204 protein-coding genes, 2 tRNA genes, 1 pseudogene and 1 riboswitch (1 of these 208 only partly in view) are annotated in these 216,048 nt (G+C 62.8%); of the genes and pseudogenes, 114 read left to right on the top strand and 93 right to left on the bottom strand.

Annotated features, from left to right (window positions below):
- Positions 1-154: 154 nt before the first annotated feature.
- Complete coding sequence (locus JQ641_RS13315) at positions 155-592, bottom strand: MarR family winged helix-turn-helix transcriptional regulator (RefSeq protein ID WP_211996396.1); 438 nt, start codon at positions 590-592, stop codon at positions 155-157.
- A gap of 213 nt (positions 593-805) precedes the next feature.
- On the opposite strand from JQ641_RS13315, the gene JQ641_RS13310 reads away from it, so the two are divergent.
- The 7 genes from JQ641_RS13310 to JQ641_RS13280 all read left to right on the top strand — a co-directional run bounded on the left by JQ641_RS13310 (position 806) and on the right by JQ641_RS13280 (position 8,264).
- Positions 806-1,942, top strand: coding sequence for a substrate-binding domain-containing protein (locus tag JQ641_RS13310; RefSeq protein ID WP_211996422.1), 1,137 nt, complete (start codon positions 806-808; stop codon positions 1,940-1,942).
- Between the two features lie 144 nt (positions 1,943-2,086).
- A complete protein-coding gene (locus JQ641_RS13305) occupies positions 2,087-3,601 on the top strand; it encodes an amidase (RefSeq protein ID WP_211996395.1) in 1,515 nt (504 codons plus the stop codon).
- A gap of 33 nt (positions 3,602-3,634) precedes the next feature.
- Positions 3,635-4,492, top strand: a complete 858-nt coding sequence (locus JQ641_RS13300) for a branched-chain amino acid ABC transporter permease (protein WP_211996394.1) — start codon at positions 3,635-3,637, stop codon at positions 4,490-4,492.
- Between the two features lie 3 nt (positions 4,493-4,495).
- Entirely contained in the window at positions 4,496-5,716 is a 1,221-nt protein-coding gene (locus JQ641_RS13295; RefSeq protein WP_192740307.1) for a substrate-binding protein, read from the top strand.
- Between the two features lie 5 nt (positions 5,717-5,721).
- The gene (locus JQ641_RS13290) at positions 5,722-6,846 is read left to right on the top strand and encodes a branched-chain amino acid ABC transporter permease (RefSeq protein ID WP_211996393.1); all 1,125 of its coding nucleotides are present in this window, start codon (positions 5,722-5,724) and stop codon (positions 6,844-6,846) included.
- A complete protein-coding gene (locus tag JQ641_RS13285; RefSeq protein WP_211996392.1) occupies positions 6,833-7,567 on the top strand; it encodes an ABC transporter ATP-binding protein in 735 nt (244 codons plus the stop codon). The genes JQ641_RS13290 and JQ641_RS13285 overlap by 14 nt, the downstream gene beginning before the upstream one ends.
- A gap of 73 nt (positions 7,568-7,640) precedes the next feature.
- On the top strand, positions 7,641-8,264 hold the full coding sequence (locus JQ641_RS13280) for an ABC transporter ATP-binding protein (protein WP_249150411.1): 624 nt from the start codon (positions 7,641-7,643) through the stop codon (positions 8,262-8,264).
- 53 nt (positions 8,265-8,317) lie between these two features.
- Here the strand turns inward: JQ641_RS13280 and JQ641_RS13275 are convergent, their stop codons facing one another.
- Positions 8,318-9,115 (bottom strand): thioesterase family protein, encoded by a 798-nt coding sequence (locus JQ641_RS13275; RefSeq protein ID WP_211996390.1) that lies wholly within the window; start codon positions 9,113-9,115, stop codon positions 8,318-8,320.
- A gap of 161 nt (positions 9,116-9,276) precedes the next feature.
- On the opposite strand from JQ641_RS13275, the gene JQ641_RS13270 reads away from it, so the two are divergent.
- Both JQ641_RS13270 and JQ641_RS13265 read left to right on the top strand, forming a co-directional pair.
- A complete protein-coding gene (locus JQ641_RS13270) occupies positions 9,277-9,942 on the top strand; it encodes a DsbA family oxidoreductase (protein ID WP_211996389.1) in 666 nt (221 codons plus the stop codon).
- Between the two features lie 91 nt (positions 9,943-10,033).
- The gene (locus JQ641_RS13265; RefSeq protein ID WP_249150389.1) at positions 10,034-10,705 is read left to right on the top strand and encodes an NIPSNAP family protein; all 672 of its coding nucleotides are present in this window, start codon (positions 10,034-10,036) and stop codon (positions 10,703-10,705) included.
- A 114-nt stretch (positions 10,706-10,819) separates the two neighbouring features.
- On the opposite strand, the gene JQ641_RS13260 is transcribed toward JQ641_RS13265, so the two are convergent.
- The 6 genes from JQ641_RS13260 to JQ641_RS13235 form a co-directional block, all read right to left on the bottom strand.
- A complete protein-coding gene (locus JQ641_RS13260) occupies positions 10,820-11,764 on the bottom strand; it encodes a cupin-like domain-containing protein (protein WP_211996387.1) in 945 nt (314 codons plus the stop codon).
- The gene (locus JQ641_RS13255) at positions 11,761-12,966 is read right to left on the bottom strand and encodes a GNAT family N-acetyltransferase (protein ID WP_211996386.1); all 1,206 of its coding nucleotides are present in this window, start codon (positions 12,964-12,966) and stop codon (positions 11,761-11,763) included. The genes JQ641_RS13260 and JQ641_RS13255 overlap by 4 nt, the downstream gene beginning before the upstream one ends.
- Before the next feature lie 284 nt (positions 12,967-13,250).
- The gene (locus JQ641_RS13250) at positions 13,251-13,454 is read right to left on the bottom strand and encodes a cold-shock protein (protein WP_192734282.1); all 204 of its coding nucleotides are present in this window, start codon (positions 13,452-13,454) and stop codon (positions 13,251-13,253) included.
- Between the two features lie 528 nt (positions 13,455-13,982).
- Positions 13,983-14,906 carry an aminotransferase class IV gene (locus JQ641_RS13245; protein WP_211996385.1) on the bottom strand — a complete coding sequence of 308 codons (924 nt, stop codon included), beginning with the start codon at positions 14,904-14,906 and terminating at the stop codon, positions 13,983-13,985.
- Positions 14,907-15,069: 163 nt separating this feature from the next.
- On the bottom strand, positions 15,070-15,714 hold the full coding sequence (locus JQ641_RS13240) for a ferric reductase-like transmembrane domain-containing protein (protein WP_211996384.1): 645 nt from the start codon (positions 15,712-15,714) through the stop codon (positions 15,070-15,072).
- A 19-nt stretch (positions 15,715-15,733) separates the two neighbouring features.
- Complete coding sequence (locus JQ641_RS13235) at positions 15,734-16,222, bottom strand: peptidase associated/transthyretin-like domain-containing protein (protein WP_211996383.1); 489 nt, start codon at positions 16,220-16,222, stop codon at positions 15,734-15,736.
- 510 nt (positions 16,223-16,732) lie between these two features.
- Here JQ641_RS13235 and JQ641_RS13230 point away from each other — a divergent pair.
- From JQ641_RS13230 to JQ641_RS13210, 5 genes are all read left to right on the top strand, one after another.
- Complete coding sequence (locus JQ641_RS13230) at positions 16,733-16,987, top strand: hypothetical protein (RefSeq protein WP_211996382.1); 255 nt, start codon at positions 16,733-16,735, stop codon at positions 16,985-16,987.
- A gap of 138 nt (positions 16,988-17,125) precedes the next feature.
- Entirely contained in the window at positions 17,126-18,346 is a 1,221-nt protein-coding gene (locus JQ641_RS13225; protein ID WP_211996381.1) for a vanadium-dependent haloperoxidase, read from the top strand.
- Positions 18,347-18,638: 292 nt separating this feature from the next.
- Positions 18,639-18,920, top strand: a complete 282-nt coding sequence (locus tag JQ641_RS13220) for a PilZ domain-containing protein (RefSeq protein ID WP_211996380.1) — start codon at positions 18,639-18,641, stop codon at positions 18,918-18,920.
- Positions 18,921-19,747: 827 nt separating this feature from the next.
- On the top strand, positions 19,748-19,945 hold the full coding sequence (locus JQ641_RS13215) for a hypothetical protein (protein WP_249150388.1): 198 nt from the start codon (positions 19,748-19,750) through the stop codon (positions 19,943-19,945).
- A gap of 697 nt (positions 19,946-20,642) precedes the next feature.
- Complete coding sequence (locus tag JQ641_RS13210; RefSeq protein ID WP_211996379.1) at positions 20,643-21,221, top strand: hypothetical protein; 579 nt, start codon at positions 20,643-20,645, stop codon at positions 21,219-21,221.
- Between the two features lie 32 nt (positions 21,222-21,253).
- Here JQ641_RS13210 and JQ641_RS13205 read toward each other — a convergent pair whose 3' ends face one another.
- Positions 21,254-21,907, bottom strand: coding sequence for a winged helix-turn-helix transcriptional regulator (locus tag JQ641_RS13205; protein WP_211996421.1), 654 nt, complete (start codon positions 21,905-21,907; stop codon positions 21,254-21,256).
- 285 nt (positions 21,908-22,192) lie between these two features.
- Here JQ641_RS13205 and JQ641_RS13200 point away from each other — a divergent pair, with 285 nt between their 5' ends.
- Positions 22,193-23,350 (top strand): acyl-CoA dehydrogenase family protein, encoded by a 1,158-nt coding sequence (locus tag JQ641_RS13200; protein ID WP_211996378.1) that lies wholly within the window; start codon positions 22,193-22,195, stop codon positions 23,348-23,350.
- 692 nt (positions 23,351-24,042) lie between these two features.
- On the opposite strand, the gene JQ641_RS13195 is transcribed toward JQ641_RS13200, so the two are convergent.
- A complete protein-coding gene (locus JQ641_RS13195; protein WP_211996377.1) occupies positions 24,043-24,630 on the bottom strand; it encodes an IS1595 family transposase in 588 nt (195 codons plus the stop codon).
- Positions 24,631-24,950: 320 nt separating this feature from the next.
- Between JQ641_RS13195 and JQ641_RS13190 the strand changes: the two genes are divergently transcribed.
- From JQ641_RS13190 to JQ641_RS13175, 5 genes are all read left to right on the top strand, one after another.
- Positions 24,951-25,934, top strand: a complete 984-nt coding sequence (locus JQ641_RS13190; RefSeq protein ID WP_211996376.1) for an ABC transporter substrate-binding protein — start codon at positions 24,951-24,953, stop codon at positions 25,932-25,934.
- 125 nt (positions 25,935-26,059) lie between these two features.
- On the top strand, positions 26,060-27,811 hold the full coding sequence (locus JQ641_RS13185) for an adenylate/guanylate cyclase domain-containing protein (RefSeq protein ID WP_349628549.1): 1,752 nt from the start codon (positions 26,060-26,062) through the stop codon (positions 27,809-27,811).
- 155 nt (positions 27,812-27,966) lie between these two features.
- On the top strand, positions 27,967-28,500 hold the full coding sequence (locus JQ641_RS13180; RefSeq protein WP_211996374.1) for a methyltransferase family protein: 534 nt from the start codon (positions 27,967-27,969) through the stop codon (positions 28,498-28,500).
- Positions 28,501-28,676: 176 nt separating this feature from the next.
- Positions 28,677-28,886, top strand: coding sequence for a GDCCVxC domain-containing (seleno)protein (locus JQ641_RS37910; protein WP_249150386.1), 210 nt, complete (start codon positions 28,677-28,679; stop codon positions 28,884-28,886).
- A gap of 180 nt (positions 28,887-29,066) precedes the next feature.
- On the top strand, positions 29,067-29,330 hold the full coding sequence (locus JQ641_RS13175) for a hypothetical protein (RefSeq protein ID WP_211996373.1): 264 nt from the start codon (positions 29,067-29,069) through the stop codon (positions 29,328-29,330).
- A gap of 872 nt (positions 29,331-30,202) precedes the next feature.
- On the opposite strand, the gene JQ641_RS13170 is transcribed toward JQ641_RS13175, so the two are convergent.
- A complete protein-coding gene (locus JQ641_RS13170) occupies positions 30,203-30,610 on the bottom strand; it encodes a hypothetical protein (RefSeq protein WP_211996372.1) in 408 nt (135 codons plus the stop codon).
- Positions 30,611-30,802: 192 nt separating this feature from the next.
- Between JQ641_RS13170 and JQ641_RS13165 the strand changes: the two genes are divergently transcribed.
- The 3 genes from JQ641_RS13165 to JQ641_RS13155 all read left to right on the top strand — a co-directional run bounded on the left by JQ641_RS13165 (position 30,803) and on the right by JQ641_RS13155 (position 33,208).
- Complete coding sequence (locus JQ641_RS13165) at positions 30,803-31,036, top strand: hypothetical protein (protein WP_211996420.1); 234 nt, start codon at positions 30,803-30,805, stop codon at positions 31,034-31,036.
- A 172-nt stretch (positions 31,037-31,208) separates the two neighbouring features.
- On the top strand, positions 31,209-32,639 hold the full coding sequence (locus tag JQ641_RS13160) for a caspase family protein (protein WP_211996371.1): 1,431 nt from the start codon (positions 31,209-31,211) through the stop codon (positions 32,637-32,639).
- A 263-nt stretch (positions 32,640-32,902) separates the two neighbouring features.
- Positions 32,903-33,208 carry an HdeA/HdeB family chaperone gene (locus JQ641_RS13155; protein WP_192734196.1) on the top strand — a complete coding sequence of 102 codons (306 nt, stop codon included), beginning with the start codon at positions 32,903-32,905 and terminating at the stop codon, positions 33,206-33,208.
- A gap of 11 nt (positions 33,209-33,219) precedes the next feature.
- Here JQ641_RS13155 and JQ641_RS13150 read toward each other — a convergent pair whose 3' ends face one another.
- The gene (locus JQ641_RS13150; RefSeq protein ID WP_211996370.1) at positions 33,220-33,681 is read right to left on the bottom strand and encodes a PaaI family thioesterase; all 462 of its coding nucleotides are present in this window, start codon (positions 33,679-33,681) and stop codon (positions 33,220-33,222) included.
- A gap of 381 nt (positions 33,682-34,062) precedes the next feature.
- Here JQ641_RS13150 and JQ641_RS13145 point away from each other — a divergent pair, with 381 nt between their 5' ends.
- Positions 34,063-34,341, top strand: coding sequence for a hypothetical protein (locus tag JQ641_RS13145; protein ID WP_211996369.1), 279 nt, complete (start codon positions 34,063-34,065; stop codon positions 34,339-34,341).
- Positions 34,342-34,425: 84 nt separating this feature from the next.
- Positions 34,426-34,656 (top strand): hypothetical protein, encoded by a 231-nt coding sequence (locus JQ641_RS13140; protein ID WP_211996368.1) that lies wholly within the window; start codon positions 34,426-34,428, stop codon positions 34,654-34,656.
- A gap of 9 nt (positions 34,657-34,665) precedes the next feature.
- Here JQ641_RS13140 and JQ641_RS13135 read toward each other — a convergent pair whose 3' ends face one another.
- The 3 genes from JQ641_RS13135 to JQ641_RS13125 all read right to left on the bottom strand — a co-directional run bounded on the left by JQ641_RS13135 (position 34,666) and on the right by JQ641_RS13125 (position 36,294).
- Complete coding sequence (locus tag JQ641_RS13135; protein WP_211996367.1) at positions 34,666-34,845, bottom strand: hypothetical protein; 180 nt, start codon at positions 34,843-34,845, stop codon at positions 34,666-34,668.
- Positions 34,846-35,683: 838 nt separating this feature from the next.
- Positions 35,684-35,923: a PilZ domain-containing protein gene (locus JQ641_RS13130; protein WP_211996366.1), complete on the bottom strand. Its 240-nt coding sequence runs from the start codon at positions 35,921-35,923 to the stop codon at positions 35,684-35,686.
- Positions 35,924-36,120: 197 nt separating this feature from the next.
- On the bottom strand, positions 36,121-36,294 hold the full coding sequence (locus JQ641_RS13125) for a hypothetical protein (protein ID WP_211996365.1): 174 nt from the start codon (positions 36,292-36,294) through the stop codon (positions 36,121-36,123).
- Positions 36,295-36,356: 62 nt separating this feature from the next.
- On the opposite strand from JQ641_RS13125, the gene JQ641_RS13120 reads away from it, so the two are divergent.
- Complete coding sequence (locus JQ641_RS13120; RefSeq protein ID WP_211996364.1) at positions 36,357-36,527, top strand: hypothetical protein; 171 nt, start codon at positions 36,357-36,359, stop codon at positions 36,525-36,527.
- Positions 36,528-36,591: 64 nt separating this feature from the next.
- Here the strand turns inward: JQ641_RS13120 and JQ641_RS13115 are convergent, their stop codons facing one another.
- Positions 36,592-36,771: a hypothetical protein gene (locus tag JQ641_RS13115; protein WP_211996363.1), complete on the bottom strand. Its 180-nt coding sequence runs from the start codon at positions 36,769-36,771 to the stop codon at positions 36,592-36,594.
- A gap of 773 nt (positions 36,772-37,544) precedes the next feature.
- On the bottom strand, positions 37,545-37,700 hold the full coding sequence (locus tag JQ641_RS13110; protein WP_211996362.1) for a hypothetical protein: 156 nt from the start codon (positions 37,698-37,700) through the stop codon (positions 37,545-37,547).
- Positions 37,701-38,467: 767 nt separating this feature from the next.
- Here JQ641_RS13110 and recA point away from each other — a divergent pair.
- The 3 genes from recA (at position 38,468) to JQ641_RS13095 (ending at position 41,679) form a co-directional block, all read left to right on the top strand.
- Positions 38,468-39,556 carry a recombinase RecA gene (gene recA / locus JQ641_RS13105; protein ID WP_192734187.1) on the top strand — a complete coding sequence of 363 codons (1,089 nt, stop codon included), beginning with the start codon at positions 38,468-38,470 and terminating at the stop codon, positions 39,554-39,556.
- A 113-nt stretch (positions 39,557-39,669) separates the two neighbouring features.
- Complete coding sequence (locus tag JQ641_RS13100) at positions 39,670-40,641, top strand: hypothetical protein (RefSeq protein ID WP_211996361.1); 972 nt, start codon at positions 39,670-39,672, stop codon at positions 40,639-40,641.
- A 60-nt stretch (positions 40,642-40,701) separates the two neighbouring features.
- The gene (locus JQ641_RS13095) at positions 40,702-41,679 is read left to right on the top strand and encodes a hypothetical protein (RefSeq protein ID WP_211996360.1); all 978 of its coding nucleotides are present in this window, start codon (positions 40,702-40,704) and stop codon (positions 41,677-41,679) included.
- A 211-nt stretch (positions 41,680-41,890) separates the two neighbouring features.
- On the opposite strand, the gene gcvP is transcribed toward JQ641_RS13095, so the two are convergent.
- The 3 genes from gcvP to gcvT form a co-directional block, all read right to left on the bottom strand.
- Positions 41,891-44,764 carry an aminomethyl-transferring glycine dehydrogenase gene (gene gcvP / locus JQ641_RS13090; protein WP_211996359.1) on the bottom strand — a complete coding sequence of 958 codons (2,874 nt, stop codon included), beginning with the start codon at positions 44,762-44,764 and terminating at the stop codon, positions 41,891-41,893.
- Positions 44,765-44,925: 161 nt separating this feature from the next.
- On the bottom strand, positions 44,926-45,291 hold the full coding sequence (gene gcvH, locus JQ641_RS13085; RefSeq protein ID WP_192734185.1) for a glycine cleavage system protein GcvH: 366 nt from the start codon (positions 45,289-45,291) through the stop codon (positions 44,926-44,928).
- Positions 45,292-45,300: 9 nt separating this feature from the next.
- Entirely contained in the window at positions 45,301-46,446 is a 1,146-nt protein-coding gene (gene gcvT, locus JQ641_RS13080) for a glycine cleavage system aminomethyltransferase GcvT (protein ID WP_211996358.1), read from the bottom strand.
- A 136-nt stretch (positions 46,447-46,582) separates the two neighbouring features.
- Positions 46,583-46,673, bottom strand: a riboswitch (glycine riboswitch).
- A gap of 201 nt (positions 46,674-46,874) precedes the next feature.
- On the opposite strand from gcvT, the gene alaS reads away from it, so the two are divergent.
- On the top strand, positions 46,875-49,550 hold the full coding sequence (gene alaS / locus JQ641_RS13075) for an alanine--tRNA ligase (RefSeq protein ID WP_211996357.1): 2,676 nt from the start codon (positions 46,875-46,877) through the stop codon (positions 49,548-49,550).
- 50 nt (positions 49,551-49,600) lie between these two features.
- Here alaS and JQ641_RS13070 read toward each other — a convergent pair whose 3' ends face one another.
- The 4 genes from JQ641_RS13070 to JQ641_RS13055 form a co-directional block, all read right to left on the bottom strand.
- Positions 49,601-50,104 carry a DUF3455 domain-containing protein gene (locus JQ641_RS13070; protein WP_211996356.1) on the bottom strand — a complete coding sequence of 168 codons (504 nt, stop codon included), beginning with the start codon at positions 50,102-50,104 and terminating at the stop codon, positions 49,601-49,603.
- Between the two features lie 77 nt (positions 50,105-50,181).
- Positions 50,182-51,399: an NADP-dependent isocitrate dehydrogenase gene (locus tag JQ641_RS13065; RefSeq protein ID WP_211996355.1), complete on the bottom strand. Its 1,218-nt coding sequence runs from the start codon at positions 51,397-51,399 to the stop codon at positions 50,182-50,184.
- Positions 51,400-51,520: 121 nt separating this feature from the next.
- Positions 51,521-52,135 (bottom strand): hypothetical protein, encoded by a 615-nt coding sequence (locus JQ641_RS13060; RefSeq protein WP_211996354.1) that lies wholly within the window; start codon positions 52,133-52,135, stop codon positions 51,521-51,523.
- Between the two features lie 64 nt (positions 52,136-52,199).
- Positions 52,200-53,927, bottom strand: coding sequence for an alpha/beta hydrolase family protein (locus JQ641_RS13055; RefSeq protein ID WP_211996353.1), 1,728 nt, complete (start codon positions 53,925-53,927; stop codon positions 52,200-52,202).
- A 310-nt stretch (positions 53,928-54,237) separates the two neighbouring features.
- Here JQ641_RS13055 and JQ641_RS13050 point away from each other — a divergent pair, with 310 nt between their 5' ends.
- The gene (locus JQ641_RS13050; RefSeq protein ID WP_211996419.1) at positions 54,238-55,449 is read left to right on the top strand and encodes a TrmJ/YjtD family RNA methyltransferase; all 1,212 of its coding nucleotides are present in this window, start codon (positions 54,238-54,240) and stop codon (positions 55,447-55,449) included.
- Between the two features lie 166 nt (positions 55,450-55,615).
- Entirely contained in the window at positions 55,616-56,881 is a 1,266-nt protein-coding gene (locus tag JQ641_RS13045; protein ID WP_349628548.1) for a tetratricopeptide repeat protein, read from the top strand.
- 80 nt (positions 56,882-56,961) lie between these two features.
- On the opposite strand, the gene JQ641_RS13040 is transcribed toward JQ641_RS13045, so the two are convergent.
- Positions 56,962-58,905, bottom strand: a complete 1,944-nt coding sequence (locus JQ641_RS13040; RefSeq protein ID WP_211996352.1) for a sigma 54-interacting transcriptional regulator — start codon at positions 58,903-58,905, stop codon at positions 56,962-56,964.
- A 167-nt stretch (positions 58,906-59,072) separates the two neighbouring features.
- On the opposite strand from JQ641_RS13040, the gene JQ641_RS13035 reads away from it, so the two are divergent.
- From JQ641_RS13035 to cynS, 4 genes are all read left to right on the top strand, one after another.
- Entirely contained in the window at positions 59,073-60,461 is a 1,389-nt protein-coding gene (locus JQ641_RS13035; protein WP_211996351.1) for a CmpA/NrtA family ABC transporter substrate-binding protein, read from the top strand.
- 166 nt (positions 60,462-60,627) lie between these two features.
- On the top strand, positions 60,628-61,467 hold the full coding sequence (ntrB, locus tag JQ641_RS13030) for a nitrate ABC transporter permease (protein WP_211996350.1): 840 nt from the start codon (positions 60,628-60,630) through the stop codon (positions 61,465-61,467).
- A 4-nt stretch (positions 61,468-61,471) separates the two neighbouring features.
- Complete coding sequence (locus tag JQ641_RS13025) at positions 61,472-62,383, top strand: ABC transporter ATP-binding protein (protein ID WP_211996349.1); 912 nt, start codon at positions 61,472-61,474, stop codon at positions 62,381-62,383.
- A 20-nt stretch (positions 62,384-62,403) separates the two neighbouring features.
- Positions 62,404-62,892: a cyanase gene (cynS, locus tag JQ641_RS13020; RefSeq protein WP_192734174.1), complete on the top strand. Its 489-nt coding sequence runs from the start codon at positions 62,404-62,406 to the stop codon at positions 62,890-62,892.
- A 148-nt stretch (positions 62,893-63,040) separates the two neighbouring features.
- Here cynS and JQ641_RS13015 read toward each other — a convergent pair whose 3' ends face one another.
- Entirely contained in the window at positions 63,041-63,859 is an 819-nt protein-coding gene (locus JQ641_RS13015; RefSeq protein ID WP_211996348.1) for an isocitrate lyase/PEP mutase family protein, read from the bottom strand.
- Between the two features lie 109 nt (positions 63,860-63,968).
- On the opposite strand from JQ641_RS13015, the gene JQ641_RS13010 reads away from it, so the two are divergent.
- Positions 63,969-64,877 (top strand): LysR family transcriptional regulator, encoded by a 909-nt coding sequence (locus JQ641_RS13010; RefSeq protein ID WP_211996347.1) that lies wholly within the window; start codon positions 63,969-63,971, stop codon positions 64,875-64,877.
- Between the two features lie 94 nt (positions 64,878-64,971).
- Here the strand turns inward: JQ641_RS13010 and JQ641_RS13005 are convergent, their stop codons facing one another.
- Positions 64,972-65,295 (bottom strand): DUF1476 domain-containing protein, encoded by a 324-nt coding sequence (locus tag JQ641_RS13005; RefSeq protein ID WP_211996346.1) that lies wholly within the window; start codon positions 65,293-65,295, stop codon positions 64,972-64,974.
- A gap of 320 nt (positions 65,296-65,615) precedes the next feature.
- Between JQ641_RS13005 and purC the strand changes: the two genes are divergently transcribed.
- The 4 genes from purC to JQ641_RS12985 are packed head-to-tail and all read left to right on the top strand — an operon-like array spanning position 65,616 to position 68,306.
- The gene (purC, locus tag JQ641_RS13000) at positions 65,616-66,383 is read left to right on the top strand and encodes a phosphoribosylaminoimidazolesuccinocarboxamide synthase (protein WP_171708996.1); all 768 of its coding nucleotides are present in this window, start codon (positions 65,616-65,618) and stop codon (positions 66,381-66,383) included.
- Between the two features lie 10 nt (positions 66,384-66,393).
- Positions 66,394-66,633, top strand: a complete 240-nt coding sequence (gene purS / locus JQ641_RS12995; protein ID WP_028349990.1) for a phosphoribosylformylglycinamidine synthase subunit PurS — start codon at positions 66,394-66,396, stop codon at positions 66,631-66,633.
- Between the two features lie 9 nt (positions 66,634-66,642).
- The gene (purQ, locus tag JQ641_RS12990; protein WP_211996345.1) at positions 66,643-67,344 is read left to right on the top strand and encodes a phosphoribosylformylglycinamidine synthase subunit PurQ; all 702 of its coding nucleotides are present in this window, start codon (positions 66,643-66,645) and stop codon (positions 67,342-67,344) included.
- Complete coding sequence (locus tag JQ641_RS12985) at positions 67,341-68,306, top strand: tripartite tricarboxylate transporter substrate-binding protein (RefSeq protein WP_211996344.1); 966 nt, start codon at positions 67,341-67,343, stop codon at positions 68,304-68,306. Before purQ ends, JQ641_RS12985 begins: the two co-directional genes overlap by 4 nt.
- A 24-nt stretch (positions 68,307-68,330) precedes the next feature.
- Here JQ641_RS12985 and JQ641_RS12980 read toward each other — a convergent pair whose 3' ends face one another.
- A complete protein-coding gene (locus JQ641_RS12980) occupies positions 68,331-69,281 on the bottom strand; it encodes a DMT family transporter (RefSeq protein WP_249150383.1) in 951 nt (316 codons plus the stop codon).
- Positions 69,271-69,759: a PaaI family thioesterase gene (locus JQ641_RS12975; protein WP_211996343.1), complete on the bottom strand. Its 489-nt coding sequence runs from the start codon at positions 69,757-69,759 to the stop codon at positions 69,271-69,273. The genes JQ641_RS12980 and JQ641_RS12975 overlap by 11 nt, the downstream gene beginning before the upstream one ends.
- 160 nt (positions 69,760-69,919) lie before the next feature.
- Here JQ641_RS12975 and purL point away from each other — a divergent pair, with 160 nt between their 5' ends.
- Positions 69,920-72,127 (top strand): phosphoribosylformylglycinamidine synthase subunit PurL, encoded by a 2,208-nt coding sequence (gene purL / locus JQ641_RS12970; protein ID WP_211996342.1) that lies wholly within the window; start codon positions 69,920-69,922, stop codon positions 72,125-72,127.
- A gap of 133 nt (positions 72,128-72,260) precedes the next feature.
- On the opposite strand, the gene JQ641_RS12965 is transcribed toward purL, so the two are convergent.
- Together JQ641_RS12965 and JQ641_RS12960 are read right to left on the bottom strand one after the other, a co-directional pair.
- Entirely contained in the window at positions 72,261-73,442 is a 1,182-nt protein-coding gene (locus tag JQ641_RS12965; RefSeq protein WP_211996341.1) for an acyltransferase family protein, read from the bottom strand.
- Positions 73,443-73,667: 225 nt separating this feature from the next.
- Positions 73,668-74,027, bottom strand: a complete 360-nt coding sequence (locus JQ641_RS12960) for a DUF427 domain-containing protein (RefSeq protein ID WP_211996340.1) — start codon at positions 74,025-74,027, stop codon at positions 73,668-73,670.
- Positions 74,028-74,211: 184 nt separating this feature from the next.
- Between JQ641_RS12960 and JQ641_RS12955 the strand changes: the two genes are divergently transcribed.
- Both JQ641_RS12955 and JQ641_RS12950 read left to right on the top strand, forming a co-directional pair.
- On the top strand, positions 74,212-74,448 hold the full coding sequence (locus tag JQ641_RS12955; RefSeq protein WP_074274988.1) for a BolA family protein: 237 nt from the start codon (positions 74,212-74,214) through the stop codon (positions 74,446-74,448).
- Positions 74,449-74,469: 21 nt separating this feature from the next.
- Positions 74,470-75,648: a low temperature requirement protein A gene (locus JQ641_RS12950; RefSeq protein WP_211996416.1), complete on the top strand. Its 1,179-nt coding sequence runs from the start codon at positions 74,470-74,472 to the stop codon at positions 75,646-75,648.
- 53 nt (positions 75,649-75,701) lie between these two features.
- On the opposite strand, the gene JQ641_RS12945 is transcribed toward JQ641_RS12950, so the two are convergent.
- Positions 75,702-75,899 carry a hypothetical protein gene (locus JQ641_RS12945; protein ID WP_192734162.1) on the bottom strand — a complete coding sequence of 66 codons (198 nt, stop codon included), beginning with the start codon at positions 75,897-75,899 and terminating at the stop codon, positions 75,702-75,704.
- 281 nt (positions 75,900-76,180) lie between these two features.
- Between JQ641_RS12945 and JQ641_RS12940 the strand changes: the two genes are divergently transcribed.
- The gene (locus tag JQ641_RS12940; protein WP_211996339.1) at positions 76,181-76,480 is read left to right on the top strand and encodes a hypothetical protein; all 300 of its coding nucleotides are present in this window, start codon (positions 76,181-76,183) and stop codon (positions 76,478-76,480) included.
- A gap of 4 nt (positions 76,481-76,484) precedes the next feature.
- Here JQ641_RS12940 and egtD read toward each other — a convergent pair whose 3' ends face one another.
- Both egtD and egtB read right to left on the bottom strand, forming a co-directional pair.
- Positions 76,485-77,456, bottom strand: coding sequence for an L-histidine N(alpha)-methyltransferase (gene egtD / locus JQ641_RS12935; RefSeq protein ID WP_211996338.1), 972 nt, complete (start codon positions 77,454-77,456; stop codon positions 76,485-76,487).
- Between the two features lie 103 nt (positions 77,457-77,559).
- Complete coding sequence (egtB, locus tag JQ641_RS12930; RefSeq protein WP_211996337.1) at positions 77,560-78,810, bottom strand: ergothioneine biosynthesis protein EgtB; 1,251 nt, start codon at positions 78,808-78,810, stop codon at positions 77,560-77,562.
- Positions 78,811-79,116: 306 nt separating this feature from the next.
- On the opposite strand from egtB, the gene grxD reads away from it, so the two are divergent.
- From grxD to JQ641_RS12910, 4 genes are read left to right on the top strand one after another with little or no spacing between them, the layout of a single operon-like run.
- On the top strand, positions 79,117-79,455 hold the full coding sequence (grxD, locus tag JQ641_RS12925) for a Grx4 family monothiol glutaredoxin (RefSeq protein WP_211996336.1): 339 nt from the start codon (positions 79,117-79,119) through the stop codon (positions 79,453-79,455).
- On the top strand, positions 79,452-80,003 hold the full coding sequence (locus tag JQ641_RS12920; protein WP_211996415.1) for an O-acetyl-ADP-ribose deacetylase: 552 nt from the start codon (positions 79,452-79,454) through the stop codon (positions 80,001-80,003). Before grxD ends, JQ641_RS12920 begins: the two co-directional genes overlap by 4 nt.
- A 48-nt stretch (positions 80,004-80,051) precedes the next feature.
- Positions 80,052-81,335, top strand: coding sequence for a serine hydrolase domain-containing protein (locus JQ641_RS12915; protein WP_211996335.1), 1,284 nt, complete (start codon positions 80,052-80,054; stop codon positions 81,333-81,335).
- On the top strand, positions 81,316-82,611 hold the full coding sequence (locus JQ641_RS12910; protein WP_211996334.1) for a serine hydrolase domain-containing protein: 1,296 nt from the start codon (positions 81,316-81,318) through the stop codon (positions 82,609-82,611). Before JQ641_RS12915 ends, JQ641_RS12910 begins: the two co-directional genes overlap by 20 nt.
- A gap of 3 nt (positions 82,612-82,614) precedes the next feature.
- Here JQ641_RS12910 and JQ641_RS12905 read toward each other — a convergent pair whose 3' ends face one another.
- The 5 genes from JQ641_RS12905 to JQ641_RS12885 form a co-directional block, all read right to left on the bottom strand.
- Positions 82,615-83,685, bottom strand: a complete 1,071-nt coding sequence (locus tag JQ641_RS12905) for a threonine aldolase family protein (protein WP_211996333.1) — start codon at positions 83,683-83,685, stop codon at positions 82,615-82,617.
- A gap of 44 nt (positions 83,686-83,729) precedes the next feature.
- On the bottom strand, positions 83,730-84,875 hold the full coding sequence (locus JQ641_RS12900) for an alpha-hydroxy acid oxidase (protein ID WP_211996332.1): 1,146 nt from the start codon (positions 84,873-84,875) through the stop codon (positions 83,730-83,732).
- Positions 84,876-84,947: 72 nt separating this feature from the next.
- Positions 84,948-85,565, bottom strand: coding sequence for a 30S ribosomal protein S4 (gene rpsD, locus JQ641_RS12895; RefSeq protein ID WP_211996331.1), 618 nt, complete (start codon positions 85,563-85,565; stop codon positions 84,948-84,950).
- Between the two features lie 325 nt (positions 85,566-85,890).
- On the bottom strand, positions 85,891-86,670 hold the full coding sequence (locus tag JQ641_RS12890; protein ID WP_211996330.1) for an acyltransferase: 780 nt from the start codon (positions 86,668-86,670) through the stop codon (positions 85,891-85,893).
- Positions 86,671-86,897: 227 nt separating this feature from the next.
- Positions 86,898-87,284 (bottom strand): cupin domain-containing protein, encoded by a 387-nt coding sequence (locus JQ641_RS12885; RefSeq protein ID WP_192734152.1) that lies wholly within the window; start codon positions 87,282-87,284, stop codon positions 86,898-86,900.
- Between the two features lie 974 nt (positions 87,285-88,258).
- On the opposite strand from JQ641_RS12885, the pseudogene JQ641_RS38680 reads away from it, so the two are divergent.
- Positions 88,259-88,760, top strand: a pseudogene (locus tag JQ641_RS38680) (adenylate/guanylate cyclase domain-containing protein); the annotation flags it as partial.
- Here JQ641_RS38680 and JQ641_RS38675 read toward each other — a convergent pair.
- Together JQ641_RS38675 and JQ641_RS12870 are read right to left on the bottom strand one after the other, a co-directional pair.
- A complete protein-coding gene (locus tag JQ641_RS38675) occupies positions 88,750-89,103 on the bottom strand; it encodes a hypothetical protein (RefSeq protein WP_211996425.1) in 354 nt (117 codons plus the stop codon). The pseudogene JQ641_RS38680 and the gene JQ641_RS38675 overlap by 11 nt on opposite strands.
- 184 nt (positions 89,104-89,287) lie before the next feature.
- Positions 89,288-89,887 (bottom strand): GrpB family protein, encoded by a 600-nt coding sequence (locus tag JQ641_RS12870; protein ID WP_349628547.1) that lies wholly within the window; start codon positions 89,885-89,887, stop codon positions 89,288-89,290.
- Between the two features lie 147 nt (positions 89,888-90,034).
- Between JQ641_RS12870 and JQ641_RS12865 the strand changes: the two genes are divergently transcribed.
- Positions 90,035-90,685 (top strand): glutathione S-transferase family protein, encoded by a 651-nt coding sequence (locus tag JQ641_RS12865; protein WP_211996329.1) that lies wholly within the window; start codon positions 90,035-90,037, stop codon positions 90,683-90,685.
- Positions 90,686-90,777: 92 nt separating this feature from the next.
- Here the strand turns inward: JQ641_RS12865 and murI are convergent, their stop codons facing one another.
- Positions 90,778-91,566 carry a glutamate racemase gene (murI, locus tag JQ641_RS12860; RefSeq protein ID WP_211996328.1) on the bottom strand — a complete coding sequence of 263 codons (789 nt, stop codon included), beginning with the start codon at positions 91,564-91,566 and terminating at the stop codon, positions 90,778-90,780.
- Positions 91,567-91,750: 184 nt separating this feature from the next.
- On the opposite strand from murI, the gene JQ641_RS12855 reads away from it, so the two are divergent.
- Complete coding sequence (locus tag JQ641_RS12855) at positions 91,751-92,302, top strand: cytochrome b (protein WP_211996327.1); 552 nt, start codon at positions 91,751-91,753, stop codon at positions 92,300-92,302.
- 226 nt (positions 92,303-92,528) lie between these two features.
- Here JQ641_RS12855 and JQ641_RS12850 read toward each other — a convergent pair whose 3' ends face one another.
- Both JQ641_RS12850 and purB read right to left on the bottom strand, forming a co-directional pair.
- The gene (locus JQ641_RS12850; RefSeq protein WP_211996326.1) at positions 92,529-93,701 is read right to left on the bottom strand and encodes a M20 aminoacylase family protein; all 1,173 of its coding nucleotides are present in this window, start codon (positions 93,699-93,701) and stop codon (positions 92,529-92,531) included.
- A 41-nt stretch (positions 93,702-93,742) separates the two neighbouring features.
- The gene (gene purB / locus JQ641_RS12845; protein WP_211996325.1) at positions 93,743-95,050 is read right to left on the bottom strand and encodes an adenylosuccinate lyase; all 1,308 of its coding nucleotides are present in this window, start codon (positions 95,048-95,050) and stop codon (positions 93,743-93,745) included.
- Between the two features lie 581 nt (positions 95,051-95,631).
- Between purB and JQ641_RS12840 the strand changes: the two genes are divergently transcribed.
- The 3 genes from JQ641_RS12840 (at position 95,632) to JQ641_RS12830 (ending at position 98,540) form a co-directional block, all read left to right on the top strand.
- The gene (locus JQ641_RS12840) at positions 95,632-96,228 is read left to right on the top strand and encodes a TetR/AcrR family transcriptional regulator (RefSeq protein WP_211996324.1); all 597 of its coding nucleotides are present in this window, start codon (positions 95,632-95,634) and stop codon (positions 96,226-96,228) included.
- A gap of 121 nt (positions 96,229-96,349) precedes the next feature.
- Positions 96,350-97,090, top strand: coding sequence for a metallophosphoesterase family protein (locus JQ641_RS12835; RefSeq protein ID WP_211996323.1), 741 nt, complete (start codon positions 96,350-96,352; stop codon positions 97,088-97,090).
- Position 97,091: 1 nt separating this feature from the next.
- Entirely contained in the window at positions 97,092-98,540 is a 1,449-nt protein-coding gene (locus tag JQ641_RS12830; RefSeq protein ID WP_211996322.1) for a bifunctional serine/threonine-protein kinase/universal stress protein, read from the top strand.
- Here the strand turns inward: JQ641_RS12830 and JQ641_RS12825 are convergent.
- Both JQ641_RS12825 and JQ641_RS12820 read right to left on the bottom strand, forming a co-directional pair.
- Positions 98,537-98,713, bottom strand: a complete 177-nt coding sequence (locus tag JQ641_RS12825) for a hypothetical protein (RefSeq protein WP_211996424.1) — start codon at positions 98,711-98,713, stop codon at positions 98,537-98,539. The two genes, JQ641_RS12830 and JQ641_RS12825, sit on opposite strands and share 4 nt — an antisense overlap.
- 1,200 nt (positions 98,714-99,913) lie before the next feature.
- Positions 99,914-100,465 (bottom strand): hypothetical protein, encoded by a 552-nt coding sequence (locus tag JQ641_RS12820; protein ID WP_211996321.1) that lies wholly within the window; start codon positions 100,463-100,465, stop codon positions 99,914-99,916.
- Between the two features lie 123 nt (positions 100,466-100,588).
- Between JQ641_RS12820 and JQ641_RS12815 the strand changes: the two genes are divergently transcribed.
- On the top strand, positions 100,589-100,882 hold the full coding sequence (locus JQ641_RS12815; protein WP_192734137.1) for an antibiotic biosynthesis monooxygenase: 294 nt from the start codon (positions 100,589-100,591) through the stop codon (positions 100,880-100,882).
- A 363-nt stretch (positions 100,883-101,245) separates the two neighbouring features.
- Here the strand turns inward: JQ641_RS12815 and JQ641_RS12810 are convergent, their stop codons facing one another.
- Complete coding sequence (locus JQ641_RS12810) at positions 101,246-102,181, bottom strand: helix-turn-helix domain-containing protein (protein WP_249150404.1); 936 nt, start codon at positions 102,179-102,181, stop codon at positions 101,246-101,248.
- Positions 102,182-102,330: 149 nt separating this feature from the next.
- On the opposite strand from JQ641_RS12810, the gene JQ641_RS12805 reads away from it, so the two are divergent.
- A complete protein-coding gene (locus JQ641_RS12805; RefSeq protein ID WP_211996319.1) occupies positions 102,331-102,801 on the top strand; it encodes a nuclear transport factor 2 family protein in 471 nt (156 codons plus the stop codon).
- A 369-nt stretch (positions 102,802-103,170) separates the two neighbouring features.
- On the opposite strand, the gene rpe is transcribed toward JQ641_RS12805, so the two are convergent.
- On the bottom strand, positions 103,171-103,872 hold the full coding sequence (gene rpe / locus JQ641_RS12800) for a ribulose-phosphate 3-epimerase (RefSeq protein WP_211996318.1): 702 nt from the start codon (positions 103,870-103,872) through the stop codon (positions 103,171-103,173).
- 258 nt (positions 103,873-104,130) lie between these two features.
- Here rpe and JQ641_RS12795 point away from each other — a divergent pair, with 258 nt between their 5' ends.
- Positions 104,131-104,883 carry an EF-hand domain-containing protein gene (locus JQ641_RS12795; protein ID WP_211996317.1) on the top strand — a complete coding sequence of 251 codons (753 nt, stop codon included), beginning with the start codon at positions 104,131-104,133 and terminating at the stop codon, positions 104,881-104,883.
- A gap of 35 nt (positions 104,884-104,918) precedes the next feature.
- Here the strand turns inward: JQ641_RS12795 and JQ641_RS12790 are convergent, their stop codons facing one another.
- Both JQ641_RS12790 and JQ641_RS12785 read right to left on the bottom strand, forming a co-directional pair.
- Complete coding sequence (locus JQ641_RS12790; protein ID WP_211996316.1) at positions 104,919-105,914, bottom strand: P1 family peptidase; 996 nt, start codon at positions 105,912-105,914, stop codon at positions 104,919-104,921.
- Positions 105,915-105,997: 83 nt separating this feature from the next.
- Complete coding sequence (locus tag JQ641_RS12785) at positions 105,998-108,778, bottom strand: PAS domain S-box protein (protein WP_211996315.1); 2,781 nt, start codon at positions 108,776-108,778, stop codon at positions 105,998-106,000.
- Positions 108,779-109,144: 366 nt separating this feature from the next.
- On the opposite strand from JQ641_RS12785, the gene JQ641_RS12780 reads away from it, so the two are divergent.
- On the top strand, positions 109,145-109,546 hold the full coding sequence (locus JQ641_RS12780) for a response regulator (protein ID WP_211996314.1): 402 nt from the start codon (positions 109,145-109,147) through the stop codon (positions 109,544-109,546).
- 15 nt (positions 109,547-109,561) lie between these two features.
- Here JQ641_RS12780 and JQ641_RS12775 read toward each other — a convergent pair whose 3' ends face one another.
- From JQ641_RS12775 to JQ641_RS12745, 7 genes are all read right to left on the bottom strand, one after another.
- The gene (locus tag JQ641_RS12775; RefSeq protein WP_211996413.1) at positions 109,562-111,064 is read right to left on the bottom strand and encodes an HWE histidine kinase domain-containing protein; all 1,503 of its coding nucleotides are present in this window, start codon (positions 111,062-111,064) and stop codon (positions 109,562-109,564) included.
- 14 nt (positions 111,065-111,078) lie between these two features.
- The gene (locus JQ641_RS12770; protein ID WP_249150403.1) at positions 111,079-117,282 is read right to left on the bottom strand and encodes a HAMP domain-containing protein; all 6,204 of its coding nucleotides are present in this window, start codon (positions 117,280-117,282) and stop codon (positions 111,079-111,081) included.
- A 394-nt stretch (positions 117,283-117,676) separates the two neighbouring features.
- Entirely contained in the window at positions 117,677-118,795 is a 1,119-nt protein-coding gene (locus JQ641_RS12765; protein ID WP_211996312.1) for a branched-chain amino acid ABC transporter substrate-binding protein, read from the bottom strand.
- A 176-nt stretch (positions 118,796-118,971) separates the two neighbouring features.
- On the bottom strand, positions 118,972-119,721 hold the full coding sequence (locus tag JQ641_RS12760) for an ABC transporter ATP-binding protein (protein ID WP_211996311.1): 750 nt from the start codon (positions 119,719-119,721) through the stop codon (positions 118,972-118,974).
- Positions 119,718-120,551, bottom strand: a complete 834-nt coding sequence (locus JQ641_RS12755) for an ABC transporter ATP-binding protein (RefSeq protein ID WP_211996310.1) — start codon at positions 120,549-120,551, stop codon at positions 119,718-119,720. Before JQ641_RS12755 ends, JQ641_RS12760 begins: the two co-directional genes overlap by 4 nt.
- On the bottom strand, positions 120,548-121,912 hold the full coding sequence (livM, locus tag JQ641_RS12750; protein ID WP_211996412.1) for a high-affinity branched-chain amino acid ABC transporter permease LivM: 1,365 nt from the start codon (positions 121,910-121,912) through the stop codon (positions 120,548-120,550). Before livM ends, JQ641_RS12755 begins: the two co-directional genes overlap by 4 nt.
- A gap of 32 nt (positions 121,913-121,944) precedes the next feature.
- Positions 121,945-122,862, bottom strand: coding sequence for an ABC transporter permease subunit (locus JQ641_RS12745; protein WP_057853065.1), 918 nt, complete (start codon positions 122,860-122,862; stop codon positions 121,945-121,947).
- Between the two features lie 284 nt (positions 122,863-123,146).
- On the opposite strand from JQ641_RS12745, the gene JQ641_RS12740 reads away from it, so the two are divergent.
- The gene (locus JQ641_RS12740) at positions 123,147-123,308 is read left to right on the top strand and encodes a hypothetical protein (RefSeq protein ID WP_192734121.1); all 162 of its coding nucleotides are present in this window, start codon (positions 123,147-123,149) and stop codon (positions 123,306-123,308) included.
- 317 nt (positions 123,309-123,625) lie between these two features.
- Complete coding sequence (locus JQ641_RS12735) at positions 123,626-124,135, top strand: hypothetical protein (RefSeq protein WP_211996309.1); 510 nt, start codon at positions 123,626-123,628, stop codon at positions 124,133-124,135.
- Here JQ641_RS12735 and JQ641_RS12730 read toward each other — a convergent pair.
- The 3 genes from JQ641_RS12730 to JQ641_RS12720 form a co-directional block, all read right to left on the bottom strand.
- Positions 124,115-124,507, bottom strand: coding sequence for a carboxymuconolactone decarboxylase family protein (locus JQ641_RS12730; RefSeq protein WP_192734119.1), 393 nt, complete (start codon positions 124,505-124,507; stop codon positions 124,115-124,117). The genes JQ641_RS12735 and JQ641_RS12730 overlap by 21 nt on opposite strands.
- Positions 124,508-124,637: 130 nt before the next feature.
- Positions 124,638-125,420 (bottom strand): 3-oxoadipate enol-lactonase, encoded by a 783-nt coding sequence (gene pcaD, locus JQ641_RS12725; protein ID WP_211996308.1) that lies wholly within the window; start codon positions 125,418-125,420, stop codon positions 124,638-124,640.
- Positions 125,421-125,437: 17 nt separating this feature from the next.
- Positions 125,438-126,790, bottom strand: a complete 1,353-nt coding sequence (locus tag JQ641_RS12720; protein WP_211996307.1) for a 3-carboxy-cis,cis-muconate cycloisomerase — start codon at positions 126,788-126,790, stop codon at positions 125,438-125,440.
- Between the two features lie 238 nt (positions 126,791-127,028).
- On the opposite strand from JQ641_RS12720, the gene JQ641_RS12715 reads away from it, so the two are divergent.
- From JQ641_RS12715 to JQ641_RS12665, 11 genes are all read left to right on the top strand, one after another.
- Positions 127,029-127,475, top strand: a complete 447-nt coding sequence (locus JQ641_RS12715) for an SRPBCC family protein (RefSeq protein ID WP_211996306.1) — start codon at positions 127,029-127,031, stop codon at positions 127,473-127,475.
- A 211-nt stretch (positions 127,476-127,686) separates the two neighbouring features.
- A complete protein-coding gene (locus JQ641_RS12710; protein ID WP_211996305.1) occupies positions 127,687-128,172 on the top strand; it encodes a (2Fe-2S)-binding protein in 486 nt (161 codons plus the stop codon).
- A 65-nt stretch (positions 128,173-128,237) separates the two neighbouring features.
- Positions 128,238-129,041 (top strand): FAD binding domain-containing protein, encoded by an 804-nt coding sequence (locus JQ641_RS12705; protein ID WP_211996304.1) that lies wholly within the window; start codon positions 128,238-128,240, stop codon positions 129,039-129,041.
- A 139-nt stretch (positions 129,042-129,180) separates the two neighbouring features.
- Positions 129,181-130,086 (top strand): AAA family ATPase, encoded by a 906-nt coding sequence (locus tag JQ641_RS12700; RefSeq protein ID WP_192734113.1) that lies wholly within the window; start codon positions 129,181-129,183, stop codon positions 130,084-130,086.
- A gap of 121 nt (positions 130,087-130,207) precedes the next feature.
- Positions 130,208-131,413 (top strand): vWA domain-containing protein, encoded by a 1,206-nt coding sequence (locus JQ641_RS12695; RefSeq protein WP_211996303.1) that lies wholly within the window; start codon positions 130,208-130,210, stop codon positions 131,411-131,413.
- Positions 131,414-131,426: 13 nt separating this feature from the next.
- Complete coding sequence (locus JQ641_RS12690) at positions 131,427-131,756, top strand: XdhC family protein (protein WP_192734111.1); 330 nt, start codon at positions 131,427-131,429, stop codon at positions 131,754-131,756.
- Positions 131,753-132,457 carry an XdhC family protein gene (locus JQ641_RS12685; protein ID WP_211996302.1) on the top strand — a complete coding sequence of 235 codons (705 nt, stop codon included), beginning with the start codon at positions 131,753-131,755 and terminating at the stop codon, positions 132,455-132,457. The genes JQ641_RS12690 and JQ641_RS12685 overlap by 4 nt, the downstream gene beginning before the upstream one ends.
- A complete protein-coding gene (locus tag JQ641_RS12680) occupies positions 132,454-134,058 on the top strand; it encodes an NTP transferase domain-containing protein (protein ID WP_211996301.1) in 1,605 nt (534 codons plus the stop codon). Before JQ641_RS12685 ends, JQ641_RS12680 begins: the two co-directional genes overlap by 4 nt.
- Positions 134,059-134,305: 247 nt before the next feature.
- Positions 134,306-134,695: a DUF4189 domain-containing protein gene (locus JQ641_RS12675; protein WP_502754954.1), complete on the top strand. Its 390-nt coding sequence runs from the start codon at positions 134,306-134,308 to the stop codon at positions 134,693-134,695.
- A gap of 59 nt (positions 134,696-134,754) precedes the next feature.
- Positions 134,755-135,456, top strand: a complete 702-nt coding sequence (locus JQ641_RS12670) for a hypothetical protein (protein ID WP_211996299.1) — start codon at positions 134,755-134,757, stop codon at positions 135,454-135,456.
- A gap of 46 nt (positions 135,457-135,502) precedes the next feature.
- Positions 135,503-135,913 (top strand): DUF2000 family protein, encoded by a 411-nt coding sequence (locus JQ641_RS12665; protein ID WP_211996298.1) that lies wholly within the window; start codon positions 135,503-135,505, stop codon positions 135,911-135,913.
- A gap of 28 nt (positions 135,914-135,941) precedes the next feature.
- Here the strand turns inward: JQ641_RS12665 and JQ641_RS12660 are convergent, their stop codons facing one another.
- Both JQ641_RS12660 and JQ641_RS12655 read right to left on the bottom strand, forming a co-directional pair.
- Positions 135,942-136,142, bottom strand: coding sequence for a hypothetical protein (locus JQ641_RS12660; RefSeq protein WP_211996297.1), 201 nt, complete (start codon positions 136,140-136,142; stop codon positions 135,942-135,944).
- 121 nt (positions 136,143-136,263) lie between these two features.
- Complete coding sequence (locus JQ641_RS12655) at positions 136,264-137,253, bottom strand: Bug family tripartite tricarboxylate transporter substrate binding protein (protein ID WP_211996296.1); 990 nt, start codon at positions 137,251-137,253, stop codon at positions 136,264-136,266.
- Between the two features lie 395 nt (positions 137,254-137,648).
- On the opposite strand from JQ641_RS12655, the gene JQ641_RS12650 reads away from it, so the two are divergent.
- The 6 genes from JQ641_RS12650 (at position 137,649) to JQ641_RS12625 (ending at position 143,684) form a co-directional block, all read left to right on the top strand.
- On the top strand, positions 137,649-138,383 hold the full coding sequence (locus JQ641_RS12650) for a TetR/AcrR family transcriptional regulator (protein WP_211996295.1): 735 nt from the start codon (positions 137,649-137,651) through the stop codon (positions 138,381-138,383).
- Positions 138,380-139,180 carry an HlyD family secretion protein gene (locus JQ641_RS12645; RefSeq protein WP_211996294.1) on the top strand — a complete coding sequence of 267 codons (801 nt, stop codon included), beginning with the start codon at positions 138,380-138,382 and terminating at the stop codon, positions 139,178-139,180. The genes JQ641_RS12650 and JQ641_RS12645 overlap by 4 nt, the downstream gene beginning before the upstream one ends.
- Positions 139,177-140,121, top strand: coding sequence for an ABC transporter ATP-binding protein (locus tag JQ641_RS12640; RefSeq protein ID WP_211996293.1), 945 nt, complete (start codon positions 139,177-139,179; stop codon positions 140,119-140,121). The genes JQ641_RS12645 and JQ641_RS12640 overlap by 4 nt, the downstream gene beginning before the upstream one ends.
- A complete protein-coding gene (locus tag JQ641_RS12635) occupies positions 140,118-141,284 on the top strand; it encodes an ABC transporter permease (RefSeq protein ID WP_192734101.1) in 1,167 nt (388 codons plus the stop codon). Before JQ641_RS12640 ends, JQ641_RS12635 begins: the two co-directional genes overlap by 4 nt.
- A gap of 109 nt (positions 141,285-141,393) precedes the next feature.
- Entirely contained in the window at positions 141,394-142,701 is a 1,308-nt protein-coding gene (locus JQ641_RS12630; protein ID WP_211996292.1) for an adenylate/guanylate cyclase domain-containing protein, read from the top strand.
- A 68-nt stretch (positions 142,702-142,769) separates the two neighbouring features.
- Positions 142,770-143,684 (top strand): PhzF family phenazine biosynthesis protein, encoded by a 915-nt coding sequence (locus JQ641_RS12625; RefSeq protein ID WP_211996291.1) that lies wholly within the window; start codon positions 142,770-142,772, stop codon positions 143,682-143,684.
- 120 nt (positions 143,685-143,804) lie between these two features.
- Here the strand turns inward: JQ641_RS12625 and JQ641_RS12620 are convergent, their stop codons facing one another.
- Positions 143,805-144,266, bottom strand: a complete 462-nt coding sequence (locus JQ641_RS12620) for a DUF488 domain-containing protein (RefSeq protein WP_211996290.1) — start codon at positions 144,264-144,266, stop codon at positions 143,805-143,807.
- Between the two features lie 181 nt (positions 144,267-144,447).
- Between JQ641_RS12620 and JQ641_RS12615 the strand changes: the two genes are divergently transcribed.
- The gene (locus JQ641_RS12615; protein WP_211996289.1) at positions 144,448-145,422 is read left to right on the top strand and encodes a Bug family tripartite tricarboxylate transporter substrate binding protein; all 975 of its coding nucleotides are present in this window, start codon (positions 144,448-144,450) and stop codon (positions 145,420-145,422) included.
- 94 nt (positions 145,423-145,516) lie between these two features.
- Here JQ641_RS12615 and JQ641_RS12610 read toward each other — a convergent pair whose 3' ends face one another.
- A complete protein-coding gene (locus JQ641_RS12610) occupies positions 145,517-146,341 on the bottom strand; it encodes a DUF72 domain-containing protein (RefSeq protein WP_211996288.1) in 825 nt (274 codons plus the stop codon).
- 348 nt (positions 146,342-146,689) lie between these two features.
- On the opposite strand from JQ641_RS12610, the gene JQ641_RS12605 reads away from it, so the two are divergent.
- The 14 genes from JQ641_RS12605 (at position 146,690) to JQ641_RS12540 (ending at position 162,534) form a co-directional block, all read left to right on the top strand.
- On the top strand, positions 146,690-147,412 hold the full coding sequence (locus tag JQ641_RS12605; RefSeq protein ID WP_249150400.1) for a Crp/Fnr family transcriptional regulator: 723 nt from the start codon (positions 146,690-146,692) through the stop codon (positions 147,410-147,412).
- 522 nt (positions 147,413-147,934) lie between these two features.
- The gene (locus JQ641_RS12600; RefSeq protein WP_211996286.1) at positions 147,935-149,371 is read left to right on the top strand and encodes an ABC transporter substrate-binding protein; all 1,437 of its coding nucleotides are present in this window, start codon (positions 147,935-147,937) and stop codon (positions 149,369-149,371) included.
- 9 nt (positions 149,372-149,380) lie between these two features.
- Entirely contained in the window at positions 149,381-150,352 is a 972-nt protein-coding gene (locus JQ641_RS12595; protein ID WP_249150381.1) for an ABC transporter permease, read from the top strand.
- Positions 150,353-150,354: 2 nt separating this feature from the next.
- Positions 150,355-151,227, top strand: coding sequence for an ABC transporter ATP-binding protein (locus JQ641_RS12590; protein ID WP_249119458.1), 873 nt, complete (start codon positions 150,355-150,357; stop codon positions 151,225-151,227).
- Between the two features lie 129 nt (positions 151,228-151,356).
- Complete coding sequence (locus JQ641_RS12585; protein ID WP_249133195.1) at positions 151,357-152,724, top strand: arylsulfatase; 1,368 nt, start codon at positions 151,357-151,359, stop codon at positions 152,722-152,724.
- Between the two features lie 131 nt (positions 152,725-152,855).
- The gene (locus JQ641_RS12580; protein WP_211996284.1) at positions 152,856-153,734 is read left to right on the top strand and encodes a formylglycine-generating enzyme family protein; all 879 of its coding nucleotides are present in this window, start codon (positions 152,856-152,858) and stop codon (positions 153,732-153,734) included.
- A gap of 61 nt (positions 153,735-153,795) precedes the next feature.
- Positions 153,796-155,307, top strand: coding sequence for a SulP family inorganic anion transporter (locus tag JQ641_RS12575; protein ID WP_211996283.1), 1,512 nt, complete (start codon positions 153,796-153,798; stop codon positions 155,305-155,307).
- Positions 155,308-155,633: 326 nt separating this feature from the next.
- Entirely contained in the window at positions 155,634-155,990 is a 357-nt protein-coding gene (locus tag JQ641_RS12570; protein ID WP_211996282.1) for a hypothetical protein, read from the top strand.
- 81 nt (positions 155,991-156,071) lie between these two features.
- Positions 156,072-156,266, top strand: a complete 195-nt coding sequence (locus JQ641_RS12565) for a hypothetical protein (RefSeq protein ID WP_192734088.1) — start codon at positions 156,072-156,074, stop codon at positions 156,264-156,266.
- A 318-nt stretch (positions 156,267-156,584) separates the two neighbouring features.
- Complete coding sequence (locus JQ641_RS12560) at positions 156,585-157,718, top strand: glycosyltransferase family 2 protein (RefSeq protein WP_211996281.1); 1,134 nt, start codon at positions 156,585-156,587, stop codon at positions 157,716-157,718.
- A 7-nt stretch (positions 157,719-157,725) separates the two neighbouring features.
- Positions 157,726-159,264 carry a glycosyltransferase family 39 protein gene (locus JQ641_RS12555; protein WP_211996280.1) on the top strand — a complete coding sequence of 513 codons (1,539 nt, stop codon included), beginning with the start codon at positions 157,726-157,728 and terminating at the stop codon, positions 159,262-159,264.
- Between the two features lie 159 nt (positions 159,265-159,423).
- Positions 159,424-160,725, top strand: coding sequence for an RtcB family protein (locus JQ641_RS12550; RefSeq protein WP_211996279.1), 1,302 nt, complete (start codon positions 159,424-159,426; stop codon positions 160,723-160,725).
- A gap of 246 nt (positions 160,726-160,971) precedes the next feature.
- The gene (locus JQ641_RS12545) at positions 160,972-162,138 is read left to right on the top strand and encodes a DUF2778 domain-containing protein (protein WP_211996278.1); all 1,167 of its coding nucleotides are present in this window, start codon (positions 160,972-160,974) and stop codon (positions 162,136-162,138) included.
- 234 nt (positions 162,139-162,372) lie between these two features.
- Entirely contained in the window at positions 162,373-162,534 is a 162-nt protein-coding gene (locus tag JQ641_RS12540; protein WP_192734082.1) for a hypothetical protein, read from the top strand.
- Positions 162,535-162,652: 118 nt separating this feature from the next.
- On the opposite strand, the gene JQ641_RS12535 is transcribed toward JQ641_RS12540, so the two are convergent.
- On the bottom strand, positions 162,653-162,847 hold the full coding sequence (locus JQ641_RS12535) for a hypothetical protein (protein ID WP_211996277.1): 195 nt from the start codon (positions 162,845-162,847) through the stop codon (positions 162,653-162,655).
- Positions 162,848-163,349: 502 nt separating this feature from the next.
- Between JQ641_RS12535 and JQ641_RS12530 the strand changes: the two genes are divergently transcribed.
- The 4 genes from JQ641_RS12530 to JQ641_RS12515 all read left to right on the top strand — a co-directional run bounded on the left by JQ641_RS12530 (position 163,350) and on the right by JQ641_RS12515 (position 165,518).
- Positions 163,350-163,418 (top strand) — tRNA-Ser (locus tag JQ641_RS12530).
- Between the two features lie 8 nt (positions 163,419-163,426).
- Positions 163,427-163,490: transfer RNA gene (locus tag JQ641_RS12525), tRNA-Ser, on the top strand.
- 334 nt (positions 163,491-163,824) lie between these two features.
- Positions 163,825-164,976: a slipin family protein gene (locus JQ641_RS12520; RefSeq protein ID WP_211996276.1), complete on the top strand. Its 1,152-nt coding sequence runs from the start codon at positions 163,825-163,827 to the stop codon at positions 164,974-164,976.
- A 254-nt stretch (positions 164,977-165,230) separates the two neighbouring features.
- A complete protein-coding gene (locus JQ641_RS12515) occupies positions 165,231-165,518 on the top strand; it encodes a GIY-YIG nuclease family protein (protein ID WP_211996275.1) in 288 nt (95 codons plus the stop codon).
- A 122-nt stretch (positions 165,519-165,640) separates the two neighbouring features.
- On the opposite strand, the gene groL is transcribed toward JQ641_RS12515, so the two are convergent.
- Complete coding sequence (groL, locus tag JQ641_RS12510; protein ID WP_211996274.1) at positions 165,641-167,284, bottom strand: chaperonin GroEL; 1,644 nt, start codon at positions 167,282-167,284, stop codon at positions 165,641-165,643.
- Between the two features lie 90 nt (positions 167,285-167,374).
- Entirely contained in the window at positions 167,375-167,692 is a 318-nt protein-coding gene (locus JQ641_RS12505) for a co-chaperone GroES (RefSeq protein ID WP_211996273.1), read from the bottom strand.
- Positions 167,693-168,071: 379 nt separating this feature from the next.
- Here JQ641_RS12505 and JQ641_RS12500 point away from each other — a divergent pair, with 379 nt between their 5' ends.
- On the top strand, positions 168,072-168,359 hold the full coding sequence (locus JQ641_RS12500; RefSeq protein ID WP_211996272.1) for an usg protein: 288 nt from the start codon (positions 168,072-168,074) through the stop codon (positions 168,357-168,359).
- Positions 168,360-168,508: 149 nt separating this feature from the next.
- Positions 168,509-169,084: a cupin domain-containing protein gene (locus tag JQ641_RS12495; protein WP_211996271.1), complete on the top strand. Its 576-nt coding sequence runs from the start codon at positions 168,509-168,511 to the stop codon at positions 169,082-169,084.
- Between the two features lie 131 nt (positions 169,085-169,215).
- Here JQ641_RS12495 and JQ641_RS12490 read toward each other — a convergent pair whose 3' ends face one another.
- The 4 genes from JQ641_RS12490 to JQ641_RS12475 form a co-directional block, all read right to left on the bottom strand.
- Complete coding sequence (locus JQ641_RS12490) at positions 169,216-170,550, bottom strand: MFS transporter (RefSeq protein ID WP_349628551.1); 1,335 nt, start codon at positions 170,548-170,550, stop codon at positions 169,216-169,218.
- A 12-nt stretch (positions 170,551-170,562) separates the two neighbouring features.
- Positions 170,563-171,075: a PRC-barrel domain-containing protein gene (locus JQ641_RS12485; RefSeq protein WP_211996270.1), complete on the bottom strand. Its 513-nt coding sequence runs from the start codon at positions 171,073-171,075 to the stop codon at positions 170,563-170,565.
- Positions 171,076-171,164: 89 nt separating this feature from the next.
- Positions 171,165-173,366 carry an amylo-alpha-1,6-glucosidase gene (locus JQ641_RS12480; protein ID WP_211996269.1) on the bottom strand — a complete coding sequence of 734 codons (2,202 nt, stop codon included), beginning with the start codon at positions 173,364-173,366 and terminating at the stop codon, positions 171,165-171,167.
- Positions 173,367-173,450: 84 nt separating this feature from the next.
- On the bottom strand, positions 173,451-175,214 hold the full coding sequence (locus JQ641_RS12475; protein ID WP_211996268.1) for an ABC transporter ATP-binding protein: 1,764 nt from the start codon (positions 175,212-175,214) through the stop codon (positions 173,451-173,453).
- A gap of 288 nt (positions 175,215-175,502) precedes the next feature.
- Between JQ641_RS12475 and JQ641_RS12470 the strand changes: the two genes are divergently transcribed.
- A complete protein-coding gene (locus tag JQ641_RS12470) occupies positions 175,503-176,570 on the top strand; it encodes a glycosyltransferase family 4 protein (RefSeq protein WP_211996267.1) in 1,068 nt (355 codons plus the stop codon).
- A gap of 91 nt (positions 176,571-176,661) precedes the next feature.
- Here the strand turns inward: JQ641_RS12470 and JQ641_RS12465 are convergent, their stop codons facing one another.
- The 3 genes from JQ641_RS12465 to JQ641_RS12455 all read right to left on the bottom strand — a co-directional run bounded on the left by JQ641_RS12465 (position 176,662) and on the right by JQ641_RS12455 (position 179,263).
- On the bottom strand, positions 176,662-177,420 hold the full coding sequence (locus JQ641_RS12465; RefSeq protein WP_211996266.1) for a phosphatase PAP2-related protein: 759 nt from the start codon (positions 177,418-177,420) through the stop codon (positions 176,662-176,664).
- 270 nt (positions 177,421-177,690) lie between these two features.
- Positions 177,691-177,870: a hypothetical protein gene (locus tag JQ641_RS12460; RefSeq protein WP_211996265.1), complete on the bottom strand. Its 180-nt coding sequence runs from the start codon at positions 177,868-177,870 to the stop codon at positions 177,691-177,693.
- 142 nt (positions 177,871-178,012) lie between these two features.
- Positions 178,013-179,263, bottom strand: coding sequence for a NupC/NupG family nucleoside CNT transporter (locus tag JQ641_RS12455; RefSeq protein WP_211996264.1), 1,251 nt, complete (start codon positions 179,261-179,263; stop codon positions 178,013-178,015).
- A 193-nt stretch (positions 179,264-179,456) separates the two neighbouring features.
- Between JQ641_RS12455 and JQ641_RS12450 the strand changes: the two genes are divergently transcribed.
- Positions 179,457-180,680, top strand: coding sequence for an MFS transporter (locus JQ641_RS12450; protein WP_211996263.1), 1,224 nt, complete (start codon positions 179,457-179,459; stop codon positions 180,678-180,680).
- 176 nt (positions 180,681-180,856) lie between these two features.
- Here JQ641_RS12450 and JQ641_RS12445 read toward each other — a convergent pair whose 3' ends face one another.
- The 7 genes from JQ641_RS12445 to glsA all read right to left on the bottom strand — a co-directional run bounded on the left by JQ641_RS12445 (position 180,857) and on the right by glsA (position 187,975).
- Positions 180,857-181,621, bottom strand: a complete 765-nt coding sequence (locus tag JQ641_RS12445) for an SDR family oxidoreductase (protein ID WP_211996262.1) — start codon at positions 181,619-181,621, stop codon at positions 180,857-180,859.
- Positions 181,622-181,634: 13 nt separating this feature from the next.
- Positions 181,635-182,393, bottom strand: coding sequence for a proteasome-type protease (locus JQ641_RS12440; protein ID WP_192734068.1), 759 nt, complete (start codon positions 182,391-182,393; stop codon positions 181,635-181,637).
- A gap of 200 nt (positions 182,394-182,593) precedes the next feature.
- A complete protein-coding gene (locus JQ641_RS12435) occupies positions 182,594-183,961 on the bottom strand; it encodes a metal-dependent hydrolase family protein (protein WP_249150380.1) in 1,368 nt (455 codons plus the stop codon).
- Positions 183,962-183,990: 29 nt separating this feature from the next.
- Positions 183,991-184,191 carry a hypothetical protein gene (locus JQ641_RS12430; RefSeq protein WP_211996261.1) on the bottom strand — a complete coding sequence of 67 codons (201 nt, stop codon included), beginning with the start codon at positions 184,189-184,191 and terminating at the stop codon, positions 183,991-183,993.
- Between the two features lie 13 nt (positions 184,192-184,204).
- Positions 184,205-184,768, bottom strand: coding sequence for an HdeD family acid-resistance protein (locus JQ641_RS12425; protein WP_211996260.1), 564 nt, complete (start codon positions 184,766-184,768; stop codon positions 184,205-184,207).
- A gap of 483 nt (positions 184,769-185,251) precedes the next feature.
- The gene (locus tag JQ641_RS12420; protein ID WP_249150379.1) at positions 185,252-186,904 is read right to left on the bottom strand and encodes an MFS transporter; all 1,653 of its coding nucleotides are present in this window, start codon (positions 186,902-186,904) and stop codon (positions 185,252-185,254) included.
- A 72-nt stretch (positions 186,905-186,976) separates the two neighbouring features.
- A complete protein-coding gene (gene glsA, locus JQ641_RS12415) occupies positions 186,977-187,975 on the bottom strand; it encodes a glutaminase A (RefSeq protein WP_211996259.1) in 999 nt (332 codons plus the stop codon).
- A gap of 956 nt (positions 187,976-188,931) precedes the next feature.
- On the opposite strand from glsA, the gene JQ641_RS12410 reads away from it, so the two are divergent.
- Positions 188,932-190,725 (top strand): metallophosphoesterase family protein, encoded by a 1,794-nt coding sequence (locus JQ641_RS12410; protein WP_249150378.1) that lies wholly within the window; start codon positions 188,932-188,934, stop codon positions 190,723-190,725.
- A gap of 13 nt (positions 190,726-190,738) precedes the next feature.
- Here JQ641_RS12410 and JQ641_RS12405 read toward each other — a convergent pair whose 3' ends face one another.
- Together JQ641_RS12405 and JQ641_RS12400 are read right to left on the bottom strand one after the other, a co-directional pair.
- A complete protein-coding gene (locus JQ641_RS12405; protein WP_211996258.1) occupies positions 190,739-191,743 on the bottom strand; it encodes an AI-2E family transporter in 1,005 nt (334 codons plus the stop codon).
- 131 nt (positions 191,744-191,874) lie between these two features.
- Positions 191,875-192,687, bottom strand: a complete 813-nt coding sequence (locus tag JQ641_RS12400) for a class I SAM-dependent methyltransferase (RefSeq protein ID WP_211996257.1) — start codon at positions 192,685-192,687, stop codon at positions 191,875-191,877.
- 149 nt (positions 192,688-192,836) lie between these two features.
- Here JQ641_RS12400 and JQ641_RS12395 point away from each other — a divergent pair, with 149 nt between their 5' ends.
- Entirely contained in the window at positions 192,837-194,405 is a 1,569-nt protein-coding gene (locus tag JQ641_RS12395; RefSeq protein WP_349628544.1) for an ABC transporter substrate-binding protein, read from the top strand.
- Positions 194,406-194,518: 113 nt separating this feature from the next.
- Here the strand turns inward: JQ641_RS12395 and JQ641_RS12390 are convergent, their stop codons facing one another.
- From JQ641_RS12390 to JQ641_RS12380, 3 genes are all read right to left on the bottom strand, one after another.
- A complete protein-coding gene (locus JQ641_RS12390) occupies positions 194,519-195,355 on the bottom strand; it encodes a transglutaminase family protein (RefSeq protein WP_211996255.1) in 837 nt (278 codons plus the stop codon).
- 149 nt (positions 195,356-195,504) lie between these two features.
- A complete protein-coding gene (locus JQ641_RS12385; RefSeq protein WP_192734059.1) occupies positions 195,505-196,449 on the bottom strand; it encodes an alpha-E domain-containing protein in 945 nt (314 codons plus the stop codon).
- Between the two features lie 2 nt (positions 196,450-196,451).
- Entirely contained in the window at positions 196,452-197,870 is a 1,419-nt protein-coding gene (locus JQ641_RS12380) for a circularly permuted type 2 ATP-grasp protein (protein ID WP_192734058.1), read from the bottom strand.
- 223 nt (positions 197,871-198,093) lie between these two features.
- On the opposite strand from JQ641_RS12380, the gene JQ641_RS12375 reads away from it, so the two are divergent.
- From JQ641_RS12375 to JQ641_RS12360, 4 genes are all read left to right on the top strand, one after another.
- The gene (locus JQ641_RS12375; protein WP_211996254.1) at positions 198,094-198,831 is read left to right on the top strand and encodes a competence/damage-inducible protein A; all 738 of its coding nucleotides are present in this window, start codon (positions 198,094-198,096) and stop codon (positions 198,829-198,831) included.
- A 5-nt stretch (positions 198,832-198,836) separates the two neighbouring features.
- Complete coding sequence (locus JQ641_RS12370; RefSeq protein WP_211996253.1) at positions 198,837-199,301, top strand: GNAT family N-acetyltransferase; 465 nt, start codon at positions 198,837-198,839, stop codon at positions 199,299-199,301.
- 41 nt (positions 199,302-199,342) lie between these two features.
- Complete coding sequence (gene gpt, locus JQ641_RS12365) at positions 199,343-199,852, top strand: xanthine phosphoribosyltransferase (RefSeq protein WP_192734055.1); 510 nt, start codon at positions 199,343-199,345, stop codon at positions 199,850-199,852.
- A gap of 162 nt (positions 199,853-200,014) precedes the next feature.
- The gene (locus JQ641_RS12360; protein ID WP_211996252.1) at positions 200,015-200,632 is read left to right on the top strand and encodes a hypothetical protein; all 618 of its coding nucleotides are present in this window, start codon (positions 200,015-200,017) and stop codon (positions 200,630-200,632) included.
- Between the two features lie 112 nt (positions 200,633-200,744).
- Here the strand turns inward: JQ641_RS12360 and JQ641_RS12355 are convergent, their stop codons facing one another.
- A complete protein-coding gene (locus JQ641_RS12355) occupies positions 200,745-201,767 on the bottom strand; it encodes a methionine synthase (protein WP_211996251.1) in 1,023 nt (340 codons plus the stop codon).
- Positions 201,768-201,887: 120 nt separating this feature from the next.
- On the opposite strand from JQ641_RS12355, the gene JQ641_RS12350 reads away from it, so the two are divergent.
- From JQ641_RS12350 to JQ641_RS12340, 3 genes are all read left to right on the top strand, one after another.
- On the top strand, positions 201,888-202,589 hold the full coding sequence (locus JQ641_RS12350; RefSeq protein ID WP_211996250.1) for a glutathione S-transferase N-terminal domain-containing protein: 702 nt from the start codon (positions 201,888-201,890) through the stop codon (positions 202,587-202,589).
- A 159-nt stretch (positions 202,590-202,748) separates the two neighbouring features.
- Complete coding sequence (locus JQ641_RS12345) at positions 202,749-203,369, top strand: 2-hydroxychromene-2-carboxylate isomerase (protein WP_211996249.1); 621 nt, start codon at positions 202,749-202,751, stop codon at positions 203,367-203,369.
- Positions 203,369-204,343 (top strand): NADPH:quinone oxidoreductase family protein, encoded by a 975-nt coding sequence (locus JQ641_RS12340; RefSeq protein WP_211996248.1) that lies wholly within the window; start codon positions 203,369-203,371, stop codon positions 204,341-204,343. Before JQ641_RS12345 ends, JQ641_RS12340 begins: the two co-directional genes overlap by 1 nt.
- Positions 204,344-204,420: 77 nt before the next feature.
- Here the strand turns inward: JQ641_RS12340 and JQ641_RS12335 are convergent, their stop codons facing one another.
- The 6 genes from JQ641_RS12335 to JQ641_RS12310 form a co-directional block, all read right to left on the bottom strand.
- Positions 204,421-205,101 (bottom strand): esterase/lipase family protein, encoded by a 681-nt coding sequence (locus JQ641_RS12335; RefSeq protein WP_249150377.1) that lies wholly within the window; start codon positions 205,099-205,101, stop codon positions 204,421-204,423.
- Between the two features lie 75 nt (positions 205,102-205,176).
- Positions 205,177-206,067 carry a crotonase/enoyl-CoA hydratase family protein gene (locus JQ641_RS12330; protein ID WP_211996246.1) on the bottom strand — a complete coding sequence of 297 codons (891 nt, stop codon included), beginning with the start codon at positions 206,065-206,067 and terminating at the stop codon, positions 205,177-205,179.
- Positions 206,068-206,219: 152 nt separating this feature from the next.
- Positions 206,220-207,641 (bottom strand): amidase, encoded by a 1,422-nt coding sequence (locus JQ641_RS12325; protein WP_211996245.1) that lies wholly within the window; start codon positions 207,639-207,641, stop codon positions 206,220-206,222.
- A gap of 6 nt (positions 207,642-207,647) precedes the next feature.
- Entirely contained in the window at positions 207,648-208,811 is a 1,164-nt protein-coding gene (locus tag JQ641_RS12320; RefSeq protein WP_211996244.1) for a M20 aminoacylase family protein, read from the bottom strand.
- A gap of 6 nt (positions 208,812-208,817) precedes the next feature.
- Positions 208,818-210,347 carry a M81 family metallopeptidase gene (locus tag JQ641_RS12315; protein WP_211996243.1) on the bottom strand — a complete coding sequence of 510 codons (1,530 nt, stop codon included), beginning with the start codon at positions 210,345-210,347 and terminating at the stop codon, positions 208,818-208,820.
- Positions 210,348-210,631: 284 nt separating this feature from the next.
- Positions 210,632-211,762, bottom strand: coding sequence for a M20/M25/M40 family metallo-hydrolase (locus tag JQ641_RS12310; protein WP_211996242.1), 1,131 nt, complete (start codon positions 211,760-211,762; stop codon positions 210,632-210,634).
- A 330-nt stretch (positions 211,763-212,092) separates the two neighbouring features.
- Here JQ641_RS12310 and JQ641_RS12305 point away from each other — a divergent pair, with 330 nt between their 5' ends.
- The 4 genes from JQ641_RS12305 to JQ641_RS12290 all read left to right on the top strand — a co-directional run.
- Positions 212,093-213,673 carry an ABC transporter substrate-binding protein gene (locus JQ641_RS12305; RefSeq protein ID WP_211996241.1) on the top strand — a complete coding sequence of 527 codons (1,581 nt, stop codon included), beginning with the start codon at positions 212,093-212,095 and terminating at the stop codon, positions 213,671-213,673.
- A gap of 62 nt (positions 213,674-213,735) precedes the next feature.
- Positions 213,736-214,677, top strand: a complete 942-nt coding sequence (locus tag JQ641_RS12300) for an ABC transporter permease (protein WP_211996405.1) — start codon at positions 213,736-213,738, stop codon at positions 214,675-214,677.
- A complete protein-coding gene (locus JQ641_RS12295) occupies positions 214,677-215,600 on the top strand; it encodes an ABC transporter permease (RefSeq protein WP_211996240.1) in 924 nt (307 codons plus the stop codon). Before JQ641_RS12300 ends, JQ641_RS12295 begins: the two co-directional genes overlap by 1 nt.
- A 1-nt stretch (position 215,601) precedes the next feature.
- Positions 215,602-216,048, top strand: the beginning of a protein-coding gene (locus JQ641_RS12290) for an ABC transporter ATP-binding protein (protein WP_211996239.1). Its footprint extends 1,170 nt past the window's final position; only the first 447 of its 1,617 coding nucleotides appear in the window; the start codon lies at positions 215,602-215,604; its stop codon lies beyond the right edge, outside the window.

The following is a 216,048-nucleotide window of genomic DNA, read 5'->3' as shown; positions in this document are numbered from 1 at the left end:
CAAGCCCAATGACCTGACACCATCGACCTTGAAAGCAGCCTCCGATCGCCAGCGCCCTACCGCGCCAAATACCGCGCTCGCAAATCATAGGGTCACAAGCTCTCAGGATGACGTGTGCCGATTTGATCTGAAAATCAGCATGCTTGAGCGCGAATTAGTTCGCCTTCTCGATCAGGCTTTCCAGCAGGCGCTTCAGATCCGCCGTGGCCTTGTTGCCGTAATTCTCGGCGATGAAGGCCTCCTGGCTCAGCGCCAGCGAGTTCAGGCGCTGGGTCAGCGCCTTGCCGCGGTCGGAGGAGAACATCAAGACCTTGCGCCGGTCGTCGGCATCCTGGACGCGGTAGACGAGGGCATCCGACACCATCCGGTCGACCATCTTGGTCAGCGTCGGATGATTGAGCAGCACCGCTTCGGCAAGTTCACCCATCGAGTGGCCCTTGCCGTCCGACAACACCTTGAGGATGCGCCACTGCTCGACCGGTACGCCTTCCTTGCGGAAGCGCGCGTCGAGCTGGCGATTGATCTCCCGGTTGGCCTGCGCAAGCAGGTAGGCGAGATGCTCGGTGATGGGTTTACTGGGCGATTTGGCCAAGGCTTTGAACTGCGTAATGGAGTTTTGGATGAATATTTAGCGCTCTTGCTTGAACTCTATGCACGGGAATCGTTGAATATTCAATATTTTCCACTAGGATTTTTGTTGCCGATCACCTTGCCGATGGTAGTCTGATGGCGCCGGACTAAAAGAAGCTGAAAGGAGAGCGAATTGCTCTCGCTGCCGCAATTAGAAAAGTTCGGTGGGCCGCCGATGCCGCCGGAACTGCTGCTCAAGGGGTTTCCGGGGATGGGGACGGGCACCTCGGAGCCGGCGCTTGGCCCGTTCCGGGCGCCCCGCGACCGCAAGAAGTTGCGGATTGCCAATTTTGTCGGGCTGTCCGGTCCGTCGGGAATCTGGGGCCCGGCCTCCATCAACAGTACGCTGCTGGGGATTTCCGAGATCAACCGCCGCGGCGGCATTCTCGGCCGCGAGATTGAAGTCGCGTTCCACGACACCGGCGGCGATATCGACGACGTGACGCGCACCGCTTCCGACATCGTCGCGTCCGAAGACGCCGATCTCATCATGGGCTCGCATATCAGCGCGGTCAGGGTGGCGCTGCGCAAGGTCGTCGCCGGACAGATTCCATACCTGTACACGCCGGTCTATGAGGGCGGCGAGCGGACGCCCGGCGTGATGGCCATCGGCGAGACGCCGGGGGCGCAATGGCGCCCGTCCATCGAGTGGCTCGCCAACACCAAACAGGCGGCCAACTGGTACCTGATCGGCAGCGACTATGTCTGGCCATGGCTGTCCCACAAGGCGATCAAGAAATACATCGCGGACGCCGGCGGGCGGGTCGTCGGCGAAGAGTTCGTGCCGATCGGCGAGCATAATCACGGCAACCAGCTGGCGCGGATCCGGGCCGCGAAGCCCGACGTGGTTCTGATCACGTTGATCGGCGCCGACAGCGTCGTCTTCAACCGTACCTTTGGCGAGCAGGGGCTCGGCTCCCGCATGCTGCGTCTGGCTGGCGCGATGGACGAGACCGTGCTGCTCGGGATCGGCGCCGACAATACCGAAAACCTGTTCTGCGCATCCGGCTATTTCATCGACAAGGCGTCGCGGGAGAACGACGCATTCCGCTGCCAATACGAAGCCTCGTTCGGCCGCCACGCGCCGCCGATCGGCTCGATCGCGCAGTCGAACTATGAAGGCCTGCGGTTTTTGGAAACCGTCGCAGCGCGCGCAGGATCGCTGGCGAGAAAGCCGCTGCTCTCGGCGGCTGCGAATGTGGACTATCAGGGCGCGCGAGGCACCGTCGGCATTCGCCGCGGCAGCGCCAGGATGCCGATCTATCTTGCAGCCGCCAACGGGCTCGACTTCCGGCTGATCAAACAGTTCTGATCGCCAACGCGTAACGCTCCGCAAAAGGAGGTGTTGCAAAATAATACTTGAAAAGGAAAACATTTCCGTTTCTAGTGATGGGCATGGGGTTGGGGCCCTTCGCAATTTCCTTCGCGAGCCGTCAAAGAAACAGGAGAATCCATCGTGACAGTAGCGCTTCCTACTCCCGATCAACTGCGCGCGGTTGCCGACCAATGCGGTCTGGCCTTGACCGATGAGGACGTCGCTTCCTTCCGTGGGTTGATGCAGGGTTCGGTCGATGCCTACAACGCCGTGGGCGCAATGGCGGACGAAGTCCCGATCGTGAAGTACCCGCGGACCCCTGGCTATCGCCCGTCGCCTGAAGAAAATACGCGCAACGCCTGGTACCGCAAATCGACCGTCAAGGGCGCCGCCAGCGGCAAGCTGAAGGGCAAGGTCGTGGCGCTGAAGGACAACATCATGCTGGCCGGCGTGCCCATGATGAACGGCTCCGCGACGCTCGAAGGCTATGTGCCGGATTTCGACGCCACCATCGTCACGCGCATGCTCGATGCCGGCGCCGAGATTGCCGGCAAGGTGCATTGCGAAAACTTCTGCATCTCCGGCGGCAGCCACACCAATGCGACCGGTCCGGTGCACAACCCGCACAAGATGGGCTATTCCGCCGGCGGATCGTCGTCCGGCAGCGCGGTCGTGGTCGCACTCGGCGAAGTCGACATGGCGATCGGCGGCGACCAGGGTGGATCGATCCGGATGCCGTCGTCCTTCAGCGGCACTTACGGCATGAAGCCGACCTGGGGCCTGGTGCCCTATACCGGCATCATGCCGATCGAGATCTTCGTCGATCACACCGGGCCGATGACCGCCAACGTCGCCGACAACGCTCTGTTGCTCGAAGTGATCGCCGGTGACGACGGCTATGATCCCCGGATCAAGTCGCCCGAGGTGCAGAACTACACCAAGGCGCTGGGCGCCGGCATCAAGGGCATGAAGATCGCCATCGTCAAGGAAGGTTTTGAACAGGCCGGCGCCGAAGCCGACGTCAGCAGGAGCGTGATGGAAGCGGCGAAGCGGCTGGCGAGCCTCGGCGCGACAGTCGAACAGGTTTCAATCCCGATGCACATGGTGGCACCGGCGGTCTGGACGCCGATCGGCGCCGAAGGCATCGCCCAAACCATGATGTTCGGCGACGGCTATGGTCTCAGTCGCTCGGATCTGTACTCGACGTCGCTGATGGATTTCCACCGCGGCTGGCGCGGGCAGGCGGACTCACTGTCGGAAACGACAAAACTGTTTCTGATGCTTGGCGTCTACGTCAACAATAATTTCGGGCCGCGCTACTACGGCAAGTCCGTCAACATCTCGCGGCGTATCACCGCCGCCTATGACAAGGTGCTGGCGAATTACGATCTGCTGCTGATGCCGACTACGCCGATGAAGGCGACGCCGTTGCCGGCGCCCGGCGCCTCCCGGGAGGAGGTGTGCCAGCGCGCCTTCGAGATGATCACCAACACCGCGCCGTTCGACATCACGCACCACCCGGCGATGTCGATACCCTGCGGCATGGTCGACGGCCTTCCGGTCGGGCTGATGCTGGTCGGCCGGCACTTCGATGAAATGACCATCTATCGCGCGGCGCACGCCTTCGAGCAGGCGGGAGACTGGAAGAAAATGTAAAGCCGAACGCCGCAACGCCGCTGGTGATGGCATATGGATAATCTGTTCGTCGCACTGTTCGAGATCCTGAGTTTCGGCGCGATCGTCGTTCTGGTCGTGCTGGGCCTCGGGATCATCGCCAGCATGATGGGCATCTTCAACTTCGCGCAGGGCGAGTTCGTCCTGCTCGGTGCCTACGTCACCTATATCGTGCACAGTTCGGGGTTGCCGGTCTGGATCGGCATGGCCGCCGCTCCCTTCGTCGTCGGCGCGCTGGGGTTTGTGCTGGAGCGGAGCATCGTCCGGCGATTTTACGCAGCGCCGATCGTGGCGATGCTGGGCACATACGCGCTCGGGCTCATCATCCGCGAAATCGTCCGCGGCCTGATCGGCGGGCTCTATCTGTCGGTCCCGGAGCCGCTCGGCGGCTCGGTCAATATCGGGACCATGCACTTTTCGAGTTGGCGGCTGGTCATCATCCTGATCACGGCGCTGGTGATGATCGGCAGCTATCTGCTGCTGGCGCGCACCGCGTTCGGACTGCGCATCCGGGCGTCGCTGGAAAACCCCGCGCTCGCCCGCGCCTCCGGCATTTCGACCAACGCGATCTATGGCGCCACGTTTGCGTTCGGCGCCGCGCTCGCAGGCCTTGCGGGGGCGCTGATCGTGCCGGTGTTCTCGCTGTTTGCCGATCTCGGCCTGCGCTTCCTGATCCAGGGTTTTGTCGCCGTCATGGTCGGCGGAGTCGGCTCGTTCGCGGGACCGGTCGCGGGCGCCGGCGTGATCGGCACGCTGGCCGCTGCGCTGCCCTGGATCATCCCGCCCGTGATCGCCGACGTCCTCGTGTTCGTTCTCGCCATCATCTTCATCAAGTTTCGGCCGCAAGGCCTGATTTCAGGAAAAGGGGTCTAGTCCATGTCCAGCGAACGCAGCCATCTCAACCGCAGGCGGTTTCTCTCCAACTTCGCCTTTGCCAGCACCGCCATTGCCACCGGTGTCGGCAGCTGGGTCGTTCGTCCCGACTGGGCCAACGCGGCGGGGCCCCCGATCAAGGTCGGCATCGCGACCGACCTGACCGGCCCGATCGGTTACGCCGGCAACGCGGATGCGAACGTCGCCAAAATGGTGGTCAAGGAAATCAACGATTCCGGCGGCTTGCTTGGGCGGCCGCTGGAATTGTTCATTGAGGACACCGCCTCGAATGAATCGGTCGCGGTCGGCAACGTCCGCAAACTGATCCAGCGCGACAAGGTCGATCTGGTGCTGGGCGGCATCACCAGCTCGATGCGCAACGCCATCAAGGACGTCATCGTCGCGCGCGGCAAGACGCTCTACATCTACCCGCAGCTCTATGAAGGCAAGGAATGCACGCCCTATCTGTTCTGCACCGGCCCGACGCCGGCGCAGCAGTGCGACGAATTCATTCCCTGGCTGATCAAGAACGGCGGCAAGCGGTTCGCACTGCCGAGCGCCAACTATGTCTGGCCGCACACCCTGAATGTCTACGCCCGCAAGGTGATCGAGGCCAATGGCGGCGAGGTGGTGTTCGAAGAGTATTACCCGCTCGACCAGATCGACTTCAGCGCCACGGTGAACCGGGTCATCTCCAACAAGGTCGACGTGGTGTTCAACACCGTGATCCCGCCGGGGGTAGGGCCGTTCTTCAAGCAGCTGTACGAGGCGGGATTCCTCAAGAACGGCGGCCGGCTGTCTTGCGTCTACTATGATGAGAACACGCTCAACATCAACCAGGCAGCCGAGATCGAGGGACTTGCGAGCTGCCTCGACTACTTCAAGGCGCTCACCCCGGAAGATCCGTTCAGCGCCAAGCTCCATGCCGCCTACGAAAAACAGTTCCCGGGCACGTTCCTGTTCGCCGCGGGTAGTGCTGCGACCGGGACTTATCGTGGCCTCAAACTGTGGGAGGCGGCGGTCAAGGAGGCCGGCAAGATCGATCGCGACGGGGTCGCGGCGGCACTGGACCATGCCAAGATCGCCGAAGGTCCCGGCGGGCCGGCGGAAATGGTTCCCGGCAAGCGGCATTGCAAGATGAAGATGTACACGGCGGTTGCCAAGGGCGGCAATTATGAGATCGTCGCGCGCAGCGCCGGCCTCGTCGATCCCAAAGAATGCTAAAGGGAATGCCAATAGGGAATGCTGATGCAGAGCGAAGGGCAGCGGCGGACGACCGCCGTTGCCAAGTCGGGAGCGGATCTGCTGGTTTGACGACACCGCCGCCGCCGCTGCGGCTTCCGCTTCGCGTCGGCCGCCAGCGCCGATGGCAAGTGCTGCCGATCATTGAAATCGTGGTGCTGGCGATCGCCGTACTGCTGCCATTCGTCCTTAAGGACTATCTGACGATCTACGCCACGCGGGTCCTGATCCTGTGCCTGTTTGCGCTCTCGTTCGATCTGGTGTGGGGCTATGCCGGCATCATGAGTTTCGGGCAGGCCGTGTTCTTCGGCACGGCAGGTTACGGCGTGGCGCTGATCGCGCGTGATCTCGGCGTGACGTCGATCCTGCTCGTGCTGCCGGCCGGGCTCTTGATCGGTTTTACTTTCGCGCTGCTGCTCGGCGGGTTTCTGCTGCTCGGACGTCATCCGTCCAGCGTGATCTTTGTTTCGCTGGGCACGCTGACGGGCTCCTACGCGGCCGACCGGGTGGCGCGGGGCTGGTATTATCTCGGCGGCCAGAACGGCATTCCCTCGATCCCGCCGATGTCGCTCGGCAGCTACGACATCACGGAAGGGCCGGTCTATTATTACCTGACGCTTGGTATTCTTCTGGCGGTCTATTTGCTGTGCCGTTTTCTGGTGCGATCGCAATTCGGTCTGGCGCTGGCAGGCTTGCGCGAGAACGAGCAGCGGATCGCCTTCTTCGGCTACCAGGTGCAGCGGCTCAAGGCGATCATCTTTTCCTTTGCCGGCGCCGTCGCGGGCCTCGCAGGCAGTCTGTATGCGTTTCATGAAGGGTTCGTCTGGCCCAACATGCTGGGCGTGGTGATCTCGACGCAGGTGGTGCTCTACGTGCTTTTCGGCGGCTCCGGCACGCTGATCGGCGCGGTGATCGGCACGGTCGCGATCGAGGCGGTCAGTTTCTGGCTGTCGAACTCCTATCAGGACATCTGGCCGATCATCCTTGGCGTATTGCTGCTGCTGGTCATCCTGTTTCGTCCCGCAGGCCTCGTCAGCCTGATCCTGAGCGAGCGCGAGCGTGTCGGCAATTTCGGCCGGCTGCCGGAGGAGGGCGATCGTGGCTCTTCTTGAAGCGCGCGGCCTGATCAAGATTTTCGGCGAGCTGACGGCCCTGAACGGCGCCGATCTCACCGTTTACGAAAACGAATTCCACGGGCTGATCGGACCCAACGGTTCGGGCAAGAGCACGCTGATGAAGTGCGTCGCCGGCGCGGAAATCCCGACGTCGGGCACGGTGACGTTCGGCGGCCGCGACATCTCGCAGGCCTCGCCGGCGGAGCGGGCGCGCGCCGGCATGAGTCTGAAGTTCCAGATCACCAGCGTGCTGCCGGCACTCACGCTCTACGACAATATCCTGCTGGCGTTGCAGGCGCAGTGCTCGCTGCCCAGCCTGGTATTTTCGCGCAGCCGCGGGGTGCTGCACGATCGCGCGATGGCCATGCTCGAGCAATTCCGCCTGGTCGACCGCGCGGCGGAGCCGGCGTCCGCGCTGTCGCACGGCCAGCAGCAATGGCTTGAGATCGCGATGGCGCTGGCGCCGGAGCCAAAGCTGCTGCTGCTGGACGAACCGACCGGCGGCATGAGCCTCGAGGAACGCCGGGTGACCGGCGAGCTCCTGCAGCCGATCAAGAAAAAATGCTCCCTCGTCATCGTCGAGCACGACCTCGATTTCATCAGGGACATCTGCGACCGGCTGACCGTGCTCGATCAGGGCAGCGTGCTCGATTGCGGATCGGTTGCGCACATCCAGTCGAGCGCCCGGGTTCAGGAGGTCTATCTTCGCCGTGCCTGACCAGGACAGATATCTCAATATCCAGACTATCGATGCCGGCTATGGCCGCAGCCAGGTGCTGTTCGGCGTCAGCATGGCCGTGCCGTGGCGCGGCGGCGTCGCCATTCTCGGCCGCAACGGCGCCGGCAAGACCACGCTGATGAAGGCGATCGTCGGCGAATTGCCGTTGCTCTCCGGCGCTGTCAGCCTCGATGGCCGCAGCGTCGGTGCGCTGCCGACTGAACAGCGCATTCGCCTCGGCCTTGGCTACGTCCCGCAGGAGCACTCGGTGTTCGGCAGGCTGTCGGTGCGCGACAATCTCGCCGTCGGCGCATTGACCAACCGCGACAGCCAGGCCGTCAATCGCGTGCTGGAGATTTTTCCAAAACTCGGCCAGCGCATGGATCAGGTCGCCGGCACCTTGTCCGGCGGCGAACGCAAGATGCTCGCGATCGGCCGCGCGCTGTTGTCCAACCCGCGGGTGTTGTTGCTGGATGAGCCGACCGAAGGCGTCTGGATCGGCGTGATCGAGGAAATCACCGAGCGCCTGATCCTGCTGGCCAAAGACATCGCGATCGTGATCGTCGAGCAGCATCTCGATCTCGCGCTCCGCGTCGCGGACCGCGCCTTCGTGCTCGACCGCGGCCGGGTCGCGCTATCAGGATCGGCGCAGGAGGTCCGCGACGATCCGAGGCTGCTGCAGTATCTGGCGCCTTGAAGCACCGAACGTCGTCATGCCCGGGACAAGCCCGGCCATGACTAAAGACAAAATCACGACGCCTGAGCCTGGGCTTCCCGCCGCTCGAACGTCATCGCCTGCAGCACTTCGGCGAACGCGCCTTTGCGGTCGCTGAGCGTCGCCATGGTCAGCCCCGCGCCATTGGCGCCGGCGCGGGTGCGCGAGCGGATCAGGATCCATTCGCCCTCGGGCGGGCGGAAGAAATACAGGCTGATCTCGGGATTGATGAACGTCCATTCGCGCATGTCGACGATCTGGCCGACGCCGCTAGCAAAGTCCGCGGCCTGCACCGCCTGCAGCAGCGGTGTGTTGGTCTCGCCTTCGACCATGGGGGCGTCGAGCCGCATCCATGCCGCCGCGGGTCCCGGCTTTTCCAGCGCGCCTTCAATCAGCCGCACCGAAACGTTCTGGAAATAGCGGCTCCATTTCTGCGCAAAGGCCGGCGGCGGGGTGCCGGATTCCGGCGGCGCGTCGTCGCCCAAAGCTTTCGAGAACGGATCAGCGGGCGACTCATTGCCTTGCGCCGTCAATAGCGCCGTACTGCGGCCGATCTCGGTTTCGCCGTCCGTCAGCCGCACCTGGATGGTCTTGGCCTTGCGGCCGTCGCGCAGCATCTCGGTCTCTACGCCGAAGGCGCGCAAGCCCGCGGGCCGCCACAGGTCGAAGGTGAGGCGGCGCACGGCAAATCCGGATGTGTTGGCGAGCCTTTCGACCTCGCGCGTCATCAGCGCGGTGGTCGCGCTGCCCTGCAGCATATCCGGCGACCAGGGCCCGCCGGCATGTTCGGTGGCGCGAAAGAGAGGGCCTTCCGGCTTGAAAATGGCGGTCATATCGGGCTCCGCGGTTGAATCGCTGCCCGATTTCTACGAAGACCGGTCCGCGGCCACAATAACCGCGGAGGTTATGTAATGGCGGCATGCGGTCCGGGCCCTTGTCCCGGGCCTCAATCGGCTTACTTTCCCGCCATCATTTGAAGCCCGAGGACGCGCCCATGAGCACCATAAAGCCGCTGAAGATCGACATCGTCTCCGACGTGGTCTGCCCCTGGTGCTATATCGGCAAGCGGCGGATCGAGAACGCGCTGGCGCTGGTGCCGGATGTGCCGGTCGAGGTGCGCTGGCGGCCGTTCTTCCTCAATAACTGGGTACCGCGCGAGGGCATCAGCCGCGACGAATATCTCACCGCCAAGTTCGGCTCGGTCGAAGCCTACAAGGGCATTGCCGGCCGCGTCGTCACGGCCGCGGGCGAAGAAGGCCTGACCTACCGGCCCGAGCTGGTAAAGCGCCAGCCCAACACCACCGATTGCCATCGCCTGATCCATTGGGCGGAAGCCCAGGGCAAATCCGGCGAGATGAAGCAGCGCCTGATGGAATTGTACTTTCGCGACGGCGGCGATCTCACCGATGTCGACGTGCTGGTGCAGGCCGCCGCCGATATCGGCCTCGATGCCGAGGATGTGCGCAAGCGCCTCGCCACCGACGAGGATGTCGCGCTGATCTCGGGCCAGGCACAGGAAGCGTCCGAGAAGGGCATCTCCGGCGTGCCGACCTTCGTGCTGGCGCAGAAATACGCCATCTCGGGCGCCCAGCCCGCCGACCAACTCGCCCGCGCCATCCGTCAGGTGTCGGGCGAGATCAACGCGCAGGCGGCGGAATAGCTGAGTTCGTCATGCCCGGGCTTGTCCCGGGCATCCACGTCCTTAGACTGGCACAACAAGAAATTCGTGGATGGCCGGGACAAGCCCGGCCATGACGATCGATAAAACAAACTGGGAAAACGCCATGATCTATGAGTTGAGGACCTACACCGTAAAGCCCGGCACGCTCGGGGACATGGTGAAAGCGGCGAGCACCGTGTCGGCGGACATTCGCAAGAACGACTACGGCAAGCTCGAAGGCTACTGGATGACCGAGATCGGGCCGCTCAACCAGGTCCTGCATATGTGGAGCTACAACAGTTTCGAGGAGCGCGGACGCCTTCGCGCCGAGCTCTCCAAAAATCCGCGCTGGACCAGTGAGTACATCCCGCTGATCCGCCCGCTGCTGTTGCGCCAGAATGTCCGGCTGATGAATGCGATCAAGCCGCCGGTGGCTCCGGCCTCGACCGGCAATGTCTATGAACTGCGCAACTATCGCGGCAAGCCGGCCGGTGGCCTCAAGCAATGGCTCGACGCGTTCACCGCCGTGCTGCCGGCGCGCGAGAAATATTCAAAGATCGTCGGCCTCTGGCAGACCGAGTCGGGCGAGCCCAACGAGGCCTGCCACATCTGGGCCTATCCCGATCTCAACACACGCGCGGAAGTACGCGCCAACACCATGAAGGATCCGGCCTGGCAGGAATTCCTCGGCAAGGGGCCGGGCTTCCTCGAGGAGATGCACTCGACCATCATGCTGCCGGCACCGCACTCGCCGCTGAAGTGAGGTGAGGCATACTCCGTCATGCCCGGGCTTGTCCCGGGCATCCACGTCTTAACGCTGTAACGGCAAGTAAGTCGTGGATGGCCGGGACAAGCCCGGCCATGACGGCTGAGGGTTCTACGCCTTTTTCAAATAGTAATTCGCCCGCTTCCCCAGCGCGATGCGGCGGAGCACGCGGCGCATCGCCATCGAGGCGCGGAGCGGTTTGATCGCCGTGGTCACCGCGCGATAGAACGCGAGCTTGAGCGCGTCGCGCAACGGCTGCTTGCCGGGCGGCTGCTGCGGCATACCAACGCCGCGCAGCATCGAGTTGAAGAAGTGCAGGTCGTTGAGGCGGCGCACCTCACGCGTCTTCCAGGTAATGGCCATCGAAATCGAGAAAGAGTCAGCGGTCCGCACCCAATGCGGCCACTGATACGGCACGTAGCAGCCGTCGCCAGCGAACAGATGAAACTCCTTGCCGCGGGCGGCAAAGCTCTCGTCATATTTCAGATTGCGGTGCTTGGTCATCGAGCGCTCGATCTCGTCGTCGGAGACGATGCTGCGGTCGGTATTGTCCAGGATGGTGAAGAATTTTTCGCCGTGGATGTGCACGAAGAAATTGTCTTCGCTGTCGAGATGGAACGGCGTGGTCGAATTCGGCGAGGACACGAACAGAAAGCCTTCGAGCTGCTCGAAGCCGGCGTCCGCCAGGCTATTGAAGCCGCGGGCGCGCGCCACCGAGAGCAGGGTGTCTTCCAGCAGCTGGCGATATTCCGGCGAATTCTCCACGCGCTTGAGCACCATCCAGGCGCCGGCGGTCTCGATGCTCTTCACCACTTCCACGGGATCGAGATCGACCGAGGGTATGGCGTCGGGATCCTGGCTGATCGCGACCTTGCCGGAATTGTATTCGATCAGATCGCGCGGCAACTCAGCAGCCAATTGTGCGATGCGCGGCAGCATCAGAAGCGGATGGCCGGCCAGCTTGTGGCGGATCGCGAACGGTTTTAGCGGAAAGGCGCGGCGCAGCGCGTCGTTATCGGCGGTGATAACCGGTGCTACGGCGGTCTGGGTATTCATGAGGATTTCTCCTGGCGTTCCCTGATGAAGCGGATGGCGCGGCGCGCCGGCTCGCGGGCCAGCTTGCGCAGCGTCAATGCGGTTTGGGCCAGTGTTGCGACCACGTCGCCGCGCCGCAGCGGAAACAGCACGTCGCCGATCGCAAGCCGTCCGCGCCAGATCGGATTGATCATGGGGTGGTCGGCATTGGCGGTGGAATCGACGAGGCGGATCGCAGGATCGGCGCAGAGATGCCGGGTCAGGTCGAGCGTCAGCTGCACGCCCGGCGAGAATTTCGAAAAACGTTCGTCGACGCCGAGCTTGAAATAAAACGCACGATCCTGATGCCGCAGCACGATGGCTGCTGCCACCGGCGTCTCGCCGGCGCGCAACGTCACGATCTCGCATTGGCCGGTAGCCGCGAGCGCGCAAGTGGCACGGCGGATAAAGGCGGCATCGCCCGGATGCTGCACCAGCGCCGTGCCGCGCTTGGCTTTCCAGCCGCTGGCTTCCAGGTTGAGGAACGTCTCGAGCGCGGCGGTAACCTCGGCGGGCGTGCGCGCAATGTCGAAATGCACCTCGCCATGGTCGCCGAGCCGGTTGCGCTGCCGGCGCAATTCCTTGAGTTTCTTCGGTCCCAGCCCCTCGCGCAGCAACTCGTCGGGGTCGAGGGTGGCATCGAGGGCGGCGCGGACATGCGATTGCAGCACGCGCGGCGTGAGACCGTCGCGGGCCAACATTTCGGTGAAAGCCTTCATCGCAGCGCCGTCCAGCGACATGTCGCGCAGCATCAGCGCGTGGGCGCCGGCCTTGCGCGCGCCGTCCAGCAGGCGCTCTGCCGCCTGTTCGGCATGGTCGCCGCCCAGCAGCGGCGTGGACAGCGAGCCATAGGGATCGGCGCTGACCCAAACGGGCAGGGGAATCCTGTAGGCGCGCCACATCGAAATAACCGGCATCAGGCCGGTCAGCTCGCCAGCATCGCTCCAGGCACTCAATGCAGAAGCACCGACGCGTCCGCGCGCGGAAGCGTTGACCGCCAGTTCCCATTCCGGGAGGTAATAGCCGTTGGGCTCGGCGACGCGCTCCGACAGCGCGCGCCATTGGGCGGCGGGGATGTCGGTCAGCGGCGTCAGCGCACCGGCAGGCGTCACCGGCGCGCGGGTGCGTGCGGCATCCCCTGGCGATGCACGACGGACCAGCGATGTCTCTGCAATCTCGGCCACTTCCCCGTTTCCCCGGTCGCGATGTCGAGAGCGGCACCAACAGGGTGCCGCCTGCTTCCATCACGTTCTGGGAGCAACGCTAGCGTAGAGAAATGGAAAATGCCGGTGGGGCCGCGCTCGGATTTGAGCGGTTATGTTAACGGCTGATTCAGCATGCCGCCGCGGGCAGACGCTGCGAGGATTAGCGTTCAATCATATCCGGCCGGGCAAGCGGCTGTTTTGACGGCCCGGATCGGGAGTGGGGACGTAGCCCCGCCGGCGTGAACCGGCGGGAAATATCTTCGTTAGCCAACTCTCAGATTTTCCGCGGAGGTCTTGCCACGGTTTTCTTTTTCTTCGTAGCTGACCTTGGCGCCCTCATTCAGGGAACTCAGTCCGGCTTTTTCCACCGCCGAGATATGTACGAACACATCCTTGCCGCCGCTGTCGGGCTGGATAAACCCGAAGCCCTTGGTTGCGTTGAACCACTTCACAGTACCTGTAGCCACGTCCGCACTCCCTGTTTTGATCGAGGCCGACAACCTAGGGCGGTCCGAGGGTCCTGCGCAAGGAAAGAAAACCTGTTGAGGCGAACCGGCGGGGCGGCATGGTAGGGCCAAAGCTGGTTTGGCCAGGCTGCCGTGGTCGGCCATGCCCCCGTCTATGACCGCTGTCACCGATCATCGTTCGGGTTCCATGCAGGGTTACCGCTCTTCGAATCCATGGAACGAAACCATGACCGACAGCGCTGCGATGAATCGTCTCATATGCGAAAAGAGCCACCTGACGGACGGAGAACTGGACGGCATCGCAGGTGGCCGCTCTCGTCTCATCATGCGCGCGGGACAGGGCGTTAGTGCAGGTGCGGATGGGTCTGCCATGCCATGGCGGCCCGGTTTCCGTTTTCCTCCACCGTCCTACCTGCCTTGTTAGCATCCGCCCGAGGGCGCAGGCGTAGCCCGGATGAGCGATAGCGATATGCGGGTCTGAGGAAGAACCCGGATGTCGCTATCACTCATTTGGGTTACGCGCGTCGTTCATTCGCCCGCTTCGGCCAGCTGGTAGCGGACCGGCGTGTGGTGCCAGCCCTCGTCGTGCTTCTTCCAATAAACATCCTTGAGCCGCGTCGAGATCGGCCCGGGGCGGTCGTTGCCGAGGATGCGCGCACCGATGCGCGACGCCGGCATGACGCCGCCGGCGGTGGTGGCGAGAAAGACCTCGTCGGCGTGGTCGAGCGCCGACCGCGGGATCGGCTCGACCGCCGCCTCGATGCCGAGTTCGGCGCACAGGTCCAGCACCGATTGCCGCGTGATCCCGCGCAGGCTGCCGCGGTCGGGCGTGCTCACCCTTCCGTCCCTGACGACGAAGACGTTGAAGCCCGGTCCCTCCGTGAGAAAACCCTGCGCGTCGCACAGCACGGCGGTGTCGAAACCGGCATCGTGCGCCTCCATCAGGCCGGAGGTCAGATCGTTCCACTGATAGTTCTTCACCGTGGGATCGACCGAGGCATCGGGCACCCGCGGCGTCGAGGCGACAAAAACATGCGCGCCGCGCGCCTGCACGTCCTTCGGCACGACGTCGATCCAGGGCAGCGCATAGGCGATCAAATGGTTTTCGCAATCCGCCGGCCGGCGCGATCCCATCACCCGCGGCCGTCCGCGCGAGGCCACCATCGCGACATAGGCGTCGGCGAGGCCGGTTAGCGCGACACAGCGATGCAGGATCGCCTCGATCGCCGCGCGGTCTTCCGGCGGACGGATTCTGCGCTTTTCCATCGAGCGCTCGAACCGGTCGAGGTGATCCCGGAGCCGGAAGAAGCCGCCCTTGAACACGTGCACGACGTCATAGACGACGTCGGAGCGCGTAAATCCCCAATCGGTCACCGGCAGCGTCGCCTCTGATATCGGCACATAGCGTCCGCGGACGTAACCGGCGCCATCGGGGTAGGGGGCAGTGGTCATGGGTGGGTCTCCGGGCAGTAGTCGGTAGGGCGGATTGAGCCGGAGGCGTAATCCGCCATCTTTGCCAATCGTCACGGTTGACGGTGCTGCGGTACGCTTCGCTCGCCGACATCGGGCGCAGGTTAGCACAAGGAATCGCTTGTGGTGCAGTCGGTGAGGCGGATTACGCCTTCGGCTCAATCCGCCCTACGCTCTCTGGGCGAAACGATGTCCCTCGTTTTCTCCGCACCCGCAGGTCAGCCATGACTTTTATGGTCGCCGCAAGGACCAGCGCGCAAAGCGCGGCCTTCGACATCGTCTCCATCGTCCCCTCGATCAGTATGCCGTGGACCACGCTCCCGACGACGATGACAATCGCGAGGGGCATATGGACGACACGCCACGTTCGCGCCCGCAGTCCCAATCGCCGGCGAAGTGCAGCTATGATTGCGACGGCGAAGATGGCCCACATGGCGACCACACCCCAGGGGGAAAACGGCGTCGGCGATGAGAACAGAAGGGCGTCAATCATATCAGGGGGACTGGTGATCCAGAGGCCCCCGACATGGACCGCCACCGCCACAACCAGCGCGCCTCCGATCCAGTGATGTGCACGCCGTCCACGATAAGCCGACAGTCCCGGTAAGTATCCGCCAATCAGCAAAGGCTGAACGAGCACAAGACCCATTGCAATAATCCCTGCGAACCCGGCCAGGATGTAGACCGGATCGCGCCACGCGAGCAGCGGGCTCGCTGCTGCAGCGGCGATCGGCACGCAAATGGCTGCTGCAAGGGCGGCCCAGATCAGGGTCACCTTCGCCAATCTCATCCCCGCGTTCCCAACTCGATCAGGCCGGCTGAAGGACGAAGTGCGCCTCGAGGCTGGTATCTTTGGCGCTGCGCATCACGGGACGTAGAAAGACGGTTTTGAATTCACCACTGTCATAGGCGAGGTGACCATGCGGCTGGCCAAAGATCGGAACGATCTGCGGCATCTCGAGGCGGAACGCCCCGTTCTTGTCGGTGAGCGTGGCCCCATGACTACGCTCATCTCCCTCCCGCCCTTCGGTGGTGTGCGCCCAGATCTGGATGCGCTGCCCGGCAAGCGGGGCCCCGTCGCCTGCGCGGCGTACGGTGCCAGTCATCCAGAAGCCACCCTTGCCGATACGATCCACGGTCGGCGCGCCCTTGAGGTAGTTGTTGGCCCCGCCTGGCATCGAAGGGGTCGGTGCGAGGCCTTCTGCGCGGGCGGGCAACAGCAGCCCGGAAACCCCGGTTGCCAGGACGCACCCACCGGCGACGAGGAGGTTGCGGCGGTTGAGTACGAAGGTGTTCATGCAAATTCCTCCTCGCGACCGTGCAGTTGCTCCGCCCAGAGTACAACAACAAGCGCGAGAGGCCCAGTTGAGGGAGGCGAAGCGCGCGACAGGGCGCAATAACAGTGTTGTGAACGGGTGTGCCGGCCGCTCAACCAGCGTCGTTGACGAGGCATACTCAGCAGCGTCCGGGGTGTTGGTCTTTCGCTCCTGGTCGCCGATGGTCGCAGAATTCGTCCAGGTTCGCCGAGAGACTGGTCAGAGGAAGGGATAATGCGCGCGCTTCTGCCGCTGTCTTCTTGCTCATTTCACTTTGGTCTACCGCGAGTCGATTTTGCTGACGATGGCCGCTGACGGGGATAAAGCAGGCGTTCACAGCCACGGCCGCCGACGTCTGCCAGGGGCAATTTGAATGTGGGACACCTTCGTTGTCCGATCTGTACCTTCTCGCAATGCTTCGCATTGCTGCTGAACCTTCGCGAAGTTCCCGTGACCCAACACTAAGGGGCTTTGGGACCACAGGAGGTTCTGATGACGAGGCATCGAACGATTACTGGGTTCGTCGCTGTCGCTCTGCTCGCTGTTGCCGCAACCGCTGCCACCATGAGGTCGTCCCCGGTTTGGACCAACAGCTTTGTCGTCCCTGCCGGCACAACCATGCCGAAGGGCCTCGCGGTCGACGAGCTTCCGGCCGCGAGTTTTGACGATCGCTGGTCCGCGATGTCAACTTCGGCAACTAGCACGCCTGAGCGCACGCTCGCGGATCGCCAGGTCCCGCTGCAATAATCGGGGTCTGCCGGACGAAATCTGTAATGACCTTGGCGATTGGGTATCCGGCTGCGTGCACGGCGCGGTGAGCAGGGAGGTACATTCACACCACATTGGCAGTCGTTCGAAATTCCAAACCTTTTGAGGGAGGCAATGATGAACGTACTGAAATCTGCAATCGTCGGCATGGTCCTGATTTCAGCCAGTACGCCGGTCCGCGCGGACGTCATCGGCGACTGGAACAACACGGCAGTCGACGTGATGAAGGCGGTCAACGTCAGCGGTAATCCGTGGACGCGCAGCATGGCCCTGGTGAATGTATCCATGTCTGACGCGGTCAACTCGGTGCAGAACCGATATTCCCGCTACATACCAGAGCTTCCAACTGACCCGAACGCTTCGGCGGAGGCCGCGGCCGCCGCGGCTGCACGCGAAATCCTCATGCGCCAGTATCCTGGCCAGAAGGAACGGATTGAGGCGGCCTTCGCAGAAGCGATGAAAACCATTCCGGACAATCCCGCACGGGCTGCGGGTGTTGATTTAGGTGTAAAAGTTGCGGACGCTGTTTTCACGGAACGGCAGAGCGACGCGACAAACACGCCCGACACATATCGTCCGCTTACGACGCCTGGCGTGTGGGTACCGACCACGCCGCCGCTCTTTCCTCAGTATGCCACGGCCAAGCCTTGGGGCATGGAAAGCGCGAGCCAGTTCCGCCCGGGTCCGCCCCCGGCCCTCAACAGTGCGCTTTATGCGCGCGATTACAACGAAACCAGGGAAATGGGCGGAGTGAAAAGCACGAAGCGCACCGACGCGCAGTCCGACGTCGTGCGCTTCTGGACACAGGCCAACCTTGGGCCCGCCTGGTTCCAGGCTGCCGGGCAGGCTTCCGCTCGTCATAACCTCTCCCTGCCGGAAAGTGCGCGAGTGTTCGCCCTGATGTCGATGGCTCTTGCCAATTGCTTCATCCTCGATTGGGACGCCAAATTCCAATACAATTTTTGGCGGCCGATCACCGCGATCCGCAACGGCGACCAGGACAGTAACGATGCGACTGAACGCGACGCCGGCTGGCAGCCTCTGAACACCACGCCGATGCATCCGGAATACCCGTCGCAGGCGGGCATCAACGCGGGGGCGGCGCGAACCGTTCTGGAAGCCGTTTTCGGCAACGGGACGGAAGAATTTGTCGCGACCGACATTTCCGACGCCCGCCTTTCACGCAAATTCACCAACTTTGCGCAACTGGCCCAGGAGCACAAAGAGGTGCGCATCTGGGGCGGTATTCATTTCCGCAATTCGCTGGACGTCGGAGATGCGATGGGTCGCAAGGTCGCTGATCATCTCGCGGCAAACTACATGAGGCCGACGAGGTAGGCCCCATGCTCGGGGTGCTCGGGACCATCTCAAGGCGCCCGCTTACTGGCGGCGCGTTGTTGCTCTCCGTGTTCACGAGCCCATCCGGTTCCAGAATTAACCCGGAGCGAGCGTATCAAGCTTAATACGCGAGTTCCGTTGCGGCGTGCGAACGTAGGCCTATCATTCCGGGTAGTCGTTCGGATTCAAGATGTGCCCGGATCACCAAGCCAGCGTAGCGCTCGACCAGAGGTGCCGCTGTAGGGCGGCGTCCCGCTCGAAATGATCCTGCTGCACGCTGCACGGGACTGCCATGTCGACTGTCGAGCAAGTGCTGAAGTCCGCAGGTCGAGAGCGTCGCGCGATCGGTCGGACGCGCATCAATCGGAGCGCACTGTTATCCTTTCATGGCGGGGCCGGTGTCTTTCCTTGCTGCGTTCGCGACGTGACGAACTCCGGAGCCGGCGTTCGTCTGGAGCGGCTGAACGTGTTGCCGGTGGAATTCGATCTGTCGTTCGATAAATTTCGGACGGTTCGGGAATGTCGCTTGGTCTGGCGTGACGCTGACTTCGTCGGCGTCGCGTTCGGGAGCTGACTTTGGGATCCAAAGCATGACGAAACGCGAACGCGGCGATCTGATTTATGGGGTCGTCGCGAGTGCGCTCGTATTTGTATTCATGATCATCATGATTTTCTCGCTATGAGGGATTCGCTTATCGGAGGTTACGCAGCGGCGGGCCGGCACCTCTCAGAGTATCACGAGCCAAAATCGCCCCGGCCGAGTCAGTGTCGTCGCCGACGTGGTTTGGGCGTTGGAGGGTCTGCTCCGGTGATTGCGCGATACCACGCGGCGTCTGATTGCGCGTGCGCTCTGGCAGCGGCCAGATTGGATTGTCCACGATAGAACTGACTTAGGCCCAGGTAGCAATCGGTGCGTTCGGGTCCGTGAGGTATTGCTTCGCAGTTCACCTGCGCGCTCGCAACGACGGGAAAGACCGCCAACAAGATTGCGACGATACCTGCGGACCAATATGTCATGCCGCCTCCAGGCGATTTGCTCAGGCTGGCTGGTCAGACTTTCACCAAGTCGCTTGTTCTTGGCAGCCGCGCGAGCGGACTCGTTCGAGGGTTAGAACCGCGCTGGCCCTCGAGCGAGTCCACAATCGCCGCGCCGCCGGTTGTGGAAGCTAAAGATCCCTTCGACGGCGTCTGCACTGAAAATAACACAAGTAAGCGAAACTCATTCCGTGTGGCAAAACAGCTACGGTCGTCAGGTGGCGCGGCATTTGGTTTCGGCGGGTGTATGCGGTTCGATCCTACCTCTCGTTTCACAATCCCTTTTGAAATACGTGAAAGCTCTTGGCTAACGGCCGGGTTGGTGTCTAATCTTCGTTTTTGGTCTGCGTTTTTTTGAGGCCACATATGAATTATTCCCAAATGAAGGACGAGCGCCTGTTGGCGTTTTACGAGAATGTCCGTCATCAAGTCGCATTGGATGCGGGAAGCCGCTATCGCTTCGCAGGCGAGGGCGTCCGCGCATACGCGGATAAGCTTCGCGAAGAAATGGACCGGCGGCGGCTCAGGTTCACGCCCATCAATTGGCCGGAGGATGGTCGCTGATTTTGGGAAACCAAAATCGAGGGCCAATTCAGGTTCGCGAACTGGTCGCGCTCGGCATTGAAAATGCCGAAGAGGCGCGCTGGTCTCTCTTCGTCGCGCGGCTAGATCGATTTCACCCGGCGCTGCGGAATAGTGCGGGGTGTGCCCGGCCGTCCAAACGGCAGCCCGGGCTTTGCGATGCCAGCGCGTGCTGTGCTGCCCGTTAAGGGATTGGTTACCTGTCATTGTCAAGCTTTCCGCCATTGCAGTAGGTCGCGACGAGCGATAGCGAATTTCCGAAACATTTTAATCCGACCAGCCCGGTTGGCGGTCTCCATAGGAGGCCCACTATGTTCAAGGGCTTCGCGATTGCAGTCTTGCTTATGCTTGGTGCATCGCAGCTGGATCAGTACTTCTGTAATGGCAGGTACACCGACAGTACCATGTCGATGCTGCGACAAATCAGGCACTCGTTTCGCAGTTGAAGGGTCGCTTCGGTGGACGCCGCTGCGCGCAAGGTCCCGCGTCTGCCTCGGGGGTTAGCCGTGGTTCGGTCAAGCCGACGCGAATGACCCAAAGCGCCCGTCAGCCGTACGCCTTGCAGCGATGACGTGAACCGTTAGTATCCTCGGATATCGCGCGGAATGATCGCAATGTCCGCGCTGGGGCGTAAGACGTGCAACGACGTTTCATAAAAAGTTGAGGGGAGACCAGTTAGATGAGCATCGCCGATCCCAACAAGACGATCCTGACGGGCGAGAACCCGTTTATCCGCTTGAGCCTGAAGGACGGCGAACCGAACTCCACAGAAGCGAGCTATTGGCGGATCATCTTTTCGCCGGCTGGTCCCGGACACGTTCTCTACCTGAAGAGCGAGCTGACGGAAGGTCGCTGGCGCATTTACTCCGACAACATCGCGATGGCGCGGTGGCTGCAGTCTACCGTACAGGGCATGCTCAATGCCGAACTTTCCGACACGGCCATCCCCTGTGCGGACGCGCAATTCTCCAAAGCGGGAGATCCGCGCTACTTCTGGACTGAGCACATCAAGTCGCACGGCGAAGACATCTCGCTTACCTGGTTCGATATCGGCGAGCCGCTGCTCATCCACTCGCAGCCGAACCAGATTCCCGACCGGCGCTACGGCGTGTGCACCGTGCTGATCCCGGCGCTCGGCACCCGTCTCGTCCGCAACGGCGTCGAGGCCAAGGGGCGATCCTGGCCGCGGGAACGTGAGGGGCGGCCATTCTCGACGTCGGCGTTGGCATTTTCGGAGAGCTGGACGGAAGCGGTCTGAGGCGGAACTGCCAATCAACGGACTGTTTGCGGCTACACCACCGCCCTTTGCCCCTGCGCGAAGGGGCTGAGCCCCAGCCATTGCTGCATCGATCTGGCGATCGAGCTGTCGCCGGTGACCTTGATGCGGCCGGCTTCGACTTCGCTGTTGAGCTTGGCGACGCCCATCCACACCGCAGTCATGGAACGCAGAGGGCAGCTGACATAGAGGTCGACGTCGTAGCCGGGATCGGTGAGGCAGAGGTCGACCTTCTCGCGATCGACCACCAGCCACCATGATTTCCGGTCCGGCCGCATCTCCGGATAGATGAAGTTGATGGTGGTGCGGCGCGGCGGCAATGGCGTCGGCTGCAGGTTGCGCCGCATGTCCCACATCAACAGCCCGGGATCGAGATTCTTCAGCGACAGCGTCGACTCGACCCAGCGCTGCCCCCAGAAGCCGAGCGACATGACGATGCCGCGCAGATCCTCGCCCGCCTCGGTCAGCTTGTAGTCCATCACGCCGTGCTGACCGGTTGGCACCGCGGCGATCACGCCGGCCTCTTCCAGCTCCTTCAGCCGCTTCGACAGCAGTGTCGGTGACATCCGCGGCACGCCGCGGCGCAGTTCGTTGAAGCGCGTGGTGCCGCAGAGCAATTCGCGCAGCACCAGCGCGGTCCAGCGGTTGCAGAAGATCTCTGACGCCATCGCCACCGGGCAGAACTGCCCGTAGCTTCCGCGTTCGCTTTTGTCGGGCAAGGGGGATCTCCTTAAGCACGCGCGGGGGCAGTACAGATACTATACCGCTCTGGCCGACCGGCTGTCACATGGAAGCGAATAATCCAGTGTTTACAGTGGGTAGTTTTGCTTGCGGGGCATCGCCGCCGCGGCAGTACACTTCCTGAACTGGAGGGATGTTGCGCCCGGGCCTAGTTTCCGGGGCATTAGACATCTCGCTTACTCGCGAATGTCCCAATGAATGGAGGGATCACCATGAGCAGCAACGCAGCACGCGCCATCGATGCGACAACGCACCGCAGCCCCGTCGAGATCGCCCGCGAGCTCGGCCCCATCTTCGCCGAGCGCGCCGCTACCGCCACCGACGAGGACCAGTTCGTCGCCGAGAATTTTGCCGCGCTCAGGGAAGCGGGCCTGGTCGAGGCCGGCGTGCCCACTGAACTTGGCGGCGGCGGCGCCAGTATCGATGAGCTCGCCGAAATGCTGCGCGTCCTCGGCCAGCATTGCGGCTCCACCGCGCTGGCGTTTTCCATGCACACCCATCAGGTCGCGATTCCCGCCTGGCGCTGGAAGGTGCAGAAGGCGGCGCCCGTCGAGCCCTTGCTCAAGCGCATCGCTGCCGAGCGCATCTTTTTGCTGTCGAGCGGCGGCAGCGACTGGATCGGCGGCTCCGGCAAGGCCGAGAAGGTCGACGGCGGTTATCGCATCACCGCGCGCAAGGTGTTTGCCTCCGGCTCGCCGGCCGCGAACCTGTTCATGACCACCGCCGTGCTGGAGAGCGAAGGCGAACCGGCGCAGGTGTTGCACTTCGGCCTGCCGATGAACTCGCCGCAGGTGAAGGTGATGGACAACTGGCGCACGCTCGGCATGCGCGGCACCGGCTCCAACGACGTCATGATCGACGGCCATGTGGTGCCGGAGGCCGCCGTTGCGGTGAAGCGCAAGGCCGGCGAATGGCATCCGCTGTTCCAGATCATCGCAACCATCGCGTTCCCGCTGATCTATTCGGTCTATCTCGGCGTCGCCGAGAGCGCCCGCGACATCGCGGTTGGTGTCGCGAAAAAGAAGAAGGTCGACAACCACATGATCCAGCTCGCCGGCCGCATGGACACCGAACTGGCCGGTGCGCGCCTTGCCCGCGAGCACATGCTGGCGGCGGTGCGGCTCGATGCGCCTTCGGCCGAGACCATTAACCAGGTGATGACGGGCCGCACGCTCGTCGCGCGCCACGCCATTGCCACCGTGGAGCTTGCGATGGAGCTCGCCGGCGGCGCCGGCTTCTACCGCGCCACTGGGCTGGAGCGTCGCTTCCGCGACATCCAGGCCGCGCGCTACCACCCGCTGCAGGCCGGCCCGCAGGCGCAATATGCCGGCTCGATGGCGCTCGGCCTGCCGGTGGACAAGGTGTTCTAGGATACGCGCGGCTCTCCTCCCGAGAGAAGCGGTTGAGGGGTCTGTCTCCGAGGGAGGCAGGCCCTTCACCCGCTCGCGATTCTTCTCCGCGCGCATGCACCTTCTCGGGTGATAGCGGACAGCGCGTTTGGTATCTGCTGTTGGCACGCTTGAGACTTGCCGTTCGGCTCTGACACGCCCGTTTCCTGAGGGCAGAGCGGAAGTCATCGGCGGAGGGCCAAACCGGCGCTGATGCGGGATCACCTCGGGGGCTGAAGGCCCGGCGACGAAAGCCATTCCTGCATATGGGCCGCAGTTTCGGCTTGTCGCGCTTTGCGGATTAGTCTCTCCCGCTCAATACCCGGGTGAGTACCCCTTGCCTCTTTCCGAAGGCGCTGCGCCTCTTCAATTAGGCGCTGATCAAGTGGGGTATCATGCTGGATACGGCGTCGTTGCATGGCGCTGCTCCATTCCTGAGGAAGGCGGGAGCGCTGACCAGACGGTCTCATCACAGATAAAAGCCACGAACCGGGCTGTGATGCACTATTAACGCATACCGCCGCTTTGGGTTCTGTCCAACACCCGACATAAGGAAAGTATTTAGGAACAATCGATGGGGCCGGGAATCTAAAGTGCGCCCGTCTGGCGTTCGCCCCCAAGGCTCGCCGGACGGACAAGCGGTCCTGGCCTTCCCCGAGGCTGGGGCCGCTTCTTTAGTCGGCAACGTGCCGCTGCCAATATCCAGTGAAGTCCACCGACTTTCCGCGCTTCATCGCCAGCGAGGCAAGGCGGCTCACCTGATCGCCATTCGACACGCGGTGGTTATCCTCTCGCCATGACGACTCCTGCGCATAGCGGAGCAGGTACGCGCCAGCGATAGGGTGGTGGATGCCGATCTCGGCGCGGCGAAGGCGGTTGAAATACTCCTCCGCCATGTTGGTGCAAGCGCCGTCCAAGGAGTAGGCTTCTTGGTAATTGATTCGTGTCATTTCAAAGCGCTCGTGAAGTCCATCCCATGAGGAGGCTTCGTCAGCATGAACAACAGACCCCTTGGCGATACGGGCGCGGATGAAGGCGGCGGCTTGGCTTTCCGAGCCAAAAACCGCTGGCATAGAATTACCGCCCCGTTCACGGACGATAACTACGACCTTCCGTTTCCCATTTTGATTGCGGGCATAGCGGCGGTCGCGGCGATATTCTTTCTGGTTTGCTGGCTTCACATAACCTCCAAAATAACCGCCATCTACTTCGGCCACTTTGCCGTCGCCGCCGACAACGCGACCCTTCATTTCCTCGGCCATTGCTTCGCGTAGCTTGGCAGGAGGACGAATGCGGACGTGCAGGAGAGCCCCAGGTCGCGGCTGAGGGCCAGCGCAGACTTGCCCTTCACTTCGTTGCAGATCACGCGATGCTTGAATCGGGTCCGTAGTGCACGATAAAGCGGACGTCCCGTGATCGCTTGAGCGAATGGCTTCACGCCGCAATCTACCTGTGCCTTGAGAACTCCGTCGGCTCGTCCACAAGAGCAATCGGCGCGCGATGGATGCGACAGATCAACCCCGATGGGCGTGCTGCTCATGGGATGGTGTGGTAGGGTGTGATCCTCGCTGGGGGACAACCCATGAGGCGACGGGATTTTGTCACTCTGTTAGGCGGCTCCGCCATCGCGTGGCCGCTCGCGGTCCAGGCGCAGCAGCTGGCGATGCCGGTGATCGGATATTTGGGTGTTACGTCGGCCGAATCCGATGCCTCCCGGCTGCCCGGCCTTCGGCGCGGGTTGCACGAAACCGGCTATGTTGAGGGCCGCAATTTAACGATCGAGTACCGCTGGGGCGGATACCAACCTGATCGACTACCCGCATTGGTGGCTGAGCTGATCCAAATGCGGGTGGCTGTGATCGTCACACCCGGCCTTCTCTCGACACTCGCGGCAAAGGCTGCGACCACCACCATCCCGGTTGTTTTTGGCGTCGGCGCCGACCCGGTGCAGAATGGTCTTGTCGCAAGTCTCAATCGACCGGGCGGCAACCTCACGGGCATTAATGTGCTCAGCAACGAGTTTGGCGCCAAGGGGCTCGCGCTATTTCATGAGCTGGTGCCCGGCATCACAACAATTGGCCTTCTTGGGAACCCGAACAATCCGACGATTGACGATCAGGTTACGCGAGACGTGCTGGCGGCCGCCTCTGCCATGGGGATACGGATTCAAACTTTGAAAGCCACCACCGACGCGGAAATCGACGCCGCCTTCGTGAGCCTGGTTCAAGCGCGAACCGGGGCGCTGCTCGTCAGCAACGATGCTTTCTTCAATAGCCGGGTCGGGCAAATAGTTGCGCTCGCGGCACACCATGCGATTCCGGTGATGTACGGATCGCCTGAGTTCATCGTAGGTGGCGGGCTCATAGGTTATGGAGCCAGCCTGACGGAAGCATATCGAGAGGTAGGACTTTACGTGGGCCGCATTCTCAAGGGCGAGAGGCCGGCCGACCTACCGGTCGTTCAAGCTTCCAGGTTCGAGCTGGTCATCAACCTCAAGACCGCGAGGGCGCTCGGGCTCGCAATTCCAGCAAGGCTACTCGCACTTGTTGATCAGGTGATCGAATGAGAGACATTTGCTGCGGCGCATGAGTCCGAAGCGGACGAGCCGGTCGCAAGAACGGTCCGGAAGGCTGGTACGGCCGGTCTCCCTATGGTTTGATGCCGAATGGCTTTGGGCAGAGGACGACCCTCGTGGCCGGTGAGCGCGTCGAGCGGCGATTGGCGGCGGTCCTGGCGGCCGATGTGGTCGGCTACTCTGCGTTGATGCAACACGCCGAAGAAGCCACCTTCGCTGAGTTCGAACGGCTCAAGCGCGAAGTAATCGAGCCAGGACTCTCCCGCCATGACGGACGATTGATCAAGACCACCGGTGACGGAGTGTTGGGCGAGTTTGCAAGTCCGTCGGCTGCGGTACGATGCGCGGTGGAGATACAGGAAAGCATCGCATCGGGCCGAAGTCCCCTTAAGCTACGTATTGGGATCAACCTTGGGGAGGTTATTGTTGGGGCCGATGGCGATCTTTTTGGCGACGGGATCAACATTGCGTTCCGGCTGGAGGGAGCCGCTGACCCAGGCGGTATCCTGCTGTCCGAGAAGGTGTACATCGAAGTCGAAGGCAAGTTGGACGTCGGTTTCGAGGACAAGGGCCAGCAGCAGCTCAAGAACATCTCCAGGCCCGTCCGTGCCTACGCCATCTGCGCCGCGGCAAATCGCGCGCCGACCGAGCGGCTGACCGCAGTCCCGCCACTCCCGGACAAGCCCTCCATCGCAGTGCTGCCGTTTGAAAACATGAGCGGTGATCCCGAGCAGGAGTATTTTGCTGACGGGATGGTGGAAGAGATCACGACAGCGCTTTCGCGTTTCAAATGGCTGTTCGTGATCGCTCGCAATTCGAGCTTTACGTTCAAAGGCCGCGCCGTCGATATCAAGGAAGTCGGACGCCGGCTTGGCGTACGCTACGTCCTTGAGGGGTCGGTCCGCAAGGCATCGGAGAGGGTCCGTATCACGACGCAACTGATTGATGCAGTCACCGGGATTCATCTGTGGAGCGACCGGTTCGAGGGGAGCCTTGGGAACATATTTGACCTCCAGGATCAGGTGGCGAGCAGTGTTGTCGGAGCCATCGATCCGAAGCTACAGGAAGCCGAAATTGCGCGCGTGAAACGAAAATCTCCGGCAAATCACGATGCCTATGACTGCTTCCTGCGCGCGTCGGCGTTGCTCCATCATTGGACAGCTGAGGGCCGTGAAGAGGCGCTCCGGTTATTCTACAAGGCCATCGAGTTGGATCCCGAGTACGGGCAAGCTTACGCCTTCGCAACCTTTTGCTACTGTTCGCGCAAGGTAGACGGACTAGCCGCCGACCCCGACAACGAGCGTTGCGAAACCGAACGACTGGCCCGTGAGGCGATACGGCTGGGTAGGGACGACGCCTTCTCGCTAAGCCACGCAGGGTTCGCCCTGGCGCAGGTCGTCGGTGAGTTGAACGAGGGGGCGGCGCTAATCGAGCGGGCGCTTGTGCATAATCCAAACCTTGCGGGATCGTGGCAAATGGGCGGCTGGGTCAAGCTCTGGCTCAATCAGCCGGACGCTGCGATCGATCATTTTGCTCGAGCGATGCGGTTAAGCCCACTTGATTTTGGATTCCATGGGGCTGAGACGGGCACCGCGTTTGCGCATCTCCGCGCGGGACGTTACGAGGAGGCTTCGATTTGGGCTGACAAGGCGTTGCGTGACCAACCCAGATCCGCTGATGCAGCGCAGGCCGTAGCATTAAGCAGCGCGTTTGTCGGGGATCTGGAGAAAGCAAAGGAGGCGATTAAGCGCTTGCGTGAGGTTGCACCGAACCGGCGCATATCTACTGCCATCATCTCGAAAAATTTATCGCCGAAAGTCAGAGCTCGTGTCGTTGATATTCTCAGAGATGCGGGAATGCCCGAGTGAGTCCCAGTGCGGATCGTGCTGCTGAACTCACGCCTGTGCCTCGTTTGCCGCCGTGCCATTCTGGCTTTAGTCGTGCGCGGTTTCCGCTTTTGGGATAACATGGCGAGCGTGTCGGCACCCGGATGACGACGGGAAACCATGAAGGGGAGGTTGGCATGAGCTCGCAGCGCGTGTCGGGAACCGCCCTGCAACGAACCATTGCCGTCCTGGGCTCGGCGGTTTTCTTCGTGGTCGCCCCATGTACGCTGGCGGGGCTCGTTCCATGGTCGATCACGGGCTGGCAACTCCGGCCGCCGTTCCTTGGTCTGGAGCTGACGCGCGGCATCGGCGCGATAATGATTCTCGCGGGCGTGCCTGGGCTCGTTGACGCATTTGCGCGTTTCGCGCTGCAGGGTCTCGGCACCCCCGCGCCCATCGCGCCGACCCGGAATCTCGTGGTGACCGGTCTCTACCGTTATGTGCGTAACCCAATATATGTCGCGGTCGTTGCCATCATCCTGGGTCAAGCGGTGCTGATGGGCGATTGGCGCCTCATCGTCTACGGCGCGCTGCTCTGGCTCGCCTTCCACGCCTTCGTCGTGGCGTACGAAGAACCCACGCTCGAGGAGACGTTTGGGAGAGAGTACGAGGCGTTCCGCGCCGCCGTCCCGCGCTGGATACCGCGGATGACCCCATGGCGGTCGAAATGATCGGTGGCCCGCGGTTGTGCGAGCCGCTGCTCGCGACCGGTCTCGGACGCTTCACTGTAATCAATTGAGTCTGGACCCTGGAGCGCCGTCCAACCTTTCCACGAACTGTTCTATATTTCGATCTGTCATATGGCCGTCAGGGTGCTCAGTGGCTTCTTCTCGGTCTATAAAAGGCGATGCAACTTCAATCGACTTTGACGTGTCCCGTCTGCGAACATCGATCGGCTGAAACCATGCCGACCGATGCCTGCCAATTCTTCTATGACTGCACCGGCTGCGGCACCAGGTTGAAGCCCAGGGCTGGCGACTGCTGCGTGTTCTGCTCCTACGGCACCGTGCCGTGCCCGCCGATCCAGCAGAATGGCAAGGACGCGTGCTGTAGCTAAGGCCGTCTCAGTTGGCCCCGCTTACCGTCAGAAGCTTGACCGCAACGACCGCTACGCCGCCCAATAGCAAGCCCCATCACGCCAATTATCTTTATGCCAAACTTATACCGGTTCACGCTGACTCATATCGATTTCCTATAAGCAGAGTGGATACGATCCCGCGGCCCAGAGGCCGCAAAAATGCTGGAGTTCGATGACAAGACCCGAGCGAACATGATGACAGCGCTCGATTTGGGCTGCAAACATTTGTCGGGTAATTTCAATACAGCCGAAAATCGAACGCGTATCGGCGATGCGGTTGTTGATGCTGCAAGGACAGGCAAGCGTACTTTGGCACAGTTTATCGACGTGGCGCTACACGAGGTCGTGGCGATAAGAGGTCCGAAGCCGTCGCCTGTTCAAGCGGTGATAGGCTGGTTAGGACACTGCATCAAAAGGGCGTAGTCCGCGCCTTGAGTGCACATCCTTACGGCCATTCATCGCTAACCTGGACTGTCGCGTTGTCGAGGTCGGCTATTGTCCCGTGACCGCTTGAACGCATGGGTTCACGCCGCGCTCTACCTGTGCCTGAGAACTGTGTCGCCTCCTGTGCAACAGCAATCTGGATGCGGCGGGTGCGACAAAACAACCCGACGGGCAAATCACTTCTGATTTATAGAAATCATGTCAAGCGAGAAATTTCTGTAAATCAAAAATATATTCCTTTCCTTCGACCCAAATTATCGGCACATTCTCACTCATCCCGTCCCACTCAGAGGGGCGTCGGCCGTCGTCATGACGAGGGGCGGGGATGCGGTGGACGCTGATGTTGCGATTGACGGTCGCGGCGGAGGCGTACGGCGAAAGCGTGTGGTCCTGGCGCCCGTAACGGCGTCAAGCTCTGAGGAAGCTAACGCTTCCGAGGGGTGACGGTGGCAATAGAGGCCGTCTCACCGGGGAGAGCGCGCTATAAGCCGTAAAGCCACTGCGCAGGGAATGTCGGATGCTCTCCGCTGCCCTGTATGCTCGTGTGCAGCTTTGTTTGCACTATTCGCACACGAGACCGCGGGTGCAGCGCGCATCCGGCATTCCCTGCGCCCTCTGAATTTGGGGGCGGGAAGTTTTTGGCAAACCTCGGGCGCAATGCGTCGCGAGAACGCGGAACTATATCTTCGTCGTCCCGGCCTTGAGCCGGGACCCATACGCCGCGGCTCCTGTTGTCGAAAAAGGAAGATAACGACTACTGCGCAAAACAATTACCGCCGGTGGTTATGGGTCCCGGCTCAAGGCCGGGACGACAGCGCTCTTTGAAACTCAAATCGGTTGCAGCTGAACCGCTACACCGGCTCGTAGCTCTCCGTCGCGCAGGTGTCTTCCGCCTCGACCTGGCGGCGATCGAAAATCGCGCCGTTGGAAATCGTGATGCGATAGGTTTGCGTGCCGAGCGGCTTGCCGGTCACCGAGGTCAGATCGGCCTTGACGCAGGCGGTCCAGCCCGTTCCGCGCAGTTCGGGGCGCGGCGCCGAGAACTGTACCCCCCTCGGATTGGATGCCGCCAGGAACACCGAATCCAGTTTTTCGCTGAGCAGACGCTTGAGGTCCGGCGGCGCCTCGAGCGGCGGCGGTTCGGGCGCTTTGGCGCGCATGAATTCCGGCACCGGCGAGCGGACGTCGGCAAAGCCGCAGCCTGCCAGCACAAGCGCAACCCCCGCGATCAACGCAATGTGAACAATGACCCGCCCCATCGCCGGCTTTCTACCCCGGGACGGCGAAAATTGCGCCCCCCTGCGGCGATCAAATTGTGCGGCCGAGCGGGCCGCGCCGATCAACATTTGCTGAACCGCGCATCCGGACAGGCTATCATGCCCCGGATACCGATCCCGGGATTGCCATCATCCCGACGGAACGTCGCCGAGATGGCGAAGAAAGCAGGGGCGATGAAGACCATTACGATTGCGGCATTCATTCTGGCGTTGCTTGCGATGCCGGCGCACGCCCAGGGCCGGCGACAGCAAGGGGGTGGTGAGGAAACGAGGGCGAAGCAGGACACCAAGCCGAAGGTGGACGAGAAAGCCTACAAGGCTGCGCTCGAGCGCATTCCCGAATCGAAGGAAAAATACGATCCCTGGGGCGTCGCGCGCCCGGCGGAACCCGCCAAGAAATCCAGGTAATCCCGCTAATCCGCGTAAACCAAATTGATTACATCAAATCGCGCGGGCTTTATGCCTGCGACAAATTCGTCGTTGAACTCAGTCTGTGTCCCACCTCACACTGCCTGACTTGCTTGAACCTTTACCACCAAGACCTTGACCAATTTGCAGCCTGCATTGCCGGAGGTGGCCCATGTTTCGTCACGCGCTTTTCCATTTGGTGTTACCGGCGGCGCTGCTGCTGGGCGCGCATTCCGCCTCCGCCGAAAGCCGCCTCGCGCTGGTGATCGGCCAATCGGCCTATAAATCAGTTCCGGCGCTGCCCAATCCGATCAACGACGCCAAGGCGGTCAGCCAGATGCTGATCGATTCCGGCTTCGAGGTTTCGACCGTTTCCGATCTGTCGCAAAGCCAGATTCGCGATCAACTCTCGGCGTTCGCCGGCAAGGTCGCGTCCAAGGGCGGCGATTCGATCGCGCTGGTGTATTACGCCGGACATGGCGTGCAGATCGACGGCGAGAATTTTCTGGTGCCGGTCGACATCGATCCGAAGCGCGAATCCGACATTCCGATCCAGGCGGTGCGGCTGAACGACGTCCTGAACACGCTGACCTCGGCGCCGAGCAAGATGCGCATCCTGCTGCTCGATGCCTGCCGCAACAATCCGTTCCCCGGCATATCCAAGAGCGCGGGCGGCGGGCTCGCGATCATCGACGCCAAGATCGGCGCGCCGAACACGTTCCTGTCGTTCTCGACCTCGCCCGGTGCGGTGGCCGAGGACGGCACGGGCAGCAACAGTCCCTACACCACCGCGCTGATCGCCGCGGCCAAGGAAACCAACATTCCGATCGAGGAAACCTTCAAGCGCACACGCGTGTCGGTCAACAAGGCGACCGACGGGCGGCAGACGCCGTGGGACAGTTCCTCGCTGACGGAGGATTTCAGATTTTCCGGCGCCCCGGTGGCCGGCCCGAAGCTGGCCGCGACCAAGAAAACCGTCGAGGAGTGGACGCGCGAACTGAAGGGCAAGCCGGTCGAGGCCGCGAATGAAATCATCGTCGCCGACGGCACCGATGAATCCTACGAGGCGTTTGCCAATCTTTACGCGCAGACCCCACTCGGTGCACTGGCCCGCGACTGGCTCAACAGGCACAAGCGCATGGTGGCGTGGAACAATGCTGTCATCGCCAACACCGCGGCGGGCTATCGCGCCTTCCTGACGAGCTTCCCGGACAGCGATTTGACGCCGACCGCACGCACGATGGAAGAACGCCTGCGCAACCGTCCCGAGATCATCCCGGCGGTGGCGGTGAGCGGTGGCGCTACGGCACAGAACGTCGCGCTGACCTGCCCCTGCACCCCGCCGGCGTCGGCGCCGCAGCTGAAGAAGAACATTGCGCCGATCAAGCGCGTCGATCCGGATCCGCCCAGGCGCGTCGAGCGCGCGCCGCCGAAGCGGGCGCGCGGGCCCGACTACTATGATGATGAAGTGGTCTATCGCCGCCCGCCGCCGCGCGAGGTGTATGAGCCCGTCGGGCCGCCCGTCGGCGTCGGCATCGGGATTGGCATCGGTGGCGGCGGCTATGGTGGCGGCGGTCATCAGGGCGGCCGCGGTCGATACTGAGGCGGCAATCACGTCATCGATCTAGCAAGAGAGCGCCGCCCGTGCGGCGCTTCTCGTTGGCGTCGCCGCCGTCGTGCGAAAACGTAATCGTGCTCTGTTTGAGAATCTCATGTAGCGCAGCGCAATTGCGGACGATCGATTGAGCACAAGCGGTGCTTGCGCATGCATTCGGATTTCGATTACGACATTGCCCGTGAATCGTGCTGGCGCGGTTTTCCGGCATTGGTGCCGGCTTTCGCCGTCATGCGCCAAAGGAGAGCATCATGAAGACGACTGTTTCGATCCTGTTTGCGGCGGCGCTTACGCTTCCGCTTGGACTTGCATCCGTTCCGGCGCATGCCGTCGTGCTCGATCTGTCGACCATGACCTGCAAGCAGTTCGTCGATGGTGGTGATGACACCATCAAGATGGTGCTGACCTGGATGGACGGCTGGTACAAGGGCGACTCTGACGAGGCGATCATCGACACCGACGTATTCGTCGAGAACGCCAAGAAGTTCGGCACCTATTGCGGAAAGAATCCGACGATGAGCATCGTCAATGCCGCTGAATCGGTCCTCGGCAAGTAACGCCTGAACAACTACAGCATCGCGAACGCGCTCGAGACCATCGCCACCGGCTTGTTGTCGGTGGCGCTGGAGAGCGTGACGCGGCCGAAGCTCATGGTGCGCCCGAGGCGAACCACGCGCGCATCGGCCAGCACGTCGGAGGCGGTGACCGCGCGCATGAAGTGCGTGGTCTGATCGACCGTCGTCATCGCGCGATAGCCGCGATTGGCGGCGACGTTGGCAATCACCATCGCGGTGTCGGCAAACGCCATCAGCGCCTGGCCGGAGACAACGCCGCCATTGCGGCACAGCCGTTCCGAGAACGGCATGCGCAGGATCGCACCGGGCTGCCAGTCGGCCGATCCATCCGGCGGCGGGGTGAAGTCGAAACCCTCGATCGACAGATTGAGGTCAAGCACCCACGGTGCAAACACCTCGTCCAGCACCCGCTTTGCTTCCGCGATGCCGAATTCCGCGGTCTGTTGCTGTTGCATGAATGGTTGTTCCCCGGACGATATTTTATCCGCCCATTGTAAGGGGCATTCGGCCGAAATGACCATGGCAGACCCGGTCGGCATTCCCAAACGTCCGGCCTGCATTGGCTTGAAAATGCCAGACTTGATGGGCATGATCGCCGCTTCGGGGAGTGGGGCGCGTTCATGTTTCGCCGGATAGTATTGATTTCGAGCCTGATGGCCGTGGGCCTTGCGCTTAGCGGCTGCACCAAATGCGGTCCGATCTGGGACGACTGGATGCAATCCCCCAAATCCTGCAAGTCGGACCGGCTTTGATCCGCACGCGCTTGGCGCTGCGGCTGCGGCGGTGATATACCGCCCGAAAGCGCCGGGGGAGAGTGTCCCAAAGGAGAGCCTGTTATGAGAATTCTGAGCGCGGCCGTGATGATGGTGTTGCTGACGGCGCCCGCTTACGCGCAGATGCCCAACCTGAACCTGATGCCGGAAGTCGTCACCAGGACTCCCGAGGAGAAGGAACAGGATGCGATCAAGGATAAGGCTTACAAGGAATCGCTGAAGAAGATTCCCGACTCCAAGGCGTCTTCCGATCCGTGGGGAACCGTGCGCAGCAACGACACGCCCAAGGCGGCTGCGCCAGCCAAGCCGAAAACCGGCAGTGCGGCCAATACCCCTCGCTAGCCGAAAGCCCCCATAGCGCGGACTCGGAATCGTTCCCCGCCGCCCCTATATTGAACGTGTCGTCATGTGTTTCGGAGTTGCGACATGGTCATGCGTCCGCGCGATCTGGCCAGCCGGATGGCCGCCCGGCGCAAGCCGGATGACGGCTATCTGCGCGAGACCTTCACGCTGCCGCGCGAGGTAGCGCGGACGAGGGCGCGCGATTTCCTCAACCGATATCCCAAGGCGGCCTATTTGAGTGCGGTCGAAAGCTGGCGCGAATTGCCCGGCGGCGACATCGAATTCACGATGCGGCGGCTCCCCAGCGCGGACTAGAGGGGCGAACTAGTCAGATGCGCTTTTTTTCCGCTCGCGGTTGATCCGCAGCTGTACCCGTCTCACCGCGAGCAGATAGAGTTTGGCTTCGGTTTTGCCGGTGATGACCCTGTCGTCAATCCGGAATTGCCATTTCCAGATACCCGGAGCAACCGCAGTCACGGTGTATTCGACGCCCTTGTAGATCATGAAGCAGCCCTGTCCGACCCAAGCCGCATTCAATCCGAGATTATCACTTTAAGTTGTAAATATTATTTGATACCCGTTGAGGGAATAGGTGGGCGCGGGGCCCCGAACTGGGAGGTCGCTCCGTGCCCGGTGTGCCTGAGCTCGCGGTCGATCTTCAGCTGAACGCGGCGCATGGCGAGCAGGAGCAGTCTTGCTTCCGTTCTGCCCGACCTGACGAGGTCACCGATCCGGAATTGCCAGTTCCAGATCCCCGGGGTTTCCGATCGTGTCAGCGTATATTCTATGCCTTTGTAATTCATAGGGAATCTCCCCATGCGCCAACTGAATCAACTGAGTTGGCCGGGTAAAGTTTCCATTTGTTCGATAGCGTATTTTGCGGTCGTCTAACGATAAAGCGCGCCCGTGACACGCCGTGATCGCTACGCGAGGGGCGATCCGCGTTCGGCAGTTGGGTGGCCAAGCCGCCTTGCCGGCGCTCCCACGCGCCGCGGCTTGTTGCTTGCCGGCAGCGACCTGGAATGCCCGCAGATGCAGTCTTTGACTTTCCTCACCCGTCCAAAACGCACCGCGCCGCGCAAGCGGAATATGGTCGCTTGGCGGCGCAGGCTTATACCCCGAGTGATGCAATGTCCCAGGCAGCTATATGTCTTGGCGGCCCTGCAAAAGGTTCAACGTCTCCTGTTAAAAAAATCCGATCCTGAAACGAAGCGATCGCTCCCGCCGTACCTGTCTGACGGTGGGGTGGTCCTCCAGGTTATTCCCCGCTGTCGGCGACCCCGACCGTATGGCCCCATGCGGCGGGGTCGTTTTGCTGTCGCGATGCGCCCGGCGCGGCGGCTTAATCGAACGTGACGCCGATGCGCTTATCCTTGCGCCAGACGATATGGCACGGCCGCTTCAATTGTTCTGAAGGTACGAACAGCGTGAAGCGGTCCGGGATGAACAGCGGGGTCACGACTTCGAGCGCCGCGCCGGTGGCCGAGAGATTCCGAACGGTGCAATCGATCCCGCCGCCGCCGAACTCGATGGTTCCGGCCTTCAACGTGCGACGCCGCGGTGCGATCCGGGTCTCGTCCATAGCCCCCATTATAGCACTGATTCACGCGCAAATGGATGGTGAGCCGGGGTTCGCGCGGGGGTAAGGCGCGAACACAAGGCGAAAAACTGGCGACCATCCGGTTGGGAACTTTGTTCTTGTCCGGAGAACTACGGGGGAAGGGCCGCCTTGCAAATGAAAGAGGCCGCCAATGAAAGACGGCCTCTTCAAACCGTCGGTTACGGCAGGGTTGTCGCGATGTTCCTGATGGTGCCGGTATGGAAGCGAATGACGGCCACGACATGGTGGTAAAGATCGCTCAAACGGCCGCCGCCGTTCACCGCGTCCAGTTCGTCGAGGGTCAGTTCGCCGACGTTCAGTTCATCGCTAGGCTTCTGGCCAATCTCAATCATGCGTCTCTCCTTTGTTGGGGATTACGACAATCGCGTTGCAAGGGTGCGCTCGGATGTTCCCGTTGGCTGTGATGGCTGGCACACTCCAAACTGAGCCGCTGCAGGTTTCAAATCTGGCCGATGCCGTTTTGAAATCGCGTCGAGCGAAGGCGGCGATCAATTCACCGATCATCGCCGCACAATTTGCGTTGAGCGGCGTCTCACAACTGGCTGAAATCGGACGTCAGGCATGACGCTTGCGGCGTCCTCAAACAAAAGAGGCCGCCAAGGCGGCCTCTCAATTCCGGTTTGGCGGCCTTATCGCATGTGCAGGGTCATCTTCTGCGGCGGCACCAGCGGCTGGTGCACGGCGTCCAGCAAGCGGGCGCCCAAGGCCTTGAGGTACGCATCGACGATCCGGTCGAGGATGGCGCCGCCGCTGACCTGTTCGAGTTGTTCAAACGACATTTCGCAGACTTCGTTGTTGAGTTCGGTCATGTCCTTCTCCTGTTTGCGTGGGCAGGACCATTCCCGCCACTCTTGGATGACAGGGATAGGCTGTCTCGCGACGCACCGCTGTGATGACCGTCACACGACGGCTCAGACGCAAAATCGCGACAGCAACCCCATGCAAAGTAGAATGGGTCTTGCCGAGGTCGCAGAGTCGGTTACTGGCCGAAATGGAACAGCCGAGAAGGCAAAGTCGGCCACTCAAAAGCACAGCGCCGCCAAGCTGAATAATGCTTAGCGGCGCTGCACCCGAGCTGGAAATTGCAATGCCCCAGCCTGGAGTATACGTCCGGGACAGGACAAGGTTGCTAAAAACTGCCGGAGAATTTCGGGAACAAGTGGCAATGGGCGGAGTTGTGAAGGTGCTGCCAGTTCCCAGTTGCCCCGGCAGCATAAGCGGCCCCAGTGCCTCTTCCCCGAGGCTGGGGCCGCTTCTCTGGGCACGCCAAAATAGCTTCGAGGGCACGACAGGCGCTACGGCTTCGATTGCTACAGCGGTGAGAGAGACAACGATCGGGATAGCAACACGCTGGCTGCGGGTTGCATGCGCAACAAAGTCGGTCGCGAGATCAACGTGCGGTTTTTGGCCGAGGGGAAGATGGGCCGATAGAGATCGGCAACCCGATCAAAGTTGCTCGAGGGCCCAAAGCAAAAGGAAGTCTTGGAGGACGATGACGAAGAAGGGTCCGCCATCTGAGGCGGCCTCGGAACCTTGTTCACGGTCGGAGAACTACGGGCAGAGCCTATTCGGGCGGCCTCGCTTACGCGACCGGCGGGTAGCTGGGCTTCGGAAGGCTGATGGCACTCGAATTGATGACGCCCTTCGAAATGACTTTACCCCCTGAGACCGATTCAAGCGCAACGTCGGTCAGTCGCTCCGCATCGGTCAGTTCGCGAGTTTCATTCTGGTTGTTCATGGTCCCCTCCGCGCTGTGGCGCCGTTGTGCGCCGTTGATCTCGAGCGAGTATGCCGGGCGGCTATCGGGGCGACTGTGACAGTCGTCACGAAAGCGTTCCTGCAAAGAAAGAGGGCCGCCAACGCCAACTGAGGCGGCCTTGCTTTCTCTAGGCTGGTTCTGGTGGTTGAAGTCCGGGAGAGGAGAGCCACTCGTTTATGTGAGAGGCCGTCTCTAGCTGCCTGATCTTCCTGAGCAGCACTTCCTTCTGAGGACCAGGTTTGAGCTTGGCTGCCTGTGCTTCCAGCCGGGCCTTCTCAGCTGCAATTCGATCTTCAAATGTGTGGGGAACGGATCGGCGACGCTGCATGACACAACCTCGTTGCTTACGGGTCCTAACCGTAGGGTTTGCATTTCCGATCCTATAAAATTCCGATCCCGGGCGTCGGTTCCAAAGTGAACATTCCAAAAAAGGTCACTGTGCATCTCAACTTAGGGCCCCGCCGAGGGGCGGAACAGGCCAGTACCGGCCGCCTCGGACTACCCACTTTGGGGGATGAACAGAGCACGGCAACATCGCGGCGCTGGTGAGGGCCAAAAGGGGCCACCTCAAAATCAAAAGGGATCATTAACTTAGAGTGGGATGGAAGGGGGCCAGCACCCCGATCTCTGAAAGAACATATTGCGAACAGAGAACAAAGGTGGTACAAGTTTCTCACTGTTCGAATCCCTGAGATCCCTCGTCGTCCGTTTGTCCCGCTAGCGAATCCCCGCCATAAGGAGCACCCATGTCCGCCACTGCCCTGCGTATCGTCGAAGGATCCTCCATGGATAAGACCAAGGCCCTGTCCGCCGCGCTCTCCCAGATCGAGCGCCAGTTCGGCAAGGGTTCAGTGATGAAGCTGGGCAAGAACGATCGCTCGATGGATATCGAGACGATTTCGTCGGGCTCGCTCGGGCTGGACATCGCGCTCGGCGTCGGCGGCCTGCCGAAAGGCCGTGTGGTCGAAATCTACGGGCCGGAATCATCAGGCAAGACCACGCTGGCGCTGCACACGGTGGCCGAAGCCCAGAAGAAGGGCGGCATCTGCGCCTTCATCGACGCCGAACATGCGCTCGATCCGGTCTATGCCCGCAAGCTCGGCGTCAACATCGACGAACTCCTGATCTCGCAGCCCGACACCGGCGAGCAGGCGCTGGAAATCTGCGACACGCTGGTGCGCTCGGGTGCGGTCGACGTGCTGGTGGTGGACTCCGTCGCCGCCCTGGTGCCGAAGGCCGAACTCGAAGGCGAGATGGGCGATGCGCTGCCCGGCCTGCAGGCGCGGCTGATGAGCCAGGCGCTGCGCAAGCTCACCGCCTCGATCAACAAATCCAACACCATGGTGATCTTCATCAACCAGATCCGCATGAAGATCGGCGTGATGTACGGCTCGCCGGAGACCACCACCGGCGGCAACGCGCTGAAGTTTTACGCCTCGGTTCGCCTCGACATCCGCCGCATCGGCGCGATCAAGGAGCGCGATGAAGTCGTCGGCAACCAGACCCGCGTCAAGGTCGTGAAGAACAAGCTGGCGCCGCCGTTCAAGCAGGTCGAATTCGACATCATGTACGGCGAGGGCGTCTCCAAGATGGGCGAAATCCTCGACCTCGGCGTCAAGGCCGGCATCGTCGAAAAGTCCGGCGCCTGGTTCTCCTATGACAGCCAGCGGCTCGGGCAGGGGCGTGAGAACTCGAAAGCGTTCCTCAAGGCCAACCCCGACATGACCGCAAAGATCGAGGCCGCGATCCGCCAGAACTCCGGCCTTATCGCCGAACAGATTCTCGCCGGTCCCCCCGAGCGCGACGCCGACGGCGAAGAGCCGGCCGACGAGTAGGGCTTTCCGGATCTCGGGTCGCCTGACCCGGGTTTCGACATAGCGGGTGCTGAGGACGTTGAGTTGCCGACGTCTTCAGTGCCCGTTTTGTTTTGCGTATGCGGGTGACTGACATGACGCGTTTGATTTTGACGTCAAGCGACTCGGCAGGCGGGTGTCTCCTGCGCGCCGGCGTCGGTGACATCGTAATTCCGATTGGTCTTCGGTTTGTCTGGGACGAATTGCCATCCGACGCGAAGCTGGAGGCCATGCTGGGGCCGGGTTCGCTGGATCATTTCCCAGATCATCGGCTTGGAAAGTTTCATTCGGAAGGAATGGGCGCGCTCGATCTCTGCGAGCGTTGCGAAGCTGTTGAATTATGGTTCGATCCGACGCCGAATGCACAACTGATGCTTGCTCAGCTTCTGGATTGCCTGAGCGCGCGTAAAGGCATTGTCGCGAAGTTGATCTTATTCCAGGCGGACGTCGATATTGGCGAACAGGTTCCGGAAGCGATTTCAGGATGGAAGCCTCCGGCTGTCAAAATCCAGAACGAACATCTCGAAGCCGCCAGCTTAGCCTGGGACGCCTACCGACGGCCGACGCCGCAGCATTGGGCTGATTTGCTCGACAAGGACGTTAATGTCCTGCCGCAGCTTCGGCAGACCGTGCTGGAATTGCTCGAAGAGCTTCCCAAGCCCGCAACCGGGCTCAGCGCGACCGAAATGCGAATGCTGGAACTAGTTGCGGCCGGCGACGTAACTCCGTTCGACGTCTTTCCGGGCCACAACAAGCGCAACACGCGACGTGTATTCGGCTATTGGGAGGTTGGCGCGCTGCTGGATGGGCTGGCGCGCGGTCCGGCCCCTGCGGTGGCCGGCCTGGAGGAGGGGCCGTACACGGACGAGATGCACGATGACGCTGACCGTCTCGCGCGATACAGGCAAAGCAAACTGTCGTTGACCCCGCTCGGCGAGGCCGTCTTGGCGCAGGCTGAAGATTTCAGCTGGCACAATCCGATCCATCGCTGGTGGGGCGGGACGGAATTGACCAATGACAATCTGTGGCGCTGGGATCCGGTGAACCGCAAACTGGTCGCGTCTTGAACAGACGGGTCCAGCTGACAGTAGCCGCGCCCTCGTATTCCTCTCAACGGGTTGCTCGTGATGAAGCCTCTGATTCTAACCGGGTGGCTCTCCCCGGAATTCACCGAGCCGGAATTCGCCGATCTAGCGCTCAGTTTCTTCTTTCGCTTCGGCTGGGGGCCATTGCCTTCGCCTGACGAACTCGCAACCTATCTCGGTCCGCGCACGTCAGATATTTTACGCGGCCACCACTGGTCGGACTTTGCCACCAACTGGAGCGGGAGCAAGAATCGAAGTCACAGAGACCTCAGCTTGGCCGAATTCTGTCAGCGATACGAAAGCGTCGAACTATGGTTTGACACGCGACCGAATGCTCAGTTGCAGTTGATCTGGCTACTTGATTATTTCCGGCCTTACCCGGAAACGATCGCCAGGTTGAAATTTCGTTTGGTTGACCTCGAAATGATCGGGCTTGACCGCCTCGGCAAGTGGCGGCCGCCGGTGGTCGACATCACCGAAAAGGAACTTGAGGTAGCGAGCGCAGCCTGGCGGGCATATGGGGCGCCGACCCCGAAAGGCTGCTTCGATCTGCTCGGCAGAGACTTGAGCGCCTTGCCGCTTCTCAAACCCGTCTTGATCGATCTGCTCGAAGAACTGCCGTCAAGTTCGACAGGGCTTGGTGCCTCGGAAATGCGGATGCTCGAGCTGATCGCGCGGGGATATTCGCTAACCAATGCGCTTTTCTATCTCTACCAACTGCGCCAAACGCGCATCTTCGGCGAGTCGGAATTGGGCTATTTGCTGGACGGGCTTGCGCACGGCCCGCGGCCGGCGGTGCAGGGCCTCGATGAGCATTTGCGTACGCTCGATCGCGAAAAGTTGCGGGGGCGGCAAGAGGCGTACCTGCGAAGCGAGCTGTCGCTTACCGAATTCGGCGCGGCTGTTCTTGCCCACAAGGAAGACTTCAGTCGGCACAACCCGATTGATCGCTGGTGGGGTGGCACGCACCTGACCAACGATAATCTGTGGCGCTGGAATCCGGCGTTGGTAGCGCCTTGATCTGTAGGATGGGTAGAGCGAAGCGAAACCCATCGCAAGATGCCAACCTCGCGTGGTGCGCGATGATGGGTATCGCTGCGCTCCACCCATCCTACAGGTAGTTGTTGTCATTGCCGGGCTTGACCCGGCAATCCATCTCCTTCGAGGAGTCTTGTCGATGGATGCGCGGGTCAATCCCGCGCATGACGAGCAAGGTATGTTGCGCGGAGTATCACTCCGCGGCCTGCGCGTAATCCTCGACCGGCGGGCACGAGCACACCAGGTTTCGGTCGCCATAGACGTTGTCGACGCGGCCGACCGGGCACCAGTATTTGTCCGTCCGCGACGTGCCGGCCGGGAAGCAGCCCTCGGCGCGGCTGTAGGCGCGGGCCCAGGCGTCGTCGGCGATGTCGTGCACGGTGTGCGGGGCGTGGCGCAGCGGCGATGCTTCGATCTTCCAGCGGCCCTTCTCGACCTCGGCGATCTCGTTGCGGATCGCGATCATGGCATCGCAGAAGCGATCCAGCTCCGCCTTCGATTCGGATTCGGTCGGCTCGATCATCAGCGTGCCCGGCACCGGGAAGCTCATGGTCGGCGCGTGGAAGCCGTAGTCGATCAGCCTTTTGGCGATGTCGTCGACGGTGACGCCGCTGGTTGCTTTGAGCGGGCGGGGATCGACGATGCATTCATGCGCGACGCGGCCCTTTGCGTTTTTGTACAGCACCGGAAAATGCGGATCGAGTCTGCCCGCGATGTAGTTGGCGTTGAGGATCGCGATCTCGGTCGCCCGCGTCAGGCCTTCGCCGCCCATCATCAGGATATAGATGTAGGAGATCGTGAGAATCGACGCCGAGCCGAACGGGGCGGCCGACACCGGTCCGATCGGATGCGACGTAGCGCCATCGGTCGCCGGGTGGCCGGGCAGGAAGGGCGCGAGGTGCGCCTTGACGCCGATCGGCCCCATGCCCGGGCCGCCGCCGCCATGCGGAATGCAGAACGTCTTGTGCAGATTGAGGTGGCTGACGTCGGCGCCGTAATCGCCGGGCCGCGACAGGCCGACCTGCGCATTCAAGTTGGCGCCGTCGAGATAGACCTGTCCGCCATGGCCGTGCACGATGTCGCAGATGTCGCGGATGTGCTCCTCGAACACGCCGTGCGTCGAGGGATAGGTGATCATGATCGCGGCGAGATTCTTGGAATGCTTCTCGGCCTTCGCGCGCAGATCGTCCACGTCGACGTCGCCTCTGATGTCACAGGCGACCACCACGACGTCCATGCCGACCATCGCGGCGGAGGCCGGGTTGGTGCCGTGCGCGGAGGAGGGGATCAGGCAGATTTTGCGATGCGGCTCGCCGCGTGCGGCGTGATAGCCGCGGATCGCCAGCAGTCCGGCATATTCGCCCTGCGCGCCGGAGTTCGGCTGCAGCGAGATCGCGTCATAGCCGGTGATGTCGCACAGCCATTTTTCCAGCCGCTTGAACAGCGCGTGATAGCCCTTGGCCTGTTCGTCCGGAGCGAACGGATGCAGGCTGCCGAACTCGGCCCAGGTCAGCGGGATCATCTCCGCCGTGGCGTTGAGCTTCATGGTGCAGGAGCCCAGCGGAATCATCGCGCGGTCGAGCGCGAGATCGCGATCACTGAGCTTGCGCATGTAGCGCAGCAGTTCGGTTTCGGAGCGGTGGGCGTGGAACACCGGATGGGTCAGGAACGCGGTGGCGCGCTTCAATTCAACGGGAAACGCCTCGCGTGCGCCGATCTCCATTTCCGTGTACGAAAGCTTGCCGCCGAACGCGCGCCACACCGCCTCGATCACGGCCGGCGTCGTGGTCTCGTCCACCGAAATTCCAAGCGTGCCGTCTCCGAGACGCAGATTGATCTTTTCAGCGCGGGCGCGGGCGACGATCTCGTCCTGCTTCGCGCCTGATGTCACCGTGACCGTGTCGAAGAAATTCTGTGACGCCGGCGCAAAGCCGAGCTTTGTCAGTCCCGCCGCCAGCACGGCGGCGCGCCGGTGCACCTGGCGCGCGATGTACGTCAGTCCTTCGGGGCCGTGATAGACCGCGTACATCGATGCGATCACCGCCAGCAGCACCTGCGCGGTGCAGATGTTGGAGGTGGCCTTTTCGCGGCGGATATGCTGCTCGCGGGTTTGCAGCGCCAGGCGGTAGGCCGGCTCGCCGCGCGAATCCACCGACAGCCCGACGATGCGGCCGGGCAGCGAGCGCTTCAGCGCGTCGCGCACCGCCATGTAGGCGGCATGCGGCCCGCCATAACCCATCGGCACGCCAAAGCGCTGCGCCGATCCGATTGCAATGTCCGCGCCGAGTTCGCCGGGCGAGGCCAGCAGCGTCAGCGCAAGCAGATCGGCGGCGACGACGGCAAGCGCCCCCTTGGCGTGGAGCGAGGCAATCGCGGGGCGCAGATCACGTACCGCGCCGGAGCTCCCAGGGTATTGCAGCAGCGCACCCAACACGTCCGCTTTGTCGAGATCGGCGAGGGGATCGCCGACGATTAGTTTCCAGCCCAGCGGCTCGGCGCGGGTGCGCAGCAGCGCCAGCGTCTGGGGATGGACGTCTTTGTCGACGAAGAAGGCCTGTGCTTTCACCTGGGAATGCCGCTCCGCCAGCGCCATCGCTTCGGCCGCAGCCGTGGCTTCATCGAGCAGCGAGGCGTTGGCGACATCGAGGCCGGTGAGGTCGCAGATCATGGTCTGGAAGTTGAACAGCGCTTCCAGCCGGCCCTGGCTGATCTCGGGCTGGTACGGGGTGTACGCCGTGTACCAGGCCGGGTTTTCCAGGATGTTGCGCTGGATCACCGCGGGCAGGATGGTGCCGGAATAGCCCTGGCCGATCAGCGAGGTGAACACCTGGTTCTGCGCGGCCAGTTCCCCCATATGCGCCAGCGCTTCGGTCTCGCTCAACGCGCGCCCGAGATCGAGCGGCGTCTTCTGCCGGATCGACGACGGCAGCGTCTGGCTCATGAGTTCGCCGAGGCTCTTGGCGCCGACGCTCTCCAGCATCGCCTGGATGTCGCGGGGCGAGGGGCCGATATGGCGGCGCACGAAATCGGTGGCGGGTTCGTTCAGGGGTTTGAAGGGCGCGTTCATGAGTGCCTCGTTCGAATGTGCAAATTCGGTGTCATGCCCGCGAAGGCGGGCATCCAGTACGCCGGGACATTAGCGATGGAGCCGAAGGGCCGCGGCTTACTGGGTCGCCCGGTCAAGCCGGGCGACGACAGTGTGGGTGTGGTCGCAATCTGCTTCATCTCTCACGCGGTGTGCTTGGCGTAGGCGGCTTCATCCATCAGGCCGTCGAGTTCGCTCTTGTCCGCAATCTTCAGCTTGAAGAACCAGGCCTTGCCGGCGGCGTCGGAATTCACCAGCGCGGGTTCGGCGGCGAGCTCCTCGTTGACTTCGAGCACGTCGCCGGAGATCGGCGCGTAGACGTCGGAGGCGGCCTTGACGGATTCGACCACGGCGGCGGCCTCCGCCTTCTTCAGGCTGCGGCCGACCTTGGGCAGCTCGACGAATACGACGTCGCCGAGCTGCGACTGCGCGTAATCCGTGACGCCGATGGTGGCGACATCGCCCTCGATGCGGAGCCATTCATGGTCGGTTGTGAACAAGATCGTCATGGAACTTCCTCAGCGTTTATAGGTGTTGGGAACGAATGGCATGGCGGCGACCTGCAGCGGCAGGCGCTGGCCGCGGACTTCGGCGAAAACCTGCGTGCCGGCTGCGGCGAGCGGCGACGGCAGATAGCCCATCGCGACCGGGGCATTGAGGCTCGGGCCAAAACCGCCTGAGGTGACCTTGCCGATCGGCTCGGCCGAGGCGCTGTCCGCAAACAACACCGCGCCCTCGCGCACCGGCGCACGGCCTTCGGGCCGCAGGCCGACGCGGCGGCGCGCGGCGCCTTTTTCGAAATGGGCCAGAATAATTTCGGCACCGGGAAAACCGCCGGCGCGCGCGCCGCCAGTGCGGCGGCTTTTCTGCACCGACCATTCCAGCGCGCCCTCGACCGGGCTGGTCGTGGTGTCGATGTCGTGGCCGTACAAACAAAGCCCGGCCTCGAGCCGCAGGCTGTCGCGGGCGCCCAGTCCGATCGGCAGCACGTCGCTGTTCTCCAGCAGCGCCGTCACCAGCGCTTCGGTGTGTTCAGCCGGAACCGAAATTTCAAAACCGTCTTCGCCGGTATAGCCGGAGCGCGAGACGAAGCAGTCGAAGCCCGCGACCTTGCGCGGACCGGTGTCCATGAATTTCATCGCTGACACATCTGCACAAAACTTCGCCAGCGCCGATTCGGCCTTCGGCCCCTGCAGCGCGATCAGCGCGCGGTCGGACAGCGAATCGATCACGCAGGCCTCCGAAAGGTGCGCGCGCAGATGGGCCTCGTCCTCGGCCTTGCAGGCGGCGTTCACCACCAGAAACAGGTGGTCGCCGAAATTCGCCACCATCAAATCGTCGAGAATGCCGCCATTGGGATTGGTGAACTGCGCGTAGCGCTGCCGCCCGGGCGCCACCGCAACGATGTCCTGCGGCACCAGCCGTTCCAGCGCCAATGCGGCGTCCTCGACCTTGCCGGATTTCGGCCGCAGCGCGAGCTGGCCCATATGCGAGACGTCGAACAGCCCGGCGGCGCTGCGCGTGTGCTGGTGTTCCCGGAGCACGCCGGCGGCGTACTGCACCGGCATCTCATAGCCGGCAAACGGAACCATCTTGCCGCCGCGTGCCACATGGAGCGCGTGCAAGGGTGTGTGATGTAAAGGAGATTCGTCGCGTGCCAGCATTCAGGGACCCTCCAGGGTTCGGGGACCAGTCCCCAAAAACCCAAAGAAAGCCCCATCTGTCGCTGTGCCTGAGAGTATTATCCCGTCGGCGGACACCCCTGGGCCAAAACCCTTCGGCGTCTCTTTCCAGATGTTAGTCCGTCACGGGGTCCGTTTGCCTGAGAGTTTCCGGGGCGGTTGCTCCTTCGGCGCCGGCGCTTAAGCCGATCTCTCCCGACGTGACGTCTTGAACAGGGGTAAGGAAAACACGGCGCCACCATGGCTGTCAACGCGCGGAAGCGTCTATCAACCAGTCTTGTGTGCTGCGGCAAGCCTATGATCCGCCTGCACAGTTTCTGGACACCGCCTTTGGCCTTGTCTAAAAGCGTTGCGCCGGCAGAAAAGGCTATTTGCGGCCTGACCCGGTCCTATTTTCCGATTGGATGAACATGAGCGGCGTCAACGAGATCAGGTCGACATTTCTGAATTACTTCAAGGCGAATGGTCATGAGATCGTGGCCTCGTCGCCGCTCGTGCCGCGCAACGACCCGACCCTGATGTTCACCAATGCGGGCATGGTGCAGTTCAAGAACGTCTTCACCGGCGTCGAGAAGCGCCCGTATCAGCGCGCCACCACCTCGCAGAAATGCGTCCGCGCCGGCGGCAAGCACAACGACCTCGACAATGTCGGCTACACCGCGCGCCATCTCACTTTCTTCGAGATGCTCGGCAATTTCTCGTTCGGCGACTACTTCAAGGAGCGCGCGATCGAGCTTGCCTGGAATCTGATCACGAAGGATTTCGGGCTGAAGAAGGACAAGCTGCTCGTCACCGTCTATCACACCGACGACGAGGCGGCCGCTCTCTGGAAGAAGATCGCGGGCTTTTCCGACGACCGCATTATCCGCATCCCGACCTCGGACAATTTCTGGGCCATGGGTGATACCGGGCCCTGCGGTCCCTGCTCCGAAATCTTCATCGACCGCGGCGAGCATATCTGGGGCGGTCCGCCAGGCAGCCCGGAGGAGGATGGCGACCGCTTCCTCGAATTCTGGAATCTCGTCTTCATGCAGTTCGAGCAGGTGACGAAGGAAGAGCGCCAGCCGCTGCCGCGTCCCTCCATCGACACGGGTCTTGGGCTGGAACGCATGGCCTGCATCCTGCAGGGCGTTGAGAGCGTCTTCGAAACCGATCTGTTCCGTCACCTGATCGATGCTACCGCGTCCGCGCTCGGAGAAGGGCCGCAGGAGCAGAACGTGGCGTCGTTCCGCGTCATCGCGGACCATCTGCGCTCCTCCGCCTTCCTGATCACCGACGGCGTGCTGCCGTCGAACGAGGGCCGCGGCTATGTGCTGCGCCGGATCATGCGCCGCGCGATGCGCCACGCGCAGTTGCTCGGCGCGCGCGATCCCTTGATGCATCGGCTGGTCTCGGCGCTGGTGCGCGAGATGGGCCAGGCCTATCCGGATCTGGTGCGGGCGGAAAAGCTGATCGAGGAAACGCTGCGGCTGGAGGAAACCCGCTTCCGCAAGACGCTGGCGCGCGGCCTTTCCATTCTCGACGAGAAGAGCAGTTCGCTGAAGAAGGGCGACATGTTCGACGGCGATACCGCGTTCACGCTGTACGATACCTACGGCTTCCCGCTCGATCTGACGCAGGACGCGCTCAAATCGCGCGGCATCAGCGTCGATCTCGCCTCGTTCACCGATGCGATGGAGAAGCAGAAGGAAAAGGCGCGCGCGTCGTGGTCGGGAAGCGGCGATACCGCGAGCGAGAACATCTGGTTCCCGCTGCGCGAAAAACTCGGCGCCACCGAATTCCTCGGTTATGAAACCGAGAGCGCCGAGGGCGTGGTTTCCGCACTGGTGAAGGACGGCAAGGATGCCGACGGCCTCAAGACCGGGGAGACCGGTTCGATCGTTCTGAACCAGACGCCGTTTTATGCGGAGTCCGGTGGCCAGGTCGGCGACACCGGCGTGATGATCGGCGAGGGCGTCAAGTTCCGCGTCACCGATACGCAGAAGCGGGCCGGCGATCTCTTCGTGCATCAGGGCACGGTGGAGCAGGGCACGCTGAAGGTCGGAACTGCGTTGCAGCTCGAGGTCGACCATGTCAGGCGCTCCTCTATCCGGGCGCATCACTCGGCGACGCATCTGCTGCATGAGGCGCTGCGTCAGGTGCTCGGCGACCACATCGCCCAGCGCGGCTCGCTGGTGGCGCCCGATCGCTTGCGCTTCGATTTCGTGCACCAGAAGCCGATCACGGCGGAAGAACTCGCGCGCATCGAGGATATCGCCAACGAGGTGGTGCTGGAGAATGACGAAGTCACCACGCGCCTGATGGCGGTCGACGATGCCCGCGAGGCCGGGGCGCGCGCGCTGTTCGGCGAAAAATACGGCGACGAGGTGCGGGTGGTGTCGATGGGCCGGCAGGCTCGCGAGCAGGGCCAGAACGCGCTTGGCTGGTCGGTGGAATTGTGCGGCGGCACCCATGTTCGCCGCACCGGCGACATCGGCCTGATTTCAGTGACCGGCGAAAGCGCGGTTGCCTCCGGCGTCCGCCGCATCGAGGCGCTGACCGGACGGCATGCGCGCAAGCACGCCAACGACACCATGCAGCTTGCGAGGAATGCGGCCGGCGAGCTGCGCACCTCGGTCGAGGAAATGCCGGCGCGCATTGCCGCGCTGGTGGAAGAGCGCAAGAAGCTGGAGCGCGACCTGTCGGATGCGCGCAAGAAGCTCGCGATGGGCGGCGGCGGGGGCAATGGCGCGGCGTCGGCCAGCGGCGTGCGCGAAGCCGGCGGCGTCAAGCTGCTGGCGCGTGCGGTCGAAGGCGTCGAGACCAAGGATCTCAAGAGTCTCGTCGACGACGGCAAGAAGCAGATCGGCTCCGGCGTGGTTGCGATCGTCGGTGTCACCGAGGATGGCAAGGCCGGCGTGGTGGTCGGCGTCACCGCCGACCTGACCTCGCGCTTCAGCGCCGTCGATCTGGTCAAGATCGCCTCGGCGACGCTCGGCGGCAAGGGCGGCGGCGGGCGGCCCGACATGGCGCAAGCCGGCGGACCCGACGGCGCCAAGGCCGATGCGGCGTTGTCGGCGATCGAACAGGCGATGGCCGGGGCGTAGCGACGCGCTGCGCGATAGCCGGGAACGCGCCCGACGACTAGGCGCGTCGCTCAGGGTTTGCGCAGGAACACATAGTCCGCCGAGTAGGGCACGTTCAAAAAACTGCCGATGGTCTCGCAGGCGCCGTCGCGCTTGCCGCCTTTGGTATTGATCCGCTGCACCGTTGTGACATCGGTGAGGACGCCGCTGCCACGCCGGGAGGTCACTTCGAGTTTCAGCCAGGGGATGTCATTGGCGGTCGCGCCGGGGGCGTTGCCGGCAACCTTGGCGGCCACCGCGCTGCCGTCGCTGTGTTCCCAGTTCGGTCCGGCGTAGTGGCGACCGACGGTCTTGCCGTCGGCGAGCAGCGTCGCGATCGGTTCCCGGAATGACCAGATCGCCTTGCCGTCAGCGCCGGCCTTGCATTCGTACACCTGCGCGCCTTCGGCGTGCAGGGTCACGACGACGGTCTGGCCTGGCGCCGCGATGGCTTCGGGAAGCGGCTCGGCGGCGCGCGTGGTCGCCGAACTCGCCGACAGCAGGAGGACAATCGCGGCAATCCGATTTGGAAGCATGGCGATACTCCGAACTCGTCATGGCGAGGAGCGAATGCTTCGCTCGCCATGACGTCGATGGGTCTTGCCGAGGCGGCTTACTTCGCCGCCATCGCCTTGGTCAGGTTCTCGGCGACCTTGTCGAGGAAGCCTGTCGTGGAGAGCCAGCGCTGGTCGGCGCCGACCAGGAGCGCAAGGTCCTTGGTCATGTAGCCGGCCTCGACGGTGTCGACGCAAACCTTCTCCAGCGTGTTGGCGAACTTCGCCAGTTCCTCGTTGTTGTCGAGCTTGGCGCGGTGCGACAGGCCGCGGGTCCAGGCGAAGATCGAGGCGATCGAGTTGGTCGAGGTTTCCTTGCCCTTCTGGTGCTCGCGGTAATGTCGGGTCACCGTGCCGTGCGCGGCCTCGGCTTCCACGGTGTCGCCGTCCGGCGTCATCAGCACCGAGGTCATCAGGCCGAGCGAGCCATAGCCCTGTGCCACCGTGTCGGACTGCACGTCGCCGTCGTAGTTCTTGCAGGCCCAGACATAGCCGCCGGACCACTTCATCGCCGCCGCCACCATGTCGTCGATCAGGCGGTGTTCATAAGTGATCTTCTTCGCCTCGAACTTGGCCTTGAATTCCTTGTCGTAGATGTCCTGGAAGATGTCCTTGAACCGCCCGTCATAGGTTTTCAGGATGGTGTTCTTGGTCGACAGATAGACCGAGTAGCTCTTGGCGAGGCCCTGGTTGAACGAGGCGCGGGCGAAATCGGCGATCGAGTCGTCGAGATTGTACATCGCAAGCGCGATGCCGGCGCCCGGCGACTTGTAGACTTCGCGCTCGATCACCTGGCCGTCCTCGCCGACGAATTTCATCGTCAGCGTGCCCTTGCCGGGGAACTTGAAATCGGTGGCGCGGTACTGGTCGCCGAAGGCGTGACGGCCGATGATGATCGGTTTGGTCCAGCCGGGCACCAGGCGCGGCACGTTCTTGCAGATGATGGGTTCGCGGAACACCACGCCGCCGAGGATGTTGCGGATGGTGCCGTTCGGCGACTTCCACATTTCCTTGAGGCCGAATTCCTTCACCCGGGCCTCATCAGGGGTGATGGTGGCGCATTTGACGCCGACGCCGACCTTCTTGATGGCGTTGGCGGCGTCGACCGTGACTTGGTCATTGGTCTTGTCGCGGTATTCCATCCCGAGGTCGAAATACATCAGGTTCACGTCAAGGAAGGGGTTGATCAGCTTGTCCTTGATGTACTGCCAGATGATCCGGGTCATCTCGTCGCCATCGAGTTCGACGACGGGGTTGGTCACCTTGATTTTTGCCATGACGGAGGGGGCCTTTTTTGGAAAACCGCGCGTTTAGCGGCGGATGGGATGGTGGTGCCGTCGCTATAGCACCCGAAAACGCGGGCTGGAAGGCGATTGGCGGGGCAGATGTGGCTGGTTTTCAGGCGAGCCCGAAACGCCGTTCCAGCCAGCTTCGCGCCTTGCCGGGTGGCATGGCGCGGATCACCGCGGCGGCGTTGCGGTTCTGCCGGTGCTGGATCTCGGCGATGTGCAGATAGAGCCGGGCGGCACGCCAGCTGCGGTCCGGATGGCACAGCTCCAGAATTCTGCGCCACACCGCATTGGCATGGCTGGGATGCTCCGCGAAGCAGGCGCGCCAGAGAATCTCGAGCGCATAGGCCTGCGATGCGTGGGGCTCAATTCGAGGGGCCAGATCAAGGCACTTTTTGAGCTCGCGCTCGGCGAAGACGAGCCGCCCTTGCTTGAGTGCCACGCGGATCGGCCATGCCATCACGGCCACCGTGCCATAGGCGTCATGGCATGACTGCGCTTCGCGCACCGCTTCTTCCAGGATCGACAAGGCCGCGGCCGGGTCCGCGTATTCCGCGACCGAGGTCAGTGCCTGGACGCGATACCACGCATCGGGGCAGCCGCGCGCCGCCTGCAGCGCCTTGGCGGTGTCGGTCGGCGCCAGCTGTCCCGCCCGCTGCCGGCCGATCAGGGACGCATGCGAGGGCCTGGGGGTATGTGGAAAGGGCTGTTGCTGGGAAGACATGAGGCTTGGTCGCGGCGCGAGCCGGCGCGGTTCGCTCCGAGGCCTGCCTCAGGCTCGATCAGGGTCAGAACGCCGCCTGGGTTGCCGTTCCCGCCACCACGTACCAGGTCACGAACAGGCCGCAGATCAGGGCGCCCGGCAGGCTCGAGCCGGTGCGCCGCCAGGTGAAGGTCGCGACCACCGCGCAGATCGCGAGTAGCGGCACGAACTGGATGGCGACGATGGTCGAAAGCGGCACGAAGCCGGGATCGGGCAGCGGGTTGAACAGCTTTCCGGTTAGCCACAGCGTGCCGTATTGCAGCACCAGCAGCACGATGAAGCCCAGCGTCAGCGCCAGGATGTTGGTGAGATAGAGCCAGGCGCGGCCGGCGGCCATGGTCGAGAAATTCCGGTGCAGCACGTGCAGCGCCACCACGAAGAACGCCGTGAACGGCACCAGATAGATCAGGAAAATCAGCGCCTGCCTGGCGCTCATCAACTTCAACGCCACGATCCAGAACCGGAAGTCGATCCTGAAGGCGAGGTCGGCCAGCCACAGCGCCGCATAGCCGATCGCAACGGTGGCGACCGCGATCACGACCGACTGCCCGATAATCCCAGCCCGGCTGGCCCGCTTGGGCGCGAACGGCATCAGGGCCAGCGTGATCAGGGCGTTGAGGATGGCCCAGACCATGATCTGGTTGGTGATCCCCTGCGGCAGCCAGGCCGACGGTTTTACAAAAGTGCCGGCCAACGCAAAGGCCGGATAGTAGGTCAGCGCCGGGATGAACGCCGACAGGATGAAGGCCGCGGTCCAGCGCCGGCCGCTCGCCGCCGAATGGGCCGGCATGGTGCCATCGGCGATTTCGGGCAGCCGCAGGCGGGAATACATTTTGGCTTCCAGCAGGGCATCAAAGGCCCCGATCAGGAGGGCGACAAAGCCGAGCAGAGCGATCAGCGTGCCAAGCTCCTTGCGGAACCAGATCTGATCGTTGGCCGGCAGCGGCGTGCCGCCCTTCAACGTCTTGGCGAACCAGTCGAGGCTGTAGCCGATGGCTTCATGGGAGATGTGCTCGGCCGGGTGGGTGATGGCGGGGGTGTAGAGCACCCGCGCGGTTCCCTGGGCGATGTCGCCATGGACCTTGCCGGGTTCGACCGGCCCCTGGGTGCCGAACATCGCCCACAGCTTTGGACTCTGGGTAACGTCGCGGGCCCGATCGACGCCCCACATCAGGGTCGAAAATTCCTCGTACTGGGCGAACACCAGAGCGGTGTTGCGCGGCCAGGTCGGGGTGCCGTCGGCGGCGAACGGCTTGCCGGTCGACGACCCCTCCAGCACCATGGACTGATAGTCGTTGGGCATGGCGGTTGCCGCCGCCAGCACCGTCCAGCCACCCATCGAATGACCCTCGAGGCCGATATTGGTCTTGTCGACGAAGTCGAGGCTGCGCAGGTAAGCCAGCCCGTCCGGACCGCCAAAACCGTTGGCGAAGGCGGGCGGGTCGCTATAGCCGTGACCGGTCTGGTCGAGGGCGAGGACGACATAGCCGCGGCGGGCGAACTCGATCGCAAAGCCGTCCTGGGTCTCGCGCGAATTGATGTAGCCATGGACCGCGAGAATCCCCGGCGCCGGAATCTGCGGCGTGGCATTCGCGGGAATGTAGAGCAGGGCACTCATGGTGTTGCCCTTGGCGCCCTTGAACCTGACGTCCTGGATACGGATGCCACCCGAGGTCTGGGTGAAATGGGCCAGCAGTCCACCGGCCAAAATGAGGAGGATACCGACAATCGCCAACGACCATCTGCCGCGCATGGACGTCTCCTCTTGAGGCCTCAGCCGTTGAACCGGCCGCCTGTTTGTTTGCAGCTTCGCTTTGAGTGTGATTGTTAGCCTATCCGAAAGCCGTGCGCTTACAAGCTAGTGCGATTCTGCCCAATTGAGGCTTTGACTGAACTTTCGGAAACGCTACTAAGCCCGTTGTCCGGCTTGAGAATTCCGGCCGCTGTTGGGGCCGACCATCGAAACATGGAATGAGGTTTTGAATCAGGAGCTTCGCATCCTGATTCAAAACCTTCAGAAGTTGAATCAGCTTCCGAACTCGAATCAGAAAGCGACGCGAGAAATGTCCGGGTCTGGGACCGATAAAACCAAGTCTGGTTTGGACTTAGCTGGACCTGTTGTGATCCTTGTCGAGCCACAGCTCGGCGAGAATATCGGCATGGCCGCGCGAGCGATGGGCAACTTCGCTCTTTCCCGTTTAAGAATCGTGAATCCGCGCGACGGCTGGCCGAACATCGCGGCGCAACGCGCTGCGGCGGGTGCCGACCAGATTCTGGAACGCGCCGAATTGTTCGAGACCGTCGAGCAGGCGGTCGCGGATCTGACGCTGTTGTTTGCGACCACCGCCCGCGCTCACGACCAGGCCAAGCCGGTGGTCGCACCATCAGATGCCGCGGCCGAGATTGTCGCTCATGTTGCCAACGGGGTCGCTGGCGGAGTCGGCATCATGTTCGGCCGCGAGCGCTACGGACTCCAGAACGAGGAGGTGGCACTCGCCAACCGGATCATCACCTTCCCGGTCAACCCCGGTTTCGCCTCCCTCAATCTGGCGCAGGCGGTGCTCTTGATCGGCTACGAGTGGTTCAAGCTGTCGACCGGCGGGGCGCTGCCTTTCGCGATGCCCGAACGGTCCGAGCCGGCGTCCCAGCACCAGATGCAGGCCTTCTTCGACAACCTCGTCCGGGAGCTCGACCGGGTCGAGTTCCTGCGCCCGCCCGAGAAGCGCGAGACCATGCTGGTCAACATGCGCAACATCTTCACCCGGATGGACCCGACCAAGCAGGACATGCACACCCTCCACGGGGTTGTCATGGCGATCGCCGAGGGGCGCAAGGGTCCGGCCAAGGGCGGCGTGCTCGACGGCGAACAGGCGACCCGGTTGCGCGCCCTGCTGGCTGAGCATGGCCAGGCCGCTTCGCCGTCGGACAGCGGCGGAACCGTCCGCGGGCTGGCCCGGTTGCTGCGCCGCAACCCGACCGACGCCGAGCGGATGCTGTGGCAGGCGCTGACCCGCGACCGCCGCTTCGCCGGCCAGTTCAAACGCCAGACCCCGATCGGCCGCCACATCCCGGACTTCGTCTCCTTCGTGCACCGGATCGCGATCGAGCTGGTCAACCCGTCAGAGTCTGAGTCGATCGTCGCCGACCGCGCCGCTCGGCGGAGCTGGCTCGAGGCGCGCGACTACCGGGTGGTCGAGATGCGGGTGGCGGATGTGGAGCGGGACCTGGAGGCCGAACTCGGGCGGCTGGAGGCGAGCCTTCGGCAGGCGGGCTAATGATCCCGGACCGGGGGTCCAGCAACAAAAATCGCGAAAACAACCCCATGCAAAGATAGGACGGGTGGAGCGGAAGCGGCACCCCCGCGACACCTGCCATGCAACGACGAGTTGTGGCGCGGGCGTGAGCCCAAGTAATATGTTCAGGGGAGTGTTGGGGGATGACGTGACGAAACAAGGTTGGGGCGCGTTCGCTGCTGCGACGTTGATGATGTTGATGGGTGCGTCGCCTGCGTCGATTTCGACTGCGCTGGCACAATCCCAACTGGCGACGAAGTGCCACGCCACTGGAAACATCAGCCTGGACGATCGGATCGCGGGTTGCACGGCCGTGATAGAAATGGCAACGGCTGCGGTGCAAAGTGCGATGGCGCGCCTTCGACGCGCCGGGTTTTATCTGCAGAAGGGTGAGGTGGACCGGGCGATCGCTGACTACGATCAGATCATCGAACGCGATCCGAATAATCTGAATGCCCGTCTTGCCAGAGCATCTGTATACAGCCAGAAGCGCGACCTGGACGCAGCGTTCGCCGATTACACGAAGGCCGTCGAACTTAATCCAAAAGAGGTTTACGGATATCTGGGACGGGCTGGCGCCTACCTGGCCAAGGGAGACATTGACGGCGCGATCGCCGACTATGGCCGCGTCCTTCAGCTTCATCCCGAAAATTTCACCGCATTTGTCAACCGTGCCTACGCCTACACTCTCAAGGACGAGCCGGACCGCGCCACGGCCGACTGCAATCGTGCGATTGCGATCAGCCCGGAACACCACATCGGACGATATTGCCGCGGCCAAGCTTACATGACCAACGGCAACGTTGACCTTGCATTGGCCGATTTCAATCAGGCCATCCAGCTCAATCCAAGGGATGCCCGGTCCTATGCTTTCCGTGCCAACGTCCTTGGCGCCCGAGGCGACCTCGAACAAGCGCTGTCCAGTATCAAGCAGGCAATCGAACTTGCCCCGAACGATTTCCATCCCCATCGCTGGAGAGGGGTCATCCACTTTCAGGCCGGGATGTTGTCGGAAGCCTTCGATGATCTCGGCCGAGCGTACCAGCTCAATCAGAAGGATCCCTATACGCAGCTGTGGCTTGATCTCGTGCGACAGAAGAGCGGCCAACCGAGCCAGCTTGATGAGACCGTCAGGCACCTAGACATGTCGCGATGGCCGGCTCCGATCGTCCGTCTGTTTCTGGGCGAGATGGAGCCGGAGGCTGTACTTGCAGCCGCGGACGACGCCAAGGCTCGGAAAAAAAGAGAACAGGTCTGCGAAGCAAACTTCTATTCGGGCGAATTGGCACTGCTGCGAGGGGCGAGAGAAGAGGCCAAGCGGCTTTTCCAGTTCGCCGCCGCTGAATGCCCTAAGGACTTCATTGAGTGGCAAGCCGCCCACGCCGAGCTCAAAGCAATCGGGACGGCCCCGTGACTGGTGCTCAACTTACCCGCAATCTAGACCGCCACTAGCTGGTGCCGCCAGGCCGGAGGATTATCTCGCGAGCTTCAAGATCAGGAAGTCATCGTAAACGCCGCGGGCCTTGCCCGCGGAGCCGAAATCCCGAGCGCCTTCATGCGCGAGGCCAGCGTGGTCGGCTTGAGGTCCAGCATCGCGGCGGCGCCGCCTGCGCCGAACACCTTGCCGTTGCTGGCGGCAAGGGCGGCGAGAATGTTGGCGCGCTCGTGATCGCGCATTTCGGCTGACGTCATGACGGCCGGCCGCACGTCGCTCTTCTGGCGGCTGGCGCTGGCCGGTGAATGCGCGCCGACATTATCCGGCAGATCGATCCGCAACCGTCCGTTCTGCGAAAGGATCGCCGCGCGCTCGATCACGTTCTGCAGTTCGCGGACATTGCCGGGCCAGTCGTAACGCTGCAGCCGCCGCGCGTCGCCTTCCGACAGCCGCAGATCGGACTTCAGCTCGTTGCTCTCGCTCATCAGAAAATGCTGGGCCAGCAGCGGAATGTCTTCGCGGCGGTCGCGCAGCGGCACCGATTCCACCGGAAACACGTTGAGCCGGAAATACAGATCCTCGCGAAACCGGCCGCGCTGCACTTCCTGCTTCAGGTTCCGGTTGGTGGCGGCGATCACGCGCACATCGACGGTGCGGGTGCGCTCCTCGCCGACGCGCTCGAAATTACCCTCCTGCAGCACGCGCAGCAGCTTGCCTTGCAGCTCCAGCGGGATTTCGCCGACCTCGTCGAGAAACAGCGTGCCGCCATCGGCGAGCTCGAACCGGCCAATGCGGTCGCGCACCGCGCCGGTGAAGGCGCCTTTGACGTGCCCGAAGAATTCGCTCTCGAACAATTCGCGCGGGATCGCCGCGCAATTGACGCGGATCAGCGGCCGGTCGCGGCGGGTGCTCGCCTCATGAATGGCGCGCGCGATCAGTTCCTTGCCGGTGCCGGACTCGCCGGTGATCATGACGGCGGCGGTGGTCGGTGCGACCAGTTTGACCTGGCGCAGCGTCTTCTGGATCGCTTCGCTCTGGCCGATGATGCCGCGCGGGTTGGTCTCGATCCGGATTTCTTCTTGCAGATAGGCGTTTTCCAGCTCCAGCCGCTCGCGCAGCCGGTCGACTTCGGCAAGCGCGGCGTGCAGTTTTTCGTCCGCCTCGCGGCGGTGGCTGACGTCGCGAAACACGATCACGGCGCCCACCACCGTGCCGCGGTCGCGGATCGGCGTCGATGTGTACTCGACCCAGACAGGCGAGCCGTTCTTGCGCCAGAACACCTCACCATCGACGTTGTGGATCGCGCCGTCGCGGAACGCCGCATAGATCGGACAATCCTCATCGGGGTAATGACTGCCGTCGTGATGGCTGTGGTGGACGATCGGATGAATGGCCTTGCCGACCAGTTCCTCGGCGCTCCACCCCAGCATCCTTTCTGCGGCCGGATTGACGAAGGTGGTCTTGCCCTCGGCATTGACGCCGTAGATGCCTTCGCCGGCGGCGCGCAGGATCAACTGGTTCTCGCGCTCGATGTCCTGGAACACGCGTTCGACGCGCTGCCAGGCGGCGAGCCCGCCGCGCATGTGGTCCTCGGCGGTGGCGTCGACATAGCGGCGGCGGCGCTGTTCGAGGTCGCTCATCGTGAGCAGGATCAGCGCGCGTCCATCATGCGGCACCATCGATCCCGTATATTCCAGCCGCAGCTTCTGGCTGGTGGCGTGGCGCGGCGTCAGCGCGTTGGTCCAGTAGGCGCCCTTGTCGAGCACGGCCTGGCTGAACACGATCAGCGCAGGCACTTGTCCGGCATGCAGCGCGCTGAATTTGGTTTCCCGCAGCAGCGTGCGGTCGTAGCCGAGCAGGGTGCAGGCGGCGGGATTGGCATCGATGATCTCGTCGCTGTCGGGGTCGAGCAGCAGTGTCGGCTCGACCAGATAGTCGAAGGTGAGGGTACGCAGATCAGAATCGCGCGGCGTCGCGGCATGCAAATGCGGCGTCGTTTCCATGCTTACAAACTCCGAAAATTCGTAATTTGACTACGAATTTTCGTGTATCACGAATTCTCGTAACCATCAACAATCCAGCTAAATAGCTGCATTAATTCGGCAAACGCGACCGGATAGGGCTGGCACACTCCTTGCGTAAATGACCTCAGCGTCACGCAGGAGGTTTCATGTCCACGTTCGACAATCCGTTCGATCCCGCCCGCCGACTCCATGCCCAGGGTTGCAGCTGCGGCAGGCACGTTAGCGATGCCGAACATGACGCCGACCCCCAGTCTGCGCTGCAGCCGACGGTGGCGGCTTCCGACGAGGCGCGGTTTGAGAACGTGGTCGCATCCGCCGTGATGCGCGCGATGTTTCCGCAGGATGTGGCGCGCCGCGCCTTCCTGAAGTCGGTGGGTGCGGCGACCGCCGCTGCCGCGCTGTCGCAATTCTTCCCGCTGAAGACCGCGACCGAGGCTTTCGCCCAGGGCGGGCCGCTGGAAAAGAAGGACCTCAAGGTCGGCTTCATTCCGATCACCTGCGCGACGCCGATCATCATGGCAGCGCCGATGGGGTTTTATTCCAAGAACGGCCTCAACGTCGAAGTCATCAAGACCGCCGGCTGGGCCGTCATCCGCGACAAGACCATCAACAAGGAATATGACGCAGCCCACATGCTGTCGCCGATGCCGCTCGCGATCACCATGGGCGTCGGCTCCAACCCGCTGCCCTACACCATGCCGGCGGTCGAGAACATCAACGGCCAGGCGATCACGCTCGCGGTCAAACACAAGGACAAGCGCGATCCGAAGACCTGGAAGGGCTTTAAGTTCGCCGTCCCGTTCGACTACTCCATGCACAATTACCTGCTGCGCTATTATCTCGCCGAGCACGGCATCGACCCGGATGCCGACGTGCAGATCCGCGCCGTGCCGCCGCCGGAAATGGTCGCCAACCTGCGCGCCGACAATATCGACGGCTTCCTCGGCCCCGATCCGATGAACCAGCGCGCGGTCTATGACGGCGTCGGCTTCATCCACATCCTGACCAAGGATATCTGGGAGGGGCATCCCTGCTGCGCCTTTGCCGCATCGAAGGAATTCATCACCTCGATGCCGAACACCTATAGCGCGCTGCTCAAATCGATCATCGAGGCCACCGCGTTTGCGCACAAGGCCGAGAACCGCAAGCAGATCGCGGAGGCCATCGCACCCGCGAATTATTTGAACCAGCCGCAGATCGTGCTGGAGCAGATTCTCACCGGCACGTTTGCTGATGGCCTCGGCAATGTCGTCAAGCAGCCGAACCGTGTCGATTTCGATCCGTTCCCGTGGCAGTCCTTTGCGATCTGGATCATGACGCAGATGAAGCGTTGGGGGCAGCTCAAGGGCGACGTCGACTATGCCGGCATCGCCGCGCAGGTCTATCTCGCCACCGACGCCGCAAGGCTGATGAAAGAGGCGGGGCTGACGCCGCCGACCACCACCACCAAGAGTTTTTCGGTGATGGGCAAGACCTTCGATCCGGCTAAGCCCGAGGATTACCTCGCCAGCTTCAAGATCAGGAAGGCGAGCTGATGGCGGGGGTGCAACTACATTTGCCGCTGTCGTCCCGGCGAAGGCCGGGACCCATACGCCGTGTCGTCTGGATTGGGCGTGATGTCAGCGACCTTCTTTCATTATTACCGCCGCGGAGTATGGGTCCCGGCGTTCGCCGGGACGACGTGCTGAGAGGTCTTGCCCGATGACCTCCTCCTTGCGTCTCCGCGCGGCGATCGTGTCGATCGCGCTGTTCGCCGCGTTCCTCGGCATCTGGCACATTTCGACGCGCGGCACCGGCACCGTCGCCAACATGACGCCGGAATATGCCAAGCTGATGGGCCTGACCGCGACCGCCGGCAAGTCGGCGATGCCGGGACCGCTCGATGTCGGCGCGAAGCTGTGGGAGCATCTGAAGAGCCCGTTCTACGATAACGGGCCGAACGACAAGGGCCTCGGTATACAGCTCGGCTATTCCATCGCCCGCGTCGCCCTTGGATATTTCCTGGCTGTGATCGTCGCGATACCGCTCGGCTTCCTGATCGGGATGTCGCCGCTGTTCAGCAAGGCGCTCGACCCGTTCATCCAGGTGCTGAAGCCGATCTCGCCGCTGGCCTGGATGCCGCTCGCGCTCTACACCATCAAGGATTCCAGCATTTCCGCGATCTTCGTGATCTTCATTTGCTCGGTATGGCCGATGCTGCTCAACACCAGCTTTGGCGTCGCCGCCGTGCGCAAGGAATGGATCAACGTCGCCCGCACGCTCGAAGTCGGGACTGTGCGCCGCGCCTTCACGGTGATCCTGCCGGCGGCGGCCCCGACCATTCTCACGGGCATGCGGATCTCGATCGGTATCGCCTGGCTCGTGATCGTCGCGGCCGAGATGCTGGTTGGCGGCACCGGCATCGGCTACTTCGTCTGGAACGAGTGGAACAACCTCTCGATCACCAACGTCATCATCGCCATCCTGCTGATCGGCATCGTCGGCATGCTGCTCGACCAGATCCTTGCGCGGTTTACGCGCATGGTCACGTTCCCGGAGTAGAGCGATGACCGACAAATTCATCTCGATCGAAGGTATCGCGCGGCGTTATCCCGGCGCCGATGGCGGCCAGATCAGCGTGTTCGAGGATCTCTGGCTGTCGATGGCGCGCGGCGAGTTCGGCTGCGTGATCGGACATTCCGGCTGCGGCAAGACCACGGTGCTCAACATCCTCGCCGGCCTCGACGAGCCCAGCGAAGGCGCCGTCATCGTCGACGGGCAGGCGATCGAAGGCACCAGCCTCGACCGCGCCGTGATCTTCCAGAGCCACGCGCTGCTGCCGTGGCGCACGGTGCTCGGCAATGTCTCCTATGCCGTCACCTCGAAATGGCGCGACTGGGACCGCGCCAAAGTGAAGGCGCATGCGCAGAAGTTCATCGATCTGGTCGGGTTGACCGGCTCCGAGCACAAGCGCCCGTCGGAATTGTCTGGCGGCATGAAGCAGCGTGTCGGCATCGCGCGGGCGCTTTCGATCACGCCAAAAATCATGCTGATGGACGAGCCGTTCTCGGCGCTCGATGCGCTGACGCGCGGTACGCTGCAGGACGAGGTGCGCCGCATCTGCCTGGAGACCGGGCAGACCGCGTTCATGATCACGCATGACGTGGATGAAGCAATCTATCTCGCCGACAAGATTTTCCTGATGACCAACGGCCCGGGCGCGGTGCTGGCGGAAATCGTGGAAAATCCGCTGCCCAAGGACCGCGGCCGCATCGATCTGCACCGCCATCCCTATTACTACGCGCTGCGCAACCACATCGTCGATTTCCTGGTCAGCCGCAGCAAGACCTTTGCGGCCACTGTAACCAACCACGATCCGCGCAACGTGCCGATCGTGCGGCCGGGCTTGAGCGAACCTACCATCGTTGCCTCGCCGAAAATGATCGAGACCGATTCACCGCAGACGATCGCGCGCTAACATTCACCAGGAGACGAGACATGAAACGCGAAGACCTCACCGAAAAGCTGCTCGACATCAAGCGCGAGAAGGGCTGGAGCTGGAAGCACATCTGCGAACAGATCGGCGGCTACTCCGAGGTGCTGATCGTCGGCGCCATCCTCGGCCAGATGAAGCTGACAAAACCGCAGGCGGCGAACGCGGCTGAATTGTTCGGCCTTTCGAAATCCGAGACCGCGATGTTGAACGAGGTGCCGATGCGCGGCACCGGCACGCCGATGCCGCCGACCGATCCCTTGATCTATCGCTTCTACGAAATGGTGCTGGTCAACGGCCCGGCGTGGAAGGCGTTGATCGAGGAGGAATTCGGCGACGGCATCATGTCGGCGATCGACTTCGACATGGCGATGGAGCGCGTCGCCAATCCCAAGGGCGACCGCGTCAAGATCACGATGTCCGGAAAATTCCTGCCGTACAAATATTACGGCGCCAGCGGCAATGTGCCCGAATATGGCTTCAAGGAGGGGTAAGGGAACGGAGGACCTCATGGTGAGGAGCGCGCTCTTGCGCGCGTCTCGAACCATGAGCTGGTAGGCTCACCCTTCGAGACGCGGCGAAGACGCCGCTCCTCAGGGTGAGGACCTGTCCTCGTGGCCTGCACCTTGGTCGCGCCATCCCCTAAACCGCCGCGAACGCCGCCCTCACTTCCTTGATCGGCGCCATCTCGCGCACATAGGTGAATGCGCCCTGATCCTTCATTTCGCGGGCGCATTTCAGGAAAGCGGCGAGCGCCACCCGCGCCATCGCGCCGCCGACGCTGATGCGCTTGACGCCGGCGGCGGCAATCTGCGGCACGGTCAATGTCGGATCGGCAAAACCCATCACCAGGTTGAAGGGTTTTCCGACCGACGATACGACCGTGCGGATGGTGTCGATGTCGTGCACGCCGGGCGAATACAGCACGTCGGCGCCGGCGGCTTCGAACGCCTGCAAGCGCTTGATAGTGTCGTCGAGATCGTTGCGGCCGTGCAGCAGGTTCTCGGCCCGCGCCGTCAATGTGAACGGGAAAGGCAGCGCGCGGGCGGCCTCGACCGCCGCATGCACCCGCTCGACGGCGAGCGCGAAATCGTAGATCGGCCGCGTGGGATCGCCGGTTGAATCCTCGATCGAGCCGCCGACCACGCCGGCTTCGGCCGCGCGCGCAATGGCCTTGGCGGCGGTCTTCGGATCATCCGCGCCGCAATTCTCCAGATCCGCATTGACGGGCAGGTCGGTCGCGTCGGCAATGGCGCGGCAATTGTCGATAATGGCATCGAGGCTGACGGTGGCGCTGCCGAGCGTGTTGGCAAGCCCGAGGCTCGTGGTCGCAAGCGCCTCAAAACCCATCGCGGCGAGCAGCTTGGCGGTGCCGGCGTCCCATGGATTGGGGATGATGAAGGCGCCGGGCCGCGCGTGCAGGGCGCGGAACAGTTCGGCTTTTTCCATCTGGCTGCGCATCGCTCGTTTCCCTCAATTGGTTGGTTCGCGGCCAAACATAGGGGGCTTCCGCCCATCAGCCTAACTTGTTATTCCTCTTCATATCATCAGCTTTTTGCATGGACCGGAAATGGACAGCGATGCGCTCAGCACTTTCCTGACGGTTCACCGCCGCGGTGGAATCTCGAGCGCCGCCAAGGCGCTGCACCGTTCGCAGCCGGCGATATCCCGGCGTATCGCGCTCCTGGAGCAGGAACTCGGCGTGCCCTTGTTCGAGCGGATCGCGGGACGGACGATGCTGAGCGATGCGGGGCGGGTGATGGTGCCGTATGCCGAGCGCGCGGTCGCCGCCGCGCAGGATGCGGTGCGCGCACTGGCGCGGCCGGATTCGGGGCCGGTCGCACTCGCCGTGGTCGGCACGCTGGCGGGCGGCAGGCTGTCCGAAATCCTCAAGCGGTTTGCCGCCGAACATCCCGGTGTCGAATTGACTTTACGCACCGCGACCAGCGCGGAGGTCAGCGACCTGATCCGGCGCGGCGAGGCGACCATCGGGCTGCGCTACGATCGCGACGGCTCGCGCGATCTCGATTGCGAATTGCTGCAAGCCGAACGGCTGCAGGTCGTGTGCGCCGCCGATCACCCGCGTGCTGGCGGCCGGGTCGCGAAACTGGCCGATTTGCGCGGCGAACGCTGGATCGCGTTTCCGGTACTGCCGCGGCGGCGCGAGATCACGGCGTCACATGTGTTTGCGCTGTTTCAAACCCATGGCTTGGGGGAGGTCGGCTGGACGCCGGTCGACAGCCTCACCGCGCAGAAACGTCTGGTCGAAGCCGGCCTTGGCATCGCATTGCTCTCGGAGAGCAACGCTGCCGAAGAACTGAAATACGGCTCGATCGCGACCATCCGCGTCGGGGATCTCAAGGCAAGCCAGGACGTCGTGACGGTGACCCGCCGCGGCGGCTTCCTCAGCGCGGCGTCGCGGCGGTTCTTGGAGATTGTCCGGGCGGAATATGGCCGAGCGAAAGCGCCGAAGCGGTAACCGCACAGTCATTCCGGGATGGTCCGTTAGGACCAGACCCGGAATCTCGAGATTCCGGGTTCGCGCTACGCGCGCCCCGGAATGACACTGCGTGTCACGTTCCCGCCTTCACCTGGGCGACGGCGGTTGCCATCAACTCGTCCATCTTGGCGCGGATTTCCTGCTCGGTGAGGGCGACGCCCTTGGCCTTGATATCGGCCATCACCTTGCGAAGGACGTCGGAATCGCCGGCTTCCTCGAAATCGGCGGCGACCACTTCCTTGGCGTAGGCGGTGGCGGCGTCGCCGGTAATTCCGAGCTTTTCTGCGACCCAGGTTCCGAGCAGCCGGTTGCGGCGCGCCTCGGCCTTGAACTTCTGGTCTGCATCGAGAGCGAATTTCTTCTCGAAACCTTCTTCGCGCTTGTCGAAAGTGCTCATTTTTGAGTTCCAATCCCTGCCAGATGCACGCGGGGGCCGCGTTGTGGCGGCCCCGTCGCCTACCTAGATAGAGGGGGCGAATCGGCAAAACAACGGGCCGTTAAGCCGCAGTCTACAGGTATAAGTTGGGCCCAATTGGGCCGTGTCGATTGTGCTGGATAGGCCAATCGGATAGGTTGCCAACAGGCTTGGTTCTTGTTCTGTTTCCAGATGGTTAAGATCAGGTTCCTGGCCTTCACGGCAGCTCCGTCGTGGTCGTAAACCCTTGTCATCCGGAGCACACCAAATTCATGGATTTCAACAAAACACGGTACATCCCTATGAGCCGTCGACGCCGCATTTATGAAGGCAAGGCCAAGGTCCTGTATGAAGGCCCGGAGCCGGGAACCCTGATCCAGCACTTCAAGGACGATGCGACCGCGTTCAATGCCAAGAAACACCAGGTGATCGAGGGCAAGGGTGTCCTCAACAACCGGATTTCGGAGTACCTGTTTCAGCACCTCAACGACATCGGGGTGCCGACCCATTTCATCCGCCGCCTCAACATGCGCGAGCAGCTGATTCGCGAGGTCGAGATCGTGCCGCTGGAGGTGGTGGTGCGGAACGTGGCGGCGGGATCGCTGTCGCAGCGCCTCGGCATCGAGGAAGGCACCCAGCTGCCGCGCTCGATCATCGAGTTTTATTACAAGAACGACCAGCTCAACGATCCGATGGTCTCCGAAGAGCACATCACCGCGTTCGGCTGGGCGACGCCGCAGGAAATCGACGACATCATGGCGCTCGCCATCCGCGTCAACGACTTCCTGACCGGGCTGTTTCTGGGCATCGGCATCCGTCTGGTCGATTTCAAGATGGAATGTGGCCGCCTGTTCGAGAACGAAATGATGCGGATCATCGTCGCCGACGAGATTTCGCCCGACTCATGCCGGCTGTGGGACATCAAGTCGAACGAGAAGCTCGACAAGGATCGTTTCCGCAGGGATCTCGGTGGTCTCCTGGAGGCCTATACCGAGGTCGCGAAGCGTCTGGGCATTCTGATGGAGAACGAGCGTCCGGCCGGCACAGGCCCGGTGCTGGTGAAGAGCTGAGGCTGATCCCGTGAAAGCACGTGTTACCGTTACCTTGAAGTCCGGCATTCTCGATCCGCAGGGCAAGGCCATCGAAGGCGCGCTGAAATCGCTCGGCGTCGACGGTGTCGCCAGCGTCCGTCAGGGCAAGGTGTTCGACATCGAACTGTCAGGCTCGGACAAGGCCAAGGCCGAGGCGGCGTTGAAAGACGCCGCTGACAAGCTGCTGGCGAACACCGTGATCGAGAACTACCGGGTCGAACTGCTCTAGGCGCTAGCAATGAAATCAGCCGTTCTCGTCTTTCCTGGCATCAATCGCGAGCGCGACATGGCGCGGGCGCTCAAACTCGCATCGGGCAATGAGGCCGTGATGGTCTGGCATGCCGAGACTGCGCTGCCCAAGGGCACCGATCTCGTGGTGGTGCCCGGCGGATTTTCCTACGGCGACTATCTGCGCTGCGGCGCGATTGCGGCGCGTGCGCCTGTCATGGACGCGGTGCGGGATTTTGCGGCTAGTGGCGGCCTCGTGCTCGGCGTCTGCAACGGTTTTCAGATCCTCTGCGAAGCCGGCCTTCTGCCGGGCGTGCTGATGCGCAATTCGCGGCTGAAATTCATCTGCAAGGATGTGCACCTGCGCGTCGAACGCTCCGATACGCCGTTTACGCGCGGCTACAATGCCGGCCAGGTCATCCGGGTGCCGGTGGCGCATGGCGAAGGCAATTACGAGGCCGATGAAGAGACGGTCAAGCGCCTCGAAGGCGAGGGGCGGGTGCTCTATCGCTATTGCTCGGCCGAGGGGGTCGTCGACGAGAGTTCCAACATCAATGGTGCCGCGGAATCGATCGCCGGCATCGTCAGCGAGCGCGGCAATGTGCTCGGCATGATGCCGCATCCGGAAAACCACGTCGAGGACATCATGGGCTGCACCGACGGTCGTGGCCTGTTCGCCGGCCTCGTCGCGCATCTGGAAAAAGCGGCGTGAGTTCTCTTGCGGTGAAACTGGCCGCGGCGCTTTTGACGCTGTCGTTCGCCACCGCCGCCCACGCGCAGGATTACCCAAAACGTCCCGTCACCATGATCGTGCCGTTCGCGGCCGGCGGCACTTCGGACGTGATTGCGCGCGTGGTCGCCGAGGAGATGGCGAAATCGCTCGGACAGCCGATCGTGATCGAGAATATCGTAGGCGCCGGCGGCTCGATCGCGCTGGCGCGGGCGGCGCGTGCTGAGGCCGATGGTTACGCCATCGCGATCGGCAATGCCGGCACCAGCGCTGCGACCTATACGATCTATCCGAAACTGTCGTTCACGCCGGACTCCTTCGTGCCGATCGCGATGGTGGCGAAGACCTTCGGCATCGTCGCGCTGCGCAAGGATTTTCCGGCCAAGAATCTTCAGGAATTCATCGCCTTTGCTAAGAAAAATCCCGGCAAGATCAATCTCGGACATGCCGGCGTCGGCTCGTCGAATTTCCTGATCTGCAAGAGCTTTGTGCAGGCCGCCGGCATCGATGTCACGCTGGTCGGCTATCGTGGCGCGGCGCCCGCGCTGACGGATGCGATCGGCGGCCAGATCGATGGCGTCTGCGATGCCGCGGCGTCCGTGTCGCAGGCGATCGACGACAAGCTCGTCAAGGCAATGGTGGTCGGCTCGACGGTGCGGCTCGCGACCTTGCCGGAGCTGCCGACGTCCGCGGAAGCGGGGCTTCCCGAATTCGAGGCGCAAGGCTGGAACGGCCTGTTCGCCCCAAAAGGCACGCCGCCGGCGATCATCGCGAAATTGAACGCGGCGGCGAAGAGCGCGGTGGAGAGCGATGCCGTCAAAAAGCGCTTTCACGATCTCTCGACCGTTGCGCCCGACGCCAATGAGCATACCCCCGAAGTGCTGCAGCAACTCGTGACGCGCGACGTCGAGAAGTACCGCAAGCTGCTGGAAGAGAAGAAATAGGCGGCCATCCCCTTCGACGTTCCGTCAAGGTTGCCGGGCCTTCGATCTGCCGCGCAGCCGGTCGATCCACTTGCCATAGCGATCGCCGGGAATGGTCATCGCGGCGACGCCGGCCATGACCAGTATCAGTCCAAGCGCGAGGTTCGCCGGCACGGATTCACCGAGCAGCAGCACCGAAAGACCGACGCCGATCGGTATGCGCAGATAACCTTGCGCGTTGGTGGTGAGGGTGCCGAGCCGGCTCAGGCACATGTAAAACAGCATCAGCCCGAACGCGCTCGAGAAGATGCCCATTGCGAGGGTCGCCGCCAAAGCTTCCGCCGTCGGCTGCAAGGTCCAGGGGTGATCGACGATCAGCGATGCCGGCAGCAGCACGAAGCCGCCGAACAGCAGTGAGCCCGCCGCCACCACCATCGGATCGTAATCGGTCAGCCGCAATCCGAAGATGGTGGCGCAGGCAAAGGAGAGGGTGGCGACGAGGATGACGATTTCGGCGAACACGTCCTTGCTAAGGCCGCCGAGCGCGTCGAGCCCGATGATCGCGGCCGTTCCGGCGAGGCCGAGGATGGCGCCAACCAGCTTCAACAGCGTCGCCGGCTCGTGCCGGGTGATGCCCCAGGTGATGAGGAAGGCAAAAATAGGCGTCGTCGAGGCCAGCACCACGGCGCTCGACGCCGGCACATATTGCTGCGCCCAGGTGATCATCAAAAACGGGATGGTCGAGTTGATGCTCTGCTGGAAGGCGAACAGCTTCCAGGCCTTGGCATCGATCGGGAGACGCAATCCGCGCGCGTACAGGATGACGAGAAGGAATGCGGCCGCGATCAGCGAACGGGCCGAGATGAAGGTGATCGGCGGGATCGAGCCGAGGCCGATCTTGGTCAGCGGATACGTCGAACTCCAGCAGCACGCTAGCGCCAGCAGCAAGGCATAATCGCGCCAGCTGTGCTTCCCCGAGGGAATGCTAGGTGGCAACGGCGCCTGCGTCCGTCGGCGGCTTCCGCTTCACCCGCTTGATGGTGCCGGAAAAGGTGAACAGCGACCGCCCGCCCGATTTCAGCACCCCGCGCAGGAAGATCAGGGAGCCGCCGGCGCGGGTGATCTCGCCCTCGCACTCGATCAGTTCGCCTTCGCGTGCCGCATCGAGGAATTCGCAGCCAAAAGCTACCGTCACGCCCGGCCCCTGCAGTACCGGCGAGGCCAGCGCGAACAGGCAGTAATCCGCAAACGTCATGAAGCAGCCGCCATGGACGTTGTTCATGCCGTTGAGGTGCTTTTTCTCGACCCGGAACGCGCTGCGGACCCGGCCGTCTTCCTCGACCCGGTGCCAGAACGGGCCGTTATGGGTCTCGAAACTGTCGCGGGTCCAGGTGCGCCAGCCGGCGAATTCGCCCTCGGTTTCGACGTGGATATCGGGACGCTGACGGACGGCGGGCTTGGTGAGTTCGTTCACGGAATCTGGCCTTTAATTGCACGGTTCCGGTTCTTAAATCCGATCCTGCCGGGATGTGCAAACGCCGATCCCGAATGGGCCTCTGCAAAGCTCTGGACAGGGCTGAAAAGCCCCCTAAAAGGCCTTTTCGCGCCCCTCCGATCTTCCTATTAAGGGACCCATGAACGAGCCCCAGATCACCCCCGAACTCGTCGCCAGCCATGGTCTCAAGCCGGACGAGTATGAGCGCATCCTCAAGCTGATCGGTCGGGTGCCGAGTTTCACCGAACTCGGGATTTTTTCCGCGATGTGGAACGAGCACTGCTCGTACAAATCCTCGCGCATCCATCTGCGCGGCCTGCCGACCAAGGCGCCTTGGGTGATCCAGGGCCCCGGCGAGAACGCCGGGGTGATCGACATCGGCGACGGCCAGGCGGTCGTGTTCAAGATGGAGAGCCACAACCACCCGAGCTATATCGAGCCCTATCAGGGCGCGACCACCGGGGTCGGCGGCATTTTGCGCGACGTGTTTACGATGGGTGCGCGCCCGATTGCGTGCCTCAATGCGCTTTCCTTTGGCGCGCCGGAACATCCCAAGACCCGCCATCTGGTGTCGGGCGTGGTTGCGGGCGTCGGCGGTTACGGCAATTCGTTCGGCGTGCCGACCGTTGGCGGACAGGTGCGTTTCCACACCCGCTATGACGGCAACATCCTGGTCAACGCGATGGCCGTCGGCCTCGCCGACACCGACAAGATCTTCTATGCGGCGGCCTCCGGCGTAAACATGCCGATCGTCTATTTGGGATCCAAGACCGGCCGCGACGGCATTCACGGCGCGTCGATGGCGTCGGCCGAATTCGACGATGATTCCGCCGAGAAGCGCCCCACAGTGCAGGTCGGCGATCCCTTCGCGGAAAAACTGCTGCTGGAAGCCTGCCTCGAAATCATGGAAGCCGATTGCGTGATCGCGATCCAGGACATGGGCGCGGCCGGGCTGACCTGTTCGGCTGTCGAGATGGGCGCCAAGGGCGATCTCGGCGTCGACCTCAATCTCGACGCGGTGCCGACGCGCGAAACCGGCATGAGCGCCTATGAGATGATGCTCTCGGAAAGCCAGGAGCGCATGCTCATGGTGCTCAAGCCCGAGAAGGAACAAGAGGCCGAGGCGATCTTCCGCAAATGGGGGCTCGATTTCGCCGTCGTCGGCTATACCACGCCGAGCAAGCGATTTGTGGTGAAGCATGGCGGCGACGTCATGGCCGATTTGCCGATCAAGGAATTGGGCGACGAGGCGCCGCTGTACGACCGGCCGCATGTCGCATCCGCATCGTTGCCGGTGGTGCGCGCGCAGGACGTCAAGCCGCCGATCGGCATTTCGGCGGCGCTGGAAAAGCTGATAGCGACGCCCGAGCTCTGCTCGCGGCGCTGGGTCTGGGAGCAGTACGACCACGTCATCCTCGGCAACACGGTGCAGCGCCCGGGTGGCGATGCCGCCGTCGTACGGGTACAGGACGGACCGAAGGGGCTTGCGCTCACGGTCGACGTGACGCCGCGTTATTGCGAGGCCGACCCGTTCGAAGGCGGCAAGCAGGCGGTGGCAGAGGCCTGGCGCAACATCACGGCGGTCGGCGGACGGCCGCTCGCGATCACCGACAATCTGAATTTCGGCAATCCGGAACGGCCCGAAATCATGGGCCAGTTCGTCGGCTGCCTGAAGGGTATTGCGGAAGCCTGTCGTTCGCTCGACTTCCCCGTCGTGTCCGGCAATGTCTCGCTCTACAACGAGACCAACGGCCGCGGCATCCTGCCGACGCCCTCGATCGGCGGCGTCGGGCTGCTCGACGATTTCACCAAGTCCGCGACGCTCGCCTTCAAGGCGGCAGGCGAGGCGATCCTGTTGATCGGCGACACCCAGGGCTGGCTCGGACAGTCCGTCTATCTGCGCGACGTCTGTGGCCGCGAAGAGGGCGCTCCGCCGCCGGTGGATCTCGCCGCCGAAAAGCGCAATGGCGACGTGGTGCGCGGCATGATCCACGCCGGCACCGCAACCGCGGTGCATGACATCTCCGACGGTGGACTTCTGATCGCGCTCGCCGAGATGGCGATTGCGAGCGGCATCGGCGCGCAGCTATTGGCGGCGCCGGCCTCGATCGTGCCGCACGGCTACTGGTTCGGCGAGGACCAGGCACGCTACATCGTGACGGTGCCGGCGGCCGATGCCGGACTGGTGCTGGCGAAGATGAAGGGCGCCGGCGTGCCCTGCGTGCGGATCGGCACGACAGGTGGTGATGCAATCGCGGTGGCCGGCGAAGCACCGGTCGCGGTGACGTCGCTCAACACGGCGTTCGAGAGCTGGCTGCCGGCCTACATGAGCGGCAAGGCGTCGTAGCTCCGCTCTTTCCACGTCATTGCGAGCGAAGCGAAGCAATCCATTTCGCTGCTTGCCGAGAGATGGATTGCTTCGTCGCTGCGCTCCCGTGCGCAAACGCTTTGCGTTTGTCGCAGGCAATGACGGCCGGATGTCACAACACCCGCTTCGCACCCGGAATCTGTCGCAGCGCGCGCGTCAGCGCCCAGCTGAACGCGACCGTTAATACGAATCCAATGGGGGCTTTCACGGTCGCAGGCATGTTGTAATCGAACAGCCAATACTGCAGCCACAGCGCGATCGGATAGTGCACCAGGAACATGCCGTAGGCATCAGCCTGCATCGGATCGAGTATGCTCTTGCCGGAGCTGGCGAACCTCAGGAAATAGGCGAGGATCAGGAACAGGATGGCCACGCTGAAGACAGTGAAGCAGACGGCATAGGCTCCTTCATACCAGTCGGGTAGGTCTGCTGGATTCCCCAGGTTCTCGCGCTTGATGGAGATCAGCACCCACATGAGGTAATACGGAACGATCGCCAGGATCATCCAATCCCAGCTGACCTTCGCCATCCGGCCGTCAGCCGCGAGCAGCCCGCGATCCATCATCGCAACGCCGATGCCGGCGCCGAAAAAGAAGTAGGTTGCGTAGAGCATCACGCGCCCGTGCTGGACGGAAAACGGTCCGAACTCGAACCAGCTGCCTGCTCCGTAGTAAATCCGCCCGGGAATGTAGAACGCAGCGGTGACGGCAAGCATGACCGCGAAGAATACCGCGGGCCGGCGGCGGCCGTGCAGCGAAAGGCGATTGATTGGATCGAGAAGGTTGGGTGACAGCCGATACAGCAGGCAGGCAACCAGGTCGAAGCCGAGCAAGACCCAAAGGAACCAGATCGGTCCGCTCGGCCAGGGTCCGACCGTGACGGTTTTCCACCAGAATGAGGCGAAGCTGACCTCGGGATGCTGACGCAGGGAAATGGCGTAATAGGCGATCGGAATGACGGTCAGCGCGCAGATCGCGAAGGGCAGGGCAAGCCGAAACAGGCGATCCTGCAAATAATTCAGCGGTCCCTTTCGCGCAATGCCGGACCATGCGAACAGGCCAGACAGGAAAAAGAACATCGCCATGAAGAAACTGTCGGTGGCGAGCACGATCATGTCGAAGCCGAAGAATGACTTCGGGTCGGTGTGACCGTAGTAAGTGTACGGGATGACGGCGTGGTGCAGCAGCACCACCAGCGTCAGGAAAGTGCGGGCGCGATCAAGTGAAAGGTTTCGCGTTTTGACTTTCGGGACCGTCTGAACGTCGGCATGGCCCACGGTGGAAATCGATGTCATGCGCCCCTCCCGGCCAGGCTGTTTGCCCGGAGTGTTGCAGCCTGGAACCCGATTCAGCAAGGGCTATCGTCAAACCTCGCAGCGCGGCATCGTCGCTCGTTCGATAAAACTGTCGCGATCATGCGGCTGAACGGGATCAGGAATTTCGTCGCACGGCAGAAGCGCGAAACGCGTTTTCGCTCCAGATGACTCGGCCGTCCGCGCCTTGACCGGCGGATCAGGCCCTCAGACGACTTCCTCGATCTTCACTTTGTCCGGATAGAACGCCAGATGGCCGGCGATCTCTGCCATCGCCGGGAACGGCGTCTCATAGGTCCAGATCGCATTCGGCAGCGTGCTGCCGTCGGTGTTGATGCTGAAATAGTTCGCGTCCCCCTTGTAGGGACAATGCGTGGTCCGCTCGGTGCGGGCCAACAGCGCCATATTGACGTCGCTGCGCGGCACATATTGCACCGCCGGATAGCGCGCTTCCTTGAGAGTGAGGGCCTGGGTGGTGTCGGCGATGACCACGCCGCCGGCCGAAACCCGGACGCGCTTGGGATTGGCCGCAATCGTGATCGGATGGTCGGGACCGGGAAGTTTCATGGTTCTTGGCCTCTTTTTGGGTCAGCCGGATGTGACCGGACGCCTCAACCTGAATGGTTTAAAAGGTTTGAACCCGGGATATAGTGCAGGGCGGGATGACCTAGAAGGGCGTACGCGCTAGGTTCGGCCGTCACGGTCGCGAGAGCTGGCCGTGATTCGCAACATCTGACGGAGACATGCTGGAATGCCGATGGACGCCCACGATATCGAATCGATGATCAAGGCAGCCATACCCGATGCCGAGGTGACGATCCGCGATCTGGCCGGTGACGGCGATCACTACGCCGCGACCGTCATTTCAGAGTCCTTCCGCGGCAAGTCGAGGGTCCAGCAACACCAGATCGTCTACCAGTCGCTCAAGGGACAGATGGGCGGCGTGCTGCACGCGCTGGCGCTGCAAACCGGGGTACCGGAAGCCTAGGTGAACCAGCGAGGCACGCCGATGGCGGCGGATACACACGGCGCGCTGTTTCGCCCGATCGTGCCGCACCAGCACAGCCGGGTGACCTACGCCGAACTGTTCTTCGACCTCGTCTTCGTCTTTGCGGTCACCCAGATCTCGCACAGCCTGCTCGGCCATTTCACGCCGTTGGGCGCGCTGCAGGTGACGATGCTCTTCCTCGCGGTCTGGTGGGTGTGGGTCTACACCTCCTGGATCACGAACTGGCTCAATCCCGAAAAGACCCCGGTTCGGCTGCTGCTGTTTGCGCTGACGCTCGGCGGGCTCGTGCTCTCGACCTCGATCCCGAAAGCGTTTGACGACCGCGGGCTGTGGTTCGCGTTGGCCTATGCCGCGATGCAGGTCGGCAAGACCGTGTTCCTGTGGGTCGCAACGCCACCGTCGCGTCCCCTGGCGCGGATGAATGCGATCCGCATCACGTCGTGGCTGGCGGTGTCGGCCGTGTTCTGGATCGCGGGTGGATTTGCCAAGGGCGAAACCCGGCTGGTGCTGTGGGGGATTGCGCTTGTCATCGAATATCTGTCGCCGGCGGTGCGGTTCTGGATACCCCGGTACGGCGCGTCTTCGGTCGCCGACTGGGTGATCGAGGGCGGCCACATGGCCGAACGCTGCGCGGGGTTCATCATCATCGCGCTCGGCGAATCCATCATCGTGACGGGTGCCACTTTTGCCGAGCTGACCTGGACGACCGAAAACGTCACGGCCTTCGTGTCAGCTTTTGTCGGCACCCTGGCGATGTGGTGGATCTACTTCAACAAGGGTGCCGAAGCGGGGTCCGAGCAGATTTCAAAATCGAGCGAACCGGGGCGGCTGGCGCGGCTTGCCTATACTTACCTGCACATGCCGATCGTGGCCGGGATTATCGTCACGGCAGTGGCCGACGAACTCGTGCTGAAGCACCCGGGCGGGCATTCCGATCTCAGGACGGTGCTGAGCGCGACCGGTGGACCGCTGCTGTTCCTGATCGGGACGATCCTGTTCAAGCACAGTTTTCGCGGCTTTCTGCAGCTCTCGCACGGTGTCGGTATCATCGTGCTGTGCGGGCTGGCCTGGTTCGCGCACGACCTATCGCCGTTATGGCTCTCGTTGCTCACGACCGCGATCATGGTGGTGGTCGCGGTTTGGGAATCGATCTCGCTCAGGTCGGACACGCCCGAATAGCCAATGCGTACGGGCCGGTCGCGTGACCGGCACGCCGACGCGAACTGCAAGCACTACTTCTGGGCGACGAGGTTCTTCAGAACCAGGTCGGATAACTGGACCACAAGGGCACGAAGCCTGACATTTTCCTCGATCAGCGACGCCAGCGCGGCGCTCGCGTCGGAATCAGGTCCCTCGTCTTCATCGTCGAGCGCCGATGAGGGTCCGAAGCGGTGCTTCTGGTTCCCGGACGTCGGATACGCATTCCCCATAACTGGATCCCCTGGCACGAACTCACCCCAGCCAAGTCGTATCCGCAGGATTGGCTGAGTCGGCGTCAAAATTTGGACATTTCGAAGGGGAAACGACAGCGCTGCTGCAGCGAATTGCTGGCGTAGATTGCCGAAATTGCAAATTTGTTAAGCATTTGCTTTCATACGGATTACGAAGGTGCAGGTAGCGCGGCGGCGCGGACACCTTTTTTGCAAGTTAAATCTGACCGGCGCGGTCAACTCAGTTCCCACGGCATGCCCGTGGCCGAGAACGCGCGCCGATGAAACAAAGCGAAGCACGTGCCCTCATAATCCAGCAGTGGGATGACTGGATACTGACGCAGGCGATCGAACCTGGCGGACCCACCGGCAAGGACTCGCTGCGATTCTTCTACGAGCTGCAGGACGACGCCTCGCCGCTGTTGGATTTCCAATCTCGCGGGCAGGACAAATGGCGGATCATTCACGGCTGGTTGCTCGGCGCCGAGCGATTGTCCGATCATTGGATGATGCCTTCGCCACGGATCATACCAACGCGCAAGCCGCGGTCGGCGCGCGGCAAGTCCGGGGCGAAAACGTGAGGGCTCAGTCCAAGGCCGCCAGCGCGTGCACCGAGAACATCCTGTTCTTGTCGGTCCAGGACTCCCGCACCTTCCAGCCCGCACCACGCGCCAGCGCGGTGAAGCGCTCGAAGCTGTATTTGTAGCTGTTCTCGGTGTGGATGCTCTCGCCGGGACGAAACGAGAAATTGTGCCCGAGCACGCGCACGTTCTGCGCCTTGCGGCTGATCAGATGCATTTCGATGCGATGGCGGTCACGGTTGTAGATCGAGCGGTGGGTGAAGGCGGAGAGATCGAAATTGCCGCCGAGCTCGCGGTTGATGCGCACCAGCACATTGAGATTGAAGCGCGCGGTGACACCGGCTGAATCATTATAGGCGTCATAGAGCACGCGCTCATCCTTCTCGAGGTCGACGCCGATGATCATCTGCGCGCCATCGCCGAGGATTTCGCGGGCGGTGCGCAGGAAGGCGCTGGCTTCATTCGGCTCGAAATTGCCGAGCGTCGATCCCGGAAAGAAGCCGAGCTTCGGCATATTGGCGATCTCGGCCGGCAGCGCAAACGGCGCAGTGAAATCCGCGGCCACCGGATAGACGTTGAGACCGGGGAAATCCTTGCGCAGGGCATCGGCCTGCGCCTTGAGGAAGTCGCCGGATATGTCAACCGGGACGTAGGCGCCGAAGTCGCTGCGTTCCAGCAGCAGGCGCACCTTCGTGGTGGCGCCGGCGCCGAATTCCACCAGCGCCGCCCCCTTCGCGATGATCGCGGCAATCGCATCGCCGCGGTCGCGCAGAATGCCGAGTTCGGTACGGGTCGGATAGTATTCCGGCAGCACCGTGATCTGTTCGAACAGCTCCGACCCCGTGACGTCGTAGAAATATTTCGGCGACAGCCGCTTGGGATGCTGCGCGAGGTTGCCGATCACGTCTTCCGCAAACGCCGTAGTCTGCTCATCGAACTCGTGCGTGTGGGCCAAAGCGGGGGCATGCACATTCATGATACTCTCCTGAACGCGCTTCCCGGCGCGCTTTTGATCATAGGTTGTCCATGATCTGGTTCGGAAAGGCGTCGTCGCCGTTCCGGATCATGCTTGAGAAAGGTCAGGTGTAGTCTGCAAGGCGCAATCCCGTGAATTGCCAGCGGTGATGCGGGTAGAAGAAGTTACGATAGGTGATACGGCTGTGACCGGCCGGAGTTGCAAGCGACGATCCGCGCAGCACCAGCTGGTTGACCATGAACTTGCCGTTGTATTCGCCGAGCGCGCCTTCGATGGCGCGATAGCCGGGATAGGGTGAGTAGGAACTGCGGGTCCACTGCCAGACGATGCCGAACGCATCGTTCAACAGACCGGCACGTGCCGCGACTTCCCATTCCATCTCGGTCGGCAGATGCTTTCCGCTCCAGCGCGCGAACGCATCCGCCTCGTAATAACTGACATGGCTGACCGGCGCGGACGGATCGATCGGCTGCAATCCGCCGAGCGTCATGATCTTCCATTCGCCGCCAACCAGGCGCCAATGGCCGGGCGCCTGCCATTGCTCGTTGTTCACGGCGGCAAAACCGTCCATCAGCCACAGCGTCGCCGTCGCGTAACCGCCGTCCTTCATGAAGGCGAGCCACTCGGCGTTGGTGACGAGGCTGCGGGCGAGTTTCACCGGGCCGACCAGCGCGCGGTGCGCCGGCTTCTCATTGTCGAAGTGAAAACTGTCGTCGGTATGCCCGACGGTGTGGATGCCTTCGTTGAGGGCGATCCATTCGTCACCGCCTTGTGTCGGGGCAGGGAAGCGCCACGCCGCATCATAGGCCGGCGGGATCGGGTTCTGGGCGAAGGCGTGCAGGATGTCGGTCAGCATCAATTCCTGATGCTGTTGCTCGTGGTTGAGACCGACTTCGACCAGCGGCACCAGTCCGGCAAGCACGTCCTCCCGCGCGGTCTGGAAGAATTTGACGACGGCGGCATCGACATGGCGTCGATAGGCGGTGACTTCGTCGGCACTCGGGCGCGTGAGGTGACCGCGCTGGTGGCGGGCATGGCGGGGGCCGGCACTGACATAATAGGAGTTGAACAGGAAGGCGTAGTCGGGATGAAAAACCCGATAGCCCTCGCAATGCTCGCCGAGCAGGAATTGCTCGAAAAACCAGGTGGTATGAGCGCGGTGCCACTTTGCCGGGCTGGCGTCCGGCATCGACTGGATCAGCTGATCCTCGGGGGACAGGGGGGCGGCCCGGCGTTCGGTCTCGTCCCGGACTGCGAGATAGGGGTCGACCAGTCGCTGGGCGAGGGTGCCGGAGTCGGAAAAGAGTGACGGGGTGGGGGTGGCTAACGCGGCCGCGGCTACTGATTTCGTCACTGGTGGCTCCGGTTCGGGAGAGAACGTTTCTCTGGCAGACAGGTTCCTGACGGACAGTCCGTCCTAGATAGGGGTTCCCATCCGGGAAAAAAGCCTCCCGGCGCCATGATATTGATGCCATCAGACTATGAGCCGCCTGGCCTTTTGGGCGCCGCGGCAAGGCCGCGCATGCCAGCTCCTCGCCATTTTACTTTGGATGCACAACGGTTTGGGCTACATATATGACCAGTATCGGGGTTGAATCGGACGAGCCGGCCCGTAAGTAAGGCTTAGCCGCAGGGGGCTGTGCCCCAAAAGGAAGCGAATATGAGCATCGAGCAATTCATCGACAACGAAGTGAAGTCGAACGACGTCGTGCTGTTCATGAAGGGAACGCCGCAGTTTCCGCAGTGCGGTTTTTCGGGGCAGGTGGTCCAGATCCTCGATCACGTGGGCGTCGGCTACAAGGGCCTGAACGTTCTGGAATCCGCCGATCTGCGCGACGGCATCAAGACTTACTCCAACTGGCCGACCATTCCGCAGCTCTACGTCAAGGGCGAGTTCATCGGCGGCTGCGACATCATCCGCGAGATGTTCCAGGCCGGTGAATTGCAGCAGCTGTTCGCCGACAAGGGCGTCGCCGTCAACACGGCGGCTTCAGCCTGAGTTCGACAGCGCGCCAGATCGGCAAGGCGCGGCTGGAAGTCATCGTTGCCGACATCACGACACTGCGCGTTGACGCCATCGTCAACGCCGCGAATTCGTCCCTGCTCGGCGGGCGCGGCGTCGATGGTGCGATCCATCGGGCGGCCGGACCTGAACTGTTGGCCGAGTGTCGCACGCTGAATGGTTGTGCGACCGGCGATGCCAAAATCACCCGGGGCTACCGGCTCAAAGCCCAACATGTGATCCACACAGTTGGACCGGTCTGGAACGGCGGCAGCCTTGGCGAAGACGATTTGCTCGCCGCTTGCTATCGCCGTTCCATCGAGCTCTGCCGGAAGCATGGTCTTGCCTCCGTGGCCTTTCCAGCGATTTCAACCGGGGTCTATCGCTTCCCCGCCGATCGCGCGGCCGGGATCGCGGTCGCAACCGTGGTCGATGCGCTCGCCGCGGCCCCCGAAATGACCAGCGTTATTTTTTGCTGCTTCTCCGAGGATAGCGCCCGCCTGCATGAATCGGCGCTGGCTGCCTTCGGGAGCCCTTGTGCCTGATGACACGCGACCGCTACACTCCCCGGGCGAATTCCGGGGAGGGGTCCAATGAATTCACGTCAAGTGCTGTGCGCGCTCGTTTGTGGCGCGCTGATGCTGGGGGCGTCACCGCTCGCCCGCGCTCAAGGCACCTTCGACATGCCCGCCGGGGCGCGTTTCAATGAAGCAAAACTCGCCAAGATCAGCGAGTTCTTCGCCAACGAGGTCGCAACCGGCAAGATCGCCGGCGCCAACGTTCTGATCCAGCAGCGCGGCAAGCCGGTCTATCATCAGACCTTCGGTGTGCAGGACGTGGTCTCCAAGGCGCCGATCACGGACAAGACCATCTTCCGCCTGTCATCGCTGACCAAGGCGATCACGTCAGTCGTGGCGATGCAACTGATCCAGGACGGCAAGATCAAGCTCGATGATCCCGTCTCGAAATACATTCCGTCGTTCGCAAACATGAAGGTCGGCGTGGAGAAAAAGGCCGAGGACGGCACCAAGACGCTCGAACTGGTGCCGATGACCCAGCCCATCACCATTCTCGACCTGTTGCGCCACACCTCCGGCATCACCTACGGCTTCTATGGCGACAGTCTGGTGCGCAAGGCCTACAAGGAAGCCAACATCTATGCTGGCGAATTCGACCTCGCCGAGTTCGCCGAACGGATCGCCAAGCTGCCGCTGCACAACCAGCCGGGTGCGCTCTGGCAATACGGCCATTCCACCGACATTCTGGCGCGGGTCATGGAGATCGTCTCCGGAAAGTCCTTGCTCGAGATCGAGAAGGAAAAGCTGCTCGATCCGCTCGGCATGACCGACACCGGCTTCTTCGTCACCGAACCGGAGAGGTTGCAACGGCTCGCCCAGCCGGTGCCGAACGACAGTGATTTCCGTGTCGGCCGCCAGTACCGGACCGAGGTTCGCCAGAAATGGGAATCCGCCAGCGGCGGCATGGTTTCGACCATGGCCGACTTTTCGCGCTTTGCGCAGATGCTGCTCAACGGCGGGACGTTCGAGGGCAAGACCTATCTCAGCCCGAAGACGTTTGAATTGATGGCATCGGACCAGACCGGCAAGAGCTCCGGCGTCGAGCGGGACTACTTCTATTTTCCCGGTGACGGCTTCGGCATGGCGCTTGGGCTTGCCGTGCGCACCGATCCGGGCAACGCCAAGCCGCCGCCGCCGGGATCGCTGGGCGAATTGAAATGGGACGGCGCCTCGGGTTGCTACATGGTGATCGACCGCAAGCAGGAAATGCTTTTCGTGCTGCTGGAACAGACCCCCAGCGAACGGCAGCGCGTCCAGCGCACCCTCAAACAGTTGGTTTATGAAGCGATGGAGAATTGACGGCGTGAGGCTCCGCGGTGTTTTCGTCGCGGCGCTGGCCGCATTCGTCGTCCTCGTCTCGTCGCATATCGTGCGTGCCAGCGAGCCTGCGCCGGGCGCGGGAAGCTTTTCGCGCGAAGGCCTGACGCGGGTCGGCGACTATATCCGCAACGAGATCGCGACCGGCAAAATCCCCGGTGCGATCCTGCTGATCCAGCAGCACGGCAAGCCGGTCTATTTCGAGAGCTTCGGCGTCCGCGACGTCGCGACCAAACTGCCGATGACCGCGGATACCATCTTCCGCCTCTATTCGATGTCGAAGCCGATTACCTCGGTGGCCGCGATGATGCTGGTCGAGGACGGAAAATTAAAGCTCGACGATCCCGTCTCGAAATACATCCCGGCCTTTGCGGCGACAAAAGTCGGCGTCGAGAAGCGCGCTGACGACGGCACGTTGACGCTCGTCGAGGAGCCGCTCGAACGGCCCGTTACGATCACCGATCTGCTGCGCCATACCTCCGGCCTGCCTTACGGTTACATGGGAGGAGGTCTCGTACGCGCCCGCTACGCCGAGGCCGGTCTCATGCGACGCAACCTGACCAATGCCGAATTTGCCGAGCAAGTCGCAAAGCTGCCGTTGGTCGAGCAGCCCGGTACGCGATGGGACTACGGCCTTTCCACCGACGTACTCGGTCGCGTGATCGAGGTGGCGTCGGGGAAATCCCTGCTTGAATTTGAGCGGGAACGGTTGCTCGGTCCGCTCGGGATGAACGAGACGGCCTTCATCGTCACCGATCCCGCGATGCGGCCGCGCATTGCCGAGCCGATGCCGACCGACCGCGCGATCAGCCCGGTCACCAACGTCCGAGATCCGATGGAGCCGAGGAGGATGGAGTCCGGCGGCGGCGGCATGGTGGGCACCATCGGCGACTACGCTCGCTTCGCCCAGATGCTGCTGAATGGCGGCACTTTCGAAGGCCGTCGTTACCTCAGGCCCGAGACGATCGCGCTGATGACGTCCGACCACATCGGCGCGGAAACGAAAATCGCGCGCGACTATGCCTACTACCCCGGCGAAACCAGCGGCTTCGGCCTCGGCTTTGCGGTGCGCACGTCGGTGCCGCCGAATACGTCGTGGCCGCTGGGCGAATACCGCTGGGACGGCGTCGCGGGCACGTTCTTCTTCATCGATCCCAGGGACGATATGTTCGCGATCTTCATGGTGCAGACGCCGTCGCAGCGCGGGCGCATTCAACTTGCATTGAAGACGCTGATCTATCAGGCGCTGGGAAGGTAAGCGTCAAGCCCCGCGCACGATCTCGCGCACGAAACCGACCGTCTCCTCGATCATCACGGCCGTCACATCGAGATGGGTGCAGGCACGGATCCTGCCGTCCATCATCGCCAGCAGCACGCCGCGCTTGCGCAGAGCCTCGATCATCTTGTCGCCCGGGATGCCGGCACCGTCAGGCTTGAAGAACACCAGGTTGGTTTCCGGCTGCTGCACCTCGACGCCGTTGATCTGCGACAGCCCGCGCGCCAGCGCCCGTGCGTTGGCGTGGTCGTCGGCGAGGCGGTCGACGTGATGGTCGAGCGCGTAGACGCAGGCCGCCGCGCACACGCCGGCCTGCCGCATCGAGCCGCCGAGCCGCTGCTTCCAGCGCCAGACATTGTCGATGAAATCGCGCGAGCCGGCGATGGCGCCGCCGACGGGCGCACCGAGGCCTTTCGAGAAATCGATCCACGCCGAGTCCCAGCCTGCGGCCATGTCGCGTGCGGAAATGTCTGACGCGACGCAGGCGTTCAAGAGCCGCGCGCCGTCCATATGGGTGACGAGCCCGTTGGCCTTGGCGATTTCGACGACCTCATCGAGGGCTGCCTTCTTCCAGATCGTGCCGCCGCCGATATTGGCTGTTTGTTCGACGCTGACGACGGTTTGCGGCGGCTGGTAGCGCGAGCGCGGGTGAAGCGCGGCACGAAGCGTCTCCGGCGAGAATTGCCCGTCGTCGCCCGGCAGCGGGGTGATCTGGAAGCCGCCGAGGGCGGCATGCGCACCGCCTTCGCGGGCGATGATGTGCGCGCTGGCATGCGCCAGGATTTCGTCGCCCGGCCGGCACCAGGCCAATGTCGCCGCGACGTTGCACATGGTACCCGACGGCATGAACACGGCCGCTTCCTTGCCGAGCAGGTCGGCGACGCGTTCGCAGAGCAGGTTGACGGTCGGATCGTCGCCGATCTGTTCGTCGCCGACCTCCGCCCGCGCCATTGCCTCGCGCATCGCCGGCGTGGGGCGGGTCTGGGTATCCGACAGCAAATTGATACGGACCGGCGCTGCGTTGGGATCGCGCGGAGGAGGGGTGTAATAGGTCATTGGCTGGCTCTCGGTAGTTGCAAGACGGCGAGGAGAGGGAGGAATTATCTGAAGCGCAGATTTTCGCGGGACAACTGGTCGATCGATCTGCACCCCATCAGCTTCATGTCGCGCTCGATCTCGGTCCGCATCAGGCCGAGCGCGCGCTCAACGCCGGCCTGGCCGGCTGCCGCGAGAGGATAGAGATAGAAGCGGCCGACGCCAACCGCTTTGGCCCCCAGCGACAATGCTTTCAGGACATGGGTGCCACGCTGGATTCCGCCGTCCATGATGACGTCGATCCGGTCGCCGACCGCATCGACGATTTCAGCCAGCTGATCGAACGCCGCCCGCGAACCGTCGAGCTGCCGGCCGCCATGGTTGGACAGGATGATGCCGGTGCAGCCGATCTCGACGGCGCGTTTGGCATCGGCCACCGACATGATGCCCTTCAGGCAGAATTGTCCGTTCCATAGTTTCACCATTTCGGCGACGTCGTCCCAGGTCATGGAAGGGTCGAGCATTTCGGTGAAGTAGCGCCCGATCGACATGGCGCCGCCGCTCATGTCGACGTGCTCGTCGAGCTGAGGCAGTTTGAAGCCCTCATGGGTGAGATAGTTGATGCCCCACATCGGCTTGATCGCGAACTGGGCCATGCCGGCAAGCGTCAGGCGGAAGGGAATCGAGAATCCGGTACGCAAATCGCGCTCGCGGTTGCCGCCGGTGATGCTGTCCACCGTCAGCATCATGACGTTGACGCCGGCTTGCTTCGCCCGCTGCATCATGGCGCGGTTGAGACCGCGGTCGCGGTGAAAATAGAACTGATAGACCTGCGGCGTGTCGTGCGCCTTGCGCAATTCCTCGAGGCTGACCGTGCCGAGCGAGGAGACGCCGAACATCGTGCCGTATTTTGCGGCCGCGGCAGCCACGGCGCGTTCGCCGGTGTGGTGGAACAGGCGTTGCAGCGCGGTCGGGGAGCAATAGACCGGCATCGCCAGCTTCTGGCCCATCACGGTCACCGACATGTCGATGGCCTCGACGCCGCGCAGGACGTTGGGCACCAGATCGCAACGCTCGAAGCTTGACGTGTTCCGGCGCAGCGTCGCCTCGTCGTCGGCGGCGCCGTCGATGTAATTGAAGATCGGGCCGGGCAGGCGCCGTTGCGCCAGCTTGCGGAAATCATGGAAGTTGTGGCAGTCGCTCAGGCGCATGGCGTTTCCCCGCGGGGCAGCAAAAAGGCCCCGGTGTTTCCGGGGCCTTTGTAGCTCGAAAATCCGCGCCGATCAGCGCGAATAGAATTCGACGATCAGATGTGGCTCCATCTGCACCGCGAACGGCACGTCCGACAGCGCCGGGATGCGGGTGAACTTCGCGGTCATCTTGGAGTGATCGGCCTCGATGAAGTCGGGCACGTCGCGCTCGCCGAGCTGGCTGGCTTCCAGCACCGGGGTGAGCTGCTTGGAGGATTCCTTGATCTCGACGACGTCGCCGGGCTTGACCTTGTAGCTCGAGATGTTGACGCGGCGGCCGTTCACCTTGATGTGGCCGTGGTTGATGAACTGGCGCGCGGCAAACATCGTGGCGACGAACTTGGCGCGATACACCACGGTGTCGAGGCGGCGCTCGAGGAGGCCGATCAGGTTTTCACCGGTGTCGCCCTTCATCCGGCCGGCTTCGACATAGATGCCGTGGAACTGGCGCTCGGAAATGTTGGCGTAATAGCCCTTGAGCTTCTGCTTGGCGCGGAGCTGCACGCCGAAGTCGGACAGCTTGCCCTTGCGGCGCTGGCCGTGCTGGCCGGGGCCATATTCACGGCGGTTCACGGGGCTCTTGGGGCGGCCCCAGATATTCTGGCCCATACGGCGATCGATCTTGTATTTCGCCTCACTGCGCTTAGTCATCGCGTCCTCTTGGATAAGTTTGAGTTTTGAGGAGACGCGCCCTCCTGTGCGCCGGGAACTTCCCGGTGCCGACAGGTCCGCCTCGAAAGCTCGGGGAGGACCACGGGTCGCGAAACGCAACGCGGGCCGAAAACGGCCCGCGAGCAAGCGGGGTATTAGGGGGGAAGTGCCGTTCTGTCAACGATTTGGGCACGTCATTCCGGGGCAATGCGCAGCATTGAACTATGGTGCGCGATTGCGCACCTGAGAATCTCGAGATCCCCCGAGGTGCAATTGCACCCCTGAGGTTCGCTTCGCGCCCCGGGATGACGGCCGCGCGCGGCCGTCAAGTCGCGACCGCCCGGACCGCTTTTGGCTCGGTTTGTTGCCGATTCGAGCGCAATTCGCCTGATATTTCGGTGTTCAGCACCTGTTCCAGCCGATTCAGCACCTTCGCGATCAGGGCGGCATCGGTAATCCGGTGGTCCCAGCGCAGCACGATGTCGATCGTCTGGTCCGGTTTCTCGACCCCGTAGCTCAGGACGAAGGGGCCCGGGCTCAGGGCGTGGAGCTGGCCGGCGCCATAGGCGGCCACCGACGTGACCCCGAAACTGCCGAAATAATTGGCGCGCTGGCGGCCGAAATTGAGCCCGATCGCCCAGAACAGCCGGCGCAGCGGCAGCGGCAGCCGCGTCGTGCGCAGGATTTTCCGGAACGCCGGCACCTGTTCGATCGGCGCCTCCTTGGCATGCCGGATCATCGCATCGACTTCCGCCAGCGACATTTCATCGGGCGCGGTGACCTTTTGCGGCAGCACGCAATCCTGGCCGTCTTCGACGCGCGCGATCGCCACCATCGCAACGCTGCGCGGCAGTTCGTAGAACGCGGGCAGGGGCCATTTGACGTAGAGCGTGCGCAGTACCGGTTGCTCCTTGGCGACCAGCGCGAACGCCTTGACGAAGATCGCCGCCCAGCCCGGCCGCACGGCAGCCTGCGCGCGGGCCTCCGAGAGGCCGCGGATATTGAGCGGCCGCGCCAGCGAGACAAACGGCACGCGCTTCGACGCATGCATGAGGTCAACGACGAGACGGCGCGGCAATGTTATTTTTCGAACCGTTCCGCGCATGGCTTCGCTCAACTTCCCGCAATCAACAAATCAGAAAAACCGGCGGGCCCAACGACCCGCCAGTGCCCTGATGTAGCACGAACCGGCCGGTTTGACGCCAGAGCCTTTCCGTTTCGATTGCATCGAAACGGGGCTCTGGGCCCTTATTTTGACGCGTTTTCTTGACGCGAACCGGGTCCACCCACGGATCAAGTCCGAGGGCTGCTTCGCTTGAAAACGCTCCAGCCTTATGGCGCCGGCTTGGCCAATGGTTCGCCCGCCTTGACGACGTAAACCCCAAGCACTTTGAAAGGCTTGTCGCCGGCCTTGGCGTCGTGAACGGCGCCTTCCGGGATCTGGTAGGATTCGCCGGCCTTGATCTTCACGGGCGGCTTGCCGTCGATGATGAGTTCAAGCTCGCCTTCGAGCACATAGCCCGTCTCGGCACCGGGATGGGTATGGCGGCCGGCCGCGCCGCCGGCAGGCACTTCCGCAATCGCGGTGACGGTGTTGTAGCCGGGCGGGAAGTCGAGTTTTTGCAGCGGTGTGCGCTTGATGCCGCTTTGCTGAGCAATCGCGACCCCGGCGCCGGCGAACGCAATGACGGTCAGTCCGAGCAGAATTTTCCTGATCATGATGTTTGTTCTCCCTGTGGGTAAAGACTAGCACACGATGCGTGGAGCTGCTCTCTCCGCGTCAGTGCGGCTCCGCACCATGCTGTCGTCACCCGCCACCGGGTCGGCCGAATGGCCGCCCGATGACAGGCTCCGGTCGGGTGATCCAGTACGCCGCGGCCTTTCGGTTCAATCATCGGCGTCTCTGGAATACTGGGTCACCCGCTTTCGCGGGTGACGACAACTGAATGTGTGTTCGCGTTCTCGCGACGCGATGCGCCCGAGCTTTGCCAGAAACTTCCCGCCCTCTTTAAACAGAGGGCGCAGGGAAGACCGGGTGCGCGCTGCACCCGCGGTCCCGTGTGCGGTTTGCACTAAGTAGGCTGCACACGAGCATACAGGGCAGCGGAGAACACCCGGCCTTCCCTGCGCAATGGCTTTACGGCTTATGCCGTGATCTCCCCGGAGACGAGTTCTTGGTTGACTCCGTCACTGTCGTTTCCGCTTACGCTTCTCCGACAGCTTGACGCCTGCAACGGGCGCCAGGACCACACGGTTTTGCCGTACGCTAAATACACGCCGTCGTCAGACGTGAACCCGCGTCCACCGCAACCCGCCCAACGTCCGTGACGACGGCCGACGCCCTCTGAGTGGGACGGGATGGTGATAGATATGCACCTGATTTTCATTCTGGTAAACAGAAATATTTTTTGTTTTGGGGCTTGACATGAATTCTGTAAAACGGAAGTGGTTTGCCCGTCGGGTTGATTTGTCACATGCGGGTTGCAAGATTGCGCTTGCGTGGGGAGCGACGCAGCAAATTCGGCAGGGCTGGAACCCCGCGGCTCCGCGCAAGGCCGGCGCGCGCGCTCTACCGGGGCGTTTAGTTATTGCAGCCGGGATGGGCGGCAGATAGGCTCCCGGATGTCGATCGCCCTGGTTGTCCTGGCCTGGGAGCATTCTCCGGCGACCGATTACTGCAGGATACCATCTTCATGAGGCGCAAGATCGCCGCAATTCTGGTGGCCCACATCGCCGACTACGGCAGGTTGGTCGCTGAGGACGAAGAACAGACGCTGCGGCGAATGGCGTCCTGTCGGACCACCACTGACGACTTCATTGCGGTAGCGGGCGGCCGGATTTTCAATACCGCGGGCGACGCAGTTCTTGCAGAATTCCCCAGCGCGGTCGAAGCGGTGCGCTGCGCCATCGACATCCAGGAAAGCCTGCGCACGCGAAACCTTGCTTATCCCGGCAGCCGGCAGCTGAGCTATCGCATCGGGATTGGTATCGGCGACGTGGTCGAGCGCGACGGCGATCTGCTCGGCGATGGCGTCAATATCGCGGCGCGCCTGGAAGGCCTGGCCGAAATTGGCGGCATCTGCATTTCGCGCGCGGTGCAGGAGCAGGTGGCCGGCAAATTGTCCGCGCGATTTATCGACATCGGCGCGCGGCAGGTGAAGAATATTCCACAGCCGGTTCATGCCTACATCGTGGTGACGTGGGACGACAGCCGATCCTCTGAAGCGTCACAGGCGGCTGCCGTTCCGGCAGGCGCAAGATCGGCCAGGAAGTTGCTTGCGGTCGCAATCATCAGCGCCTGCATGCTATGCACTGCGGCTCTCGCGTTCGTTCTTGTAAACCAGAGGCCTGACGGCAAGGCTTCATCTGGCCCAACCGCTGTCGCGGCAATGCCGCCGGTGCCGGCGATGGCACCCCCAGCCTCGTCACCGCCTCCGACATCGCCATTACCTCCGGCTTCGTCATCACCTGCGACATTGCCATCGCCTCCGGCCTCGTCATCACCTCCGAAATCGGCCGCGCCCGCCCCAGTCATCATCCGTCGCACCAGCTCTTCCACCAGCGAAACTGATGCACCGAAGCGTTCGTTTGAAGCCTGCAGCGCGATTGCGGCTCAACGTGGCTGGAAGGGCACCGGTCATGACATGATGAACGGGCAGCGCGCCTTCATGACGGCATGCATGCAAGGTCGCGAATGAGGTCGTGGCGCTTCTCCTATACGGCTACTTGCCGGGAAACCATTTGAGCGCTTCGGCTTCGACCGTTTCGATCCATCGGCCTTTGCAGTCGCCGTAAGCGTGGGAGTCGTCAGGATGCCGTGCCTGGCATCGGATCTTCTCGCGATCATATGCGCGCGCGACCTCAGGGTGCCCTCGTAGATACTCCCGGAATGCAAGGTGCCGTGTGATCTCTGGCGAACCTTGAGCGAAACAATGAAGCTGCACGAGCCTGCGTCCCGTATCAGGATCGGATTTCGTACAGTAGCGCCGGCCGGGAAGGCCAAACTCTCCCCACCATTCATAACCCAGCGTCTCAATGTGAGGCTTGCGGTCGTCCAACTCCGCCAGGTTTGTCACAACCGGCATGAGGTCGAGGATGGGTTTAGCATGAATGTCGGGGATGGCGGTTGAGCCGATATGATGAACGTTCAGCAGGCATGCCCCTATCCTGGCTGCAAGCGCCTGACCTTCATCTTCAGCTTTGCTGGCCCACTGAAGATCATGAGGTTTCAACTCGACCTTAAGCGGAGGAGGCATCGATATTCCCTTCAAAATGCAATCCGCCGCAGCAGCGTGTACAAGGATGGATTGAGCGATCGTCACTGCAATCCGGCAGTTCTCTTCACATGTACCCCATCTACGGTCCTAGCCAAAAAAATTGGTGAGTTGTCGGGAGTGGCGCCGGTCGTTCGTCCTGCGGACGCAATTCCTCTGTCCCGACGGCGTCACGCAATTATCCGGAGCCCTCCAATGATCCCCACCATCACGGCCTTTGAAAGTTCGCCTGACCGCGGCAAGGGACAGGCACGTGACATGCGTGTTCGTTGGGCACTCGAAGAAGTGGGCAAGCCTTACGACGTTCGTCTTGTTTCGTTCAGCGAGATGAAGCAATCCGCGCATCGTGCGCTTCACCCTTTCGGGCAGATTCCGACCTATGAAGAAGGCGATCTGGCTTTGTTCGAGTCGGGGGCAATCGTGTTCCATATCGCGCAGCGCCATGCCGGACTGCTGCCTGATGATGCGAATGCCCGGGCGCGCGCGATCACATGGATGTTCGCCGCGCTCAGCACGGTGGAGCCGCCGATCGTTGAATTCGGAACCGCCAGGCTTTTTGAGAGCGACAAGCCCTGGTCCGCGCAACGCATGCCTCTCCTCGAGGAACGCGTCCGTAACCGGCTGGGTGAACTTTCCCTTCGCCTCGGCAATGCCGACTGGCTCGATGGTGCGTTCAGCGCCGGTGACCTTCTGATGGTAACCGTGCTGCGCCGGTTGAATGCATCTGGAATATTGAACGAGTATGCGAACCTCTCCGCCTATGTCGCCCGCGGCGAAGCGCGGCCGGCGTTCGGGCGCGCCTTCGATGCTCAATTGGCGGTTTTTACGGCGGTATCGCAGGCGTAGGATGGGTGGAGCGCAGCGATATCCATCACTTTTCGACATGGATGGACGATGATGGGTTTCGCTTCGCTCTACCCATCCTACAGGCTAATCCGCTAAGCCGGCACCCGGCCGCCGAAAAACGGCATCAAGGCCTGGCTCAGCGTGTGCGGCCGCTTCGAGGTAAACACCATCTCGGCGCCGGCGGTGTCGGATTCGCTCCCCGGTCCGCCGAGCAAATCTGATACGCGCCGCGCGATGGCGGGCGCGGGGTCGATCCAATCAACCGGCCATGGCGCGAGTTTTACGAGGCGGTCCAGCAACAGCGGATAGTGGGTGCAGGCCAGCACGACGGTGTCGGTGCGGGCGTTACCGTGATCGACGAAGCAGGGTGCGAGTTCGGCCGAGATGTCCCTGTCGCTGACGTAAAAGCCGTTGAGCGCGCGTTCGGCCAGCGAGGCCAGTTCACCCGAACCCACCAGCGTCACCTCGCAGCCCTGCGCGAAATCGTCGATCAGCTTCCTTGTGTACTCCCGCTTGACGGTGCCCTTGGTGCCGAGCACCGACACGCGTTTTGTTCTTGAACTGGCGCAGGCCGGCTTGATCGCGGGCACGGTGCCGACGAACGGCACCGAATAGGCGCTGCGCAGATGCGACATGACCAGCGTGGAGGCGGTATTGCAGGCGATCACCACCAGATCGGGGGCGTGGGCCGCGATCAGTTCGCCGACCAGCGGCACCACGCGGGCGATGATCTGCTCTTCGGTATGGTGGCCATAGGGGAAGAACGCGTCGTCGGCGACGTAGACATAATGGGCGTCGGGCCGCGCGCCCACGATCTCGCGCAAGACAGTGAGGCCGCCAAGGCCGGAATCGAAGACGAGAATCGTTGGAGGAGCTGCCACGCTGCGACTTTAGCCGATCCGCGGTTACCGTTCAGTTGTTTTGGCGTTTCGGGGGCCGCAATTTGCACAAATCGGTGATTTGCAATGATTCAGGTCGCGTTGATTATCGCCGCTAGCTATCAGGATAAGCCATTGCCGTTACGAGCGAAATCGTCGACCCCCGAGTTAAGAGGCTGCGCGGGAAATGATCCGGAATACACAAGCGAGTTGGGGCAGTGTTGCCCGCGGGTTCCACTGGCTGCTCGGCATCGCCATCCTCGGCATGATTGCCTTTGGCTGGTGGATGAACCATTTTCCGGCGCGGCCCGACCGTTTCTTCTATCGCTCAATCCACGCCGATATCGGCTATGCGGTGCTGCTCTTGATGGTGCTGCGACTGATCTGGCGCAGCCTCAATCCGACGCCGGCCTTGCCCGATGCCTCAGCGCGCTGGGAACGGATTTTGGCGCGCGTCAGCCATGGCGCGCTCTATGCCGTCACCATCCTGGTCGCCATGCTGGGCTGGGCGCATTCCGGCGCGCGTGCGCAGAACTATTCGGACTGGTTCGGGCTGTTTCATGTCCCGCAGTTTACCGCGCCCGGCCGCGCCGCCGCGCAGGCCTGGGAAGACCGCCACATTTTCTTCGCCTATGTGCTGCTGGCGCTGATCGTGATCCATGTCGCGGCCGCGCTGTGGCATCATTTTGTCAGGCGCGATCGCGTTGCCGCGCGCATGATCGACGGTGAGGCGGGGTGATGGGCGCGAGGTTGAGGGTTGCGATACCTGGCTCGTCATGCCCCGGCCTTGTGCCGGGCATCCACGTCTTCGCTTCAGCTTAGCACGAAAGACGTGGATGGCCGGGACAAGCCCGGCCATGACGAGTTCAAATGCTCAGGCTAGCTTTCGTCAGCTCTCCCCAAACGCGCGCCTGAAGATCGGATCGAAAGCTGCGCCGAGATGCCGAACGCCGTGGCGCGCGTCGTCAACCCGCCGGCATCGACTTCTCGATCAACCGCACCCAGTACGATGCGCCGTGGCCGAGGATATTGTCGTTGAACGTGTAGCCGGGGTGGTGGCATTCATTGCCGTCGCCCATGCCGAGAAAGATGAAAGCGCCGGGGCGCGCTTCCAGCATGAATGCGAAATCTTCCGAACCCATCAGTGGCAACGCGCGCTCGTTGACGCGGTCGGCGCCGACGACATCGCGGGCCACTTCTGCGGCGATGCCGGCCTCTCGCGCGTGATTCACCGTCACCGGATACGAACGTGTGTATTTGACTTCGGCCGATCCGCCGTAAGCCCGCGCCACGCTGTCGGCAACCTCGCCGATGCGGCGCTCGACGAGATCGCGGATTGCAGGATCGAGCGTGCGCACCGTTCCACCGAGTTTGGCGGTCTCCGGAATGATGTTGAAGGCGGTGCCGGCCTGGAACATGGTGATCGAGATAACGGCCGATTTGAGCGGATCGACGTTGCGCGATACGATCGACTGCAACGCGTTGACGATCTGCGAGCCGACCAACACGCTGTCGACCGCGTTGTGCGGACCGGAGCCCGCATGGCCGCCCTTGCCGTGGACCGTGATCTCGATTTTATCCGCTGAAGCGAGCATTGCGCCCGGCGTGGTGTGGAAGTGCCCTTCGGGCAAGCCCGGCATGTTGTGCAGGCCATAGACCTCCTGAATGCCCCAGCGGGTCATCAATCCATCGTCGACCATCGCCTTGCCGCCGGCGCCGCCTTCTTCGGCCGGCTGGAAGATGACGACAGCCGTACCGTCGAAATTGCGCGTCTCGGCGAGATATTTGGCCGCGCCAAGCAGCATCGCGGTGTGCCCGTCATGGCCGCAGGCGTGCATCTTGCCGGGAATCTTGGAGGCGTAGGGAACACCCGAAGTCTCCTCGATCGGCAGCGCATCCATGTCGGCGCGCAGGCCGATGGTCTTGCCGGACGTGCTCTTGCGGCCGCGGATCACGCCGACGACGCCCGTGCGGCCGATGCCCGTCACCACCTCGTCGCAGCCGAATTCGCGCAAGCGGTCGGCTACGATGCCGGCGGTACGGTGGACTTCGTAGAGCAATTCCGGATTCTCGTGGAAGTCATGGCGCCAGGCGGCCATTTCATCTGACAAGGCGGCGATGCGGTTGACGATGGGCATGGGAGATCCGTTTCTTGTGTTGTTCGTTTGCGACTGTAATTCTACGCTGCCCCGAACACGCGCCTGAAGATCGTGTCGACGTGCTTGAAGTGATAGCCGAGGTCGAAGCGTTCCTCGATTTCGGCGTCGCTCAGGTGCTTCTTCACGTCGGGGTCTTTTTTCAGCAACGTCAGGAAATCGCCTTCGCCGCGCCATACCGGCATGGCGTTGCGCTGTACGTATTTGTAGGCGTCCTCGCGGCTGGCGCCCTTTTGCGTCAGCGCCATCAATATCCGCTGCGAATGCACGAGGCCGCCGAGGCGGTCGAGGTTCTTCTGCATGTTCTCGGGGTAGATCAAGAGCTTCTCGACCAGGCCGGCGAGGCGCATCAGCGCGAAATCGAGCGTCACGGTGGCATCGGGCCCGATCATGCGTTCGGCGGACGAGTGCGAGATGTCGCGCTCGTGCCAGAGCACGATGTTCTCCATCGCCGGCATCGCATAGGCGCGCACCATGCGCGACAGGCCGGTGAGGTTTTCCGACAGCACCGGGTTGCGCTTGTGCGGCATCGCCGAAGAACCCTTCTGGCCCTCGGAGAAGAACTCTTCGGCTTCCAGTACTTCGGTGCGCTGCAGGTGGCGGATCTCGGTGGCGAGACGCTCGACCGAGGAGGCGATGACCCCGAGCGTTGCAAAATACATCGCGTGGCGGTCGCGCGGGATCACCTGCGTCGAGATCGGCTCCGGCGTCAGTCCCATCGCCTTGGCGACATGTTCTTCGACGCGCGGATCGATCTGCGCAAAGGTGCCGACGGCGCCCGAGATCGCGCAGGTCGAGACTTCCTTGCGGGCGGCGACCAGGCGTTCGCGGGCACGGGAAAATTCCGCATAGGCGTAAGCGAGCTTGAGGCCGAACGTCACGGGCTCGGCATGGATGCCGTGGGAGCGGCCGATGGTCGGCGTCATCTTGTGTTCGAAGGCGCGCTTCTTCAGCGCCGCCAGAACCTTGTCGATATCGGCGAGCAAAAGATCGGCGGCGCGGGTGAGCTGGACGTTGAAGCAGGTGTCGAGCACGTCGGAGGAGGTCATGCCCTGGTGAATGAAGCGCGCCTCGGGGCCGACGATCTCGGCCAGATGGGTCGTGAAGGCGAGGACGTCGTGCTTGGTCTCGCGTTCGATCTCGTCGATACGGGCGATGTCGAAGGTGACGTTACGCGCCTTGGCCCAGACGGTTTTGGCGGCTTCCTTCGGGATGACGCCGAGTTCCGCCTGCGCATCGGCCGCATGCGCCTCGATCTCGAACCAGATCTTGAAGCGGGTCTGCGGCTCCCAGATGGAGGCCATTTCCGGGCGGGTGTAGCGGGGGATCATCGACGACTCCGGCGAATTGTTTTTTACGCCGTGCTTTAGCAGGGCTGCCCGAGTGAGACAACGAAGCAGTATTTCGGCCCTTCCTAACTGCCTGAAAAAGACTCCCTTTTTCGTCATGGCCGGGCTTGTCCCGGCCATCCACGTCTTTTCTGGCAGCTACAGCTTAAGACGTGGATGCCCGGGACGAGCCCGGGCATGACGACGTTCGGTGCAAGGCGCTCATTCCATCGATCTCTTGAGTCAGCCTCTCAGTAGGGGCGACCAGCTCAGCGCCTCAATCACGAAAAACTGAATGACAGATATTGAAATCTGTCAGCGAGACATGCTATATCCTTCTTCGACGCCACGGATAGGGGCGTCATCCGGGCTCGCTGGCACTGAGCCCGGGTACTTGAGAGGACTTAAGCCATGACAATCGAAATCATTAATCTGACGACACAAATCAGCCGCTGGCTGAACGCCCAGGTGGCCCGCCATCTGGAAGCCCAGGCGACCCGTTTGGGACCGCTGAAAAGCTGAACCTTGCAAGGCTCCAGGGATTACCAAATGACCACCCATTCCATCATTCCGCAGGTGCGCGCATGAACGAAGTTGTGGTTTTGACCCCTGAGCGAATTTTGGAGGTTACCGAGGACGTATTGCGCCGCTACGGGTTGGCCAAGGCCACGGTGGTGGACGTTGCCCGTGCGCTGGATGTCAGCCACGGCAGCGTCTACCGGCATTTCCCCAGCAAGGCGTCACTGCGCCAGGCGGTTGCCAAACGCTGGCTCGACCGCGCCAACGCACCGCTGCAGAAGATCGCGGAATCCTCCGGACCGGCGCCTGCCAGGCTCGAGAAGTGGCTGCGCACGATGTTCGAGATCAAATACAAGAAGGTTTCCGAAGATCCCGAGATGTTCCAGACCTACCTGACGCTGGCCCGCGAGGCCTGCGAGGCGGTGCAGGCGCACCGGGAGCGCCTGATCGGCCAGGTCACGGATATCATGTCCGAAGGCGTCAAGCAGGGCGTCTTCCAGATCGCCGACGTCAAGGTGACGGCGCGTGCGTTGTTCGACGCCACCACGCGCTACCATCATCCCGCGCATGCCGACGAATGGCGCGATCCGGAGACGCCGGCCCGCATCGACGCGCTGCTGGCGCTGCTGCTCAAGGGCCTGGAAGCGCCAAGGAAGCGCTGATCAGCGGCGGGCCCCTGCATATCCCAGCCTTCCGCATCATTGCGGGCCGCATGCCTCCCGGTGTTTGATATCCATCAAGCCACGTGCCGGCAGCGGCGCGACTATGGACGCGGAGGAAGACGTGCGTCTTGCGGTGTTTGCGGATATCCATGCCAACCGGCAGGCGTTCAGCGCCTGTCTTGCGGCGGCGCGCGCGCGCGGCGCCGAGCGGATCATCTGCCTCGGCGACATCGTCGGCTATGGCGCCGACCCCGAATGGGCGGTCGAGACCGTGATGGATCTCGTCCATGACGGCGCCATCGCCGTGCGCGGCAACCACGACAACGCCATCGGCACGCCGTCCGAGAGCATGAATGCCGCGGCCCAGGCCGCGATCGAATGGACGCGCAGCCGGCTGAGCGCGCCGCAGCGGCGGTTCCTCGCCGAATTGCCGCTGACGCAGCAGGAGGACGATCGCCTCTACGTGCATTCCGAAGCAAGTCATCCGGCGCGATGGCGCTACGTCGATGGCACGACGGGAGCTGCCCGCAGTATCGAGGCCACCGATGCTCAATTTACCTTCTGCGGGCATATCCATCAGCCCGCGCTCTATTCGATGTCATCGGCGGCGAAGATGACGAGCTTCGTGCCGACCTCTGATGTCCCGGTGCAGCTGCTTGGCGGCCGGCGCTGGCTGGCCGTGATCGGTTCGGTCGGACAGCCGCGTGACGGCAATCCGGCGGCGGCGTTTGCGATGCTCGATACCGCGTCGCGCGAAATCACCTATTGCCGCGTGCCGTATGACGTCGAGACCGCGGCGGACCGCATTCGCGCCAACGGCCTGCCACGCTGGCTGGCCGATCGCCTGCTCGAGGGGCGGTGAGATGGCGAAGCCTTTGATTGAGCCGGGCGCGGAGCTCGACGGTTTTGCGATCGGCGAGCGCGTCCATCAAGGCGGCATGGCGACGCTATGGAGCGTGACTCATCCCGGCATCACTGTGCCGCTGCTGATGAAGATCCCGCGGATTTCCGAGGGCGAGGATCCGGCGGCGATCGTCTCTTTCGAGATGGAGCAGATGATCGTGCCGCGGCTCGCCGGACCGCACGTGCCGCTTTGCTTCGGCTCCGGCGATTTCGACCGGCAGCCTTATGTGGTGATCGAGCGCATCCCCGGCAAAACGCTGTATGACCGGCTCGGCGACCTGCCGATTCCGTATGAAGAGGCGAGGGTGATCGCCGGCAAGATCGCGACCGCGCTCGCCGACCTGCACCGGCAGAACGTCATCCATCACGACATCAAGCCGAGCAGCATCATGTTTCGTGGCAGCGGCGAGGCCGTGCTGATCGATTTCGGACTGTCGCATCACAATCAATTGCCTGATCTCTTGCAGGAAGAATTTCGTCTGCCCTACGGCACCGCGCCCTACATGGCGCCGGAGCGTTTGCTCGGCGTGCGCGACGATCCGCGCAGCGATTTGTTTTCACTCGGCGTGCTCTTGTATTTCTTCACGACGGGCGTGCGGCCGTTCGGCGAAAGCGAAACCTTGCGCGGCATGAAGCGGCGGCTGTGGCGCGATCCCTATCCGCCGCGAAAGCTCAAGCCCGACTATCCGCTTTGGCTGCAGGAAATCGTGCTGCGTTGCCTGGAAATCGAACCGGTCTGGCGTCATCCGACGGCCTCGCAACTGGCGTTCGAACTGGCGCATCCGGATCAAGCCAAGCTCACTGCGCGGTCGGAACGCCTCCAGCGCGATCCGCTCACGACGGTGTGGCGCCGCCGCTTCAATCGCGGGCTGACGCTGCCGAAACCCAAATCGGATGTGGCAGCGCAACTGGCGTCGGGGCCGATCGTGGCCGTCGCCATCGATACCGAAGAAGGTTCGGGACCGCTCAATGAATGCCTGCGCGCGACCGCCGAGCAGTTGTTGGCGACGCTGCCATCGGCGCGGCTCGCCTGCATTAACGTGCTAAAACTCGGCCGCATCACCATCGACCGGACGCTCGACGAGCAGGGCAACAACAAGCACATCGACCGGCTGGTCGCGCTGCGGCACTGGGCTTCGCCGTTAAAACTCGACGAGAGCCGGCTCACGGTGCATGTGCTGGAAGCGATCGATCCGGCATCCGCGATCCTGGAATTCACCGCGGTCAATCAGGTCGACCATATCGTGATCGGCGCGCGCCAGAATTCGATGATGCGCACGTTTCTGGGCAGCGTCTCGGCCAAGGTCGCCGCCGAGGCGGCCTGCACGGTGACCGTGGTGCGGCCGCCGCGCTCGGCCGTGGCGGAAAATAAGAGCAGCAGCACGCCGAAGGCGATCGAGGCGAGCTAGGCGGCGCGAGCCCGATCGATCGGGCGCTTCTCGTCGCGTGGCGGCTTGGTGTCGCGGTCCTGCCAGACGTCGAAGAACTGGATGATTTCGCGGCAGGGTTCGCAACGGAACATGTTGCGCGACGACGCCGTCTTCGACATCTCGTTCAGACAGCTTGGGCAAAGCGGATTCATGGCTCTCTCGAAATTCTTTGGCTGTAATATTCTCAGGCTAAGCGAACAGTTCCCACGCACGGCGCAAAAAAATGCGACAGGCTTCGACTTGGGGGGAACGGTGTCTAGCGGCGATCCTGTAACCGCGTCCGGCTTTCCAATTCGTAAAGATCGGACCTGGAACCGCTATCGAGCCGGTCCATCGCCGGCCGGCGCCGCTCATACCGGCTGAAGAAGAATTCGAGATCGGGCCGCGGGCGGCGCGCGATCAGGCGCTAGCGCCTCACCAGTCGCCTGGCGACCGCGCCCATGGTTCACATCCAGCGGGGAGCGCGATTGTTTGTGCGCCGCTTTGTGCCGGGCTCTGCCGCTACCAGGCAAACAGTGACGGCTGCATTCAGGGCCAACCACAACGCCACGCCGGTCCAGACCAATATCATCGTCATGATGCCGCACTCCGCGAAATTCGGAAACGCGTTGTGCGTGATTTGCTTGAATCCGTGAAGACCGGACTTCTACGGTAGGCCGCACGAAGTTTGTGCATGCGGCGGCGCAATATGAATTGCTGCAGGTGCGGCGCGTAACCTGCGCGACGGCATTATTCGCGAGCCAGCGGATTGTCGACGTCAGCTACGCCGGACTCACTCGAGTGTCTGCACAGGCGGTGTTGACGTTGCCGCAGGCGCTGCTGTCGTCGCTGCAGGCGCCGATGGCCTCGCGCTCGGCACTGCATTACTGGCTTCGTTTCGGGTCGTCGCGACACGCGCATCTCTTTCGGCGCGAGCGGCGACGGGCCTGGTTTCGCGAACAACTTCCGCTCGCGCGCCGCGCACGCGCTCTTTCGAGGCTTGCCGGCGCGGACGCTGCGATCCGGATCGATCAATGCCCATGGACCGTGCGATCGACGGTCCCGCCGAGTAGCCGATGAAGGCGCCTGCGACCGCGCCAATCGGCCCCAACACCACAGCGCCCGACACTGCACCCAATGCGGCGTCGCCAGCCCGATGCTGCGCAAAGGCTACGGAGGGCGCAAGCAGCAGGATCATGGCGGCTGCGGTGAGGGCTTTGGTCATGGCTGGTTCCGTCGAATGTCAGGGATCGACGGTGTTCCGGCTTTATGGCCAGACCATGAAGCTTCGTGGCCAGACGATGAAGCTTCATGGTCAAGACGATGACGCTTCGGGTTCCATCAGCCGCGAGCGGAGCATTGGCCGAACCCAACTAGCCACTCTGCGTGTTCCCGGCACGTGCGCGCTCGAGAATGTCGCGCACAGCGGAGGGATTTCGAATGCAACGAAACCCGTAGCGGCCGGTGTAGTCGGCATCGGGCGACCGGGTCGAAACACCGGACGCGAAATTCAGGTGGCCTGCGCCGCGGCCAATGTCGAGGATTTCGAATGTCGCGTCCATGTCCTTGAACGAGGTGCCCTTGGCGGTCGGCCTGCCCCAGGCCGTGCGCAAGATCAGCGCGCGGCGATTGGTGATCACGCATAGCGTCTGCCAATCGTACAGCAGCATCACCAGGGGCGCCGCGATCATCATGACGCCGGACAGCAGAAAGAACATCGCCGATTGATCGATCCAGCCTTTGGCGGTCGCGACGGCGGCGAGCGTCAGCCACGGGAATCCGATCCACCACAGAAACCGCCACATCATCATGTCGGCGACAGCGTCGGGCTGGCCCTGCCAGAGCACGCGTTCGCCGCGTTGCAGTGCCTCGGCCAGCAGCCGCTGCAGCTTCGCGGAAAACAGCGTCGATCGAATTTCATCCATGCTCATGCCCGTTGGTCGCTTGCGGTGCAAGAATGGTTCGGGCCGCAACGTTGGATGGCGCGATTGCCGGGGATGGCGTAATGTGCGGCGTGGGCTTCTGCTACCGGTGAAGGAGGGTTTCCCATGTATGCCGCCATTCGTCAGGGCAAGGCAAAGACCGGCATGGCCGAAGAACTGGCACGCAGGATCAAGGAAGGCGCCATCCCGATCATCAGTGATGTCGAAGGCTTCATGGCCTACTACGTGGTCTATGCGCCCGACGACACCGTGACGGCGATCAGCATCTTCAACAATTACGCAGGCGCCGAGGAGTCGAACCGGCGCGGGATCGCCTGGATCGAGCAGAACCTGACGCCTTTGCTCACGGGGCCTGCGACGGCAGTTGCCGGACCGGTGATTGTTCATACGCTGGCTTAGTTGAGGAATCGTAGGGTGGGCAAAGCCAACGGGTCGCGCGAATGCGCCCCTGACGGCAGCCTCCGCGTGCCTACCGAAACGAAGATGGTGGGCACGGCGCTAGCGCGCCTTTGCCCACCCGACGAATTGGCAGCAAGCAGAAACGGCGTCGCTCGCCAGGGCGTGAACCCGTAAATCTGTAGTCGTCGGTGGAGTCCGCTTTGGTGCGCACAACGGACTCAAGTCGGACATCGCTCCATGTCCGAAAAGTGCCAGGAGCGGACATGTCGCATGCGGCGAAAATTTCGATTCACTCGATCCGGTTTCTCAACGAACTGCGCGGTGGCCCGCAGTGAGCCAAGCCAATCTGAGATGGGTAGGATCTCAATGTTTTCGTCGTCGCCATTGAGAAGGCGTCATATGCATCTTCGCAGCAAAGACACGTCCAAAATGCGAGGCGTCGTTGAAGCCGCAGGCAAAAGCAATTTCAGTAATTGACCGGTGAAATGCTCCCGGCATGGTTAAGAGTTTGGCAGCTTGACGGTTGCGCTCGTCGAATAAGCGCTGCATGACCGTCTCGTTGTTTGCAGCGAAAATCCGTGTCAGCGTGCGTGTTGATACCTTCAGTTCCTGCGCTATCTGACCTGGCGTCAGGCTTGGGTCGCCAAATTTGAGCGTGATCACATGGCAGGCGTTCAGGAAGATCGCGGCACGCACTGCATCTGAGGGCGTAGGCTGGTCACTGTGAGCTTCCTCTAGCAACTGCGCTAATAACTCGACCGAATGTCGCGCAAACAGCGTCCCGGCAGCCGGCGAAAGGTCGCCGGAAAGCATAAAGCCGCTGACAAGTTGACTCGCCCAAAGGCGGGCAAGCGGATTGCCATGCAATACTGCGCCTGAAAGCAGGTCTGGCCGGGTCACGCGACCGTCGATCCATTGAGTCGGCAAAGTGATGAGCAAGTGCCGCCACGGCCGTTCAAGGTCAAGCGTGAACTCTTGCCGGCTGTCGGTGATGAAGACGTCGCCCTTTTGTAGTGCAATCTGCTCGCCCCGGCGGTTGATCCGAGCTTCGCCGTCGAGATGCACGCAGGCGGCATACAGGTGACCGTTAGTGCGTGCGATCTGCACGCGTGCGTGCGTAGCACGAACTCCGCGGCCGCAGACTTGCGCCACCGCAAGGTCTCCGATTATTCGCGCCTGGACCGTGCCGCGCAGGGGTTGTTCGCCAGCCGGCTCGATGGACATTGGCGTGACGTGGCGGCTGACAATATCTGTCCAGAAGTCCGCGCGCTCCCGCGGCAGCACACTATCGGTCGTCATGGAGATCAATGGTGTCTCTCTCAGTCGAAGCGACGGTCGTCCACAGGCGAGCGGCGAACACGCGAAGCTGCTAGTCTGCCCGCAGAAGTGCAATACTGCCGAAAGCCACTCTAGTCTAGCAACGAACTGACCGAATGGGGAGCTGTGAAATGAGAATTGCAACGGCGCTTTTCCTGCTGCTCAGCCCGCTATTTTGGACGGTCGCCATGGCACAAGATCACAAGTCGGACGAAGAACTTGTGCGCTCGCTCGACGATCAGGAACGGACAGCCGCTTTGAATCGTGATGGTGCCGCCCTGGAGAGACTGTGGTCCGAACAGTTCATCGTCAACGCGCCGAACAACCAGGTGGTTGTAGGGAAACGCGCCGTCCTAGACACGTTCGTACGGGCGGGCATTATTAATTTTTCGAAGTTCGAGCGCCAGATCGAGTTCATCCGTGCTGACGGAGCCTTCGTCATCATCATGGGCCTCGAAACTGTTCATCCGGTAAGCGACGCCCCGAGCGCGGGTCTGGTCGCTGGGCAGCCAATCAAGCGCCGCTTCACGAATGTCTGGAAAAACGAAGCGGGTACATGGCGGCTGTTTGTGCGTCACGCCAACGTAATCTCGGGTCGTTGAAGACACTGGTTCCGTCGTTCGGCGGGTGAGCGTGTGCCGGCCTGCGGTCACCTAATCCTACGGACTATTGGGGCACTGAAAAAGTCCGTTTTGGGTCAATCGCGTCGATTTTGACACGTCCGCAGCATGTCCGGTCACGGGGTAATCTCGGCAGTTCCGGTTGTCCGGTTTTGCCGGTTGAAGGCATCGGTTTGGCCGTGATTCAAGCGCTATTTCTGACGCGAGCGGGACATTCCAATTTAGCGAAACCAAAGCCGACCATGCCGGGGACGCGGTTAGCTATGCGGCTATCAGAATGAAGGCCGTTCCCGATGTGCGTGTGGTGCACGACATCATCCGGAAGGCATCGGCGACGACGTCCTGACTGTGCTAGATCGCTTCGCCGCGCGCCAATGCCGCCGCATTGCGGATCGCTGATATGTTGGTCTTGTAGGCCTCCACGGTGCCGCCCTTGAACACCGCGGAGCCCGCCACCAGTGCGTTGGCGCCGGCGGCGGCGAGTTCGCCCGCGACGTCAGGACCGACGCCGCCGTCGACTTCAATATCGATCGGACGGCCCGCGGTCATCGCCCTGATGTCGCGGACCTTGCCGAGCGCCGAGCGGATGAAGGCCTGGCCGCCGAAACCGGGATTGACCGACATCACGAGCACGAGGTCGATCAGGTCGATCACATACTCGATCGCGCTGATAGGCGTGCCCGGATTGAGCGAGACGCCGGCCTTCTTGCCGAGCGCGCGGATCGCCTGCAGCGAGCGGTGCAGATGCGGACCAGCCTCGGCGTGGACGGTGATCTGGTCGCAGCCCGCCTTGGCGAAGGCTTCGAGATAGGGATCGCACGGCGCGATCATCAAATGCGCGTCGAAGATCTTCTTGGTATGCGGGCGCATCGCCTTGATGACGTCGGGGCCGTAGGAAATGTTCGGCACGAAGTGCCCGTCCATCACGTCGAGATGGATCCAGTCGGCGCCGGCGGCGTCCACCGCGCGGACTTCCTCGCCCAGCCTGGAGAAATCCGAAGCGAGGATCGACGGGGCAATGACGAGCGGACGCGAGACGAATTGCTGGGACATGTGCGCTCCGGTGCACAAGGGACGGATTTCCCCGCGTATCATGCAGGGCGGCCGGGGGCAATGCGGCTGCGAATGACTCCGGTCGGGCGGAAAAATCTGCCGTCTCGGGCAGCTATTGCCGGGCAGGTTCCCACCTCGGCGGCCCGGACAAGATCAGGAAAACCGCTGATTTGTTGGGTTTCTCGCCGTGGCATGGCGCTTGCTGAGGAACCGGCATGAACGAGGGGCCGCGCTGAGCGGCGTTGTTGGGGTTCTGTCATGTTGCTTGCTCTTGGTGCCGCGTCATCGGCGATCGATGCCCTCCAGGCGCTGACTTCCTCGAAGTCGTCGTCCGCAAAAGCCACCGGAACTGCCAAGACAAGCCTGTTCGACTCCTTCGCGACTGCCTCGGCCTCGACCGGTTCGAGCAGCAGCGCCGGAGGTAGCGGCGGTTCGCAAATCTCGCCGGCAACCATGAGCGCGCTGCTGGCTGCGCAAAGTCAGTCCTCGACGGAATCGACGTCACAGGCGTCCACGAGCCGCTCGGACGCGCTCAAGAGCCTGTTCTCGCAAATCGACGGCAACGGCGACGGCAAGATCACCAAATCGGAATTCGAAGACGCGCTCGGCGCCGGCGGCACCAATCTGGATAATGCCGACAGCGTCTTCGGCAAGCTTGACAAGGACGGCGACGGCTCGGTCAGCCTCGGCGAACTGGCATCGGCGCTGAAGGGCGGCAAGGGGCGCCACCATCGCGCCGGCGGTTCCGGCGAGAACGGATCGAATTCCGATCCCCTGATGCAGGCCCTGCAGGGCGCATCCAGTACGTCCGTCACCAACAGCGATGGTTCGGTGACGACATCGCTGACCTATGCTGATGGTTCCAAGGTCACGATGACGTCGGCCGCATCGGCGAGCGCTTCGAGCGCCGCGACATCGTCGTACAATATCATCGAGAAGATGATCCAGCGTCAGGCGCAGGCGATTTCGGCTTCCGCCACGGCATCGGCATCGCTGTCGGTCACCGCCTGAAAAAGAGACCCGGCGATGAAGCTTCGGAATGCGACCTAGCCGAAGCGATCCCCCCACGCCGGTAGCGCGCCCAGAAAGGGCAGCGCGGTCGCGCTGTGGACGCCGCGCGCAATCGCGCGGGCGACGACATTGGCCGCCACCATCCCGAGCTCGGTGAGACCGTGCCGCGGATCGACCGGCTTCCTCCCGGTCGCCGCCGCAAACACCACGTCACCGTCGGTTGGCGCATGCACGGGATAGATCGCGCGCGCCATGCCGGTCTGCGCGATCATCGCGAGGCGCTTGGCCTGCGCCTTCGTCAGCACCGCATCGGTGACGACGACGACCAGCGTGGTGTTTTCGCCGGAGATCGGTTCCGGGGCGCCTTTGAGCCGCGCCTTCAGCATGTCCTTTGTGAATGTCGGCGGCAGTCCGCGTCCGCCATATTCGCCGTCGATTTCGAACGGCGCCGCCCAGAACCACGGCCCGTCGCCGACCGTCACGCTGCCGACGGCGTTGACCACCGCAAGCGCCGCCACCATGACGCCATCTTCGGTTTGCGCGGAGGCCGAACCAAGACCGCCCTTGAAATTAGCGGTGGTGGCGCCAAGGCCGGCCCCGACGCTGCCGAGCGCGAAATCGGTGCCCGCCGCGCAGGCGGCGGCATAGCCGAGATCGCGATAGGGCGGAAAGCGTCCCCAGGCCTTGTTGCCGCCGTTGAGAAGATCGAAGCAGATCGCGCCGGGCACGATCGGGATAATCGCTTCACGGATCCGCAGGCCGCGCCCCTGTTCGGCGAGCCAGGCCTGCACGCCGCCCGCGGCATCCAGCCCAAGCGCGGAACCGCCGGAGAGCGTAATCGCGTCGACGGCCTCGACCGTGGCTTCAGGCCGGAGCAGGGCTTCATCGCGGGTGCCGGGGCCGCCGCCGCGCACATCGATCGACGCGGTCGCGGGGCTATCGAAAATGATCGCGGTAACGCCGGATGCGACGGAAGCGTCTTCGGCGTGGCCGACGCGAATGCCGGAAATGTCGGTGAGAAGGTTTTTCAAGATGCCGGTCCGTTCAAGTCCGCGCCGATTGCGGCCATCGATGTCTGGTCATCCTCGCCGATATATCGGCCGTCAACAAGGCTTCAACTACCAAGCGCCAATCTGAACATCCTGGCGAGTTCGGACTTGCGGTACGGCTTGGCGAGCAGCAGCACGCCGGAATCGAGACGGCCGTGGTGAACGATGGCGTTTTCGGTATAGCCCGATGTGTACAGGGTCTTCAGCGACGGTCGCCGTTTCAGCGCCTCATCGACCAGCTGGCGGCCGTTCATCATGCCGGGCATGATGACGTCGGTGAAGAGCAAATGCAGCGTCGGGGCGGTATCGATGATCTGCAGGGCCTCGCTGGCATTGGCCGCCTCGAGCGTGGTGTAGCCGAGGCTTTCGATCTGCGTCACCACGTAACGGCGCACCAGCGAATCGTCTTCGACGACGAGAACGGTCTCGGTGCCGCCATCGACATTGGCTGATATCGCGGCTTCGGCGGCGGTCTGGTTCAATCCCGTGGCACGCGGCAGGTACATCTTGACCGACGTGCCGTGGCCTTCCTCGCTGTAGATCTTGATATGCCCGCCTGACTGTTTGACGAAACCGAACACCATGCTGAGCCCGAGGCCGGTGCCCTTGCCGACTTCCTTGGTGGTGAAGAAGGGATCGAACACCCGCTCGATCAGCGCTGCGGGGATTCCGGTGCCGGTATCGCTCACCGCGACCATCACATAATGGCCGGGCACGACCTCGCTGTGCATGCCGGCGTAGTTCTCGTCGAGATAGATGTTGCCGGTCTCGAGCGCGAGCTTGCCGCCATTGGGCATGGCGTCGCGCGCGTTGAGCGCAAGGTTGAGCACCGCCGTCGATAGCTGGTTCGGATCGACCAGGGCCGTCCATGCATCCTCGGCCAGCAGCGGCGTGATCTCGACGTTTTCGCCGAGCGTCGGGTGCAGCAGTTTGGCGGCCTCCAGCACCAGCCCGTTGACGTCGACTTCAACGGGCTGCAGCGGCTGCTTGCGGGCAAAGGCCAATAGATGCTTGGTCAGGTTGGCGCCGCGTTCGGCGGCTTCGTCGATCAATTTGGTAATGGCGACGAGTTCGGGCTTGTCGGCAACCGATTCCTCCAGGATTCCGATGGTCCCGGTGATCACGGTCAGGATGTTGTTGAAGTCGTGCGCGACGCCGCCGGTCAGCTGGCCGATCGCGTCCATCTTCTGGATGTGCCGCAACTGGGCTTCCGCCGCCTGCTTCTCGGTGAGGTCGCGGCCGATGAAGAAATGCCGTTTCACCGGCTCCGACCACGTGCCGGTCCAATTCAAGGTGACGGACTGTCCGTCCTTGTGCATGTAGCGGGTCTCGAAATTTCGCAGCTGGTTTCCGCGCCGCGCCGCGCGCATCTCGTTGCGCGTGCTGTCGAGATCCTCGGGGTGGATGAAATGGATGGCGCTCCGGCCGATCATTTCGGCCGGATCGTAACCGAGGATGATCCTGGCGCTCGGACTGACCTGGATGAAATTTCCGCTGCTGTCGGTGACGAAGATCAGGTCGTGCGAGGTTTCGAAAATGCGTTGCCGTTCTTCGATCTCCTGGCTGAGCGCCTTTTGCGTTCGCTTGCTATCGGTAATGTCGCGCGCGATCTTGGATGCGCCGACAATTTCGCCGGCGGCCGAGCGGATCGGCGCGATGGTCAGCAAGACATCCACGGTTCGCCCGTCCTTGTGGGTGCGCACCGTTTCGAAGTCTTCGATCCTCTCGCCACTGCGGACCTGTTGGAGGATGTTGCGAACCTCGGCGCGGCGGTCTGCCGGAACAATGAGGTCGACGTGCCGGCCCACGGCTTCGATCGAAACGAACCCGAACAGGCGCTCCGCGGCGCGGTTCCAGCCGGTGATGATGCCGTCGAGCGATTTGGTGATGATGGCGTCGTTGGAGGATTCGACGACCGCGCTGAAAAGACGTTCGCGCTCGGTGTGGAGGCTGCGCTCGGAAGCCGCCTGGCGGCGCAGCTTGTCGAGCAGCCGGGCCAACTGGGCCTGCAGGGCGACATTGTCGATCAGGAGCACCGCGAGGACGAAGCTGGCGGCACAAAGTCCGTAGATCCGGCCGGCGTAAAATCCCAGATCGAAGCGGGCCGCGTTGAGAATTCCGGACAGTGCGATGTCGTACATCCAGGCGCACATCACGACCATCAGCCAGACGTCGAGCACGGAATGCGGTCGCCGGTGCCACAGGATCAGCAGCGCCGCGAAGCTGAGAAGCACTTCCGCCGACAGGGTACCGATCAGCGTGTAGGTGAAATGTCCGCCGCTGATCATGACAGGCAGCAGGTCATGCCTGGCGGTGACGAACCAGGCGGCAAAGGATATCGCCGCCGCGACCGCAATGATGCTGCCCAGGATCGCCCGTACCTCGGATCCCGGGATCTTCGGGCCGCCATCCTTGTCTTTCAGGAACGCATAGCCGAGCATGACAACCGGAAATCCGATGTGCCAGATCTGGTAAAGCCAGGCGGTTGTCTGCGGGCCGGCATTGAGCAGCCCGGTCGGAGCAAAGACGCCTGGAAAGGTCAGGGCGTGAACGATCGCCGCGGTCGCGGTGAACAAATATCCGCTCGCGAGCAGCAGCAGCGCCCGCGAGCGCAAGATCGCGAATTGCGAGAACAGCAGGATCGCGGTGATGAGATCGTTGATCGCGAGCGCGGATTGATAACTTGGAATGAAGGCCGGAACGGGGGCTAGCGGCACCCTGGCGTAAACTGCGGCGAGGACGAACAGAACCGTCGAGACGCCGACCACTGCCAGCGCGGCCCTGCGGTCGCGGCTGGTTGCCGGCAGGGTCGATAGAAAGATGTTGCGCTCGTCAGCCGTCTGCATCGTTGTCCCTGGCAAACTGGCATCGAACGCGTCACCGGGCCAGCACCAAATGGGCGAACATTAACCTATCCACCGAAGGGGGTATCTAGCCGATAGGCGGATATCGATCGGGAGGACTAACAGACCTGCAACAGGCAGGAGACGCGGAGCTGCTCATGGGCCGAAATGGGCACGTCAAGTCTACAATGAGGTCGGTCCGGATGGAATCAACCCAAGGTTACATACTAGCCATTCAATTCATGGCCGGAAAGACAGGTCCCGGGTAACCGGCCCTTTACCCAAACGCTGAATATTCCACGTGGCATTGCGCCTGCGTCGGGTACTTTTATCATAGGCTATCTGCACGGCCGTTCGGGAATTTTCTTCATGCCGCGTGTCCTTGTGATCGACGACCAGTCCGACGTGCGCACGATGATCTCGATCGTGCTGCGGATCAACCAATTCGAAATCGTCGAGGCCGCCACCGCCGAAGCGGGATTGACCGCATTCGAAGCTGCCGATTTCGACCTCGCGATCGTCGATATCTTCCTGCAGGGATCGAACGGCTCCGATGTTATCGCGACGATGCGCGAACGGGTGCCCGACCTGCCTGTTGTCGCGATATCCGGCATGACGGCGCTCGACTTCCTGTCCAAATCACCTGAACTGGCTGACGTGGTCTGCCTGCAAAAGCCGTTTCGTCCGACCGACCTGATCCGCGCGATCGACGCGGCCCGGGAAGCGATGCGGCCATCGGCCGGCGCCGTTGCCGGGGCGGCGGCGCGGTAATCCGCCTTCCAACCGTCACGGCCGGGCCGACTGTCCAACGCGCCGGCTGCCGGCTTTATCAGCCACGGTTTCCCGAGGCGGAACCGGATCGGGCGCGGTCTGGCGCACCAGCGGGACCAGGAGCCGGCAAACGAGACCTTCGGGGCGCCAATCGAATTCGGCCTTTCCGCCGAGTTGCGACTCAATGCTGGCGATGACGCTCCGTGTGCCAAATCCCCTTGATACCGGCTTTTCGACCACAGGCCCGCCGGTCTCCATCCAGACGAGTTCGAGAAGGCCCGACTCGAGCTCCCACTTCACCGATAGCCGTCCCGTCAATGCCGACAGGGCGCCATACTTGGCCGAATTGGTGACGAGCTCGTGCAGCGCCAAGGCCACCGTCTGCGCGGTCGCCGGTTGCAGCTGCACCTCGGCGCCGCGCAATGCGATCTGATCGCCCATCGAATATGGCGCCAGCTCTTCGTCGATCAGCTTGCCAATTTCAGCGCCCTGCCAGCTCGACAGCGAAAGCACGGTGTGCACCCGTGCGAGCGCGGTGATGCGGCCTTCGACCGAGCGGATGTAGCTCTTGACGTTTTCGCCGCGCGTCAGCCGAACGATCGACTGCGCCAGCGCCAGCGCGTTCTTGGCGCGGTGGTCGACTTCGCGGGCGAGCAGGTTTTGGCGCTCTTCGGCCTGTTTGCGTTCGGTGATGTCGACCGTCACGCCGCTGACGCGGATGACGCGGCCGTCCCTGTCGGTGCTCGCCGCGGCCGTTCCCGCGCACCAGCGCACTTCGCCATCGGGGCGGATGATGCGAAATTCCGCTTCGTATGATTTCTCGCCTCGGGCGAAGCTCGCCCACGCATCGTGCAGTTCCGGGACGTCGTCGGGATGGATCAGGGCCTGAATATTGGCTGGCGTCAGCTCAATGCTGCCGGGATCGACGCCGAGAATTTGATACTGGCCCTCGTCCCACATCCAGTCGCCATTGACCCAGTCCCAGTCCCACGACCCCATCTTTCCCGCGGCGATCGCCAGACTCCGGCGCTGCTCGCTTTCCAAGAGCCGCGCATGGGATTCTTCCAATTCGGCGGTGCGGGCGCGAACCCTGTCCTCGAGCTCGACATTGAGCCGCTCCAGCTGACGGGTCTTGCGATAGAGTTCGGCGAACACCTTGATCTTGGCGCGCAACACTTCAGGCACCACCGGCACCGGAACGTAGTCGACCGCGCCCATCTCGTAGCCGCGCAGCCGGTCCAGATCGCTGACCTGGATCGCCGAGATGAAGATCATCGCCGTCTTCTGGAAACGGGGGTGTTCGCGGATCATCGCGGCGAGCTCGAAACCGTCCAGTTCCGGCATGCAAACGTCGACCAGGATGATGGCGACGTCGTTCTTCAGCAGGAACTCGAGCGCCTCGCGCCCCGAGGCGGCCGAGACCAGGTTCTCTCCCAGCTCCTTCAGAATGACCTCATAGGCGAGCAGCTTTGCCGGCTGATCGTCCACCAGAAGTATGTTTACTTTCTCTTGGTCCATCATCTGCGCGTCGATCAACGGTGGAGCCACATACGGATGGCAAGGAGCAATTGCTCGGTGTTGACTGGTTTTGCCAGATAGTCCGAGGCGCCGGCCTCGAGGCATTTCTCGCGGTCGCCCTTCATCGCTTTTGCGGTCAGCGCGATGATGGGGAGGCGGCCAAACGACGGGTTCTGCCTGATGACCCCGATGGTCTGGTAGCCGTCCATTTGCGGCATCATGATATCCATCAGCACGATCGCTATTTTGGGATTGGATTCGACCAGCGCAATGGCCTCATGGCCAGTGGTCGCCGTCAGCACCTTCATGCCGCGCCGTTCAAGCACGCTCGACAGCGCGAAGATGTTGCGGGCGTCGTCGTCCACCAGAAGCGCGGTCTTGCCAACGAGATCCTCATCGGAACTATTGAGTTTCTCCAGCATCCTCTGCTTTTCGACCGGCAATTCCGTGATCACACGGTGCAAAAACAGCGACGTTTCGTCGAGCAAGCGTTCCGGCGATTCCACGCCCTTGACCACGATGCTGCGGGCCATGGTGTGGAGTTCCGCGTCTTCCTCGGCGGAAAGTTCCCGTCCGGTGAACACGACCACCGGCACGTTCGACAACGTTTCGTCGTTGCGGATCTGGTCGAGCACCTCGAAACCGCTCATGTCCGGCAACCGCAGGTCCAGCACGACGCAGTCGCAGGGATTGTCGCGCAGGGTCGAGAGGGCGCCGGCGCCGGTATCGGTGGTGAGGATCTCGATATCCACGTGATCGAGCAGGGCCTTGATGCTCAATTGCTCGGCGGCGTTGTCTTCCACGATCAGAAGACGCTTGCGCCGCGGCTTGGCGTATTCCTTGATCTGGGACAGTGCGGCGCTGACGCCTTCGGTTGTGGTCGGCTTGTTGACGAACGAGAACGCGCCGCGTGCCAGCGCGTGCTGGCGGTCCTCGTCGAGCGTGATGATCTGCACCGGAATGTGCCGGGTCAGCGGATTGTGCTTGAGCTGGCTCAATACGGTCCAGCCCAGCATGTCCGGCAGGAACACGTCGAGCGACACCGCCGTGGGCTGGAACTGCTTGGCAAGTTCCAGCGCTTCGGCGCCGCGATTGGCGACCAGGACCTTGAAGCCCTTGTCGCGGGCGAGATCGATCAGCACCCGCGCGTAATGCGGATCGTCCTCGACGATCAGGAGGATGGTGTCGCCGGCCTCGAGGTTGAGCCGGTCATCCGGCAGCTGCTCGATCACCCGCTCCTGGGTCGCGGCAACCTGCAGCGCCGGCGCGGTCAGATAGGACGACGGGGCAGGGGTGCGCGGCGCGACGGTGGGCCCGGAATATTTCAGCGGCAGATACAGGATGAAAGTGCTGCCCTTGCCCGGGGCGCTGCGCAGATGAATCTCGCCGCCGAGCAGGCTTGCAAGTTCGCGGCTGATGGCGAGGCCAAGGCCGGTGCCGCCATACTTCCGGCTGGTGCCGGCATCCGCCTGCTGGAACGCTTCGAAGATCAGCTTCTGCTTTTCCGGCGGAATGCCGATGCCGGTGTCGGTGACCTCGAAGGCCACGACGGCGGGGGCATGGTTCAGGATCGGATGCTCCGCGCTCCATCCGCCGAGGGCCGCGGACACGCTCAGCCGCACACCGCCTTCGGCGGTGAACTTGAATGCGTTCGACAGCAGGTTCTTCAATACTTGTTGGAGCCGTTTGGAGTCGGTCACCATGCTGCGGGCGAGGTTCTCGTCGACGCTGATGTTGAACGAGAGCTGGCGGTTGTCGGCTTCATGCCTGAACGGCCGGCCGACGGTTTCCAGAAGGTTCGAAGTGAGGATTTCCTCGGCATCGACCGTCACCGTTCCGGATTCGATCTTCGACAGGTCGAGGATGTCGCTGATCAGATTGAGCAGGTCGGTGCCGGCGCCGTGGATGGTGCGCGCGAATTCGACCTGCTTGGCCGACAGATTGCCGTCGGGGTTTTCGGTGAGCTGCTGGCCGAGGATCAGGATGCTGTTGAGCGGCGTGCGCAGCTCGTGCGACATGTTGGCGAGGAACTCGGACTTGTACTTCGACGTCAGCGAAAGCTCGGTCGCCTTCTCCTCGAGCGCGCGCCGCGCCTGTTCGATTTCCTGGTTCTTTCTTTCCACCTCGACGTTGCGTTCGGCGAGCTGCTGGGCCTTCTGCTCAAGCTGTTCGTTGGTCTGTTGCAGCTCCTTCTGCTGGGTCTGCAATTCGCCGGCGAGCTGCTGCGACTGCTTCAGCAGGCCTTCGGTCTGCATCGTGGCCTCGATGCTGTTGAGCACGATGCCGATACTGTCGGTGAGCTGTTCGAGGAAGGTCATCTGCGAGGTCGTGAACGAGCTGACGGAGGAGAGCTCGATCACCGCCTTGACCTGGTTTTCGAACAGGACGGGCAGCACCACGAGGTTTTTCGGGATTACGCGGAGGAGCGCCGAATTGATCGGCACGGTGTCGGCCGGGATGTCCGAGATCACGCGCTGGCGCTTGTCCAACGCGGATTGCCCGATCAAGCCCTCGCCGAATTGCACGAATTGCGGGTGAGGGTGGTTGCCGTCGCCGGCATAGGCCGAGAGCAGGCGCAGTTGCCGGTTGTCTTCGCTTTCGACACGGTAGATGACGCCCATATGGGCGTTCACCAGCGGCGTCAGTTCGGTGAGCAGCAGCCGGCCGACCGTGGTGAGATCGCGCTGGCCCTGCAGCATGTTGGTGAATTTGGCGAGGTTGGTCTTCAGCCAGTCCTGTTCCGAGTTCACGTCCGTGGTCAGGCGGAGATTGCCGATCATGGTGTTGATGTTGTCTTTGAGCTCGGCGACTTCGCCGCGCGCATCGACCTGGATCGAGCGGGTGAGGTCGCCCTTTGTCACAGCGGTCGCGACCTCGGCAATGGCGCGCACCTGCGAGGTCAGATTGGCGGCCAGCAGGTTGACGTTGCCGGTGAGGTCCTTCCAGGTGCCGGCGGCGCCGGGAACGTTGGCCTGACCGCCGAGCCTTCCTTCGACACCGACTTCGCGCGCCACCGAGGTGACCTGATCGGCGAAGGTCGCCAGCGTCTCGGTCATGTTGTTGATGGTATCGGCGAGAGCGGCGACTTCGCCCTTCGATTTCACCGTCAGGTCCTGCTTCAAATCGCCGTTGGCGACCGCGGTCACCACCTTGACGATGCCGCGGACCTGTTCGGTCAAATTGGCGGCCATGAAGTTGACGGTGTCGGTAAGGTCCTTCCAGGTGCCGGCGACGCCGGGCACCTGCGCCTGTCCGCCGAGCTTACCCTCGGTGCCGACCTCGCGGGCGACGCGGGTGACTTCGCCGGCGAAGGCGTTGAGCTGATCGACCATCGTGTTGATGGTGTTCTTGAGTTCGAGAATTTCGCCCTTCACGTCGACCGTGATCTTGCGCGACAAGTCGCCGCGCGCCACCGCCGTGGTGACCTCGGCGATGTTGCGGACTTGCGTCGTCAGGTTGGCCGCCAGCAGGTTGACGTTGTCGGTCAGGTCCTTGAACGTTCCGCCGACGCCGGGCACCACCGCCTGGCCGCCGAGCCGTCCCTCGGTGCCGACTTCGCGCGCCACACGCGTGACCTCGGCCGCGAACGAGCGCAGCTGTTCGACCATCGTGTTCAAGGTGTCCTTGAGCAGCAGGATTTCGCCGCGCACGTCCACCGTGATCTTCTTGGACAGGTCGCCGCCGGCGATCGCGGTCGCGACCTCGGCGATGTTGCGGACCTGCGCCGTCAGGTTGGAAGCCATGAAGTTGACGTTGTCGGTGAGGTCCTTCCAGGTGCCGGCGACTTCAGGCACCTGCGCCTGGCCGCCGAGCTTGCCTTCGGTGCCGACCTCGCGCGCGACGCGCGTCACTTCGGAGGCGAAGGCGTTGAGCTGGTCGACCATCGTGTTGACGGTGTTCTTCAGCTCGAGAATCTCGCCCTTGACGTCCACGGTGATCTTCTTGGACAGGTCGCCCTTCGCGACCGCCGTGGTCACTTCGGCGATGTTGCGGACCTGGCCGGTGAGGTTGCCGGCCATCGAGTTGACGTTGTCGGTGAGATCCTTCCAGGTGCCGGCGACGCCGGGCACGTTGGCCTGGCCGCCGAGCCGGCCTTCGGTGCCGACCTCGCGCGCCACGCGCGTCACTTCACCCGCGAAACGGTTGAGCTGGTCGACCATCGTGTTGAGCGTTTCCTTGAGCTGAAGGATCTCGCCGCGCACGTCCACGGTGATCTTGCGCGACAGGTCGCCGCCGGCGATGGCGGTCGCCACTTCGGCGATGTTGCGGACCTGCGCGGTCAGATTGCCGGCCATCGAGTTGACGCTGTCCGTCAAGTCCTTCCAGGTGCCGGCGACGCCGGGCACTTCGGCCTGGCCGCCGAGCTTGCCGTCGGTGCCGACCTCGCGCGCCACGCGCGTCACTTCGCCGGCAAAGGCGTTGAGCTGGTCGACCATCGTATTGAGCGTTTCCTTCAGCTGAAGGATTTCGCCCGACACGTTGACGGTGATCTTCTTGGACAAATCGCCCTTGGCGACGGCGGTTGCGACTTCGGCGATGTTTCGGACCTGGCCGGTGAGGTTGCTGGCCATCGAGTTGACGCTGTCGGTCAAATCCTTCCAGGTGCCGGCGACGCCGCGCACCAGCGCCTGGCCGCCGAGCTTGCCTTCGGTGCCGACCTCGCGCGCGACGCGCGTCACTTCGCCGGCAAAGGCGTTGAGCTGGTCGACCATCGTGTTGACGGTGTCTTTCAGCTCCAGAATTTCGCCGCGCACGTCCACCGTGATCTTTTTCGACAAGTCGCCATTGGCCACCGCCGTGGTCACTTCGGCGATGTTGCGAACCTGCGCCGTCAGGTTGCTCGCCATCGAGTTGACGCTCTCGGTGAGATCCTTCCAGGTACCGGCGACGCCGAGCACGTTGGCCTGACCGCCGAGCCGCCCGTCGGTGCCGACTTCGCGCGCGACGCGCGTCACTTCGCCGGCAAACGCATTGAGCTGGTCGACCATCGTATTGAGCGTTTCCTTCAGCTGAAGGATTTCACCGGATACGTTGACGGTGATCTTCTTGGAAAGGTCGCCGCCCGCGATCGCGGTCGCGACGTCGGCAATGTTGCGGACCTGCGCGGTCAGGTTGGAGGCCATGAAGTTGACGTTGTCGGTGAGGTCCTTCCAGGTACCGGCGACGCCGGGCACCTGGGCCTGACCGCCCAATTTGCCTTCGGTGCCGACCTCGCGCGCGACGCGCGTCACTTCCGAGGCGAACGAGTTGAGCTGGTCCACCATCGTGTTGATGGTGTCTTTCAATTCCAGGATTTCGCCGCGGACGTCCACCGTGATTTTTCGCGAGAGGTCGCCGCGGGCAACAGCCGTCGTCACGTTGGCGATGTTGCGGACCTGCGCGGTGAGGTTGCCGCACATCGCGTTCACGGAGTCCGTCAAATCCTTCCAGGTGCCGGCGACGCCGGGCACGATCGCCTGACCGCCGAGCTTGCCGTCGGTGCCGACTTCGCGGGCCACACGCGTCACTTCGGAAGCGAACGAACGCAACTGATCCACCATCGTATTGATGGCTTCCTTCAGCTGCAGGATCTCGCCGCGGACGTCGACCGTGATCTTTTTCGACAAGTCGCCATTGGCGACCGCGATGGTGACTTCGGCGATGTTGCGGACCTGGCCGGTGAGGTTGTTGGCCATGGAGTTGACGCTCTCGGTCAAATCCTTCCAGACGCCGGTGACTTCCGGCACCTGCGCCTGGCCGCCGAGCTTGCCCTCGGTGCCGACCTCGCGCGCGACGCGCGTCACTTCCGAGGTGAACACGCTGAGCTGCTTGATCATCGTGTTGACGATGTTGGCGGACTGCAAAAATTCGCCGCCCAGCGGGCGGCCATCGACATCGAGTTGCACGGTCTGCAGCAGGTCTCCCTGCGCCACGGCGGCGACCGCCCGGGTCACCTCGCGGGTCGGCCATAGGAGGTCGTCGATCAAGGTATTGACCGACCCTTCCATGTCCGCCCACGAGCCGCTCGAAAGATCGAATTTGACGCGCTGGCGCGTCTTGCCCTCGCGGCCGACGACCTGTCCGACCCGCTCCAGTTGCTGCGCCATGCGTTGATTGGCGGCGACGATCTCATTGAAGGTGTCGGCGATCTTGCCCTCGATGCCGAGATGATCGCCGGTCATCCGCACCGAAAAATCGCCGGAGCGCATCGCCTGCAGCGCGTGCAGCAGATCCTGCATCGGGTCGGGCGTGCCGTTGGCTTGCGCTTTGGCTTTGGAGACGCGGCGGACCGGAGATGATGCTCCGGGGGAAAGATCACTCATGGTGTCTCCTCGAGGCGATGTCGCGCGAATCTGGCCGCTGGTATGCGATTTGCGCCATAAGACGTGCCGCCCGATCGGAGATCAAGGTGGAACAGCAGGTGATGCAGCAAAATCAATGACATGGAACCCAGCCCGAACTGTTTAAAACCGCTCGGATGCTTTTGGTTCCGCCACCCCGGGAAAAAAGTTCCATATCGTGAAAGGCCGTTAACCTTTGCGGGCTTCGGGCTTTTCTTGATGAACGCGCCGCAAACAAAAAACGCCCCGGCAAAGCCGGGGCGTTCGTTGCTAACTAGGCTTGGGAGGCGTCTTAAGAACCCTTCGGATTGATCTCGGTGTAGTTGCCCTTGGCGTCCCACTTGTAGACGACGTAGTCGATCGCCTTGATGTCGCCCTTGGCATCGAAGCCCATCTTGCCGAGCACGGTATCCCACTCGCCGGCCTTGATGGCTTCCATCACCTTCTTCGGATCGGTCGAGCCGACCTTCGCTACTGCCTTCGTCCAGACCTGCATCGCGGCGTAGGTGTAGAGGGTGTAGCCTTCGGGGTCGATGTTCTTGGCCTTGAACTTGGCGACGATCTCCTTGGCGGTCGCCTTGTTGCGCGGGTCGGGGCCGAAGGTGAACAGCGTGCCTTCAGCGGCGGGACCTGCGATCGAGGCGAACTCCTTGTCGTTCAAGGCGTCGCCCGCCATCAACACCGTCTTCAGGCCCTGGTCGCGCATCTGGCGCAGGATCAGGCCGGATTCCTGATGGTAACCGCCGACAAAGACCAGATCGATATTGTCGCGCTTCAGCCGCGACACGATCGCGTTAAAATCCTTGTCGCCCTTGTTGTAGGATTCGAACATCTTCTCGGTGAGGCCGGCCTTGTTGAGCGCCTTCTTGGTTTCGTCGGCGAGGCCTTTGCCGTAGGTGGTCTTGTCGTTGAGGATGGCGACGTTCTTGCCCTTGTAGTTCTTGACGATGTAATCGGCGGCGACCAGGCCCTGCTGATCGTCGCGGCCGCAGACGCGCGCCACGTTCCAGAGCTTGCGCTCGGTGAACAGCGGGTTGGTCGAGGCCGGCGTAATCTGCAGCACGTTGCCGTCGGCATAGGCTTCCGACGCCGGGATCGAGGACGACGAACAGAAATGTCCGGCGACGAACGGGATCTTCGCGCTGGCGAACTTTTCCGCCACCGAGCGCGCCTGCTTGGGATCGCAGGCATCGTCGCCGACCTGCAGCGCCAGCTTCTTGCCGAGCACACCGCCGGCGGCGTTGATGTCGGCCACCGCCTGTTCGGCACCGTTCTTCATCTGCCGGCCGAACGCGGATTCGCCGCCCGTCATCGGGCCCGCCACTGCGATATTGATGTCCTGCGCCAGCGCGGTGGTCGAAAGCGCCAATGATGCGCCCAATGCCAGGCCGATGAGTTTCAATGATTTCATGAGGTATCCTCGCGGGTTGTTCGATTTTCGGGATGCACCCGGCGGGCCGGGCGCGAAAACCGCAGCCATTGTCGGCTGATTTTACCGCGAAGTCATCGGCAAATTTCGGGCAAGTCCACGGTCCGTTCGCAGCATCTTGCCGCAGCGGGCGGTTTTCGCCGCCGGCTTGGGCGACGCTAGCCCCGCCGGCCGCCTTCCAGATAGGCGGCGCGGATTTCGGGGCGCTGCAGCAATTCGCTGCCGGTGCCGGAGAGCGTGATCAGGCCGTTGACCATGACATAGCCGCGATGGGCGAGTTTCAGCGCGTGATTGGCGTTTTGTTCGACGATCAGCACGGTCAGGCCGTCCTGCCGGTTCAGGGTCCGGATGGCGTCGAAAATCTGCCGCGCGATCAGGGGGGCGAGGCCGAGCGACGGCTCATCGAGCATCAGCAGGCGTGGCCGGCTCATCAGGGCGCGGCCGATCGCCAGCATCTGCTGCTCGCCGCCCGACAAGGTTCCTCCGCGCTGGGCCATGCGTTCCTTGAGCCGCGGGAAAAGCGTAAAGATGCGCTCCAGGCCGCTGGCGCGGTCGGCCTCGCTAGAGTCGGTCGCGTCGGCGCCCATCTGCAGGTTCTCCGCCACGCTCATGCGCGGGAAAATCCGGCGGCCTTCCGGGGATTGGGCGATGCGCAGCCGCGCGATCTCGTGCGTCGGCACGTCGGTAATGTCCTGGCCGTCATATTCGATCTTGCCCGCGCGGGCGCGGGGCCTGCCGAACACCGTCATCATCAAAGTCGATTTGCCGGCGCCGTTGGCTCCGATCAGGGCGACGATCTCGCCGGCGCCGACCTCGAGATCGACGCCTTTCAGCGCCTCGATCTTGCCGTAGGCCGCGCGCAAGCCGCGGATCGCGAGTAGCGGCGTTGTGGGGGATGATGCGGTCACGTTCCGCTCTCCATCACCGCGATGGCTTCCTCCTCGTCGGCGCCGAGATAGGCGGCGATCACCCTGGGGTCGTCGCGGACATGCTGCGGCGTGCCCTCGGCGATCTTGACGCCGTAGTCCATCACGACGACGTGGTCGGAGATTTCCATCACCACCGACATGTCGTGTTCGATCAGGAGGATCGAGGTGCCCTGATTCGCCCGGATCGAGAGCAGCAGCTCGCTCAAGGCCGCGCTCTCCCGCGCGTTGAGCCCGGCGGCCGGCTCGTCGAGGCAGAGCAGCGCCGGTTCAGTGCACATGGCGCGCGCGATTTCGAGGCGGCGCTGATCGCCATAGGGCAGGTTGCCGGCGGCATCGTCGGCGCGGTCCAAGAGGCCAATGCGCTCCAGCCACGTTCGCGCCAGATCGATCGCCGCTTTCTCCGCGACGCGCCAGGACGGCGCGCCGATCAGCCCGAGCAGGGTAAGGCCGGAGGCGCGCATCAGCGCATTGTGCTGCGCCACCATCAAATTCTCCAGTGCCGTCATGCCGGGGAACAGCCGGATGTTCTGGAAGGTGCGCGCGACTTTCGCCTGCTTGGAAATCCGGAAATCGTTCAGCCGCTCGAGCTGGATGGTGTGGCCGTCATCATGCGTCAGCCGGATGCTGCCGCTGGTCGGCTTGTAGAAGCCGGTGATGCAGTTGAAGACGGTGGTCTTGCCGGCGCCGTTCGGTCCGATCAGCGCGGTGATCTTGTGCCGCTCGGCGCCGAAGGAGAGGTCGTTGACGGCGACGATGCCGCCGAAGCGCATCGACAGATGGTCTACAGAAAGGATGTGGTCGGCGCTCATCCGTGCCCCTCCTTGACGAGGTCGGACGAGATCGCCTGGTTGCGTTCCAGGAACACGGTCGGCGCACGGTGACCGATCAGCCCGCGCGGGCGCCAGATCATCAACAGCACCATCGCCATGCCGAACACCAGCATGCGATACTGGTCGAGCCCGCGGAACAGCTCGAAGCCGCCGATCATGGCAAGCGCCGCCAGCGCCACGCCCAGCTGCGAGCCCATGCCGCCCAGCACCACGATCGCCAGCACCAGCGCCGATTCATGGAAGGTGAAGGATTCCGGGCTGATGAAGCCTTGTCTGGTCGCAAAGAACGCGCCGGCGAGACCGCCGAACATCGCACCGGTCGCAAACGCCGTCAGTTTTGTCGTTGTCGTGTTGATGCCTAGCGCGCGGCAGGCAACCTCATCCTCGCGCAGGGCTTCCCAGGCGCGGCCGATCGGCAGGCGGCGCAGGCGGATCGTGACCCAGTTGGTGAGCAGCGCCAGCGCCAGGATCAAATAGAACAGAAAGACGATGCGGTGGGTCGGCGAGAATTCGATGCCGAGTTTGAACGCAAGCCCGTCGTCGCCCGGCGACAGCGGAATGCCGAACATGGTCGGCCGGGGAATGCCGCTGACGCCGTTCGGACCGCCAGTCACGCTTTGCCAGTTGAGCAGGACGAGGCGGATGATCTCGCCAAAGGCGAGGGTGACGATGGCGAGATAGTCGCCGCGCAGTCGCAGCACGGGAAAACCGAGCAGCACGCCCCAGAACGCGGCGAGGATGCCGGAAACCGGCAACAGCACCCAGAACGCCCAAGGACCGAGTTGCAAGAAGTCGACGTGCACAAAGGGCGGCACCATACTAACGTGCGGGTACGGAATCCCGGATTGCGCCAGCAGCGCGTAGGAATAGGCGCCGACCGCGTAGAACGCGACATAGCCGAGGTCGAGCAGGCCGGCGAGGCCGACCACCACGTTCAATCCCCATCCGAGCATGACGTAAGTCAGCACGAGGATGCCGAGGTCGAGAATGTAGCGTTCGTTGTAGAAGATCACCGGCACCAGAAAGGTGAAGATCAACAGCACGGGCGCGACGAGGCGACCCGCGAGCGAAAGCGCCGATGTCACCTGTGGCGGCACGATGCGCACGGTGCCGACCGGTCCCCACCATTGCCGCAGCAACTCGACGACGATGCTGCCGCCGAACACGGTCGCGACCATCATGGCAAGGTCGCCGAAGCGGGTCCAGTAGGTCAGCTGTCCGTCTGATCCTGCTTCGGTGCGCACGCCGATCATCAGCGAGAACAACACCAACGCGACCAGCGCGCTGATCAGGGCTTTCTTGAGGATGAAGGCGACGCCGGGTGCGCGTGAGGTTTGCATGGCGGCGGCGGGGTTGGCGCTCACGCTGCGGCTCAGACTTTTTCGACTTCAGGCCGGCCGAGCAGGCCGGTCGGAAGGAAGATCAGCACCACGATCAGGATCGAAAACGCCGCGACGTCCTTGTACTCGACCGAGAAGTAGGCCGACCACAGCGTCTCGATCAGCCCGATCAGAAGTCCGCCCAGCATCGCGCCGGGCAGCGAGCCGATGCCGCCGAGCACGGCGGCGGTGAACGCCTTGATGCCGGCGACGAAGCCCATGAAGAAATCGACCAGGCCGTAATAGAGCAGGTACATCATGCCGGCGACCGCGGCGAGCGCCGCGCCGATCACGAAGGTCATGGAGATGGTGCGGTCGACGTCAACGCCGAGCAGCGAGGCCATGGTCTGGTCCTGCTCGCAGGCGCGCATGTCGCGGCCAAGCCGCGTGCTCGATACCAGCCAGGTGAACAGCGCGAGAAGCACGACGGTCGTGATTACCACGATGATCTGGATGTTGGACAATTGCACCACGAAGCCGCCGGCGCCCTCATGCAGCGTGTAGCCGCCGGTGATGATCGGCGGCACCGGCTTGACGCGCGCGCCCTGGGCGACCTGGGAATAATTGGTCAGCACGAATGACATACCGATGGCCGACAGCATCGGAGCGAGGCGGAACGAATGCCGCAGCGGCCGGTAGGCGATGCGCTCCACGGTCCAGCCATAGAGCGCGGTGATCGCCATCGATACCAGGAGCACGACCAGCAGGATCAGGGGGATTGCGGTCAGGCCGAACGAAACCAGGATCAGGAACGTGATCAGGGCAATGAAGCCACCGATCATGAAAATATCGCCATGGGCGAAATTGATCATGCCGACAATGCCATAGACCATGGTGTAGCCGATGGCGATCAGGCCGTAGATCGAGCCGAGCACGAGGCCGTTGATCAGTTGCTGGGCGAAATAATCCATGCGCTGCCGTAGCTAGAGGTCAACGCGCCGAGGCCCCCGGCAGCCTTGATCGACGCGTCGTGTCGTTTTCTTACAGTTTGGAACTGGGGGCGGCAACAGCGCTGGCTGCGGCTTAAAGGGCTTGTACAGAGCTAGTTTTGAGCTGCCGGTTCCCAGGGAGTTCCTTGGGCCACAATGACGACACGGCTCTGCCGCGCAATCATCGCGCCGGAACCGGTGTTCCCTCGCAACCAAAGCCCGGACTTTCCGTTGCCCCCGACTCCGTTCAACAAGGGAGATCCCCAATGAGCAAGCCGACCCAAAAGCCGGGCCAGCAGAACCAGAATCCGGGTCAGAAGCCCGGCCAGCAACAGCAGGGCGGCGGTCAAAAGCCCGGACAGCAGCAGCAGGATCCGAGCCGCCGTCAGGGCGAGCGACCCGGCGAGATGCCCGATCAGGATCGCTAGTTCGAACGTAAGCGTGAATAAGGAGGCCCCGCCGAAAGGCGGGGCTTTTCTGTTAGGCGGGTAGGCCTTGTTCTACTCGTCGCCCCCGGGCTTGACCCGGGGGTCCATCTTTTCAAGAGCGATGGATTGCCGGGGCACAGGCGAGCGGAAGCGACGCCGTCCTTCAGACGGCTATGCCCGGCAATGACATGCGTGTTCCGTCCGGCCGCCGGCCGATTAAGGTAAACAAAGGGTTTAAATTGCCGCTCGCCGTTTAAGGGAGTTACGTCGCGCCCAAACCGACGGCGCCAAGCGCCGCGTGATGAACGGGAAGCGACATGGCCAAACACTGGCGGATCAGTTCACTCAGCGGCGCGCTGCTGGCGGCGTATTTCATTCCGGCCTGGACCCTGATCGCATTCAAGATCATGGTTTCGCCGATCCACGGCCTCTACGACCGGCCCAACATTTCGATGGCGCTGTTCGTCAGCGATCAACTGCATCTGGCGGGCGCGGCGACGGTCCGTTTTGCCTGGCTATTGGCGCTCGGGAGGATGACGGTCGTGGCGTTCTTTGCGGTCTTTCTGGTGTTCGTGACCCGCGCCGCGATCCGCAAGAGTGGCGGCTGCAATGAGGCGCTCGGCATGGCGCTGGCGATCGGCAGCGTCATCAGCTTTGCGGGCGTGCTGATGGCGTCGCAGGCCGGTGAGACCGCCGCCCTTCGGATGCATGCGGCCGAACTGTTGATGATGCTCGGCACCGTGATCGTGATGTTGGTCGAGCCGCCGGCGCAAAAGCCCGCGGATGCCGGCGCCGGCCCGGGCGAGCTATCCCTTCAGCAGACCTAGTTCGGCGACGATCGCTGCGGCTTCCTTGACGGCGTGGTTGGCCGCGGGCACGCCGCAATAGATCGCCTGCTGCAGGATGATTTCCTTGATATCGTCGGGCGTGAAGCCGCCTTCGGCCAGCGCCGCCCGCACATGCAGGCGGAATTCATCCCATTGGCCGAGCGCGACCATGGTGCCGATGACCAGCACGCGCCTTGTGCGGTGGTCGAAATGCGGCCGGGTCCAGATATCGCCCCAGGCATAGCGGGTGATCAGGTCCTGGAAATCGGTGTTGAACGCGTTGCGGTTCTTGATCGATTTGTCGACCCATTCATTGCCGAGCACTTTTCGGCGCTGCGTCATGCCGTTCTCGCGGCGCTTGTCGTCGTCCATGGGATTCTCCTCCCGTCATTGCGAGCGCAGCGAAGCAATCCATTGTCCCGTTGAGGAGGTATGGATTGCTTCGTCGCTTCGCTCCCTAGCACAAACGCTTCGCGTTTGTTGCAGGCAATGACGACTGTTGTTAGCGTTGCGTCAGGAAGCCGACCACCGCGTCGGTGAAGGCGTGCGGTTGCTCGACATTGGAAATATGCGCGGCGTCCAAAATCGTCATGCTGGCACCGGGGATCTGGCTGCGGATGTATTCACCGGCTGAAACCGGCGTCGACATGTCGTGGCGTCCGGCAATCACCAGGGTCGGGCTTTTGATCTTCGGCAGCATCTCGCGGTTATCCAGTGTCGACAGCGCCTCGCAGCAGGCGAGGTAGCCCTCGACGGGTGTTGCCAGCATCATCGCCTTCATGTTGGCGGTGATCTGCGGCTCGCGCTCGCGAAAATCTGCGGTCAGCCAGCCACCGATCACGGTGTCGGCGACCGCTGATATGCCGCCTTCCTTCACCGCCTTGATGCGGTTGTGCCAGTTGGTCGGGTCGGGATAGTGGCAAGCGGTGTTGGCGAGGATGAGTTTGCCGAATCTATCCGGGGCATTGGCGCCCAGCCATTGCCCGACCATGCCGCCCATCGACAGCCCGCACCAATGCGTCTTCGCAATATTCAGGTCGTCGAGGATCGCCAGCACGTCGCGGCCGAAACGTTCCATCGAATAGGGGCCTGGCGGCACGCTGGATTTGCCGTGGCCGCGCCGGTCGTAGCGGATGACGCGAAACACCTGCGTCAGCGCCTTCATCTGCGGCTCCCACATCTGCATCGTCGAGCCCAGCGAATTCGACAGCATCAGCGTCGGCCCGCCGTCGCGGCCTTCGACGGATACGTTGAGCAGGCACCCGTCGGCGTCGATCATCGGCATGGAATGTCTCCGGTCTCTTAAGTTTCCAGTGAAGCGAGCAGGCGGTCGATCAGGGCTTGCGAGGCGCCCTGATAGGCCATCGGCTCGAACAGTTCTGCGATTGTCGCGGCGCTGAGCTGCGCGGTGACTTTTGAATCTGATGTCAGCACGTCGCGCAGATGTTTCTTCTCGGCGACCGCTTTCTTGCTGGCCGCCTCGATCAGATGATGTGCGTCGCTTTTGCCGATCTTCTCAGCCAGCGCGAATGTCACCGCTTCCGCCATGATCAGCCCGTCGGTGGCGTCGAGATTGGCGCGCATCCTGATCACATCGACTTCCAGTCCTTCGGCGATGTCGACGATGGCCGCAAGTGCCCCCGAGGTGACCAGCAGCAAGGTCGGCAGGGTCGGCCATTCCGCGTGCCAGGGACCGGCGCTGCGTTCGTGGTCCTGCACCTGGGCGGCAAAAATCGTCGCCGCCAGATTGGGCGCCATGGTGGCGGCGGCAAGCGCGGTCGCGGCCGCCACGGGGTTGCGCTTGTGCGGCATGGTGGAGGAGCCGCCGCGGCCTTCGCCTGACGGCTCAAAGGCTTCGCCGACGTCGGTCTGCATCATCAGCGAAACGTCGCGGGCAATCTTGCCGCAAGTGCCGGCGAGAATGGCGAGCACGGATGCGGCCTCCGCGATGCGGTCGCGGTGGGTGTGCCAGGGGGCCTCGGGCAGCGGCAGTTTTAGCTCCTGCGCCAGCTTTTCGGCGACAGGCAATCCCTGGTCGCCGAGCGCGGCGAGCGTGCCGGCGGCGCCGCCGAACTGCAGCGCCAGCGTCTCGCTGCGCAATCGCCGCAGTCGCTTCTCCGAGCGGTGCAAGGCCGCGGCGTATTCGGCTAGCTTGAGCCCGAACGGCATCGGCAGCGCGTGCTGCAGCCAGGTGCGGCCGACCACGGCGGTGTTGCGGTGCTGGCGCGCCAGCTTGGCAAAGCCCGCGATGGCGCGGGCGGTGTCCATGAGCAGCGCATCGATGCCGGCGCGCAGGCCGAGCATGGCGCCGGTATCGATCACGTCCTGGCTGGTCGCGCCCCAATGCACGTAGCGCGCAGCATCGGCGTCAGCCTTGGCGACATTGGAGGTCAGCGCCTTCACCAGCGGGATCGCGAGATTGCCGGACCGCGTCGCGGCGTCGGCCAATGCGGCGAGGTCGAATGATTCGGCCCGGCAGGCGTTCGTGATCGGGCCCGCCGCCTGGTTTGGAATGACGCCAATCGCGGCTTCGGCGCGGGCCAGCGCAGCCTCGAAATCCAGCATGTTCTGCAGGCACGCGACATCATCGCATACCGCCCGCATCGCGGCGCTCGACAGCATCGGGGCAAGTAGTGGTGACAGGGATGTGCTCATCTGTGGCGGACCTAACCATCCCCGGCTGGCTCTGCCAACCCGGTTGGTAACGCCAATGCGCCCTGATTATTTGGCGGTATCCGGGTCACAGGGCCGGTCGCCAAAATATGCGGCATTGCGGTGATCCCTGTTGGGCTTTGCGAATATGCATCGCTCATTGTCCCAGGGCGGCCTTTCCTTATGCGCGGCCGTGCATTACTTGGGAGAACAGTTTTGAAGCGTTACAGGAGGCACCCCCATGGCCATGACGATGAACGGCGAAGTCCAGCTTGCGGCGCCGCGCGAGGCCGTGTGGGCCAAATTGAACGATCCGGAGGTGCTGAAGGTCTGCATCCCCGGCTGCGAGGAGCTCGAGAAGACCGAGGACAACGGCTTCCGCGCCACCGCCAAAATGAAGGTCGGCCCGGTCTCCGCCCGCTTCAAGGGCAAGGTCACGCTGAGCGATCTCGACCCGCCCAACGGCTACAAGATCTCCGGTGAAGGTGAGGGCGGCGTTGCCGGTTTCGCCAAGGGTGGCGCCACGGTGGCGCTGGCCGAAAAGGATGGCGGCACCTTGCTGAGCTATAATGTCGAGGCCCAGATCGGCGGCAAGCTGGCCCAGCTCGGACAGCGCCTGATCAACGGCTCGGCCAAGAAACTGGCCGACGAGTTCTTCGCCAATTTCGCCAAGGCGGTGCAGGGGTGAAGCTTGGCTGAACGCTTGGCCACGCCCAAGATTCCCGCCTCAAGTCCAGCCCGAATATCCCCTCAAGAGTCCCGCTAGGCCGCATCTGGCCATGCCGGAAGTGAGTGACTGCCACGGTTGCTCATTGCCGGGATGGCCCATATTATGGCCTTGGAACGATTTTAAACGCCTGCGCAGCCGATATGCGGCAGTGCAGCTCAAGAGAGTGCTGATGGCCAAGATTTCCCTGATCGTGAACGGCAATCCCGTAAACGCCAATATCGACCCCCGTACCCTCCTGGTCCAGTTTCTCCGCGAAAACCTGCGGCTGACGGGCACCCATGTCGGCTGCGACACCTCGCAGTGCGGGGCCTGCGTCGTCCATCTCGACGGTAAGGCGGTCAAATCCTGCACCACGCTGGCGGTCATGGCCGATGGCCATGAAGTGCGGACCATCGAGGGGCTGGCCGCCGATGGCGCGCCGCTGCATCCGATGCAGGAAGCCTTCCGTGAGCACCACGGCCTGCAATGCGGCTTCTGCACCCCCGGCATGATCATGACCGCGGTCGATTTGGTGCACCGCAAGGGCAACGACCTCTCGGACCACGTCATTCGCGAAGAGCTCGAAGGCAATCTGTGCCGCTGCACCGGCTATCAGAACATCGTGACCTCGATCGCCGCCGGCGCCAAGGCGATGGCCAAATCCGACCTTGCTTAAATCTGACCTGGCGTAAGTCCGCCTCGCATCATCGAATTCATCGCGACCGCGATCAGGAAGTTCTCATGTACGAATTCAAATATCATCGCCCCGCGACCGTGCGTCAGGCCGCCAATCTCCTGGTGAAGAACGAAGACGCCAAGGTGATCGCCGGCGGCCACACGCTGGTGCCGGTCATGAAGCAGCGGCTCGCCAGCCCGCCGCATCTGGTCGATCTCTCCCATATCGAAGGCCTCGACGGCATCGAGATGAAGGGCCGTTCGCTGGTGATCGGCGCCACCGCCAAGCACGCTGCGGTCGCGACCTCGGCCGTCGTCGGCGAAGCCATTCCGGCGCTGGCCGAACTCGCCGGCATGATCGGCGATCCCGCGGTGCGCCACAAAGGCACCATCGGCGGCTCGCTCGCCAACAACGATCCGACTGCGGATTATCCTGCCGCGGTGCTGGCGCTCGGCGCCACCATCGTCACCAACAAGCGCCGGCTGAAGGCCGAAGAATTCTTCCAGGGCCTGTTCACGACGGCGCTCGAGAGCGACGAGATCATCACCAAGGTGATGTTCCCGGTGCCGAAGAAGGCGGCCTATATCAAATTCCGCAACCAGGCCTCGCGCTACGCGCTGGTCGGTGTGTTCGTCGCCAAGCGTCCGTCGGATGTCCGCGTCGCCGTCACCGGCGCCGGTTCGGACGGCGTGTTCCGCGCCGAACCGTTCGAAGAGGCGTTGAAGAAGCGCTTCTCGCACAAGGTGCTCGACGGCGTTTCCGTTCCGGCCGAAGGGCTGAACAGCGACCTGCACGGCAGCGCCGAATATCGCGCGCATCTGATTGGCGTGCTGACGCGCCGCGCCGTCGAAGCCGCGACGGCGAAGTAAGTTTGCCGTCCCAAGAGCGTTTTCGAGCGAAGTGGATACCGGTTCGCGTGAAGAAAACGCGTCAAAACAAGAATCGAGAGCCCGGTTCTGATTCAATCAGAACCGAAAAGGCTCTAGGCTCAGCAAGATTGGCTTTGTCATGAGTGCATCGGCGCTACCCAAATCCGTCGATGCGATGCAGGAATTGCTGACCTCGCGCGGCTATCTCGCCGAGCGATCGCTGGCGACGGTGACCTATCTGTCGCTGCGGATGGGACGGCCGCTGTTCCTCGAAGGCGAGGCCGGCGTCGGCAAGACCGAAATCGCAAAGGTGCTGTCGGCCGCCCTTGGCCGCAAACTGATCCGTCTGCAGTGCTACGAAGGGCTCGACGTTGCCTCCGCGGTCTACGAGTGGAACAGCGCCGCGCAGATGATCGCGATCCGGCTGGCGGAAGCCGGCGGCGACACTGACCGCGACCAGCTTTCCAGCGATATTTTCGCCGAGCGTTTCCTGATCAAGCGGCCGCTGCTGCAGGCGCTGGAGCCCGACGTGGCCGGCGCGCCGGTGCTGCTGATCGACGAACTCGACCGCGCCGACGAGGCGTTCGAGGCGTATCTTCTGGAGATCCTCAGCGATTTCCAGGTGACGATCCCCGAATTCGGCACCGTGAAGGCGCCGCAAGCGCCGATCGTGATCATCACCTCGAACCGCACCCGCGAAATCCACGACGCGCTGAAGCGCCGCTGCCTTTATCATTGGGTGGATTATCCCAATGCCGAGCGCGAGCTGGCGATCGTCAAATCGCGCGTGCCGGATATTTCCGCAAAGCTGTCACAGCAGGTGGTGCGCTTCGTGCAGGCGCTGCGCGATCAGGACTTCTACAAGTCGCCGGGCGTTGCCGAGACCATCGACTGGGCCACCGCGCTGACCGAACTCGACGCCCGCTCGCTGACGCCGCAAGTCGTCGGCGACACGCTGGGCGCGCTCCTGAAATACCAGGACGACATCGCGCGGATGCAAGGCGACACGCTGCAGAAGGTTTTGAAGGAAGCGACGAGCGACTAGCCGTCATTCCGGGGCACGCGAAGCGTGAACCCGGAATCCATTTGTCAGCACGCACGCTGCTCAATGGATTCCGGGCTCGCGCCAAGGGGCGCGCCCCGGAATGACGATAGAGATTGGTTCCATGACAACCATCAACCACCTCAACCCGCCCACCGGCCAAATGGCCGACAACGTCATCGGCTTTGCCCGCGCTTTGCGCGCCGCCGGGATTCCGGTCGGGCCGGGTGCGGTCATCGATGCGCTCAACGCGCTGCAGGTGATCGAGATCGGCAACCGCGCCGACGTCTACACCACGCTGGAAGCGATCTTCGTCAAGCGTCACGAACATGCGCTGATTTTCAAGCAGGCTTTCGACCTGTTCTTCCGCGCCGCCGAAGAGTGGAAGTCGATGCTGGATTCGGTGCCGCTGCCGGACCACGCCAAGAAAAAGCCGCCGCCGGCCTCGCGGCGCGTGCAGGAGGCTTTGGCGCAACCCTCGATGCGCGAGGAGGCCCCGCAGGCCCAGGAGCAGGAGCTGCGGCTCTCCGTCTCCGACAAGGAGATCCTGCAGAAGAAGGATTTTGCGCAGATGAGCGCGGCCGAAATCGCCGAAGTGACGCGCGCGATTGCGAATATGCGATTGCCGCAGGCCGAACTGCGCACCCGCCGCTATCAGCCGGACGCGCGCGGGCTCAAGCTCGATATGCGCCGGACGCTGCGCGGCTCCTTGCGCACCGGCGGCGAGATCATCGACATCCGAAAGCTCGGCCGGATCGACAAGCCGGCGCCGATCGTGGCGCTCCTGGATATCTCGGGATCGATGAGCGAATACACCCGCCTGTTCCTGCATTTCCTCCACGCCATCACCGATGCGCGCAAGCGCGTCTCGGTGTTCCTGTTCGGCACCCGCCTGACCAATGTGACGCGCAGCTTACGGGCGCGCGATCCCGACGAGGCGCTGGCGCGCTGCTCGTCCTCGGTTGAGGACTGGGCCGGCGGCACAAGGATCGCCACCTCGCTGCACTCGTTCAACAAATTGTGGGGCCGGCGCGTGCTCGGGCAGGGCGCCATCGTGCTCTTGATCTCTGACGGGCTGGAGCGCGAGGCCGACGACAAACTGGCATTCGAGATGGACCGGCTGCATAGATCTTGCCGCCGCCTGATCTGGCTCAACCCGCTATTGCGCTATGGCGGCTTCGAGGCCAAGGCGCAGGGCATCAAAATGATGCTGCCGCACGTTGACGAATTCCGCGCGGTGCATAATTTGAGTTCAATGGAAGGGCTGATCGAGGCGCTTTCGGCGCCGCCTCCGCCCCATCATCGCAGCGTGATCCGATCGGCAGCTTGAAAAGAGGCCCGCTATGCTCAATCGCGACGAAGACATCCTGCAGGCCGCCGAGGCCTGGCAAAAGGCCGGTCATGGGGTTGCGCTGGCGACCGTGGTCGAAACCTGGGGTTCGGCGCCGCGCCCGGCCGGCTCCAGCCTGGTCATCAATGACGACGGCACGTTCTTAGGCTCGGTGTCCGGCGGCTGCGTCGAAGGCGCGGTCGTCACCGAGGCGCTCGACGTGATCGCGAGCGGCCAGCCCAAGATGCTGGAATTCGGCGTGGCCGACGAGACCGCCTGGAATGTCGGTCTAAGCTGCGGCGGCACTATCCGCGTCTTCGTCGAGAAGGTGGGCCAGTCGTGAAGCTACAAACTCTTTCCGAAGTGAACATCGAGCGTGCCGCGCGGCGGCCGGTGATCGTGATCACCGATACCGCCAATGGCGATCAGCGCCTCGTCAAGGCAAAAGACATCGCGACCGATCCCCTGCGGGCTGAGCTTTCAAAACAGTTGCGCATGGGCAAGAGTGGCATGATCGAGGCCGCCGGCAAGAAACTGTTCCTCAACGTCTACGCGCCGACCGCGCGGCTCGTGATCGTCGGCGCGGTCCATATCAGCCAGGCGCTGGCGCCGCTGGCGCGCTCGCTGGATTATGACGTGACGGTGGTGGATCCGCGCACGGCGTTCGCCAGCCCCGAGCGTTTTCCGGATGTGCCGCTGATCGCCGAATGGCCCGACGTCGCGCTGCCGCCGCTCAATGTCGATCACTACACCGCGTTCGTCGCAGTGACGCACGATCCCAAGATCGACGACCCGGCGCTGCTGCATGCGTTTGCGCGCGACTGCTTCTATATCGGCGCGCTCGGTTCGCGAAAGACCCACGCCAAGCGCGCCGAACGGCTGAAGGCGCAGGGCGCATCGGACGCTGACATCGCGCGCATCCATGCGCCGATCGGTCTCAACATCGGCGCGGTGTCGCCGTCGGAGATCGCGGTCTCGATCATGGCCGAGATCACCGCCGAGCTGCGGCTCCCGAAGGAAAACGTGAAAGAGCAGGCGGCATGAAGTTCGGCCCCGCCAGTCCGGCCGACGCGATTGGCGGCGTCACCGTGCATACGCTCCGCCAGGGCGCGCTGGTGCTCAAGAAGGGCACGACCATTGGTCCCGGTGAAGTCGAGGCGCTGACCAAGGCCGGCGTCAAGGAAATCGTCGTGGTGCGGCTGGAAGACGGTGACGTCTCCGAAGACGTCGCCGCGGCCAGCATCGCGCGGGCGGTGACGGGCGAGGGCGTCAATGTCGAGCGCGCCTTTACCGGCCGTTCCAATCTGTTCGCCGCGCAGGCCGGTGTGCTGGTGGTCGATCGCGCCGCGGTCGACCGTATCAACGGCGTCGATGAAGCCATTACCTTTGCGACCCTTGCCGCCTTCAAGCCGGTGGTCGAAGGCGAGATGATCGCGACCGTCAAGCTCATTCCGTTCGGCGTCGAAGCGAAACTGCGCGACGCGGCCGTTGCCGTCGCCGGAAAGAACGCGCTGCGGATTGCTCCCTACACCATCAAGCGCGTCGGCATCGTTTCCACCTTGTTGCCGGGGCTGGCGCCAAAAGTGATCGAGAAAACCTTGCGCGTCACCGCCGAGCGCCTGGCGCCGGCGGGCGCCAGCGTCATCGCCGAGCGCCGCGTGCCGCACGACGAGACCGTGCTCGCAGCCTCGATCAAGGAATTGCTCGGCCTTGGCGCCGAACTCGTGATCGTGTTCGGCGCGTCCGCGATTGCCGACCGCCGCGACGTGATCCCGGCCGCGATCACCGAAATCGGCGGCGCGATCGAGCATTTCGGCATGCCGGTCGATCCCGGCAATCTGCTGCTGATCGGCAGCGCCGGTGGCGTGCCGGTACTTGGCGCGCCGGGCTGCGCGCGCTCGCCGGTCGAGAACGGATTTGATTGGGTGCTGATGCGCCTGCTCGCAGGGCTGAAGGTGACGCGCGCCGAACTCACCGGCATGGGCGTCGGCGGCCTCCTGATGGAAATCGTCACAAGACCGCAGCCGCGCACCGTTGCCGACACCGAAGCCAGCCGCAACGTCGCGGCGATCGTGCTCGCGGCCGGACGTTCGACCCGGATGGGCGGCCCAAACAAGCTGCTCGCCGAACTCGACGGCAACAAGCTGGTGCGGACCGTGACCGAGCATGCGCTGGCCTCGAAGGCGACGGAGGTGATCGTCGTCACCGGCCATCAGGCTGATCTGGTCGAGCAGGCACTGGCCGGCTTGAGAGTGAAATTCGTCCGCAACCCGGATTTCGCCGGCGGGCTCGCAAGCTCCGTCAAGGCGGGTATTGCGGCGGTGCCGGCCAATGCCGACGGCGCGCTGGTCTGCCTCGGCGACATGCCGCTGATCGATGCCAAACTGATCGACCGGCTGATCGAGGCGTTCGAGCCGGATCGTGGCCATCTGATCGCGGTCCCCGTCAGCGAGGGCCGGCGCGGCAATCCGGTGCTGTGGTCGCGGCGCTTCTTCCGCGAATTGATGACGCTGGACGGCGACGTCGGCGCCCGCCACCTCATCGCCAAGCATGCCGAGGCCGTTGCCGAAGTCCCGGTCGAGGGCGAGAGCGCGTTTCTCGACATCGACACCCCGCAGGCGCTGGAAGCGGCACGGCGGGGGTAGGATAATCAATCCCGTCGTCCCGGGCTTGACCCGGGACCCATAACCACAGGGCGTTATTGTTGCGTGACGCTGTGGCTCCAGCCTTCTCCGCCATTACCATCGGTGGTTATGGGTCCCGGCTCAAGGCCGGGACGACGAACTGATGGATCGGTTGTTATCCCGCCCCCAAAATTCAACCCTTCGTTCACCAAGTCTCAACTCCCTCCCGGCTAGATTCCGCCCGCTGTCTTGGGGGATGGGGATCTTGATCGTTTCGACCGCTGCCGCGCAACGTCGCGCGCTGTTCATTCTTGCGTTCACTTTGGTGATCGGCGCATCGCGCTTCGTCACCGAAAGCTGGGCGGCCGGCGCGTTGGCGGTCGGCAAATGCGGCGCCTATGGCCAGGCGTATGACTATCCCGCCGAAGAGACCGCGCGCGCCGCAGCCCTGAAGCAATGCAAGGGCGACTGCACCGCCGTGACCATGAAGCGTGCCTGCGCCGCGTTGGCCATCGACATGGCCAAGCCCTGCGGCGCCCACGGCTATGCCGTGAAGCCGAAGATTTCGAGCTCGCTCAACGCCGCGACCAAGAAGTGCTACGAATTCGGCGGCAAGGAATGCGTGATCCGCGCCTGGGCCTGCGACGCCAAGGGGTAGGTCTGTCATTCCGGGCTCGCGCGATGCGCGCCCCGGAATGACGGCAGTTGGAGTGAAGGATGCAATTCGGCACCAACATCGCGCCGGGGATCAAGCGTCTAGCCATTGCTGTCGCGGTCATCGCAACCGTCGTGGTGCTGTATAAGCTGAAATATCCGACCTACAGCTATCGCTACCGCTTGACCGTCAACCTCGATGTCGACGGCCAGTTGCGCGCAGGCTCCAGCGTGATCGAGGCTTACGTCAGAAAAAATCCACCGCTTCTGCTTGGAAACCGATTGGCATTCTCCATTCATGCTAACGCGGTGCTCGTTCAGATTCCGGACAACAAGCTGGTTGTAGCGCTCCTTGCGTCGGGCCCGCTCGGTCAGGATGTCGATTTCCTTACGCGTCTTGTCCCGTCACATTTCAAGTTGGAACTCTTCAAGGACCAGCAACTTGCGCAACTTCCCATGGTGCGCGGCAACTGGGACCTGTCGCCAGCCGAATTCCCAACGATGATTCTATTCGAGCAACCCCGTGATCCCAGGAGTGCCCGCCATCTGAAGGCAGGCGAGACAATTCAAATGTCTGGTCGGCTGGTTCGAATACGCGGGGTAACGGTTGAAATCACCAATGATCCGGTTACCGTTGGAATCGAGAGCAAGCTTGGTTGGTGGAAGGATCCGGGGCGTCCAACCGTGGTTGCCGTGCAAGCGGCCGGCTTGTGGACAGCCTCCTCGACTGACGCCGAATCCGCATTCAGCCGAAACGGATATTAGATAACTCCGACGATCGATACTCCGCCAGCAAGGGCAATCTCCCATCATGCAATTCGACACCAAAATCGCGGTCGTGATCCGGACCGATCTTGAACCGTGGCAGAAGCTCAACGTGGCTTCGTTTCTGGCCGGCGGCATTGCCGCTTCTTTTCCCGAATGTATCGGCGAGCCCTATGGCGATGGCTCCGGCACCAAATATCTGTCGCTGATCGGCCAGCCGATCCTGATCTATGGCGCCGATCGCGCCGCGCTGTCGCGCGCGCTCGAACGCGCGTTGGCGCGGGACGTGACGCCTGCGGTCTATACCGAGGAGATGTTCAAGACCACGCATGATGCCGCCAACCGCAAGGTGGTGAAAGCGGTGATCCGCGCCGAACTCAATCTCGTGGGGCTCGCCATGCGCGCCGAGCGCAAGGTGATCGACAAGATCGTCGATGGGCTGAAGTTTCACAGCTAGGAAGCGTATTCCTGCCTGCGGATTGCCGTCAGGCGGAATCGCCGCCACCGCTCGCCGCGCCGCCGCCGATTCCCGAGCCGATCGAGGTGCCGATCACTGGGCCAAGAAAAACGCTGGCGGACTGGCTCGCGAGATACGCGCGGATCATGCCCAAAGAGAGCATTCCGCCGGCGACGTGATCGAGATCTTCGATGTTCAGTTCGCGAATTTCATGGCTTGAATTGGTCATGTTTCACCCCTGCGACCTTCGGTGAGATTCACGCTCACCTCAGGCCGCTGGGATACGCCAATCCAGGCTGGCTTTATGTGCCTGACGTCACGCTGGTTCCGGCAAGATGGCTGCGGCCAATTCAGGCCGGCGGCAAGCCGAGCGCCTGTCCGGCCTCGATCCAGACCGGCAATTCGCGCTGATACAAGGCATTGCTTTCCTTGAAACCGATTGCCGGTTCGAGCACGAAAGTCGCGAGAATTTCCTTCACCTTCGGATCGTTGTTGGCGGCCACGCAGAGTTCGGACAACCGGTCGACGATCGGCTGCGGCGTCGCCTTCGGCACCGCCCAGCCCGAAAAGCCGCTCACGGTGAAGAATTTCGAGGTCGCGCCGAGTTCAGGCAGGGTCTTGACGTTAGGAATCGCGTCGACCTTCTTGGAATGCACCGCGAACACAACGCCGGCGTTGCTTTGCAGGACGGATTGCGCGGCCGTGTAGCTGCCCATCGCGACGTCGAGGGTGCCGTCCGCGATGCCCGTCCACATCGGCGCTTCACCCCGGTAGTGGATCGGCTCGATGTTGAGGCCATACTGCTTGTTGAGTTCATTGATGGTGATGTGCGGGGAGGAGCCGGCGCTGTAGGTGCCGAAGTTCATCTTGCCGCTCTTGCGCGCGAAAGCGACGAAGTCGTCGAATGTCTTGATGCCGGATTTCGTGCTTGCGACCAGCAGCAGCCCGGCGCCCGGGATGATGCTGACGAGCGCCAGGTCCTTGTCCATGTCATAGCCGGGGTTCTTCATCATGACCCGGTTCATCACAAAGGTCGTCGAAATCGAGCACAGGATGGTGTGGCCATCCGGCTCGGCGCGTGCGACTTCCTGAGCGCCGATCGAACCGGAAGCGCCCGCCTTGTTTTCGACGACGACGGTCTTGCCCACCTGCCTGGAGATGTAATCGCCGAAGCCGCGCGCCAGGAGGTCGGTCTGCCCGCCCGCCGGGTAGCTGCAGACCATCCGGATTTGCCGCGACGGCCACGCGCCTTGCGCCGAGGCCCCGCGCAACAGGAACGGCGCCGCTGCAGCGGCGGTACCGGCAGCGATGAAATGGCGGCGATTGAATTTCGTTGACATGATTCCTCCCTGAATTGGCGGGGAGGGTATCGCATCGTCCGGCTTCCGCCATGCGTGAAAGACGGGACAGATTGGCGCAGTGCAGCGAATAGCGGAGAGTCCGCGGTGAATATGCATGCTCGCGTGCGCTTCTTTGTTCGATTTGCACGTGAGACCGCGGATGCAGCGCGCATCCGGCATCTCTGCGTCCTGATCGAGGGCAAGCTGTTCAAGGACTCGGGGCGTGTCGCGCCGCGGAAGGCGAGCCCGTGTTCGGGTCGCGCGAGTGCGTGGCGTGATGGATTGCTTTGCTGCGCTCGCAATGACGGCTGAACGACCAAATCCTCACGGGGACGTGAAAACGGCAGCTTCAGTCCGATATTGACAATGACTGACCAGTCAGTCATATATGTATCATGAGCAAAACGCGCCCCAGCATCCGACGCCCGTCCAAACCGGCCAAAAGCCGCGTTGTGAGCAGGGCTGCCGCCGCCAAGAGCCCGAAAGTGGTCTCGGCGAAGGTTGAGCCCGCAAAACCCGCCTCAAACCGGGCCGAACGCGCCGCCGAGCGGCGCGCGGCCATTATCGAGGCGGCGATGGATGAATTCATCGCGCGCGGCTTTGCAGCCACCAGGCTCGACGACGTCGCCAAGCGGGCAGGCGTCGCCAAGGGCACGATCTACCTGCACTTCAAGGACAAGGAAGCGCTGTTCGAGGAATTGATCCGGACCGCGATCGTTCCGCTGGTCAACCGTCTTGCCGCAGCAGGGCCGCCGCCGGCCGGCGTCTCGATCCGGGACATGGTGGAGAACTTTGCCCGCGCCTTCATCCATGACGTGGTGACGACGCGGCGTGGCGACATCGTGCGCCTGATCGTTGCCGAAGGGCCGCGATTTCCCGATATCGCCGACTTCTACTACCGCGAAGTGGTCTCGAAGGGGATCGCCGGCATGCGCGCGCTGATCGAACTCGGCGTCATCAGCGGCGAAATCCAGCAAAAGAATCTGGCGCGCTTTCCGCAGATCCTCGTAGCGCCCGCCATCGTCGCGATCATCTGGCAAAGCCTGTTCAGCAAACACGCGCCACTCGATGCGAACGAGATGTTTCGCGTTCATCTCGATCTGATTTTTGGCGAACGGAGGACGACATGACTTCGGCGCGCAAGACCTTTTCGAAAGCGTCGGCCATTCTCGCCGCGCTCGCGCTGGCCGCCGTGCTGGCCGGCTGCAAGGAGCGCAAGGATCCCGGCTTTCAGGGCTGGGTCGAAGCCGACATGATCTTCGTCAGCCCCGACGAATCCGGGCGCGTGACCAAGCTCAGCGTGCGGGAGGGCGACGAGGTGAAGCCCGGCATGCAGATCTATTCGGTCGACGACGATCTGCAGAAGGCCGATCTCAACCAGCACAACGCGACGCTGGCCAATGCCCAGCAGACCTATGACCGTGCGGCATCTTTGTCCAAGACCGGTTCGGGCACCCAGGCCAATCTCGACTCCGCGGTCTCGGCGCTGCGTGTGGCGGAGGCCCGCGTCAACACTTCGCAGACGCGGCTGGCCCGGCGCAACGGTTTCGCGCCGGTCGCCGGCACCGTTCAGCAGATCTATTTCCGCGAAGGCGAGATGGTGCCGGCGCAGCGGCCGGTGTTGTCGATCATGCCGCCCGGCAACATGAAGCTGCGCTTCTTCGTTCCGGAGACGCAATTGGCGAAGCTTGCGGTCGGCGACGAGGTCAAGGTGACCTGCGACAATTGCGCGGGCGATCTTACCGCAAAAATCTACTTCATCGCGACGACGGCGGAATATACCCCGCCGGTGATCTACAGCCTCGATGAGCGCAACAAGCTCGTCTACTTGATCCAGGCGCGACCGAACAAGCCGGCCAGTCTGCGCGTCGGCCAGCCGATCAGCGTGTTCGTCAATGCGCCGATACCGGTGGCGGACAAGCGATGAATTCAACCCCATCAACCGCGCCGGATATTGCGATCAATGTCGAGGGTCTGTCGAAATCGTTTGGCGGCCGGGCGGTCGTGCAAAACCTCTCGATGCAGGTAAAGCGCGGCTCGATCTACGGCTTCCTCGGTCCCAACGGCTCCGGCAAGACCACGACCATCCGCATGCTCTGTGGCCTGCTGACGCCGGATTCCGGCGAGGGCACCTGCCTCGGCTACGACATCCGCCGCGACGCCGACAAGATCAAGCGCCAGGTCGGCTACATGACGCAGCGCTTCAGCCTGTATCAGGACCTCTCGGTGCGCGAAAACCTGGAGTTCGTGGCGCGGCTCTACGGCCTGTCCAACGCGCGGCAAGCGGCGCGCGACATGATCCAGCGCATCGGTCTCAACGGCCGCGAGGAGCAACTCGCCGGGGAGCTTTCCGGCGGCTGGAAGCAGCGGCTGGCGCTCGGCGCCTGCACGCTTCCCAACCCGCAATTGCTGCTGCTGGACGAGCCGACCGCCGGCGTCGATCCGAAGGCGCGGCGCGATTTCTGGAACGAGATCCATGCGCTCGCAGCCGACGGCCTGACGGTGCTGGTCTCCACCCATTACATGGACGAGGCCGAGCGCTGTCACGAGATCGCCTATATCGCCTACGGCAACCTGCTGGCGCATGGCACGGTCGACGAGGTGATCGCGCAGTCGGCGCTTTCGACCTGGACGGTCACCGGCGACGATCTCAACGGTCTTGCCGATGAACTGTCAGGCAAACCAGGCGTCGACATGGTGGCGCCGTTCGGCACCAGCCTGCACGTCTCCGGCCGCGACAAAGCCGCGCTCGAATCCAGCGTCGCGCCCTACCGGGAAAACAGGGGGTGGAACTGGCAGCATGGAGATCCGTCGCTGGAAGACGTGTTCATCGACCTGATGGGCCGCTCAAAGGACAATTTCCAATGAGTACGACCGACACGAACAGCGCACGCCGCAATGTCCGGGAGCCGTCATTCGGTTTCTGGTGGCGCAGCTATGCGATGCTGGTGAAGGAATTCATCCAGCTCCGCCGCGACCGGGTCTCGTTCGCGATGATCGTGATGCTGCCGGTGATGCAGCTCGTGCTGTTCGGCTTTGCGATCAACACCACGCCGCGCCATTTGCCGACCGCGGTGTTGCTGCAGGAAGACAGCGACCTGGCGCGCTCAATTCTCAAGGCGATGGAGAACACCGCCTATTTCCGCTTTACCCATGAAGTCCACAGCGTCGCCGAGTTCGACGATCTCCTGCAATCCGGCAAGGTGCTGTTCGGCGTCGAAATCCCTCGCGGTTTCGAGCGCGCGGTGCGGCGCGGCGATCATCCGGCGCTGCTGGTCGCCGCGGATGCAACCGATCCGGTGGCGGCGGGCTCGGCGCTGGGCACGCTCAACGGCATCGTGCAGACCGCATTGGCGCACGATCTTCAGGCGGGCGATCCGCCATCGACGCCGTTCGAGATCCGTGCCCATTCGCGCTACAATCCGGCGGCCTCCTCGCGGCTCAACATCGTGCCGGGCCTGGTCGGCACCATCCTGACCATGACCATGCTGATCTTCACGGCGCTGTCGGTGACCCGTGAAATCGAGCGCGGCACCATGGAGAGCCTGCTGTCGATGCCGATCAAGCCGGTCGAGGTGATGTTCGGCAAGATCATCCCTTACGTAATCGTCGGCTTCGTTCAGGCAACGCTGATCATCGGCATCGGCGTGTTGTTGTTCGGCGTGCCCATTCTCGGCAGCCTGGCCACGCTGGCGCTGCTGACAACGCTGTTCATCACCACCAATCTTGCGATCGGCTACACCTTCTCGACCATCGTGCAGAACCAGTTGCAGGCGATGCAGCTGTCGATGATGTTCTTCCTGCCCAGCATTCTCTTGTCCGGCTTCATGTTTCCGTTCGCCGGCATGCCGAGATGGGCGCAATATATCGGCGAGTGCCTGCCTCTGACGCATTTCGTTCGCATCGTCCGCGCCATCATGCTGAAAGGCGCGACCATCCAGAATTTGCAGTACGACACCATTGCTCTCATTGCTCTGATGCTTTTGGCGATGACGATCGCCGTGACCCGCTTCCGTCGCACGCTCGATTGATGCAGTATATTTGGACGTCATTCCGGGATGGTGCGCCAGCACCAGACCCGGAATCCAAGGATTCCGGGTTCGATGCTGCGCATCGCCTCGGAATGACAAGGGTGGGGAAATGTTCGGTTTCTGGGGCAACACAAGCGAGAAGCCGGTGGTGTCGGCTGATTTTCAGCGCGCGCTGACGCAGCAAATACTGCGCACCGAGCTGATCCGGATCAAGGCGCTGATCGGGACCACCGTCCTGATCGGGCTACTGATCCTCATTGTCCATGCCCTCGATCCCAATGCGATCCAGAAGCTCTGGCACGGCCGCTTCGATCCGAGCGAGCTCTTCATCGTCCTGGTCCCGTTCGTTCTGTTCGAACTCTGGGTCCACTCCGTCATCACCCGGCACCTCGGCAAGGACCAGGACCTGCCGGTTTACCGGCGCTATGTCGGTGTGCTGGTCGAAACCTCGATGCCGACGCTTGCTTTGGCGATGCATATCGACAGCATGGGTCCGGTGGACGCGCTCGGCTTCGCGGTGCCGCTGACCTATTTCATCTTCGTCATTCTGTCGGGGCTGCGGCTGGATTTCTGGCTCTCGACCTTCACCGGGTTCGTTGCCGCAGCCCAGCTGCTTGCCATGGCGATGCTCTATCATCGCGCCGGCAGCGCCGATCCGCCGCCGGACCTGTATTATCACTCGGTGCGCAGCGTCATCATCCTGATCTGCGGGATGCTGGCCGGCGCGGTCGGTGTTCAATTGCGCCGGCAGTTCGAGGCCAGCATCCTCGCCGCGACGGCGCGCGACCGCATCACCAACCTGTTCGGCCAGCACGTCTCGCCGCAGGTGGTCGAGCGGCTGATGGCCGAGGGGGCGGCGACCGGCAGCGAAATCCGGCGTGTCGCGGTCATGTTCGTCGATTTTCGCAGTTTTACCTCGGGCGCCAGCACCCGCACTCCGCAGGAAGTGGTGGACCGCCTCGATGGCGCGTTCGCGGTGCTGGTCGACATCCTCGACCGCCATGGCGGCATCGTGAACAAGTTTCTGGGCGACGGCTTCCTGGCGCTGTTCGGCGCCCCCTTCGACTCAGGCAACGCCGCGCAGCATGCGGTGGCTGCTGCGCGCGAGATGCTTGAAGCGAACGAGCGCGCCAACAAGGCGTCCAGCTGGCCGCTGCGCATCGGCATCGGCATTCATGTCGGCGAGGTCGTTGCCGGCAATATCGGCTCGCCGCGGCGCAAGGAGTACACCGTGATCGGCGACACCGTGAATTTCGCCAGCCGGCTCGAGGCGCTCAACAAGGATTTCAATTCCCAGTTCCTGATCTCGGCGGCGGTCCATGACGCGCTCGGAGAGGAATGTCGCGATGCGGTCGCGCTCGGCGAGGTGCCGGTCAGGGGATATGAGCGGCCGGTGACGGTCTGGAAAGTGGCATAGGGCATGATCCGGAAAAGTGGAAACCGGTTTTCCGAAACGATCATGCCCCAACAAAAAGTGAGATAGCAATGCAACGGCGTTACATCACCGTCGACGTGTTCACCGATCGCGCCTTCGGCGGCAATCCGCTCGGCGTGGTGCTCGATGCCGGCGGGTTGTCCACGGCGCAGATGCAGGCGATCGCCAGAGAATTCAATTATTCCGAGACCACCTTCGTGCTGCCGCCGGTGGACCGCGCGAATGACGCGCAGGTTCGCATCTTCACCGTGAACCGCGAGATACCCTTCGCCGGCCATCCCAATGTCGGCACCGCCTTCGTGCTGGCGACGCAGGCGGCAAAACCGCCGGCGCGCCTTTTGTTCGAGGAGGGGGCGGGCCTCGTCCCGGTCGAGATTACGACCGAGCAGGGCAGGGTCGTCAGCACCGAATTCACGGCGCCGCAGCCGCTGAAGCGGATGTCGCACCTCAGTGCCGAACAGGCAGCTTCCTGCCTGTCGCTGCCGGCGAGCGAGGTCAAGCTAGACCGGCATCCGCCGCAGATCATCTCGGTCGGGCTGGCGTTCCTCGCCGTCGAACTCACCTCTCGCGATGCGCTGCGCCGGGCGAAGCCGAATGCGGAGGGATTTGCAAAGACCTTCCCGTGCGACGGCAGCGACGCGGTCTATTTCTATACGCGCGACGTGCCGCCTGGCGAAAAACCCTGCGAGTTGCAGGCGCGCATGTTCCATCCCGGCGCCAGCGGGCTTTCCGAGGATCCCGCCACCGGCAGTGCCACCGCCGCTTGCGCGGCGCTGCTCGCGGACATCGATCCGTTGAAAGATGGCGAACTGAAATTAACGATCGGCCAGGGTGTCGACATGGGGCGGCCGAGCCTGTTGCTGACGCGCGTACGCAAGCAAAACGGCGCGGTTTCGTCGATCCATGTCGGCGGCGCCAGCGTGCAGATGATGGAGGGTACGTTCCGGCTGGCCGGCGAGGGGTGAGAAACCATTTTCTCGTCATTCCGGGATGCGCCTCTTGGCGCAGGCCCGGAATCCATTGGGCCGCATAATTCGCATTGCGATGGATTCCGGGCTCGCGCTCCGCGCGCCCCGGAATGACGACTAGATCTGTTTCGCCGCCAGATTCTCCACCTTCACGCCATCGCGGTCTTCGATGATCTCGGCGATCCATTGCCGGTGGCACTGCTGATGGTCGCGCTCGTAGCAGAGAATGCAGACTGGACCGGACTTCTTCACCAGCGCCGACAATTCGTCGAGTTCTTCCTTCGCCTGCGTGGTCTTCAGATGCGCCGAATAGATCTTGTGCAGCAGATCGAACTTGCCGCTGCGCGCCGCCTCGCGGCCGGACTTCGGCGTACCCAGCCCCTTCAGATGCAGATAGGAAATGCCGCGCTCGTCGAGGCCGGCCGCGAGCTGGTTCTTGGAAAAGCCCGGCCGCCGTGACGCGGCCACCGCGCGAACGTCCACCAGCAGTTTGACGCCGGCGCTTTTCAGCTCATCGAGCACGGCCTTGGCCGGCGTCTGCTCATAGCCGATGGTGAAGAGGCGATTCCTGCGTGCCATGTCGATGTCCCATCGCCGTTATGTCCCGACGCCAGGCTAAGTCACCCCGCCACGGATTTCCATAACCGCGGAGGTTATGCCGCAGTTGCCCGGCCGCCAGATGCGTTGCTGCCGGCTGCGCCATGTCGCATAGTCGCGAAAACAGCGCCTGTTGATGGCCGGTTATATCGGGGGAAATACGATGCATGGATTTTGCCGCTCGCTGGCGTGGTTGGCCGCAGTCGCGCTGCTGGTTTGCGGCGGCGCAGCGCGGTCGCAGGGCACCTATCCCGACCGGGCCGTGAAAATCATCGTCCCGATCGGTCCGGGCGGCAGCTACGATCTGGTAGGGCGGCAGCTTGCCGACGTGCTTTCCAAGCGCATGGGACAGGGCTTCGTGGTCGAGAACAAGCCCGGCGCCGGCACCGTCGTGGGGACGCAGGCCGCGAGCCAGAGCGAGCCGGACGGCTATACGCTTGTCGTCGGCGGGCTCTCCAACATGGCATTCAATTCGGCGCTGTATTCCAAGCTCGGCTACGACCCGCTGAAGGATTTTGTGCCGGTCGCGCTGGTCTACAAGTTCGGCTATGTGATGGTCGGCCGCAAGGATCTGCCGCAGCCCAAGCTGGCGGATATCGTCGCGGCGGCGAAAGCCAATCCGGGCTCGATCTCGGTGGCGACCGCCGGCGTCGGCACCGGGCAGCAACTGGTGGCGGCGGCCTTCATGAAAGCTGCGGGGGTGAAGCTGCTGGAAGTGCCCTACAAGGGCTCGCCGCCGGCGTTCACCGATCTGCTGGCGGGCCGCATCGATCTGTTCTTCGACTCGATGGCGGCAGGCCTGCCCCATGTGCAGTCGGGGCAGGCGAAGGGCATTGCCGTGCTGGCGTCCAAACGCAGCCCGCTGGCGCCTGACGTGCCGACGATGTCGGAAGCCGGCGTTCCCGGGCTCGACGTCGATTCCTGGCTCGGAATCTTTGCGCCCGCTAAAACTCCTCCGGAGATTCTCGCCAAGCTCCGCCGCGACATCCGCGCATCATTGCCCGACCTCAAGGAGCGCTTCGAGAAGAGCGGCGGCGAAGTCTGGGACGTGCCCGACGACAAGCTCAATGCCTTTGTCGCGTCCGAATACGAGACCTGGACCAAGCTGATCCGCGAGGCCGGCATCAAGCTGGATTGACGAGGAGCGTTATTCCGAACGCGTTTTCTTTACGCGAACCGGCAATCCACCCCGGCTCAAGTCCGCGGCAGGCTTTCGCTCGAAAACGCTATGCCTACTTCACCCGCTCGATCAATTCCATCGCGCCCGCCGGCGCGCGGACCTTGCCCTCGTGGATCACGTAGGCGAAGACGTCACGCGGCGTCTTCTTCGGCTTGGCTGCATCGACGCGCGGCAGGTCGTCGGGTTCACTTCCCGAGGCCCAGGCCTGAAACCGATTCGCCCAGGCGTCGAGCTGTTTTGGCGGATAGCAGGTCTTGAGTTCGTCATTGCCCTTCTGCAGCCGCGCATAGACGAAGTCGCTCGCGATGTCGGCAATCGCCGGATATTTGCCGTGCTCGGCGAACACGACGGGCGTTTCGAACTTTCGCAGCAGCGCGATGAAATCGGGCACGCAAAAACTGTCGTGGCGGACTTCGACCACGTGACGCAGCGCGCGGCCTTCGAGTTTGCGCGGCAGCAGTTCGAGGAACTTGCCGAAATCGGCCTCGTCGAATTTCTTGGTCGGCGCGAATTGCCACAGCACGGGGCCTAGCCGGTCGCCGAGTTCCAGCACGCCTGAATCATAGAACCGTTTCACGGAATCGCCGGCTTCCGCCAGCACCCGCCTGTTGGTGGCAAAGCGCGGACCTTTCAACGAGAACACGAAACCGTCGGGCACCTCACGCGCCCATTTGCGAAAACTCTCCGGCTTCTGCGAGCCGTAGTAGGTGCCGTTGATCTCGATCGAGGTCAGCTTCGACGCGGCGTAGGACAACTCCTTCGCCTGCGTCAGCTTCTCTGGGTAAAATACACCGCGCCACGGCTCGAAGGTCCAGCCGCCGATGCCGATAAAGATGTTGCCGCTGTTCTTGGCGGACGATTTTGCAGGTTTGCTCACCGGGGGGCTCTTTGCGAAGGAGGGATGATTGCGGGCCGATCTTAATCCAGATCGGACCTAATTGGCCAGATTGCCGCAGGCAAAGACGAACGTCCGGAAGTGCGGGATAGAAGCCGGGCGCTGCGGCGCGATATATGGACACAGACGCCGGTTCAGCCGACAATACTCGCCGAACTTGGCGCGCCAATTGCAAACCTTTGCAATGTAGCAGGCCGTAGGCCCAGGAACTTTTCCGTTCATATTGACGCAGGTTCGGAGTTGGCTACGAGCGGATACATGACAAGCAAGCATCAACCATCGCAACGAGAGACCAAGGGCGGCGGGCAAGCGCAGTTTGGGGCCTTGCTGATGACCGATGGTGGAACGCAACGGAACGGACCGCCATCGCTGTTCCATGGCCTCACCGAGTCTGAAATTGCGCAGGTGCTGGGCTCCGGAAAACGCAAAGTGCTCTACCGCGGCGCCCAGCTGTTCAGCCAGGGCAGTCCGCAAGACGGCATCTTCCTGATCGAGAGCGGCCGCATCAAAGTGTTCTACATCGCCCCATCGGGCCGCGAGATCACGCTCGCCTATTGGCACTCCGGCAATTTCGTCGGCGGCCCCGAGGTCTTCAAGCAAGGCCTGCACATCTGGTCGGGGATCGCCGCCGTCAACAGCACCGTGCTGCATTTGCCGGGCGACATCCTGCGCCGGATGGTGCTCACGATCCCCGCGCTCGCGATCGGAATCATCGAGGGCCTTACTTTCAAGGGTCAGTGCTATTCGGCTTTGGCCCAGATGCTCGGGACGCGCTCGCCGACCGAAAGGCTGGCGCAACTGCTGCTGCATCTGATGAACCTGTACGGCGTTGAAGAACGCGATGGATCGCTGATTGCCGCGTCATTCACGCATGCCGATCTCGCGCACATGACCGGCGTGACGCGCCAATCCGTCACCATCAGCCTGAAGCGATTTACCGAGCTTGGAATCCTGCACGCGCACGGCGCCAACCTCGTCATCAAGGACGCGGACAGGCTGAGCGATATCCGCGACGGCAAGCTCGCCAAGGCCGCGGCCTCTGACGACATCTGAGGCGAGGGACCAAGCGAGTCCCGCGTCAAACCGCCGCTGATGCCGGCGGCTTCCAGACGTTTGCGGGCTGAGTCCTGTCTGGTTGCGATGACTATTTTATAGACATCTAGCCCGCCGGATAACCAAGATGGGCGCAAAATCTGTTCATTAATTGAGCATCCGCAAATTTCTTAGCAATAGGTTGCTGGTTCGAAGCGTTCGTCGTTTCGGATTCTGAGGAGGCCGTTCAGAACTTGCTGACCGGACGTGATCGCGTCCGTGATGGAAGCAAGCGAGTTTGCGGCAAATGACGCCTACCACTCCCTTCGTTAGCCACGCCCTTCGCGAACCGGGCCTTCGCGAACCGGAAGCCGTCCGCGCCGTCAGAATTGGTCTGATGGCATGTCGTTTGCACCATCAAGGTCATCAAGCCAGTCAGTCTGCTCAGCGCCGAGTAACCCTGCCGCCCTTCGCCGTGGCTGGGGGATTGCGCATGGGCCAGGCAAGTCACACCGCACAGTTTGGTTCGAAAGGATTTGTCCCATGAGCATCGGCCCTGCGTCTAAACTCCCTGGCTTCCTTCCTTTGATCGCTGCGGCAGCCATCGCATTGGCGCCCGGACAGGCGAGCGCGCAGACGCTCGAGATCGGGATCGGCACACAGAATACGACGACCAACACTGTGACCGGCGGCGTCGTGCTGAAGGAGCTTGGACTCCTGGAGAAGCACCTGCCGAAGACCGGCAAGTACAAGGACATCCAGTACAAGCTGAGCTGGCAGAACGCCACTTCCGGTCCGCCGATCACCAACGGCATGATGGCCAACAATATCCAAATCGGCATGATGGGCGACTACCCGCTGATGGTGAATGGCGCCACCGGGCAGGCGACCAAGAACGAAACGCAGCTCGTCGCGATCATCGCCTACAACGCATTTGGCGGCGGCAACGGCATCGTCGTCCACAAGGACTCGCCGTTCTACGAACTCGCCGATCTCAAGGGCAAGAACGTGTCGGTGCCGTTCGGCTCCGCCGCGCACGGCATGATGCTCACCTCGCTGCAGAAGCGCGGCCTGCCGCCCGATTTCTGGAGCCTGGTTTCGCAATCGCCGGAAGTCGGCACCACCAACCTGCAGGAAAAGCGTATCGACGCGCATGGCGACTTCGTGCCGTTCGCCGAGCTGCTGCCGTTCAAAGGCTTTGCCCGCAAGATCTATGACGGCGCCGAAACCAAGGTGCCGACGTTCCACGGCGTCGTCGTGCGCAAGGATTTCGGCGAGAAATATCCGGAGATCGTGGTGGCCTACATCAAGGCGTTGATGGAGGCGAACGACTGGATGCGCAAGAACCCGAAATTTGCGGCCGAGAAGATCGAGGAGTGGACCAAGATCAACAAGGAAGTGATCTACATCTTCCTGGGTCCCGGCGGCGTGCACACGCTCGATGCGACCATCAAGCCGAAATGGGTCGAAGCCGTCGGCGCCAATTATGCGATCCTGCAGAAGCTCAACATGATCAAGGAACTGAACATCGGCGCCTGGGTCAACGACAGCTATGTACGGACGACCTACAAGGAACTCGGGCTCGACTACGACAAGCAGCTTGCTTCGTATGACACCTATAACGTCACTGGCACCGATCCGGTCTGCAACACGCCGGTCAACAATCCCCTGCAAACCGGCGAGATCTGGATCCAGGGCGGCGACATCGTGCCGTTCAGTTCACCGGTCTGCACGCTGCTCGGCGTGAAGAAGTACGGCTCCGAAGGCAAGAAGTTCAACGCCGTCTATCTGGTCGATCGCGAGCTCGGCATCAAGGTGTTCGCCGACGCCGCGTTCTATTCGGTCGGCGGCCAGGATCCGAAGAAGCCGGATGTCGTGCCGTTCCTGCTCAAGAAGGACGCGGAAGCCTATGCGGCCAAGAATGGCGGCAAGCTGGCCACCTATGCCGAAGTCCTCGGCGCCATCAACCTGGGGCAGTAGGGGAATCCGATGGGCAGCACGGCAACAGCCAAGATTGTGGCGCTCCCGATGGTCGACAAGCACGCCGATCCTGAGCCGGTGGAGACGAAAGCCTCCGCAGCCCAAATGTCCGCAGCGGAAATTCAGGTGCCGGAACCGGAGCCGATCCCCACGGTCTCGCTCACCAAGGTGTTTCTGGGCCTGCTCGGATACGTGACCCGGGAGCGGATGATCACGGCGTTGCTTGCCTGCATCTCGATCGGGGCCCTGTTCCTGTTCTGGTATCTCGGCACCAAGTACAGGCTGGAATTCTACATCCGCTTCAAGAACGTTCCGACGCCCTATGAGGTGTATCAGCAGCTGACGCAGGTCGGGCTGTCGAACAAATACCTCTTCAATATCGCGATGAGCGTACGACGCATTCTGCTCGGCTTCATGATCGCGACCATCATCGGGGTGCCGCTCGGGCTCGCGATCGGCAAGTACGAGCGCGTGCGCGACTTCTTCATGCCCGTCGTCGAGATCATGCGACCCATTCCAGCGATCGCCTGGGTGCCGATGTCGATCATGCTGTGGCCGAACAACGAGGCCAGCATCGTCTTCATTACCTTTATCGGCGCCTTCTTTCCGATCCTGCTCAACACCATTCACGGGGTTCATTCACTGGATGGCGTGCTGGTACGGGCGGCGCGCTGCCTCGGCGCCAGCGAGATCCGGCTGTTCATGAACGTGATCCTGCCGGGCTCGTTGCCGCACATCTTCACCGGTCTTGCCGTCGGCATGGGCGTGGCCTGGGTCTCGCTGATCGCCGCCGAGATGATCTCGGGTCAATTCGGCGTCGGCTACTTCACCTGGGAAGCCTACTCACTGGTGGACTATCCCGCGATCGTGCTCGGCATGATCACGATCGGTGTCCTTGGACTGGCGTGCAGCGGCATCATCCGGATGGTTGGCGTCCTTCTGATGCCTTGGCTCGCATTCGCACCCGGAGGCCGGCGATGAGCATGACCATGACTGAAGCCGAAACCCATAAGGGCTTCATCGACGTGCGCGACATGGGCGTGACGTTCGGTGCCAACGACAACAAGGTCGTTGCCGTCGACAATGTCTCGCTCAACGTGCAGCCGGGCGAGTTCGTCTCGCTGATCGGACCTTCCGGTTGCGGCAAGTCGACCTTGCTCAGCATCGTGGCCGGCTTCGTCAAGCCGACCCGCGGCGAGGCCTTGCTCGACGGCAAGGCGATCACCAAGCCCGGTTCCGACCGCGGCGTCGTGTTCCAGCAATACTCGCTGTTTCCGTGGCTGTCGGTTCGCAAGAACGTCGAGTTCGGCCTCAAGATGGCCGGCGTCGAGCAAAGCAAGCGCAACACCACGGCACGGGCGCTGCTCGATCTGGCCGGGCTGCTGTCGTTCGAAAACCATTATCCGGACCAGCTGTCCGGCGGCATGAAGCAGCGCATCGGCATCGTCCGTGCGCTGGCGACCAGCCCGCAGGTTCTGTTGATGGATGAGCCGTTCGGCGCGCTGGACACGCAGACGCGGGTCGTGATGCAGGAGATCCTCACCAACATCTGGCAGCAGTTCCGCATCTCGGTACTGTTCATCACGCACGATATCGAGGAATCGATTTTCCTTTCCGACCGCATCTACGTCATGACCGCGCGACCGGGCCGCATCAAGGCGGTCATCAAGGTGCCGCTGCCGCGTCCGCGCACGGCCGAGATGACCGACACGCCGGAATTCATGAACCTGGTGCAGGAGCTCAAGGGTCTGATCCGCGAAGAGTCGCTCGCCGCCATGGCGCCGGAGATCAAGGATCGAGGCCTATCCGGCTTTGGAATGAAAGTGGGACCGAAAGGAGTAGGCGAAATCTTCTGACGTAACTTTGAACGTCGCGGCCTGACAGGCGCGAACCCAAGAATCGATCACAGCAATCAAGCACGGACGCAAACAGGCGCGCGCGTCAACGATGACTCACGCCTGGCGTCCATCAAATCGGAGCATTCAATGGCAAAGAAACCAAACATTCTGTTTTTCCATGTCGACAATCTGGGCATGGGCGAACTCGGTTGCTACGGCGGCGGCATTCTGCGCGGCGCCGACACCAAGCGCATGGATCAGTTCGCAAAGGAAGGCGCCAAGCTGACGCACTACGTTGTCGAGCCGCAGTGCACGCCGACGCGTTCGGCGCTGATGACCGGCCGTTTTCCGATCCGTTCGGGCAACCACACCATCGCGCTCGGCGGCAACGGCGGCGGCATCGTCAAGTGGGAGCGCACCATCGGCACCATCCTGTCGGATGCCGGCTATGCGACCTCGATCTACGGCAAATGGCACATCGGCGCCGAGGACGGCCGCTTCCCGACCGACCACGGCTTTGACGAATGGTACGGCCCCTTGCGTACCTATGACGAATGCATGTGGCTGACCGACCCGCATTATGTCGCAGAGCGCGACGGTTTCTCGCACATGCATGAAGGCGTCAAGGGCAAGGGGGCCTGGCCGCTGCTCGATGAGCAGCTCACCATGGAAACCAAGAAGACCTGCGATCTCGAATACCAGAAGCGCGCCATCAAGTTCATGGAAAAGTCCGTCAAGGCGGACAAGCCGTTCTACTGCTACTTCAACCACTCGCTGATGCACTTCCCGATGAGCCCGCGCGATGAATTCGTCGGCAAGAGCACCAACGGCGACTGGGGCGATTGCCTGCTGATGCTGGACCATGATTTCGGCGTGCTGCTCGACAAGCTCGACGAACTCGGCGTTCGCGACAACACCATCGTCGTGATGTGCGGTGACAACGGCGCCGAGGACCATCTCGCCGGCCGCGGCACCGGCGGCTTCTTCGACGGCTCGTATTTCAGTTCGGCGGAAGGCGGCATTCGTACGCCGCTGCTGATCCGCTGGCCGAACCACATCAAGCCGGGCACCGAAAGCAACGAGATGGTTCATGTCACCGACATGTTCACGACGCTGCTGTCCATGACCGGCTGCGAGGCACCCAAGGATCGCCTGATCGACGGCGTCGACCAGAGCGAGTTCTTCCTCGGCAAGAAGGAAACGTCCAACCGCGAGTCCTGCATCGTCTGGCTCAAGGACGAGCTGCACGCTGTGAAGTGGAAGGACTTCAAGATCAACTTCAAGCGGCAGCAGCACTTCCATGATCCGGAGCTGGCGCTCGGCTTTGCCCGCATCACGCATCTGAAGGAAGACCCGAAGGAGCGTGACGCCGTCAACCAGCGCTACGTTCGCTGGTGGGTGATGCAGCACGCCCAGCGCATCATCCGCGACTTCGAGGAGAGCGCCAAGAAGGAGGAACTGATTCCGCCGGGCGCGGCACTCGATTTCGTGCCGAAGCAGCGCCAGAAGGCTTGAGGACGATGTCTGCACCGACGATAGCGGCTGACGTCGCGCAGGGTGCAGCCGGCAATCGCCGGGGAGCGGGCTGCTGCTCGCTCCCTGGCCAACCAAACACGGGCATAACGCCTGGCACCAACCGCGCTTCCATGATCTGGATCCCGGGCGGCTCTTTCCTGATGGGCTCCAACAGCTTCTATCGGGAAGAACGCCCGGTGCGTCCTGCCTCCGTCGACGGCTTCTGGATCGACACCTATCCCGTCACCAACGGCGAGTTTCAGAAATTCGTTGAGGCGACCGGATATGTCACCTATTCCGAACGCCCGCCGAACCCTTCGATGTATCCCGACGCCAATCCGCAAATGCTGGTGCCGGGCTCGCTGGTGTTCAAGAAGCCCGATCGTCCGGTCAACTTGCGCAACAACCTTGCCTGGTGGGAATACAGGCCAGGCGCCGACTGGCGGCATCCGCAGGGGCCGGAGAGTTCGATCGCAGGATGCGAAAATCATCCGGTCGTGCATGTGGCTTATGAGGACGCGCTCGCTTACGCAGCGTGGGCCGGCAAGGAGCTTCCGACCGAAGCGGAATGGGAATTCGCAGCGCGCGGCGGTCTGGAAGGCAAGGCCTATCCCTGGGGCGATGCGTCCAATCCGGATGGGCAGTTCATGGCCAACACCTGGCAGGGCCATTTTCCCTACCAGAATTCGGCCGATGACGGCTATGAGGGCACGTCGCCGGTCGATGCGTTTCCGGCCAACGGCTACGGCCTGTTCGACATGGTCGGCAACACCTGGGAATGGACGTCGAGCCCTTATGGCGCCGCGCAGGAGCAGCAACAGCAATCGTGCTGTCATAGCAGCGCAGGTGATGACACTTCCGTACGCCGCGTGGTGAAGGGCGGTTCGCATCTGTGCGCGCCGAACTATTGCCTGCGTTACCGGCCGTCGGCGCGCCAGGGCGAAACCGTCGATTCCTCTACCTGTCATATCGGCTTCCGCTGCGTCGTGCGTCAACCACCGGGCACCTGACGAGAATCCCTTTCGCAACCGGCAAGGCCGGAGCACCACAAACATCTTTCGGAAGCTTCCCATGCAAGCCGCCAGCACAACGACCAACGCGCAACTCCAGTTTGAAGACTCGCCGTCGATCGGCGCGGTGCTGCGTGCGCCCAACCTCTTTGTCCGCGAGTCCCTGGCCGGCATCGTCACCGCGCTGGCGCTGATTCCGGAGGTGATCTCGTTCTCCTTTGTCTCCGGCGTCGATCCCAAGGTGGCGCTGGTCTCTTCCATCGTGCTGTGCCTGGTGATGTCGGCGCTCGGTGGCCGGCCTGCGATGGTCACCGCGGCGGCGGGTTCGATCGCGCTGGTGATCGGGCCGATGGTGAAGGTGCATGGCGTCGGCTACATCCTGCCGACCATCCTTTTTGCCGGCATCATCCAGATCGTCTTTGGACTTGCCGGACTGGCGCGGGTGATGCGCTTCGTACCGCGCTCGGTGATGATCGGTTTTGTCAATGCGCTCGGCATTCTGATCTTCGCCGCACAGGTACCTCACATCTTAAACGTGCCATGGCTGGTCTATCCGCTGTTCGCGCTGACGATCGCCGTTGTCCTCATCATGCCCCGTTTCACGACATCAGTGCCGGCGCCGCTGGTCGCGATCATCGTGGTGACCGCGATCGTGATGGTGGGGCATCTGACCGTGCCCAATGTCGGCGGCGAGGGCGCCATGGCGCCGGGACTGCCGGGCCTTACGGCGTTCATCGTTCCGCTCAACCTTCAAACGCTCAGCATCATCTGGCCGACCGCGCTCAGCGTCGCCTTTGTCGGCCTCCTGGAGACACTGCTGACGGCCAAGCTGGTCGACGACCTGACCGATACCCGCTCCCACAAGGGCAAGGAGTCCTGGGCGCTCGGCGTCGCCAATATCGCGGCCGGGTTCTATGGCGGCATCGGCGGATGCGCGATGATCGCCCAAACCGTAGTCAACGTGAAGATCGGGCAGGGCCGCACCAGGATATCGACGGCGGTCGCCGCACTCGTGCTGCTGGTGCTGGTCACTGCGCTCAGCGACCTGATGGCGCAAATTCCGATGGTGGCGCTCGCTGCCGTCATGATGATCGCAGCCCTCAAGACCATCGATTGGCACAGCATCCGGCCGGCGACGCTGAGGCGCATGCCGATCCCGGAAACGCTGGTGATGGTCCTGACCGTTGCCGTCACGGTGGCCACCAGCAACCTCGCGATCGGGATCGCCGTCGGGGTGTTGCTGGCGATGGTGTTGTTCGCGCGCCGGGTCGCCCATGTCATCCGGGCCGACCGCACGCTCAGCGAGGACGGCCTTTCGGTTCGCTATCACGTCCATGGGCCACTGTTCTTCGGCAGCAGCAACGACCTCGTCGAGCGCTTCTCCTACGGCGCGGATCCCAAGCGCGTCCTGATCGATCTCACTTATTCCCAGATCTGGGACGCTTCGAGCGTCGCGGCGCTGGATTCGATTGAAACAAAATACCGCGACCATGGCGCGTCAGTCACGTTCGTTGGGCTCGACCAGCGCAGCTCCTCGTTCCACGAGCGGCTGACCGGCCAGCTCGGCACCTGAATTTCGGAGCGCGGAACGAGAAGGAGCTTCCGATGGCGATCTTCCAATGGCTGTCGACATTCGTCCGCAGGATGATGGGAAACTGGTCCGGCCGCTATCGGCCGGAGCGGCATTACATGCGTGGGGCCGGGCCGGCGTCAAAGCGAAGCGCGCGCCACAGCACAAGCTCTTGAGACGCGGCGCTAATCGCGGATACGGTGCCTTCTCCGACAGTGCGTACTCCAGGCCAGCCCAATCAATCGTGATTGGCCAACTCGCTGAAACCGTGCTGTGCACTCTTGTCTCGATCGCGGGTCGGGCTACGCAAAACAAGAATGGAGAAACGGATGCGCATCCTGGTCGCCGCATTGGTCGTGATGACCGCTTTCCCTGTTCTCGCCGACGAGGTCGGTGATGCACGCAAATTGGCGGTTTCGGGGCGCGACGCCTACTGGAACTGCCTGGCCCGCGAGTATCCGCGGGAGAGCAACAGGAACATGCCGGAGCAGGAGTTTGGCGCGTTGATCGCCGCTGCCTGTGCGTCGGAGCGGCAGAATTTCCGGGTGGCGCTGGTGGGTTTTCTCGCGATCCAGTCCCCGGACAAGGATGAGGGCGCGAACCTGACGACGGCCAACGATGCCATCGCCTTCGCCCAGAGGGACATCGTGACGGCGTTCGCAAGGCGCAAAGCCGCGTCGAAGTAGCCAAGGCGGCTTTCGCCAGCCTATTCCACCATTCCGGCCTTCCGTGATATTGATTCCCGATCAGGCGGGGGATTGTCGGGTATGAATTCTGAGTCGATAGCCGGTATCTTGGGTGCCATTGTCGCCTCGATCGTGCTGGTGGTTGCGATCGCCTATGGGCCGATCGGGCAGTTTGGCAAGCCGGCGCCGAAGCCGGCCGCCGTCCAGCAACCGTCCCAGATGGCGCCCGCGGCGCCCGCACCACGGGGACCGGTGATCCGGGAAGTGCCGAATTAGTTGACGCAGGGCAGGGCTCGGCCACCCCTTGCGGAAGGCCCCTGGCATCCCTATCTTGCTCCTAACGGCGACGTTGAGCCTTAAGAAGCTCCGGCGCTGGGACGACCATGAATGGTTTGGCTGCGCCGGATGTACGCGCGCCCTCTGTTCGTGGTCGTTGGCATTTTGGGGGCCTTTTTGGCCCAGTTTCCCCACCTGAAACCCGGTCCCGCGACCCTGCTTTGGAAAGACTTGCGGCGGCTTCGATTGCTGGCGGCGCCATTGGTAGTGCTGGCGGCGCCTTGGCATCCCCAGCGGCTGCGGATATACGCTGGCCCCATGAATCAAGCCATCAAACCGGGCCCCGAAAACCCGTCGCAGGCCGCCGGTTTGCCTCAGCTTTCGGTCGTCGTCCCTACCTTTAACGAGCGCGACAACGTCACCGTCCTCTACCGGCGGCTGGACGCCACCCTCAAGGACATCCCCTGGGAAGTCGTGTTCGTCGACGACAATTCCCCTGACGGCACCTGGGAAGTGGTGCGCGGCCTGGCGCAGAAGGATCCCCGCGTCCGCTGCATCCGCCGGATCGGGCGGCGCGGCCTGTCGGGGGCGTGCATCGAGGGCATTCTCGCCGCCAGCGCGCCCTATGCGGCTGTGATCGACGCCGATCTGCAGCATGACGAGACCCAGCTGCCGAAGATGGTGGGCATCTTGCAACGTGGCGAGGCCGAGCTCGTGGTCGGCAGCCGCTATGTCGAGGGCGGCAGCGCCGACAGTTTCAACAAGGGACGCGCGGGCATCAGCGCTCTTGCGACCGAAGTTGCAAGGCGCGTGCTCAAGGTCGAGATCGCCGATCCCATGAGCGGCTTCTTCATGATCCGCCGCGACCGCTTCGAGCAACTGGCGCCGCAGCTTTCGACGCAGGGCTTCAAGATCCTGCTCGATATCGTAGCTTCCGCGCAAGGCAAGCTGCGCTCGGTCGAGGTTCCCTTTACCTTCGGCTCGCGCCAGCACGGCGAGAGCAAGCTCGATTCGATGGTGGCGCTGGATTTCCTGGGTCTGGTGCTGGCCAAGTTCACTCACGACGTGGTCTCGCTGCGCTTTCTGTTGTTTGCGATGGTCGGCTCGATCGGTCTCATCGTACATCTCGCGGCGCTGTTCATCGCGAACCAGCTCTTCAACATGCCGTTCGCGGAGTCGCAGGCCGTCGGCGCGCTGGTGGCGATGACCAGCAATTTCATCCTGAACAATTTTCTCACCTATCGCGATCAACGCCTGAAGGGTTTTGCCATCCTGCGCGGCCTGCTGCTGTTTTACCTCGTCTGCAGCGTCGGCCTGTTCGCCAATGTCGGCGTCGCGTTCTCGGTCTACGACCAGGAGCCGATCTGGTGGCTGGCGGGAGCGGCGGGCGCACTGATGGGCGTGGTCTGGAACTACGCGATGTCCGGACTGTTCGTCTGGCGCAAGCGATGATCCAAAAATGAATCCGAACGAGGCTCGGCTTGTCCTCAACACGGTTCTGACGATCCTGGCGCTGGTCGCGGTACGGCTGGTAGCCGCCGCCTACACGCCGATCACCTTCGACGAAGCCTATTACTGGATGTGGTCGAAGAATCTGGCCGGCGGCTATTACGATCATCCGCCGATGGTGGCATTCGTGATCCGCCTCGGCACCATGATTGCTGGCGACACCGAACTCGGCGTGCGTCTGGTCTCGATCCTTTTGGCATTGCCGATGAGCTGGGCGGTGTATCAGACCGCGGCCGTGTTGTTCGGCGGCAGGCGGGTGGCGACGACGTCGGCGATCCTGCTCAACGTCACGCTGATGGCCGCCGTCGGCACCATGATCGTCACGCCGGACGCGCCGCTCCTGGTCGCCTCGAGCTTCGTGCTGTTTTCGCTGGCCAAGGTGCTTGAGACCGGACGCGGTGCATGGTGGCTGGCGGTAGGTCTCGCCACGGGCGCTGCGCTGCTCTCGAAATACACCGCGCTGTTCTTCGGCCCCGCGATCCTGATCTGGCTGGTGGTGGTTCCGAAACTGCGGCGGTGGCTGATCTCGCCATGGCCCTATCTCGGCGGCCTCGTCGCACTCTTGATGTTTTCGCCGGTCATTCTGTGGAACGCCGATCATCATTGGGTGTCTTTCATCAAGCAGATGGGCCGGGCGCGCATCGAGGATTTCAGGCCGGCCTTCATCGCCGAATTGATCCCGACGCAGATCGCGTTCGCAACGCCGCTGGTATGGATTCTCGGGGCGATGGGTCTCTATGCTTTGTTTCAGCGCCGCGCCGGCGCGCTGCCGGCGCGCGTGCTGGTCAGCACCATGTTCTGGACCATTGCCGCCTATTTCGTCTGGCATTCGCTGCACGCCCGCGTCGAGGCCAACTGGTTCGCGCCGGTCTATCCGGCGTTTGTGGTCGCGGCGGCCTACGCAGCTCATCTGGTGCCATGGGAAAAGCGCGAGCAGCGCACCGTCAATTTCTGCCTGCGCTGGGCGGCGCCATCAGGCATTGTGATGTTTGCACTGCTGATCGTGCAGGCCAATACCGGCGCGCTCTCGGGTTATCGCCGGGACGCCACGGTGCGCAGCGTCGGCGTCGGCTGGCGCGAAATCGCAGGCGAGATCGAAGCGGTGCGGGCGCGCGTCGGCGCATCCTGCGTGCTCGCGCCGGATTACGGCACCACCGGCTGGCTCGCGTTCTATCTGCCGAAGGGAACTTGCGTTGCGCAGCGAAGCCAGCGCATCCGCTGGGTCAATATGCCCGAGCCGACAGCGGCGCAGCTCGGCGGCAGGCAGTTGTATGTTCGCGAGGCCATGCCCGGCGATCATCCGTTGAAGGACGAATTTGCCCGCGTCGAGAAGGTCGGCGAGGTCACGCGCAAGCGCGGCCCGCTTGTGATCGAGACCTACGAACTCGATCTGCTGGAGAGACCGAAAGGCGAGGTATTCGATCGCTCGCCGCCGCCGGAACTGGTGTTGGAGGACAGCGTTATTCCGGCGTGGCTGCGCCGGCAATAATCCGACGTCCGCTCGGATGAATGAGCGCCATGCCGATGGCAGGCTGTATCCGGCGAAAGCCCCGCTGTGCATGAACCTAAGCGAGTTTTGCTGCGACGACCAATGCTCGGTGTAAGGTATGGCCGGCGACATCAGGTATTCGTGGAAGAGGAAGATGCAATGCGGCTCGATCCCTATCAGGAGCGTGCAAGGGCCCTGGCGGTCGAAGCCGGGCTCGACCCCGATGCGAAGATCGATCGTCCCGGTCAGCGGCCGATCCCGGTCTGGTGCACGTTCCGCGACGCTGCGCGCAAGGAACAGTTCACGACGCAGGCTGCGCAATACCAGAACAGCCCACTCAAGATATTCGGCCAGCACGAGGACGCCACGATCGCGCAGATGCGCAACTGCATGGCGGTCGGCAACGCCGTGGCCGGCGTGATCTGCGCGGACGGTCATCTGGGATATGCCCAGCCGGTCGGCGGCGTGATCGCCTATGAGAAGCAGATCAGCATCTCCGGCGTCGGCTTCGACATCGGCTGCGGCAACATGGCGGTGCGTCTCGATACGCCGTTCAGCCGGGTCGAAAGCAATGTCGGCACGATCATCAAGGACGTGCACAAGGCGATTTCCTTTGGCGTCGGGCGGACCAACGAGGAGCGCGTCGAGCACGAACTGTTCGACGACGGCGATGCCTGGAGAGAATCCGACATGGGCGCGTATCGGCAGAAGGCGGTGTCGCAGCTCGGCACCGTCGGATCGGGCAACCACTATGTCGACCTGATGCGCGACGAGGCCGGCCTTGTCTGGATCGGCGTTCACTTCGGCAGTCGCGGTCTCGGGCACACCAGTGCCACCCGCTACCTCAAGGCTGCGGGCGGCAAGGATGGCATGAATGTGCCGCCGGCCGTCATCGACGAGGACAGCGAGATCGGGCGACGCTACATCGCGGCCATGCAACTGGCCGGGCGCTATTCCTGTGCCGGCCGGGAGTGGGTGATTGAGCGCGTGCGCAAGATCATCGGCGGCAACGTCACCGACATGGTTCACAACCATCACAATTATGCCTGGCGCGAAAATCACGGAGGCAAGGATTTGTGGGTTGTGCGCAAGGGCGCGACGCCGGCATTTCCGGGACAGCGCGGCTTCATCGGCGGATCGATGGGAGATGACGCCGTCATCGTCGAAGGCGTCGACAGCCCCGAAGCAAAGGCGTCGCTCTACTCGACGGTTCACGGCGCGGGCCGGATGTTCGGCCGCAGGGAGGCCAAGCGGAGATTTACGCGGGTCGAGATGGATGCGTGGCTGCAATCGCGCGGCGTGACCTTGATCGGCGCCGATCTCGACGAAAGTCCGATGGCCTATCGAAGGTTGCCCGAGGTGCTTGCCGAGCATGCCGGCTCGATCAAGGTGCAGCACACGCTGCGGCCGTTCGCCGTCGTCATGGCGGGCGAGAACGAATTCGATCCGTTCAAGGATTGATTGCCAAAATGGGACACCCGGCCGACGGCCGGATGTCCCGATTGCAGGGCAAACCCGCATGTTTACGGGCTGATTTGCGCATAACTTCCAATGATTTGCGCATGCCTTAGATCTGCCCGCGTTTAATCTGCATTTAACTAAAACTCGCCTTAATGACGCTCCGTGTCTTTGCGAGATGCTGCCCGGGAACTTTGCGGGCGCGGCATCAAACAGGGACTTAGTAGAGTTGTTCTGGACGCAAGGCGAATGAGTACGAGTACCGGTGCGTTTGGCCTTGCGGCCCACAACCGCAAGAAATCTTCCCGGAAAGTCATTCCTCAGCATTTGCTCGGCGGCGTCGCGATCGCAGCCGTGGTGCTGGGCTGCGCCTGGACCGTTTACAGCAATATTTTCGCCTCCAGCATCTATCCCTCGGTCAACAGCGCGGCGTTCGATCCGCCGGTTGTCAAAAGCTCCACGATTGTCGCGTCGCGTCCGGTGCGGCCCGCCTTCAACGAAGTGTTCGCTGCGCTGCCCCAGCCGGCCCCGAAGATTTCCGCGCCCGCGACCGTCTCTCCTTCGATTATGTTTAACGAAAGGTTTGCAGCCTCGGCGCCGCAAGGCGAAGCATCCAGGGCGATTGAAGCCACGCAAGTGGCGGAGGTCGCGCCGCCGGTCGATGTGAAGAAGACTGAAGCGCCGAAACTTGCGGAAGCGCCGAAACTTGCGGAAGCACCGAAGCCGAAGGAAGCCGCTTCGCAGGCGCCGACCCAGGTCGCGTTGAACGTTCCGGCCCCGGCGCCAAAGCAGGCTGAAGCCAAACCCGCCGCGAAGGAATCCGGAGCTTCGGTCCGCGACATGGCGCAGCGCGCCAAGGCGGCGGTGATGTCGATTGCGTCCAACGACAAGCCGAGCATGGTCGAGAAATTGTGGGGCAAGCAGCCTGCGCATGGCGGGCTGTTGTCGTACGCTTCCGCCGACGCCAGCGTCACCGGAAGCATTCTCGATACCCGTTCGCAGAACCCGATGCTGGGTGGATCGCCGCCTTACGACAAGCAGACCGCGGTCTACGACATCGCGGCGAAGAAGGTCTATCTGCCGGATGGCACCGTTCTCGAGGCGCATTCGGGCCTCGGCGCCAAGATGGACGATGTGCGCTATGCGCATGTGCGGATGCAGGGCGTGACGCCGCCGCATATCTATGACCTGAAGCCGCGCGAGGCGTTGTTCCACGGGGTGCCGGCGCTGCGACTGACGCCGATCGGCGGGCAGGACAAGATCTTCAACCGTGACGGCCTCCTGGCACACACCTACATGCTCGGCGCCCGCGGCGATTCCAATGGCTGCGTTTCCTTCAAGGACTATTACGCGTTCCTGAACGCGTACCGGAACCAGGGCATCCGGCGGCTTGCGGTGCTGGCCAGGATTCAGTGACGTCGCTCGTCGTCCCTGCGAACGCCGGGACCCATACGCCTCAGCGATCAGTGTTGCAGAAGGTTCTAACGCTAGCGTCCGATCGGCCGCGGCGTATGCATCTCCGGGTTCGGCCTTAGGCCCACCGAAGAATGTGATCTTCGTAACAGTGCGACCGCCGCCGATCAGCCATCGTTCCTATCACCGAGGCACTGGTGCATCGGTATCAACCAACCCAAGGTAGGAGACGTAACTATGGATGAAATCGAAATCGCTGCGTCGGATACCGTGACTGATGCGGAACTCGATGAGGTCAATGGCGGCTTTATCTTCATATTGGTGGGTGCGGCGGCGTTCAGCACCGGCTTTTTCGCCGGGTACGGGGCGGTCAGATTTGCACAGGACATGTCGAAATAACGCAGTCCGTGTGAAAGAAACGAGCGGAGGCCCCGTCGCAGTTGCGCGGGGCTTTCTGCGCTCCTTGTCATCCGGGCCATAACGTAAGAGAGGTTCATCCCTGCGATGTGCAGCCTCCTTAGGCTGTATGTCGAAGTGAACTTCCATGATGCTTGAAGAATAGGTCAAGCTTTACAGGTTCGCCGGTATCTCGCCAGAACAGTTTTCGATTAAGGCTGGCCGCCACCGCGAGGCGATGGTGGCCGCCGATCAGAATATGGTCGTCCGTCGTTTTGGCGATGATTTCTCCATCTTCGTCCACGATGGTTTTCATGTGCCGCCTCCAATCCAAGGCTGCCGGTCAGCGCCGCCGCGATGGTGCGCATTCTATCTAACCTCGTGCGGCCTCCGGGTGTTCCACCCCATGAAGATCATTGTTTCCGGATAACAGGCGCGACAGGTCCCCGCACAAACTCGCGCCCTCCACGGAACCCTGCTTCCGATTGCGGAAGACCGCCATCGTGCGACGGTCCCGCCAACAGGTCATCACAGTTCTGTTTTGATTTAGCCCTGAGTGAGTCGCCGCATGCATCAGCGTTGCGGCACGGGCAGGCGAGCGGATGGCATCACGTCGTCGAAGTGCGGCGAATGGGCACGTTGGTTCGTTGAATGTCTGTGACGGGGAGTCACAGTGCATCCGAAATTTGAAAAACACGCTTGCAACTGAAAGATGTTTCGTTTATTAGCCCGCTCCTTCGCTAGGCCATGGGTTCGGGCTCTCTGAGATCCGACTGGCGCGAGCCGGTGTCCGGTTTCGTGTTCCGCCGAATGAAGACGCGAGGTGTAGCTCATGGAGAGCATCGGGGTGATACCCGAAGGCATCGGTTCGATTCCGGTCTCTTGCACAACCGAAGGATAGCTCAGTGGTAGAGCAGATGACTGCTAATCATCGTGACGCGGGTTCGAATCCCGTTCCAACGCTCCGGTTCAGTCTAAAAAACTGAATTCCCATTGAAGGGGACCGGACGCGCGCTTCAGTCGCAGTCCGGCCGCATTGCCGCAAGGCTCTTCGTCCGAACCTAGACACTGTACGAACGGCTCTGCGCCGCGGTGGATACCGCTTGCGCTGACGCCGGGAAAACCGTTCGAACGCCCGACGTTTGTCGGGCGATTGCGCGCGTGCGCCCGTCGTCATGCAAGCTCAAACCACGGCCCGCCGGACTTACAGGAAGCGCCGTTCGGTCCTCCGTTCCTTCTAGACGAAACCAGCTTTCCGACCTCTGGCCGGAAAGCCAATGATGGAGGCGTGCCATGAACTGGCATTTCCTGATGACGCATGTGACGGTGAAGGATGGCGAGCGCGCGTTGCTGACGCGGAACGGCAGGCTCGAGCGCGTGCTTGGTCCCGGCCGGCATCGGCTGTTCGATCCGCGCAACGAACTGACGGCAGAAGTATTCAAGGTGGTTCGCGCCGAATTTCCGGTGGAGCGTTACCTGGTGCTCAAGGCTGCGCGGCCCGATCTTGCGGCCGAGCTGTTCGAGGTGGTGGAGACCAAGGCGGATGAAGTTGCCATCGTCAACCTCGACGGCCGTCCGATGCAGCTGATGACGCCCTGGCAGGCGCGCGTCTACTGGAAGCTCGCGACATCGATCGATGTCGAACGCATCGACCTGACCGGCGATGTCAGGGTGACCGCGCGTCATCTGGCGATGATCGACCGTAGCCGTTCGGCCGTCGTGACGGAAGCGGTGGTCGAAAACCACGAAGCCGGCCTGCTCTATGTCGAGGGCCGGCTGGTGGAGCGGCTCGCGCCCGGCCGGCACGCGTTCTGGATCGTCGGCCGCAAGATCGAGGTCAAGCGTCTCGATCTGCGGCCCCAGGCGGTCGAGATCACCGCGCAGGAAATGCTGACCAGGGACCGCATCGCGCTGCGGGTGACCTTGACGGCGTTCCGCCGGATCGTCGATCCCGAGCGGGTCGTAGCCGCGGTGCCTGACGTGGATGCGTGGCTGTACCGCCTGGTGCAGTTCGCGATCCGCGAGGCGGTTGCCGGCCGCACGCTCGACGAGGTGCTGTCGGCAAAGGCAGCGCTCGATGCGGAGCTTCGGGACTATGTCCGCGAGCGTATCGCGGACAGCGGTGTCGAGGTGACGGAGCTCGGCGTCAAGGACGTGATCCTGCCCGGCGAGATCCGCGAGCTGGTGAACAAGGTGGTGGAGGCGGAGCGGGTGGCGAAGGCCAATTTGATCCGCCGGCAGGAAGAGACCGCGGCGACGCGGTCGCTTCTGAACACCGCCAAGCTGATGGAAGAGAACCCGCTGCTGCTGCGGCTCAAGGAACTGGAGTCGCTCGAGCGGCTGGTGGAGAAGGTCGGCCGTATCGACCTTCACGCCGGTGACGGGCAGGGCTTTGATGCCCTGCTCACCAAGCTGGTTCGCCTGAAGCCGGCGGAAAGCGCGTAACAGGAAGGGTCGCCTACGGGCGGCCCTTCAACTGCGATTGCGGTGTGCTCACGAAGGGGGAGTATCAGTAGGGTGGGCGAGCGTTGGTGGAGTGAGCATGATCGCTTGAAATGTATCTTCGCCCGATGCCACATTCTCCGTCATTCCGGGACGCGCCTCTTGGCGCGGGTCCGGAATTCATACTCACGATCGTGGCTATGGATTCCGGGCTCGCGCTTCGCGCGCCCCGGAATGACGAAGGAGAGGGGTCTCCTATGGCTTATTACGTGTATTTGCTTGCCAGTAAAAAGCACGGCACGCTGTATCTTGGCGTGACCAACGACATCGTGCGTCGCTTATATGAACACAAGGCGAAAGCCGTCCCCGGCTTCACTACGCGTTACGACGTAAACAAGCTGGTGTGGTTCGAGATTTACGATGATGCGTTGACCGCCATCGCACGCGAGAAAGAGCTGAAGAAGTGGCGGCGTGACTGGAAGATACGCTTGATCGAGGAGCAAAATCCAGGGTGGGTTGATTTGTACCAAGGCATCGCAAGTTAAGCCGTCATTCCGGGACGCGCTCGCTTCGCCCCGGAATGACGAAGGAGAGATTCTAGCCAACAAAAACCCCGGCATCGCTGCCGGGGTTTTGCATTCCTTGACGTTCGCCTGGATGGCTGGACTTAGAAGTCCATGCCGCCCATGCCGCCGCCCGGGGGCATGCCGCCCGCGCCGCCGGCGTTCTTCTTCGGCAGTTCGGCGATCATGGCTTCGGTGGTGATCAGGAGAGCCGCAACTGACGCTGCGTTCTGGATCGCCGCACGAACCACCTTGGTCGGGTCGATGATGCCCTTGGAGACCAGGTTGCCGTATTCGCCGGTCTGCGAGTCGAAGCCGTAGTTGTACTGATCCTTCTCGAGGATCTTGCCGACGATGACCGAGCCGTCTTCACCAGCGTTGATCGCGATCTGGCGGGCCGGCGCGGACAGCGCCTTGCGCACGATCTCGACGCCGGTCTTCTGGTCGTCGTTCGCGGTCTTGATGCGCTTGAGCTGCTCGGAGGCGCGCAGCAGGGCGACGCCGCCGCCCGGCACGATGCCTTCTTCAACCGCCGCACGGGTCGCATGCATCGCGTCATCCACGCGGTCCTTGCGCTCCTTGACTTCGACTTCGGTCGCGCCGCCGACGCGGATCACCGCGACGCCGCCTGCGAGCTTGGCCAGACGCTCCTGCAGCTTCTCACGGTCGTAGTCCGAGGTGGTTTCCTCGATCTGCGCCTTGATCTGCTGCACGCGCGCCTCGATGTCGGCCTTCTTGCCGGCGCCGTTGACGATGGTGGTGTTTTCCTTGTCGATCATCACCTTCTTGGCGCGACCGAGCATCTGCAGCGTGACGTTCTCGAGCTTGATGCCGAGATCTTCCGAGATCGCCTGACCACCGGTCAGAACCGCGATGTCCTGCAGCATGGCCTTGCGGCGATCGCCGAAGCCCGGAGCCTTGACGGCAGCGACCTTGAGGCCGCCACGCAGACGGTTCACGACGAGGGTGGCGAGAGCTTCGCCTTCGACGTCTTCCGCGACGATGACCAGCGGCTTGCCGGTCTGCACCACGGCTTCGAGCAGCGGCAGCAGCTCGTTCAGCGAGGAGAGCTTCTTCTCGTTGATCAGGATGTACGCGTCGTCCATTTCAACGCGCATCTTGTCGGCGTTGGTGACGAAGTAGGGCGAGATGTAGCCGCGGTCGAACTGCATGCCTTCGACGACGTCGAGTTCGGTCTCGAGCGACTTGGCTTCTTCAACCGTGATGACGCCCTCGTTGCCGACCTTCTTCATCGCGTCGGCGAGGAACTTGCCGATTTCGGCGTCGCCGTTGGCGGAGATGGTGCCGACCTGGGCGATTTCCTCGTTCGAGGTGACCTTCTTGGAGTTCTTGACGAGGTCGGCGACGACGGCTTCCACCGCCAGGTCGATGCCACGCTTCAGATCCATCGGGTTCATGCCGGCGGCAACCGACTTGGCGCCTTCACGGACGATCGCAGCCGCGAGCACGGTTGCGGTGGTGGTGCCGTCGCCGGCCGCGTCAGCGGACTTGGAAGCGACTTCGCGCACCATTTGCGCGCCCATGTTCTCGAACTTGTCTTCAAGTTCGATTTCCTTGGCGACGGTGACGCCGTCCTTGGTGATGCGGGGAGCGCCGAACGACTTGTCGAGCACGACGTTGCGGCCCTTGGGGCCGAGCGTGACCTTCACGGCATTGGCGAGAATGTCGACGCCGCGCAGCATGCGGTCGCGGGCATCAACGCCGAATTTGACTTCTTTAGCTGACATATTTGATTTCCCTGAGTTGAACTTGGTGTCTCACCTCTTCGAGGGGCGCCGCGCAGGCGCTCCTCAGGGGTGAGCGTGTGCTGACTTGGCTTAGGCGGCCTTCTTCTTGGTCGCGGGAACGTCGGTGAGGACGCCCATGATGTCGCTTTCCTTCATGATCAGCAGCTCCTGGCCGTCGATCTTGACCTCGGTGCCGGACCACTTGCCGAACAGGACGCGGTCGCCGACCTTGAGGTCGATCGGGATCAGCTTGCCAGCTTCGTCACGGCCACCCGGGCCCACGGCGACGATTTCGCCCTGCGAGGGCTTTTCCTTGGCACTGTCCGGAATGATGATGCCGCCAGCGGACTTCTCTTCGGCGTCGATGCGCTTGACCACGACGCGGTCGTGAAGCGGACGGAATTTCATGCAGTCCTCCTAAGTTTTTGCAACTGTTGTCGAATTTTGGTATTTTGGCAGTCCGAGCAAGCGAGTGCCAGCGCGGCTGCGGCTGATTTAGGCCAGTCTTGTGCGGGGGACAAGGGCTTCTAGCAGAAAAATTGGCACTCAAATATGACGCCTGCCAATTTCATTCATCATGATTAATCGAGGTAAACGCCCGCCGACCCCGTATTAGCACGTGCGGTAAGCTGCTGCTAACGCATGAATTTTCAACAGATCATTAAACATTTAGGCTTGTGATGGGCAGGTATCGTGCGTCACATTTCTCTCATGTGAGCGCATCTCCGCCGGGGTGGCTCGGTGTTGGCCACCCACGTGAAATGCGCTTCCTAAAATGGAGGTTGGCATGGTCTCGCGGGTTGGAGTTGTTTCCGACGATTTCCGGAAGCAGGTGCTGGGTTATGGGCTGACGACGGCGCAAATTCTGTATCGGTTGCCGGATCATCCCTCGCTGCTGCAGACATACGTCTGGCAGAACTACGATCTGTTTCCGAAATTTCCGGCGCTGAAAGATTTTCTGGCCTTCTGGCAGGAAAAGCTCGACGGCCCGCTGTACTCGGTCACGGTCGCGCATTCCAAGCTGATCAAGCCGGCCGAGCTTCGCGCCGTAGACGGCGTGTTCAGGCTGCATTGAGCGGAAAGATTTGTAGGGTGGGCAAAGCGCAAGCGTGCCCACCATTCCTTGCTCGATGAAGATGGTGGGCACGGCGCGAGCGCGCCTTTGCTCCCTACGAATTTCATTTTGTGTTAGCCTCCCGTCATCAAACAAACGGGAGGGCACCAATGGCCAAACAAAAAGCCACATCGAAAGCCGTAGCCAAAACCGCGGTGAAGAAGAAATGGACGGGCCTTGGCACGGCAGCCAAATCCACAGCCCGCAAGACCATCGCATCAAAAGGCCGCGTCGCCACGGCCAAGTCGAAGGCGGCAGCCAAGCCAGCGGCCAAGGCCGTAGCAAAGCCGAAGGCGCGGCCGAAACAGCGCATCGCCATCAGTCATCACCGCGATGAGGATTTCAAGGCCGACGGCCTGCGCACCTATGCGCAGTATCGCGATCTCGGCATTGCCGCGGCGACCCATGGCCTGGCGCAGGCGCATGTGATCCGGCTGATCGGACCTTGCAACCCCGAGGAAGTTTCAAAACTGCATTACCACGACGTCGAATTCCAGATGGTCTATGTGCTCAAGGGCTGGGTGAAGACCTACATGGAAGGCCAGGGAGAGACTTTGATGAAAGAGGGCGGCTGCTGGACCCAGCCGCCGCGCATCAGGCATCTGATCCTTGATTATTCCGACGACGTCGAATTGCTGGAAGTGATTTTGCCGGCGGAATTCAAGACGGTGGAGCTGGGGGCGTAAGTCCGAGCGAGCGCGAATGTTAGTGTTCGTCATGGCCGGACTTGTCCCGGCCATCTACGTCTTGTCTCGACAAGCAATACGTGGATGCCCGGCACAAGGCCGGGCATGACGAAAAATGGCGCAAGCCGTCCTCACGCCCGCTTCGTCTCCGGCATCACGAACGCAATCAGACAAAGCCCGACGCAGGCAATGCCGGACAGGCCGAGGAAGGCCAGGCTGTGTCCAAACTGGTCGCTGACATAGCCTGCCAACACATTACTCAGCGATGCCCCGATCCCCACTGCCGTCCCCACCACGCCCTGGGCGAGGTTGAAATGGCCGCTGCCGAATGCGATGTCGGCGACGGTCAACGGGATCAGCACGCCGAACACCGCGGCGGTGATGCCGTCGAAGAATTGCACGGCCACCAGAGCGTAGGGGTCGGTGACGGTTGCGAACAGCACGCCGCGGATGGCGAGGGCAGTGAAGCCGATCAGCAGCAGCGGCCTTCGGCCCCATTGCTGGGCCTTGCGGCCAACCGATGGCGAGGTCAGCGCCACGATCGCCTGCGGCAGGATGATGCACGCCGCGATCAGCACCGGCGCCCACTGGGTCGAACGCGTCGTCACGATGCCGGCCATCAAGGGCAGCATCGCGGCGTTGGCGAGTTGCAGCAACATCACGGCGCCGGCAAAGATCAGCAGCGGGCGCTGGCGCAGCAGATGCAGCACGCTGGTGGCTTCAGGATCCGGCTTGGCGCGGACGATCGCGCCATGGGCCTGCTCCGGATCGATTTCGCGATCCTTGATCCGGGATAGCGCGATTATGGTGAAGATCACCAGAACGAAAGTGGCCAGAAACACCGAGCGGCTGGAGATGAAATAGCCGCAGGCCCCCATCAGCGCCGCGGCGACGCCGTTGCCGATTGACGCGAACCGCGCATTGCGCCCGAGCCGTTCGCCGATCGCGGCCGGTCCGACCAATCCAAGGCTGATCGCGGCGATTGCCGGGCCGAGCACGCAGCTCGCCATGGCGTGCAATGTCGCCGCCGCCGCGATGACGGGAAAGATCGGCCATGCCGCATAGGCCAGTGCTGCGACCCCGATCGCTGCGACCGCAAAACCGGCGACCAGCCGCTCTCTGCGGGCGGCGTCGATGATGGCGCCGCCCGGCATCTGGCCGATCAGCCCGACAATGCCGCCGATCGACAGCACCAGCCCGATCTCGACCTGGGTCCATTTCTGCGTCGTGAGGTACACCGCGACGAACGGACCAAAGCCGGTCTGGACGTCGGCGAGAAAGAAGATGAACCAGTCGAGGCCGCGCTGGCTTTGCGCCGAAGGGTGCGGCTCGGGCGATGCCGGCGGCGGTGACGTGTCGCCGCGTTCATCGGTGGACGGCGCGCTCCGCGTCTCACCGGCAAAATCCTTGGCAAGATCTTTGCCAGAATCTTTGGGATATGGGTTCGGGCGCGCGGACAGTGGAATTCTCCTCCTCCGTCAGTGGTCGAATTGCAGCGGCTGCAGACTGCCGGAGGCGCCAAGCACCACGATCGGCGTATCTTCCTTGTATTCGGGTGCGGCCTTGACCTGTTCCAACGTCAACTCGAGCGTCATGCTTTCCTTCTTGTTGGTAACTTGTCCGAAGTGGAGTGCGTTCCAGTCGACGACGATCTTTCGGCTGCCGACGCCGAGAAAGCCGCCGAAATCGATCACCGCGGCGCGCACGGTTCCGGAGCGATCGACGATCACGTCGACGATGCGCCCCATGTTCTCGCCGGCCGTGCTGCGGACATCGCGTCCGAGAATCCCGCGTGCGTCCGCCGCGCGGATGACCGTGACGGAAGGCGGGGGCACCGGTTCTTTCGGCGCATCCGGCGAGCTCTTTGCCGCCGGACTTGGTGTGGCGGGGGCCGGTGAGCTCTTGTCTGGTTCCTGCGCGACCGCCAGTGCGCCGAGGGATATCGCGCTCCACACCAGAACGGCTGCCGTGATCTTTTGCCCTGAACGCATGCGGTCTCCTGAAGCTCTTCACGGTTGCGCAGAGGTGACGAACCGGCCACAGCCGGTTTCGCCATCCATTTTCGCCGATACGATCGCCGTCAGCGCGACAACACGATCGAGACCTGAACGCGGCCGCGCGTCCGCATCATTTCGAGCGATACGTCGTCGCCGTGACGGCGCAGGCGAAGATCGACGCTGCTATCGCCAAGCCGCAAGTCACGCAGCACGACCTCGTTCAGGAATTCCGGCAGACGCGGATTCCGCAGGCGGATTTCGCCGGCCCGCGCATCGAATTCCAGGCCGAGCGAAGCTTCCAGCAGCGTGAACGGCGTCGCGCTCGCCCATGCCTGCGGCGAGCACGCCACGGGATAGAGCGTCGGGCCAAACCGCCGCTCGCGGTGAAAGCCGCAGAACAATTCTGGCAACCGCCTGAGATCCATGTAACTCGCCGCGCCGAACAACCCCTTGAACAGATGTTCGACTGAATGTTTCAGGCCGTAGCGCGCAAGGCCCAGCGCGATCAGCGCGTTGTCGTGCGGCCAGATCGAGCCGTTGTGGTAGGACATCGGATTGTAGCGGGACTCGCCTGATGCCACGGTGCGAATGCCCCAGCCGGTGAAGAAGCGCGGCCGCATCAGGTCGGCGGCGACCATGCGCGCACGGTCGTCGCCAATGATGCCCGTGAACAGGAGCTGGCCGGCATTGGAGGTCCGCACCTTGCACGGCCGCTTAGCGCCGTCGAGCGCGAGCGCGTAGGTGCCCATGTCCGGACACCAGAACGCCTCCTCAAAGCGCATGGCAAGCTCCGTTGCCTCCTCATCGAGCCTGCGCGCCTTCTCGGCAAAGCCAAGTTGGCGCGCGCAACGCGCCGCCAGCCGTTTGCCAGCGAAGACGTAACCCTGAACCTCGCACAGGGCGATGTGGCCTTCGGCCAACTGGCCATCGGCATGAAAGATCGCGTCGAAGGAATCCTTCCAGCCCTGATTGGCGAGGCCCTGGTCGGACGCGCGCTGATACTCGACAAAGCCGTCGCGATCAGGGTCGCCGGGCCCGTCGATCCAGGCCAGCGCGGCCTCGATCGCAGGCCACAGTTCGCGCAGCGTGTCCTCGTCACCGGTGCGCTCGAAATAGAATCCCGCCAGCAACACGAACAGCGGCGTGGAATCGACGCTGCCGTAATATTGCGCGAACGGCACTTCGCGCAGCGCCGCCATTTCGCCGCCGCGCATTTCATGCAGGATCTTGCCTGGTTCGGCATCGTTCAGGGCATCGACGGCCGTGGCCTGGTACGCGGCGAGGCGTTTGAGCACGCCGCAGGCCACGCGCGGATCGATCCACAGCATCTGCAGCGCTGATATCAGGCCGTCGCGGCCGAACGTAGTCGAATACCAGGGAATGCCGGCATAGGGATAGCGGCCATGCGCGGTGTCGGTCATCAGCATGTTGAGATCGGCCATCGACTGGCACAGCACCTCATTGAAGATGCTGTTCGAGGTTTCGACGCTGGCGGCGCCCGCGGTCGAACGGCGCATTTCGCGGCGATGCGCGAGCAGGCCGTGCATGAACGGCGCCGGCCGGTGCTCCGCTGCATAGTTGCAGGTCACCGCAACGAATACCGAGGTAAGCTGCTGCGGCTCGAGCGCGAAATGATAGCTGCCGCTGTTCACCGCCAGCAGGGTCGGGCGCGGGTCGAAATGCAGATTGGTCGTCCGCGCCTCGCCGTCGAGGCCGTGATATTCGAACCTGACATCGGCGGGGCTGAGCAGTTCGCTGGTGCCGGTGCCGCGGCGCGGGCGCCTCGCGCCGCGCACCTCGAACAGATCGGCGAAATCATTGTCGAACAGGAAGGTCAGATCGATGTGTGCCGCCCGGTCGCCATGGTTCTGGACGGCGACCCGCTGATAGGCGGTGCCGCGCCACAGGAAGATGGTGCGTACGATGTGGATCAGATCCTTCTGCAGGACGATCCGGTCGCCGTCATAGATGTCGGGATTGGTGAGGTCGATCGTCAGCGCGGAGTTGTCGTCGCGCAGGTTGGAGCCGAGCAGTAATGGCTGAGTCTGGTTCAGCAACAGCTCGAGCCGCGCCAGATAGCGGGTGTCGGCATTGAACAATCCATCGGGTCCACCGGCGGAAGCGCCGATGTCGCCGTGGCTGTCGAGGACGATGAACGTATCGTCATGCTTCAGGGTGCGGCGCGGCCGTGCGGCCTGGCCGGTCATCGGAATGTAGAACGGCGATTCCGTGATCTGCTCCGCGAGAGGAGCATCCGCCCGCTGGACGTTGGCTTTGGTGGCCATGCGTAACCTCTATCTTAACCCCTGCGGATACCGCCCCGCGCGCCGCGACGCCGACCTGACTGTACTCTATTCGTGGCCGCGATTTCAGGCTGCGTGGACCGCGAGACGGTTCATTTCCTGTGTCACGAGCTGCCGGTACGGACCGGTTTCGCGCATCAGGCGGTCCGGAGGGCCATCCTCGATGATCTTGCCGTCCCTGAGAACCACGACGCGATCGAAATGCCGGAGCGTGGCGAGACGATGGGCGATCGCGATCACGGTGCGGCCGCGCATCAGGCGGCCGAGCGCCTCGCGGATCGCTTCCTCGGACTCGCCGTCAAGCGCGGCCGTCGCCTCGTCGAGCAGGAGGATCGGCGCGTCCTTCAGGAACGCGCGCGCGATCGCGATGCGTTGCCGCTGGCCGCCGGAGAGCTTGACGCCGCGATCGCCGACCATGGTGGCAAGGCCGTCGGGCAGGTTTTCGACGAAGTCACATCGCGCCGCGATCGCCGCGCGCAGGACCTCGTCGTCGCTCGCCGTCGGACGGCCATAGCGGATGTTCTCAAGGATCGTGCGGTGGAACATCGAGATGTCCTGCGGCACGACCGAAATGGCTTCGCGGAGGCTTTGCTGGGTGACGCGCGAAATATCCTGGCCGTCGACGGTGATGCTGCCATTGTCGACGTCATAGAAGCGCTGCAACAGCACAAACAGGCTGGATTTGCCGCCGCCGGATTGGCCGACCAGGCCGACGCGCTGCCCGGGTTTGAGATTCAGGTTGAATTTGTCGAACACCTGGACGCCGCCGGGATATCCAAACGAGATATTCCCAAAGGCGATGGCGGCACCGCTCTTGATCAGCGGTTCGGCCTCGGGATGGTCGCGCAGCTCATGCGGTTGCAGCAGCGTCGCGATCGCCTCCGAAAGCCTGGCCGTGTGCTGGGTGACATCGACGAGTGCTACCGCCAGATCGCGGGTCGCGTGCAGGATGGATAGGCCGAGCGTGCAGACCAGCACCACGTCGCCGGTCGTGGCCTGGCCGCTCTGCCACAGCGTGACCGCCCAGTACAACAGGGCCACCGTCAATGCCAGCGTGATCACGGCATGGGTGAGCCGAAGCTTTTCCAGATAGCGCAGGCTGCGGCCCCGCGCGGTCAGTTCGCGGTCGACGGTGTTGTCGAAGCGGTTGTGCTCATGGTCGAGCCCGCAGAACGCCCGCACCAGCGGCATGTTGTTGATGACGTCGACCATTTCGCCGTCAACGGCGGCGGCCTTGTCGGCATAGTCGTCATGTAACGGCTTGCCTGCGGCGGCGATCCGGAACATGGCGATCAGGACCACGCTTGCGATCACGATCATGCCGGCCGCCATCGGCAGGCTGACGGTTCCAATCAGCGCGATTGCCACAATTGTGGCGATGCAGGGCGGCAACACGTTCCATACGAACATGTTCTCCACCGTGAATACGGCATTGGAGGTGGCCGTGATCCGGCTTGTCAGCATGCCCGGGAGCCGGTCGATGAAATAGCTCGGGGCGTGCCCGGTCAAATGGCGGAACATGTCGCGGCGCAGATCGCCGGTGACGCCGACGAACGTGAAGCTCGCTGTCCAGCTCGCGATGCGCCACAGCAGGACGTCGGAACCAATCAGCGCTATGAGAAAAACGAATGCCAGCCATACACCGCCGCCATGCGCAGGTCCGGCGGCGAGGGCGTCGACCAGATACTTCACGCCGTATTGTGTGCCGACCGAGCAGGCAACGGCTGCCACCACCGTGAACAGAATCACCAGATGCGCCGCGGGCCGCCGGCGCAGATAGCGCATTACAAAGGGGAATGGTCGGTTCGCGTATCCCGATAGATTGTCCATGTGTCTGCTAAACCTGTTGGAGATTAACGGGAAATCCTGGCGGAACCCCGACCCTGTCGACGGCCGTCATTCGAATGGCGCGGCAACGCCTCAACTGCACAACAATTTCGCAGCAAAGGTTGTTCAAGAAGTCTGATCACGTGTGATGGCATCAGCAAGACGACAGTGTGAGAGAAGTGCGCACCAATGTGGGAACTTCGCATCTGCGTAAACGTTCCCGCTCTGGCGATGCCGCGCCACGAGGGTTGAGGGCTTTCACAGTAAAATCACGATCAGGAGGTTGTTAGGATGCGCATCGCGCAGGTTGCTCCGTTGACGGAGGCTGTTCCGCCCAGGCTGTATGGCGGCACCGAACGCGTCGTCTATTGGCTGACCGAGGAACTGGTCGCCCTGGGCCACGAGGTCACGCTATTCGCCAGCGGCGATTCCCGAACTTCCGGCAAACTGGATGCGACATGGCCGAAGGCATTGAGGCTGGACGGGTCGGTGCGGGATCCGAACGCACTTCACATGCTGATGCTCGAGCGCGTGCGGCAAAAATGTGACGATGAAGAATTCGACTTTCTTCACTTCCATCTCGACTACTATCCGTTCTCGCTGTTCGCGCGGCAGCCGACGCCGTTCGTGACCACGTTGCACGGCCGGCTGGATCTTCCCGAGCATCAGCCGGTGTTCGCGACATTCTCGAAGATTCCGCTTGTTTCGATCTCAAATGCGCAGCGGCGGCCGGTGCCGAAAGCGAACTTCATCAACACCATCTATCATGGCCTGCCGGAGAAGCTGCTGACGCCCCAGGCCGTGAAGCCGAGCTATCTTGCCGTCCTCGGCCGTATCGCGCCGGAGAAGGGCGTGGACCGGGCGATCAGGATCGCGATCCGCTGCGGCATCCCGCTCAAGATTGCGGCGAAGGTCGATCGTGCGGACCAGGAATATTACGATGCGGTCATCAAGCCGATGATGAATCATCCGCTGGTCGAGTTTATCGGCGAAATCGGGGACCACGAGAAAGCCGATTTCCTGAGCGGGGCGATCGGGCTGCTGCTGCCGATCGACTGGCCCGAGCCGTTCGGCCTCGTCATGATCGAGGCAATGGCCTGCGGCACGCCCGTGATCGCCTACAACCGTGGATCGGTTCCTGAAATCATCGACGACGGCAAGACTGGCTTCATCGTCGAGGATGAAATCAGCGCGGTCGCCGATGTCGGGCGGCTGGGGGAGCTGGATCGCCAGGCCATTCGCACGCATTTCGAGACGCGCTTTACGGCTCGCCGAATGGCGCTCGACTATGTCAACACCTATCAGGGCATGATCGACGCGGTGAAGCCGCGGATGAAACTGGTCAGCAGCGCGGAGTAGAGAGGGCGGTTTCCGTGAGGACGCCCATCGACGTCTCCGACGATGGCCTGTGCCATCGTCGGAGTCTTCACCGGCGGCGTGCAACACGGAACTATTCAGACGCTCGCGCGGTTCCGTCGACGGGGATCAATGTCGGGCGCTTTGGGCTGTGCTCCTCGACCCATTTTTCGACCCGCTTGCGAACGCCCCGCTTGGGCCGTTGCACGGCATGGCTCTCGGAGGAACGAAACAGCGCGTAGTCGCGGCCGAACAGCCAGCGCGACATCTGAAAGACGCCGTGGGTGATGAACAATGCGGCGACCACATCAATCGAATAGTGATAATGGCCCAGCAGCACGACGGAGCCAAAGAACACGGTCAGTGCCAGGTAGAACGTCCGCCATGGCGGGATGTGCCAGAGGGCAAGCGCGGCGAGGAACGGCAGGCCGGTATGGCCGGAAAAGAACAAGTCGCCGCCGTAAAAAATCGAGTTGAAAAACGGCGCCGGCTGCTGCGGATCGATCGGCGACGGCGCCATGTGGGTGAGCGCCACGAAGACGGCGCGGACCACCAGGAACAGCGCCGTTGCCTTCAGCGCGAACGGCAACCGGTTCGGCCGCCAGGCCAGCAGCCCCGCCGTGATGACGAAGGCCGTGAACGTGCCGTAGATGAACAGAAAGCGGACGTTGTAGGGCCCGACGCGGCTCAGCACAAAATCGGTGACGTGGTTGCTGGCATGGACCGTGGCATAGGTGACAGCGGCGAAGATCGCGATGCTGCTGGCAGAAAGAAAGGCGGCGCCTTCGCATAGCGAGCGGACATACGCGCGCGTACCAAACAGCGTGCGGTAAAGCCGCATCGTGTCCTGCATTGTCCCTGCGCCTCCGTTCGCGGTAGTCGGCGACGATAGGTGCGGCGGGCTTCGTCGCTCGGGCCGCTGGATATCCTTTACTTCAGCGTTACCGTAATGCGAGGCGAAGTATCTGCATGTGAACTATGCCACACCTCGTCGATTTTTGCCGCTACCCGTTAGCTCATCACCCCCCACGATTGTGCCCATCAGGCAGGTGGCCAGCGTATCCGACACGACCGATTTGGCGCGATAGCGCCACCAGCATCAGCGGCATGGGGACGTCCGCTTTCAACAGGTGATCTTGCCCGTCGCAAAATGCTGTCCCTTCGCGCACGACAAATGCAAGCTGCCACCGGATATGTTCGACAATTCCTCTTCGCCAAGTTCCATCTCGACGACGATGAGTGAACGTTTGGCGCGTTCGTTGTTCGGGTGCGTTGGACCAAGGTCGCGGATTTGATTGTGCATGTGACTCTCCTGGAACCGTTTGGGAAGGGCCGTTCCGTCATTTCACGGTCGCAGGAGTAGCCGGTGCGGCTCGTTGTCGCTGTGAGGAGCCTCACACAGCGAACCTCCCAACGAATTCCAACGATGAAGTGGCGTGCGCGTCCTAGCTCATCACCCCCACGATCGCGCCCATCAGGCAGGTGGCCAGCGTGCCCGACACGATCGATTTCAGCCCGAGCGCGTTGATTTCTTCGCGGCGGTCGGGCGCCATGGTGCCGAGGCCGCCGATCATGATGCCGAGGCTGGCGAAGTTGGCAAAGCCGCACATCGCATACAGCATGATCAGCCGCGACCGCGGATCGAGCGCATCAGGACCGAGCTTCGATAGATCGACATAGGCGATCAACTCGTTGAGCACCGTCTTGGTGCCCATCAGGCTTCCCGCCGTGATCGCCTGCGGCCACGGCAGGCCCAGCAGCCAGCATACCGGCGCCATCAGATAGCCGAGCAGCCGCTGCAGCGAAATCTTGGCGCCGCCGATCTCGGGCAACAGGCCGAGGATGGCGTTGGCGAGATAGACCAGCGCCACCAGCACCAGCAGCATCGCGACGATGTTGAGCAGCAGCTCCAGCCCGGACGTGGTGCCCTTGACGATCGCGTCCATGGTGCTCTTCACTTCCGTATCCGTGTTCGCCAGCATTCCGCCGGTTCGCTTGTCGGAAGTTTCCGGCACCATGATCAGGCTGATCAGGATCGCCGCGGGTGCGCCGAGCACCGAGGCAATGACGAAATGCGCCGCCGCATCCGGGATCAATGGCGCCAGAAACGTAGCGTAGAGCACCAGCACGGTGCCGGCGATACCCGCCATTCCGCCGGTCATCACCATGAACAATTCGCTGCGGGTGAGTTGCGAAAGGTACGGACGGATGAACAGGGGCGCCTCGACCATGCCGAGGAAGATGTTGGCGGCGGCGGAAAGGCCGACCGCGCCGCCGACGCCGAGCGTGCGTTCCAAAAGCCAGGCCATGCCGCGCACGATCGGCGGCAGCACCCGCCAGTAGAACAACAACGTGGTCAGGACGCTCATGACGAGGATGATCGGCAGCGCCTGAAACGCCAGGATGAAATCGGCGCCCGGCGCCTTGAGGTCGAAAGGAAGCGTGCCGCCGCCGAGATAGCCGAACACGAAGGAGGTGCCGGCGCGGGACGCCGCCGCGATGGTATTGACCGCGTCATTGACGGCGCTGAACGCCTTTGCGACCAGCGGCAGCTTGAGCAGCGCCAGCGCGGTGACCACGGTAACCGCAAGCCCGACCGCCATCTGCCGCCATGACACCGCGCGGCGGTTCTCGCCGAGCGCCCACGCGATTCCCAGCAACGCCAGCACGCCGAAAGCCGATTGCAGTTGCAGCATGATCCCAAAGTCCCCCGGTCGATTATGGCAGCGGGGGACTTGCAAGCGCAATGCCGGGCAGCCCGTCGCCGCCTGGCATTGGCAGCCCGTGGGCATTGACAGGGGGATCAGGGTCGTTCACGGCGTAATCAACAACAATGCGAGCGGACCCGGGCAACGGCTCACGCTTCGAAAGCAGGATACCGGCCTCACCATGTCTTCCCTGATGCCGGTCGGCGCCGGCGATCTGCTCAGGCATCCATCCTTCCTGTCGTTTCTGCTGTCGCGCAGCCTGTCGCGCTTCGCCAGCCAGATCGGGGCCGTCGCCATCGGCTGGCAGGTCTACGACATGACCGGCAGCGCGTTCGATCTCGGCATGATCGGACTGGTTCAGTTCCTCCCCACAGCGCTGTTTCTGTTCGTGGCCGGCCATGCCGCCGACCGCTACGAACGCAAACGGGTGGTGCGACTCTGCCAGATCGCCGAGGGGCTGACGGCGCTGTTTTTGGCCTGGGGCGCCTATGCGGGCTTCCTCACAGTGACGCAGATATTCATCGCGTCCTTCGTGCTCGGCATAGCCGGCGCTTTCGAAAGCCCGGCATTGGCCGCGCTGCTGCCGCTGATCGCGCCGAAAGGCTCGCTGCAGCGCGCCACCGCGGTTTCGAGCGGCGCGGCACAAATTGCCACCATTGCCGGTCCCGCGCTGGGTGGGCTGGCTTACGCCCTCGCGCCAAGCGCGGCCTACGGGGGCATGGCCGCGTTTTTCCTGTTCGGCGCCGCAATCGTGGGCGCGATCAGGCTGATACAGCCGGCCGTGGTGCGGGATGCCGCGACATCGGATGATATCTTTGCCGGCGTCAAATTTGTCCGCAACAACCCGGCTATCCTCGGCACCATCTCGCTCGATCTGTTCGCGGTGCTGCTCGGCGGCGCCACGGCGCTGCTGCCGATCTATGCGCGCGATATCCTTCAGACCGGCCCGCTCGGTCTCGGCATCCTGCGCGCCGCGCCCGCCATCGGCGCGCTGCTGATGACCGCGTTCCTGGCGCACCACACCATCAACCACCGCGTCGGAATACGGATGTTTCAGGCCGTGATCGTGTTCGGCATGGCGACGGTGGTGTTTGCGCTGTCGCACTGGATGTGGCTGTCGGTGCTGGCGCTGGTGGTGCTGGGCGCCGCCGACGTCGTCAGCGTGGTGATCCGCTTCTCGCTGGTGCAGCTCGCAACGCCGGACGAAATGCGGGGCCGGGTCGGCGCGGTCAATTTCCTGTTCATCAATGCTTCAAACCAGCTCGGCCAGTTCGAGAGCGGCGTTACCGCAGCACTGTTCGGCGCGATGCCGGCGGCCGTGCTCGGCGGCGTCGGCACGATAGCGATCGCGCTATTGTGGATGAAGCTGTTTCCGACGCTGCGGGATGTGGAGAAGCTGGAGTAGGGGGCCGCGTAGCAGACGTCTCGCGTCACACTCAGTGTCGTCGCCCGGCTCGACCGGGCGATCCAGTACTCCGCGGCAGTTGCGATCGATCCGAAATGTCCCGGCGTACTGGATCCCCCGCTTTCGCGGGGGATGACAGTCGTGGGTGCCGCGCTATGCCCGAGTCACGAGAGAGCCTAGCCCCGCCCGACGAACGGCATCTTGGTCGCCATGACCGTCATGAACAGCACGTTGGCATCCAGCGGCAGGCCGGCCATGTAGGCGACGGCATCGCCGACCGCCTTCGCATCCATGCGCGGCTCGTGTTTCATCGTGCCGTCGGGCTGCATCACGCCGGGGCCGGCGACCATGCGGTCGGTCATCGGGGTTGCGGCGTTGCCGATGTCGACCTGGCCGACCGCGATGTCGTACATGCGGCCGTCGAGGTTGGTGGCTTTGGTCAGGCCCGTGATGGCGTGCTTGGTCGAGGTGTAGGCCGACGAGAACGGCCGCGGCGCGTGCGCGGAGATCGAGCCGTTGTTGATGATGCGGCCGCCGCGCGGGTTCTGGTCCTTCATGATGCGGAAGGCGTGCTGGGTGCACAGGAACGGGCCGGTGAGGTTGGTGTTCACCACCGCCTGCCACTGCTCGAGGCTGAGATCCTCGAAGTTCACCGGCGGCGCGCCCATGCCGGCATTGTTGAACAGCACGTCGAGCCGGCCGTAGGTTTCCTTGACCTTGTCGAACAGCGCGGCGATCGAGGCCGGGCTCGTCATGTCGGCGGAAACGCACAGGCTCTTGCCGACATTGTCGCCGAGCTTCTTGGTCTCTTCCAGCATCTCCATGCGGCGCCCTGCGAGCACCACGGTGAAGCCGGCATTCATCAGCGCTAGCGATGCCGCGCGTCCGACGCCGGTGCCCGCACCGGTGACGACTGCGATCTTGTTTGCTGCTTCGGCCATTGTTTCCTCGCCTTTACTTCTTTGTTTCTGTTTCTGACTTGTAGGGTGGTCTTGGAATATTCTGGTGCGCCGCGCGCAGCGCCGCCGACCAGCGCGAACGCAGATCGTGGAAATAGGGCTCGCCGGCCTCGATGCGGTGATTGAGGTCGGCCTCGCAGGCATCCGCGCGCACCACCAGCACGTCGATCGGCAGGCCGACGCCGAGATTGGAGCGCATCGTCGAATCCATCGAGATCAGGCTGGTCTTCAGCGCCTCGTACAGTTCGACGTCATAATGCATGGCGCGATCGAGCACCGGCTTGCCGTATTTGTGCTCGCCGATCTGCAGGTACGGCGTGTCGGTGGTGCATTCGATGAAATTGCCGGCGGTGTAGACCATGAACAGCCGCATCCGCGAGCCCTTGATCTGGCCGCCGAACAGGAACGAGACGTCGAAAGAGACGTCTTCCGACCGGAGCGCATCGCCCTCGGTGGCGTGGACGCTGCGGATGGCGCGCCCGATGCGCTGGGCGGCCTGGAACATGGTCGGCGCATTCATCAGCGTTTCGACCTCGCCGGAGTGCGGGTCCTCGATGCCCTCGGTCAGGGTGGACAGCACCGACTGGCTGATCGCCAGATTGCCGGCGCTGGCGATCGCCATGATCCGCTCGCCCGGTTTTGAGAAAATGTGCAGCTTGCGAAAGGTCGAGACGTTGTCGAGGCCGGCATTGGTGCGGGTATCCGCGATCATGACCAGACCGTCCCGTACCAGCACTCCGCAACAATAGGTCATTCCACGTCCCCGAAACCGTCCGAATTACCGGCGGGGCACTAGTAGCCAATTTTTCGGGGGCATCCAACCCCAATTCCCCAGGCCGTGGCATGCGCTGGATGGGTAAAAAGACGCCTTGAAAGGGTGGCTGCGCGGAACGAGGGCTCGATCGGCGCTTGATCGGTGCTGCGAACCGAACCCAACGACACGCCTCCGTCGTTCTATTTACCACCGACAAGGAGGTTCTTGTAGATTTTCCCGTCCTTCATGATGACGACGAAATTCTTTGCCGGGTCTTCGATCAGCTTGATGTTCTCGACGGGGTTGCCATCCACCAGCAGCAGGTCGGCCAGCGCGCCTTCTTCCACTACACCGAGCTTGCCGGGATAAGGATTGCGAAGCCCGGACATGGCAAGCAGTTCGGCGTTTGTCGATGTCGCCATGATCAGCGCTTCGGCAGGGGTGTACCAACGGGTAAGCGAGGCGAGAATTGCCCCTTGTTGTTGCGCCAGTTCGCGGGAGAACAGCACATCCGTGCCCCACGCCGTCTTGATCTTGTATTTCTTCGCCATCTCATAGGCTCGGGCTATCCCGGGCCAGACCTCTTCCGCTTTGGCTCGCTGGACAGAACCCTCCGGAAGGCCCAGCCTCATTCCCTCCGGCAGTGGCTGCATGCTCAGCCAGACACCCTTGTCCGCGATCAGTTTTGCGGTTGCCTCGTCCATCAGAAAACCGTGCTCGATACACCTCGCGCCGGCCGCAATAGCGCTCCGGATCGCAGTCGACGTAAAGGCGTGCGCGGCGACGTATGTCCCCCAATTTTCGGCCGCTTCGACCGCGGCGCGCATTTCGGCCTCCGTGAAAGTCTTAACGTCGATCGGACTGAAGGGGGACGACACCCCGCCGCCCGCCGTCAACTTGACTTGTGAGGCGCCCTGCATGAGCTGTTCGCGTACGCGTACGCGAACCTCGTCAGGACTGTCAGCAACGATGGCGCCGCCGATCTGCTCCATGCGGGTAAGCATGCCGCCGATCGTCCGCGGCAGATCAGTCAGCTGCCGGAAATCCCCATGCCCGCTCGTGACCGTGATCATGGCGCCGGACGGATAGATACGCGGGCCCTTGACGATGCCTTCGTCGATGGCGCGCTTGAGGCCAAACACCGGCCCGCCCACGTCGCGAATGGTGGTGAAGCCGCGCATCAACGTGTCTGTCGCTTCGTCGCCAGCTACCAGATTGTTGAAGCCGACGTCACCGAACGCCTCTACCGGGTTCGTGCGGATCAGCATCGCGTGCCAATGCGCATCGATCAGGCCCGGCATCAGCACGCGGCCGGCACCATTGATCGTTGCGGTTTGAGCGTCGGCCGCGATCGAGGCCGTCGAAATCTTCTCTATCGTGTTGCCTCGGATCAGGACGTTGGACGGCGCTGAAAGCGCACCGCTCTTTCCGTCGAAGATCCTGACATTCTGAAATAATGCAGCTTGCTGGGCCTGCGCGGAGGGCGGGGCGGAGAAGCTCGTCCCGATTGCAGCCAGAACTGCCAGCACGGAACTGCCGGGCAATATTCTCAAGCCAGACATTCTCATAGCCGCGTATCCCCCGTTATCTGATCTGGTTATCTGTTCTCATTGCGCCTGATGATCTTGAGAACCCAGAAGATCACGCCGGCAATCAGGGACAGGACGCCAAGAAACGATAATGCCGTTGACTCGAGGTTCATGCCTGCGACCAGCAACACGCATCCCAGGACGATCAGAAGCAGACCGCCGAGCTTCTTCGCGAGAAAAACCGATCCTTCGTCAGCACGTGCAACCATAGCGACCACTCCCTTATGCCGCTTTCGCCGACGGCCACCACGCATATGCCAGCCACGCGATGCCGTGAGATATCAGGTCGACGCCAAGGACAAATCCAAGCACCCAGAGACCGGTCACCGGGAATCCCGTCAGAATCACGAGACCAGCCAGGACTCCGAACGATCCCGACAACAGCATGATCCAGCCCGCATCTTTCCAGTGGCTGAAGCCCAGCAGAACTCGAACGATGCCGGATACCAGCAGCAACAGGCCGAGGACATAGGTGAGGATCAAGGCGCTGGCGACCGGTTGGCTCACCAGCACCGCGCCGAACGCGATGTACAGAATGCCCAGCAGCACCTGCCATACGAAGCCGCCCCATCCCTTGGTCCAGAACGCATGAATCACTTCGAAGGCGCCCGCGATGATCGAGATCCAGCCGATGAACATCGTGCTGATAACGGTCACGAGCACGACGTCACCCAACACCAGGATTCCCGCGGCGATCATCACCAGTCCAAGGAGGACGCAGATCCAGAATGGTGGCGCGGACAGGCCATCGGCGCGCAGACGTGAACTACCGTCGTAAGTGGTCATGTCGTCCTCCTCGGGTTCAGAGCCCGTTCGATCGAATGAGCGGCGCAGCGCCGGCCGCTCGCGGCTCGCGTCAGCATTCTGAAATTGGCTATATCCATCGCCAGCCACAAACGCGGCGCCCGCGGTGCCAATAACAGACCCAACGGCGCCGGCGGCGACGATGGATTGGCCGCCGTCGCGGCGGACGAACGTCAGGACGCGGGGGCGGCCGGCGGGTGGAGGCCTGAACCCGTACCGTGAGATCATCCTCCTTGCTGCCGGGATCCTTGCTGCCAAGGTCCTTGCCAAGATCTTTCTGGGGCGCGAGGGGCATGGCCTCGACCACGGCCGGCAGCGAAGTTGCGGCAAAACCCGCGGCTGCGGCCACACACAGAATGCCCCGTAATACGCTGCGACGCTCGATTGCATCCATTGGGCTCACTCCTTTGACCAGCGCCTTGTTATTGTTTCTCCGCGGAGAAACGCACGTCTCGCAATTGGGGATCAGGTCGATTTCGCGCCTTCGACCGCGGGGTCGTCACTTGGGATTTCTCCCGGCAGGTAATTCGGGAGCTTTCCGGCCGGGAACACCGCGAGCAAGGCGAGGCCGGCCATGATGAGCAGGCCGATCTTCAGCGCGCGCAGCCGCGCCTCCGTGTTCACGCGCACGGCTTCCTGCACCTGCTGCGGCGTGGCGGTGGTGTTCTCCATCACGCTCCGCAGGCGCTCGTTGCTGACGAATGTGATGTTGTTGAGATCGACCTGGCTCTGTATCTCCTTGGGTAGTACCGGATTTGCGGCGATGCTGCTGACGGCGATCGCGCTCAAGAGGCCGACAAGCAGCGCGCCGGCGACGGCTGTTCCGACGGCCGCGGCGAGATTCTGCGTGGTGCCGCGCGCCGATCCGACGTCGCCTGCCAGCGACTTGGGCGAGGCGGTGACCAGTACGTTGAACAGCAGCGTGACCAGCGAACCCTGGCCGATACCGAACAGAACGAGGCCGAACAGCACGGGAATCTCGCTCCAGTCGTTCCGCACCACGAACGCGAGCCACACCAGTGCAATCGTGCAAAGCCCAAAACCATAGCGGCCGATCTGGCGGGGCGTCAGTTTGTCGTAGACATTGACGATCAGCATCGCCGTGAAGAACACCGTGAGATTGAACGGCATCATCGCGATCGCGGTCGCGAGAGGGGAGCGGCCCTGTACGATTTGAATGTACAACGGCACAGTAAAGTTGAGCGCCGCCTCCAGTGCGACCACGGCAAACAGCCCGTAGACCGCCGCGCGTTCCTGCGGCGAGTCGATCACCTCGAGGGCAAGCAGCGGCGTCTTCCCGGCCGCCTGGCGCCGATGCGTCCAGATCAGAAAGGCCTGGCCGAGTACGATACCCAGAACGATCATGACCGGCGCAGGCGAAAGGCCAAGCAGGTTGAACGGCGCATTGGGCGTTGCCAGCGCCAGGCCCCAGCCGTTCAGGTTATTGAAGCCGAAACTGATGAGGATGATGGCTGTTGCCGCCAGAACGACGCCGGTGATGTCAATCTGGACGTCCGGCCGTCCGTGGTCGGGCCTGAGGCGGAAGCTCAAAACGAAAACAATGGCGGAGGCGGCGATCAGGATTCCGAACGCCGGACGCCAGCCGATATATGTACCGAGGACGCCGCCAATGATGAACGCCAGCACGCCGGCGGCGGCCCGCGCCGAACCAAGCGCACCCACGGCGGTCGCCTGTTGGCGCCCGGTATAATTCTCGGCGATCAGCGCCACCAGCGACGGCACGATCACGGCCCCTGCCGCGCCGCAAAGCGCCTGGGCCGTGATCATCAGGGTCGCGGTGGGGCTGAATGTCATCAAGATCTGCGCGGCACAGAACAGGACGACGGCGGCGCGGAAGACCTGAGCGGCGCCGAACCGCTGGGCGAGTTTCGCGCCCAGCATCACGAAGCCGGCAACCAGCATCGAATAGGCCACGATGCCGGTCGCGACGGTCGTCGGCGGCACGCCGAAGCTCTGCACCATGCCCCCCATCGCGACCGGCAGCGAAGCGACGTTGAAGGACATGATCATCTGGCCGAACGCAATGGCGATCATCGGCACCCATGACGCCTGCGCGTCTTCGCGGATGTCGCCGATTGAAATCGAGTGCGTTGCCATGGCGTCCTCCGGCTTGTTCGGTTCCGGATCGGTCGGGTCTTGCGGCCCGTCCCAATCCCTGTGGCATCTGATTCATTCTTCCGGTTGCGACACGAACAGATCCATTCCCAGCCGCTGCGACAGGAATTTTGCGGCGAGCTGTCCCTTGACGCTGTTGCCTGCGGCGTCGAGCGGGGGTGCGAAGGTTCCGAAGCCGCCTTTACCCGGGGAAACGGCGACGATGCCGCCACCGATTCCGCTCTTTCCGGGCAGGCCGATGTCGTAAAGCCAATCGCCCGAAGTCTCGTACAGTCCGGCGGTGATCATCACCGCCAGCGCGTAATGACAGACAGCGGGATCGACCACGCGTTTTTTGGTGATGGGGTTGACGCCGCCGTCAGCCAGCGTCGCGCCCATGACCGCGAGGTCCCGGGCGCTGACATTCAGCGAGCACTGCCTGGTGTAGAGGTCAGTCGCTTCCTTTGCGTCGCAGTAGACCCGATCGAAACTCTGCAGCAGGCGCGCAATGCTGCGGTTGCGGAAGTTGGTATCCGACGCCGAGGCATAGACCTCTTCATTCAGCGGCAGCTTTCGGCCCGCGAAACGCGACAGTCCGTCATGGATGAATTGCCATTTTTCATCCGCGGTCGTGCCCGACGCCAGGCTCGTCGTTGCAATGGCGCCCGCATTGACCATCGGATTGGTCCGGCCGCCGCCGTGCTCGATGGCGGCGAGGGAGTTGAAAGCAAGGCCAGTGGCGTTTGCTCCGAGCTTGGCGCGCGCTTCTTCCGGTCCGATCGTCTCGCATACCAGCGCGAATACGAACGGCTTTGACACGCTCATGATCGAGAATTCGTAGTCGGTGTCCCCGGCGGCATAGACGCGTCCGCTGGTGCCGACGACGCAGACACCGAACAGATCGCTGGGGATTCTGGCCAGCGCCGGATAGACTTGCGAGTTTTGGCCGTCGGTATTTGATTTAAAGCGTCGCTGCGCTTCGGACACGAGTTCCTGCACCATCTCGGGCTCGGGCAGATGCCCTGTCGAAATGTATGGCCGCTCGGCTTGTGCCGTGATCGATGGCGAGTCCATGGGACTCCTCCTCAATCCTGTTTGTACGATCCTGCTCGTGGGCGCCGGGGCATCGGCAACGTTTGTTGCTCATTGAGCAACCGATCACGTGGGATCTTGTCAGCTCTTTTTATTCGGCCCGACAAACAAGCGCTCGTAAGTGCACGGAGTCAAGCATACAACCTGCCGCACTGGTTTGCGCAACGTGCGCTTCGTCGTGAAAAGTTGTGGCAAATCCGTGCAACGCGATGGCACAAACTGCATATGCTGGGATGAAGTCCTCAAGACCCAGTCCGTGTGCGCCGCAGCTTGCTAGTTTCCCTTCGGCCCGGCGGGGCCGGGAGGACCTGCTGGACCGGGCGGCCCAGCAGGTCCGGGAAGGCCGCAGTTCTGTATCACCACGTCTCTGGTATCCGGCCCTGACGTGATCTTCACGATACAAGTGGAGGGGAATTCTGCTCCGACCCACCTGAAACCGCCCGTCGATGTGCTCTCAATCTGCAGCGTTTTGGTCGGACTAATCTTGATCTCCACCTTGGGTTCGCGCGGTCGCCTGACCCGCCCGGCGATAACCAGCTCGCCTCGCGATATGGAGGCGGTCGTGATCAGTATTTCTGCCTGGGCATTTCCGCTCAACGTGACCAGACAAGCGGTTGAAGCAACTGCCACTGTGCCGATAAGCTTTGTGCGCATAGCAAGTCTCCCCTGCAATTTGTAATACGGGACTTGATCACTGGCGCTCAATGTTAGCTGTGCGATCGCATGGAAGGGTTGGCGGCGTGTGTGCTTTGCTACAAAAGTTTGTGACAAATTACGCTATCGGGTGGCACGAACTGCATACCGGCTAGCGGACGGCTGAAATAGAATGGGGTGCCGCGAGGCAGGGCAGCAGCACCGGGGGAGCGGATGCGCGCTGGTATTCCGCCGAGACGCTGGTAGCGTCGGTTAGCAGCAGGCACTCCTATCGCGGATGCAAGATGCGCGCTCCGATCATGACGCGGCCGACCGCGGAACCTGATTCAACTCCCGCTCAAGGCGGGGCGCTGGTCGATCCCCGCCAGGGCGATATCGAGGATGATGCGTCCAGCCCCGGACAGAGATCGCTGCTGGCGATCGCCGGCAGTCTGCTGGTTGAAATCAGTCTGCCGAAATTGCTGTTCGCCTGGACCGTCTCGCTGCTGTTACCGGCGGTGCTGCTCGGCCTTGCGCCGCTGATCGCGACGGCCTGGTTTTCCTCCGTATCCGAACACGTTCTGGAACTGACCGGGATCGGCGCGGCGCTGCTGCTGGTCGCGGTCATCGCGCTCGGATGGTTCGGATGGCGGCCGCTGTTTCGGGCCGCTGAGACAAATTTCTGGTCGCTCAATGCGCTCGCCGTCCAGCCCGGATACGCGTTTGGCCGCGAGGCGCTGCGGCATCTGGCGGAACTGGCGTTCGGCAGGAATGCTGACGCGGCGGGGCGGGCACGGCTGCGTGCGGCGAGCTCTGCCGGCGCCGGCATTGTGCTCTGCCTGTGTGCGGCGGCAGCCGCGATTCTCGTTTGGCCGTTCTCGCGGTGGATCGGTTCGGTGCCGGACCTTGTGCTTCTGCATCGCCTGATCGTTCCGACATTGGCCAACGCCGTCATGCTGGTATCGGCTTATCTTGCATTCGCGTCGCTGGTCTGGGGCTTTGCGGATGCCACCATGGATCAGCCGCTCGATCTTCCCGGATTCGACGCCGCGCCGTCCGGTTGCCGGACCTGGCGTGTCGCGCATCTGTCGGACCTTCACGTGATCGGCGAGCGATATGGCTTCCGCATCGAGAGCGGACGTGGCGGCCCGCGCGGTAACCAGCGCCTTGCGCGGCTGATGGTCCGTCTTGCGGCGATCCATGCCGTCGACCCGCTCGACCTCATCCTTGTGACCGGCGACATGACCGATGCCGGCCGCGCGACGGAATGGGCCGAGTTCCTCGACGTGGTGGCGCTGCATCGTGACCTCGCGGCTCTCATGGTCATGTTGCCCGGCAATCACGATGTGAACATCGTCGACCGCGCCAATCCGGCCCGGCTCGATTTGCCCTTCAGCCCCGGCAAGCGCCTGCGGCAGATGCGGACGTTGTCGGCTGTCGCGGCGGTGCAGGGGGAACGCGTGCATGTCGTCGACGACGCGGGAAAGCCGGTTGCCACCCTCAACGAGGCGCTGGCGTCGCATCGAAAGCGGATCGCCGCCTTTGCCGAACGCGGCGGCTTGCGCCGCGCCGCCGGGCTGGTCGGGCTGTTCGACGACCTGTTTCCGATGCTGTTGCCACCCGATCGGGAAGACGGATTAGGCGTCCTGATCCTGAACTCCAACGCCGATACGCATTTTTCCTTCACCAATGCGCTCGGATTGGTTTCCGTAGAACAGATGCGCCGGCTCGCGGCGGTGCTGGGTCGCCTTCCCCGTGCGCAATGGATCGTCGCGCTGCATCATCATCTGATCGAATATCCGATGCCGGTTGCGAGTTTTTCCGAACGCATTGGAACCGCGCTTGTCAACGGCAGCTGGTTCGTTCGCAAACTCAGGCCTTTCGCGAAGCGGGCCGTAGTCATGCACGGCCATCGTCATATCGACTGGATCGGCGCCTGCGGTGCGCTGAAGATCATCTCTGCTCCGTCGCCCGTCATGGGTGGCCCTGATGCCAAACCGACGCATTTTCTGATCCATACGCTGGCTGCTGGTTCGGGCGGGCAGCTCTGTCTGCTCCCGCCGCAGCGCGTCGAGATCGCCGGCGACACCGGCGGTTAGCTTCTGTCGGCCCTTATTGCTTCGATCCGCCGAGCAGATCGGCTACCCAGCGGCTTGACGGATGCTGGGCACAGAAGGTGAGGATCGCAAGCGCGATCGGCACGCCGATAAAGGTTCCGAACAGGCCCCACTGAAAAGTCCAGAAAAAGATCGCGAACAACACCACCAAAGGCGATATCGAAAGCATGCTGCCGGCAACGCGCGGCTCAACATAACTGCCGACCACGAACTGGATGATGTTGAGGCACGCGAAGAGGGCAAGAACCGCTTGCCAGCTCTCGAATTGCGTCATCGCCAGCAGGGTGGGAAACAGCGTTGCGATGAAGGGCCCGATAAAGGGAATGTAGTTGAGCGCGAAGGCGATCACGCCCCACTCCAGCGCGAACGGCAATCCGGTGATCCAGGCGAACGCACCGACGAGCAGGCCGGTGATGGCGCTCATCTGCGTCCGAACCAGGAGGTATTTCCGGAATTTGGCCGCGGTCGCCGCACTGCCGTCGAGCAGTACGCGCGCAACCTCGGGCTTGCCGAGCGTCTCGATCCTTCGTCTGGCATCCTCTACTTCCAGAAGTCCCAGCACGACATAGACAAGTGCAATCACCCAGAAGCTGAGCGTGGTGTTGACGCGGCCAGTGACGAACTGCGTTGTGCGCATCAGCCATCCGACGTTGAAATGCTCGGCCCACAAGCCGGCAACGGAGACGCCATGGCCGTCGAGCCACGTCACCATGGCGCCATAGAGCGCCTGATAGCGCACCGTATCGGCCATCAGTGATCGTCCCACCCGCCCAAAGCCCCAGGCCGCGAGCGAGGCGAAAGCGAGGCAGACCACGATCGTGACCACGATGGTGAGCGCCAATGCCAGCAGTTTCGGCATTTTTGCCTGCAGCCGGCTCTGCAGCGGCCAGACGATCGCGATGATGAAAAGCGCCAGCGCCAAAGGCGCGAACACCGCGCTCGCCTGCCTGAGAGCGGCCGCCAGCAGCACCACTGCGATGATTCCGACCGCGAACTTCATGCGACGCCTGCTAGGCTTATTACCGGCGGACAACTAGTAGCGAATTTCAGAGAAGGCATCCAATCCCAATTACCCAAGGGGGTGGCATGCACCGGTGGGGTGACACGAGGCTTTGAATCAGGTCGGGAAGGCTAGATCCGGGCGAGGATGATATGGGCCTGGATCTTGGCCGATATCTCGCCGCTGCCGTGCCTGGTAGCGATGAGCGAGGCCGCATGGTCGGTTGCGGCTTCCAGCCGGTCCGGAGCCCGCGCTTCGATCTCGTTGCGCAGCGGGGTTCCCTGGCAATAGGCCAGCGCGACGTGGCGGGCAGAGGGAGCGCGGCTTTGCGCTGCCCTTGTCTCGATCGTCACGTCGGTAAAGCCGGCTTTCGCCAGATCGCTGCGGATCAGCGCGGTGTCGTGATAGCCGTGGGGCGTGCGGGCCATGAAGCGGGGAGGGTCGTTTGGAAAGAACGTCGCGAGCGCGTCGGTGACGTCGTTCGCGAACACATTCTCCTCGATGCGATCCCAGGCGTTGAACAGGAAACTTCCGCCTGGCCTCAGAACCCGGCGGGCTTCGCGGCAGCCGGACGGGCGATCGGGAAAGAACATGACGCCGAACTGGCAGCAGACGAGATCGAACGCGGCGTCCTCGAACGGCAGCGCCTGCGCATCCGCCTTTTGCCAGGTGATGCGGTTGTCCGCGCCTTGTCTTGATTTCGCATAGTCCAGCATGGGCTGATTGAGGTCGGTGACGACGTATCTGGCATCGGGCGACAGTATTGGCGCCAGGGCGCGCGTGACCACGCCGCTGCCGGCCGCGGTTTCCAGCACGGACTTCGGCGCCAACGCGGCGACGCGTTCTGACATGTCCCGCGCGTAGCTCGCGAAGATCAACGGAACCATATGGCGATCATAGTTTTCCGGGATCGAGCCTGCGAACAGCTTGTCGGTTTCCGACATCGCGGTCTCCTGCGTTGCGCATGGTGGTTTTGCTTGCAGTCTTGTCTCGCGGCCCTATAGATTTTGACAGCTCTAAAGAAAAAAGAAAACATTCTGGGAGGCGGAAATTGCGCGCCATTTGCTCCGGCAGGTTGAAATTCGCTTTCCCAGTGCTCTTGTGCATTGCGCTATGCGCCGCAGGTCCTGCAGCCGCACAGAAGAAGGGCGGCACGTTGCGGCTCTATCACAACGACAATCCGCCGAGCACGTCACTCCTGGAAGAAGCAACCATTGCTTCGGTGCTGCCGTTTGCAGCGGTGTTCAACAATCTGGTCGTGTTCGATCCGGCCAAGCCGCACGAGAGCATGGAGACCGTGATCCCGGATCTGGCCGAAAGCTGGTCCTGGGACACGACCAACACCAAGCTGACCTTCAAGCTGCGGCAGGGCGTGAAGTGGCACGACGGCCAACCCTTCACGGCGAAAGATGTGCAGTGCACCTGGCGAATGCTGATCGGCAAGACCGAAAACCAGGATTTCAGGCGCAACCCGCGCAAGGTCTGGTACACCAAGCTGCAGGACGTCAGCATCAATGGCGACCATGAGGCGACGTTCGAACTGAGCGAGCCGCAGCCGAGCCTGCCGGTGCTGCTGGCGAGCGCGTTTTCAGCCGTCTACCCCTGTCACGTGCCGCAGGCTGTGATGCGGAGCAAGCCGATCGGCACCGGACCGTTCAAGTTTGTCGAATTTAAACGCGGCGAGTCAATGCACGTCGTGCGCAATCCGGATTACTTCAAGAAGGACCGTCCCTATCTCGACGAGATCACGGTGCGCACGATCGACAACCGCGCCACGCGGATGCTGGCATTCTCGACCGGCGACTACGACATCACCTTTCCTTCCGACGTCAGCGTTCCCCTGCTGAAGGACATCAAGGCGCGGGCGCCGAACGCAATCTGCGAGATGACCGGCACCGGCACCCAGATCAATCTGCTGGTCAATCGCGTCAACCCGCCGTTCGACAATCCCGACATCCGCAAGGCAATGTCGCTGGCGCTCGATCGCAAAGCCTTCAATACCATCCTGATGGAGGGCAACGCGCGGCTCGGCGGGGCGATGCTGGCAAAGCCCGAGGGCGAATGGGGCATGTCGCCGGAAATGGTGTCGTCGCTGATGGGTTATGGCCCTGACATCGCCAGGAACGTCGCGGAAGCCCAGGCGATCATGCAGAAGCTCGGCTACAGCGACGCCAAACCGCTGCCGATCAAGATTCAGACCCGGAACCTGCCGACCTACCGCGACCCCGCGGTGATCCTGGCCGACCAGCTCAAGAAGATTTACATCGTCGGCGAACTCGACATCCTCGATACGCCGCGATGGTATGCGCGGCTGGCGAAAAAGGATTTTACGATCGGGTTGAACGTCACCGGCGTCAGCGTCGACGATCCCGACGGCAACATCGTCGAGAATTATTCGTGCAAGTCCGAGCGCAACTATACCCAGTACTGCAATGCCGAAGTCGACAAGCTGCTGGCGGCGCAGTCGCGCGAACTCGACAAGGAAAAACGCCGGAAGATCGTCTGGGATATCGAGCGCATATTGGTCGACGACGCCGCGCGTCCGATCATCCTGCACTCATCGGCCGGAAATTGCTGGCAGCCCCATGTGAAGAACTTCAAGCCGCACGACAACAGCCAGTACAATAATTTGCGGTTCGAGGATGTGTGGCTGGATCGCTGAATGTCACCCCTCATGGTGAGGAGCGCGTCTTTCGCGCGTCTCGAGCCATGAGGCCCGTGGCCATCCTTCGAGACGGCCGCTTTGCGGCCTCCTCAGGATGAGGGCCGTAGAGACTACGACTGGCTCTGCCACTGCCCTGATCGCCCGGCCTGCTCGACCTTGACCGCAACCGTCAGCGTCTCGTTGCCGCCGCCATAACGGGTGCCGCGGACCGGGGCCGCGCCGAGATAGTCGAGGCCGATCGCAATGCGGGCGTGGGCGTCCGTGGTGCAGATGCCGTTGGCGGCGTCGAAACCGACCCAGCCCAAATCAGGCACGAAGGCTTCGGCCCAGGCGTGGCCGGCCTGCTGGTTGACGGTGCCGTCGGAGCGCAGGAAATGCCCGGAGACAAACCGCGCCGGCACGCCGCCCGAACGCGCGCAGGCGATGAAGATATGCGCGTAGTCCTGGCACACGCCGCGCTTCAAAGCGAAGGCCTCCGCCGCCGAGGTGCCGCTGTTGGTCGGGTCCTCGTCGAACGTCATGTGCTCGTTGATCTGCACCATCAGCGCATGCAGGAAGCCGAGCACGTCGTCGCCCGATTCCGAACGCATCTCGCGGGCAAAGGTCGCCATCGCCGGATTGACTTCGGTCAGCGCGGTGGGGCGCAGGAACAGGCTCGGCGGGAAGCGCTCGTCGGTGCCGCGCAGCACGCCGCCGGTGTCGTGGGTCTCGATCAGGCCCTCGACATTGATGGTGAGGTCGGCGAGCGGCCCGTGAGTCAGGACATGCGTGACATTGCCGAACGCGTCCTGGTGCATGTCGAGCCGGGAATCGGTGGAGACGTCGATCTGCCACTCGGCGACATACTGCCCGTCATGGCTGCCGGGCGTCATCCGCAGGATCTGGATCACCCCCGAGGCCGGGGGCTCATAGCGATAGCTGGTGGTATGGGCAATTCGCAGGCGCATGGGTAGACCGAAAATGAAGCGGGTGTTTCTTTGTAGACTAGAGCAAGAACTTCGTCATGCCCGGGCTTGTCCCGGGCATCCACGCCTTCTTTCTAGGTCCGCTCCTAAAGCAGACGTGGATGGCCGGGACAAGCCCGGCCATGACGGCATCAGATCAGATATTGTTTCGTGATGATCTCACCCAGCCGAGCGTTATCCGCAATGAATTCCTGGATGAATTCATGGACGCCATGCTGGAAGATATCGTCCATATGGCTGTGTTCAAGCCGGTTGCGGACGCCGCGGGCGTGGCGCTGGGAGGCGCCCTGGCGGCCATAGGCGACGCCAATCTGGTCGAGGTTCCGCACCAGATTGCTGTAGCAGCTCGCCAGCGAGCGCGGCAGCGTGTCGTTGAGGATCAGCAAGTCAGCGATCAACCAGGGCTTTAGCGTCTCGCGGTAGACCCAGTGATAGGCCGTCAGCGCCGACACCGAGCGCAGGATCGAGGTCCACTGGTAATAATCCAGCGGACCGCCGACATGTTCCTCCTCCGGCAGCAGCACGTGATATTTCACGTCGAGAATGCGGGCGGTGTTGTCGGCGCGCTCCAGATGCAGCCCGAGGCGCGAGAACCAGTAGGCGTCGTTGCGCAGCATGGTCCGGTAGGCCGAGCCGTCGAAGCGGAGCGAGGTCTCCTGCACGAAGCGCAGGAATTTTGCGAGTTCCTCGCGGCTCGACGTGCCTTTGCCCCACACCTCCTGCAGCTCGATCCAGGCCGAGTTGATGGTGTCCCACATCTCGCTCGTCAACGCGGTGCGTACCGAGCGGGAATTGAGCCGCGCTGCCTCGATGCAATTCTTGATCGAGGAGGGGTTGGACGGTGAGAACGCCAGGTACTCGACCACGTTCTGTTCGTTGGCTTCCTGATAGGCTTCGTAGAAGCTGGCGCTGACGCCGGCGGTCAATAGCGCGGAATCCCACTCATTGGTCTTGCCGATATAGGCGGCGGGAAGAGCGGTCACGCGCAACGTCGCGTCGATGGTGCGCGCGAGATATTCCGCGCGCTCGACGTAGCGGGCCAGCCAGTACAGGTTTTCGGCGGTGCGCGACAGCATCTCTATTCGTCCAGAATCCAGGTGTCCTTGGTGCCGCCGCCCTGGCTCGAATTGACCACGAGCGAGCCTTCCTTCAGCGCCACGCGGGTCAACCCGCCCGGCACGATGGTGACGTGATCGCGCCCGGTCAGCACGAACGGCCTGAGATCGACGTGGCGCGGCGCGAGGCCGGATGCGGTGCAGGTCGGGCAGGTCGACAGCGCCAAGGTCGGCTGCGCAATAAACCCTTCGGGCTCGCGCTTGAGCTTGTCGCGGAACGCCTCGATGGTCGCCTTGGTGGCGGCGGGGCCGATCAGCATGCCGTAGCCGCCGGAGCCGTGCACCTCCTTCACGACGAGATCCCCGAGATTGTCGAGCACATAGGCGAGGTCCTTCGGCTCGCGGCAGCGCCAGGTAGGCACGTTCTTCAGGATCGGCTCTTCGCCGAGATAGAATTTCACGATGTCCGGCATGTAGGAATAGACCGCCTTGTCGTCGGCGATGCCGGTGCCGACGGCGTTGGCGAGCGTGACGTTGCCGGCCGCATAGGCCGACATTAGCCCGGGGACGCCGAGCGCAGAATCCGGGCGGAAGGTCAGGGGATCCAGGAAGTCGTCGTCGACGCGGCGGTAGATCACATCGACGCGCTTGAGGCCCTCGGTGGTGCGCATGAACACCTCGTCGTTCTTGACGATGAGGTCGCGGCCCTCGACCAGCTCGATCCCGAGCTTGTCGGCCAGGAACGAGTGCTCGTAATAGGCCGAGTTGTAGACGCCCGGCGTCATCAGCGCGACCACAGGCTCGGCGGAAGCGGAGAGCGGCGCCACCGAGCGCAGCGCGGACAGCAGTTCGTCGGGGTATTTCTCCACCGGTGCGACGCGGTGGCGGGCGAACAGATCCGGAAACAGCCGCATCATGATTTCGCGGTTTTCCAGCATGTAGGACACGCCGGACGGGGTCCGCGCATTGTCCTCCAGCACGATGAAATTGTCGGCATCGACCCGGACGATATCGATCCCGGCGATATGGACGTAGACGTCATGGGGGACGTCCTGGCCGTTCATCTCGGGGCGGAATACCGGATTCTGGAAGATCAGGTCGTCGGGGATGATGTTGGCGCGCAGGATGTCGCGGCCGTGATAGATGTCGCGCAGGAACATGTTGAGGGCGCGGACCCGCTGCTTCAGGCCCTTTTCCAGCAGCGTCCATTCCTTGGCCGACATGATCCGGGGGATCACGTCGAAGGGGATCAGCCGTTCCTGGGCTTCGGCGTCGCCATAAACGGCGAAGGTGATGCCGATCCGGCGGAACAACAGCTCCGCTTCCTGGCGGCGATATTCAAGGGCGTCCGGAGGCGTCTCCTTCAACCAGCGGGAGAGTTCCTGGTAGGCGGGCCGGAGGTCCCCGCCGGGGCCATTCATTTCATCAAACGCGACTGCCATAAATCCTGACTATCTTTCGAAGCCATGCGACACAGTGCATGACTTCACGGGATGGTAGCAAGGGCCGGGCCAGCGCGATATGCATGGGCTGGGGCATTTGGTATGGGGGTGTTTCCCCGTGCTGCCTGAAAAACCGGCTGCCGGGTGCTTATTTCGGCAGCAAAGCCCCGTGACTTCAATGCGTTGGATGCGCATGGTCAGGGGACAGGGTGAGGAAGAGGAAATGAGTGAGATCGTCACAGCGGGTATTCTGGTCATTGGTGACGAGATCCTGTCCGGCCGGACCAAGGACAAGAACATCGGCTTTATCGCCGAGTACCTGACCAATATCGGGATCGACCTCAAGGAAGTCCGCGTCGTCGCTGACGAGGAGGCCGACATCATCGCCGCCCTTGATGCACTGCGAAAGCGCTACGATTACGTCTTCACCACCGGTGGCATCGGGCCGACCCATGACGACATCACGGCCGACAGCGTCGCCAAGGCGTTCGGCGTCGGCATCGATCATCATCCCGAGGTGGTGGCCCGATTCCGCGAGCGCTGGACCGAGCAGGATCTGAACGAGGCGCGCTTGCGCATGGCCCGCGTCCCTGACGGTGCCGAACTGATCCAGAGTGCGACCATCCTGGCGCCCGGCTTCAAGCTCGGCAACGTCATCGTGATGGCCGGCATTCCCACGATCATGCAGGCGATGATGGACATTGTCGCGCCGAAGCTGAAATCGGGCGTGCGGATGCTGTCGGATTCGGTCCGGGCGAATGCGCGGGAAGGCGACATCGGCGGCCCCTTGCGCGCGATCGCGAGCGCTCATCCCGACACCATCATCGGCAGCTATCCGTTCCAGGACGAAGACAAGAAGCCGAACACCAATCTTGTGGTCCGCTCGCGCGATCCCGACAAGCTTGCCGCCGCGATGGCTGCGGTGAAGGAGATGCTGGCGGGTTTGAACACGCCGCGATAGCACCGATGATTTCGACCAGGCCAATCCGCGCCGACGATCTCGAACTGGTGTGCCGGCACCGTGAACAGATGTTCCGCGAAACCGATGCGCCGGGCAGGACCGAAGAGATTTTGGAAACGCAGACCGCGCATTTTCGACCCTGGCTGGCCAAGCATCTCGGTGACGGATCGTATTTCGGCTATATCGTCGAGGAGCACGGCAAGCCCATCGCGGGAATCGGGCTGATGACCATCGAGTGGCCGCCGGGGCCCTCCCATCCGACGCAGGACAGGCGCGGCTACGTGCTCAACGTGTTTGTCGAGCCGTCGCATCGCAAACGGGGAATTGCCAAGGCGCTGATGGACCGGGCGGATCAGGAATTCGCCAGGCGCGGCGTGGCGTTCGCGATATTGCACGCCACGAAGATGGGACGGCCGCTGTACGCGCAACTGGGCTGGTCGGCGACCAGCGAGATGGCAAAGTCGCTATAGTTGAGGAGATCAAAGGTGGCCGATCGTTTTGGAGCGAAGTCATGAGCGAAAAAGTCACTCCGCCGCTGGAGAAGGCCTTTCCGGTCTCGTGGGATCAGTTTCACCGGGATTGCCGGGCGCTGACCTGGCGGCTCAACGAGGTCGGGCCGTTTCATGCCATCATTGCGATTACCCGTGGTGGGCTGGTGCCGGCCGCGATCGTGGCGCGCGAACTCGGCATTCGCATCATCGATACCGTGTGCATTGCCAGCTATGACCACACCCGGCAGGGCGACCTGAAGGCTCTGAAGGGCGTTTCGGCTGATGTGGCAAAGCTCGGCGGCGGTACCGGCAAGGGGCTGTTGATCGTCGACGACCTCGTCGATACCGGCAAGACCGGCCGGCTGGTGCGTTCGATGATGCCGGAGGCGCATTTCGCGGCTGTCTACGCCAAGCCGCAGGGCAAGCCGCTGGTCGATACCTTCATAACCGAAGTGTCGCAGGACACCTGGATTCACTTTCCCTGGGACACCGCGCTGTCGTTCCAGCCGCCGATCCGCGACGGCGCCTGAGTTTTTCTTGACCTCGCCCCGCTTGCGGGGAGAGGTCGCCGCGCTCTTACGCGCGGCGGGTGAGGGGGTACCGCTCGTAACGCACTCACCGGATTTGCGGATAGAAAGTGCCCCTCACCCCAACCCTCTCCCCGCAAGGGGCGGGGAGAGGGAGCAGACCCAATGCCGCTGCAAAACCGCGTCACGCCCTCGGGCGACATCGTCGCCGATCCGCACCGCGGCCTGTTCACCGGCAATCGCGGCATCATCCACGATCCCGCAACCAAGACGCTGCTGAACAAGCGCTGGGCGAGCCCGGCGTGGATCACCTGTGTCTGCGAGTTCAGGGGATGGCGGCGCAAGGTGATGGGCACGCGCAGCTGGACCGAACTGTTCTTCCTCGATGAGGCGACCGCGTTCGCCGCGGGCCATCGCCCCTGTTTCTTCTGCCGCCGCGACGACGCCAACCGCTTTCGTGCGGCGTGGGAACAGGGCAACGGCGTCGCCAATTTGCTCGCGCGGGATATCGATGCTGTGCTGCATCGGGAGCGGCTGGACAAGGGTAAGAAGCGGCTGCACGCGTTGCCGATGCCGGTTGAGAAGCTGGCTGATGGGACTATGGTGCAGGCGGGGGCGGAGAGTTTTCTGATCGTGGCGGGCAGGGCGCTGCGATGGTCGATGGCGGGATATCGACAGGCGGGCCATGCGATCGAAGACGCGATGCTGCTGACGCCGCCGTCGACGCTGCGTGCGATCAGCGCTGGGTATCGGCCGGTGTTGCATCCGAGTGCCACGGCGTAGCCCTTTAGGGATCGTCATTCCGGGATGCGCCACTTGGCGCAGGCCCGGAATCCATAACCACGATCGTGCGTATGGATTCCGGGCTCGCGCTTCGCGCGCCCCGGAATGACAGCTACCCCAACTGCTGCCGCGCCAGCTTCGCCCCAGCCCCGAGCGCCGCCAGCTTTGCCTCCGCGATATCCCGGCGCATCGGCGCCATGCCGCAATTGGTGGTCGCGACGATGTTGGCCTTCGGCACGAATTTCGACACGGCGTCGATCACCTTGACGACGTCCTCGGCGGTCTCGACCGTGTCGCTGGCGACGTCGATCACGCCGGCCTGGACGATCTTGCCGGTCAACAGCGCCAGCAGATCCAGCGGCACCTTGGAATTGCGGCATTCGATCGCGACCTGCTGGATCGAGCTTTTGGCGATCGCCGGGAAAATCTCCTCGTACTGCCGCCACTCGCTGCCCAGCGTTTCCTTCCAGTCGGTGTTGGCTTTGATGCCGTAGCCGTAGCAGATGTGCACGGCGGTGGCGCAGGTCAGCCCCTGCGCGGCGCGCTCCAGCGCCTTGATGCCCCAGTCGGAAACCTCGTCCATGAATACGTTGAAGGCGGGCTCGTCGAACTGGATGATATCGACGCCGTCGGCCTGCAGCGCCCGCGCTTCCTCGTTCAGCAGTTCGGCAAAGGCGAACGCCATCTTGACGCGATCGCCGTAATGGCCGTCGGCCACGGTGTCGATGATGGTCATCGGGCCGGGCAAAGTGAATTTCAGCTTGTGTTTGGTGTGGGCGCGGGCGACGCGGGCCTCATCGGCATGGACCCGGCCTTTCAGGGTCAGCGGCGCGACCACCTGCGGCACCATCGCCTTGTAGCGGTCTTTGCGGATGCCCATCTCGACCTTGTGGGCGAAATCGATGCCGTCGACCTTTTCCAGAAAGCCGTGGACGAAATGCTGGCGGGCCTGCTCGCCCTCGGTGACGATATCGACCCCCGAATCCTCCTGCAGCTTCACGGCCAGCATGGTGGCGTCGCGCTTGGCGCGGGCGAGTTCATCGCCCTTGGATTTCCAGGGCGCCCATAGCGTGTTCGGCTCGGCCAGCCATTCCGGCTTCGGAAGTGAGCCTGCGATCGTCGTTGGAAACAGCATGGGAGCCTCCCGGGTGGTTCTGATTGAGCGCCTGTCTGCCATGTCTTATGATCGGCGTACAGAACAACAAAAGTCGTTCTCGCCGGGAATAATCCGGCAGGTGCGGCTGCCGGGGAAACCATGATCGACTTGCACTACGCGCCGACGCCCAATGGCTGGAAAATCTCGATCATGCTGGAGGAACTCGGGCTCCCTTATACGGTGATCCCGGTCAACATCCGCGCCGGCGAGCAGTTCGAACCTGAATTCCTCGCGATCAGTCCCAATAACCGCATTCCGGCCATCGTCGACCATGCGCCGGCCGACGGCGGCGCGCCGTTCTCCGTGTTCGAGACCGGTGCGATCCTGATTTATCTCGCGGAAAAGACCGGCCGCTTCTTGCCCACAGACGCGCGCGGCCGCTCCCACGCGGTGCAGTGGGTGATGTGGCAGATGAGTGGGCTCGGGCCCATGCTCGGCCAGCACGGCCATTTCGCGCTCTATGCGCAGGAAAAGATCCCGTACGCCATCGAGCGCTACCGTGACGAGGCGGCGCGGCTCTATCGCGTGCTCGACACCCAACTGGGCAAGACTGGGGCCTATATCGCGGGCGAATATTCGATCGCCGACATTGCCTGCTTCCCCTGGACCATGACCCACAAGGCGCAGGGCTTTACGCTCGACGATTATCCCAACATCAAGCGCTGGTACGCCGTCGTGCGCGCCCGGCCGCAGGTGCAGGCGGGATTGGCGATCGGCAAGTTCGTCAAAGAACCGTTCGACGAGGAAGCGCGCAGGAACATGTTCGGCGCGAAGGCGAAGGAGATGGTTGGACGGAAGTGACAATTCCCAACCCTCATGGTGAGGAGGCGCACTTGCGCCGTCTCCGGACGATGCTACGCATCGCCGGGAGAACCATGAGGCCACAGACGGGCCTGCATCCTTCGAGACGCGCGTTCCGCGCTCCTCAGGATGAGGGTCGATAATCAAAAAGGAAACGCCATGATCGAATTCTTCTTCGACTGTTCCAGTCCCTGGACGTATCTCGCCTTCCATAACATCCAGCCACTTGCAAAAGAACTCGGCGTCGAGATTTCGTGGCGGCCGATCCTGGTCGGCGGCATCTTCAACACGGTCAATCCCAGCGTTTACGCCCAGCGCGAGACGCCGGTGCCGCTGAAGGCGCGCTACATGAAAAAGGACCTTGCCGACTGGGCGCGCTCCGCCGGGCTTGCGATCAAGATGCCGCCGACGGTGTTTCCGGTGAACAGCGTGAAAGCGATGCGCGGCTGCATCTGGCTGGGCAAAGAATCTGAAAAGCACATGGTGCCGTTCGCAAGTGCCGTCTTCGAGACCTATTGGGGCGGCGACAAGGACATTTCGCAGGATTCGGTGCTGACGGAAGTCTGCAAGAGCGTCGGCGTCGATCACGTCAAGTTCTTTGCCGGGATCGGCGAGCAGGCGATCAAGGAACAGCTCAAGGCCAACACTGACGAAGTAATGGCGCGCGGCGGCTTTGGTTCGCCGACCATCTTCGTCGGCAAGACCGACATGTACTTTGGTAACGACCGCATGCCGCTGATCCGCGAAGCCGTGCTGCGGCTGCAAGAGAAGGCTGCCTGATGCCGAAAGCCGTCGTCTGCCGCGAGCTGGGTCCGCCCGAGAGCCTGCGTCTCGAAACGTTCGAATCGGCACCTCTGGCGCCGGGGCAGGTGCGTGTCGCGATCCGCGCCGCCGGGATCAATTTTCCCGATGTTCTGATGGCAGCGGGGCAGTACCAGCTCAAGCCGCCATTGCCGTTTACGCCGGGCGTCGAAGCCGCGGGCGACGTGGTCGAGGTCAACGACGCAACGGGTGTCAAGGTCGGCGACAAGGTGATCGTCAAGATGCGCCACGGCGCCTATTGCGATGAGGCCGTGGCCACGCCGTCGCAACTCGTGCCGCTGCCATCGACCTTCGACTATGCGGAGGGCGCGACGTTCCTGGCCGGTCACGGTACGGCCTATCATGCGCTGATCGATCGCGGTCAGCTTCAGCCGGGCGAAGTGCTGCTGGTGCATGGCGCTGGCGGCGGGGTCGGGCTTGCCGCTGTCGAGATCGGCAAGATGCTTGGCGCCACCGTGATTGCGACCGCCTCGAGCGACGAAAAACTTGCGATCGCCGGGGCGAGGGGCGCCGATCATCTGGTGCGCTACGACCAGGAACCGTTTCGCGACGCGGTAAAGCGCATCACCGACGGGCGCGGCGCGGATGTCGTGTTTGACCCCGTCGGCGGCGAGGTGTTCGAGAACTCGATGCGCTGCATCAACTGGGGTGCGCGGCTCCTGATCATCGGGTTCACCGGCGGCATCGGGCTCGCCAAAACCAATCTCTTGATGATCAAGGGCGCGAGCGTGCTCGGCGTGCGCGCCGGCGAGGCGGTGCGGAAAAATCCTGTTCTCGGCGAGGTCAGGATCAAGGCGCTGACGGAATGGGCCGAAGCCGGAAAAATCCGCCCCAACATCTCGCACCGGCTGCCGCTGGAAGATTACGCCCGCGCGATGCGGCTGTTGATCGACCGCAAGGCGATCGGCCGCGTTGCGCTGACGATGGGGTAGATTGTCATGCCCCGCGAAGGCGGGGCATCCAGTACGCCGAGAATTTCGTGATGATCGAGATGCCTGCGTTTACTGGATCACCCGCCTGCGCGGGTGATGACAGTGGAGGAGGCGAACCTGCCATCCTTCAGGAACGCAATCGTCTGCGCAATCGCCGCACGATTCCCCGGCAGCCAGGGATGTGACGTGCCGATCACAACATGATCCGCCATCCCGTCGAGTTTCGTGTTCGCAACCGACACCCTGCCGTCATGCGGCTTCGGCAGGAAGCGCGAGAATGTCGGATCGACCGACCGGTTTCCCGCGATGATGCCGACGGGATAATCGACCGGCGGAAACAGTGCGTTGGTGGCTGCATCGCGCCGGGTCACGAGCTGCTCACCGGCAGGGCCGAACCAGGCGCGATAGAGCGAAACATTCTTCAGGCGATCGGCGATCTCGCTGCCGCCATTGGGCGTACCGAGCATCACGACGCGGCCCAGGCGCTCAGGCCGATATCTGGAAAGGTAGACGCGCGCCAGCAGGCCGCCCATCGAATGGCCGACGAAATGAAGCTGGCCTGCGATCCCGGCGGCTACGTGTGTGACGGCGGGGTGGATGTGCTCAGCCAGCGCTTCGAGGGCGTGATGGCGGCTGGGATAGTCGATGTTCAGAGTGGCGAAATCGGCGGCCTCGAGCGCGGTCTGCATTTTCCGGAATGACAGGGCCGTCCTGCTGATGCCGTGCAGCAGAACGACGCCGTCTTGAACATCAGTCATCTCGAGATCCCCCGATGTGCGATTGCACATCTGAGGTTCGATGCTTCGCATCGCCCAGGGATGACGGCTTCGCCGTCACTTATATTCCCGCTCGTCCCACCACGGGTAATAGTCGGGCATATCAGTTGAAACCTTGTTCTTGAATTGCGCGGGGCGCTTTTCCAGGAACGAAACCACGCCTTCCTTCACGTCGTCCGAACGGCCGCGGGCGTAGATGCCGCGGCTGTCGACCTTGTGGGCTTCCATCGGATCGTCGGCGCCCATCATGCGCCACATCATCTGGCGGATCAGCGCCACCGAAACCGGCGCGGTCTTGGCCGCGATTTCCGTGGCGAGCGCGCGGGCAGTCGGCAGCAGATCATCCGGCGGCACCACCTTGCTGACGAGGCGGCCGGCGAGCGCTTCCTGCGCGGGGAAGACGCGGCCGGTGTAGCACCACTCCAGCGCCTGGGCGATGCCGACGAGGCGCGGCAGGAACCAGCTCGAGGCGGCCTCCGGCACGATGCCGCGCTGGGAGAACACGAAGCCGAAGCGCGCGGCTTCAGAAGCGATGCGGATATCCATCGCGAGCTGCATGGTGACGCCAATGCCGACCGCGGGTCCATTCACCGCCGCGATTACCGGCTTTAAGCACTTGAAGATGCGCAGCGTCACCTGTCCGCCGCCGTCGCGCACCTGCGGATCGCTGTAATCGACAGTGCCATCCGCAAGCCGCTTCACCGGCCCACGCCGCGCGTCGCGATCGAACGTGTTGGCGCCCGAGGAGAGATCAGCGCCGGCGCAAAAACCGCGGCCGGCGCCGGTGACGATGATGGCGCGGACATTGTCGTCCTTGTCGGCCGCGTCGAACGCGTCGATCAATTCCTGCTGCATGGTGCCGTTGAAGGCGTTGAGCTTGTCGGGTCGGTTCAAGGTGATGGTGAGAATCTGCTCGGCGACCTCGTACTTGATGGTCTCATACGCCATGGGGTTTCCTCTCTCTAGATTGTTTTTTCGTCTGGCTCATCCGTATCGTCATGCCCGGGCTTGTCCCGGGCATCCACGTCTTTCTGTCGATCGAGAGCGTAAAGACGTGGATGGCCGGGACAAGCCCGGCCATGACGGAAGTATCCCAGAATCTACTTCTTCGGCGGGGCAGGCCACGGCTTTTGCGGGCCGCGCAGGCCCTCGAACGCCTTGGCCATGCCGAGCACGCCGAGATCGTCGAACCGCCGGCCGACGATTTGCACGCCGATCGGAAAGCCCTTCTTGTCGTAGCCGCCATTGATCGAGACGGCCGGGTTCTCCGACATATTCCACGGCACGGTATAGGCGATGTGCTCGAACGGCTTTGTGGGATCGTTGACCGGGGAGGCGAACTCGGCAGGGAAGTTCACCACCGGCGACACCGGGGAGACCACATAATCGAGATCGCAGAACAGCTTTGCCGCGGCGGTACGGATCGCCATGGTGGCGTTGAAGCCCCTGATGACATCAAGGCCTGAGAGCTTCGCGCCGGCCTCTGCCCATTGAAGGATATAAGGCAGCGTCTTGCTGCGCTCCTCCGGCGTCAGTCTGGAAATATCGTCCCAGCTTCGCGCGCGAAAGAAATTGTCAATCCCGTCGAGCATCTCGCGCGTCAATATGCCGTCGACTTCGGTAACGACCGCGCCGGCGGATTCGAACGCCTTGGCGGCCTTGACGGCGACCTCGCGCACTTCCTTCTCCAGCGGCAGGCCGGTGCCGGCATCGAGCATCAACCCGATCCGCACTTTGCGCGGCGACTTGTCGAGCGCCTTCCAGGCGATTTCATGCGCGGGCAGGCTCATGCCGTCGCGCCGGTCGGGACGCGACAGCACGCTCATCATCAGCGCTGAATCGTCGACAGTGCGGGTCATCGGCCCGGCGACGCGTCCGACATAGAAGGGATCGACCGGAACGCGTCCGAGGCTCGGCTTCAGCCCGACCAGGCCGCACCAGCAGGCCGGCAGCCGCACCGAGCCGCCGATATCCGTGCCGAGATGCAGCGGGCCGTAACCGGCCGCGCCGGTGGCGCCGGCGCCGGAAGAGGATCCGCCGGGGTTCTTGCTGAGGTCCCAGGGATTGCGGGTGAGGGGATGGAAACTCGAAAGGCCCGACGACAGCATGCCGTAATCCGGCATCGTCGTTTTGGAGAAGATGATGGAGCCGGCTTCGCGCAGCCGAGCGGCGGGCGGCGCGTCCTTCGGTGAAGGCACCAGCTTGACGCTGGCGGCGCCCAGCGGCACCGGCTGGTCCTTGGTGGCGATATTGTCCTTGATGGTCACAGGCACGCCGTCGAGCGTGCCGACAGGCTCGCCCTTCTGCCAGCGTTCGGTCGAGGCCTTGGCGACGGCGCGCGCGCCCTCGGGATCGAGCAGATAGAGCGCCTTGATGTGCGGCTCCCACGCCGCGACATGCGCCAGGACTTCCTCCAGCACTTCGGACGGCGAGAATTGCTTGGCGCGATAGCCGGCGAGAAGGTCGACGGCGCTGAGATCGTGCAGCGACGTGACCTCTTCTTCTTTTTTGGTTTTATGCATGACCACCTAACCTACTGGCATACGGGTCTCGATGATGCGCGCGAACATGCTGGCGCCGATCGGCAGGATCTTGTCGTCGAGGACGTAACCGGGATTGTGCACCGGCACCGAGCCTTCATGACCGACCCAGAAATAGGCGCCGGGCACCGCCTGCATCATGTCGGCGAAATCCTCGCTGCCCATCTTCGGCTCGGTGCGGGTGATCACCTTGTCCGGATCGACCACCGTACGCGCCACCGCCTCAACGATCCGCGACTGCTCTTCCTGGTTCACCAGCACGCTGAAAGTGTCGCGGATGTCGGCAGTGATCTCGCACTGGAACGCGGCCGCGATGCCGGCGCAGATCGCGCGCATGCGCTCGCGGATCAGCGCGCGCACGCCGTCATCGAAGGCGCGGACGGTGCCGCACAGCTTGGCCTGGCCGGGAATGACGTTATAGGCCGAGCCGGCATGGATCTGCGTGATCGACAGCACCGCCGGATGATGCGGAGGGACGTTGCGGCTGACGACGGTCTGCAGCGCCTGCGCCAGCGTGGTGGCGATGATCACGGCATCCTTGGAGCGCTCCGGCATCGCGCCATGGGCGCCGTAGCCGTCGATCGTGATGTCGAAGAAATCGGCGCCAGCCATCGCCGGGCCCGGCAGGATCGCGATCTCGCCATGGTTCAGGTCAGGCGCGTTGTGCAGGCCGTAGACCTCGTCGCAGGGAAACTTCTGGAACAGGCCGTCCTTGATCATCGCGCGCGCGCCGCCGAGGCCTTCTTCGGCGGGCTGGAAGATGAAATGCACGGTGCCGTCGAAATTCCTGGTCTCGGCCAGATAGCGCGCGGTGCCGAGCAGCATGGTGGTGTGGCCGTCATGGCCGCAGCCGTGGAAGCGGCCGGGAATGGTCGAGCGCCAGCGCAGGTTGGTGTTCTCTTCCATCGGCAGCGCGTCCATGTCGGCGCGCAGGCCGATCTTCATGCCGCTGCTGCCCTTGCCCTTGAGCACGCCGACGACGCCGGTGCCGCCAAGGCCGCGATGCACCTCGATGCCCCATTGCGTCAGCTTGTCGGCGACGATGCCTGAAGTGCGGACCTCCTCGAAGCCGATCTCGGGATGCGCATGAAGATCGCGCCTGATCGCGGTGAGTTCTTCGGCATAGCCGTCGATGCGTTCGATGGTGGGCATGTCTGTTTATCCGGTTACGGTTGAACGAGATTTGGCTGGAGTCGCAAAAGCAGGGCCGTTCGGTTTGATGCGGATACCCGGACGCAGCCGCGTCCAGGGCAGGGTAGCGGTATCGGCCGGCATCGCGCCGGGCGCGGCGCAGATCAGCAGTTTTTCCGCGATCGGCTCAAAGTCGGCGCGGAAGTGCACTGAACTCTTGTTGACCAGGATCGCCTGTTCGGTCGGTTCGATCCCGACATAGCGGTACATCGCCTGGTCGGCGAGCTGCGCCTTGTAGGAACTCACGACCACACGGACATCGCCGATGCGCAGGCACGCCGACGGTCCCATGTCCATGTCGCGGCCGCCATAATAGGGGCCGGACGCCACGAACTTGCCGTCCGACAATTTTTCGACGACGAACGTTTCCTGATACGGCGCGTCGCCCGGGATGCCGGACTTGCCGCCGAGCGAAAGCGTCACGGTCGCGCCGACGCCCGCGGCATGCGCGGCCTTGGCCGACTGGGGATCATAGATCACGCCGGTCGCCGCTCGCGTCGCCTTGTTGCGGACCAGCGCGCGCAGCATGCCTGTCGTGTCGGAATCGCCGCCGGCTCCGGGATTGTCCTGGGTGTCGGCGATGACGATCGGCTTGCTGGCGTTCTTGGCCAATTCCATCGCGTGGCGCACGCCGTCGTCGGGCGAATAGATGCGGCCGTCGAAATCGTCCTCGTGGCTCTCGATCAGCGCTACCAGTTTGTCGGCGGCTGCATCAGCATCGGCCTGCGTCACGCCATAGGCGAATACGCTCGGGCCACAATCGCGAAAATCGGCGGCCGGAAAGCCGGGCGCGAATGACAGCGTCGGAACTGAAGCGCTCTGCAGCGCCGCCAGTTTTTCATAAATGCCTTTGGTCGGCTGGTCGTTGGTGCATTGCCAGCTGATCGGAATCAGGAACGGCAACTGCCGGAAGGCTTTTGCGTAGCGCGCCTTCGTCTTGAGCATCAGCGCCAGATGGTTGGCGCAGGCCCGGCCGGTGTCGGCCATGTCGACGTGCGGGTAGGTGCGGTAGGCGATGAGCACGTCCGCATGTTCCATCATCTCGGGCGAGACGTTGGCATGGAGGTCGAGGCTGACGACCAGCGGCAGGTCCTTGCCGATCACCTTGCGTACCCGGGCAAGCGTTTCGCCTTCGCCGTCGTCGTAATGCTCAGTGACCATGGCGCCGTGCAGGTCGAGATAGACGGCATCGATCGGCCCCGCGCCCGCGATGCCGTCGACCATTTCCTTCATGATGCGTTCGAAGGCATCCTTGGTGACATGGGCCGATGGAACAGCGGCCGCCGAGATCGTCGGCACCAGCTCCCAGCCATTGGCCTCAGCGGCTTCGACAAAGCCGGCAAGGCCGATATTGACCTTGCGCATCACCTTGAGCACCTCTGTGCCACGCGCCATCGACGGCCATCCGCCACCATGAACGAAATCGTCATAGGTCGCCTTGGTCGGCGCGAACGTGTTGGTCTCGTGCAGAAAGGCACCAACGGCAATGCGGGTCATCGAGTTTTCTCACCGGTGCATTCGTTGGGGGACGTTAAGCGTGTCATTGCGCCAAGCGCAAGCCGTGGAGCAATTCCGTTTTGCATGCCGCCCCATCCGCCATTGCCTGCGACAAACGCGAAGCGTTTGCGAACGGAAGCGACCTGTCCGCCGTAGCTCAATGAGCGAAGGCGGAAGCAATCCGTGCAGCGGCTTGCTCCGTTAGGCTTTGCCTGGTTGCGCTGCTCCCTTGCGCAAACGCTCTGCGTTTGCCGCGGGCAATGATGGGGAGAGATGCCTGGCGCTCACGTCAATGTCGCCAGCAGACCCGCCATCAACCGGCCGCGCTCGGCCAGACTGTCGATCTCGATATGCTCGTTGAGCGTATGCGCGTCGGCACCGCGAACGCCCAGGCCGTCAAGGGTCGGGATACCCATCGCGCCAGTAAAGTTGCCGTCGGAGCCGCCGCCGGCGCTGGCGTGCGGGAGTTCGAGACCAAGGCTTTGCGCAATGCCGCGTGCCTGTTCGTAGAGCGCCATCGTGCCGGCGTCAGGCTCCCACACCGGCCGGGTCACGCCGCGGGTGACTTTGAACGTGACGTCATTGCTGGTCCCGGAAAGCGCGAGCATCCGCTCGACGCCGCGATCGAGATCTGCCTGCCGCTTGGCCATGCTGAGCGCCTCGCCGGTGCAGGTGGTGGCGACGCAGTTCACCCACTGGCCGCCATGCACAATGCCGACCGAAAAAGTGCAATCTTCAGTCGTCATGCCGTCGATGGCGATAATCTGGCGTGCCATCTCGCGGATCGCGGAACGGCCGGAGGAGAGCGTGGCGCCGGCATGGCTCGGCTTGCCGATCGATTCCAAATTGAACCGGGCAATCGCATATCGTCCGGTGACCACACCGTTGTTGGCGCGACCCGGCTCGGGCACCAGCACATATTTGTTGCGGGCGGCTTCGGCCTCGATGATGTCGCGGGTCGACGGCGTGCCGACCTCTTCGTCCGGCGTGAACAGTACCGTGATCGGCAGCGGCGTCGTGAACGAGGCGCGCGCCAGTTGCCGGATCGCCTCTAGGCTGAGGTAGTTGCCGCCCTTCATGTCGAATATGCCCGGGCCGTAGCATTTGTTGCCTTCGCGCCGCCACGCCAGCTTTTCCAGCGTGCCGACGGGATGGACGGTGTCCAGATGACCCGCGATCAGGATTCCAGGCTCACCCAGCTTCGGGTGAGGGAAGCGCGCGCGGACACAGCCTGCAAAACCCTGCCGTCCGGAGATGCGTTCGATGGTCGCACCCATGATGGCCATCTCCCGCGCTGCAAGATCGAGCATGCGGTCGACCGCGCCGGCGTCCCAAGTGGGGCTTTCGCATTCGACCCAGGTCCGCAGCCCCTGCAGCATGGTCTCGGAATCAAAGGGAAGGTTGGCAGGATTCATCTGGATTCTCCCGGTTCGGCCGGAATGTTTGGGCTCGGTGCCGATGGGGCCGTACGAGAGGGACCGGCGGCGATTTTGTAAAGGGAAAACATGCCGCCGTCAGACTTTCGCCGCAGCGGATCGGGGAATGGGAATTCTGGCATCATTCTTGATTGTAGATTTTTGTGGAGGCGTGCTGGCGGAGCCGGACAGGGGGCGGCGTCATCCATGTCGTCGGACCAAAAGGGTGTTGTGAAGCTCAAGATCGACCCTATAGTCCGGTCAGAAACCGGGCAGGGGGCCCGAACAAGAAAAAGCGTTCGGGCGCCGAGCGACAATGGAGGTGAAGGAATGAATGCGTTCAGAAAAGTAATTCTTGCTGCGACTTGCGTTGGCAGCCTGACAGCGGTGGCAGCGCCGGCGACGGCCCAAACTACCTTGCGCGTCGTCATGCACTCGGATCTGAAGATTCTGGATCCGATCTGGACCACGGCCTACATCGTCCGTAACCACGGCTACATGATTTACGACACGCTTCTCGCGCAGGATGAGAAGGGCGAGGTCAAGCCGCAGATGGTCGAGAAGTACGAAGCCGCGGCGGACGGCAAGGGCTACACCTTCACGCTGCGCGAGGGACTGCTGTGGCACGACGGCAAGCCGGTGACGTCGGAAGACTGCATCGCTTCGATCAAGCGCTGGGCGGTCAAGGACTCGCTCGGTCAGAAGATGATGACCTTCGTCGACTCCATTGCCGCCGTCGATGCCAAAACTTTCACCATCAAGCTCAAGGAACCGACTGGCCTGGTTCTGCTCGGCCTGTCAAAACCATCGTCCAACGTGCCGTTCATGATGCCCAAACGCGTCGCCGATACGGATGCCAACAAGCAGATCGAGGATTTTACGGGATCCGGCCCCTTCGTTTTGGTCAAGGATGAGTGGAAGCCCGGCGACAAGACGGTTTATGTCAAGTTCGACAAGTACAAGCCGCGCTCCGAGCCGGCCTCGGGCCTTGCCGGCGGCAAGATCGCCAAGGTCGATCGCGTCGAGTGGCGCGCCATTTCCGACGCGCAGCAAACGGTCAACGCGCTGTCGAAGGGCGAGATCGACTTCATCGAGGCGCCCAGCCACGACCTGCTTCCAACCCTGAAGAAGGATCCGAACGTAAACATTGTCGTGTCGCCGTTGGCGAAGTTGCAATACGTCTTCAGGCCGAACACGCTGCACAAGCCGTTCGACAATCCGAAAGTCCGCCATGCGTTGTGGTACGCCTTCAATCAGGAAGATTTCCTGATGGCGACCATCGGTGACGAGAACTACATCAGGCCGTGCAAGGCGCTGTTCATCTGCGACACGCCTTTCGCCAGCACCAAGGGAATGGACGGGCTGCTGACTTCCAACGCCAAGAAGGCCCAGGAGCTGCTGAAGGAGGCGGGCTACGACGGCACGCCGGTGATGCTGATGCACTCCACCGACCTCAAGACCCTGACCAACCTTGCTCCGGTGGCGAAATCGCTGATGGAGAAGGCGGGCTTCAAGGTCGACATGCAGTCGATGGATTGGCAGACCCTGGTCGCCCGCCGCGCCAAGAAGGACCCGCCGGAAGCGGGCGGCTGGAACGCCTTCCTGACGGCCTGGGTCGCTGCCGACGTGATGAACCCGATCTCGACGGCCTATGTAAACGCGGCTTGCGAGAAGGCGTCGTTCGGCTGGCCCTGCGACGAAAAGCTGGAGAAGCTGCGCGACGACTTTGCCCGCGAGACAGACCCGGCCAAGCAGAAAGCGATCGCCGAAGCGGTGCAGCAACGCGTCATCGAGTTCACGCCGGAGATTCCGGTCGGCGAGTACGTTCAACCCGTTGCCATGCGCAAGAACGTCAAGGGGTATCTGATTTCACCGGTGCCGGTGCTCTGGAACGTGGAAATCACGAAGTAAGTTGACAACGGGCGGCGGTTCGCCGCCGCCCGTTCGGTTTATAGGATCGCGCTTCCATGTCGATGTACGGCTATCTCTTTCGGCGTCTGCTCGGCACGATCCCCGTGATGCTGGTGGTTGCGGTCTTCATCTTCCTGATGCTGCGGCTGACCCCCTCGGATCCTGCGGCAATCATCGCCGGCGACAACGCCACCACCGAACAGGTGGCGCAGATCCGCAGCCAGCTCGGCCTCGACCGGCCGATGATCGAGCAGTTCGTGATCTGGTCAGGCCGGGTGTTGACCGGTAATTTGGGCGAAAGCTTCTTCTTCAAGAAGACGGTGGCCGCGCTGATCAGCGAGCGGATCGAGCCGACCTTGTCGCTCGCGCTGTTCACGATCCTGATCGCGGTGTTTGTCGCTGTCCCGCTAGGCGTGCTGGCGGCGCACCGGCACGGTTCGTGGATCGACCGCATCGTGATGAGCTTTTCGGTGCTCGGCTTTTCCGTGCCCGTGTTCGTGATCGGCTATCTCCTGATCTATTTGTTCGCGGTTTATCTGAACTGGTTGCCGGTGCAGGGCTATCAGCGAATCTCGGAGGGGGTTGGCGGCTGGGCGCAGCGGCTGATCCTGCCGTCGGTGACCTTGTCGGTGATCTATATCGCGCTGATCGCGCGCATGACCCGCACCAGCGTGCTCGAGGTGCTCTCCGAGGATTACATCCGTACCGCGCGCGCCAAGGGACAGTCCGAGCGAAAGGTGATGTTCCGCCATGCGCTGCGCAATGCTGCCGTCCCGATCGTCACGGTGATCGGACTTGGCGTAGCGCTTTTGATCGGCGGCGTCGTCGTCACCGAGAGCGTGTTCACCATCCCCGGCCTTGGCAGGCTCACGGTCGACGCGGTGCTGGCGCGCGACTATCCGACGATCCAGGCCGTGATCCTTCTGTTTTCGTTCGTCTACGTCATGATCAACCTTGCGGTAGACATGATTTACACAATCCTCGATCCCAGGATCCGCTACTGATGGCCGACGCTACGATCCTCGAACCCGCGCTGCCGGCGAGCGCAGCCAAGCCCGCCGCGTATCGCAAATTGCTGCGCAACATGGGCGTGGTGTTCGGCGCCGCCGTCATCACGATCGTGCTGCTGATGGGGTTGTTTGCACCCTGGCTCGGAACCATCGATCCGACCGCGATCAACCCGATCGCACGAAACAAGGTTCCCGGCACCGAAATCACGATACGCACGGACACCGGCGAACGCATCAAGATGATCGCCAAGTTAGGCACCGACGGCCTCGGACGCGACGTCTACAGCCGCGTGGTCTATGGCGCGCGCGTCTCGCTCTTTGTCGGCATCACGGTGGCGCTGATCAGCGTCGCCTGTGGCCTGTTCATCGGTCTGCTGGCCGGCTTCTTCCGCGTTCTCGACGCCGTCATCATGCGGATCATGGACGGCTTGATGGCGATTCCGGCCATCCTGCTGGCGATCGCCATGGTGTCGCTGTTCCGCTCCAGCGTGTGGACGGTGATCATCGCCATCACGGTTCCGCAGATTCCAGGCGTGGTCCGGCTCGTGCGCTCCATCGTGCTCAGCGTGCGCGAGGAGCCCTATGTCGAGGCAGCGGTGACGCTCGGCACGTCTACCCCGAAACTGCTGTGGCGGCATGTGTTGCCCAACACCGTCGCGCCCATGATCGTGCAGGGCACGTTCATCTGCGCGTCCGCCATTCTCATCGAAGCCATCCTGTCCTTCCTTGGCATCGGCGTGCCGCCGGAAGTGCCGACCTGGGGCAACATCATGGCAGCGGGAAGAGAGGTGTTCAGCCTGTTCCCGCACAACATCATCTATCCCGGTGTGTGCCTTGCGCTCACCATCCTTGCGGTCAACGTTCTCGGCGACGGCTTGCGCGATACTCTCGATCCCAAGATGATGAAGCGGGTGTGATGTGAGCAACACCGTCCTCGAAGTCTCCGATCTTTCCGTCGCCATCAGGGGAGGCGACCGGCCGCACGCCGTGCAGGGGATCAACCTGACCGTCGATGTTAACGAGATCGTCTGCGTGGTCGGCGAATCCGGCTCCGGCAAATCGGTGACGGCGCAGGCGGTGATGGGGCTGTTGCCGAAGGGCGCAATGCAGGTCGAGAGCGGTTCGATCCGATTGCAGGGCGATCAACTGCTCACCAAATCGGATACCGAGTTGCGCGCCATCCGCGGCACCCGCATGGCCATGGTGTTCCAGGAGCCGATGACCGCGCTCAATCCGGTCGAGCGGGTCGGCGACCAGATCCGTGAAGTGCTGGAGATCCACACCAGGCTCGACCATAAGGAGCAGCGCGCGCGGGTGCTCGAGATGATGCGCGCGGTGCATCTGCCGGACCCCGAGCAGATGATC

Source organism: Bradyrhizobium sp. JYMT SZCCT0180 (assembly GCF_018130165.1).
In the GTDB taxonomy this organism is placed as follows: Bacteria; Pseudomonadota; Alphaproteobacteria; order Rhizobiales; family Xanthobacteraceae; genus Bradyrhizobium.
Note: the sequence above shows the minus strand (reverse complement) of the source record. Positions and strands in the feature narration are given on the sequence as shown.

Bases quoted from the DNA above. Each gene is read 5' to 3' on its own strand.
- JQ641_RS13310 (WP_211996422.1), top strand. From the start codon at position 806: ATGCCGCCGGAACTGCTGCTCAAGGGGTTTCCGGGGATGGGGACGGGC.
- JQ641_RS13300 (WP_211996394.1), top strand. From the start codon at position 3,635: ATGGATAATCTGTTCGTCGCACTGTTCGAGATCCTGAGTTTCGGCGCG.
- JQ641_RS13295 (WP_192740307.1), top strand. From the start codon at position 4,496: ATGTCCAGCGAACGCAGCCATCTCAACCGCAGGCGGTTTCTCTCCAAC.
- JQ641_RS13290 (WP_211996393.1), top strand. From the start codon at position 5,722: ATGCCAATAGGGAATGCTGATGCAGAGCGAAGGGCAGCGGCGGACGAC.
- JQ641_RS13280 (WP_249150411.1), top strand. From the start codon at position 7,641: ATGGCCGTGCCGTGGCGCGGCGGCGTCGCCATTCTCGGCCGCAACGGC.
- JQ641_RS13275 (WP_211996390.1), bottom strand. From the start codon at position 9,115: ATGACCGCCATTTTCAAGCCGGAAGGCCCTCTCTTTCGCGCCACCGAA.
- JQ641_RS13270 (WP_211996389.1), top strand. From the start codon at position 9,277: ATGAGCACCATAAAGCCGCTGAAGATCGACATCGTCTCCGACGTGGTC.
- JQ641_RS13265 (WP_249150389.1), top strand. From the start codon at position 10,034: ATGACGATCGATAAAACAAACTGGGAAAACGCCATGATCTATGAGTTG.
- JQ641_RS13260 (WP_211996387.1), bottom strand. From the start codon at position 11,764: ATGAATACCCAGACCGCCGTAGCACCGGTTATCACCGCCGATAACGAC.
- JQ641_RS13245 (WP_211996385.1), bottom strand. From the start codon at position 14,906: ATGACCACTGCCCCCTACCCCGATGGCGCCGGTTACGTCCGCGGACGC.
- JQ641_RS13240 (WP_211996384.1), bottom strand. From the start codon at position 15,714: ATGAGATTGGCGAAGGTGACCCTGATCTGGGCCGCCCTTGCAGCAGCC.
- JQ641_RS13235 (WP_211996383.1), bottom strand. From the start codon at position 16,222: ATGAACACCTTCGTACTCAACCGCCGCAACCTCCTCGTCGCCGGTGGG.
- JQ641_RS13230 (WP_211996382.1), top strand. From the start codon at position 16,733: ATGACGAGGCATCGAACGATTACTGGGTTCGTCGCTGTCGCTCTGCTC.
- JQ641_RS13225 (WP_211996381.1), top strand. From the start codon at position 17,126: ATGAACGTACTGAAATCTGCAATCGTCGGCATGGTCCTGATTTCAGCC.
- JQ641_RS13220 (WP_211996380.1), top strand. From the start codon at position 18,639: ATGTCGACTGTCGAGCAAGTGCTGAAGTCCGCAGGTCGAGAGCGTCGC.
- JQ641_RS13215 (WP_249150388.1), top strand. From the start codon at position 19,748: ATGAATTATTCCCAAATGAAGGACGAGCGCCTGTTGGCGTTTTACGAG.
- JQ641_RS13210 (WP_211996379.1), top strand. From the start codon at position 20,643: ATGAGCATCGCCGATCCCAACAAGACGATCCTGACGGGCGAGAACCCG.
- JQ641_RS13205 (WP_211996421.1), bottom strand. From the start codon at position 21,907: ATGGCGTCAGAGATCTTCTGCAACCGCTGGACCGCGCTGGTGCTGCGC.
- JQ641_RS13200 (WP_211996378.1), top strand. From the start codon at position 22,193: ATGAGCAGCAACGCAGCACGCGCCATCGATGCGACAACGCACCGCAGC.
- JQ641_RS13195 (WP_211996377.1), bottom strand. From the start codon at position 24,630: ATGGCCGAGGAAATGAAGGGTCGCGTTGTCGGCGGCGACGGCAAAGTG.
- JQ641_RS13190 (WP_211996376.1), top strand. From the start codon at position 24,951: ATGAGGCGACGGGATTTTGTCACTCTGTTAGGCGGCTCCGCCATCGCG.
- JQ641_RS13180 (WP_211996374.1), top strand. From the start codon at position 27,967: ATGAGCTCGCAGCGCGTGTCGGGAACCGCCCTGCAACGAACCATTGCC.
- JQ641_RS37910 (WP_249150386.1), top strand. From the start codon at position 28,677: ATGCAACTTCAATCGACTTTGACGTGTCCCGTCTGCGAACATCGATCG.
- JQ641_RS13175 (WP_211996373.1), top strand. From the start codon at position 29,067: ATGCTGGAGTTCGATGACAAGACCCGAGCGAACATGATGACAGCGCTC.
- JQ641_RS13170 (WP_211996372.1), bottom strand. From the start codon at position 30,610: ATGGGGCGGGTCATTGTTCACATTGCGTTGATCGCGGGGGTTGCGCTT.
- JQ641_RS13165 (WP_211996420.1), top strand. From the start codon at position 30,803: ATGAAGACCATTACGATTGCGGCATTCATTCTGGCGTTGCTTGCGATG.
- JQ641_RS13160 (WP_211996371.1), top strand. From the start codon at position 31,209: ATGTTTCGTCACGCGCTTTTCCATTTGGTGTTACCGGCGGCGCTGCTG.
- JQ641_RS13155 (WP_192734196.1), top strand. From the start codon at position 32,903: ATGAAGACGACTGTTTCGATCCTGTTTGCGGCGGCGCTTACGCTTCCG.
- JQ641_RS13150 (WP_211996370.1), bottom strand. From the start codon at position 33,681: ATGCAACAGCAACAGACCGCGGAATTCGGCATCGCGGAAGCAAAGCGG.
- JQ641_RS13145 (WP_211996369.1), top strand. From the start codon at position 34,063: ATGAGAATTCTGAGCGCGGCCGTGATGATGGTGTTGCTGACGGCGCCC.
- JQ641_RS13140 (WP_211996368.1), top strand. From the start codon at position 34,426: ATGGTCATGCGTCCGCGCGATCTGGCCAGCCGGATGGCCGCCCGGCGC.
- JQ641_RS13135 (WP_211996367.1), bottom strand. From the start codon at position 34,845: ATGATCTACAAGGGCGTCGAATACACCGTGACTGCGGTTGCTCCGGGT.
- JQ641_RS13130 (WP_211996366.1), bottom strand. From the start codon at position 35,923: ATGGACGAGACCCGGATCGCACCGCGGCGTCGCACGTTGAAGGCCGGA.
- JQ641_RS13125 (WP_211996365.1), bottom strand. From the start codon at position 36,294: ATGATTGAGATTGGCCAGAAGCCTAGCGATGAACTGAACGTCGGCGAA.
- JQ641_RS13115 (WP_211996363.1), bottom strand. From the start codon at position 36,771: ATGACCGAACTCAACAACGAAGTCTGCGAAATGTCGTTTGAACAACTC.
- JQ641_RS13110 (WP_211996362.1), bottom strand. From the start codon at position 37,700: ATGAACAACCAGAATGAAACTCGCGAACTGACCGATGCGGAGCGACTG.
- recA (WP_192734187.1), top strand. From the start codon at position 38,468: ATGTCCGCCACTGCCCTGCGTATCGTCGAAGGATCCTCCATGGATAAG.
- JQ641_RS13100 (WP_211996361.1), top strand. From the start codon at position 39,670: ATGACGCGTTTGATTTTGACGTCAAGCGACTCGGCAGGCGGGTGTCTC.
- JQ641_RS13095 (WP_211996360.1), top strand. From the start codon at position 40,702: ATGAAGCCTCTGATTCTAACCGGGTGGCTCTCCCCGGAATTCACCGAG.
- gcvP (WP_211996359.1), bottom strand. From the start codon at position 44,764: ATGAACGCGCCCTTCAAACCCCTGAACGAACCCGCCACCGATTTCGTG.
- gcvH (WP_192734185.1), bottom strand. From the start codon at position 45,291: ATGACGATCTTGTTCACAACCGACCATGAATGGCTCCGCATCGAGGGC.
- gcvT (WP_211996358.1), bottom strand. From the start codon at position 46,446: ATGCTGGCACGCGACGAATCTCCTTTACATCACACACCCTTGCACGCG.
- alaS (WP_211996357.1), top strand. From the start codon at position 46,875: ATGAGCGGCGTCAACGAGATCAGGTCGACATTTCTGAATTACTTCAAG.
- JQ641_RS13070 (WP_211996356.1), bottom strand. From the start codon at position 50,104: ATGCTTCCAAATCGGATTGCCGCGATTGTCCTCCTGCTGTCGGCGAGT.
- JQ641_RS13065 (WP_211996355.1), bottom strand. From the start codon at position 51,399: ATGGCAAAAATCAAGGTGACCAACCCCGTCGTCGAACTCGATGGCGAC.
- JQ641_RS13060 (WP_211996354.1), bottom strand. From the start codon at position 52,135: ATGTCTTCCCAGCAACAGCCCTTTCCACATACCCCCAGGCCCTCGCAT.
- JQ641_RS13055 (WP_211996353.1), bottom strand. From the start codon at position 53,927: ATGCGCGGCAGATGGTCGTTGGCGATTGTCGGTATCCTCCTCATTTTG.
- JQ641_RS13050 (WP_211996419.1), top strand. From the start codon at position 54,238: ATGTCCGGGTCTGGGACCGATAAAACCAAGTCTGGTTTGGACTTAGCT.
- JQ641_RS13040 (WP_211996352.1), bottom strand. From the start codon at position 58,905: ATGGAAACGACGCCGCATTTGCATGCCGCGACGCCGCGCGATTCTGAT.
- JQ641_RS13035 (WP_211996351.1), top strand. From the start codon at position 59,073: ATGTCCACGTTCGACAATCCGTTCGATCCCGCCCGCCGACTCCATGCC.
- ntrB (WP_211996350.1), top strand. From the start codon at position 60,628: ATGACCTCCTCCTTGCGTCTCCGCGCGGCGATCGTGTCGATCGCGCTG.
- JQ641_RS13025 (WP_211996349.1), top strand. From the start codon at position 61,472: ATGACCGACAAATTCATCTCGATCGAAGGTATCGCGCGGCGTTATCCC.
- cynS (WP_192734174.1), top strand. From the start codon at position 62,404: ATGAAACGCGAAGACCTCACCGAAAAGCTGCTCGACATCAAGCGCGAG.
- JQ641_RS13015 (WP_211996348.1), bottom strand. From the start codon at position 63,859: ATGCGCAGCCAGATGGAAAAAGCCGAACTGTTCCGCGCCCTGCACGCG.
- JQ641_RS13010 (WP_211996347.1), top strand. From the start codon at position 63,969: ATGGACAGCGATGCGCTCAGCACTTTCCTGACGGTTCACCGCCGCGGT.
- JQ641_RS13005 (WP_211996346.1), bottom strand. From the start codon at position 65,295: ATGAGCACTTTCGACAAGCGCGAAGAAGGTTTCGAGAAGAAATTCGCT.
- purC (WP_171708996.1), top strand. From the start codon at position 65,616: ATGAGCCGTCGACGCCGCATTTATGAAGGCAAGGCCAAGGTCCTGTAT.
- purQ (WP_211996345.1), top strand. From the start codon at position 66,643: ATGAAATCAGCCGTTCTCGTCTTTCCTGGCATCAATCGCGAGCGCGAC.
- purL (WP_211996342.1), top strand. From the start codon at position 69,920: ATGAACGAGCCCCAGATCACCCCCGAACTCGTCGCCAGCCATGGTCTC.
- JQ641_RS12965 (WP_211996341.1), bottom strand. From the start codon at position 73,442: ATGACATCGATTTCCACCGTGGGCCATGCCGACGTTCAGACGGTCCCG.
- JQ641_RS12960 (WP_211996340.1), bottom strand. From the start codon at position 74,027: ATGAAACTTCCCGGTCCCGACCATCCGATCACGATTGCGGCCAATCCC.
- JQ641_RS12955 (WP_074274988.1), top strand. From the start codon at position 74,212: ATGCCGATGGACGCCCACGATATCGAATCGATGATCAAGGCAGCCATA.
- JQ641_RS12950 (WP_211996416.1), top strand. From the start codon at position 74,470: ATGGCGGCGGATACACACGGCGCGCTGTTTCGCCCGATCGTGCCGCAC.
- JQ641_RS12945 (WP_192734162.1), bottom strand. From the start codon at position 75,899: ATGGGGAATGCGTATCCGACGTCCGGGAACCAGAAGCACCGCTTCGGA.
- JQ641_RS12940 (WP_211996339.1), top strand. From the start codon at position 76,181: ATGAAACAAAGCGAAGCACGTGCCCTCATAATCCAGCAGTGGGATGAC.
- egtD (WP_211996338.1), bottom strand. From the start codon at position 77,456: ATGAATGTGCATGCCCCCGCTTTGGCCCACACGCACGAGTTCGATGAG.
- grxD (WP_211996336.1), top strand. From the start codon at position 79,117: ATGAGCATCGAGCAATTCATCGACAACGAAGTGAAGTCGAACGACGTC.
- JQ641_RS12915 (WP_211996335.1), top strand. From the start codon at position 80,052: ATGAATTCACGTCAAGTGCTGTGCGCGCTCGTTTGTGGCGCGCTGATG.
- JQ641_RS12910 (WP_211996334.1), top strand. From the start codon at position 81,316: ATGAAGCGATGGAGAATTGACGGCGTGAGGCTCCGCGGTGTTTTCGTC.
- JQ641_RS12905 (WP_211996333.1), bottom strand. From the start codon at position 83,685: ATGACCTATTACACCCCTCCTCCGCGCGATCCCAACGCAGCGCCGGTC.
- JQ641_RS12900 (WP_211996332.1), bottom strand. From the start codon at position 84,875: ATGCGCCTGAGCGACTGCCACAACTTCCATGATTTCCGCAAGCTGGCG.
- rpsD (WP_211996331.1), bottom strand. From the start codon at position 85,565: ATGACTAAGCGCAGTGAGGCGAAATACAAGATCGATCGCCGTATGGGC.
- JQ641_RS12890 (WP_211996330.1), bottom strand. From the start codon at position 86,670: ATGCGCGGAACGGTTCGAAAAATAACATTGCCGCGCCGTCTCGTCGTT.
- JQ641_RS12885 (WP_192734152.1), bottom strand. From the start codon at position 87,284: ATGATCAGGAAAATTCTGCTCGGACTGACCGTCATTGCGTTCGCCGGC.
- JQ641_RS38675 (WP_211996425.1), bottom strand. From the start codon at position 89,103: ATGATGACTGGGGCGGGCGCGGCCGATTTCGGAGGTGATGACGAGGCC.
- JQ641_RS12865 (WP_211996329.1), top strand. From the start codon at position 90,035: ATGATCCCCACCATCACGGCCTTTGAAAGTTCGCCTGACCGCGGCAAG.
- JQ641_RS12855 (WP_211996327.1), top strand. From the start codon at position 91,751: ATGATCCGGAATACACAAGCGAGTTGGGGCAGTGTTGCCCGCGGGTTC.
- JQ641_RS12850 (WP_211996326.1), bottom strand. From the start codon at position 93,701: ATGCCCATCGTCAACCGCATCGCCGCCTTGTCAGATGAAATGGCCGCC.
- purB (WP_211996325.1), bottom strand. From the start codon at position 95,050: ATGATCCCCCGCTACACCCGCCCGGAAATGGCCTCCATCTGGGAGCCG.
- JQ641_RS12840 (WP_211996324.1), top strand. From the start codon at position 95,632: ATGAACGAAGTTGTGGTTTTGACCCCTGAGCGAATTTTGGAGGTTACC.
- JQ641_RS12830 (WP_211996322.1), top strand. From the start codon at position 97,092: ATGGCGAAGCCTTTGATTGAGCCGGGCGCGGAGCTCGACGGTTTTGCG.
- JQ641_RS12825 (WP_211996424.1), bottom strand. From the start codon at position 98,713: ATGAATCCGCTTTGCCCAAGCTGTCTGAACGAGATGTCGAAGACGGCG.
- JQ641_RS12820 (WP_211996321.1), bottom strand. From the start codon at position 100,465: ATGGATGAAATTCGATCGACGCTGTTTTCCGCGAAGCTGCAGCGGCTG.
- JQ641_RS12815 (WP_192734137.1), top strand. From the start codon at position 100,589: ATGTATGCCGCCATTCGTCAGGGCAAGGCAAAGACCGGCATGGCCGAA.
- JQ641_RS12810 (WP_249150404.1), bottom strand. From the start codon at position 102,181: ATGACGACCGATAGTGTGCTGCCGCGGGAGCGCGCGGACTTCTGGACA.
- JQ641_RS12805 (WP_211996319.1), top strand. From the start codon at position 102,331: ATGAGAATTGCAACGGCGCTTTTCCTGCTGCTCAGCCCGCTATTTTGG.
- rpe (WP_211996318.1), bottom strand. From the start codon at position 103,872: ATGTCCCAGCAATTCGTCTCGCGTCCGCTCGTCATTGCCCCGTCGATC.
- JQ641_RS12795 (WP_211996317.1), top strand. From the start codon at position 104,131: ATGTTGCTTGCTCTTGGTGCCGCGTCATCGGCGATCGATGCCCTCCAG.
- JQ641_RS12785 (WP_211996315.1), bottom strand. From the start codon at position 108,778: ATGCAGACGGCTGACGAGCGCAACATCTTTCTATCGACCCTGCCGGCA.
- JQ641_RS12780 (WP_211996314.1), top strand. From the start codon at position 109,145: ATGCCGCGTGTCCTTGTGATCGACGACCAGTCCGACGTGCGCACGATG.
- JQ641_RS12775 (WP_211996413.1), bottom strand. From the start codon at position 111,064: ATGGACCAAGAGAAAGTAAACATACTTCTGGTGGACGATCAGCCGGCA.
- JQ641_RS12770 (WP_249150403.1), bottom strand. From the start codon at position 117,282: ATGCAGGATCTGCTGCACGCGCTGCAGGCGATGCGCTCCGGCGATTTT.
- JQ641_RS12765 (WP_211996312.1), bottom strand. From the start codon at position 118,795: ATGAAATCATTGAAACTCATCGGCCTGGCATTGGGCGCATCATTGGCG.
- JQ641_RS12755 (WP_211996310.1), bottom strand. From the start codon at position 120,551: ATGAGCGCCGACCACATCCTTTCTGTAGACCATCTGTCGATGCGCTTC.
- livM (WP_211996412.1), bottom strand. From the start codon at position 121,912: ATGCAAACCTCACGCGCACCCGGCGTCGCCTTCATCCTCAAGAAAGCC.
- JQ641_RS12745 (WP_057853065.1), bottom strand. From the start codon at position 122,862: ATGGATTATTTCGCCCAGCAACTGATCAACGGCCTCGTGCTCGGCTCG.
- JQ641_RS12740 (WP_192734121.1), top strand. From the start codon at position 123,147: ATGAGCAAGCCGACCCAAAAGCCGGGCCAGCAGAACCAGAATCCGGGT.
- JQ641_RS12735 (WP_211996309.1), top strand. From the start codon at position 123,626: ATGGCCAAACACTGGCGGATCAGTTCACTCAGCGGCGCGCTGCTGGCG.
- JQ641_RS12730 (WP_192734119.1), bottom strand. From the start codon at position 124,507: ATGGACGACGACAAGCGCCGCGAGAACGGCATGACGCAGCGCCGAAAA.
- pcaD (WP_211996308.1), bottom strand. From the start codon at position 125,420: ATGCCGATGATCGACGCCGACGGGTGCCTGCTCAACGTATCCGTCGAA.
- JQ641_RS12720 (WP_211996307.1), bottom strand. From the start codon at position 126,790: ATGAGCACATCCCTGTCACCACTACTTGCCCCGATGCTGTCGAGCGCC.
- JQ641_RS12715 (WP_211996306.1), top strand. From the start codon at position 127,029: ATGGCCATGACGATGAACGGCGAAGTCCAGCTTGCGGCGCCGCGCGAG.
- JQ641_RS12710 (WP_211996305.1), top strand. From the start codon at position 127,687: ATGGCCAAGATTTCCCTGATCGTGAACGGCAATCCCGTAAACGCCAAT.
- JQ641_RS12705 (WP_211996304.1), top strand. From the start codon at position 128,238: ATGTACGAATTCAAATATCATCGCCCCGCGACCGTGCGTCAGGCCGCC.
- JQ641_RS12700 (WP_192734113.1), top strand. From the start codon at position 129,181: ATGAGTGCATCGGCGCTACCCAAATCCGTCGATGCGATGCAGGAATTG.
- JQ641_RS12695 (WP_211996303.1), top strand. From the start codon at position 130,208: ATGACAACCATCAACCACCTCAACCCGCCCACCGGCCAAATGGCCGAC.
- JQ641_RS12690 (WP_192734111.1), top strand. From the start codon at position 131,427: ATGCTCAATCGCGACGAAGACATCCTGCAGGCCGCCGAGGCCTGGCAA.
- JQ641_RS12680 (WP_211996301.1), top strand. From the start codon at position 132,454: ATGAAGTTCGGCCCCGCCAGTCCGGCCGACGCGATTGGCGGCGTCACC.
- JQ641_RS12670 (WP_211996299.1), top strand. From the start codon at position 134,755: ATGCAATTCGGCACCAACATCGCGCCGGGGATCAAGCGTCTAGCCATT.
- JQ641_RS12665 (WP_211996298.1), top strand. From the start codon at position 135,503: ATGCAATTCGACACCAAAATCGCGGTCGTGATCCGGACCGATCTTGAA.
- JQ641_RS12660 (WP_211996297.1), bottom strand. From the start codon at position 136,142: ATGACCAATTCAAGCCATGAAATTCGCGAACTGAACATCGAAGATCTC.
- JQ641_RS12655 (WP_211996296.1), bottom strand. From the start codon at position 137,253: ATGTCAACGAAATTCAATCGCCGCCATTTCATCGCTGCCGGTACCGCC.
- JQ641_RS12650 (WP_211996295.1), top strand. From the start codon at position 137,649: ATGAGCAAAACGCGCCCCAGCATCCGACGCCCGTCCAAACCGGCCAAA.
- JQ641_RS12645 (WP_211996294.1), top strand. From the start codon at position 138,380: ATGACTTCGGCGCGCAAGACCTTTTCGAAAGCGTCGGCCATTCTCGCC.
- JQ641_RS12640 (WP_211996293.1), top strand. From the start codon at position 139,177: ATGAATTCAACCCCATCAACCGCGCCGGATATTGCGATCAATGTCGAG.
- JQ641_RS12635 (WP_192734101.1), top strand. From the start codon at position 140,118: ATGAGTACGACCGACACGAACAGCGCACGCCGCAATGTCCGGGAGCCG.
- JQ641_RS12630 (WP_211996292.1), top strand. From the start codon at position 141,394: ATGTTCGGTTTCTGGGGCAACACAAGCGAGAAGCCGGTGGTGTCGGCT.
- JQ641_RS12625 (WP_211996291.1), top strand. From the start codon at position 142,770: ATGCAACGGCGTTACATCACCGTCGACGTGTTCACCGATCGCGCCTTC.
- JQ641_RS12620 (WP_211996290.1), bottom strand. From the start codon at position 144,266: ATGGCACGCAGGAATCGCCTCTTCACCATCGGCTATGAGCAGACGCCG.
- JQ641_RS12615 (WP_211996289.1), top strand. From the start codon at position 144,448: ATGCATGGATTTTGCCGCTCGCTGGCGTGGTTGGCCGCAGTCGCGCTG.
- JQ641_RS12605 (WP_249150400.1), top strand. From the start codon at position 146,690: ATGACCGATGGTGGAACGCAACGGAACGGACCGCCATCGCTGTTCCAT.
- JQ641_RS12600 (WP_211996286.1), top strand. From the start codon at position 147,935: ATGAGCATCGGCCCTGCGTCTAAACTCCCTGGCTTCCTTCCTTTGATC.
- JQ641_RS12595 (WP_249150381.1), top strand. From the start codon at position 149,381: ATGGGCAGCACGGCAACAGCCAAGATTGTGGCGCTCCCGATGGTCGAC.
- JQ641_RS12590 (WP_249119458.1), top strand. From the start codon at position 150,355: ATGACCATGACTGAAGCCGAAACCCATAAGGGCTTCATCGACGTGCGC.
- JQ641_RS12585 (WP_249133195.1), top strand. From the start codon at position 151,357: ATGGCAAAGAAACCAAACATTCTGTTTTTCCATGTCGACAATCTGGGC.
- JQ641_RS12580 (WP_211996284.1), top strand. From the start codon at position 152,856: ATGATCTGGATCCCGGGCGGCTCTTTCCTGATGGGCTCCAACAGCTTC.
- JQ641_RS12575 (WP_211996283.1), top strand. From the start codon at position 153,796: ATGCAAGCCGCCAGCACAACGACCAACGCGCAACTCCAGTTTGAAGAC.
- JQ641_RS12570 (WP_211996282.1), top strand. From the start codon at position 155,634: ATGCGCATCCTGGTCGCCGCATTGGTCGTGATGACCGCTTTCCCTGTT.
- JQ641_RS12565 (WP_192734088.1), top strand. From the start codon at position 156,072: ATGAATTCTGAGTCGATAGCCGGTATCTTGGGTGCCATTGTCGCCTCG.
- JQ641_RS12560 (WP_211996281.1), top strand. From the start codon at position 156,585: ATGAATCAAGCCATCAAACCGGGCCCCGAAAACCCGTCGCAGGCCGCC.
- JQ641_RS12555 (WP_211996280.1), top strand. From the start codon at position 157,726: ATGAATCCGAACGAGGCTCGGCTTGTCCTCAACACGGTTCTGACGATC.
- JQ641_RS12550 (WP_211996279.1), top strand. From the start codon at position 159,424: ATGCGGCTCGATCCCTATCAGGAGCGTGCAAGGGCCCTGGCGGTCGAA.
- JQ641_RS12545 (WP_211996278.1), top strand. From the start codon at position 160,972: ATGAGTACGAGTACCGGTGCGTTTGGCCTTGCGGCCCACAACCGCAAG.
- JQ641_RS12540 (WP_192734082.1), top strand. From the start codon at position 162,373: ATGGATGAAATCGAAATCGCTGCGTCGGATACCGTGACTGATGCGGAA.
- JQ641_RS12535 (WP_211996277.1), bottom strand. From the start codon at position 162,847: ATGAAAACCATCGTGGACGAAGATGGAGAAATCATCGCCAAAACGACG.
- JQ641_RS12520 (WP_211996276.1), top strand. From the start codon at position 163,825: ATGAACTGGCATTTCCTGATGACGCATGTGACGGTGAAGGATGGCGAG.
- JQ641_RS12515 (WP_211996275.1), top strand. From the start codon at position 165,231: ATGGCTTATTACGTGTATTTGCTTGCCAGTAAAAAGCACGGCACGCTG.
- groL (WP_211996274.1), bottom strand. From the start codon at position 167,284: ATGTCAGCTAAAGAAGTCAAATTCGGCGTTGATGCCCGCGACCGCATG.
- JQ641_RS12505 (WP_211996273.1), bottom strand. From the start codon at position 167,692: ATGAAATTCCGTCCGCTTCACGACCGCGTCGTGGTCAAGCGCATCGAC.
- JQ641_RS12500 (WP_211996272.1), top strand. From the start codon at position 168,072: ATGGTCTCGCGGGTTGGAGTTGTTTCCGACGATTTCCGGAAGCAGGTG.
- JQ641_RS12495 (WP_211996271.1), top strand. From the start codon at position 168,509: ATGGCCAAACAAAAAGCCACATCGAAAGCCGTAGCCAAAACCGCGGTG.
- JQ641_RS12485 (WP_211996270.1), bottom strand. From the start codon at position 171,075: ATGCGTTCAGGGCAAAAGATCACGGCAGCCGTTCTGGTGTGGAGCGCG.
- JQ641_RS12480 (WP_211996269.1), bottom strand. From the start codon at position 173,366: ATGGCCACCAAAGCCAACGTCCAGCGGGCGGATGCTCCTCTCGCGGAG.
- JQ641_RS12475 (WP_211996268.1), bottom strand. From the start codon at position 175,214: ATGGACAATCTATCGGGATACGCGAACCGACCATTCCCCTTTGTAATG.
- JQ641_RS12470 (WP_211996267.1), top strand. From the start codon at position 175,503: ATGCGCATCGCGCAGGTTGCTCCGTTGACGGAGGCTGTTCCGCCCAGG.
- JQ641_RS12465 (WP_211996266.1), bottom strand. From the start codon at position 177,420: ATGCAGGACACGATGCGGCTTTACCGCACGCTGTTTGGTACGCGCGCG.
- JQ641_RS12460 (WP_211996265.1), bottom strand. From the start codon at position 177,870: ATGCACAATCAAATCCGCGACCTTGGTCCAACGCACCCGAACAACGAA.
- JQ641_RS12455 (WP_211996264.1), bottom strand. From the start codon at position 179,263: ATGCTGCAACTGCAATCGGCTTTCGGCGTGCTGGCGTTGCTGGGAATC.
- JQ641_RS12450 (WP_211996263.1), top strand. From the start codon at position 179,457: ATGTCTTCCCTGATGCCGGTCGGCGCCGGCGATCTGCTCAGGCATCCA.
- JQ641_RS12445 (WP_211996262.1), bottom strand. From the start codon at position 181,621: ATGGCCGAAGCAGCAAACAAGATCGCAGTCGTCACCGGTGCGGGCACC.
- JQ641_RS12440 (WP_192734068.1), bottom strand. From the start codon at position 182,393: ATGACCTATTGTTGCGGAGTGCTGGTACGGGACGGTCTGGTCATGATC.
- JQ641_RS12435 (WP_249150380.1), bottom strand. From the start codon at position 183,961: ATGAGAATGTCTGGCTTGAGAATATTGCCCGGCAGTTCCGTGCTGGCA.
- JQ641_RS12430 (WP_211996261.1), bottom strand. From the start codon at position 184,191: ATGGTTGCACGTGCTGACGAAGGATCGGTTTTTCTCGCGAAGAAGCTC.
- JQ641_RS12425 (WP_211996260.1), bottom strand. From the start codon at position 184,768: ATGACCACTTACGACGGTAGTTCACGTCTGCGCGCCGATGGCCTGTCC.
- JQ641_RS12420 (WP_249150379.1), bottom strand. From the start codon at position 186,904: ATGGCAACGCACTCGATTTCAATCGGCGACATCCGCGAAGACGCGCAG.
- glsA (WP_211996259.1), bottom strand. From the start codon at position 187,975: ATGGACTCGCCATCGATCACGGCACAAGCCGAGCGGCCATACATTTCG.
- JQ641_RS12410 (WP_249150378.1), top strand. From the start codon at position 188,932: ATGCGCGCTCCGATCATGACGCGGCCGACCGCGGAACCTGATTCAACT.
- JQ641_RS12405 (WP_211996258.1), bottom strand. From the start codon at position 191,743: ATGAAGTTCGCGGTCGGAATCATCGCAGTGGTGCTGCTGGCGGCCGCT.
- JQ641_RS12400 (WP_211996257.1), bottom strand. From the start codon at position 192,687: ATGTCGGAAACCGACAAGCTGTTCGCAGGCTCGATCCCGGAAAACTAT.
- JQ641_RS12390 (WP_211996255.1), bottom strand. From the start codon at position 195,355: ATGCGCCTGCGAATTGCCCATACCACCAGCTATCGCTATGAGCCCCCG.
- JQ641_RS12385 (WP_192734059.1), bottom strand. From the start codon at position 196,449: ATGCTGTCGCGCACCGCCGAAAACCTGTACTGGCTGGCCCGCTACGTC.
- JQ641_RS12380 (WP_192734058.1), bottom strand. From the start codon at position 197,870: ATGGCAGTCGCGTTTGATGAAATGAATGGCCCCGGCGGGGACCTCCGG.
- JQ641_RS12375 (WP_211996254.1), top strand. From the start codon at position 198,094: ATGAGTGAGATCGTCACAGCGGGTATTCTGGTCATTGGTGACGAGATC.
- JQ641_RS12370 (WP_211996253.1), top strand. From the start codon at position 198,837: ATGATTTCGACCAGGCCAATCCGCGCCGACGATCTCGAACTGGTGTGC.
- gpt (WP_192734055.1), top strand. From the start codon at position 199,343: ATGAGCGAAAAAGTCACTCCGCCGCTGGAGAAGGCCTTTCCGGTCTCG.
- JQ641_RS12360 (WP_211996252.1), top strand. From the start codon at position 200,015: ATGCCGCTGCAAAACCGCGTCACGCCCTCGGGCGACATCGTCGCCGAT.
- JQ641_RS12355 (WP_211996251.1), bottom strand. From the start codon at position 201,767: ATGCTGTTTCCAACGACGATCGCAGGCTCACTTCCGAAGCCGGAATGG.
- JQ641_RS12350 (WP_211996250.1), top strand. From the start codon at position 201,888: ATGATCGACTTGCACTACGCGCCGACGCCCAATGGCTGGAAAATCTCG.
- JQ641_RS12345 (WP_211996249.1), top strand. From the start codon at position 202,749: ATGATCGAATTCTTCTTCGACTGTTCCAGTCCCTGGACGTATCTCGCC.
- JQ641_RS12340 (WP_211996248.1), top strand. From the start codon at position 203,369: ATGCCGAAAGCCGTCGTCTGCCGCGAGCTGGGTCCGCCCGAGAGCCTG.
- JQ641_RS12335 (WP_249150377.1), bottom strand. From the start codon at position 205,101: ATGACTGATGTTCAAGACGGCGTCGTTCTGCTGCACGGCATCAGCAGG.
- JQ641_RS12330 (WP_211996246.1), bottom strand. From the start codon at position 206,067: ATGGCGTATGAGACCATCAAGTACGAGGTCGCCGAGCAGATTCTCACC.
- JQ641_RS12325 (WP_211996245.1), bottom strand. From the start codon at position 207,641: ATGCATAAAACCAAAAAAGAAGAAGAGGTCACGTCGCTGCACGATCTC.
- JQ641_RS12320 (WP_211996244.1), bottom strand. From the start codon at position 208,811: ATGCCCACCATCGAACGCATCGACGGCTATGCCGAAGAACTCACCGCG.
- JQ641_RS12315 (WP_211996243.1), bottom strand. From the start codon at position 210,347: ATGACCCGCATTGCCGTTGGTGCCTTTCTGCACGAGACCAACACGTTC.
- JQ641_RS12310 (WP_211996242.1), bottom strand. From the start codon at position 211,762: ATGAATCCTGCCAACCTTCCCTTTGATTCCGAGACCATGCTGCAGGGG.
- JQ641_RS12305 (WP_211996241.1), top strand. From the start codon at position 212,093: ATGAATGCGTTCAGAAAAGTAATTCTTGCTGCGACTTGCGTTGGCAGC.
- JQ641_RS12300 (WP_211996405.1), top strand. From the start codon at position 213,736: ATGTACGGCTATCTCTTTCGGCGTCTGCTCGGCACGATCCCCGTGATG.
- JQ641_RS12295 (WP_211996240.1), top strand. From the start codon at position 214,677: ATGGCCGACGCTACGATCCTCGAACCCGCGCTGCCGGCGAGCGCAGCC.